Below are 228113 nucleotides of genomic sequence, written 5' to 3'. Positions count from 1 at the left end.
CCTGCAGGTTTTCTTGATCTTGCAGTTCATCAATGCGCCGGCAGATCATTCGGTTCAGCTCCAATAGCTGATCGATGCTCATGTCTTCAATGCGCATGGAGGGTGCCCTTTGGCTGTGCGGTCTGTCGATCAGAATGGCGCGGATCGATCAGCGAGCGTAACGGATTATCGGCGAACCGGGTCTTCCAGAGCCGAGGCGTCAGGTCAGCGACCTTGCTGGCCGGGTGCTGACTGATGCGCTGCAGCACGTCCACCAGATAGGTGTACGGGTTGATGTCGTGCAGTTTGCACGTAGTGATCAGGCTCTGGATGATGCCCACGTGTTCCGCGCCGAGTTCAGTCCAGCAGAACAGCCAGTTCTTGCGTCCCATGGGAATGGGGCGCAGGGCCCGTTCCAGGTGGTTGGTGTCTGGCTGGACGTCTGGGTCTTCCAGGAAGACGGTCAGGCTGGCTTCACGGCTGAGCACGTAGTTCAGTGCTTTGGTCAATAAATCACTGGGCAGCAGACCGCCCTGTGCCAGTTGATCCCGGCACCATTGGAAGAAGTCGCTGACCACCGGCTTTGAGTGGAGCAGCCGGTACTGGCGTTTCTTTTCGCCGGTCAGTTGCTGGACGCGGATCTCTTCTTCGTTGGTGTATAGCTTGGCAATCTGCTGAAGGGCTTCGGTGGCAGTTATCGGGTGGTCCTTCTGCGCCTCAATGAAGTAACGACGACTGTGCACCCAGCACTGCGCGTGGATGATGTTCTGCTGTGCGGCGGCATAGCGGGCATAAGCAGCATAGCCGTCACTGATCAGAGTTCCGCTGAACTGTTCGTTCAGTACCTGCTCGATATGGGCTCGGCCTCGACTGTTCGAGTAAGTGAACACCACTTCATCGGCATCGCCGTATAACGGCCAGAACCAGCCGGATTTCATCTTGCCTTTTTGTGGGCCTGCCCGACCCTGGTGGCCAGCTTTAATCGGCGTCTCATCCATCGCCAACACCCGGCTGCGCAGAACATTGTCGGTCTGGGCATCCACGATCGGCCGCAGCAGATCAATAGATCGCTTGATCAGATTGGTGAGGGTGCTGCGGCTGAGGGTAATACCCGCTTGCTGGATGCGTTGGTGTTGGCGATACAGCGGTAGGTGAAACTGGAACTTGTCGACCATCAGACCCGCCAACAAGCTGACGTCGGCCAGGCTGTTGTCCAGTACGTTGGACGGGGCCGGCGTGGTCACGGGGGCTTGTCGCTGCCCTTGCGCCGAAATACGGGGCGTTCCACTTGCAACACCACGTAACTGGACGTCCGCTGGGCCAGCCGATAGGTCGTTTTGGTGCCAAGGATGTCGTACTGGTCGGCGTCGGGGCCGCTTAGCTCCGGCGGCAGGTGTTCAACAACTTCCACTGGCACGTCCGCTGTAAAACGCAGACCCGTATCGTTCAGGCAGTCGTCGTCCCGCTGTTTCTTTCCGGTGCCTCGCTGATAAGCCCGAACCGGGCGTTTCTCCGCATCGAGAGGCTTCTCCGGGCTAGCCGCATCATTCGATTGGAACAGGCCGCCCTGCTCCGGGAGGTCATACACCTGCTTCTCGGACTTGGGGCCGAACAGCTGCTTCTTGAACCAGTCCAACTGCCGCTGCATGACCTGTAGCTGCTCACGCAACAGGGCATTCTCCTCGGCCAGTACCGAGTAGGAAGGGGCGTTGGAATAGGACGCGGAAGCCATTGAATTCATGGCCGATATTATACCGGAACACAACCCGCTACGTGCCCCGAAAACGCTTGAACTGACGGTACTTTTGCACCTCGATACCGTCAATCAGCAACTGGAGATCAGTCAGGTTTAAGGGGCGCTGTCCCGAAGAAGACGGCCGTACCCGGAACTGCCCCTGCTCCAGTCGCTTGGCCCACAGGCAGTAGCCCGTGGGCGTGAAATACAACATCTTCATTTGGGTCTTGCGACGGTTAACGAAGACAAAATACTGCCCGCTGAGCGGATCTTGCTTGAGTTGATTGCGGACCAGAGCGCTCAGCCCCGGAAGGATTTACGCATATCCGTGGGCTCGGTGCACAGCCAGATCCGGGCCTGGCTATCCAGACCGATCATCTGATCTGGCTCAGCCTTAGCTCAACACCATTACCCAGGCTCAGCACGATATTCCAGCCGCTTCCGGGAGAGGCCGAGTCATCCATCAGCGATGACAGATCCAGGAAGCTGGCATAACCAGAATCCGCAGCCTCACCGACCGGCTGACTCAACAGGCGCTTGCGCCAACTACAGAAGCTGGCATAACCGAGTTTGTGCTCCTTGCAGAACTGCGTGGCCGACAGGCCGCTGTCACGCTGCTGACCGATTAGGACTTGCCACTGTTCTGCGGTGCGGTGTTTTCTCATGGAAATAACCTCGCGTTGTTGAATGCGAGGTCACTCTAGGGCGGAAGTCAGCGGGATGGCAGGATGTCTTGGAATGAACGCTTACCATCGAGTGGGTCGCCGAACTGATCGCGCGGCATGCGCCGCCGTTGCATCCGCCGCTCTGAAACAAGGGCGGCGGCGTATCCTGGAAAACCCTGGAGTAATGGTAAGCGGCCAGGGCTCTATATATGCCCCGCGATTATAGAGATGACTTATACGACCATAAGCCGGATATCCTGGAATTCAACCAAGCCAACATCGGAACGGTTTCCGAGCGGTGAATGGAAGATTCACCCAGCCTTATATTCGGCAGTGGTCAAACCGGATAACTTGAAAATCAGGATTTCGTTAACCCGATCACATCGACAGCTGCACCAGTAAAGCACTCATGCACTACATCCTGCACCTCTCTGAAGCAAACCGAAGGCTCTGCAGAGCCACTCCAGACCAAACTTTAGTTGGTAGAGAGAGCAATCCAACATCAATGGCAAGTGAAGGAAATAGCTATCTATTCTGCTATCCACAAACGCTTCTTCATATTTAATAGCTAGCAGAAACGAATATAAAAAATATTTGAACGACTCCGTCACACCTGCATATCTTTCGCCACGCGAACGATTGAGGAAGTTGCCCTCCCAAAAAACTGAAGGAGTCGATTCATGCATAAGAGAACGTACCTGAATGCATGCCTGGTTCTGGCGTTGGCTGCCGGCGCGAGCCAGGCCTTGGCGGCGCCCGGTGCGAGCGAGATGGCTGGCGACGTCGCCGTGCTCCAGGCCTCCCCGGCGAGCACCGGTCACGCCCGCTTCGCCAACCCCAACGCGGCGATCTCGGCGGCCGGCATCCACTTCGCCGCGCCCCCCGCCCGCCGCGTGGCCCGCGCCGCGCCGCTGGCGCCGAAACCGGGTACGCCGCTGCAAGTGGGCGTGGGCCTGAAAACGGCGACTCCGGAAATCGACCTGACAACCCTCGAATGGATCGACACTCCGGACGGGCGCCACACCGCGCGCTTCCCGATCAGCGCTGCGGGGGCCGCCAGCCTGCGCGCCGCGATTCGCCTGGAAACCCGCAGCGGCTCGCTGCCCGACGACGTGCTGCTGCACTTCGCCGGCGCCGGCAAGGAAATATTCGAGGCCAGCGGCAAGGACCTCTCGCTCAACCGTCCCTACTGGAGCCCGGTCATCGAGGGCGATACCCTGACCGTCGAACTGGTGCTGCCGGCCAACCTGCAACCGGGCGACCTGCGCCTGTCGGTACCCCAGGTATCGTATTTCGCCGACTCCCTGTACAAGGCCGGCTACCGCGACGGCTTCGGCGCCAGCGGCAGCTGCGAGGTGGATGCGGTCTGCGCGACCCAGAGCGGCACGCGGGCCTACGACAACGCCACCGCAGCGGTGGCGAAGATGGTCTTCACCAGCTCGGCGGACGGCGGCAGCTACATCTGCACCGGCACCCTGCTGAACAACGGCAACTCGCCCAAGCGCCAGTTGTTCTGGTCGGCCGCGCACTGCATCGAGGACCAGGCCACCGCCGCGACGCTGCAGACCATCTGGTTCTACAACACCACCCAGTGCTACGGCGACGCCTCGACCATCAACCAGAGCGTCACCGTGCTGACCGGCGGGGCGAATATCCTGCACCGCGACGCGAAGCGCGACACCCTGCTGCTGGAACTCAAGCGCACTCCGCCGGCCGGCGTGTTCTACCAGGGCTGGAGCGCCACGCCGATCGCCAACGGCTCGCTCGGCCATGACATCCACCATCCGCGCGGCGACGCCAAGAAGTACTCGCAGGGCAACGTCTCGGCAGTGGGCGTCACCTACGACGGGCATACCGCCCTGACCCGCGTCGACTGGCCGTCGGCGGTGGTCGAAGGCGGCTCGTCCGGCTCGGGCCTGCTGACCGTCGCCGGCGACGGCTCCTACCAGCTGCGCGGTGGCCTGTACGGCGGCCCCTCGTACTGCGGCGCGCCCACCTCACAGCGCAATGACTACTTCTCCGATTTCAGCGGCGTCTATTCGCAGATCTCCCGCTACTTCGCGCCCTGAGGCCAGCCAGGCTATCGATCGCGCACCGGCGGATAACCGCGCAGCGGTTATTCGCCCTACGCCCGGATTGGCGCCTGGAAGTGCGGCTTCTTTCGTCGTCCGGGACAGGTAGGGCGCATAACGCCAACGGCGTTATCCGCCGTTTATCCCGCGCAATGGTTATTCGCCCCACGCCTGGATCGGCGCGTGGAAGAGGGGCGTTATGCGCCGCCGTACGTTCAGTCCTGGCGGCTGGTGACTTCCAGCAGGTGGTAGCCGAACTGGGTCTTCACCGGCCCCTGGACCACGTTCAGCGGCGCGCTGAAGACCACCTGGTCGAACTCGCGGACCATCTGGCCGGGGCCGAACGAGCCCAGGTTGCCGCCGTCGCGGCCGGAGGGGCAGGAGGAATGCTCGCGGGCGACTTCGGCGAAGTCGGCACCGCCTTCGATGGCGGTCTTCAGTTCGTTGCACTTGGCTTCGCTGGAAACCAGGATGTGGCGGGCAGTGGCTCGGGCCATGGGGAAATACTCCTAGGGTGAAACGGCAGAGCCTAGCAGACATCGACGCCCGCACCGACAGCCCGCGACCGGAGGAGGCGCTCGACAAGCGTGGCGAGGGCTGCTTGACTCGCCGCCTTTGCGAATCCGGGAACGCCCTCCGATGAGCCAGACCTTCCACGGCAGTTGCCTGTGCGGCGCGCTGCACTACCGACTGTCCTCGCCCCCGCGCGCACTCTCTCACTGCCACTGCGGCCAGTGTCGCAAGGCCCATGGCGCGGCATTCGCCAGCTATGGCAGCGTCCCCGTCGCGGACCTGCACATCGACCGCGGCGCCGACCTGCTCGCCGCGTTCCGCTCCTCACCCGCCGTGCTCCGGCGCTTCTGCTCGCGCTGCGGCTCGCCGCTGTTCTGGTCGAGGAGCGAAGGCGAGTTCGCCGACTGGGTATCGGTCGCCCTCGGCAGCCTGGACACGCCCTTCCCGGCGGCGAAACAGAAGCATGTCCAGGTCGCATCGATGGCCTGCTGGTGCAGGATCGCCGACGACTGGCCGCGTTTCGACTGAAGTCCGCCCGCGATCCGCCGGCCGGTGCCTGTTTTTTCGCCGGCAAGGCCCGGGCCTGGGGTACCATGCCGCGCCCTTCGCCGCCGGTCCTTGCCGCCCATGTCCGCCACCGCGCTGTACACCGACCTGTCCCACTATTACGACCTGATGTGCGCCGACATCGACTACCAGGCGCAGAGCCACTGCGTGCGTCGCCTGCACCAGTTGTTCGGCAACCAGGGCCGGCGGCACCTGGACCTGGCCTGCGGTACCGGCCCTCACGTGCGGCACTTCCTCGATTTCGGCTATCGCAGCGCCGGCCTGGACATCAACCAGCCGATGCTCGACCTCGCCCGACAGCGCTGCCCCGAAGCGCACTTCAGCCGGCAGGACATGGCCGGCTTCCAGGTGGACGAGCCGCTGGACCTGATCACCTGTTTCCTCTATTCGATCCACTACAACGCAGGGCTGGAGCGCTTGCGCGCATGCCTGGCCAGCGTGCATGGCGCACTGGCGGATGGCGGCGTGTTCTGTTTCAACACGGTGGACAAGGGGCAGATCGACAATCGCGCGTTCGTCCGCCATTCCGTGGAGCATCGAGGCAGCCGCTTCACCTTCGGTTCCGGCTGGTACTACAGCGGCGAGGGCGAGCGCCAGGCGCTGCGCCTCGGTATCGAGAAAACCACGGACGGAACGACCCAGACCTGGGAGGACGAACACCCCATGGTCGCCCTCGGCTTCGCCGAGCTGCAGCACCTGTTGCAGACGCATTTCGAGGTGCAGGTCTTCGAACACGACTACGAACGGATCACGCCCTGGGCCGGCAGCTCCGGGAATGCCCTGTTCGTCTGCGTGAAGCGCTAGCCTCCGGATATCCTGGCGCAAACGTGACGATCAGGCTGGCACGGGCGGGGCAGCGTTTCACAGGGGGCTGCGGAGGATTCTTCGTCGCTTTCGGCACGCTGCGTCCGACCCGCTAGAGGCCTGCCTGGCCGACGATCCGTGCGCGCCTTCTCGGCTAGACCAAGGTCGCAAAGACCCCGCCGGCCATCTGTGACACCTTCGCGCGCTTTTTTACCCCCGCTGTCGAGAGTCACCGCATGTCCTCCCCGTTTTCCCCCCGTTCGCCCCGCACCCTTCGCGGCCTGGGCGCCCTCGCCCTGTGCGGCGGATTCGTCGCCCCGGCCCCTGCCGCCTTCCTCGAGGACGGCAGCGCGCGCCTGGAAGCGCGCACCGTCTACTTCAACCGCGACTTCCGCGACGGCAGCTCGGCCAACCCGCAGGGCGCCTCCAAGCGCGAGGAAGCCGCGCAGGGCTTCATCCTCGACCTGCGCTCGGGCTATACCGAGGGCGCGCTGGGCTTCGGCGTGGATACCCTGGCGATGCTCGGGATCAAGCTCGACTCCAGCCCCGCGGACAGCAACAGCGGCCTGCTGCCTTCCAGCGGCCACGATCCGCGTCGCTCGGTCGACGAGTACGCCAAGGCCGGCGTTGCCGGCAAGATGCGCTTCTCGCAGACACAGTTCAGGTACGGGGCGATGCTGCCGGACATGCCGTTGCTGAAATACAACGACGGACGCCTGCTGCCGACCCTGTTCCACGGCGCCCAGCTGACCAGCGAGGAGATCGCCGGGCTCAGGTTCTCCGCCACCCGCCTGGAGCGCTACACCGCGCGGGACTCCAGCGACGCCCAGGACATCCGCCTGCACTGCAAGAACAAACGCTACGCCTGCGACACCACCGGCAACCGCTTCGACGCCTACCAACTCGACTACCAGGTCAACGACGGCCTGCTGCTGCAATACGCCCAGGGCGGCCTGCGCAACGTCTATCGCCAGCGCTACCTCGGTGCCATGGGCAAGCGGCAGGTCGGCGCCGGCAAGCTGAGCGCCGACCTGCGCTGGTTCGACAGCGAGGACGCCGGCGCGGCCCGCGCCGGCAAGATCGACAACCGCGCCCTCAGCCTGCTGCTCGCCTACGCCCAGGGCGGCCACACGCTCAGCGCCGGCTGGCAGCGGATGAACGGCGCCAGCTCGATGCCCTACCTCGACGGCAGCAATCCGTACCTGGCCAACTACCTGCAGGTGAACGACTTCGCCAACCCCGAGGAACGCTCCTGGCAACTGCGCTACGACTTCGACCTGCGCAGCGTCGGCGTGCCCGGCCTGAGCTTCATGACCCGCTACGTCAACGGCGACCATATCCGCCTGGCCAACGGCGACGAGGGCAAGGAATGGGAGCGCGACATCGAGCTGAAGTACATCGTGCAGAGCGGCCGCTTCAAGGACCTCAGCCTGCGCCTGCGCAACGCCACCTACCGCACCGACTTCGAGCGCTCGGCGCGCGACGTGGACGAGGTGCGCCTGATCGCCAGCTACAACCTGTCGCTGTTCTGAGCCGTCGCGCCGGAACGCACGCCGGCGCGACGCTCCGGCGGTTCAGACCGCCAGGGCGCGTTCGCGCAGCTCGACGTTGAGGATGCGGTCGTTCTCCGAGTAATCCACCGGGCAATCAATCACATGCACCCCGGGCGTGCCCAGGCAGCGCTCCAGCAGCGGCAGGAAGCCCTCGGCACTGTCGACCCGGTGGCCGTGGGCGCCGTAGGCCTCGGCGTAGTGCACGAAGTCCGGGTTGCCGTAGTCCAGCCCGAAGTCGGCGAAGCCCATGTTCGATTGCTTCCAGCGGATCATCCCGTAGCCGTTGTCGCGCAGGATGATCACCGTCAGGTTCATCTTCAGCCGCACCGCGGTTTCCAGTTCCTGGCTGTTCATCATGAAGCCGCCATCGCCGCACACCGCGACGATCGGCCGGTCCGGGTAGACCAGGTGCGCGGCCATCGCCGAGGGCAGGCCGGCGCCCATGGTGGCGAGGGCGTTGTCCAGCAGCACGGTGTTGGGCATGTGTGCCTTGTAGTTGCGGGCGAACCAGATCTTGTACATGCCGTTGTCCAGGGCGACGATGCCCTGCGACGGCAACGCCCGGCGCACGTCGGCCACCAGGCGCTGCGGATAGAGCGGGAAGCGCGGGTCGTCGGCGCCTTCGGCGACCTGCGCCTCGTTGGCCTCGCGAATCGCCAGCAGGCGGGTGAAGTCCCAGTGCGCGGTATCGTCCAGCGCCTCGCCGATCTGCCAGATGGCGTTGGCGATGTCGCCCACCACTTCGATCTGCGGGAAATACACCGGGTCCACCTCGGCGGAACGGAAGTTCACGTGGATCACCTCGGTACCGCCGCGAACCATGAAGAACGGCGGCTTCTCGATCACGTCGTGGCCGACGTTGACGATCAGGTCGGCCGCCTCCACCGCGCGATGCACGAAGTCGCCGGCGGACAGCGCGGCGTTGCCGAGGAAGCGCGGGTGACGCTCGTCGACCACGCCCTTGCCCATCTGGGTGGTGACGAAGGGAATGCCGGTCTTGTCGATCAGTTGCTTGAGGACCTTGGCGGTCATCTTGCGGTTGGCCCCGGCGCCGATCACCAGGATCGGGCTGCGCGCGGCGCGCAGCTTCTCCACCGCGGCGCAGATCGCCTTGTATTCCGCCAGCGGCCGGCGGCTCAGGCTCGGCGGGATGGGCAGGCTGTCGGTCTGCTCGGCGGCGATGTCCTCCGGCAGCTCCAGGTGCACCGCGCCGGGCTTCTCTTCCTCGGCCAGGCGGAACGCCTCGCGGACCCGCGAGGGAATGTTGTCGGCGGAGGCCAGTTGGTGGGTGTACTTGGTCAGCGGCTGCATCATGCCGACCACGTCGAGGATCTGGAAGCGGCCCTGCTTGGACTTCTTGATCGGCTTCTGCCCGGTGATCATCAGCATCGGCATGCCGCCCAGGTAGGCGTAGGCGCCGGCGGTGACCAGGTTGGTGGCGCCCGGGCCGAGGGTCGACAGGCTGACCCCGGTCTTGCCGGTGAGGCGCCCGTAGGTGGCGGCCATGAAGCCGGCCGATTGTTCGTGGCGGGTGAGCACCAGCCGGATCTGCGACTTGCGCAGGGACTCCAGCAGGTCGAGATTCTCCTCGCCGGGAATTCCGAAGACGTACTGCACGCCCTCGTTTTCCAGGCATTGCACAACCACATCGGCTGCCTTGGCCATCTGCGTTCTACCTCGGGTGGTGGCGGTTCTGACCGCTCGAACACTGCGCCCCTCGCGTCTCGCTGTCCAGCCCCTCCCGGCCGGCGGAAGGCTCTGGCGCCGGCTTCGCCGGCAAGCGAACGCCGCTCCCGCCATTAGCGCAGCTGAACCCGACCACCCGATCATCAGCACAGCTAATAATTCATTCGCTGATTTCATGGTGAGGGCGGAGCCCGGATGGTAAAAATCCACCTACCGCTTTACGCGCCGGCCAAGCCGAATGCCCCGCCCCCTCCATCTCACCGAACCCTGAAGACGACCATGCCCGAGCACGCCCCGATCCTCCCCGTCATCGCCGCCGAGGTGGCCGCCCTCGCCCCCGGTTTCCGCGCCCTGAGCCTCACCGTCGAGGCGGCGCCGATCGTTCGTCCGGAAATCGCCGACCGCGCCGTAGAGCGCGCCTGCCAGGCGCTGGCGCGTGGCGAACCGGACTGGGCCGAGGCGCACCTGGCAGCCTGGGCCGAGGCGTTCCGCCGCTTCGGCGCCAAGCCGCAGCGCACCCCCTGCTCCGCCGAAGCCCTGCGCAAGCGTGCGCTGCGCGACGGTGGGCTGCCGAGCATCGACCCGGTGGTGGACCTGTACAACGCCATCAGCGTGCAATTCGCCATTCCGGTAGGCGGCGAGAACCTCGCCGCCTATGCCGGCACGCCGCGCCTGGTGGTCGCCGACGGCAGCGAGACCTTCGACACCCTGAAGAACGGCGAGGCGGTCGACGAATCCCCCGACCCCGGCGAGGTGGTCTGGCGCGACGACCTCGGCGTCACCTGCCGCCGCTGGAACTGGCGCCAGGGCGTGCGCACCCGCCTGGACGCCAGCGCCCAGCGCATGTGGTTCATCCTCGAGAGCCTGCCGGAAATGCCGCTGGCGGCCCTGCACGAAGCGGGCGGCCTGCTGCTCGACGAATTGCGCCTGATGATGCCCGGCATGCGCGCCGACTCGCACCTGCTGTGCGTGGCGACGGAACCCACCGACAGCGTATAAGGGCCGAGTCCCCGAGGAGAACAGAACATGTACCTGCCTTCGCATTTCGAAGAGTCCGACCCGCAGGCGCTGCACGCGCTGATCCGGGACTATCCGCTGGGCCTGCTGGTCAGCCACGGCGAAGCGGGCCTGGACGCCAACCACCTGCCGTTCGAGCTGAGCCCGGAGAAGGGCGCGCAAGGCACCCTGGAAGCCCATGTCGCGCGCAACAACCCGGTTTGGAGCGAGCTGCGCGACGGCGACGAGGTGCTGGTGGTGTTCCGCGCCGGCGATGCCTACATCTCGCCGCAGTGGTACCCGAGCAAGCAGGAGCACCACCGCCAGGTGCCGACCTGGAACTACCGGGTGGTCCACGCCCACGGCCGGGTGCGGATCCGCGACGACGAACGCTATGTGCGCGGACTGGTGGCGCGCCTGACCCGCACCCACGAGGCGACCCAGGAAACGCCCTGGAAAATGACCGACGGCCCCGCCGACTACATCGACGAGATGCTCCGGCTGATCGTCGGCATCGAAATCGAGATCACCCGCCTGGTCGGCAAGTTCAAGCTCAGCCAGAACAAGGAAGCCCGCGATATCCGCGGCGCCAGCGCAGCGCTGCTGGCGCGCGGCGAACAGGCGATCGGCGCGGCCATGGACGATTGCGCCGCCCGGCGCGACGGCTGAGGTTCAGGCCTCGCCCGGCTGCGGCCGGTGGTGGACGAACTCGACCACCGTGCCGTCCGGCAGCAGCGCATTGAAGCAGGCGCCGGTGGGCGCGCGCGCCGGCCCGAAGATGATCTGCGCGCCGGCAGCCAGCAACCGCCGGTGATAGGGCTCGATGTCGTCCACCAGCAGGGTGCCAGTGGTGCTGCGGAACGGCGCCAGCGCCTCGTCGCTGCCCTCCAGCAGGAGGAAGGCGCCGACCGCGGCGAGTGTCAGGCGTTTCTCGGGAAAGTCGAAGCGCATGTCGTGGGCGACGCCCTGCAGGTCTTCGTAGAAAGCGATGGCCGCATCGATGCTGCCCGGTTCCAGGTAGACACGGATGAACACCCGCGGCTCGGCGAAACCGGACGAGTCGTTGACGCGACGCCAGAGAAAAGGCTGGGACATGGCGCAGGACCTCCGCAGGCCAGGGCGAAAGGTCCGTTCTAGCATGCCGGCCGCGTCCGGCGAAACGCCCTCATTTCGTCGAGCGGACGTTGCCGTAGCGCACTTCTTTCGACGGTGGGTAGCCGTAGAAGGCGGTGTAGCACTTGCTGAAGTGGCTGGGCGAGACGAAGCCGCAGGCGACCAGGACCTCCAGCATGGTCAGGTCGGAATGTTGCAGCAGGCGCCGGCACTCGGTGATCCGCAACTCCAGGTAGTAGCGCACCGGCGTGGTTCCGAGCTGCTGCTGGAACAATCGCTCGATCTGCCGCCGCGAGCGCCCCACGTAGTGGGCGAGCTGCTCCTGGCTGAGCGGTTCCTCGATATTCGCCGCCATCAGGTTGATCACTTCGCGCAGCGGCTCGCTCATCTTCTCGTGCAGGGCGGGGCGCACCCGCCGGTAGCGCGACTCCTCGAAGGCGAGGATATCCACCACCGCCTCCACCAGGTCGCGCCCGTGGCGCCGGGCGATCCACTCCAGCGCCAGGTTGAAGGCGCCGGTGGGGCTGGCCGCGGTCAGGCGGTCGCGGTCGACCATATAGCTGTCGCTGGTCACCTGGCTGTTGCGGGCGATCTCGGCGAGGGCGGCGCGGTGCTCGGGATGGATGCAGCAGCGGTAGCCATCCAGCAGGCCGGCGTCGCCGAGGAACCAGGCACCGTTCCACAGCCCGGCCAGGGCGACGCCGCGCGACGCCACGTCCTGCAACGCTTCCCGCAGCGCGGCGGACGAGCGCAGGGGCGTGCGCAAACCGCCGCAGACCACCAGCAGGTCGAGTCCTTGCAACGCCGCCGAGGCGAGCGCCAGGTCCGGGCAGATCAGCAACCCGAGGTCGCTGGTCACCGGCTCGCCGCTCAGGCTGAAGTTGCTCACCGCGAAGGACTCGCTGCGGATCAGGTTGGCGGTCACCAGGGTGTCCAGCGCCTGGGTGAAGGCCGGCAGGGAAAAGTGTTCGAGCAGCAGGAAGCCCACCCGCGCCCGTGCCGAGCCCCCCTCCCCGGCCCCGGTGAACCTGAGGTTCTGCCCTTGCAGGGCGGCGCTGAAACGCCTTCTTTCCATCGATTCGTGCCTCTTGTTCTTCTTGTTCCCGGCCAGCGGGCCGCGACGCCTGCCGTCACGGCGAAAACCCCGGGCGCTCCATCATATGCGCAAGCCATGTGACTTGGCGCCTCCCTGGCGCGCCGGGGGAATGTGCTCAAATACGCCCTCGGGGGGCTGCCCCTTTCACACGCCACGGCGTCAGCGGAAACAGCGCGGACGAACGGTGCGGAGACGCCCCGAAAACCTGTAGACATATTGTCTAACAGAACCCTATAGTCATTATACAAACTGTAGACAAAGCCCATGACAAGTAGAAAGGCCTCCATGAAAGCCCAACCCGACGTCGACTCGAACAGCGCCGATGCCCCCTTCGACCGCAAGGCGGTGCTGGGCGATGCGCTGCGCCGGCGGATCCTGAGCATGGAACTGGCGCCCGGCGCGGTCGTCGACGAACTCGCCCTGTGCGACGAGTTCGGCCTCTCGCGCCCGCCGGTGCGCGAACTGCTGCGGCAGATCGCCGCCGAGGGCTACATCGAACTGGAAGCCAACCGTGCGCCGCGCGTCGCGGCCATGAGCCACGACTCGCTGCACGCCTTCTTTCTCGCCGCGCCGCTGATCTACATCGCCACCACGCAACTGGCGGCCACCCATGCCAGCGAAGCGGAGATCGAGACGCTCAAGGCGATCCAGGAAGATTTCCGCAAGGCCATCGAAGAGAAGCATGTGGAAAACCGCGTCATCCACAACGACGCCTTCCACCTGGAGATCGGCAGGATGGCCCACAACGACTACCTCATGCCGAGCCTGCGCCGCTTGCTGATCGACCATGCGCGGCTGGGCAAGATCTTCTACCGCCATCCGACCACCGACGACATGCAACGCGACCTGGAACTCGCCTGCGACCAGCACGACCAGATCGTCGATGCCATCCAGCGGCGCGATCCGGATGCGGCGGCGGACATCGTCCGTGCGCATTTCGAGCTGTCGCGCCGGCGCATGGCCGAGTACGCGGCACCGGCCGGAGTGGAGGTGGCGCTGGTCTACGAGGGTTAGCGAGCCCCCGCGCCACGGCCCCGCCCGAGAAGCGGAGGCGGTCACGCAGGGGATGGTTACCGGGTTCCAATAACAAGAGTCAGGTCCCTGCGATGACGAAAGTAACCCACCTTCCGGCCGACGACCGTTCCTGCGGCTGGTATCACCTCAGCCCGCCGCGGCGGCCGAAGCCGGCCCACTACGGCAGGAGCGCCGCCCGTTGGGTGGTGGTCGGCGCCGGCTTCACCGGCCTCGCCGCCGCGCGCCAGCTGGCGCTGCATTTTCCCGACGAGGAGATCGTCCTGGTCGAGGCCCAGGAAGTCGGCTTCGGTACCGCCGGGCGCAACGCCGGCTTCGCCATCGACCTGCCCCACGACATCGGCGCCGACGACTACATCGGCGACATAGCGACCGCCCGGATCGGCCTGAAGCTCAATCTCGCCGGCCAGTCGCTGCTCCGCGAACAGGTGCAGCGCCATGCCATCGACTGCCAGATGAAGGCCTGCGGCAAGTACCAGGCGGCCGTCGAGGCGCGCGGCGTGGCTGTGCTCGACGCCTACCGGCGCGGCCTCGATCGGCTCGGCCAGGCCTACGAGGTGATCGAGGCGGACGACCTCCCGGGACACATCGGCACCGCTTTCTATCGCAAGGCCCTGTTCACCCCCGGTACCCTGCTGGTGCAGCCCTCGGCCCTGGTCAAGGGCCTGGCCGACAGCCTGCCGGGCAACGTCAGCCTCTACGAACACACACCGATCACCGCCGTGGAATATGGCGACAGGACCCTGCTGAGCCATCCCCACGGCAGCATCCTGGCCGACCGCCTGGTCCTCGCCAACAACGCCTTCGGCATGAGCTTCGGCTTCCTCCAGGGGCGGATGCTGCCGATCTTCACCTACGCCAGCCTGACCCGGCCGCTCGATGCCGAGGAGCAGGCCCGCCTCGGCGGGTGCCCCTACTGGGGCCTGATCCCGGCCGACCCTTACGGCACCACGGTGAGGCGTACCCCGGACAACCGCCTGCTGATCCGCAACAGCTTCAGCTTCAACCCTGACGGACGCAGCGCCGGGAAGTACCTTGAGCGCTTCGCCGTACGCCATCGCGCCTCGTTCCGCCAGCGCTTCCCGATGCTCCCGGAAGTCGGCTTCGACTACACCTGGGGCGGCTCGCTGGCGCTGTCGAGGAACCACATGGGGCACTTCGGCGAGCTGGCGCCCAACGTCTATGGCGCCCTGTGCTGCAACGGCCTGGGGGTAACCCGCGGGACCGTCACCGGGAAGCTGCTGGCCGACTGGCTGGCGGGCGAACGCAACGAGCTGATCGACTTCCTGCTGCGCGCGCCCGGTCCCAGCGGCAATCCACCCGAACCACTCCTTTCCCTTGGCGTGAACCTCAACCTGAGGTGGGGGCAGTATCGAGCAGGTAGAGAAAGCTAGGCATCCCTAGGAACGCGCCCGCGGGCGCCGACTTCGATTCAGACGGCCATTGAAGACCGGAGCTGGAGAGCGTTCCAGCCTCGCGGATTCGCTCGGCCCGAATTCACCGGCAGCGGTTAGAACCAGGAGACAATAATGACAAATCCTACGACCTCGATCGAAGACGTACCCCTCAACGCCTTCCACCGGCTGTTGACCCTGCGCTCCGGCGGCGGCTCCTTCGTCGACGGCTACGTGCTGAGCATCATCGGCGTGGCGATGCTGCAGATGACCGCGGCATTGCAACTGAGCAGTTTCTGGCAGGGCATGATCGCCGCCTCGGCGCTGGTCGGCATCTTCTTCGGCGGTTTCCTCGGCGGCTGGCTGACCGACCGCCTGGGCCGCCGCAGGCTGTTCTTCGTCGGCCCCAGCCTGTTCGTCCTCGCTTCCCTGGCGCAGTACGGGGTCGACTCGGCGGCGGCGCTGTTCGTCCTGCGCTTCCTGATCGGCGTGGCGGTGGGCATCGAGTACCCGGTCGCCACCGCCTTGCTGGTGGAGTTCCTGCCGAAGAAGTATCGCGGACCGCGCCTGGCCACCCTGACCATCCTCTGGTTCGCCGGCGCCGCCTTCGCCTACCTGGTCGGCGACCTGATCCTGCGCAGCGGCGGCGAGGACGCCTGGCGCCTGGTACTGGCCAGCACCGCGGCGATCGGTGCCGTGCTGTTCCTGCTACGCATCGGCACCCCCGAGTCGCCGCGCTGGCTGCTGAGCAAGGGCCGCGACGCGGACGCAGAGCGGGTCATCCGCCAGGTCTACGGAGAAGCCTTCTCGCTGGAGAACCTGCCCGAACAGGCGCTGGAACGGAAGGTCACCATCTGGCACCTGCTCTACGCCGGCTACGGCAAGCGCATGCTCTTCGTCACCCTGTTCTGGACCTGCTCGGTGATCCCCGTGTTCGCCGTCTACGCCTTCGCGCCCAAGGTGCTGCTGGCGCTGAACCTGAAGGGCGACTGGGCCTCCTACGGTTCGGTGGCGATCACCCTGCTGTTCGTCATCGGCTGCATCATCGCCACCCGCCTGATCAACCGCATCGGCCGGCGCTGCATGCTGCTGCACAGCTTCCTCTGGTCCGGCCTGGCGCTGCTCGGGCTGGGCGTCTTCCACGCCGGCTCGGAGGCGACCATCCTCGGCCTGTTCGGTGCCTACGCGCTGTTCATCGGCGGCGCCCAGGTGCTGCAACTGGTCTACCCGAACGAACTGTTCCCCACCGAGATCCGCGCCTTCGCGGTCGGCGTCGGCACCTCGTTATCGCGCGTCGGCGCCGCGGTGGGCACCTACCTGGTGCCGCTTTCCCTGGAAACCCTGGGTACCGCCCAGACCATGTACGCCGCCGCGCTGGTGACCCTGCTCGGGCTGCTCGTGACCTGGGCCCTGGCGCCGGAAACCCGTTCGCTGAACCTGCAGCAGGCGGCTTCGCTCACCTGAACCACCCGCCGCGGCAGCGTCCGCCGGGTGCGCCGCGGCCCAGCATCCCACAGGAGGAAACCCCGTGAAATTCGAAGGTATCTATACCCCCGCCATCACCCCGCTGAGCGCCGACGGCAGCATCGACACCCAGGCCTTCGCCGAGGTCCTGGAGTTTCTCGTCGAGTCGAAGGTGCACGGCATCGTGATCGGCGGCTCCACCGGCGAGTACTACGCGCACACCGCCGAGGAACGCCTGGCCCTCGCCGCCCACGCCAGCAAAGTCATCGCCGGGCGCCTGCCGCTGGTGGTGGGAACCGGCGCGATCCGCACCGAGGACTCGCTGGCCTACGCCGAAGCCGCCCGCGCCATCGGCGCCGACGCCATCCTGGTCGGCTCGCCGCCCTACGCGCTGCCGACCTCGCGGGAGATCGCCGAGCACGTGCTGGCGGTGGATCGCGCCGCCGGCCTGCCGATCATGCTCTACAACTATCCGGCGCGGATGGGCGTGGAGATGGACGAGGCGTTCTTCGCCGCCGTCGCCGGCTGCCGCAACATCGTCGCGATCAAGGAAAGCTCCGGCTCCACCGCGCAATTGCACCGCCTGGCCTGCCGCCACCCGCGGATCGCCTTGTCCTGCGGCTGGGACGACCAGGCCCTGGAGTTCTTCGCCTGGGGCGCGCGCAGTTGGGTCTGCGCCGGCTCCAACTTCATCCCTGGCGAACACCTCGCCCTGTACCAGGCCTGCGTGGTCGAGAACGACTTCGCCAAGGGCCGGCGCATCATGGCGGCGATGATGCCGCTGATGGACTTTCTCGAAAGCGGTCACTTCGTCCAGTCGATCAAGCACGGCTGCGAGCTGGCCGGCCTGCGCACCGGCGGCGTACGTGCGCCGCTGAAGGCGCTGGACGAGGCCGGCAAGGCGGCACTGGCGGAGATCGTCGCCAGGCTCAAGGGCGAGGTCGCGCGGATCGTCGAGGGTGGCCGCCATGACTGAGCTGCTGAGCCGGGAGGAATACGCGGCCATCGCCGCGACGCTGGACCTTCCCCAGCGCGCCTTCATCGACGGAGGGTTCCGCGATGCCTGCGGCGGCCGCACCTTCGCCTCGACCAACCCGGCCACCGGCGAGCTGCTGGCGCAGGTCGCCGCCTGCGACGCGGAGGACGTCGGGCACGCCGTGGCCAGCGCGCGGCGGGCGTTCGAGGACGGCCGCTGGCGCTCGCGCACGCCCGCCGAGCGCAAGGCGGCGCTGCTGCGCCTGGCCGAGCTGCTGGAAGAGCACCTGCTGGAACTGGCGGTGATGGAGAGCCTCGACAGCGGCAAGCCGATCCGCGAATGCCAGCACACCGACCTGCCGGAAACCATCAATACCCTGCGCTGGCATGCCGAACTGATCGACAAGATCTACGACAGCACCGCCCCGGTCGGTTCGGCGGCGCTGGCCATGGTGGTGCGCGAGCCGATCGGCGTGGTCGGCCTGGTGCTGCCGTGGAACTTCCCGCTGCTGATGCTCGCCTGGAAGATCGGCCCGGCGCTGGCGGCAGGCTGCTCCGTAGTGGTCAAGCCGGCCCCCGAGACCAGCCTGACCGCCCTGCGCGTCGCCGAACTGGCCAGCCAGGCGGGGATCCCCGCCGGGGTGTTCAACGTGGTCCCCGGCGGCGGCCGCGAGGCCGGCGAACCGCTGGGCCGCCACCCGGACGTGGCGATGGTCAGCTTCACCGGCTCCACCGCGACCGGCCGCCTGTTCCTCAAGTACGCCGCCGAGTCCAACCTCAAGCGGGTGGTACTGGAGTGCGGCGGCAAGAACCCGGCGGTGGTGATGAACGATGTCGAGGACCTCGACCTGGTGGCGCAACACGTGGTCAACGGCGCGTTCTGGAACATGGGCGAGAACTGCTCGGCGTCCTCGCGGCTGATCGTCCACGCCGAGGTCCGCGAGGCGCTGCTCGAACGCATCGGCGCGCAGCTCCGCGAGTGGCGCATGGGCGACCCGCTGGATCCGCGTAATCGCCTCGGCGCGCTGGTCAGCCCGGCGCACTTCGAGAAGGTCCGCGCGTACCTCGACCAGGCCAGGACGGAGCGGTTGGCGGTGCGCTTCGGCGGCGCCACCGAGGCTGGCATCTTCGTCGAGCCGACCGTGGTCGATGGCGTCTCGCCGCACAGCCGGCTGTTCCGCGAGGAAATCTTCGGCCCGCTGCTCTCGGTCACCTCTTTCGACGACATCGACGAAGCCATCGCCCTGGCCAACGACACCGTCTACGGCCTCGCCGCCTCGGCCTACACCGGCAGCCTGCGCCACGCACTGCGCCTGTCGCGGGAGATCCGCGCGGGGATCGTCACCGTCAACTGCTTCGGCGAGGGCGACGCCTCGACGCCCTTCGGCGGCTACAAGGAGTCAGGCTTCGGCGGTCGCGACAAGTCGGTCTGGGCACACGACCAGTACACAGAGTTGAAGACCATCTGGATCGACGCTTCCTGAAGCTGTCCGGCCCGCAAGGGCCGGCACTCCCGCCTGGCGGCGAGACCGGACAACCGGGCCGGACAGGCGACCAAGTGCAGACAACACCCATTCTGCATAACGTTCCGTCGCTATGCTGCTGCCTCCACCCTTCCCTTTTCCGCCAGGAACGACACGGAGACTCATCCATGACGGACAACCATATCGATGTACTGATCAACGGCTGCGGCATCGGCGGGGCGATGCTCGCCTACCTGCTCGGCCGCCAGGGCCACCGCGTAGTGGTAGTGGAGCAGGCACGGCGCGAACGCGCGATCAACGGCGCCGACCTGCTCAAGCCGGCCGGCATCCGGGTGGTCGAGGCGGCCGGGTTGTTGGCCGAGGTGACCCGTCGCGGTGGGCGGGTCCGCCATGAGCTGGAGGTCTATCACGACGGCGAGCTGCTTCGCTATTTCAACTATTCCAGCGTCGACGCGCGCGGCTATTTCATCCTCATGCCCTGCGAGTCGCTGCGCCGCCTGGTACTGGAAAAAATCGACGGCGAAGCGACCGTCGAGATGCTGTTCGAGACCCGCATCGAAGCGGTGCAGCGCGACGAGCGCCACGCGATCGACCAGGTGCGCCTGAACGACGGCCGCGTGCTGCGTCCGCGGGTGGTGGTGGGAGCCGACGGTATCGCCTCCTACGTGCGCCGCCGGCTGCTCGATATCGATGTGGAACGCCGCCCCTACCCGTCGCCGATGCTGGTCAGCACCTTCGCCCTGGCGCCCTGCGTGGCCGAGCGCAACCGCCTGTACGTGGACTCGCAGGGCGGGCTGGCCTACTTCTATCCGATCGGTTTCGACCGCGCGCGACTGGTGGTGAGCTTCCCCAGGGAGGAGGCGCGCGAGCTGATGGCCGACACCCGCGGCGAGTCGCTGCGCCGGCGCTTGCAACGCTTCGTCGGCGACGAGAGCGCCGAGGCGATCGCCGCCGTCACCGGCACTTCGCGCTTCAAGGGCATCCCCATCGGCTACCTGAACCTGGACCGCTACTGGGCGGACAACGTGGCGATGCTCGGCGACGCCATCCACAACGTGCATCCGATCACCGGCCAGGGCATGAACCTGGCCATCGAGGACGCCAGCGCCCTGGCCGACGCCCTCGACCTGGCCTTGCGCGACGCCTGCGCGCTGGAGGATGCCCTGGCCGGCTACCAGGCCGAGCGCTTCCCGGTGAACCAGGCGATCGTCTCCTATGGCCATGCGCTGGCCACCAGCCTGGAGGATCGCCAGCGCTTCGCCGGGGTCTTCGGCACCGCCCTGCAGGGCAGCAGCCGTGCGCCGGAAGCCCTGGGCGGCGAGCGCTCCTACCAGCCGGTGCGGTCGCCGGCGCCGCTCGGCTGAACCCGCCAGCGCGGCCGGAGCGTAGCGTCCGGCCGCGCGCCTAGAGCAGGTCGCGGCGCAACTGCGGGAATACCTTGGCCACCTTGTTCAGCAGGTAGTCGCCGTACTCGCCGTGGAAAGCGTGGACGTTGGCCTGGTCCCAGCGACGGGCGCTGTCATCCTGTTCCGGCACCTCGGGCAGCCCTTCGATGGGCTGCACGCGGGCATGGAAGTTCGGATCGAAGAACAGCGGGAACGACAGGCGGTCGCGCCCCGAAGTGTTGCGTGCCACCCGGTGCGGCGTGCTGCGGTAGAGGCCGCCGGTCATGCGTTCGAGCATGTCTCCGAGGTTGCAGACGAACGAGCCCGGTATCGGCGGAGCCTCCAGCCAACCCTGTGGGGTGCGCACCTGCAGGCCGCCGATGGCGTCCTGGTGGAGCAGCGTGAGCAGGCCGTAGTCGGTGTGTTCGCCGACGCCCCACTGCACGTCGAGGCCCTCCGGCACTGGCTGGCTCGGGTAATTGAACAGGCGGAAGAGGATCAGCGGATCGCCGGTATAGCGCGCGGCGAAGTAGTCGGCTTCCAGTCCCAGACCGAGGGCGATGCCCTCCATCAGCCGGTGGCCGACGCGGGTGGTTGCGTCCAGGTACTCCAGCAGCGTCTCGCGCAGGCCGGGCACCTCGGGGAACAGGTTGGCGCCATGCAGCGGCGTCCCGGCGCGCACTTCGGGATGCTCAGCGTCCAGTTCGCTGCCCAGGTACAAGCCTTCCTTCCAGTCCGGGCGGTTGGAGGTCAGTTCGCCGCCAAGAGGGAAATAGCCGCGCCAGGCGCGCCCGCCAAGCTCCATGCGCCAGCGCAGCTTGCTCGTCTCGTCGAGGGCGAAGAACTGCCGCGCCAGGCGCTCCAGGCGCTCGACCAGTTGCGCCTCGACGCCGTGCCCGACCACGTAGAAGAAGCCCTGCTCGCGGCAGGCGCGGTCGATTCGCACGGCGACCGACCGTCGCGCCGCCGGGTCGCTGCCGGCAAGGGCGGCGATATCGATGATCGGCAGACTCGGAGTGCTCATGGCGTTCCTCACAGGGGTTGGGCGAAGGGGGTGCGGATGTCGGCGAGGAACTTCCGCGCACGCGGGTGCTGCGGGCGGTTGAAGAAATCGTCGGGGCTGGCGCGCTCCAGCACCCGGCCGGCGTCCATGAACAGCACGCGGTCGGCGACGTCGTGGGCGAAGCCCATCTCATGCGTTACCACCACCATGGTCATGCCGTCGCGGGCCAGGTCGCGCATCACCAGCAGCACCTCGCCGACCATCTCCGGGTCGAGGGCGCTGGTCGGTTCGTCGAACAGCATCAGCGGCGGCTCCATCGCCAGCGCGCGGGCGATCGCCACGCGCTGCTGCTGGCCGCCGGAAAGCCGCGCGGGGAACGCCGCCGCTTTGTCCGCCAGGCCGACCCGCTCCAGCAGCGCCATGGCCTGGCGGCGTGCCTCCGCGGGTTTCAGGCCGCGCAAACGGAGCGGCGCCAGGGTGCAGTTGTCCAGCACGTTCAGGTGCGGGAACAGATTGAACTGCTGGAACACGAAGCCGATGTGCGAGCGGAAGCGATTGAGGTCCAGGCCGGGAGCGTGGATGTCCTGGCCATCGATCAGGATGCGCCCGCCCTGGATCGGTTCCAGGCGGTTCAGGGTACGGATCAGGGTGGATTTTCCGGAGCCCGAGGGTCCGCAGACCACCACCACCTCACCGCGGCCGACCTGTTCGTCGACATCCGCCAGGGCGTGGTAGGCGCCGTACCATTTGTTGACCTTTTCCAGCCGGATCATCGGGCCTCCTTGGGATTGCCACGCTGCGCCTGGCGGCGTTCGAGCCAGAAGGCGAAACGCGACAGTCCGAAGCACAGGATGAAATAGGTGAGGCCGAGGATCAGGTAGACCTGGGTCGGCAGGGTGAATACCTGGGTATTGATCTGCGAGGCGATGAAGCTGACTTCGGCCAGGCCGATGATGTAGCCCAGGGAGGTCTCCTTGATCGTCGAGACGAATTGGTTGACCAACGACGGCAGCATGTTGCGCAGCGCCTGCGGGAGGATCACCAGGCGCATGCTCGCCAGGTAGCCCAGGCCGAGCGAACGCGCCGCCTCGAACTGGCCACGGTCGAGGCCCTGGATGCCGGCGCGGACGATCTCGGCCAGGTACACCGCGTCGAACAGCACAAGCGCCAGCAGCATGGTGGTGAACTGGTCGGTGCGCTGGCCGGTGAGGGTCGGCAGGAAGAAATAGGCCCAGAAGATCACCATCAGCAACGGCACCCCGCGCACCACGAAGACCAGCGCGGTGATCGGCCAGCGCAGCCAGCGCCAGGGGCTGACCCGCGCCAGGCCGAGCAGGATGCCCAGTGGCAGCGCCAGCAGCAGCGCCAGCGAGGCCAGGACCAGGGTCAGGGCCAGCCCGCCCAGCGGCCCGTTGGGGTACTGGCCGACGAGGAAGTACAGCCAGTAGCTATCGATCAGTTCCAGGGTGGTCATCGCCGTTCGACTCCCGGATAGCGCTGCTGGTACCAGGCGGCAGCGCCGGTGATCAGCAGCGATACGCTGAGATAGGCCGCGGTGGCGAAGGCAAAGGACTCGAAGCTGCGGAAGGTCGAACTCTCCACCTGGCCGGCCTGGTACATCAGCTCGGCGACGCCGATCACCGTGGCGATGCTGGTGTTCTTCCACAGGTTGAGGGTTTGCGAGATCAGCGGCGGTACGGTGATCCGCAAGGCCTGCGGGAGGATCACCAGGCGCATGCTCGCCAGGTAGCCGAAGCCCAGCGCGCGGGCGGCCTCCAGTTGCACCGTGGGCACCGCGCGGATGCCGCTGCGCATGTCCTCGCTCATGAACGCGGCGGTGTACAGGGTCAGCGCGACGATAGCGCTGGCGGCCTCGATGTTGCCGGCGTAGAGCCAGGCCTTGAGGTCCTCGGGTAGCCATTCCGGCGCGGCGAAGTACCAGAACAGCATGTGCGCCAGCAGCGGTACGTTGCGGATGCTCTCGACATAGGCGAAACCGAGCCATTGCAGGGCGCGGAACGGCGCCAGGCGCAGCAGCGCCACCAGCATCGCCAGCGGCACGGCGAAGACCAGGGTGACGGCGGCCAGCTTCAGCGACAGCAGCAGGCCGGCGACCAGCATCTCATGGTACTGGCCGCGCAGCAGCAGGGAGAAATCGAACTCGAACATGGGAAAGGCGCACGCTGTCCGCGAGGACTCACAGGGGACGGGCGGCGACGCGCATGGTCGCCGTCACGCAGAGACGTCAGGCGCTCACTCGGGGATCCGGTCGGAATCGATCTTGAAGTGGCGCTCGCTGAGGTTGGACTTGGTGCCCGGCCCGTACCACTTGAGGTACAGCTGCTCCGCCGCGCCGCTGCGCTCCAGACCGGCGAGGGTCGAGTCGACCAGTTGCTTGAGTTGCGGATTGCCCTTGCGGAAGGCGATGGCCAGGGCCTCGGTACTCAGGTTCTCCGGCAGGATGGCGTAGCCGCCGGCCGCCGCGCCGAGCTTGCCGAAATCGTTGACCAGTGCCGACTCGTCGTCGACGAAGGCCTGACCCTTGCCCTGCTGCAACGCCAGCAGCGCCTGCTGGCTGGTCTCGAAGGTGACCACCTGGGCGTTGGGCAGCGCCTTGCGGATGTTCGGCTCCTGGGTGCCGCCCTTGACCGTCAGCACCTTCTTGCCGTCGAGGTCATGCAGCGAGGCGAAGCCGGCGTTCTTCTTCACCAGGGCCTTCTGCCCGGTGACGATGATCGAATAGGAGAAATCCACCAGCGCCTCGCGCTCCTTGTTGTGGGTCAGCGAGGCGGCGAGCAGGTCCACGTGGCCCTGCTGCAACTCCGGGATACGCGCCGCCACGGAAATCTGCTTGAACACCGGCTTGACCCCGATGGCCTTGGCGATCTCGGTACCAAGATCGACCTCGTAGCCGATGATCTGACGGGTCTTCGGGTCGATGAAGCTGTTCGGCTCGTCGGTGCCAAGGGTGCCTATGACGATCTCGCCCTTTTTGCGGATGTCGGCCAGGTCGTCGGCATGGGCAGCGCTGCCGATCAGGGTGAACACAGCCGCCACGGCTGCGCCAAGCAGGCGAATCTTCATGATGGGTATCTCGCGGAGGAATGGGGTTCGACGTCGGGCGCCGGGTGGGCCGCAGTCTATTAATAACCAAACATCCGGTGAAATATGGTTTTCATATAACCATATGAGATATAAAACTATGCCACTTCCCGCCCCGCGCCAGGGCCCGCGCGCGCTCAGGTGCCCTCGCGCAAGCGCAGCGGGTCCACCAGCCCGGCGGCGATGGCCATGCCCACCAGCTCCGGCAGGGTCTGGGCCTGCATGCGCTTCATCACCCGCGCGCGGTAGAGGTCGACGGTCTTCACGCTGACTTCCAGTTGCTCGGCCACCTCGCGGCTGGTATAGCCGCGCACCAGCGGCAAGAGCACGTCGCGCTCGCGCGGGGTGAGGCTGTCCAGGCGTTCGCGCAACCCGGCGTCGAGATCGTGGTGCCGGCGCCGACGGGCGTGGCGATCGAGGGCCTGCTGCACGCTGTCGAGCAGCAATTGTTCGTTGTAGGGTTTCTCGATGAAATCCACCGCACCGGCCTTGAAGGCGCGCACCACGATGGGCACGTCGGCATGGCCGCTGACGAAGATCACCGGCAGGTCGATGCCGCGCGCCAGCAGTTCGTCCTGCACGTTCAGCCCGCCCATGCCGGGCATCCGCACGTCGAGCAGGACGCAGGCATGGCGGCCGCCCTCGCAGGCATCGAGGAAGTCCAGGCCCTGGGTGAAGGGCCGTGCCTTGAGGCCGACCGATTCCAGCAGCCAGACCGTCGATTCGAGCATGCCCTGGTCGTCGTCGACCACGTAGACCAGCGCTTCGTCAGGCATAGCCATCGTTAACCTCCCGTGGCGCCGGCGGCGAGCGGCAGCCGGCAGTTCATGAGCAACCCGCCATCCGCCGGCAGCTCGGCTTCGAGGGTGCCGCCGAAGCCCTCGACGATGCTGCGGCTCATCGACAGGCCCAGGCCCAGCCCTTCCGGCTTGCTGGTGTGGAACGGCGTGAAAATGTGTTCCAGCTGATCCGCCGGCACTCCCGGTCCCTGGTCGCGAACCCACAGGCAGAGCAGCCCGCCGGGCTCGACGCGGCTACCGATGACGACCCGCGACGGCGAGCCGGGATGCGCCTCGCGGTTGGCTTCGATGGCGTTGCGCAGCAGATTGAGGAACACCTGTTCGAGCAGCACGCGGTCGGCATACAGCGGCGGCGGATTGTCGGTCATCGCCTCTTCCACCGCCACTTGCCAGTGCCCGGCTTCCCACGCGCAGAGGCCGATGGCCTCGCGTGCCACCTGGTTGAGGTCGAGCGCCTGCAGGCGCCGCTGGCCCTTGCGCAGGAAGGCGCGCAGGCGCTTGATCACCTCCGCCGCGTGGCCGGCGTGCTCGCCGATCCGCGCCAGCCCCTCGGCCACCCGCCCGGCGGCCTCGGGCTGGCTGCCGAGGACGGCCAGGTAACGCTGGCTGGCGCTGGCGTAGTTCATCACCGCCGCCAGCGGCTGGTTGATCTCGTGGGCGATGCCCGAGGCCAGTTCGCCGAGAGTGACCAGCCGCGCAGTGTGCGCCAGTTCGTCCTGGTGACGGCGCTGCTGGGCCTCGCGCAGTTCGCGTTCGGTCATGTCGCGGGCCACCAGCGAGTAATAGCGCTCCTCGCCGCGGCCGCGATGGGCCAGCAACACCAGCGAGACTGGCAGCGACGGACGCCCGTCCTGCGGTTGCAGGCGCCCCTCGCGGCTCCAAACGCCGCCATCGCGCGCCTGTCGCCAACCCTCTTCGGCCAGCCGCGCCGGAGTGTCGCCGGCCAGCAGGCGTTCCAGCGCCGGCGCCTCCTGCCCGTCGGCGATGCCGAGGGCGGCACGTGCCGAAGGATTGAGGTAGGTGACGCGGCCGCCATGCTCGACGAACAGCACCAGGTCGGTGTTCGCCTCGACCACTTCGGCCAGGCGCCGGCGGTTCTCCTCCGCCTCGACCCGCCGGGTGACATCGCGGGACACGCTGACCACCTCCACCACCGCCCCGGTGTAGGTCTCGCGGATCGCCCGGCTGGCGGTCTCGAACCAGCGGTAGCGGCCGTCGCGGTGGCGGATACGGTAGGTGATGGTCAGGTAGCCGTCCTGCTCCAGCGCTTCGCGCGCGCGCAGCGCCACCTGGCCGCGGTCCTGGGGGTGGAACAACGCCTGCGCCGGACGCCCGCGCAGTTCCTCCGGCCAGTAGCCGAGCAGGGTCCAGGAAGCCGGCGAGGCGTCGAGGAAAATGCCGTCGAGGGTATGCCGGGAAATCAGGTCGGTGGTGTTCTCGGTGATCAGCCGGTACAGCCGGCTGGCCCGCGCCGCCTCGCGCTCGCCGCGCAGGCTGGCGGTTGCGTCGCGGCAGCGCGCCAGCACCCGGGCCTCGGCGCTGTCGGGAATGAACTGCCAGAGCAGGATGCGTCCGTCGCACTCCGCCTCCACCTCGCCGAGGGCCCGCGCCTGCCCCAGGCTGGCGCGCACCAGTTGCCCATGGTTGGCCGGGAGGTAAGCGCGCCAGGCCTCGCGCGGCCGCTCGCCAAGCAAGGCAAGGAAGGCCTGGTTGAATTCCACCGCCTGCGCCTCGCCGTCGAGCAGCAGCGCCGGCTGCGGGTCGGCCGCGAGGAACGGCGCAGCGCGGGTGACGCCACGGGCGGCGGCGAGCAACGGTGCGAGGAGCAGGCCGAGCCAGTCCAGCGCAGCGCTCTGCGGCGTATCGCTGGCCACCAGCAGCAGGCCTTCGTCGCCGGCCTGCAGGTCGAGGGCGAAGGCCATGCCATGCTCCACGCCGGCACGCCGCAAGCGCGCGCCGAGCCAGGAGGCGGAACGCCGCAATTCGTCCAGAGCCAGCCGGCCGTCGCGCACCAGCCGCTCGCGCAACGCCAGGTCGCTGGCCCGGTTCGGCTCGCCGGCGCCCGGCGGCAGCGCCGGCGACGGCGGCACCGGGGTATAGGTCTGCGCCTGCGGCTGCCAGGCCAGGTACCAGGCCTGGCGCGTGCCCGGATGTTCGAGCAGCAAGCGGCGCAGCGCACCGACCCGCTCGACCAGCGGCGCGCCCTCGCGCAGCAGGCGCAGGAGGCTGTTGAGGGCAGGCGAAGCGGGAAGCGGACTCATGGGCGGAAGATGATCCTGGGAACTTATATAGTATTTATACTATAAGCTTATGGTTTAACTTCCATATATTTTTCATCGTTGCTATAAATCGCCCCAACCCAAGGAGCGCTTCGCCTGGTCCTTGGAAGCTGTTCACGATCTGCCGAGCCAGAGAAACCAGCCGTTTTCGACGCAGTCTCTCCGCGCGCGGCAGATCGTGACCCTTACCCAGAACAGAGCTAACAATCAGCCACGGGGTACTCTTCATGTCGATCTTCGAACAGGGTCTCGCGCCCGCCGCCGTCAACCACATCGCCCTGACGCCGCTGAGCTTCATCGAGCGCACCGCCAGCGTCTATCCGCACTACCCCGCGGTGATCCACGGCAACATCCGCCGCGACTGGGCGCAGACCTACCAACGCTGCCGACGCCTGGCCTCGGCCCTGGCCGGGCGCGGCATCGGCCAGGGCGACACGGTGGCGGTGATGCTGCCGAACATCCCCGAGATGCTCGAGGCGCACTATGGCGTGCCGATGATCGGCGCGGTGCTGAACACCCTCAACGTACGCCTCGACGCCGAAGCCATCGCCTTCATGCTGCAACACGGCGAAGCCAAGGTGCTGATCACCGACTACGAATTCCACGAGGTGATCCATGCCGCCATCGGTATGCTCGACCACCCGCCGCTGGTGGTCGACGTCAACGACCCCGAGTATGGCGAAGGCCGCCCGGTTGGCGAACTGGACTACGAGGCGCTGCTCGCCGAGGGCGACCCGCAGTTCGCCTGGGAATGGCCCCGGGACGAGTGGCAGGCGATCTCGCTGAACTACACCTCGGGCACCACCGGCAACCCCAAGGGCGTGGTCTACCATCACCGCGGCGCCTACCTGAACGCGCTGGGCAACCAGATGACCTGGTCCATGGGCCAGCACCCGGTGTACCTCTGGACCCTGCCGATGTTCCACTGCAACGGCTGGTGCTATCCGTGGACGGTGACCGCGCTGGCCGGCGTCCACGTCTGCCTGCGGCGGGTCGATCCGCAAAAGGTCCTCACCCTGATCCGCGAGCACCAGGTCAGCCACCTGTGCGGCGCGCCCATCGTGCTCAACGCCCTGATCAACATGCCCGACTCGGCCAAGGCCGCCATCGACCACCCGGTGCATGCCATGGTCGCCGGCGCCGCGCCACCGGCCAAGGTGATCGGCGCGGTGGAAGAGATGGGCATCCGCGTCACCCATGTCTACGGCCTCACCGAGGTCTACGGCCCGGTCACGGTCTGCGCCTGGCACGGCGAGTGGGACGACCTGCCGCTGGAGCGACGCGCCGCGATCAAGTCGCGCCAGGGCGTGCGCTACCCGACCCTCGAAGGGGTGATGGTGGCCGACCCGAAGACCCTCGAGCCGGTGCCGCGCGACGGCCAGTCCATCGGCGAGATCTTCATGCGCGGCAATACCGTGATGAAGGGCTACCTGAAGAATCCCAGCGCCACCGAGGAAGCCTTCGCCGGCGGCTGGTTCCATACCGGCGACCTGGCGGTCTGCCATCCGGACGGCTACATCGAGATCCGCGACCGGCTCAAGGACATCATCATCTCCGGCGGCGAAAACATCTCCACCATCGAACTGGAGGGCGTGCTCTACCGCCACCCGGCGGTGCTGGAGGCGGCGGTGGTGGCGCGGCCCGACGAAAAGTGGGGGGAAACGCCCTGTGCGTTCATTACCCTGAAGAGCGATCATCAGGGGCTCGCCGAGAGCGAGATCGTCGCGTTCTGTCGCGAACACCTGGCCGCGTTCAAGATTCCGCGTACCGTGGTGTTCTCGGAACTGCCGAAGACCTCCACCGGCAAGATCCAGAAATACGTGCTGCGCGAGTGGGCCGCCGCCCTCTGAGCGCCGCCAGCCGAATTGCCCGTGCAGCGGCCGTGCCACGGCGGCCGTAGGCAGGATGCGCACGGGCAACCCTGTACCTGCGGCCGTCCCGCCGGCCGTTCACCGACGAGGTGTGCAATGCCTGAATACAACGCCCCGCTGCGCGACATGCGCTTCCTGCTCAACGACGTGTTCGACGCCCCCGCCCTGTGGCAGCGCCTGCCGCGACTGGCCGAGCGGATCGACGCCGACACCGCCGACGCCATCCTCGAGGAAGCGGCCAAGGTCACCGGCGGCCTGCTCGCGCCGCTCAACCGCAGTGGCGACGAAGAAGGCGCGCAGTGGCAGGACGGCGCCGTGCGCACCCCGGCCGGCTTCCGCGAGGCCTACGCGACCTACGCCGAGGGCGGCTGGGTCGGCCTCACCGGCAATCCGGCCCATGGCGGCATGGGCATGCCGAAGATGCTGGCAGTGCAGTTCGAGGAGATGATGTACGCGGCCAACGCCAGCTTCAGCCTCTACTCGACCCTTTCCGCCGGCGCCTGCCTGGCCCTCGATGCGCACGGCAGCGAGGAGCTGAAGAACAGGTACCTGCCGAACATGTACGCCGGCACCTGGGCCGGCTCCATGTGCCTGACCGAACCGCACGCCGGCACCGACCTGGGCATCATCCGCACCAAGGCCGAGCCGCAGGCCGACGGTTCATACAGGATCAGCGGGACGAAGATCTTCATCACCGGCGGCGAGCAGGACCTCACCGAGAACATCATCCACCTGGTGCTGGCCAAGCTGCCCGACGCGCCGGCCGGTTCGCGCGGCATCTCGCTGTTCCTGGTGCCGAAGTTCCTGGTCGGCGACGACGGCGCGCTCGGCGCACGCAACGCGGTGCACTGCGGCTCCATCGAGCACAAGATGGGGATCAAGGCCTCGGCCACCTGCGTGATGAACTTCGACGGCGCCAGTGGCTGGCTGGTCGGCGAAGTCAACAAGGGCCTGGCGGCGATGTTCACCATGATGAACTACGAGCGCCTGTCCATCGGCATCCAGGGCATCGGCTGCGCCGAGATGTCCTACCAGAGCGCCGTCGCCTACGCCCGCGAGCGCCTGCAAAGCCGCGCGCCGACCGGCCCGGTGGCCAGGGACAAGGCCGCCGACCCGATCATCGTGCACCCCGACGTGCGCCGCATGCTGCTCACCATGAAGGCGCTGACCGAGGGCGGCCGCGCCTTTTCCACCTATGTCGGGCAGCAGCTCGACCTGGCCAAGTACGCCGAGGACCAGGAAGAACGCAGCCAGGCCGAAGCCCTGGTGGCCCTGTTGACCCCGGTGGCCAAGGCCTTCTTCACCGATACCGGCCTGGAGAGCTGCGTGCTCGGCCAGCAGGTGTTCGGCGGCCACGGCTACATCCGCGAATGGGGCCAGGAGCAACTGGTGCGCGACGTACGCATCGCGCAGATCTACGAAGGCACCAATGGCATCCAGGCGCTCGACCTGATGGGCCGCAAGGTGGTCGCCAACGGCGGGCTGTTCCTCTCCATCTTCAGCCGCGAGGTGCGAGCCTTCGCCGCCGGCGCCAACGCCGAACTGGCGGAGTTCGTCACCCCGCTGCTGACCGCCCTGGACCTGCTGGACAACCTCACCCAGGGCATCGTCGCCCGCGCCGGCAACGACCCGCGCGAGATCGGCGCAGCCTCGGTGGAATACCTGCATCTGTTCGGCTATACCGCCTACGCCTACCTCTGGGCGCGCATGGCCGCCGCCGCGCTGCGCCAGCGCGAGGTCGACCCGTCGTTCCACGACGGCAAGCTGGCCACCGCGCGCTTCTACTTCGCCCGCATCCTGCCCCGCGTGCACTCCCTCGCCGCCGCCGTCGAAGCCGGCAGCGAAAGCCTGTACGGCCTGGAGGCGGAACAGTTCTGAAGCTTCCGTCGAGCGTTGTCCCGCGGCCCGTGGGCCGCGTGTTTTTTCCGGGACAGCATGCAACGCGCTGTCCGCCGACAGCCCGCGATAACGGCGGATAACCGCGAAGCGGTTATTCGCCCTACGACGCCCGGGAAGCCGGCCAGGCATTCTTGAAAAACGACGCAACCGCCGGTTATTCGCTAGACCAGGAACAAGGACATATCCATGCGAACCCTCACCACCCTCCTCGGCAACAGCCAGAAACTCGACGGCGGCGCCATGTTCGGCAATGCCCCGCGCGCGCTCTGGTCACGCTGGATGCAGCCCGATGCGGAGAACCGCATCGACCTCGGCTGCCGTGCCCTGCTGGTGCGCGACGGCGAGCGCAACGTACTGGTGGAGGCCGGCATCGGCGCGTTCTTCCCGCCCGCCCTGCGCCAGCGCTACGGCGTCCAGGAAGAGCGCCACGTACTGCTCGACAGCCTCGCCGCGGTCGGCCTGGACGACGCCGACATCGACGTGGTGCTGCTCACCCACCTGCACTTCGACCACGCCGGCGGCCTGCTCGCCGCCTGGGAAGAAGGCCAGCCGGCGCGCCTGCTGTTCCCCAACGCGCATTTCGTCAGCGGCCGCCGCCACTGGCAGCGCGCGCGCCAGCCGCACCCGCGCGACCGAGCCTCGTTCGTGCCGGAACTGCTCGACCTGCTGCAGGCCAGCGGACGCCTGGAGCTGCTCGATGACGGCGAGCGCTCGGCGCATCTGGGCGAGGGCTGGCGTTTCCATTTCAGCGAAGGCCATACCCCGGGCCAGATGCTCCCGGAGATCGCCATGCCCGACGGCCCGGTGGTATTCAGCGGCGACCTGATCCCCGGCGCACCCTGGGTACACCTACCGCTGACCATGGGCTACGACCGCTTCCCGGAAGGCCTGATCGAGGAAAAGGAACGCCTGCTGGACAGCCTCATCGCCCGCAACGGCCGACTGGTCTTCACCCATGATCCGTGCGTCGCCATGGGCCGGGTGCGACGCGACGAACAGGAGCGCTACAGCCTCTACGACACCCTCGAGCGGGTCGAGAACCTCGAGGCCTGAGCGAAAGGCGCGGCCCGCCCCGGCGGCGGGCCGCGGGAATCAGGAACGCGCCTTGCGCGCGCCCTTGCAGCGCTCGATGCCGAGCCGGCAGATCCGCTCGCAGAGTTCGGCGAAACCGATCCCGGCCGCCGCCGCGGCCTGCGGCAGCAGGCTGGTGGCGGTCATGCCCGGCAGGGTATTGACCTCCAGGCACCAGAGCCGGCCCTGTTCGTCGAGGCGGAAGTCGGTGCGGCTGTAGCCGCTCAGCTTCAGCGCCCGGTGTACCTTCAGCGCCAGACGCTGGGCCTCGGCGGCGATCGCCGGCGGCAGGTCGGCGGGAAACACCTCGCGCACCGCGCCGGCCTGGTACTTGTGCTCGTAGTCGAAGACCTCCTGGCCGCCGAGGAGAATCTCGCCCACCGGCAGCGCCTGGTCGTCGAGCACCCCGACGGTGACCTCGCGGCCGGCGACGAAGCGCTCCAGCATCACCTCGTCGCCATAGCGCCCGGCCAGCTCGATGGCCGGCTGCAATTCGGCCTGGGAATGCACGATGGACAGCCCCACGGTGGAGCCCTGGCTGTTCGGCTTGACCACCAGGGGGAAGCCCAGTTGCTCGCGCACCGCCTCTTCCGAGGCCGGCGCCATCAGCCAACTGGCGGTCTCCACCCCGGCGGCGAGGAACAGGCGCTTGGCCACGTCCTTGTCCATCGCCATGGCGCTGGCCAGGTGGCCGCTGCCGGTATAGGCGAAACCACCGGCATCCAGCAGCGCCTGCAGGGTGCCGTCCTCGCCGGTGCCGCCGTGCAGGGCGAGGAAGAACACGTCGACCCCAGCCAGTTCGCCGGCGCTCAGCAGGCTCTGCTTGCCGCTGCGGATGATCGCCAGCGAGTCGGAGTCCGGCGGGACCTCCTTGACCTTGCTCGCCAGCAGGCGGCGCTCTTCCTCCGCGCCGAGCAGGCCGCTGGCGGTATCCACCGCCAGCACCTGGTGGCCGGCGCTGCGCAACGCCTGGATCACCTGCGCGCCGCTGGCGATGGAGACGTCCCGTTCCTCACTGCTGCCGCCGAAGAGAACGGCGACCTTCAACTTGTCCTGTCCCATGTTCCACCTGTCGTTCCAGTGCTGGAGGCAGAAAAGCACAACACAGGGGTAACTGAACAGAGACAGTCATCGTCGCGCGCAGCGAACGGCCTCCCTCAGCCGCGCAGTTCCTCGACCAGCGTGCGCAGCAGTTCGGCGGCCGGCAGCTCCCGCGCCAGCGCCGCGCCCTGGCCGGCCCACTGGGCGGCGAAATCATGGTTGCCGCGAGCCAGAGCGGCGGTCTGCAACGCTTTGGTCGCGTCGTAGACGAACGGATAGTCCGGCAAGGGCGGCACTCCAGGCGCGGCGGCATCGAAGAACATCCGGTTGGGCAGGCCGCGGGCGCTGCGCCCGGACATGGTCACGGTCAGCGCGGTGCGCGCCGCGCGCGGCCCCTTCAGCGCCTCGCGGTAGGCGGCGTTGGCCGAGGACTCCGGACAGAGGACGAAGGCGGTGCCCATCTGCACGGCGCTCGCGCCCAGCTCCAGGGCGGCGCGGATGCCCCGTCCGTCCATGATCCCGCCGGCAGCCACCACCGGTAGCGAACCGCGCGCCGCCAGCAGGCGGACCAGCGCCAGGGTGCCGATGGCGGCGTCGCCGCGCTCCGGCTCGAACACCCCGCGATGGCCACCGGCCTCGATGCCCTGGGCGACCACCGCATCGGCGCCGGCGGCCTCCACCAGAGCCGCTTCCTCCGGCGTGGTGGCACTGACCAGTACGCGGATGCCCGCCGCCTGCAACGCGCGAACCTGGTCGCGGGGCGGCGCGCCGAAATGGAAGCTGACCGCCGCCGGCCGCTCTTCCAGCAGCATCGGCAGCAGGGTCGGGTCTTCGAGGAAGCTCAGGTAGATGTTGTTCAGGCGCGCCGGCGGCTCGGCGCCGAACTCGGCGAACAGCGGCTTCAGGTAGTCCAGCCAGGCGCGCTCGCGGGCCGGGTCGGCCTGCCCCGGGCGGTGGCAGAACAGATTGACGTTGAACGGCTTGTCGGTCAGCCCGCGCACCTCGCGGATCAGCGCCCGGCCCTTCTCGGCGGCGCTACCGGTGATGGCGATCGAACCGAGCCCGCCGGCGTTGGATACGGCGGCGGCCAGCGCCGGCGTGGAGACGCCGAGCATGGGTGCCTGGATGATCGGCTGCTGGATGCCGAGCAGGCGCGTGAAGCGGTCAGTCATGGCGATTCCCTCTCCCGGTCGGACGACACCGCGTCGGCCGACGCTTGACCAATATATCTTCATAAAAGAATATTTTTAACAATTCATTCTCATAAAGAGATAGATCGATGGACCTTTCCTCCCTCGAAATCTTCCGCGCGGTCGCCCACGAGGCCAGCGTCACCCGCGCCGCTCAGCAGTTGCAGCGAGCGCAGTCGAACGTCACCACGCGGATCCGCCAGCTCGAGGAGGACCTGGGCGTCGAACTGTTCCTGCGCGACGGCAAGCGCATGAGCCTGACCGAACGCGGCAGCGAATTCCTCGCCTACGCCGAGCAGTTGCTGGCTCTCGCCGACGAGGCGCGTCAGTCGATGCATCCCGCCGAGCCCGGCGGGCGCCTGCGCCTGGGCAGCATGGAAAGCACCGCGGCCAGCCGCCTGCCGGCGCTGCTGGCGAGCTATCACAAGGCCTGTCCGCGGGTCGCCCTGGAAGTCTCCACCGGCACCAGTCGCGCGTTGTTCGATGGGGTGCGGGCGCGGCGCCTGGACTGCGCGCTGGTGGCCGCCGGCCCGGGCTGGGCCGGCGAACTCGATGGCAGCGGCCTGCGCGGCGAGCCGCTGTTCCGCGAGGAACTGCTGATGATCCTGCCGGCCGAACACCCGCCGGTCCACGACGTCGCCGAGGTGCGCCTGCGCACCCTGGCCGGCTTCGCCCGTGGCTGCACCTACCGGCAACTGGCCGAGGACAGCCTGGGCACGCCGCTGACGGTGCAGGAAGTCGGCTCCTACCATGCGATCCTCGCCTGCGTCGCCGCCGGCGCCTGTGTCGGCGTGCTGCCGCGCTCGGTGCTGCAACTGCTCGGCACGCCGCCGCTGCGCAGCCTGCCCCTTGCCGAAGTAGACACCTGGCTGGTCTGGCGCGAAGGCTACGCGACCGCCGCCTTCGAACGCTGGCGCGGCGTGCTGGGCCAGGCCGGCGACTGAGCGGCCAGGGGCGAACCCAACGGCCTGGCTCCGGTCCAACCCCGAGCCATCAGAACAATAGCGAGCCAAGGAGTTGCCCATGAGAAGACTGCCCACCCTCTGCCTGCTGGCCCTCGCGCCGCTCACCGGCGTGGCGCCCCAGGCCCAGGCCGCCAGCCTCTACAACCTGCTGGTGGGGACCTATACCGAAGGCTCCAGCGAAGGCATCCAGGTATACCGCTTCGACGGCGCCGACGGCTCGGTGAAAGGCCCGCTGCGCGTGGCCCATACCAGCAACCCCTCGTACCTGACCTTCGCCCCGGACCAACGCACTCTGTTCGTGGTCAACGAGAACGGACGGGGCGGCAAGGGCGATACCGTCGGTCGCGCCACGTCCTACCGTTTCGATCCGATCAGCGGCCGCCTGCAACAGATCAGCCAGGTCCAGACCCTCGCCGATCATCCGACCTACAGCAGCCTCAGCCACGACGGCCGCTACCTGTTCGTCGCCAACTACTCGGTACAGCCGGAAGGCTCGGTGGCGGTACTGCCGGTGCGCGCGGACGGCTCGCTGGCGCCGGTGGTGCAGGTGGAGTCGCACCAGGCCAGCAAGGTGCATCCGCGCCAGGTTTCCGGTCATGTGCACTCGGTGGTGTCCTCGCCCGACGGCCAGTACCTGTTCGCCCCCGACCTCGGCGCCGACAAGGTATTCGTCTACCGCTACGCCCCGGAACAGGCCGAACGTCCGCTGCAGGCGGCCGATCCGGCATTCGTCCCGACCCCGCCCGGCAGCGGCCCGCGCCATCTGATCTTCAGCGCCGACGGGCGTTTCGCCTACCTGACCCTGGAACTGAGCGGCCAGGTGATGGTGTTCGCCCATGAGGGCAATGGCCGCCTGCGCCAGTTGCAGACCCACGACCTGGCGCCTGCCGGCTTCCAGGGCAAAGTCGGCGCCGGCGCCCTGCACCTGTCCGCCGACGGCCGCTTCCTCGGCGTGCTCAATCGCGGCGACGACAACCAACTGGTGACCTTCGCCGTCGACCCGGCCAGCGGCCAGTTGCGTTTCGTCGAACGGCGCTCGGTGGAAGGCACCGAGCCGCGCGAATTCGCCTTCTCGCCCGGCGGGCGCTTCGTCCTCGTGGCCAACCAGAACAGCGACCAGTTGCGGGTGTTCGCCCGCGATCCGCAGAGCGGCCAGGTGGGCAAGACGCTGCAAAGCGTCGAGGTGGGGTCGCCGAGCGATCTGCGCTTCGTGGCGGTGCCGTGACCTTGCGCTCGGCCATCCGCCGATATGCCGCTGGGCCGGCGGATCGGCGCTAAGCGGTCATCCGCACCACGGAGCCAGACCCGAAGCCCGCCCTGGCTCCAAGGCCCACAGGCATGGAGCTTCCGCCCACATACGGCAAGTCCTGTAGGGCGAATAACGCCAGGGGCGTTATCCGCCGCTGTCCCGGAGAACCGGCGGATAACCGCAAGCGGTTATTCGCCCTACGGAACCAGGATCCGCCACGTAGAGGTTTGTCATGCTTGCCCTCCAGACGATGGGGGAGCTAACTCGCCCCGGCAGGAGGTCGAATCGTCGCGCAGCGGGTCGAGCGACAGTGATGCCGCGAAGGCGTCTCGCTCCAGGGGGAACCGTCGCGACGGGTTGCCCGCAAGCTACACCCAGCCCCTCCCCCAATAGTCCCCGCGACCAATCGTCAGCCCCTCATCCCACCGTCCCGCGACACCAACGAATCCACCTTAAACCCACGCCCAGCAAGGCCTATAGCGCTAATCACAGACGCCCTTGACCTCAACTTAACTTGAGGTTTTATAGTCCCCGCTGCGGTCATACCGCCCCGTTTCCCCAGGACCACGAACCGCCCCCACGGCCGCTTCGCGGCGCCGGATGGCGACCAGCACAAGGAACGACCCATGCAGCGCTTCATCGATAACTCGCTCGAAAGCAACTGGCTCTGGCTGACCGCCCGGATCTGCCTGGCCCTGATGTTCGTCGCCTCGGGACTGGCGAAGCTGTTCGACTATCAGGCCAGCCTGGAGGAAATGCGCGCCGCCGGCCTGGAGCCGGCCTGGCTGTTCAACATCGCCACCGCCGTGACCCTGCTGGCCGGCTCCGCGCTGGTCCTGCTGGACCGCAAGCTATGGCTCGGCGCCGGGGCGCTGGCGGTGTTCCTGCTGCTGACCATCCTCATCGTCCACACCTTCTGGAGCAAGACCGGCGTCGAAGCCAAGCTGGCGATGTTCTTCGCCCTCGAACACATCGCGGTGATCGGCGGCCTGATCGCCACGGCCATCGCCAGCGCGCAACGCCAGCGGCTGCGCCAGGACGTCTCCGTGGCCGCCACCTACCAGAAGGCCTGAGGCGATCATGCAGAAACCCGTCCTGATCGCCAGTGCCGCGCTCATCTGCGCGGCGGTTATCGGCATCGCCGTCTACGCCACCGGCTCGGCGAAGAAAGACGCCGGCGGTTTCGCCGGCTACCCGCCGGTGAAGGTCGCCCTCGCCTCGGTGGAGCGGCGGGTGGTGCCGCGCGTCTTCGATGGCGTCGGCGAGCTGGAGGCCGGTCGCCAGGTCCAGGTGGCCGCCGAAGCGGCAGGACGGATCACCCGCATCGCCTTCGAATCGGGCCAGCAGGTGCAGCAAGGGCAGTTGCTGGTGCAACTCAACGACGCGGTGGAACAGGCCGAGCTGATCCGTCTCAAGGCGCAGTTGCGCAATGCCGAGATCCTCCATGCCCGTGCGCGCAAGCTGGTAGAGCGCAACGTCGCCTCGCAGGAACAGCTGGACAACGCCGTCGCCGCCCGCGACATGGCGCTCGGCGCGGTGCGCCAGACCCAGGCGCTGATCGACCAGAAGGCGATCCGCGCGCCCTTCTCCGGCCAGCTCGGCATCCGCCGCGTGCACCTCGGCCAGTACCTCGGCGTCGCCGAGCCGGTGGCCAGCCTGGTGGATGCGCGGACCCTGAAAAGCAATTTCTCCCTGGACGAAAGCACCAGCCCCGAGCTGAAGCTCGGCCAGCCCCTCGAGGTCCTGGTCGACGCCTATCCGGGGCGCAGCTTCCCGGCGCGCATCAGCGCCATCGACCCGCTGATCGGCAAGTCGCGCACGGTGCAGGTCCAGGCCTTGCTGGACAACCCCGAAGGCCTGCTCGCCGCCGGCATGTTCGCCAGCATCCGGGTCTCGCGCAAAGCCGACGCGCCGTCGCTGAGCGTGCCGGAAACCGCGGTCACCTACACCGCCTACGGCGACACCGTGTTCGTCGCCCACCAGGACGGCGACCGGCCGCTCAGCGCCAAGCGCGTCTCGGTGCGGATCGGCGAGCGCTGGGACGGTCGCGTGGAAATCCTCCAGGGCCTCGCCGAGGGCGACCGGGTAGTGACTTCCGGACAGATCAACCTGAGCGACGGGATGGCCGTGGAACCGGTCAAGGAAGACACCCTGAGCAGTGCCGCGCCCCCCGTGCCGGTCGCCGGCCGCTGAAGGAACCCCGCGATGACCTTTACCGACCTGTTCGTCCGCCGGCCGGTGCTGGCGCTGGTGGTCAGCACGCTGATCCTGCTGCTCGGCCTGTTCTCCCTGGGCAAGCTGCCGATCCGCCAGTACCCGCTGCTGGAAAGCTCGACCATCACCGTCACCACCGAGTACCCCGGCGCCTCCGCCGATCTCATGCAAGGCTTCGTCACCCAGCCGATCGCCCAGGCGGTGTCGTCGGTGGAGGGCATCGACTACCTTTCCTCGACCTCGGTGCAGGGGCGTAGCGTGGTGACCATCCGCATGCTGCTCAACCGCGATTCGACCCAGGCGATGACCGAGACCATGGCCAAGGTCAACTCGGTGCGCTACAAGCTGCCCGAGCGTGCCTACGACTCGGTGATCGAACGCTCTTCCGGCGAGACCACCGCGGTAGCCTACGTCGGCTTTTCCAGCAAGACCCTGCCGATCCCGGCGTTGACCGACTACCTGTCGCGGGTGGTCGAGCCGATGTTCTCTTCCATCGACGGCGTGGCCAAGGTCCAGACCTTTGGCGGCCAGCGCCTGGCCATGCGCCTCTGGCTCGACGCCGACCGCCTCGCCGGGCGCGGCCTGACCGCCTCCGACGTGGCCGAGGCGATCCGCCGCAACAACTACCAGGCGGCGCCGGGGATGGTGAAGGGGCAGTACGTGCTGTCCAACGTGCGGGTCAACACCGACCTGACCAACGTCGACGACTTCCGCGAGATGGTCATCCGCAACGATGGCAACGGCCTGGTGCGCCTGCGCGACGTCGGTACCGTCGAACTGGGCGCCGCGGCCACCGAGACCAGCGCACTGATGGACGGCGATCCGGCGGTGCACCTGGGGTTGTTCCCGACGCCCACCGGCAACCCGCTGGTGATCGTCGACGGCATCCGCAAGCTGCTGCCGGAGATCCAGAAGACCCTGCCGCCGGATGTCCGCGTCGACCTCGCCTACGAGACTTCGCGCTTCATCCAGGCCTCCATCGACGAGGTGGTGCGGACCCTGGTGGAAGCGCTGCTGATCGTGGTGCTGGTGATCTACCTCTGCCTCGGCTCGCTGCGCAGCGTGCTGATCCCGGTGGCGACCATTCCCCTGTCGATGCTCGGCGCCGCCGCGCTGATGCTGGCCTTCGGCTTCAGCGTCAACCTGCTGACCCTGCTGGCGATGGTGCTGGCCATCGGGCTGGTGGTGGACGACGCCATCGTGGTGGTGGAGAACGTCCACCGCCACATCGAGGAAGGCAAGTCGCCGGTGGCGGCGGCGCTGATCGGCGCCCGCGAAGTGGCCGGCCCGGTGATCGCCATGACCATCACCCTGGCCGCCGTGTACACCCCCATCGGCCTGATGGGCGGCCTCACCGGCGCGCTGTTCCGCGAGTTCGCCCTGACCCTGGCGGGCGCGGTGATCGTGTCCGGGGTGGTGGCGCTGACCCTGTCGCCGGTGATGAGTTCGCTGCTGCTCCAGGCACACCAGAACGAGGGGCGCATGGGCCGCGCCGCCGAGTGGTTCTTCGGCGGCCTGACGCGGCGCTACGGGCAGGTCCTGGAGTTCTCCCTGGGCCACCGCTGGCTGACCGGCGGCCTGGCATTGCTGGTGTGCATCAGCCTGCCGCTGCTGTATTCAATGCCCAAGCGCGAACTGGCGCCGACCGAGGACCAGGCCGCGGTGCTCACCGCGATCAAGGCGCCGCAGCACGCCAACCTCGACTACGTCGAACTGTTCGCGCGCAAGCTCGACCAGGTCTACACCAGCATCCCGGAAACCGTGAGCACCTGGATCATCAACGGCACCGACGGACCGGCGGCGAGCTTCGGCGGGATCAACCTGGCGGCCTGGGAAAAACGCGAGCGCGACGCCTCGGCGATCCAGTCCGAGCTGCAAGGCAAGGTCGGCGACGTCGAGGGCAGCAGCATCTTCGCCTTCCAGTTGGCCGCCCTGCCCGGCTCCACCGGCGGCCTGCCGGTGCAGATGGTGCTGCGCAGCCCGCAGGACTATCCGGTGCTCTACCGGACCATGGAAGAGATCAAGCAGAAGGCCCGGCAGAGCGGGCTGTTCGTGGTGGTCGACAGCGACCTCGACTACAACAACCCGGTGGTCCAGGTCCGCATCGACCGCGCCAAGGCCAACAGCCTGGGCATCCGCATGCAGGACATCGGCGAGTCGCTGGCGGTGCTGGTGGGCGAGAACTACGTCAACCGCTTCGGCATGGAGGGCCGCTCCTACGACGTGATCCCACAGAGCCTGCGCGACCAGCGTTTCACTCCGCAAGCGCTGGCACGACAGTTCGTGCGCACCCAGGACGGCAACCTGGTGCCGCTGTCGACGGTGGTCCGGGTGGCGCTTCAGGTCGAACCGAACAAGCTGATCCAGTTCGACCAGCAGAACGCCGCGACCCTCCAGGCGATCCCCGCGCCCGGCGTCTCCATGGGCCAGGCGGTGGCCTTCCTCGACGACGTGGCGCGCGGCCTGCCGGCCGGCTTCAGCCACGACTGGCAATCCGACTCGCGGCAATACACCCAGGAAGGCAACACCCTGGTGTTCGCCTTCCTCGCCGCCCTGGTGGTGATCTACCTGGTGCTCGCCGCGCAGTACGAGAGCCTGGCCGACCCGCTGATCATCCTGATCACCGTGCCGCTGTCGATCTGCGGCGCGCTGCTGCCGCTGGCGCTGGGCTACGCGACGATGAACATCTATACGCAGATCGGCCTGGTCACCCTGATCGGCCTGATCAGCAAGCACGGCATCCTCATGGTCGAGTTCGCCAACGAACTGCAACTCCACGAGCGCCTCGACCGCCGCGCGGCGATCCTGCGCGCCGCGCAGATCCGCCTGCGGCCGGTGCTGATGACCACCGCGGCAATGGTCTTCGGCCTGGTGCCGCTGCTCTTCGCCAGCGGCGCCGGCGCCGCCAGCCGCTTCGGCCTGGGCGTGGTGATCGTCTCCGGGATGCTGGTCGGCACCCTCTTCACCCTGTTCGTGCTGCCCACCGTCTATACCCTGCTGGCGCGCAACCACGCGGAAGTCGACAAGAGCCCGCGCAGCCGGCAACTGGCCGAGGCCGATCTGCTGGTGAACAAGGCATGAAGCGCTCCTACCCGAACCTTTCGCGCCTGGCGCTGGCCCTGGCGGTCGGCACCGGCCTGGCCGCCTGCAGCGTCGGCCCCGACTACCAGCGTCCGCAGTCGCCGCCGCCACGCGTCGCCAGCGAGCACCTCGGCGAGTTCTCCGGCGAGCGGCGGGAAGCGCCCTGGTGGAGTTTCTTCGACGATCCGCAACTGGTGCGCCTGGTCGACCAGGCGCTGGCGCGCAACCACGACATCCGCGAGGCCCGCGCCAACCTGCGCAGCGCCCGCGCGCTGTTCGACGACCGCTGGCTCGACCAGTTGCCGCAGGTCACCAGCCAGGCCGGCTACAGCCGCAGCATCGAACAACAGCTGGACTACGACGGCGAGCCGCGCCGGCGCCTGGCGGAGAGCTACCGCGCCGGCTTCGACGCGCAGTGGGAAATCGACCTGTTCGGCCGCCTCGGCCGACTTTCCGACGCCGCCCTGGCCCGCGCCGAAGCGGCCGACGCCGACCTCCGGCTGGTACGCCTGAGCATCGCCGCCGACACCGCCCGCGCCTACTTCGAGATCCAGGGCTACCAGCGCCGGCTGGACGTGGCGCGCGCCCAGGTGCGCAGTTGGCGCGACACCCTGGAGCTGACCCGCAGCAGCCTGCAACTGGGCAGCGGCCTGCCGGAGGACGTGGAGAACGCCCAGGCCAACCTGCTGCGCAGCGAAGCGGCGATTCCGCCACTGACGACCGCGCTGGAGAGCGCCCGCTATCGCCTCGACGTGCTGCGCGGCGAGGCACCCGGCAGCGGCGCGCCGATCCTCGACGGCGGCGCCGCCGCGCCATTGGCGAAGAACCTGCCGCTGGGCGACGTCGACCGCCTGATCCTCCAGCGCCCCGACGTAGTCAGCGCCGAGCGGCAACTGGCAGCGAGCACCGAAGACGTCGGCGCGGCCACCGCCGAACTCTATCCGCGCCTCGACCTGGGCGGCTTCATCGGTTTCTTCGCCCTGCGCAGCGGCGACCTCGGCAGCGCCTCGCGCGCCTTCGAACTGGCGCCCAGCGTCAGTTGGCCGGCGTTCCGCCTGGGCAACGTGCGGGCCCGCCTGCGCGCCGTCGAGGCGCAGTCCGACGCCGCGCTGGCGCGCTACCAGCGCTCCCTGCTGCTGGCCCAGGAGGACGTCGGCAACGCGCTCAACCAACTGGCCGAACACCAGCGTCGGCTGGTCGCCCTGTTCCAGTCCGCGACCCATGGCGCGAACGCCCTGGAGATCGCCAACGAACGCTACCGCGCCGGCGCCGGCAGCTACCTGGCGGTGCTGGAGAACCAGCGCGCGCTGTACCAGATCCGCGAGGAACTGGCGCAGGCGGAGACCGCCTCGTTCGTCAACGTCATCGCGCTCTACAAGGCGCTCGGCTGGGGCAGCGGCGACCTGGCGCCGGGCGCCGGCCAACTGGCCGCCGGCGAAACCGCCGGGGCCAACCGTTGAAAGTTCCGATTCAGGCCCTGGCAGCGACGATCATGCGGGTTTCCATCGGCAGGTCGACGATCCGCTCCACCGCGAAGCCGCCGCGCCCGAGCAGGTCGACCACCTCCTCGGTGGTGCGGTGACGGCCAGCGCAGGCCATGAACAGGTGCACGTCCCAGAGCACCGACATCGGCGACGGCTCGCTGGCCGAGATGGTCCGCTCGATCACCACCACCCGGCCGTCGCCGGCCATCGCCTCGCGGCAATTGCCGAGCAACCTCAGGCTGGCGGCTTCGTCCAGATCGCCGATGATCCGCGACAGCAGGTAGATATCGCCGTTGGACGGCACCTCTTGCAGCATGTCGCCGCCCACCAGGCTGACGCGCTCCCCTGCCAACAGGCTGGAGAGGTTGTCGCGGGCCACGCCGAGGGAACCCTCGCGGTCGAGCATCACGCCCCGGGCGCTGGGCTCGGCCTGCAGGATGGCCTTGGTCAATTCGCCGGAACCGCCACCGACGTCGACGAAGTTACGCCCGCGGAAATCCAGGAGCCTGGGGATCTCGTGGAAGGCCAGGTTGCTCGCCTTCATCGCCAGCAGGAAGCGCCGGCCGGCATCCGGGCAGCGCTTCAGGTAGCTGTAGAAGTCTTCGCCGAACGCCAGCTCGAAGCCTGGGGTACCGCTGAGCAGCGCCTCGCAGGCGGGCGTCCAGGCGGCGTGGAACTCCTCGCCGTAGAACAGCACCATGTCGCGGAAGGAGCCCTCGACATCCCTCAGCAGGTGGCTGGTGGGGGTATTGGCGTAGCCGTCGCGGGTATCGCCCTGGAAGATCTCGAAGGCCACCAGCAGGCGCATCAGTCGATGGATGCGCTCGGCATCGGAACCGACCGCGGCGGCCAGCGTCTCGTCGCTGTCGATCCCGCTCTCGATCAGATCGGCCAGCCCGAGGCGCGTAGCGACGTAGACGCAACGGGACTTCCATTCCCCGGTAACAACTTGTATCAAATTACGCGCAGCAGCAAGATTCGAATTATTCATCTTTTATTCTCTCTCGTTACACATTTCCGTAACCCGAGAAGTACCCAAGCGCTCTATTTCGCACTTCTTGCCCGCTCGGCGAGAAATACCGCAGAACACCCCGGTTCATTCGGAACTTTGAGAAAAAATGCGCTCATCCCCCGGATCAGCGCTCCCTGGATCTCGTTGCGGAAACAACCCTGGAACTTTCCAACTGCCTGTTCCAGAGCCTTTTCCTGCGTACCGAAAGAATAAAATTACAACTTGGCTACAACCTCCGGCATTGCAGGAAGCATCAGCTTAGCAATCCCGCATACCCTGTCTGGCACCTACCAGATCTTGTAGTTGAGCCGGTACGAGCGTTCTGTGTTTTATGCAATCCACATCAGCGACCAGGGATGCTGGCTATTTGAAACACTTCACGGAATGACGCTGAAAGTCTTCGCGACCTCGTCTGTCGCACCTTAACGAAAGCATTGCGAATCCATTACCGACAGGTTTCCAAAAGAAACCCGGGATGAAACTCCTATTGCCTTTCGAAAATTGGAAACGACAGGCGAACATATGTAACGCGAAATTTCACCCTACGTATAAACAATGCGCCCAGCGAATATCGCTCCCTTACCGAGCGACGAACTCCTGCGCGCCAGCGAATAACCGATGCCGCGAGGGAAAAGTTTCTCCGGCATACCTGGAGAGCCCTCTCGGAGGCGGCGCATGAACGGTCAGCGGTACAGGGAAACACCCCTCGACATCGAGCGTCTGCGGCGCCTGAATCGCGCCACGGTGGAGCGCTACATGGCAATGAAGGGGGCCGAACGGTTACAGCGGCACAGCCTGTTCGTCGAGGACGGCTGCGCCGGCAACTGGACCACGGAAAGCGGCGAACCCCTGGTTTTCCGGGGCCATGAGAGCCTCAGGCGGCTCGCCGAGTGGCTCGAGCGCTGCTTCCCCGACTGGGAGTGGCACAACGTGCGGATCTTCGAGACCGAGGATCCGAACCACTTCTGGGTCGAGTGCGACGGGCGCGGCAAGGCGCTGGTCCCGGGGTATCCGCAGGGCTATTGCGAGAACCACTACATCCATTCCTTCGAACTCGAGAACGGCCGGATAAAACGTAATCGCGAGTTCATGAACCCGATACAGAAACTGCGTGCATTGGGAATAGCCGTTCCGCAAATAAAACGTGACGGTATTCCCACTTGAATGACATCTACCGCCAAGGAGCATTGACGATGCCTGATACGACAAATCCAATCGGTTTCACCGATGCCAACGAACTTCGCGAAAAGAATCGCGCCACCGTCGAGAAGTACATGAATACCAAAGGCCAGGATCGCCTGCGCCGCCATGAACTTTTCGTCGAGGACGGCTGTGGCGGTTTATGGACCACCGATACCGGCTCGCCCATCGTCATTCGTGGCAAAGACAAACTTGCGGAACATGCCGTCTGGTCATTGAAGTGCTTTCCCGATTGGGAGTGGTACAACATAAATATATTCGGAACCGACGACCCCAATCATTTCTGGGTCGAATGCGACGGTCACGGCAAGATTCTTTTCCCCGGATATCCCGAAGGATATTACGAAAACCACTTCCTGCATTCCTTCGAACTTGAAGACGGCAAGATCAAGCGCAACCGCGAATTCATGAACGTCTTCCAGCAATTGCGCGCCCTGAGCATTCCGGTCCCGCAGATCAAACGCGAAGGCATTCCCACTTGATCGAAACGATATCTCCTGCCGAAGGGGGACCCACCATGGACGATCTATTGCAACGCGTACGGCGCTGCGAAGCGCTGCAGCAACCCGAATGGGGCGATCCGTCGCGCCTGCGCGACGTGCAGGCGTACCTGCGCGGCAGTCCGGCGCTGATCCGCGCCGGCGACATCCTGGCCCTGCGCGCGACCCTGGCGCGGGTCGCCCGCGGCGAGGCGCTGGTGGTGCAGTGCGGCGACTGCGCCGAGGACATGGACGACCACCATGCCGAGAACGTGGCGCGCAAGGCCGCCGTGCTGGAACTGCTGGCCGGCGCCCTGCGCCTGGCCGGCCGGCGGCCGGTGATCCGCGTCGGGCGCATCGCCGGGCAGTACGCCAAGCCGCGTTCCAAGCCGCACGAGCAGGTCGGCGAGCAGACCCTGCCGGTCTATCGCGGCGACATGGTCAACGGCCGCGAGGCCCATGCCGAGCAGCGCCGGGCCGATCCGCAGCGGATCCTCAAGGGCTATGCGGCGGCGCGCAACATCATGCGCCACCTGGGCTGGGACGCCGCGTCCGGGCAGGAGGCGAATGCCTCGCCGGTCTGGACCAGCCACGAGATGCTGCTGCTCGACTACGAGCTGTCGATGCTGCGCGAGGACGAGCAGCGCCGGGTCTACCTCGGTTCGACCCACTGGCCGTGGATCGGCGAGCGCACCCGCCAGGTCGACGGTGCCCATGTGGCGCTGCTGGCCGAGGTGCTCAACCCGGTGGCCTGCAAGGTCGGCCCGGAGATCGGCCGCGACCAGTTGCTGGCGCTCTGCGAGCGCCTCGATCCGCGCCGCGAGCCGGGGCGCCTGACGCTGATCGCGCGGATGGGCGCGCAGAAGGTCGGCGAGCGCCTGCCGCCGCTGGTGGAGGCGGTGCGCGCGGCCGGGCACCCGGTGATCTGGCTGAGCGACCCGATGCACGGCAACACCATCGTCGCGCCCTGCGGCAACAAGACCCGCCTGGTGCGCAGCATCGCCGAGGAGGTGGCGGCGTTCCGCCTGGCGGTGTCCGGCTCCGGCGGCGTGGCCGCCGGGCTGCACCTGGAGACCACCCCGGACGACGTCACCGAGTGCGTCGCCGATTCCAGCGGCCTGCACCAGGTCAGCCGGCACTACACCAGCCTCTGCGATCCGCGGCTGAACCCCTGGCAGGCGCTCAGCGCGGTGATGGCCTGGTCCGGCGCAGAAGCGATCCCGAGCGCAACCTTCCCCTGGAGACCGTGGCATGAGCGGCATTCCCGAAATCACCGCCTATCCCTTGCCGACTGCCCAGCAGTTGCCGGCCAACCTGGCGCGCTGGAGCCTGGAGCCGCGGCGCGCGGTGCTGCTGGTGCACGACATGCAGCGCTACTTCCTGCGCCCGCTGCCCGAGAGCCTGCGCGCCGGGCTGGTGGCCAACGCCGCGCGGCTGCGCCGCTGGTGCGTCGAGCAGGGCGTGCAGATCGCCTACACCGCCCAGCCGGGCAGCATGACCGAGGAGCAGCGCGGCCTGCTCAAGGACTTCTGGGGGCCGGGCATGCGCGCCAGTCCGGCCGACCGCGAGGTGGTCGAGGAGCTGGCGCCGGGGCCGGACGACTGGCTGCTGACCAAGTGGCGCTACAGCGCCTTCTTCCACTCCGACCTGCTCCAGCGGATGCGCGCCGCCGGCCGCGACCAGTTGGTGCTGTGCGGCGTATACGCCCACGTCGGGGTGCTGATCTCCACGGTCGACGCCTACTCCAACGACATCCAGCCGTTCCTGGTGGCCGACGCCATCGCCGACTTCAGCGAGGCGCACCACCGCATGGCCCTGGAATACGCCGCCAGCCGCTGCGCGATGGTGGTCACCACCGACGAGGTGCTGGAATGAACGCCCTGCCCACATCGCTGTTGCAGCGCCTGCTCGAACGGCCGGCGCCGTTCGCCTTGCTCTACCGCCCGGAAAGCAATGGCCCGGGCCTGCTCGACGTGATCCGCGGCGAGGCGCTCGAACTTCACGGCCTGGCCGACCTGCCGCTGGACGAGCCCGGCCCGGGCCTGCCGCGCCATGACCTGCTGGCGCTGATTCCCTACCGGCAGATCGCCGAGCGCGGCTTCGAGGCGCTCGACGACGGCACGCCGCTGCTGGCGCTGAAGGTCCTGGAGCAGGAACTGCTGCCGCTGGAGCAGGCCCTGGCGCTGCTGCCGAACCAGGCGCTGGAACTGAGCGAGGAAGCTTTCGACCTCGACGACGAGGCCTACGCCGAAGTGGTCGGGCGGGTCATCGCCGACGAGATCGGTCGCGGCGAAGGCGCCAACTTCGTGATCAAGCGGCGCTTCCAGGCGCGCATCGACGGCTACGCCACGGCCAGCGCGCTGAGTTTCTTCCGCCAGTTGCTGCTGCGCGAGAAGGGCACCTACTGGACCTTCATCGTCCACACCGGCGAACGCACCCTGGTCGGCGCCTCGCCCGAGCGACACATCAGCGTGCGCGACGGCCTGGCGGTGATGAACCCGATCAGCGGCACCTACCGCTACCCGCCGGCCGGGCCGAACCTGGCCGAGGTCATGGAATTCCTCGACAACCGCAAGGAAGCCGACGAGCTGTACATGGTGGTGGACGAGGAGCTGAAGATGATGGCGCGGATCTGCGAGGACGGCGGCCGGGTGCTCGGACCCTACCTCAAGGAGATGGCGCACCTGGCGCACACCGAGTACTTCATCGAGGGCCAGACCAGCCGCGACGTGCGCGAGGTGCTGCGCGAGACGCTGTTCGCCCCGACCGTCACCGGCAGCCCGCTGGAAAGCGCCTGCCGGGTGATCCGCCGCTACGAGCCGCAGGGTCGCGGCTACTACAGCGGGGTGGCGGCGCTGATCGGCGGTGACGGCCAGGGCGGGCGCACGCTGGACTCGGCGATCCTGATCCGCACCGCCGAGATCGAGGGCGACGGCCACCTGCGCATCGGCGTCGGCTCGACCATCGTGCGTCACTCCGATCCCCTGGGCGAGGCGGCGGAAAGCCGGGCCAAGGCTTCCGGGCTGATCGCCGCGCTGAAGAGCCAGGCGCCGCAGCGCCTGGGCTCGCACCCGCACGTGGTGGCGGCGCTGGCCAGCCGCAACGCGCCGATCGCCGACTTCTGGCTGCGCGGCGCCAGCGAGCGCCAGCAGTTGCAGGCCGACCTGTCCGGACGCGAGGTGCTGATCGTCGATGCCGAGGACACCTTCACCTCGATGATCGCCAAGCAGCTCAAGTCGCTGGGCCTGACGGTGACCGTGCGCGGCTTCCAGGAGCCGTACTCGTTCGACGGCTACGACCTGGTGATCATGGGCCCCGGCCCGGGCAACCCCACCGAGATCGGCCAGCCGAAGATCGGCCACCTGCACCTGGCCATCCGTTCGCTGCTCAGCGAGCGCCGGCCGTTCCTCGCCGTGTGCCTGAGCCACCAGGTGCTGAGCCTGTGCCTGGGCCTGGACCTGCAACGCCGGCAGGAGCCCAACCAGGGCGTGCAGAAACAGATCGACCTGTTCGGCGCCGCCGAGCGCGTCGGCTTCTACAACACCTTCGCCGCGCGCGCCCTGCAGGACCGCATCGAGATTCCCGAGGTCGGCCCGATCGAGATCAGCCGCGACCGCGAGACCGGCGAGGTCCATGCCCTGCGCGGGCCGCGCTTCGCCTCCATGCAATTCCACCCCGAATCGGTGCTGACCCGCGAGGGTCCGCGCATCATCGCCGACCTGCTGCGTCACGCGCTGGTCGAGCGGCGGCCCTGAGCCAGGAGAGCCCATGCACAGATATGTCGTGATAGACGCCTTCGCCAGCGAACCGCTGCAAGGCAACCCGGTGGCGGTGTTCTTCGACTGCGACGACCTCAGCGGCGAGCGCATGCAGCGCATGGCGCGGGAGATGAACCTGTCGGAGAGCACCTTCGTGCTCCGCCCGCAACAGGACGGCGACGCGCGCATCCGCATCTTCACCCCGGTCAACGAACTGCCGTTCGCCGGCCACCCGCTGCTGGGCACCGCCATCGCCCTGGGCGCCGAGACCGACAAGGACAGGCTGTTCCTGGAGACCAGGATGGGCACCGTGCCCTTCGCCCTGGAGCGCCAGGACGGCAAGGTGGTGGCCTGCAGCATGCAGCAGCCGATCCCCACCTGGGAGCACTTCAGCCGCCCGGCCGAGCTGCTCGCCGCCCTCGGCCTGAAGGGCTCGACCTTTCCCATCGAGGTCTACCGCAACGGCCCGCGCCACGTGTTCGTCGGCCTGGAGAGCGTCGCCGCGCTGTCCGCGCTGCACCCCGACCACCGCGCGCTGTGCGACTTCCCGGACCTGGCGGTGAACTGCTTCGCCGGCGCCGGGCGGCACTGGCGCAGCCGCATGTTCTCGCCGGCCTACGGCGTGGTCGAGGACGCCGCCACCGGCTCCGCCGCCGGGCCGCTGGCGATCCACCTGGCGCGCCACCGGCAGATTCCCTACGGGCAGCAGATCGAGATCCTCCAGGGCGTCGAGATCGGCCGGCCGTCGCGCATGTACGCCCGCGCCGAGGGCGCCGGCGAGCGGGTCTCGGCGGTGGAAGTGTCGGGCAACGGCGCGGCCTTCGCCGAAGGCCGGGCCTACCTGTGAACGGGCAGAACGGAGGAACGCCATGATGGGCGTCAACGCGAACATTTCCGAGTCCCTCACCGGGACCATCGAAGCCCCTTTCCCGGAGTTCGAGGCGCCGCCGGCGAACCCCATGGAGGTGCTGCGCAACTGGCTGGAACGCGCCCGCCGCTATGGCGTGCGCGAGCCGCGGGCACTGGCCCTGGCCACGGTCGACGGGCAGGGCCGGCCGTCGACGCGGATCGTGGTGATCGCCGAGCTGGGCGAGCGCGGGGTGGTGTTCGCCACCCACGCCGATAGCCAGAAGGGCCGCGAACTGGCGCAGAACCCCTGGGCCTCGGGGGTGCTGTACTGGCGCGAGAGCAGCCAGCAGATCATCCTCAACGGCCGCGCCGAACGCCTGCCCGACGAGCGCGCCGACGCCCAGTGGCTGAGCCGCCCGTACCAGACCCACCCGATGTCGATCGCCTCGCGGCAGAGCGAAACCCTCGCCGACATCCACGCCCTGCGCGCCGAAGCCCGGCGCCTGGCGGAAACCGACGGCCCGCTGCCGCGCCCGCCGGGCTACTGCCTGTTCGAACTGTGCCTGGAGTCGGTGGAGTTCTGGGGCAACGGCACCGAGCGGCTGCACGAGCGCCTGCGCTACGACCGCGACGAAGGAGGCTGGAAGCACCGCTACCTGCAACCGTGACGACACCGCTGCGCCGACGTTTCATGGCGGATATGCCTCCCGCGGCCCCGGAGTCGGGCCGTAGGGCGAATAACGCCACCGGCGTTATCCGCCGCTGCGCCGACGTTTCATCGCGGTAAACGGTCATCCATCCCAGCCGAACCCCCATCGATTCGAACACTCGAGAAAAGGAAGCACCCATGAGCGAACCCATCGATATCCTCATCGCCGGCGCCGGCATCGGCGGCCTCAGTTGCGCCCTGGCCCTGCACCAGGCCGGCATCGGCAAGGTCACGCTGCTGGAAAGCAGCAGCGAGATACGCCCCCTTGGCGTCGGCATCAATATCCAGCCGGCGGCGGTCGAGGCCCTTGCCGAACTGGGCCTCGGCCCGGCGCTGGCGGCCACCGCCATCCCCACCCACGAGCTGCGCTACATCGACCAGAGCGGCGCCACGGTATGGTCCGAGCCGCGCGGGGTGGAAGCCGGCAACGCCTATCCGCAGTACTCGATCCATCGCGGCGAACTGCAGATGATCCTGCTCGCCGCGGTGCGCGAGCGCCTCGGCCAACAGGCGGTACGCACCGGTCTCGGCGTGGAGCGTATCGAGGAGCGCGACGGCCGCGTGCTGATCGGCGCCCGCGACGGACACGGCAAGCCCCAGGCGCTCGGTGCCGATGTGCTGGTCGGCGCCGACGGTATCCATTCGGCGGTCCGCGCGCACCTGCATCCCGACCAGGGGCCGCTGTCCCACGGTGGGATCACCATGTGGCGCGGCGTCACCGAGTTCGACCGCTTCCTCGACGGCAAGACCATGATCGTCGCCAACGACGAGCACTGGTCGCGCCTGGTCGCCTATCCGATCTCGGCGCGTCACGCGGCCGAAGGCAAGTCGCTGGTGAACTGGGTGTGCATGGTGCCGAGCGCCGCCGTCGGCCAGCTCGACAACGAGGCCGACTGGAACCGCGACGGGCGCCTGGAGGACGTGCTGCCGTTCTTCGCCGACTGGGACCTGGGCTGGTTCGACATCCGCGACCTGCTGACCCGCAACCAGTTGATCCTGCAGTACCCGATGGTAGACCGCGATCCGCTGCCGCACTGGGGCCGGGGACGCATCACCCTGCTCGGCGACGCCGCCCACCTGATGTATCCGATGGGCGCCAACGGCGCTTCGCAAGCAATCCTCGACGGCATCGAGCTGGCCGCCGCGCTGGCGCGCAACGCCGACGTGGCCGCAGCCCTGCGCGAATACGAAGAAGCGCGGCGGCCGACCGCCAACAAGATCATCCTGGCCAACCGAGAACGGGAAAAAGAGGAGTGGGCCGCGGCTTCGCGACCGAAGACCGAGAAGAGCGCGGCGCTGGAAGCGATCACCGGCAGCTACCGCAACCAGGTGGAACGGCCACGCTAGCAACACCGGGCAGGCCACCGCGCCTGCCCTCTCCCGCCTCTCCCGTCCGCGGGAGAGGCGGCATCCGTGCGGGTGCCGGGCGCTGCGCGCCTATCGGCAGCGCCTCAGGCCTCTTCCGCCCGCCCCTTCCACTCCCCGCGCCCCTCGCCGGCCTGCAGGCGCAGGGCGAGCAACAGGGCCAGCACCGCCAGGGCGCTGCCGGTGAGGAAGCCGCCGGCATAGCCGATCTGCGCGGTGAGGCTGACCAGGAACGAAGACGCCAGCATCTCACCGAGGTCTCGGGTGCTCTGCACCGCGGTGACATCGGTGCCGGCCTGGCCGCCCTGGCCGGCGAAGCGCATCGCCGCGGTGAGGATCGCCACCGAGGTGATGCCGGTAGCCAGCGAGCCGATCAGCACGCAGGTCCACGCCAATCCTTCGCTCAGTGCCAACCAGCGACCGGCCTGCAGATACCAGAGCAGCGCCGAACAACCGGCGAGCACCACGCCAAGGGCGAAACCGCGCCACAGGCCGATCCGCCTGACCAGCCAGGCGCCGCCGCCGCAGCCGAGGAATACCGTGACCAGGCCACCGCTCATGCCCAGCCGGCCGATGTCCTGCAAGGCCCAGCCGGCATCGCTGAGGTACAGCTTGGACAGGCCGAAGCCGGATACCGCGGTCATCGCCGACAGCAGTGCCAGCGCCAGCAGCGAAGGCGCCAGCGGCCGACGCAGGAAGCGCAGCAGGCTGGCCTTGGCGGCCGGTGCCGGGGGGAGTTCGTGGGGGTCGCCACGCCCCAGGGCGAGCACGCAGCACAGGCTTGCCAGCGGCACGCAGGCCATGACCAGAAACGCCGCGCGCTGGCCGAAATGCCCGGCGAGGATCAGGCTGCCGGCACCGCCGCCGAAGAAGCCGATCATCACCCCGGCGATCTGTACCGCGTTGACCTTGGCCAGCAGCTCGCCGCTGAAGTGCTCCGCCGCCATGCCGTCGGTGGCGATGTCCTGGGTCGCGCTGGCCAGCGAAGCCAGCGCCAGCAGGCCAACCGCCCAACCGGCACTGGCCACGCCGAGGCCGAGCGTCGCCAGGCCGAGCAGGCAGGCGAGGACGATGCATTGCATCGGCAGGATCCAGCTACGCCGCCGGCCGAGACGGCGCGACCAATGGTTGTCGACCCAGGGCGCCCAGAGGAACTTGACCACCCAGGGCAGCCCCACCAGGGGCAGGAAGGCCAGCGCCTGCAATGGCGCGCCATCCTGGCGCAGGAGGGTGGGCAGGGCGTCCATGGCCAGGCCGATGGGAATGCCCTGGGACAGGTAGAGCAACGCCAGGGTGATGACCAGGCGGCGGTGGCGATACAGCTCAAGCATGGTGGTCTCCGGTGACACGGGGGTGGGCGGGTGGCGCGGCGGCGCGCGCCTGCATCCAGGCGTGCCGGATGAGCAGCGCGCCGCAGAGGATCAGGGTGAGGTCGGGGCCCAGGGCCGGCAGCCGGCCGCGCATGAGCCAGGGCGCCAGGTGCGCGACGGCGGCCGCCAGGCAGGCCAGCCCGGCGACGCCGAGCAACCCGCGCGCCAGCGGCCAGTCGCCCGGCAGCAGCAACGCCGCCAGGCCAGCGGCGGCCCACAGGACAAGGAACAGCCGCCCCGGCCAGGGTCCGGCGAGTAGCTCCGAGGGCGCGAGTTGCAGCCCCAGCAGGAGCAACGCGGCCGCCGCCACCAGGCCGGCACAGAAACCCTGGCTCAGGCGCTGCAAGAGCCGTACGCGGGCGTCCGGCGCCGAGGCGCGTCGTTGCAGCCACAGGTACAGGCCGCTGGCGCAGAGCAGGCAGGCGCCGAGGCCCATCGCCAGGTGCAGGCCGCGCAACGCGGCGGACCAGCCCGGCCCGAGCCACTGGTACTGGGCGAAATGCAACGGCTGCACGGCGATGAAGGCGCGCAGCCAGAACCCGCGCTGCGCCGAGCTGCGCTCGCCGAGCAGGGTGCCGTCGGCCAGCCGATAGCGGTGCCGCTCGAAGTTCGCGGTGCTCGGCAGGCCACGCCGGATACCGGCGATCTCCACGCTGCCGGCGACATCCCCGGCATGACTGAGGCTCAAACGCTGGGCGACGAAGCCGGGCGCCCGCACGGCATCGCCGGCAAGCAGGCGGTCGAGATCGATGCGGGACGCCAATGGCCGCCCCTCGGCGGCGGGCGGCGGCGGTCCCATCAACTCGACGAACACCCGGTTCGGTTCCTGCGGGTAGGCCACCGGCGCCAGCAGCAGGGTCCCGAGAGCGCCCAGCCCGCTGAGCGCGCCGGTGAAACCGAACAACAGCAGCCAGGGCAGTCCCCAGATGCCGATCAGGCCATGCAGGTCGAACAGCGCCAGGCGCAGCTCGCGATCCCGCCGCCAACGCCGCAGGTCGCGCCAGCGGCGGCTGTGCAGCAGCACGCCGGCCAGGCACAGCAGCAACAGCGATACGCCGAACAGGCTGACCAGCACCCGCCCGGGGAAGCCGACGAACAGGCTCTTGTGCAGGTTCAGCAGGAGGTCCAGCGCCGGCATCGGTGGCAGCACCCGGCCGCTGGCCGGGTCGAGGTCCAGCCGGCAGTCCAGGCGCGCATCGCAGACGCTGAAGGCGGCATGGCCGGGAGCGGGCAGCAGCAGGGTCGCATCGCGGATGTCGACGCCTTCCTCGCCCGCCCGTTCGAGCAGGCGCTCCAGCGCAAGGGCTTCTCCTCCCGCCTGCGCCGGGGCCCGCAGCCACTCGCGCAGGTCGTCGTGGCCAAGACTCCAGGCGCCACTGAACAGCACCACGAACAGCAGCACGCCGAACAGCGCGCCGGCGCCACCGTGCAGCGAGAGCAGGAGAGGACGCGCCGCCACTTCAACCGCGCCCCGCCAGCAGCCACAACGCCAGGCCCAGTGCCAGCAGGCTACCGCCCAGGCGCCAGGCGAAGTTGCCCGGATCACGCGCCAGCAACCCGCCGACAAGCAGCAACAAGCCCACCCCGAGCGCGCCGAAGAGCCCGGCGTAGAGACGCTCGAGCGGGTCGTCCAGGGGCAGCCCGCGAGTCAACAGATAGCCGCTGGCGGTCGCCGCCGCCAGGCTGCCGGCGAGCGCCAGCGGAACCCGCCAGGCCCAGCCGAAGCCCGACTGGCGCGGCATCAGAACGCGCCCCGCAGGCTGACGTTGAAGCTGCGCGGTTCGCCGTAGCGGTTGTTCCAGTTGGGGTTGGACAGGCTCTGGTAGTAGGTCCGGTCGAACAGGTTGTTGACGTTGACCGCCGCCGTCCAGTGCTCGTCGATCTTGTAGCCCAGGCGCATGTTGACCAGTGCGTAGCCGCCCTGGCGCATGCTCACGCCGCGGTAGTCGACGCTGTAGTCGCTCTGCGCCTGGAGTCCGCCGCCGACGCTCCAGCGCCGGTCCTGCCAGGGCAGGTCGTAGTTGCTCCACAGGCGCAGCAGGTGCCTCGGGGTGAAGGTGGAGTAGCGCGTCCCCGAGTCGTTCTGGCTGTCCTTGAGGTACTCGGTGCTGGTGTAGGTGTAGCCGGCCGAGAGACTCCAGTAGGGCGTCAGGTAGCCGGTGCCTTCCAGCTCGAAGCCCTGGCTGCGCACCTTGCCGCCGCTGATGTAGAACGGATTGTTGGGCGGCCCCGGATGGTCCGGGTCTTCCTGCGGATTGTTCTCCAGGTCGATGCGGAACGCCGCCAGCGACAGGTTCAGGCGGCCGTCGGCCAGTTCGCCCTTGATCCCGGTTTCGTAGGTCTTGCCTTCCACCGGGCTCAACGGCTCGCTGTTCCAGGTCTGGCGATCCGCCTGCGGCTGGTAGACCTCGGCGTAGCTGACATACCACGACCAGTCCCTGGCGAAGTCCCAGATCAGCCCGCCGTAGGGCGTGAACTGGCGACCGGGCTTGAAGCGGGTGGCCGGGGTGTCCTGGTCCCACCAGCTTTCGCGGCCGCCGACCACCAGGGTCAGCGGCTCGGCGAGCTTGATCCGACCCAGGGCATAGAGGCCTTTCTGGGTGGTGGTGGTGGTGCCCGGCGAAGTGTACTGGCCGATCTGCGGGCGCGGCACGCCGTGCGGGTCCCAGCGGTAGACATTGACCGGGGTGTTCGGCAGGTTGAGGAAGCGTGCGGTGTCCTGGCGGGTCTCGCCCTGGGCGTAGGTGACCCCACCGAGCAGTTCGTGGGTCAGGCCGAACAGTCGCACCGGCCCATTGAGGTTGGCGTCGAGGCTGCGCTGGATGCTCTTGAACTTGTAGGCGGCGCCCATCAGCTGGCCACCGTCGCCGGTCTGCGGGTCGATGGCGCCGAAGGAGCCGGCGTAACGCAGGCGCGAATCGGCTTCCTGGTATTCGGCGCTGACCTTGCCTTTCCAGCCGCCGCCCAGTTGCTGTTCGAGGGAGCCGAAGGCGCGGTAGGTGTCCCACTTGAAGCGGTCCCAGTCGACATCGAGGTAGGTGTCGCGGGACAGCCCGAGATTGGACCCATCCTTGGCCATCGGTACCCCGGCCATGTTGGTGATCGAGTCGATGTGCTGGTATTGCGCACCGACGGTGAGCAGGGTGTCGGGGCTCAGGTCGAACTCGGTCACCCCGTAGAGCAGGCGGGTGCCCTGGTCGGCCACGTCGTAGAAGTAGTCGCGGTCCTCGTAGGCGGCCACCGCTCGGCCGCGCACGTTGCCGCTGGCGCTCAGCGGGCCGCCGACGTCGACCTCGGCGCGGTAGCGGTCCCAGCGCCCGGCGCTGAGGGTGGTGCTGGCGGCGAATTCGCGCTGCGGCCGCTTGCGCACCAGGTTGACGGTGGCCGCCGGGTTGCCGGTGCCATGCAGCAGTCCGTTGGAGCCGCGAAGGATCTCGACCCGCTCGTAGATCGCCATGTCCTGCGGCGAACTGGCAGTATTGCCAAGCAGCGCCGGCACCCCGTCCAGCTCGAAGGAGTCGACCTTGAAGCCGCGCACGTAGTAGGCGGTGGTCAGCAGCTGGAACGGCTGCACGGTGACCCCGGTGGCCTGCTGCATGGCTTCGTCGAGGCTGAACAGGTTCTGCTGTTCGAGGCGCTCATGGTCGATGACACTGGCGGACTGCGGCAGCTCGCGCGGCTTGAGCGGCACCTTGCCCAGGGTAGTCACCCCCGGCGGCTGGGTGGCGGACGTGCTTTCTCCGCTGATCACCATGTCCGGCAGTTCCGTCTCGCCGTCCTTGCGCGCGTCGGCCACGGCCGCCGCCAGCGGACTCAGCGCCAGCAGCAGCCCCAGGCACAACGGGGTGTGCCGATTGCGGGCGATGCCCTGGCGTCCCTTGATCACCTTCGTCTCCGTTTTCATCGTTCGAACAGCCTCGGGGGATATACGATTTGATAATGCTTATCATTATGAAGAAATCGTCTCCGGGGCTTTTTCGATTGCCGGTCTTTCTTTATCGATCCACGGCCGTCGCGGAACTTTCCTCGCCCGCCAGCCCGACGAAGCCGGCATACCAGTCGTCCCGGACGAGCAGATCGGCGTGACGTCCGCTCAGGCGCAGCCGCCCCTTCTCCAGCAGCAGTACCTGGTCGGCCTGACGCGCCAGCGCCGGGCGGTGGGTCACTACCAGCAGGGTGCGCCGGCCGCGCAACCCGAGCAGGCTGCGCAGCACCTGCGCCTCGCTGGCTGCATCGAGGCTGGCGGTGGGCTCGTCGAGCAGCAGCAACGGCGCTGCCGAGAGCAGCCCGCGAGCCAGGCACAGGCGTTGCCGCTGGCCGCCGGACAGCAGCGCGCCGCCGGGGCCGACATCGCTGTCCCAGCCCTGCGGCCAGGCCTCGATCTCTTCCAGCAGGCCAACCGCCCGCGCCACCTCGCGCAGCGCTTCGAGATCGGCGTCCGCTCGCGCCATGCGCAGGTTCCAGGCAACGCTGCCGCGGAACAGGCCGTTGTCCTGGAACACCAGGTTGCGACTGGCGGCGAGGGTCGTTTCGCTCAACCGGCGGATATCCACGCCACCCAGCAGGACACACCCGGCGTCGGCGTCGTAGAGCCGCCCGAGCAGCGCCAGCAGGCTGCTCTTGCCGGCCCCGGAGGGTCCGACGAGGACGTTCAGCGAACCCGGCTCCAGCCTCAGGGAAATGTCCTCGAGCAAGGCGCGGCCATCTTCCAGGCGCAATTCCACGGCCTCGGCCGCCAGGCTGGCGTCGTGCGGCCGCTCGCCCGGCTCGGGGCTGTGCAGCGGAGCCAGGGCGAAAACCCGCAGCAGGGTATCCAGCGCCTGCCAGGCGCCGCGCAACGCCTGGTCGAGATGGGTGAGCTGGGCCAGCGGCTCGATGAAGCGCACCAGCAGCACCAGCACGGCCACCAGTCGCGCGCCGTCCAGCCATTGTCGCTCCACCGCCCAGGCGCCGCCGAGCAGGGCGAAGGCGAACGCCGCCTGCACCGCCAGGGCGAAGCCGAGGCCGCTGGGCAGGCTGCGCCGCAACAGTTCCAGGGTGCTGCGGTGGAGACTGCGCAAGGCCTCTTCCAGCCCCTGGCGGGCGACGCTTTCGCGCTGCGCCGCGCGCAGCAGTGGCTGGCGTTCGGCGAACGCCTGCAACTGCCGTGCGGCGTCGCGCTCGGCGGCCAGCCGGGCATCCTCCGCCGCCAGATTGCGCCGCCCGCTCCAGCGCAACAGCGCGGCGAGGACGGCACCAGCAAGGAGCAGGCAGAGGGCGATGGACGGGTCGATCAGGAACAGCCCGAGGATCACCCCGAGCGGCGTCACCAACGCGGCGATCAGCGGCCCCAGCAGGTGCGCCGGAATGCCCATCGCCTGCATCACCGGGCCGCGCAGCAGGCCTTCGGCCGGCGCGACCCGGCGCAGCGCCGGCAGCGCCAGGCGCGGCAAGCGCGCCACCAGGCTGCGCACCAGTCCAGCCGCCAGCGAGCCGCCGGCGGCGAAACCGCGACGCAGGGCCAGGTACTGCAACAGCGCCTGCGCCAGGCTCAAGCCGAGCAACGCGGCGACCCAGCGCCAGGGCAACGCGCCTTCGGCGAACCAGGCCTCGACCAGCGGCACCAGCAATACGCCGCAAGCGGCGTCCAGCAGCGCCGCCAGGACCGCCCAGGCGCTCGCCCGACGCAACGCGGCACGGCAGTCTTCGGGCAGCGCACGCATTCGTTCGAACAGGGTCATGCCGCCACCTCCGCGCCGTTCTGTTCACGCCACAAGCGCGCATAGGCGCCGTCCGCCGCCAACAGCGCCGCGTGCTCGCCGCGTTCGACCAGACGGCCAGCGACCAGCACCAGGATCAGGTCGGCATCGCTGACTTCGGCCAGACGATGGGCGACGATCACCCGGGTCCGGCCGCCGCCACGCTCGCGCAGGTCGCGCAGGACCTGCCGGGCGGTCTGCGGATCCAGCGCCGAGGTCGGCTCGTCGAGCAGCAACAGGCGCGCCGGCGATAACAGCGCACGGGCCAGGGCCAGTCGTTGCAGTTCGCCGCCGGACAGTTGCAGGTCGCGTCCCGGCACGCTGTCGTAGCCACGCGGCAGGGCCATGATGCGCTCGTCGAGGCAGGCGTCACGGGCCGCCTGGCGAATCTCCTGGAGATCGGCATCGGGGCGGAACAGGGCGATGTTGTCGGCCAGGGATATCTCCAGCGCCGCCGCCTGCTGGCCGACCAGCGCGATATGCCGGTGGCGCACGGCATCGGGCATGTCCTTCAGTGCCAGGCCGCCAACCTCCAGTTCGCCGCGCTGCGCGTCCATGTAGCGCGCCAGCAGGTGCAGCAGGGTGCTCTTGCCGGAGCCCGAGGGGCCGACCAGGGCCACCAGGCTGCCATCCTCCAGCTCCAGATCGATATCGGCCAGGACCTCCACGCCTTCATAGGCATGGCCCAGGCCGTGCAGCGCCACCGCGCCATCGACCGGCTCGCGGGTCGAGCGGCCCTCGGCCAACGGCGCCTGGTCGAATACCTGCTGCAGGCGCTCGGCGGCGGCGCGCGCGCCCAGCAGCGCGTCGCCGCCGTGGCCGAGCGCCTGCACCGGGGCGGCCAGGGCCCGCAGCAGGAGCAGGAAGGCACAGGCCTGGCCGAGCGCCAGCGGCACGCCGAGGGCATCCAGGACCAGCGCGCCGAGCAGGACCCAGGCCAGCAGCCAGGGCGTCGACAACTGCACGTAGACCAGCGCGGCGAGGTGGCCGACCCGCTTCACCCAGGCGCCGAACGCTTCGCCGAAGGCCGCCGCCGACGCCTCGGCGCCCTGTTGTATGCCGGCGCCGGGGTACTGTCGGGCCAGCAGCAGGTTGTGGGCGAATTCGCCATAGTCCGCCGAGAGCCTTTCCAGCGCGGCGTTGCGCCGCAGCACCAGGTCGCGGTAGCGCGCCGAGCGCAGCAGCAGGAAGCCGGCGGCGGCCAGCACCAGCGGCAGCAGGCAGAACAGCAGCAGCCAGGGGTGCAGCCAAGCCAGCCAGAGCAACGCGACGAGCGGCACCACCAACAGGTTGCTGAGATCGTTGGGAGCGTGCGCGATCAGTTGGTGCAGGGCCCGCACGTCCTGCTCCACGAGGCGCGCCACGCCGTCCGGGCCCTGGCGACCGAACCAGTCCAGCGGCAGCCGTTGCAGGTGCGCCAGCAGGCGCAGGCGCAGGTCGTTGCAGAGGTCCGCGTCGACCCGGTGGGCCAGGTGCGCGGCCAGCGCCTGGCAGCCCAGCCAGGCCAGCACCGCCAGCAGCACCAGGGCCAGCAGGGCCGGCTGCGCCTGGCCGCGCGCCAGCGGCTCGGCGAGCCAGGCGAGAAGCATCCAGGGCAACAGCGAGCAGAGCCCGGCCAGGGCCTGCAACCCCATGGCCGCCGCCAGCCGCCAGCGATAGGTGCGCAGCAGGCGCCACAGCACCGGGGTCACGAGGCTTGCTCCAGCACCTGTTCCAGGCTCGCCGGCGCCAGCGACGCCGGCGGCGCCTCGGGGAAGCCAAGGCGCTCGCCGATCCGCTGCCACAGGGCGGCGACCTCCAGGCTGCGCTGGTTGCGCCGGCGCACCTCGTCGCCGTCGGCGAGCAGCGCCAGCGCCTCGGCCGCCGCCGCCGGCCACAGGCGCTGGTGCACCTGGGCCCAGCTGCACGGTTCGGCATACCAGAGCTGGGCGCTGGGCAGCGGTTCGCCGGCTATCTCGTCGAACAGCGCGAACAGGCCGTCGTCATCCTCTGCCGGTACCGCCACCGCAGGCGTCCACAACAACGGGCCATGGGGGCTGAGCAGGCTCAGCGTGCCGCGATCGGTGGTCAGGCTGACGCGCTGCAACAAGGTCATGCGCCCGTCGTCGGCGGCCGCCAGTTCGTTGAGCACGTGCAGGCTCAACGGCACTTCCGCCAACACCAGGGACAGCCCGCGCATCGCCGACAGGTCATTCGAGGGCGACTCCAGCGACCAGGGGCCGACGCCCTCCAGCAACGCGGCGAGGATGTCCAGGGTGGCGAAGCCGACCTGCACCCCGCAGGCCGCGTCCAAGTGGCGGATGCCGCGCCGGTGGTGCAACTGGCGGCCCAGTTCGATGAAACGCGCCACCGCCGGCAACTGCGGATAGAAGGTGTTGAGCAGGCAGCGCCGGCCCAGGCGCTCGGCGCTGCGCAGCAGGTCCTGCCATTCGCGCGGCAGCAACGGATGCTCGATCAGCACGTCGATGCCACGCGCCATCAGCGCCTCGGCCAGCGCCGGGCCCTGCTCGCCGCGTGCCGCGCCGCCGACCGCGACGCAGGCCAGGCGGACATCGTCGGGCAACGCCTCGACCTCGCACCAGGTCTCCACCCCGAGGCGCTCGGCCAACGCCCGCGAACGCCGGCTGCCCTGGCCAAGGATCCCGCGCAGGACGAAGCGCGGATCGGCGGCGACGCCGGCGGCATAGAACTGGCCGAACCGGGAACCGGCGACCACCACGGAACGGACGTCGCTCATCGGCTCGCCTCCTCTGGCATGGGTTTCGACAGGGATTGCGCCAGGGCTTCGCCCAGGCAGTCGAAGTGCCCGCCGGGCACCTCGTGGATGCCGCACGCGCCGAGCGCGGCGGCCCGCCATTGGGTCTCCAGGGCCTCGGCGTAGCACGGCACCAATGGGTTGCCGGCGTCCGGCACGAACAGCCGCAGCGCGCCGACGTAGGGCTCCGGCGCCGCGGCCTGGCTGGCACGCACCGAGTGACAGAACAGTCGGTAGAGGGTGTCGCGTTCGACGCTGGCGGCGTCGGCGCTACCGCTGGCCGCCTGTAGCACGCGGCCGCGCAGGGCGACGAGATCGGCCAGGCCCGGTAGCTCCGCCAGCGCCTCGGCGCCCAGGCGCTCCGGTGTCTGCGCGAGCGCCGCCTGCACCGCATGGCCGAGACGTTCCGGCGCGGGGAAGCCGAGCGCCGCGGTATCCAGGCCGAGGGTCGCGGCGAAGCTGAACAACAGCAGGCGCTCGTCGTCCACCCGGTAGGGAATCCGGTAGCTGGAGACGATATCCAGTTGGCGCACGCGCACCCCGCGCTGGACCAGGGACTTGGCGGTCTCCAGGGCGACCAGCCCGCCGGAGCAGTAGCCGAGCAGGTCGACCTCACGCAGCCCGGGGCCATGGAGCGCCTCGGCGTAGCGGCGGCCGAGGCAGGCGTTGAGATGCTCGGCGGGGATCGCCAGGTAGGCGTCGCTGTCATGCACGGCCAGCCCCAGCAACGGCCGCCCCTCACCCAGGGCGCGAAGCAGCGGGCGGTACGGCAGTAGCGTGCCGAGGCCTTCGTGGACCAGCACCCGCGGCACGCCCTCGCCGGGCACCAGGCGCACCAGCGGGTCGAGCGCCACCGCGCCCTCGGCGAGCGGTGCGCGCGACATGCCGGCCGGCGCCGGGGCGACGCCGCGCGCCGCGGCCAGGGCTGGCCCACGGCCCTCTTCCGGCGCGCTGCGCAGGCGTTCGGCCAGGCCGCGCGGCGTCGGCTGGCTGAGCGCCCAGCGTAGCAGGCGATCGAACGGATGCCGACGGGCGCTTTCCAGTCGTTCGCGCAAACGGGCGATCAACTGGGCGATCAACAGCGAGTCGCCGCCAGCCCCGAAGAAGTCTTGCTCGACGCCCAGCGACGGGTTGTCCAGCACCTCCCGCCAGAGTGCCAGCAGCGCATTCTCCAGTTCGTCGGCCGGTGCCTGCGCGACGCCATGCCGAAGGTCCGCCTGGGGCTGGCGGGCAAAGCCGGTCAGGGCCTTGCGGTCGATCTTGCCGTTGCCGGTGACCGGCAGGCGTTCGAGCACGCGCAACTGCGCCGGGAGCATGTAGCGCGGCACCCGCGCTTCGACGAAGGCCAGCAGCTCGGCCGGCTCCAGGCGGGCGCGGTCGGTCTTGCAGCGAGCCAGCAGGACATCGTAGCCAAGCAGGTCGAGAGCGCTGCCCGGCGGCACCACCCCGCAAGCCAGGTCGCCACCCTGTGCCGCCAGCCACTCCAGCCATTGCCCGGTGTGGACGAACAGTTGGCGGCGCTCGTCGCGGAGGTCGCGCGGGTTTTCCATCATCAGGCTCTGGCTGACGCTGATCTCGTTGTGCTCGCGCGTCAGTTCCTGGATCACCAGCCAGGCGTCGGCGCTCAGCAACTCGCGCAGGCCGGCCAGCAGCGCCGGGGTGTCCAGCGCGTTGTTCAAGGCCCCGGAGCTGAGGAGGATATCCACCGAGTGCGGCGCCACGCCCTGGTCGAGAAGATCGCCGTTCATGTCGAAGCGGCCGAAGCGTACCCACGGCTGGTCGGCGAAGCGCTCGCGGGCGGCGGCGAGGAAGTAGCTGGAAACGTCGGTGAACAGGTAGTCCACCTCCGCCCCTCGCTGCACCAGCGGCGCCAACCGGGCGATCACCGTGCGGCTGGCGGCGGCGGTGCCGGCGCCAAGCTCCAGCAGGCGCCAGCGCCGTTGCGGCTGGCGCTCGACGATGGCGGCGATGGCCTCGGCCATGGCCTCGTGCAGCGCCTGGGCATGCAGGCCCTGGCTGTACATGGCCTCGGCGATGCGCGCCGAGCCCTGCGGGAACATCAGCGCCGCCGGGCTGATCCGCCCGGCCAGTTGCTCGCCGAGGGATTGCGCGCTGTCACGCAGGTAGGCGACCAGCTCGGCCGGCCAGAGCGCCGCCGGCGCGCAGCCGGCGAACGCCGTCCAGGCGTCCTCCGGACTCTGCGCGGGACGCTCGGCGCAGCCCAGCCAGCCCTCGCCCTCGCCCTCGGCGCGCAGGTAGCCGCCCTCCTCCAGTTGGCGCAACCAGTGGCGCAGCAGGCGCTGGCGCGCCTCGGCGATACCCAGGCGCTGGCACAGGGTGGCGAAGTCCAGCGGCGTCGCACTGGCGAACAGACCGCTGCCGGCCAGCCAGGCGGCCAACGAGGCGAGGCAGGCACGGTCGAGTGCGGCCACCGCCGCGGCGATGCCCTCCTCGCTGCCCCAGTCGCGGCGCAAGGCCTGGGCCGCCCGCTGGCGCACCGCGTCGAGCGCCGTACGCGGATCCTCGCCAGCCTCCACCGGCGCATGCAGGGTGACGAAGCTGGCCAGGCTGCGCTCGTGGGTCTCGCCGAGCACCACGGTGGCCGCCAGGTTGACCTGCGGATGGGCGCACAGCGCGGCGTCCAGTTCGGCCAGTTCGATGCGGTGGCCGCGAATCTTCACCTGGTCGTCCTCGCGGCCGAGGAACTCGATGCTGCCGTCGGCCAGGTAGCGGCCGAGGTCGCCGGTGCGATACAGGCGACGGCCATCGGGGTGACGGACGAAGCGTTCGGCGGTGCGCTGCGGATCGCCGGCGTAGCCGAGCGCCAGGCCAACCCCGCCGATATGGATCTCGCCGCGCACGCCCGGCGGGCAGCGCCGCCCGCGGGCATCCAGGACTTCCACGCTCTGCCCACGTAGGGCACGGCCATAAGGGATGCTGGCCAGCTCGGTGTGCTGCGGGCGGATCGGCTGCTCGATCGACCAGATCGCCGCCTCGGTGGCGCCGCCCAGGCTGAACAGCGCGCTGTCCGGCCAGCGCCGCCACCAGCGGGTCGGCAGGCTGACCGGAATCCAGTCACCGGACCAGAGCACGCAGCGCGGTCCCGGCAGGTGACGTTGCGGCTCGCTCTCCAGGTAATCGATGAGCATCTGGCCTTGGGCCGGCACCGAGTTCCACAGGGTGATGGCGTGGCGTTCCAGCAGTTCCGCCCAGTGCGATGGATCGCTGCCGCGCGCCGGGTCCGGCAGGACCACCTGGGCCCCCGCCGCGGTGGCGCCGAAGAAGTCGTAGACCGAGAGGTCGAAGCTCAGCTCGGCGAGGCCGAGGACGCGGTCGTTGGCGTCGACGCCGTAGCGCTGGTTGATGTCGAGCAGCGTGTTGCTCACCGCCGCATGGCTGAGCATCACGCCCTTTGGCGTGCCGGTGGAGCCGGAGGTGTAGATCACGTAGGCGAGGTCGTCCGCCGCCACCTCCGCCGCGGGCGGTGGCGGCCAGGCGCTGTCGGCGGCCAGCCGGTCGATGGCCACGCAGGCGCAGCCGACGTCCGGGACATCGCTTTCCAGGCAGACCAGCGCGACCACTTCGGCGCTGGCGAGGATCGCCTGGCGCCGCAGCGGAGGCTGGCGGATGTCCACCGGCACATAGGCGGCGCCGGCCTGGAGGATGCCGATCACCGCGACCAATTGCGCGGCGCTTTTCGGCAGCATCACCGCAACCCGCCGGCCACGGCCCGCGCCGTGCGCTTCCAGGACGCGGCGCAGGGCGCTGGCGTGCTGGGCGACCTGGCGGTAGCTGTAGCTGCCGGCGGCATCGTGGATCGCCGTGGCGTCGGGGGTCAGCAGGGCACGCTCGGCGAAACCGGCGGCGATGCTCCGGGCACTACCGGGCAACGCCTGCGGCGGCGCCTCGACGGGTTCCGTGGCATCGCCGTCGGTCCAGGCGCGCGGGCTCTGCGCCAGGCGCCGGAGCAGCCCGACGAAGTCGTCGAACATGGCTTCCGCCTGGCCCTCGGGGAACAACCCGAGGCGTACGTCCCAGCCGATCTCCAGGCCGCCGAACTGGTCGGTGACCTGGCAGTCCAGCCAGACCTGCGGGGTCTGGCTGATCATGTAGCGTGGCGCGCGCGGCGCCTCGCCATCGCCGAGCAGGCGCTGCACGCTGCCGATGCCACTGGTGAACACCACCGGCATCAGGTCGGCGCCGCGACCGCGCCGGCGCGCCAGTTCGCGCAGCAGGTCGACGCCGCTGAAGGTCGGGTGGTCGAGGTCGTCGAACATCTGCTCGCCGATGCGTCGGGCACGCTCGACGAAACTGTCGCCGTGGCGGCTGTCCACTGCCAGCAGGCTGAGCGCGGTGAAGTCACCGAGCACCTGCGCCAGCTGCGGATGCAGCGGCGGCCGGTTGAGTACCGTCAGGTTGAGACAGAACGCCGGTGCCTGGCTCCAGCGACCGATGGTCTCGGCGAAGGCCGCCAAGGCCACGCCGGCAGCGCTCAGGCCGTGTTCGCCGGCGCGCGCGCCGAGCGCCTGCCAGGCGGCCTCGTCGAGGCGCGCGTGGAAGTGCCGGAAGCGCGTGGACCGGGTGTCCGGCTGCACCCGCAGCGGCAGGTCGGGACGCCCCGGTAGCGCGTCGAGACGCGCCAGCCACCAGTCGCGGTCGCGCTGCCAGGCTGGCGACTGGCGTCGGCGCTGCTCGACGCCGACATAGTCGCGGAAGGTCGCCTCCAGCGGTTCCGCCGTCCATTGCGGATCGAGATAGCGGCGGCGCCATTCGCCAAGCAGCAATTGCAGGCTGGCGTAGTCGACCAGGGTGAAATCCACCGAGCAGTGCAGTACGCAGGCATCCCGGCCGATACTCAGCTCGGGGCGCAGGACCGGCCACTGGTCGAGCGCCGCGCAGGCGTGGTCGAGGCGTTCGCGGACCCGCTCCAGGTGCGCCTGGAAAGCGGCCTCGTCGAGCCCCGCGCAGGCATGCACGGTCAGCCGCTGCCAGGGCACCTCGGGCAGCACGCGCTGCCAGGCGTTGTCCTCGATCACCGCGCGCAGCATCGGGTGGCGCTCGACCATGGCGTTCCAGGCCGCCTCCAGGCGCGCCGGATCGGTGTCGACCGGCCAGTCGTACTCGGCGTACAGCTGGCAGGCGTTACCGCCGTAGTCGAAGGCCGCCTGGCGGCCCAGCACGTAGGCGGCCTGCACCGGGGTCAATGGGAAGCGCTGGTGGGCCAGGTCGGGTTCGGCGCGCCAGCCAGGGCCGCCTTCCAGGTGTTCCAGCAGGGCCTCGCGCTCGGCCCGCAGGCGCTCGGCGAGGCCGGCGTCGAGGGCGCCCTGTGGGGCGCGATAGCGCAGGCGGCCCGCCTCGCTCCAGAGTTCGATGCGCCGGCTGCGGCAGGTTTCCAGCAGTTCGCCGAGGCTCATAGCACGCCCTCTTCCAGTTGGGTTTCCTCGATTTCGACGGTCTGCGCCTGCAAGTGGCGGGCAAGACCGGCCAGGGTCGGCTGGCGATAGAAGTCGGCCATGCCCAGGCGTACGCCGAAACGCTCACGTATGCCGGCCAGCAGGCGGGTCGCCAGCAGGCTGTCGCCGCCGAGGCTGAAGAAGCTCGCCTCGCGACGACGCACCGGGCGTTTGAGAACCGCTTCCCAGCACTCGGCCAGCGCTTGCTCATGGGCTTCCAGCGGCTCCTCCGCCGAGGGCTCGTGACGACACTCGCCGAGTGCGCGGGTCATGCTCTCGGCCAGGCGGCGACGATCGACCTTGCCATTGCCGTTCAACGGCAGGCTTGGCAGGCACCACAGGCGTTCGGGCCGCATCGCCTGGGGCAGGCGTTGCTCCAGGCCGGCCTGGAGCGCGGCGGCGTCGAGCCCTAGTCCCGGCGCCAGCGCCTCGACCAGGGCGAGCCGTTCGCTGCGCCACAGGCAACGCGGCGCCAGTCCCGCAGCGGCGAGATCGACCAACAGGCTCGGCAACTCCGCCAGGCGCAGCGGCCGGTCGTCGAGCAAGGCCGCACCGAGCAGCGCCAGTGGCGACTCGCATAGCAGGTCCACCAGCAACAGGCGGCCCTGCGGGCGCAGCAGCGCCGCCGCCAGCGCCAGGCCTTCGCGGCTGGCCTCGTAGGCGTGCAGCGCGGCGAAGCTGATCACCCGGTCGTAGCGACCGAGGTGCTCGGCAGGTAGCAGGCCGTCGTCCAGCGCCTGCACCACGATCCGTTCCGGCAAGCGGGTGGCGGCGGCGTCGAGGAGGACGCGGCTGCGTTCGAAGAGGGTCAGTTCCAGCCCCGGGCGCAACAGCGAGGCCATGCCCTGGTCGAGCCAGAGCCCGGCGCGGGTATCCAGCACCGCCACCCGCAGGCGTTCGCCGGCAGCCGGCGTCGGCAGCGCTTCGAGCAGGCGCGCCAGGGCCTCGCGGCCGTCCGGCAGGCGCGCGGCCACCGCCTGCGGCGCCAGCCAGGGATCGAGGAGCAGCGCGGCCGGCGCCTGTTCGCCGGCGAGCAGGCCGCGCAGAGCGTTGCCCATCGCGGTCAGCCCCGCGGCCTGCCAGCCGAGCCGGCGCAACGCCTCGTCGAGCGACGGCAGCGCGCTGGCGGCGGAGTCCGCTAGCCAGTCCAGCCAGCGCCGGCGCAAACCGTCGTCTAGCTCCAGCGGCGCCTCCAGCAGCGCGCCGAGGATTTCCCGGGTGAGTACCGCCTCGGCCTCTGCCAGGCCGGCGAAGGGCTGTGCGGCCGGTAATTCCATGGAGCCTTCGGCCCGTGGCGCCAGGCGCGGTACCAGCACCGCGCCGAGGCTCGCCACGCCACCGCCGAGCACCACCGCGCAGGCGCTCTCCACGCCAGCCTGGGCGCACAGCGCGGCCTCCACCTCGCCCAACTCGATGCGCTGGCCGCGCACTTTCACCTGCTGGTCGACCCGACCGAGGAATTCCAGGGTACCGTCGCCCCAGTAGCGACCGCGATCGCCGGTGCGATACCAGCGGCCCTGGGCATCGTGGACGAAGCGCCGGGCGCTGAGTTCGGGATCGTTGCGATAGCCGCGGGCCAGGCTGGCGCCGCCGATCCACAGCTCGCCGACCACCAGGTCCGGCACGTCGCGCCCGTGGGTGTCGACCACCCGGTAGGCCTGTCCCGGCAATGGCCGGCCGTAGGGAATCGAACGCCAGTGCGGCGGCACCGTATCGACGCTCTGCAGGTTCGACCAGATGCCCGCTTCGGTAGCGCCACCCAGCACATGCAGGCGGCAGCCTTCGGCACAACGTGGGCGCAGGCGGCCGGGCAGGTCCAGGGCCACCCAGTCGCCGGACAGCAGCACCGCCCGCAGACTGCGATAGTCGGCCTGGCTCGCCGGCAGGCTGAGGGCCATCTCCAGCAAGGCCGGCGCCGAGTTCCACAGGCTCACCGCATGCCGCTGGATAGCCTCCGCCCAGGCAGCGGCATCGCGCGCCTGTTCCTGGGCCGGCAGGACCAGGCTGGCACCGGCGCCGAGGCCGCCGAACAGGTCGAAGACCGACAGATCGAAGTCCAGCGCGGAGACCGCCAGCAAGCGATCCGATGCGTTCACCCGCAGCAGGTCGAGCAGCGCGTCGATGGTATTGATCGCCGCCGCGTGGCTGACCTCGACGCCCTTGGGCACCCCGGTGGAGCCCGAGGTGTAGATCACATAGGCACTCGCCTGCGGCGCCAGCGGCACGGGGGCGGCCAGCGCCGGGCCGCGCAGCAGGCGCTGGACATCCAGGCGCGGCGGCAAGGCCTGCGGATCGTCCTCCTCGGTGATCGCCAGGCATACCCCGGCGGCCTCTTCGATCAGGCGCCGCCGTGCGGGCGGCTGGTCGATGTCCAGCGGCACGTAGCAGGCGCCTGCGGCGAGCACGCCGAATACCGCCGCGACCTGCTGCGGTCCGCGCGGCAGGCTGACCTCGACCGCGTCGCCAGGGCGCACCCCGGCTTCGCGCAGGCCGCCGGCGATGCGCAGCGCACGCTCGGCCAGTTCGCCGCGGGTGACACGTTGGTCGCGATAGAGCAGCGCGTCGGCATCCGGCGCCTCGGCGGCGCGAAGGAAGAAGTCGCGATGCAGGGTGCGCGCCGTGGCGCATGCCGGCTGGCCGTTGAGCAGGGCCCGGCGCGCCTGCTGCGCCCAGGGCAACGGCAGATCGGCGGGCTGCTCCCAGGCGCTGTCGCAGAGACGCTGGAGCAGCCCCACGTAGGCTTCGAACATGGTTTCCGGCAGACCTTCGGGGAACAGGCCGACGACGCTATCCCAGGCCAGCAGGATACCGTCGCCCACCCGGTAGAGCTGGTGGTCGAGCCAGACCTGCGGGGTCTGCGAGAGCATGTCGTGGAGATCGCCGAAAGCGTCGCGGAAGGCCGCCGGGACGAAGCCCTCCTCGCCCAGGTTGCTGGCGAACACCACCGGCGCCGAGCGTGGCTGGCCCTGCCGGCGCGCCTCGCGGAGCACCTCCAGGGCGGGGAATGCGGCGTGGTCGATGGCTCCGTGGAGGTTGCGCTGGAAGCTCTTCACCGCCTCGGCGAAGGACACCCCGGCCTGCATCCGGCACTCCAGCAGCAACAGGGTGGTGAAGTCGGCGATCACCTCGCCGATACGCGGGTCGTCGGCATGCCGATCGAACAACGGCACGTTGAGGAGAAATTCCGCGCTTTCGCTCCAGCGCGCCAGGACCAGCGCGAAGGCGCAGCCGAACACGCTGGACAAGGTCACGCCATGCTGCGCGGCAAGACGCTCCAGGCGCCGGCTCTCGCCGGCGGAAAGCTGGAATGCCAGGCGCCGGGTGCGCGGCTGGCGGATGCTTTCCGGCGCGCAGGCCAACGGCAGGGCCGGCGCGTCCGGCAAGCGCGGCAGGCGTTCCAGCCAGTAGTCGCGGGCCCGCGCCGCGGCCTCGGCGCGTTGCGCCGCACGGTGCGCCAGGTAGTCGGCGAAATGCAGCGCCGGCGGCTCCGCCAGGCGCTCCGGCGCCAGGTAGGCAACGCCCAGTTCGGCCAGCAGCAGGCGCAGGCTTTCGACATCGGCGGCAAGCAGGTCGAGACTCAGCCAGAGGCGATCCTCGCCGCCCGGCATGCGCACCAGCCCGAGCAGGAACACCTGGCCGCGCTCCACCGCCAGGCATTCATGGGCGCGCCAGTCGCGCAGCGCCTGCCAGTCGCGCTCGGCCTCGTCCACCTGTAAGGTGCGCCAGTCCTGCAGGTCGAAGCAGGACAGCGGCGGCGTCGGAAGGATCTGCTGGCGACCGTCGAGGAAGCGCGCCCGCAACATCGGGTGGCGTTGACGCACGCACTCCGCCGCCGCGGCCAGGCGCTGCGGGTCGACATCCCGCGTGCGGAATTCCAGGAAGGCATGGCAGCTGACGTTGCCCAGCACCTCGCCGGCGCCACGTCCCAGCCAGTAGGCCTGCTGCACGGAAGACAGCTCGAACGGCTGGTCGCGATCCTGCGCCGTCGGCAGCGCGACCGTTGCCGGGGCGGACAGCCGGTCCGCGCAGGCCAGCAGGTCGAGCCAGGCCCCCAGGCAGGGGCGCTGCGCCAACTGGGCGAAGTCCAGCGTCGAGCCACGCGCGCGCAGGCGTTCCTGCAGGTACATCAGGCGGATCGAGTCGAGGCCGCAGCCCAGCAGGTCGTCGTCGTCCGCCAGGGCGCGCACGTCGGCAAGCGGTTCACCGAGCAGGTCGGCGAGCTGCTCGGTCAGCCAGTCGCGCAGGGCGGTACGGGAATCGGGGGGCAGATCCATGGGGGCTCCCTAGGGCAAGCATCTGAGGTCGGTTGCCAGTTCCTGGCAACGATTATCAAATGCGACCTTATCTCACTTGCCTGGGAGGCCTGGCCGGCAATGCTTTAGACAGCCGGACTGTTTCGTTAGATGCAGCGTCATCCCGCAGCGGCGACACCCCTCCCGTGGCCGGGTCGGGGGGCGTCGCGGAGACTCAGCGGATCTCGCTGGGGGAGATGCCGTAGCGCTTGCGGAAAGCGATGGAGAAATGCGCCGGGCTGTAGCCCACCCGGTAGGCCACCGTGGAGACGTTCGCCTCTTCGTCGCAGAGCATCCGGTGCGCCTCGCGCAGGCGGTATTCCTGCAGGTAGCCGAATACGCTGGCGCCGAACACCTTGCGAAAGCCGGCAGTCAGCTTGCGCGGGTTCATGCCCACGCGGCTGGCCAGCGTGTCCAGCGACGGCGGCTCCTGCAAGGCGCCGACCAGCAGGTCGCGGGCGGCGTGGATGCGCTCGACCTCCGAGCAGGTGATGCGCGGCTCCTCGACGGGGCGCCCCTCGCCGGAAAGGAACTGTGCGCTGAGCGCGGCCAACTCCAGGGCCTTGCCGCCGAGGTAGAGATCGCGGGTCGGACCGAGCATCTGGCAGGTGGCGATCTGCGAGGCCAACGCCTGCATCGCCCGCGGCGCCGGGCAGCTCATGATCCGCGGATCGCCGCCGGGGCGGCGTATCAGTTGCTCGGGCAGCCAGCCGAGGCGGCTGTCCAGGGCTTCGACGCCGAGCTGGACGATAGTGTAGCGCAACGGCTTGTCGGTGCCGTAGATCTGCGCCGAGGTGAAGTCGCCATCGTTGGCGATGGTGCACAGGCTCGGCCCCTCGATGAGGTGCTCGGGCTGGCCGGGAATCCGGCAGCGCAACTGGCCGCTCTGCACGAGGATCAGGCGCAGGCCGCGCTCCAGCGGTTCCTCGAACCAGTCCTCGCTGGCCGAACAGAAGGTTCCGGTCACCAGCTTCATGTTCGGATCGATGTGCGCGACGCCGGGCCGGTTGCCCGGTGCCGGCGCGGCGGCATCGGCCTGTGGCGGAGCAATGATGGTGATGGTCATCAGGTTTTCCTGTAGCCCGGGCGCTGCCGACGCGGCGACGCCTTCCTGGATACGTGGGGGCAGGGGGACTTTTTAGCGGAGATGGACAAAGCGCCCTGCACTCCGCCCCTGCAGCGAATGAAAAAGCCCCGCAATCGAAAGGCGCGGGCTTGCGCGGTCCCTGCCGCCCGCCAATGATAATAAATCTCATTTCCCAGCAATGGCAATCGACCGCATCCACGGAGATCGCATGACTTCCTCGCCCGTCACCCCATCGGCCGTCGACGACGCCCCCGACTGGCCCGCCGCCTTCGTCCGCCGCTATCTCGACGCCGGCCACTGGCAGGACCAGAACTTCGCCGAAGCCCTGGCCGCCAGCGCCGCGCGCCATCCGCGGCGGATCGCGCTCTGCGACGACGACCAGCGGCTCAGCTATGCCGACCTGCTCCAGCGCTGCCGCCGCCTGGCAGCCGGACTGCGCCAGGCCGGCCTCGCACATGGCGACACGGTAGTGCTGCACCTGCCCAACGGCATCGCCTTCGTCGAGACCTGCTTCGCCCTGTTCCAGCTCGGCGTACGCCCGGTGCTCGCCCTCCCCGCCCATCGCCAGCATGAGATCAGCGGTTTCTGCCGCTTCGCCGAGGCCAAGGCCTACATCGGCGCCGAACGGATCGACGGCTTCGACCCACGGCCGATGGCCCGTGAGCTGCTCGCCAGCGGCGCCTGCCGGATGGCGCTGATCCACGGCGAGGCCGAGGCGCCGCTGCAAGCGCTGGCACCGCTGTACCAGGCCGACGCGCTGGAAGACTGCGCCGCCCGCGCCGAGGATATCGCCTGCTTTCAGTTGTCCGGCGGCACCACCGGCACGCCGAAGCTGATTCCCCGGCGTCATCGCGAGTATCTCTACAACGTCCGCGCCAGCGCCGAGGTCTGCGGCTTCGACGAGCACACGGTGTACCTCACCGGCTTGCCGATGGCGCACAACTTCACTCTCTGCTGCCCCGGAGTGATCGGCACGCTGCTGGCCGGCGGCCGCGTGGTGGTCAGCCAGCGCGCCGATCCCGAGCATTGCTTCGCCCTGATCGCCCGTGAACGGGTCACCCACACCGCCCTGGTACCGCCGCTGGCGATGCTCTGGCTGGATGCCCAGGAAAGCCGCCGCGCCGATCTATCCAGCCTGCGTCTGCTCCAGGTCGGCGGCTCCAGGCTCGGCAGCAGTGCCGCGCAACGCGTCGAACCGGTGCTCGGCTGCCAGTTGCAACAGGTGCTGGGAATGGCCGAGGGGCTGATCTGCTACACCCGCCTGGACGATCCGCCCGAACGCGTGCTGCATACCCAGGGCCGGCCGCTGTCGCCGGACGACGAAGTGCGGGTGGTCGACGCCGAGGGCCGCGAGGTCGGCCCCGGCGAGGTGGGCGAACTGACCGTGCGCGGTCCCTACACCATCCGCGGCTACTACCGCCTGCCCGAACACAACGCCAAGGCCTTCAGCGCGGACGGCTTCTACCGCACCGGCGACCGGGTCAGCCGCGACAAGGACGGCTACCTGGTGGTGGAGGGCCGCGACAAGGACCAGATCAACCGCGGCGGCGAGAAGATCGCCGCGGAAGAGGTGGAGAACCTGCTGATAGCCCATCCGCAGGTGCACGACGCCACCGTCGTGGCGATGCCCGACAGCCTGCTCGGCGAGCGCACCTGCGCCTTCGTCATCCCGCGCCAGCCGGCGCCCTCGGCGCTGAAGCTGAAGCAATACCTGCACGCCTGCGGGCTGGCCGCGTTCAAGGTGCCGGACCGCATCGAGCTGGTCCCGGCCTTCCCCCAGACCGGCATCGGCAAGATCAGCAAGAAGGACCTGCGCGAGCGCCTGCGCCGCGAGCTGGAGGCCCGCGCATGAGCGCCGCCTGGGTCCGGCCGTTCCGCCTGACGCCGATGCCGCGCCTGCGCCTGGCCTGCTTCCCACATGCAGGCGGCAGCGCCAGCTTCTTCCGTAGCTGGAGCGAACGCCTGCCGCCAGACATCGACCTGCTTGCCCTGCAGTACCCGGGTCGCGAGGACCGCTTCAACGAGGCGCCGGCCACCCGCTTGGAGGACCTCGCCGACGGCGCCGCCCTCGCCCTGCGCGATTTCGCCGACGCGCCCCTGGCGCTGTTCGGCCACAGTCTCGGCGCGGCGCTGGCCTACGAAACCGCCCTGCGCCTGGAAAGCGCCGGCGCGCCGCTGCGCCACCTGTTCGTCTCCGCCCATCCGGCACCGCACCGGCAACGCGGCGGCGCGTTGCACCGCGGCGACGAGGCGGCGCTGCTGGAGGACGTCCGCCGCCAGGGTGGCGCCAGCGAGCTACTCGAGGACGCCGACCTGCGCGCGCTGTTCCTGCCGATCCTGCGCGCCGACTACCAGGCGATCGAGACCTACCGACGGGCGCAGCCCATCGCCCTGGCCTGCGCCCTCGACGTCCTCCTCGGCGAGCACGACGAGGAAGTCAGCGCCGCCGAGGCGCAGGCCTGGAGCGACGCCAGCCGGACTCCCGCCAGGCTGCGGCACTTTCCTGGCGGCCACTTCTACCTGAGCGAGGGGCGCGACGCGGTGATCGAGCACCTGCTGCGCCGCCTCGCACATCCCGACGCCCTTTCCCGAGAGGTTGCATGATGAAAACTCCCGAAGACTGCACCGGCCTGGCGGACATCCGCGAGGCCATCGACCGGATCGACCTGGATATCGTCCAGGCCCTCGGCCGCCGCATGGACTACGTCAAGGCGGCGTCGCGCTTCAAGGCCAGCGAGGCGGCGATTCCGGCACCCGAGCGGGTCGCCGCGATGCTCCCCGAGCGCGCCCGCTGGGCCGAGGAAAACGGACTCGACGCGCCCTTCGTCGAGGGACTGTTCGCGCAGATCATCCACTGGTACATCGCCGAGCAGATCAAGTACTGGCGCCAGACACGGGGTGCCGCATGAGCCGGCTGGCGCCCCTGAGCCAGTGCCTGCACGCCTTGCGCGGCACCTTCGAGCGCGCCATCGGCCAGGCGCAGGCGCTCGATCGTCCGGTCTTGGTGGCGGCGTCGTTCGAGATCGACCCATTGGACCCGCTGCAGGTATTCGGTGCCTGGGACGACCGGCAAACGCCCTGCCTGTACTGGGAACAGCCCGAGCTGGCGTTCTTCGCCTGGGGCTGCGCCCTGGAGCTGCAAGGCCACGGCGAACAGCGCTTCGCCCGGATCGAGGAAAACTGGCAATTGCTCTGCGCCGACGCCGTGGTCGAGGGCCCGCTGGCGCCGCGCCTGTGCGGCGGATTCCGCTTCGATCCGCGCGGCCCGCGCGAGGAACACTGGCAAGCCTTCGCCGATGCCAGCCTGATGCTCGCCGGCATCATCGTGCTGCGCGAGGGCGAACGCTACCGGGTACTCTGCCAACACCTGGCCAAGCCCGGCGAAGATGCCCTGGCCCTGGCCGCCTACCACTGCTCGGCGCTACTGCGCCTGAGGCAGCCGGCCAGACGCCGGCCCACGGGGCCGACCGCTGGCGCGCAGGGCGACGCTTCGGCGCAGGAGCGCAGGCAATGGGAAGCCAAGGTGAGCGACGCGGTAAGCAGTGTCCGCCAGGGACGCTTCGGCAAGGTCGTGCTGGCCCGCACCCAGGCCCGGCCTCTCGGCGACATCGAGCCGTGGCAGGTCATCGAACACCTGCGTCTGCAACATGCCGACGCCCAGCTGTTCGCCTGTCGCCGCGGCAACGCCTGCTTCCTCGGCGCCTCCCCGGAACGCCTGGTCCGCATTCGCGCCGGCGAGGCACTCACCCATGCCCTGGCCGGGACCATCGCCCGCGGCGGCGATGCCCAGGAAGATGCGTGGCTCGGACAGGCCCTGCTGGACAGCGCCAAGGACAGGCACGAACACCAGTTGGTGGTGGAGGCGATCCGTACGGCCCTGGAACCCTTCAGCGAGGTGCTGGAAATCCCCGATGCGCCCGGTCTGAAACGACTGGCGCGAGTCCAGCACCTGAACACGCCGATCCGCGCCCGCCTCGCTGACGCAGGCGGCATCCTGCGGCTGCTGCAGGCGCTGCATCCGACCCCCGCGGTGGGCGGCTACCCACGCAGCGCGGCGCTGGACTACATCCGCCAGCACGAAGGGATGGACCGCGGCTGGTACGCCGCGCCGCTGGGCTGGCTCGACAGCGAAGGCAACGGCGATTTCCTGGTGGCGCTGCGCTCGGCCCTGCTCACGCCGGGCCGGGGCTACCTGTTCGCCGGCTGCGGTCTGGTAGGCGATTCGGAACCGGCCCACGAGTATCGCGAAACCTGCCTTAAGCTCAGTGCCATGCGGGAAGCTCTATCCGCCATAGGCGGCCTGGACGAAGTGCCCTTGCAGCGCGGCGTCGCCTGAAAACGAAGACCCCTTGCGGCCCGAGGGCGGCAGGGGGTCTTCGAAGGTCTGCCCGTGGCGCGGACGGGCCGCGCCGCAAGGGCGTCGCTTAGAACGGAATGTCGTCGTCGAAGCTGTCGTAGTCCTGGGCCGGTTGCGGCGCCGGTTGCTGCTGCGGGGCCGGACGCGACTGCTGCTGCGGGGCCTGCTGCGGGCGCTGCATGGGCTCGCGCGGGGCGCGCTGCGAATCGTCGCCGGAGGGGCGGCCGCCGAGCAACTGCATGTTGCCGTTGATGTCGACCACGATCTCGGTGGTGTAGCGATCCTGACCGTCCTGGCCCTGCCACTTGCGGGTGCGCAGGCTGCCTTCGACGTAGACCTGGGAACCCTTGCGCAGGTACTCGCCGGCGATCTCCGCCAGGCGGCCGAAGAACACCACGCGGTGCCATTCGGTGCGCTCCTGTTGCTGGCCGGTCTGCTTGTCCTTCCAGCTCTCGCTGGTGGCGAGGGTGATGTTGGTCACCGCATTGCCGTTGGGCATGTAGCGGGTTTCCGGGTCACCACCGACGTTACCAACCAGAATGACTTTGTTAACCCCACGGGCCATGACGTTCTCCTAAGGTTCAGCATCCGCCCGGCGCGGCCTGGGCCAGGCGCTCGAGGGCGGTGCGATCCACTTGTTGGGTATCCACTTTGACATAGGCGGCGGCCTCCTCGGCCACCACCACGGCGTCTGCCACACCGGGCAACGCCCTGAATCGCTGGACCAGCACCGCGTCCTGCAGCGCGGCGGGCGCGAGCGGCAGGCGAATGCTGGTCACATAAGGCGGTTCGCGCATGGTAACAGCAATCGCCAGCCAGAGGGCAGCGAGCACCGCGCATCCGATGAACACCATGCTCAGCCCGCCGTGCTGGAACATCCAGCCGCCGAGGATGCCGCCCAGCGCCGCGCCGAGGAACTGGCTGGTGGAATACACCCCCATCGCCGTGCCCTTGCCGCCGGCCGGCGAGACCTTGCTGACCAGCGACGGCAGCGAGGCTTCGAGCAGGTTGAAGGCAGTGAAGAACACCACCGTGCCGACCACCAGCATGGCCAGGCTGTGACCGAAGACCAGGAAGAACAGTTCGCAGGCCAGCAGGGTCGCCACCGCGCCGGTCAGCACGCGCTTCATGCGACGCTTCTTCTCGGCGTAGATGATGAACGGCACCATGCCGAAGAAACCGACCAGCAGCGCGGTCAGGTAGACCCACCAGTGCTGCTCCTTGGGCAGGCCCCCCTCGTGCACCAGTGCCAGCGGCAAGGCGACGAAGCTGGCCATGAGGATGGCGTGGAGGATCAGGATGCCGGCGTCCAGGCGCAGCAGGTCGCCGTGCTTCAGGGTCGGCAGCAGGGCCTGGCGCGCCACGCTGGATTCGCGGTGCTGGGTCATGTGGTCCGGCTGCGGGACGAAGAACAGGATCAGCAGCAGGCCGACCAGCGCCATCCCGGCGGTGAACCAGAACAGCCCATGCAGGCCGAACAGATGGGTCAGCACCGGGCCGAGCACCATGGCCACGGCGAAGGAGACGCCGATGCTCATGCCGATCATCGCCATCGCCTTGGTCCGGTGCTGCTCGCGGGTGAGGTCGGAGAGCAGCGCCATCACCGCCGCCGAGATCGCCCCGGCGCCCTGCAGGACGCGGCCGGCGATCACCCCCCAGATGGAGTCGGCATTGGCCGCGAGGGCCGCGCCGGCGGCGAAGATCAGCAGCCCGACGACGATCACCGGGCGCCGGCCGATGCGGTCGGAAATGGTCCCGAAGGGAATCTGCAGGATCGCCTGGGTCAGGCCATAGGCGCCGATGGCCAGGCCGATCAGCGCCGGGGTCGCGCCGGCCAGGTCCTGGCCGTAGGTGGCCAGCACCGGCAGGACCATGAACATGCCGAGCATGCGGAAGGCGAATACCAGTGACAGCCCGACGGCCGCTCGCGTTTCGGTACCGCTCATCCGCTCAGTATGTGAGTCGTGCATAACACCCTCATGGAAGAAACCGCTGCAGGGCAAGGCCTCATGCCCCTGCCAATGGCGCCGCCGCCCGCTCCTGGGCGGCCGGGGCAATGCCCGCGCCGGAAAAATGCCGCGCATTCTACCAGTCCGCCCCCTCGCGGCACAGGCGCGCCACTTTGCCGCGCGCTAGCGGCCAGCCGTATAATCAGCGGTTTTCGCCCGCCATGCGAGGCCGCTGTGGATAAGATCCTGATTCGTGGGGCGCGTACCCACAACCTGAAGAACGTCGACCTCACACTGCCACGCGACAAACTGATCGTGATCACCGGTCTTTCCGGTTCCGGCAAGTCTTCCCTGGCTTTCGACACGCTCTATGCGGAAGGCCAGCGGCGCTACGTGGAATCCCTCTCGGCCTACGCCCGGCAGTTCCTGTCGATGATGGAGAAGCCGGACGTGGACACCATCGAAGGGCTGTCGCCGGCGATTTCCATCGAACAGAAGTCCACTTCCCACAACCCACGCTCCACCGTGGGTACGATCACCGAGATCTACGACTACCTGCGCCTGCTTTATGCCCGCGTCGGTACCCCGCGCTGCCCGGACCACGACATCCCGCTGGAGGCGCAGACCGTCAGCCAGATGGTCGACCAGGTCCTGGCCCTGCCGGAAGGCAGCAAGCTGATGCTGCTGGCGCCGGTGATCCGCGAGCGCAAGGGCGAGCACCTGGCGGTGTTCGACGAGATGCGCGCGCAGGGCTTCGTCCGCGCCCGGGTCGACGGCAAGCTCTACGAACTCGACGAAGTGCCGAAGCTGGATAAGCAGAAGAAGCACAGCATCGATGTGGTGGTGGACCGCTTCAAGGTTCGCGCGGACCTCCAGCAACGCCTGGCCGAGTCGTTCGAGACCGCCCTGTCCCTGGCCGACGGTATCGCCCTGGTAGCACCGATGGACGAGGACGAGGATGTCGAGGAGATCATCTTCTCGGCGCGCTTCGCCTGCCCGGTCTGCGGCCACTCTATCAGCGAGCTGGAACCCAAGCTGTTCTCCTTCAACAACCCGGCCGGCGCCTGTCCGACCTGCGACGGCCTCGGCGTGAAGCAATTCTTCGACGCGCGCCGGGTGGTCAACGGCGAGTTGACCCTGGCCGAGGGCGCGATCCGCGGCTGGGACCGGCGCAACGTCTATTACTTCCAGATGCTCGGTTCGCTGGCCCAGCATTACGGCTTCAGCCTGGAAGAACCCTTCGACGAACTCGGTGCCGAACACCAGAAGGTGGTGCTCTACGGCTCCGGCCGGGAAAACGTCGACTTCCGCTATCTCAACGACCGCGGCGACATCGTCAAGCGCTCGCACCCCTTCGAAGGCATCCTGCCGAACCTTGAGCGGCGCTACCGCGAGACCGAGTCGGCCACGGTCCGCGAGGAGCTGGCCAAGTTCCTCAGCACCCAGCCCTGCCCGGATTGCCACGGTACCCGCCTGCGCCGCGAGGCGCGGCATGTGTGGGTCGGCGACCGGACGCTGCCGGCGATCACCGCGATGCCGGTCGGCGAAGCCTGCGAGTATGCCGCCGGACTCAGCCTGACCGGCCGCCGTGGCGAGATCGCGGCGAAGATCCTCAAGGAAATCCGCGACCGCCTGCAATTCCTGGTCAACGTCGGCCTCGACTACCTGACCCTCGACCGCAGCGCCGACACCCTGTCCGGCGGCGAAGCCCAGCGCATCCGCCTGGCCAGCCAGATCGGCGCCGGCCTGGTGGGAGTGATGTACATCCTCGATGAACCCTCGATCGGCCTGCACCAACGCGACAACGAGCGCCTGCTCGGCACCCTCACCCACCTGCGCAACCTCGGCAACACGGTGATCGTGGTCGAGCACGACGAGGACGCGATCCGACTCGCCGACTACGTCGTCGACATCGGTCCGGGCGCCGGCGTGCACGGCGGCCAGGTAGTGGCGGAAGGTACGCCCGACCAGGTGATGAACCACCCCGACTCGCTGACCGGCAAGTACCTTTCCGGGCGCAAGAAAATCGCGGTTCCGGCCAAGCGCACCCCGCGCGACAAGAAGAAGCTGCTGAAGCTGAAAGGCGCCCGCGGCAACAACCTGCAGAACGTCAACCTGGAAATCCCGGTCGGCCTGTTCACCTGCATCACCGGGGTCTCGGGCTCCGGCAAGTCGACGCTGATCAACAACACCCTGTTCCCGATCACCGCCACCGCGCTGAACGGCGCGACTACCCTGGAAGTGGCGCCGTATGACTCGTTCGACGGCCTGCAGCACCTGGACAAGGTGGTCGACATCGACCAGAGCCCGATCGGTCGTACCCCGCGCTCCAACCCGGCGACCTATACCGGCCTGTTCACGCCGATCCGCGAACTGTTCTCCGGCGTGCCGGAGGCCCGCTCGCGCGGCTACGGTCCCGGCCGCTTCTCGTTCAACGTCAAGGGCGGCCGTTGCGAGGCCTGCCAGGGCGACGGCGTGATCAAGGTGGAGATGCACTTCCTGCCGGACATCTACGTTCCCTGCGATGTCTGCAAGGGCAAGCGCTACAACCGCGAGACCCTGGAGATCCGCTACAAGGGCAAGAGCATCCACGAGGTGCTGGAGATGACCATCGAGGAAGCCCGCGAGTTCTTCGACGCCGTCCCCGCCCTGGCGCGCAAGCTGCAGACGCTGATGGACGTCGGCCTGTCCTACATCAAGCTGGGCCAGAGCGCGACCACCCTCTCGGGCGGCGAGGCGCAACGGGTCAAGCTGTCCCGCGAGCTGTCCAAGCGCGATACCGGCAAGACCCTGTACATCCTCGACGAACCGACCACCGGCCTGCATTTCGCCGACATCCAGCAACTGCTCGACGTGCTCCACCGCCTGCGCGACCACGGCAACACCGTGGTGGTGATCGAGCACAACCTGGACGTGATCAAGACCGCCGACTGGCTGGTCGACCTCGGCCCCGAGGGCGGCTCCAAGGGCGGCCAGATCATCGCCAACGGCACGCCGGAGCAGGTGGCCGAGATGCCCCAGTCGCACACCGGCCACTTCCTCAAGCCGTTGCTGGAACGCGATCGCGCCTGATTGCCGGGCGCTCATGAAAAAGCCCCTGCGACCGTGAGGCGCAGGGGCTTTTTCGTATCCGCGGGGTAGGGTCAGATCTGCGATTGCAGGTAGTTCTCCAGGCCCATCCTGGCGATCAGGCCAAGCTGTTGCTCCAACCAGTAGGCGTGGTCTTCCTCGGTGTCGGCCAACTGGGCCTTGAGGATGTCGCGGCTGACGAAGTCCTTGTGCTGCTCGCAGAGGGCGATGCCCTTGGCCAGCGCGGCGCGGACATGGCGCTCGAGCTTGAGGTCGGCCTCGAGCATCTCCGGCACCGTGGTGCCCGGGTGGATATCGTCGGGACGCATGCGCGGCGTACCTTCGAGCAGGAGGATACGGCGCAGCAGGGCGTCGGCGTGCTGGGTCTCCTCCTCCATCTCGTGGTTGAGGCGCTCGTAGAGCTTGCTGAAGCCCCAGTCCTCGTACATGCGCGAGTGGATGAAGTACTGGTCGCGCGCGGCCAGCTCGCCGGTCAGCAGCGTGTTGAGGTAATCGATGACTTCCGGATGGCCTTGCATCGGGGGGCTCTCCCTGGAGAAAACTAGGAATCTAGCCGCATATGCTCCCGGCTCCGCCTGATCCGGATCAAGCCAATGCAGATAAAAAAGCCCCCTTCCTAGGAAGGGGGCCGGGGGCCTCATCAGGCCATCAGTCCAGCTTCAGGCCGAGGGCGTCGGCGACGCCTTTGCCGTAGGCCGGATCGACCTTGAGGAACAGGCCGATCTGGCGACGCTGGATCTGTTCCGGTACATCGCGGATGTCTTCGGCGATGTTGGCGAACAGCCGCTGCTTCTGCTCGTCGGTGAACAGATGGAACAGCGCGGCGGGCTGGCTGTAGTAGTCGTCGTCCACCCGGTGGTTCCAGTGGTCCGCCGCGCCCTCCAGGCTCAGCGGCGGCTCGGAGAAGTCAGGCTGCTCCTGCCACTGGTTGAAGCTGTTCGGCTCGTAGGTGACGCGCTGATGGGCGTTGTTGCCGTCCACCCGCATGCCGCCATCGCGGTGGTAGACCTGGTGCGGGCAACGCGCGGCGTTCACCGGGATCTGGTGGTGGTTGACGCCCAGGCGATAGCGATGGGCGTCGCCGTAGGAGAACAGACGGCCCTGGAGCATCTTGTCCGGCGAGAAACCGATACCGGGCACCACGTTGGCCGGCGTGAAAGCGGCCTGCTCGACCTCGGCGAAGTAGTTGTCCGGGTTACGGTTCAGCTCGAAGAAGCCCACTTCGATCAACGGGTAGTCACCGTGGGGCCAGACCTTGGTCAGGTCGAACGGGTTGTAGCGATAGGTGGCCGCTTCCTTCTCGGGCATGATCTGCACGTACATCTTCCAGCGCGGGAAGTCGCCTTTCTCGATGCTCTCGTACAAGTCGCGCTGCGAACTCTCGCGGTCCTGGGCGATCACTTCGGCAGCCTCGGCGTTGGTCAGGTTCTCGATGCCCTGTTGGGTCTTGAAGTGGAACTTGACCCAGAAGCGCTCGTTGTTCGCATTGATGAAGCTGAAGGTATGGCTGCCGAAACCATGGATGTGCCGATAGCTCTTCGGTAGACCGCGGTCGCTGAAGTCGATGGTCAACTGATGCAGCGACTCGGGGAGGTGAGAGAAAAAGTCCCACTTGAAGGTCGCATTGCGCAGGTTGGTGCGCGGGTCACGCTTCACCACGTGGTTGAGATCGGGGAACTTGAGCGGGTCGCGCAGATAGAACACCGGGGTGTTGTTGCCGACCAGGTCCCAGTTGCCCTGCTCGGTGTAGAAACGCATGGAGAAGCCGCGGATGTCTCGCTCGGCATCCGCCGCGCCACGCTCACCGGCGACGGTGGAGAAGCGCAGGAACATATCGGTCTTCTTGCCGACCTGGGAGAAGATCTTCGCCCGGGTGTAGGGGGTGATGTCATGGGTGACGGTGAAGGTGCCGTAGGCCGCGGAGCCTTTCGCATGCATGCGTCGCTCGGGGATCACTTCGCGATCGAAGTGGGCGAGCTTCTCGAGGAACCACACGTCCTGCAGCAACATCGGGCCACGCGGACCGGCGGTCTGCACGTTCTGGTTATCGACCACCGGTGCGCCAGCGGCAGTGGTCAGGCGGGTCTTCTCTTCCATTTACTCTCTCCTCAACGGCTAACGTGCTATGAAGCGAAGCGGCTACACGGAAATCATCAGCGTGGACCAGGGATTGGCGGAGGACAACCTGTCGGCTGAACCAAGCGCCCTTTGCATTGATCTCGCTTATCCGAACGTAGCTTTTCGTAAAAGCAGGTTAAGGATGAATGACAGCCCTCCCACAATCCAATTTATTAAAGACAGCGAGCCGATAGATAAAAACTTTAAGGCAGGTAATAAAAAACCGGGCCTGGGCCCGGTTTCTTGTGCAGCAGATGCCTTATTCGGCAGCTTCTACGACTTCACCGCCGACAGGACGATCAACCAGCTCGACGTACGCCATGGGGGCGTTGTCGCCAGCGCGGAAACCGCACTTCAGGATGCGCAGGTAGCCGCCCGGACGGTTGGCGTAGCGCTTGCCCAGGTCGTTGAACAGCTTGCCAACGGCAGCTTTCGAACGGGTACGGTCGAAAGCCAGGCGACGGTTGGCGACGCTGTCTTCCTTGGCCAGGGTGATCAGCGGCTCGGCAACGCGACGCAGTTCCTTGGCCTTGGGCAGGGTGGTTTTGATCAGTTCGTGTTCGAACAGCGACACCGCCATGTTCTGGAACATAGCCTTGCGGTGCGCGCTGGTGCGGCTCAGGTGACGACCACTTTTACGATGGCGCATGGTTCAATTCCTTTCCAAACTTTACGTTCGGTAGTTACGACGATCAGGCAGTGGCCTTGTCGTCTTTCTTAAGACTTGCCGGCGGCCAGTTATCGAGGCGCATACCGAGGGACAGACCACGGGAAGCCAGAACGTCCTTGATTTCGGTCAGGGACTTCTTGCCCAGGTTCGGCGTTTTCAACAGCTCCACTTCGGTGCGCTGGATCAGGTCACCGATGTAGTAGATGTTTTCCGCCTTCAGGCAGTTGGCCGAACGTACGGTCAGTTCCAGGTCATCGACCGGGCGCAGGAGGATCGGATCGATCTCGTCTTCCTGCTCTTCAACGACGGGTTCGCTGTCGCCCTTGAGGTCCACGAACGCTGCCAGCTGCTGTTGCAGGATGGTAGCGGCGCGACGGATAGCCTCTTCGGGATCCAGAGTGCCGTTGGTTTCCAGGTCCAGGACCAGTTTGTCCAGGTTGGTGCGCTGCTCGACACGGGCGTTTTCCACCACGTAGGAGACACGACGGACCGGGCTGAACGATGCGTCGAGCTGCAGACGGCCGATGCTGCGGCTTTCGTCTTCATCGCTCTGACGTGCGTCGGCAGGCTCGTAGCCACGGCCACGAGCTACCTTCAGCTTCATGTTCAGCGCGCCGTTGTCTGCCAGGTTGGCGATAACGTGGTCACCGTTGATGATCTCAACATCGTGATCCAGCTGAATATCGGCAGCAGTCACAACACCCGAGCCCTTCTTAGCCAGGGTCAGCGTCACTTCATCACGACCGTGCAGCTTGATGGCCAGACCTTTCAGGTTCAGCAGGATCTCGATTACATCTTCCTGCACACCTTCGATCGCCGAGTACTCGTGGAGTACGCCGTCGATCTCGGCCTCGACCACTGCGCAGCCAGGCATGGAGGACAACAGGATGCGACGCAGCGCGTTGCCCAGGGTGTGACCAAAACCACGCTCGAGAGGCTCGAGCGTGATCTTGGCGCGGGTTTGACTGACCACCTGCACATCGATGTGGCGGGGGGTCAGGAACTCATTTACCGAACTCTGCATGGATGCACCTATTTTCTAGCCCTTACTTGGAGTAGAGCTCGACAATCAGGTTTTCGTTGATATCAGCGGACAGGTCGCTGCGAGCCGGAGCACTCTTGAAGGTACCAGCCTTCTTGTCGAGGTCGACTTCGACCCACTCGACGCGACCGCGCTGGCCACAGAGTTCCAGAGCCTGAGCGATACGCAGCTGGTTCTTCGATTTTTCGCGAACAGCTACGACGTCACCGGCCTTCACTTGGTAGGAAGGGATGTTGACGGTCTGACCGTTGACGGTGATGGCCTTGTGGGATACCAGCTGGCGGGATTCCGAACGAGTGGAACCGAAGCCCATGCGGTATACGACGTTGTCCAGGCGGCACTCGAGCAGTTGCAGCAGGTTCTCACCGGTAGAACCCTTGCGACGGGAAGCTTCCTGGTAGTAACCGCGGAACTGACGCTCCAGCACGCCGTAGATGCGACGTACTTTCTGCTTTTCACGCAGCTGCAGACCGTAGTCGGACAGACGGCCACGACGCTGGCCATGCTGGCCAGGAACGTTTTCAGCCTTGCACTTCGAGTCGAGGGCGCGGGCGCCGCTCTTCAGGAACAGGTCGGTGCCTTCACGGCGAGACAGTTTGCACTTGGGACCAATGTAACGAGCCATTTCTCACTGTCTCCTATTACACGCGACGCTTTTTCGGCGGACGGCAGCCGTTATGCGGGATCGGGGTTACGTCGGTGATGCTGGCGATCTTGTAGCCGCAAGCATTCAGAGCGCGAACGGCGGACTCGCGGCCCGGGCCCGGGCCCTTGACGTTGACGTCCAGGTTCTTCAGACCGTATTCCAGGGCAGCCTGGCCGGCACGCTCGGCCGCTACCTGGGCAGCGAACGGGGTGCTCTTACGCGAGCCGCGGAAACCGGAACCACCGGAGGTCGCCCAGGACAGTGCGTTGCCCTGACGGTCGGTGATGGTCACGATGGTGTTGTTGAAAGACGCGTGGATGTGGGCGATCCCATCGACCACTGTCTTTTTGACTTTCTTACGGGGACGAGCAGCAGGTTTTGCCATGACTAGATTCCTACGCGATTACTTGCGGATCGGCTTACGCGGGCCCTTGCGGGTACGCGCGTTGGTCTTGGTACGCTGACCGCGAACCGGCAGACCGCGACGATGACGCAGACCGCGGTAGCAACCGAGGTCCATCAGACGCTTGATGTTCATGTTGATTTCGCGACGCAGGTCACCTTCGGTGGTGATCTTCGCGACTTCGTTACGCAGCTGATCGATCTGCTCGTCGCTCAGGTCCTTGATCTTGGCAGCCGGGTTTACGCCGGTGGCTGCGCAGATGCTCTGAGCAGTAGTGCGACCAACACCATAGATGTAGGTCAGCGAGATAACAGTGTGCTTGTTATCCGGAATGTTGACGCCTGCAATACGGGCCATTCAGAAAAACTCCAATTGACAGCTACCCTGCGCCCAGGAAGCCAAGAAAGGGCGCGGATATTAGCGCTGTAATAGCAAATAATCAACCCGGCAGCACACTAGCTGCCGGGTTATCACGCGTGGATCACAATCAGCCTTGGCGCTGCTTGTGACGCGGTTCCGCGCTGCAGATCACCCGCACGATGCCATCGCGACGGATGATTTTGCAGTTACGGCACAGCTTCTTGACCGATGCACGAACTTTCATCACCAACTCCTCGAACCTTACGGGTCTATCAGCGCAGCATGCCGCTGCCGTAGCCCTTCAGGTTGGCTTTCTTCATCAGGGATTCATACTGGTGAGAAACGAGGTGAGATTGCACCTGGGCCATAAAGTCCATGACAACCACGACCACGATCAACAGCGAGGTCCCGCCAAGATAGAACGGCACGTGCGCCGCAACCACCAGGAACTGGGGCAGCAGGCAGACAGCCGTCATGTACAGAGCACCGAACATGGTCAAACGGGTCAGCACGCCATCGATGTAGCGAGCGGACTGTTCGCCCGGACGGATGCCCGGAATAAATGCACCGGACTTCTTGAGGTTCTCCGCCACGTCCTTCGGGTTGAACATCAGCGCTGTATAGAAGAAGCAGAAGAAAACGATCCCTGCAGTGAACAGCAAGATGTTCAGCGGCTGCCCCGGAGCGATCGCTTGCGCGACGTCCTGCAACCAACCCAAGCCTTCCGACTGACCGAACCAGGAGCCCAGGGACGCCGGGAACAGCAGGATACTGCTGGCGAAAATCGCGGGAATCACACCCGCCATGTTCACCTTCAACGGCAGATGGCTGGTCTGCGCTGCAAACACCTTGCGGCCTTGCTGGCGCTTGGCGTAATGCACCGCGATGCGACGCTGGCCACGCTCGATGAACACCACGAACGCGATGATCGCCACGGCCAGCAGGCCGACGCCGATCAGGGCGAAGATGTTGATGTCACCTTGACGGGCAGACTCGAAAGACTGACCGATGGCGCGCGGCAGGCCTGCAACGATACCAGCGAAGATCAACATCGAGATGCCGTTGCCGACACCGCGCTCGGTGATCTGCTCGCCCAGCCACATCATGAACATGGCACCAGCCACGAAGGTGGTGACAGCCACGAAGTAGAAGCCGAAGTCGTTGGAGAAGGCTACGCCCTGGCTGCCCAGGCCAACGGACATGCCGATGGCCTGGACCAGTGCCAGGACTACAGTACCGTAGCGGGTGTACTGGCTGATCTTGCGACGCCCAGACTCACCCTCTTTCTTCAACTGCTCCAGCTGCGGGCTGATAGCGGTCATGAGCTGCATGATGATCGATGCCGAGATGTACGGCATGATCCCCAGTGCAAAGATACTCATGCGCTCCAGCGCGCCGCCGGAAAACATGTTGAAGAGGCTAAGAATGGTCCCCTCGTTCTGCCGGAACAGTGCCGCCAAGCGATCGGGGTTGATGCCCGGAACTGGGATGTGCGCGCCGATCCGATAGACGATGATCGCCAGGAACAGGAAACGCAGACGTGCCCAGAGCTCGGACAGACCGCCGTTGCTTAGCGCAGAGAGAGCACCTTGCTTAGCCATTTAGTCCTCGAATTTACCGCCAGCTGCTTCGATAGCCGCACGCGCACCCTTGGTGGCGGCGATACCTTTCAGGGTGACCGCACGACCAACTTCGCCGGACAGCATGACTTTGACGCGCTGTACGTGCTGGTTGATCAGGTTGGCATCCTTCAGGGTCTGCAGGCTGACGACGTCGCCTTCGACCTTGGCCAGCTCGGAGGTGCGTACTTCAGCACGATCCATGGCCTTCAGGGAAACGAAGCCGAACTTCGGCAGGCGACGGTGCAGAGGCTGTTGACCACCCTCGAAGCCCGGAGCGACCTTGCCACCGGAGCGGGAGGTCAGACCTTTGTGACCACGGCCACCGGTCTTGCCCAGACCGCTACCGATGCCACGGCCCGGACGGTGCTTTTCGCGACGGGCACCCGGCGCGGAACGCAGATCGTTCAGTTGCATGGATTAACCCTCCACACGCAGCAGGTAGTAGGCCTTGTTGATCATGCCGCGGTTCTCAGGAGTGTCCTGAACTTCGACGGTATGATTGATGCGACGCAGGCCGAGACCCTTGACGCAAGCCTTGTGGTTGGCCAGACGGCCGTTCAGGCTCTTGACCAGAGTGACTTTGACAGTTGCCATGGTTAGAGAATCTCCTCGACGCTCTTGCCACGCTTGGCCGCTACTGCTTCCGGAGCCTGCATGTTCTTCAGGCCCTTGAAGGTGGCATAAACCACGTTCACCGGATTGGTGGAGCCATAGCACTTGGCCAGGACGTTCTGCACACCAGCCACTTCCAGAACGGCACGCATGGCGCCGCCGGCGATGATGCCGGTACCTTCCGAAGCCGGCTGCATGTACACCTTGGAGGCGCCATGGGCGGACTTGGTCGGATACTGCAGGGTGGTGCCGTTCAGATCGACTTGGATCATGTTGCGGCGAGCGGCTTCCATTGCTTTCTGGATGGCGGCCGGCACTTCACGCGCCTTGCCACGACCGAAACCAACGCGACCCTTGCCATCACCCACCACGGTCAGTGCGGTGAAAGCGAAGATACGGCCACCTTTTACGGTTTTGGCGACGCGGTTAACCTGAACCAGCTTCTCGATGTAGCCTTCGTCGCGCTTTTGCTCGTTGTTTGCCATAACTTAGAACTCCAGTCCGCCTTCACGAGCGGCATCAGCCAGCGCTTTCACACGGCCGTGGTACTTGAAGCCAGAACGATCGAACGCCACCTGGGTGACGCCGGCCGCTTTGGCGCGCTCGGCGACCAGTTGACCAACTTTCTTGGCTGCATCGATGTTGCCGGTGGCACCTTCGCGCAGGTCTTTGTCCAGGGTCGAGGCGCTGGCCAGGACCTTGCCGCCGTCGGCCGCAATGACCTGGGCGTAAATGTGCTGGGAAGAGCGGTACACGCAGAGGCGTACGGTTTCCAGCTCGCGCATCTTCAGGCGTGCCTTGCGAGCGCGACGCAGACGGGTTTCTTTCTTGACGCTCATTTGCTATGCCCTACTTCTTCTTGGCTTCTTTACGACGGACGACTTCGTCGGCGTAACGCACGCCCTTGCCTTTGTAAGGCTCCGGCGGACGGAAGTCGCGAATTTCGGCAGCAACCTGACCGACCAGCTGCTTGTCGATACCCTTGATCAGGATATCGGTCTGGCTGGGGGTCTCAGCGACGATGCCGGCCGGCAGTTCGTAATCAACCGGATGGGAGAAGCCGAGGGACAGGGACAGCACTTGGCCCTTGGCCTGCGCTTTGTAACCAACGCCGACCAGCTGGAGCTTGCGCTCGAAGCCCTGGCTGACGCCGACTACCATGTTGTTCACCAGAGCACGGGTGGTACCAGCCATGGCGCGAGTCTGCTGGTCGCCGTTACGCGCAGCAAAACGCAGCTCACCGCTGTCCTGGATCACTTCGACCGAAGGATGGACCTTGAGCTCCAGAGCACCTTTGGCGCCCTTGATGGACAGTTGCTGACCAGCCAGTTTGATTTCAACGCCGGCAGGCAGCTTGACGGGGTTCTTAGCAACGCGAGACATGCTGATTCCCCTTAGAACACAGTGCAGAGCACTTCGCCGCCAACACCAGCAGCACGGGCAGCACGATCGGTCATCACACCTTTGTTGGTGGAGACGATCGACACACCGAGGCCGCCACGAACTTTCGGCAGTTGCTCAACGGATTTGTACTGACGCAGGCCAGGACGGCTGATGCGCTTGACCTCTTCGATGACAGGCTTGCCTTCGAAGTACTTCAGTTCGATGGACAGCTGGGGTTTTACTTCCGAGCTGATCTGGAAATCCGCAATATAGCCTTCGTCCTTCAGGACTTTGGCTACCGCCGCTTTCAGTTTCGAGGACGGCATGCTTACGACGGTCTTTTCAGCCATCTGGGCATTACGGATGCGAGTTAGCATGTCTGCTAACGGGTCCTGCATACTCATGGGCTTAACGCTCCTGATACAAAAGAATAAGCCTTCAACTTCAATTCGCCCATAAACGCCAGGCGAAACAAACCCAGGCTCAGGGGAGCCGGGTATTCTAGAGATCGCGCCAAAACGAATCAAGCCCCATGAGGGGCTTGATTCGATGTCGCGATCAACGGTGCCGACTGGCGACACCGTTCGCTGCGATTACCAGCTGGCTTTCACCAGACCCGGTACGTCGCCGCGCATGGCGGCTTCGCGCAGCTTGTTACGGCTCAGGCCGAACTTGCGGTAGAAGCCGTGCGGACGACCGGTCAGGCGGCAACGGTTACGCAGGCGGCTGGCGCTGGCGTCACGCGGTTGCTTCTGCAGGGCGACCTGGGCATTCCAACGCTCTTCCGCAGAGGAGTTCGGATTAGCGATGATCGCTTTCAGCTCGGCACGCTTCTTGGCGTACTTGGCTACCGTCAGCTGACGCTTCAGCTCGCGGTTCTTCATGCTCTCTTTAGCCATGTTCCTACTCCAATCAGTTACGGAACGGGAATTTGAAAGCACGCAGCAGGGCGCGACCTTCGTCATCCGTACGAGCGGTGGTGGTCAGGGTGATGTCCAGGCCACGCAGCGCATCGATCTTGTCGTAATCGATTTCCGGGAAGATGATCTGCTCTTTCACGCCCATGCTGTAGTTGCCGCGACCATCGAAGGACTTGGCATTCAGGCCGCGGAAGTCACGCACGCGCGGCAGGGAGATGGACAGCAGACGATCCAGGAACTCGTACATCCGGTCGCTACGCAGGGTGACCTTGACGCCGATCGGCCAGCCTTCACGGATCTTGAAGCCTGCGATGGACTTACGAGCGTAAGTCACGACCGGCTTCTGACCAGTGATCTTTTCCAGATCGGCTACGGCGTTCTCGATGATCTTCTTGTCACCGACCGCCTCGCCAAGACCCATGTTCAGGGTGATTTTGGTAACGCGCGGAACTTCCATCACGTTCGCCAGCTGAAGCTCTTCTTTCAGCTTGGGCGCGATTTCCTTCCGATAAATTTCTTTCAATCGTGCCATGGTGATCTACCTAGCAGCCTCAAGCCTGAACCGGTTTCTGGGTCGACTTGAAGACACGAATTTTCTTACCGTCTTCTACCTTGAAGCCAACGCGGTCAGCCTTGCTGGTTTCAGTATTGAAGATGGCGACGTTGGAGACGTGCAGAGGCGCCTCCTTCTCGACGATACCGCCCTGTTGGCCGAGCATCGGATTGGGCTTGGTGTGGCGCTTGATCAGGTTCACCCCGCCGACGACCAGACGGTCGTCAGCGAGAACCTTCAGCACCTTGCCACGCTTGCCCTTGTCCTTGCCGGCAATGACGATTACTTCGTCGTCACGACGAATCTTTTGCATGACGGCTACTCCTTACAGCACTTCGGGGGCGAGCGAGACGATCTTCATGAACTTCTCGGTACGGAGTTCACGAGTCACTGGCCCAAAGATACGGGTGCCGATCGGCTCCTGCTTGTTGTTCAGCAGGACGGCGGCGTTGCCGTCGAAGCGGATGATGGAACCGTCGGTACGACGCACGCCGTGCTTGGTGCGAACGACCACGGCAGTCATGACCTGGCCCTTCTTCACTTTGCCGCGCGGAATCGCTTCCTTGACGGTGACCTTGATGATGTCGCCGATGCCGGCGTAACGGCGGTGGGAACCGCCGAGCACCTTGATGCACATCACACGACGCGCGCCGCTGTTGTCAGCGACATCGAGCATGGATTGAGTCTGAATCATATAATTTCTCCGACCCCTAGTCCTTAGACTTCCACCGCGCGTTCAACGATATCAACCAGGGTCCAGGCCTTGGTCTTGGCCAGCGGACGGGTTTCGCGAATGGTGACCAGGTCACCAATGCGGCACTGATTGGATTCGTCGTGTGCGTGCAGTTTGGTCGAACGCTTGACGTATTTGCCGTAGATCGGGTGCTTGACGCGACGCTCGATCAGTACGGTGACGGTCTTGTCCATTTTGTCGCTGACGACGCGGCCGGTCAGCGTACGGACGGTTTTCTGAGCTTCAGCCATGATCACTTACCTGCTTGCTGATTGAGCACAGTTTTAACGCGAGCGATGTCGCGCTTAACCTGCGAGAGCAGGTGAGACTGCCCCAACTGGCCAGTTGCTTTCTGCATGCGCAGATTGAACTGGTCGCGCAGCAGGCCGAGCAGTTGCTCGTTCAGCTGCTCAACGGATTTTTCACGAAGTTCATTCGCTTTCATCACATCACCGTCCGCTTAACAAAGGAGGTGGCGAGGGGCAGCTTTGCAGCAGCCAGGGCGAAAGCCTCACGCGCCAGCTCTTCGGAAACACCCTCGATCTCGTACAGGACCTTGCCCGGCTGGATCTGGGCTACCCAGTACTCGACCCCACCCTTACCTTTACCCATACGAACTTCGAGGGGCTTCTTGGTGACAGGCTTGTCAGGGAATACGCGGATCCAGATCTTGCCGCCACGCTTCACGTGACGGGTCAGCGCACGACGCGCGGACTCGATCTGACGAGCAGTAAGGCGGCCACGGCTAGTGGCCTTCAGTGCGTACTCACCGAAGCTGACCTTACTACCACGATGAGCCAGACCACGGTTGTGGCCGGTCATTTGTTTGCGGAACTTCGTACGCTTGGGTTGCAGCATTTGCGTACTCCTTACCTAGCAGCTTTTTTACGAGGAGCGGGTGCTACCGGCTTCAGCTCTTCCTGGCGGCCACCGATGACCTCGCCCTTGAAGATCCAAACCTTGACACCGATCACACCGTAAGTGGTGTGCGCTTCGTAGGTGGCATAGTCGATATCGGCGCGCAGGGTGTGCAGGGGCACACGACCTTCGCGATACCATTCGGTACGGGCGATTTCAGCCCCACCCAGACGACCGCTGACCTGAATTTTGATGCCCTTGGCACCAATGCGCATGGCGTTCTGTACGGCGCGCTTCATGGCGCGACGGAACATTACGCGACGCTCCAGCTGCTGGGCTACGCTCTGCGCAACCAGCATGGCATCGAGTTCCGGCTTGCGGATTTCCTCGATGTTGATGTGCACGGGCACACCCATTTGCTTGGTCAGGTCCTGGCGCAGTTTCTCAACATCTTCACCTTTCTTGCCGATCACGATGCCGGGACGAGCGGTGTGGATGGTGATGCGTGCGGTTTGAGCCGGACGATGAATATCGATACGGCTTACGGACGCGCTTTTTAGTTTGTCTTGGAGGTACTCACGCACCTTCAGGTCGGCAAACAGGTAATCCGCATAGTTCTTGCGGTCTGCGTACCAAACGGAGGTGTGCTCCTTGACGATACCCAGGCGAATGCCATTGGGATGTACTTTCTGACCCATCTGTCGACTCCGTTACTTGTCCGCAACCTTGACCGTGATATGGCAAGACCGCTTCACGATGCGATCAGCACGGCCTTTGGCACGCGGCATGATGCGCTTGAGCGAACGACCTTCGTTGACGAAGACGGTGGAGACCTTCAGGTCATCCACATCGGCGCCTTCGTTGTGCTCAGCGTTGGCAACGGCCGACTCCAGCACTTTCTTCATGATCTCGGCGGCTTTCTTACTGCTGAAAGCCAGGAGGTTGAGCGCTTCGCCCACCTTCTTCCCGCGGATCTGGTCGGCGACCAAGCGGGCTTTCTGGGCGGAGATACGAGCGCCCGACAGCTTAGCGGCTACTTCCATCTTCCTTACCCCTTAACGCTTGGCTTTCTTGTCCGCAGCATGCCCGCGGTAGGTGCGGGTAGCGGCGAACTCGCCCAGTTTGTGGCCGACCATGTCCTCGTTGACGAGAACCGGTACGTGTTGACGGCCGTTGTGCACGGCGATGGTCAGACCAACCATATGCGGCAGAATCATCGAACGACGCGACCAGGTCTTGATCGGCTTGCGGTCGTTCTTTTCCACCGCGACTTCGACCTTCTTCAACAGGTGAAGATCGATAAACGGACCTTTTTTCAGTGAACGTGGCACTGTGGTATCCCTCTATTTACTTGCGGCGGCGGACGATCATGTTATCGGTACGCTTGTTCGAGCGAGTCTTCTTACCCTTGGTCTGAAGACCCCACGGCGATACCGGATGACGACCAGCAGAGGTACGGCCTTCACCACCACCATGCGGGTGGTCGACCGGGTTCATCGCCACGCCGCGAACGGTCGGGCGAACACCACGCCAGCGCGTAGCACCGGCTTTACCCAGCGAACGCAGGCTGTGCTCGGAGTTCGAGACTTCGCCCAGGGTCGCACGGCACTCAGCCAGGACTTTACGCATTTCACCGGAGCGCAGACGCAGGGTTACGTACGCACCTTCACGCGCGACCAGCTGGGCGGAAGCGCCAGCGGAGCGAGCGATCTGAGCGCCTTTACCCGGCTTCAGCTCGATACCATGAACAGTGCTACCCACCGGGATGTTGCGCAGAGGCATGCTGTTGCCTGCCTTGATCGGCGCACCGATACCGGAGATCAGCTGGTCACCTGCAGCAACGCCCTTGGGGGCGATGATGTAGCGACGCTCGCCGTCTGCATACTTCAGCAGAGCGATGTGTGCAGTGCGGTTCGGATCGTATTCGACGCGCTCAACGATGGCAGGGATGCCATCCTTGTTGCGACGGAAGTCGACCAGACGGTAGTGCTGCTTGTGACCACCACCGATATGACGGGTGGTGATACGACCGTTGTTGTTACGGCCGCCAGACTTGGATTTCTTTTCCAGCAGCGGTGCGTAGGGAGCGCCTTTGTGCAGCTCCTGATTCACCACCTTGACGACAAAGCGACGACCAGCGGAAGTCGGTTTGCACTTAACGATTGCCATGATGCACCCCTTTACTCAGCGCTGGTGGCGAAATCGAGATCTTGGCCCGGCTGGAGAGCGATGTACGCTTTTTTCCAGTCGTTACGCTTGCCCAGACCGCGAGCGGTGCGCTTGGTCTTACCCTTGACGTTCAGGGTAGTGACGCGCTGTACCTTCACGCTGAACAGGCTTTCTACGGCCTTCTTGATTTCCAGCTTGGTTGCATCGGTGGCAACCTTGAAAACGAATTGGCTCTTGCCGTCCGCGAGACCCGTGGCTTTCTCGGAGATGTGCGGACCAAGCAGCACTTTGAATACGCGTTCCTGGTTCATCCCAGCAGCTCCTCGAACTTCTTCACGGCGGACACGGTGACCAGCACCTTGTCGTAGGCGATCAGGCTGACGGGGTCGGAACCTTGGACATCACGTACATCGACGTGCGCCAGGTTGCGCGCAGCGAGGTACAGGTTCTCGTCGACACCATCGGTCACGATCAGCACGTCTTTCAGACCCAGGGTGTCCAGCTTGGCAACCAGGCCCTTGGTTTTCGGTGCATCGACAGCGAAGTCGGCAACGACGACCAGACGGTCCAGACGAACGAGCTCGGCAAGGATGGAGCGCAGTGCTGCGCGGTACATCTTCTTGTTCAGCTTCTGTTCGTGGCTACGCGGTTTAGCGGCGAAAGTGGTGCCGCCCCCACGCCAGATGGGGCTACGGATGGTGCCAGCGCGAGCACGACCGGTGCCCTTCTGACGCCACGGCTTCTTGCCACCACCAGAGACTTCGGAGCGAGTCTTCTGCGCCTTGCTGCCCTGACGGCCGCCAGCCATGTAGGCCACGACTGCCTGGTGCACCAGGGTCTCGTTGAATTCGCCACCAAAGGTACGCTCGGAGACTTCGATAGCCTGAGCGCCGTTCACATTCAATTGCATCTCAGCTTCCCCCTTAACCGCGAGCCTTGGCTGCCGGACGCACGATCACATCACCGCCGGTAGCGCCGGGAACGGCACCCTTGACCAGCAGCAGATTGCGTTCAGCATCGACGCGCACGATCTCCAGGGATTGAACGGTTACCCGCTCCGCACCCAGATGACCGGACATTTTCTTGCCCTTGAACACTCGACCAGGAGTCTGGCACTGGCCGATGGAACCCGGGACGCGGTGGGAAACGGAGTTACCGTGGGTGTTATCCTGACCACGGAAGTTCCAGCGCTTGATGGTGCCCGCGAAGCCCTTACCCTTGGACTCGCCGGTAACGTCTACCATCTGGCCTGCCTGGAACAGATCGACAGTGATCTGGTCACCAGCGGCATACTGCTCTTCGCCCAGACGGAATTCCCACACGCCGCGACCGGCGGCGACATTCGCCTTGGCAAAGTGACCAGCTTGCGCTTTGGTAACGCGAGAAGCACGACGCTCGCCGGCGGTGACTTGCACTGCACGGTAGCCATCGGTTTCTTCAGTCTTGAACTGGGTGACGCGATTCGGCTCGACCTCGATGACCGTAACCGGAATAGAGACACCTTCCTCGGTGAAAATGCGGGTCATGCCGCATTTACGACCGACAACACCAATTGTCATGTTGTAAACCTCTTGAGTGTACGGGGCTTTCACCCGCTATGGCCGCCCATTTCAGAGCGTTACACGACCAATGCCGAAGGCATTAGCCGAGGCTGATCTGTACTTCAACGCCTGCAGCAAGATCGAGCTTCATCAGCGCATCGACGGTTTTATCCGTCGGCTGGACGATGTCCAGTACACGCTTATGTGTACGAATTTCGTACTGATCACGCGCATCTTTGTTGACGTGCGGAGAGATCAGCACGGTGAAACGTTCCTTGCGGGTCGGCAGAGGGATTGGACCACGCACCTGAGCACCAGTACGTTTCGCGGTTTCCACGATTTCCTGGGTTGATTGATCGATCAGGCGATGGTCAAAAGCCTTCAACCGAATCCGGATTTGTTGGTTTTGCATTTGACCTCAGACTCCAATTTACCATTCCCAACGGACGGACTACGCCCGTTAAAAGGAGGCGCAATTGTACGGATGCCCCCACAGGGTGTCAATATTTAACCAACGAACGAAAAAAGGGGCCCCGGAGGGCCCCTTTTCTGATGGCAGGATCAGCGATTACTCGATGATCTTGGCAACCACGCCGGCGCCAACGGTACGGCCGCCTTCGCGGATCGCGAAGCGCAGGCCATCTTCCATGGCGATCGGAGCGATCAGGGTGACAACCATCTTGATGTTGTCGCCCGGCATTACCATCTCTACGCCTTCCGGCAGTTCGCAGTTACCGGTCACGTCGGTGGTACGGAAGTAGAACTGCGGACGGTAGCCCTTGAAGAACGGGGTGTGACGACCACCTTCTTCCTTGGACAGCACGTACACTTCGCACTCGAACTTGGTGTGCGGCTTGATGGTGCCCGGCTTGGCCAGTACCTGGCCACGCTCTACGTCTTCACGCTTGGTGCCACGCAGCAGGATACCAACGTTCTCACCAGCACGACCTTCGTCGAGCAGCTTGCGGAACATTTCAACGCCGGTGCAGGTGGTCTTGGTGGTCGCCTTGATGCCGACGATTTCCACTTCTTCCTGGACCTTGATGATGCCGCGCTCTACACGACCGGTTACCACGGTACCGCGGCCGGAGATCGAGAACACGTCTTCGATCGGCATCAGGAACGGCTGGTCGATGGCACGAACCGGCTCCGGAATGTAGGAGTCCAGGGTCTCTACCAGCTTCTGCACGGCGCTTACGCCGATGCCGTTGTCATCCTTGCCTTCCAGCGCCATCAGCGCGGAACCGATGATGATCGGAGTGTCGTCGCCCGGGAAGTCGTAGGTGTTCAGCAGATCGCGAACTTCCATCTCGACCAGTTCCAGCAGCTCGGCGTCGTCGACCATGTCGGCCTTGTTCAGGAACACGACGATGTAGGGAACGCCTACCTGGCGGGACAGCAGGATGTGCTCGCGGGTCTGCGGCATGGGGCCGTCGGCAGCCGAGCAAACCAGGATCGCGCCATCCATCTGGGCAGCACCGGTGATCATGTTCTTCACGTAGTCGGCGTGACCGGGGCAGTCAACGTGGGCGTAGTGACGAACAGCGGAATCGTATTCAACGTGCGAGGTGTTGATGGTGATACCGCGGGCCTTTTCTTCCGGCGCGTTGTCGATCTGATCGAAAGCACGAGCGGAACCACCCCAGGTGTCGGAGCAGACCTTGGTCAGTGCAGCGGTCAGAGTGGTCTTGCCATGGTCAACGTGACCGATGGTGCCGACGTTGACGTGCGGTTTGTTACGTTCGAATTTTTCCTTAGCCACGACAGTAAACCTCTTACTTAAAGGGCTGAATCAACCTTGTTTTTTAACCAGCGCTTCGACGATGTTCGACGGAGCTTCGGCGTATTTGGAGAATTCCATGGAGTAGCTCGCGCGACCCTGGGACATGGAACGCACGTCGGTCGCATAACCGAACATCTCACCCAGCGGAACCTCGGCACGAATAACCTTACCGGAAACCGTGTCCTCCATCCCCTGAATCAGACCACGACGACGGTTCAGGTCGCCCATCACGTCACCCATGTAGTCCTCAGGAGTCACCACCTCTACCTTCATGATCGGCTCGAGCACCTTGCCGCCGCCCTTCTGGGCCAGCTGCTTGGTCGCCATGGAAGCAGCGATCTTGAACGCCATCTCGTTGGAGTCGACGTCATGGTAGGAACCATCGAAAACGGTAGCCTTCAGGCCGATGAGCGGATAGCCGGCAACGACGCCGTTCTTCATCTGCTCTTCGATACCCTTCTGGATCGCCGGGATGTATTCCTTCGGAACCACACCGCCCACGACTTCGTTCTCGAACACCAGGCCTTCGGTGATGTTGCCCTTCTCGTCCACGTCCGCGGCCGAGAAACGGATCCAGCAATGACCGAACTGACCGCGACCACCGGACTGGCGAACGAACTTGCCTTCGATCTCCACGTTGTCCTTGGTGATGGTCTCACGGTAGGCAACCTGCGGCTTGCCGATGTTGGCCTCAACGCCGAACTCGCGCTTCATGCGGTCGACGATGATGTCCAGGTGCAGCTCGCCCATGCCGGAGATGATGGTCTGACCGGACTCTTCGTCGGTCTTGACACGGAACGACGGGTCTTCCTGGGCCAGCTTGCCGAGGGCGATACCCATCTTCTCCTGGTCAGCCTTGGTCTTCGGCTCTACAGCGACCGAGATTACCGGCTCGGGGAAGTCCATGCGCTCGAGGATGATCGGCTTCTCGATCGAGCACAGGGTGTCACCGGTGGTGACGTCCTTCATGCCGATCAGGGCAGCGATGTCGCCTGCGCGCACTTCCTTGATCTCTTCACGCTGGTTGGCGTGCATCTGCACCATCCGACCGACGCGCTCTTTCTTGCCTTTCACCGAGTTCAGGACGGAGTCGCCGGAACTCAGGACGCCGGAGTAAACGCGGGCGAAGGTCAGGGTACCGACGAACGGGTCGGTAGCGATCTTGAACGCCAGGGACGAGAACGGTTCGTTGTCGTCGGCATGACGCTCGTCTTCGACGGTCTCGTCGTCCGGGCTGACGCCCTTGATCGCAGGGATCTCGGTCGGAGCCGGGAGGTAGTCGATGACGGCATCGAGAACCAGCGGAACGCCCTTGTTCTTGAACGAGGAACCGCAGACGGCCGGAACGATCTCGCACGCCAGGGTGCGCAGACGCAGGCCTTCCTTGATCTCGGCTTCGGAGAGCTCGCCCTCTTCGAGGTACTTGTTCATCAGCTCTTCGTTGGCTTCGGCCGCAGCCTCGACCATGCTGGAACGCCACTCTTCGGCCAGGTCCTTGAGCTCCGCAGGAATTTCTTCCTCGCGGTAGGTCATGCCCTTGTCGTCATCGTTCCAGTAGATGGCCTTCATCTTGATCAGGTCGACCTGACCAACGAAGTTCTCTTCAGCGCCGATGGCGAGCTGGACCGGAACCGGGGTATGACCCAGGCGCTTCTTGATCTGCTCGACGACGCGCAGGAAGTTCGCGCCCTGGCGGTCCATCTTGTTGACGTAGACGATGCGCGGTACGCCGTACTTGTTGGCCTGACGCCATACGGTTTCCGACTGCGGCTCTACGCCGGAGGTGCCACAGAACACCACGACAGCGCCGTCCAGTACACGCAGGGAACGCTCCACCTCGATGGTGAAGTCTACGTGGCCGGGGGTGTCGATGACGTTTACGCGATAGTTGTCGTACTGACCGCGCGAGCCCTTCCAGAAGGTGGTAACGGCAGCGGAGGTAATGGTGATACCGCGCTCCTGCTCCTGCACCATCCAGTCGGTGGTCGCAGCGCCGTCATGCACTTCGCCCAGCTTGTGGTTGACGCCGGTATAGAACAGAACCCGCTCCGTGGTGGTGGTCTTGCCCGCGTCAACGTGGGCACAGATACCGATATTACGGTAGCGGTTGATGGGTGTAGTACGGGCCACAATAAGGTCCTCGGGGGTTGGGCAGCGCGATTAGAACCGGTAGTGCGAGAAGGCCTTGTTGGCCTCTGCCATACGGTGCACGTCTTCACGCTTCTTGACTGCTGCGCCCTTGCCTTCAGCGGCATCCAGCAGCTCGCCAGCCAGGCGCAGAGCCATGGACTTCTCGCCACGCTTGCGGGCGAAGTCCACCAGCCAACGCATGGCCAGGGCATTACGACGGGACGGACGGACTTCGACCGGAACCTGGTAAGTCGCACCACCTACGCGGCGGGACTTCACTTCGACCAGCGGAGCGATGGCATCGAGAGCTTTTTCGAAGGTTTCCAGGGGATCGGCCTTGCCGCGTTCCTTCACCTTGTCCAGCGCACCGTAAACGATACGCTCGGCAACGGCTTTCTTGCCGCTTTCCATCACGTGGTTCATGAACTTGGCCAGGATCTGGCTTCCGTATTTCGGATCAGCCAGCACTTCACGCTTGGCCGCTACACGACGTCTTGGCATTGATAAGCCCTCAAACGGTCTTCAGGTTAGCCCGGGACCATAACAGTCAAGTTACGCCCGACCTTACTCTTATCGACTCAGATAAATATAAAAACGCTATTACTTCGGACGCTTGGCGCCGTACTTCGAACGACCCTGCTTACGGTCTTTGACACCCGAGGTGTCCAGCGAACCGCGCACGGTGTGGTAACGCACACCCGGAAGGTCCTTTACACGACCGCCACGGATCAGCACTACGCTGTGCTCTTGCAGGTTGTGACCTTCACCACCGATGTACGAGGAAACCTCGAAACCGTTGGTCAGACGTACACGGCATACCTTACGCAGTGCCGAGTTCGGCTTTTTCGGCGTGGTGGTGTATACGCGGGTGCATACGCCACGACGTTGCGGGCAGTTCTGCAGCGCAGGCACGTCGCTCTTGTCGACCATGCGCTTGCGCGGCTTACGCACCAGCTGGTTGATAGTTGCCATCTATAGCTCCACTGATTGTCTTACGACACACAAACGAAATGACAGAGCATGCGCCCTGCCAATTTTCGGGGTACAAAATAGTAAAGAGGTTCTTGTACACCGTCAAGACAAAGCCCCGGCTATCGGGATAGCCGGGGCTTGTCGTTGATGCTTAGTTACCGCTCGAGTTCAGCGCTTCGGTCAGTGCGGCTTCCGCCTCGCTGGCACTCACACGCTGCGGCTTGCCGAGGTCGCGCTGACGCTTGCGCTCGCTGTGGTAAGCCAGACCGGTACCGGCCGGGATCAGGCGACCCACGACCACGTTCTCTTTCAGACCACGCAGGAAGTCGCGCTTGCCGGTGACCGCCGCCTCGGTGAGGACGCGGGTGGTCTCCTGGAACGACGCCGCGGAAATGAACGACTCGGTCGACAGGGAAGCCTTGGTGATACCCAGCAGAACGCGCTCGTACTTGGCCGGGAACTTGTCCTCGGTACCGAGCTGTTCGTTCTCTTCCAGCACCTGGGTGAGTTCCACCTGGTCGCCTTTGATGAAGCTGGAGTCGCCGGACTCGCTGACTTCGACCTTGCGCAGCATCTGACGCAGGATGGTCTCGATGTGCTTGTCGTTGATCTTCACGCCCTGCAGACGGTAGACGTCCTGGATCTCGTTGACGATGTACTTCGCCAGCGAGCTCACGCCCAGCAGGCGCAGGATGTCGTGCGGGTTGCTCGGACCGTCGGAGATGACTTCGCCGCGGTTCACCTGTTCGCCTTCGAACACGTTCAGGTGACGCCACTTCGGAATCAGCTCCTCGTACGGATCGCTGCCATCGTTCGGCGTGATGACCAGGCGGCGCTTGCCCTTGGTCTCCTTGCCGAAGGAGATGGTGCCGCTGATTTCCGCCAGGATCGAAGGCTCTTTCGGACGACGAGCCTCGAACAGGTCGGCAACGCGCGGCAGACCACCGGTGATGTCACGGGTCTTCGAGGTTTCCTGCGGGATACGCGCGACAACGTCACCGATGCTCACCTTGGCGCCGTCGGTCAGGTTGACCAGGGCGTTGGCCGGCAGGAAGTACTGCGCCGGTACGTCGGTACCCGGCAGCAGCAGGTCCTTGCCCGCGGCATCGATCAGCTTCACGGCCGGACGGATGTCCTTGCCGGCAGCCGGACGGTCCTTCGGATCCATCACTTCGATGTTGGTCAGGCCGGTCAGTTCGTCGGTCTGACGCTTGACAGTGATGCCCTCTTCCATGCCCACGAAGGCCACGGTACCGTCCACCTCGGTGACGATCGGGTGGGTGTGCGGGTCCCACTTGGCGACGATAGCGCCCGGGTCGACCTTGTCACCTTCCTTGACCGAGATCACCGCACCGTACGGCAGCTTGTAGCGCTCGCGCTCGCGACCGAAGTCGTCGGCAACCGCCAGTTCGCCGGAACGGGAAACCGCGACCAGCGCGCCGTCGGCACGAACCACATGCTTCAGGTTGTGCAGGCGGATGGTGCCGCCGTTCTTCACCTGGACGTTGTCGGCCGCGGAGGTCCGGCTGGCCGCACCACCGATGTGGAAGGTACGCATGGTCAGCTGGGTGCCCGGCTCACCGATGGACTGGGCAGCGATGACACCGACCGCCTCGCCGATGTTGACGCGATGGCCACGGGCCAGGTCGCGGCCGTAGCACATGGCGCAGATGCCATGACGGGTTTCGCAGGTGATCGGGGAACGCACCACCACTTCGTCGACGCTCATCACTTCGAGGAAGTCGACCCACTTCTCGTCGATCAGGGTGCCGGCCGGCACGATGACCTCGTCGCTGCCCGGCTTGAACACGTCGCGCGCGATCACACGGCCGAGCACGCGCTCGCCGAGCGGTTCGACCACGTCGCCGCCTTCGATGTGCGGCGACATCAGCAGGCCGTGCTCGGTACCGCAATCGATCTCGATCACTACCAGATCCTGGGCCACGTCGACCAGACGACGGGTCAGGTAACCGGAGTTCGCGGTCTTCAGCGCGGTATCCGCCAGACCCTTACGAGCACCGTGGGTGGAGATGAAGTACTGGAGTACGTTCAGGCCTTCCCGGAAGTTCGCGGTGATCGGGGTCTCGATGATCGAGCCGTCCGGCTTGGCCATCAGGCCACGCATACCTGCCAGCTGACGGATCTGGGCCGCGGAGCCCCGCGCACCCGAGTCAGCCATCATGTACATGGAGTTGAAGGACTCCTGGTCGACTTCCTTGCCCTCGCGATCGACGACCTTCTCTTTCGAGAGGTTGGCCATCATCGCCTTGGACACTTCGTCGTTGGCCTTCGACCACAGGTCGATCACCTTGTTGTACTTCTCGCCCTGGGTTACCAGGCCGGAGGCGTACTGGCTCTCGATCTCCTTCACTTCGTCGGTGGCGGCGTTGATGATCCGCGCCTTCTCGTCCGGGATGACGAAGTCGTTGACGCCGATGGACACGCCGGAAATGGTCGAGTAGGCGAAACCGGTGTACATCAGCTGGTCGGCGAAGATGACGGTGTCCTTCAGACCCACCACGCGATAGCAGTGGTTGATCAGCTTGGAGATCGCCTTCTTCTTCATCGACTGGTTGACCACGTCGAACGGCAGGCCGGCCGGAACGACCTGGAACAGCAGCGCGCGACCGACGGTGGTGTCGACGATACGGGTATTGGCGGTCAGTTGGCCGTCTTCACCCTTGATCTTTTCGTTGATGCGCACTTTTACGCGAGCGTGCAGGGACGCCTGGCCGCTGCGGTAGGCGCGGTCGACTTCCTGCAGGTCGGCGAAGGCCATGCCCTCGCCCTTCGCGTTGATCGCTTCACGGGTCATGTAGTACAGACCCATTACCACGTCCTGCGACGGAACGATGATCGGCTCGCCGTTGGCGGGCGACAGGATGTTGTTGGTGGACATCATCAGCGCGCGCGCTTCCAGCTGGGCCTCGAGGGTCAGCGGAACGTGGACGGCCATCTGGTCACCGTCGAAGTCGGCGTTGTACGCGGCGCAGACCAGCGGGTGCAGCTGGATCGCCTTGCCTTCGATGAGGACCGGCTCGAACGCCTGGATGCCCAGACGGTGCAGGGTCGGCGCACGGTTCAGGAGAACCGGATGCTCGCGGATGACTTCGGCGAGAACGTCCCAGACCTCGGGCAGCTCGCGCTCGACCATTTTCTTGGCGGCCTTGATGGTGGTGGCCATACCACGACCTTCCAGCTTGCCGAAAATGAACGGCTTGAACAGCTCCAGGGCCATCTTCTTCGGCAGACCGCACTGGTGCAGGCGCAGGGTCGGGCCCACGGTGATCACGGAACGACCGGAGTAGTCCACGCGCTTGCCGAGCAGGTTCTGACGGAAGCGACCTTGCTTGCCCTTGATCATGTCGGCCAGCGACTTCAGCGGACGCTTGTTCGAGCCGGTGATGGCGCGACCGCGACGGCCGTTGTCGAGCAGGGCGTCGACGGCTTCCTGCAGCATGCGCTTTTCGTTGCGCACGATGATGTCCGGAGCAGCCAGGTCGAGCAGGCGCTTCAGACGGTTGTTACGGTTGATCACCCGACGATACAGGTCGTTCAGGTCGGAAGTCGCGAAGCGACCGCCATCCAGCGGAACCAGCGGACGCAGGTCCGGCGGCAGCACCGGCAGGACGGTCAGGACCATCCACTCAGGCTTGTTGCCGGAGCCCTGGAAGGCTTCCATCAGCTTCAGGCGCTTGGACAGCTTCTTGATCTTGGTTTCCGAGTTGGTCTGCGGAATCTCTTCGCGCAGGCGGCCGATCTCGTGCTCCAGGTCGATGGCGTTGAGCAGTTCGTGAACGGCTTCGGCGCCCATGCGAGCATCGAAATCGTCACCGAACTCTTCGAGGGCCTCGAAGTATTGCTCGTCGTTCAGCAGCTGGCCCTTTTCCAGGGTGGTCATGCCCGGATCGATCACCACGTAGCTCTCGAAATAGAGCACGCGCTCGATATCGCGCAGGGTCATGTCCAGCAGCAGGCCGATACGGGACGGCAGCGACTTCAGGAACCAGATGTGGGCAACCGGCGAAGCCAGCTCGATGTGGCCCATGCGCTCGCGGCGCACCTTGGCCAGGGCGACTTCCACGCCGCACTTCTCGCAGATCACACCGCGGTGCTTGAGGCGCTTGTACTTGCCGCACAGGCACTCGTAATCCTTCACCGGGCCGAAGATCTTGGCGCAGAACAGGCCGTCGCGCTCCGGCTTGAAGGTACGGTAGTTGATGGTTTCCGGCTTTTTAACTTCGCCGAAAGACCAGGAACGAATCATCTCGGGCGAAGCCAGGCCAATACGGATGGCATCGAACTCTTCGATTTGACCCTGGTTTTTCAACAGATTAAGCAAGTCTTTCAAGGCCTTTCCTCCTCACGGACCCGGTGCGACCGGCCTTGACCAGCCGCACCGTCTAGCGTCACGTGTTATTCGGTTTCCAGTTCGATGTCGATGCCGAGCGAACGGATCTCTTTGATCAGAACGTTGAAGGACTCGGGCATGCCCGCCTCCATGCGGTGATCGCCGTCCACGATGTTCTTGTACATCTTGGTCCGGCCGTTCACGTCGTCCGACTTGACCGTCAGCATTTCCTGCAGGGTGTACGCCGCGCCATAGGCTTCCAGCGCCCACACCTCCATCTCACCGAAGCGCTGACCACCGAACTGTGCCTTACCACCCAGCGGCTGCTGGGTAACCAGGCTGTACGAGCCGGTGGAACGGGCGTGCATCTTGTCGTCCACCAGGTGGTTCAGCTTGAGCATGTACATGTAGCCGACGGTGGTCGGACGCTCGAACTGGTTGCCGGTACGGCCGTCGAACAGACGCATCTGGCCGCTTTCCGGCAGGTCGGCCAGCTTCAGCATGGCCTTGATCTCGCGTTCCTTGGCGCCATCGAACACCGGGGTCGCCATCGGTACGCCACCGCGCAGGTTCTTGGCCAGCGCGAGGATCTCGTTGTCGCCCAGCTCGTCGAGGTTTTCCTCGCGACCGCCGATCTCGTTGTAGATCTCGTGCAGGAACTTACGCAGTTCGGCGACCTTGCGCTGCTCTTCGAGCATGCGGTTGATCTTCTCGCCCAGCCCCTTGGCCGCGAGGCCCAGGTGGGTTTCGAGGATCTGACCGACGTTCATACGCGACGGTACGCCCAGCGGGTTGAGGACGATGTCGACCGGGGTGCCGTTGGCATCGTGCGGCATGTCTTCCACCGGCATGATCACCGAGACCACACCCTTGTTACCGTGACGGCCGGCCATCTTGTCGCCCGGCTGGATGCGACGCTTGATCGCCAGGTAGACCTTGACGATCTTCAGCACGCCCGGAGCCAGGTCGTCGCCCTGCTGCAGCTTGCGCTTCTTGTCCTCGAACTTGTCGTCCAGGAGCTGGCGACGATCGCTGATGTAGGCCTGGGCCTTCTCCAGCTGTTCGTTCAGGGCGTCGTCGGCCATGCGCAGCTTGAACCACTGGCCGCGCTCGAGACCGTCGAGGTAATCGTCGGTGATCTCCGTGCCCTTCTTCAGCGCCGGGCCACCTTCAGCCTTGGCACCGACCAGGGCGGCACGCAGACGCTCGAAGGTCGCGCCTTCGACGATGCGGAACTCTTCGTTCAGGTCCTTGCGGATCTGGTCGAGTTGCATCTTCTCGATGGACAGCGCGCGGGAATCGCGCTCGACGCCGTCGCGGGTGAAGACCTGAACGTCGATGACGGTACCCTTGGTGCCGGTCGGCACACGCAGGGAGGTGTCCTTCACGTCGGACGCCTTCTCACCGAAGATCGCGCGCAGCAGCTTCTCTTCCGGAGTCAGCTGGGTCTCGCCTTTCGGAGTGACCTTGCCGACCAGGATGTCGCCGGCCTGCACTTCGGCGCCGACGTAGACGATACCGGCTTCGTCCAGCTTGTTCAGCGCGGCCTCGCCCACGTTCGGGATGTCCGCGGTGATTTCCTCTGGGCCGAGCTTGGTGTCACGAGCGACGCAGGTCAGTTCCTGGATGTGGATCGTGGTGAAACGATCTTCCTGGACCACGCGCTCGGACAGGCAGATGGAGTCTTCGAAGTTGAAGCCGTTCCAGGGCATGAACGCTACGCGCATGTTCTGGCCCAGGGCCAGTTCGCCCATGTCGGTGGACGGACCGTCGGCCAGGATGTCGCCGCGCGCGACCACGTCACCCTTGCTCACCAGCGGACGCTGGTTGATGCAGGTGTTCTGGTTGGAACGGGTGTACTTGGTCAGGTTGTAGATGTCGACACCCGCTTCGCCGGTCTCGACTTCGTCATCCGCCACGCGAACCACGACACGGCTGGCATCGACCGAGTCGATCACACCGCCACGGCGAGCCACGACGCAGACGCCGGAGTCGCGCGCCACGTTGCGCTCCATGCCGGTACCCACCAGCGGCTTGTCGGCACGCAGGGTCGGCACGGCCTGACGCTGCATGTTCGAGCCCATGAGTGCGCGGTTGGCGTCATCGTGCTCGAGGAACGGAATCAGCGAGGCAGCGACGGAAACGACCTGCTTCGGCGAAACATCCATCAGGGTCACGTCTTCCGGCGCCTTCACGGTGAATTCGTTCAGGTGACGCACGGCCACCAGCTCGTCCACCAGTTGACCCTTCTCGTTGAGGGTCGCCGAAGCCTGGGCGATGACGTGGTCGGCTTCTTCGATCGCCGACAGGAACACGATCTCGTCGGTTACCAGGCTGTCCTTGACCACGCGGTACGGGCTCTCGAGGAAGCCGTACTTGTTGGTGCGGGCGTAGGTCGCCAGGGAGTTGATCAGACCGATGTTCGGACCTTCAGGGGTTTCGATCGGGCACACGCGGCCGTAGTGGGTCGGGTGTACGTCACGAACCTCGAAGCCCGCACGCTCACGGGTCAGACCGCCCGGGCCGAGCGCGGAGACGCGGCGCTTGTGGGTGATCTCGGAAAGCGGGTTGTTCTGGTCCATGAACTGCGACAGCTGGCTCGAACCGAAGAACTCCTTGATCGCGGCAGCCACCGGCTTGGCGTTGATCAGGTCCTGCGGCATCAGGCCTTCGCTTTCGGCCATGGACAGGCGTTCCTTGACCGCGCGCTCGACACGCACCAGGCCCACGCGGAACTGGTTCTCGGCCATTTCGCCGACGCAACGGACGCGACGGTTGCCCAGGTGGTCGATGTCATCGACGATGCCCTTGCCGTTACGGATGTCGACGAGGGTCTTGAGCACATCGATGATGTCTTCCTTGCTCAGGACGCCCGGACCTTCGATCTCGGTACGACCGATACGGCGGTTGAACTTCATCCGGCCTACGGCCGACAGGTCGTAACGCTCGGCGCTGAAGAACAGATTGCCGAACAGGGTCTCGGCAGCTTCCTTGGTCGGCGGCTCGCCCGGACGCATCATCCGGTAGATCTCGACCAGGGCTTCCAGCTGGTTGCTGGTGTTGTCGATCTTCAGGGTGTCGGAGATGAACGGACCGCAGTCGATGTCGTTGGTGTACAGGGTCTCGATGCGCACGACCTGGGCCTTGGCCACCTTGGCCAGGAGGTCGAGGGTCAGCTCGGTGTTGCACTCGGCGATGATCTCGCCGGTAGCCGGATGCACGATCGCCTTGGCGATGGTACGGCCGATCAGGTAGTCGAACGGCACTTCCAGCTGGCTCACGCCAGCCTTTTCCAGCTGGTTGATGTGGCGGGCAGTGATACGACGCCCCTGCTCCACGATCACCTTGCCGCTGCCATCCTTGATGTCGATGCTCGCGACTTCACCGCGCAGGCGCTGCGGGACCAGTTCCAGGTTCAGGGTCTCGCCCTTGATGTGGAAGACGTTGGTCGCGTAGAAGGCGTTGAGGATCTCTTCCGTGCTGTAGCCGAGCGCGCGCAGCAGTACCGAGGCCGGCAGCTTGCGGCGACGGTCGATACGGACGAACACGCAGTCCTTCGGATCGAACTCGAAGTCCAGCCAGGAACCGCGGTAAGGAATGATCCGCGCGGAGTACAGCAGCTTGCCGGAGCTGTGGGTCTTGCCACGGTCGTGGTCGAAGAACACGCCCGGGGAACGGTGCAGCTGGGAGACGATGACACGCTCGGTACCGTTGATGATGAAGGTACCGTTCTCGGTCATCAGGGGGATTTCCCCCATGTAGACTTCTTGTTCCTTGATGTCCTTGATCGCCTTGTTCGACGATTCGCGGTCGAAGATGATCAGGCGAACTTTCACGCGCAGCGGTACGGCGAAGGTCACGCCGCGCAGCACGCACTCCTTGACATCGAATGCCGGCTCACCCAGACGGTAGCCGACGTATTCCAGGGCAGCATTGCCGGAATAGCTGATAATCGGGAAAACGGACTTGAAGGCCGCGTGCAGACCGATATCGCGGAACTGCTCCTTGGTTGCGCCAGCCTGCAGGAATTCGCGATAGGAATCCAGCTGGATGGCCAGCAAATACGGCACATCCATGACGTCCGGCAACTTGCTAAAGTCCTTGCGGATACGTTTTTTCTCAGTGTATGAGTAAGCCATCAGCGTTCCCCAGCTTGGTCACCTGCTTGTTTGGCGTCTCCGACGGGAGCAGCCGGAAAATCTTGCAGACCCCTTGGCCTGCATTGCCCACTCGGGGCACTTTCACGTCTTGGGTGGAACGCCCGAGGCGAGTCCACCCAGAACGGAAAAAGGCCGGTGGCAAAAGCCACCAGCCATCAGCCTTTCGCTTGACGCTCGGGCTGTAGACGCAAGGTCGTCGCTTACTTGAGCTCGACTTTGGCGCCTGCTTCTTCCAGGGCTTTCTTGGCGGCTTCGGCTTCTTCTTTCGAAGCGCCTTCCTTCACCACGCCCGGAGCGCCGTCTACGACGGCCTTGGCTTCTTTCAGACCCAGACCGGTCAGTTCGCGAACGACCTTGATCACGTTCACTTTCTTGTCGCCAGCTTCGGCCAGGACGATGGTGAACTCGGTCTGCTCTTCGGCAGCGGCAGCAGCCGGGCCAGCAGCGGCAACGGTAGCGGCAGCAGCGGTAACGCCGAACTTCTCTTCCATCGCCTTGATCAGTTCGACCACTTGCATGACGGACATTTCGGATACGGCGTTGATGATGTCTTCGTTGGTCAGAGCCATGACTCTAATTCCTGTATTGGGGGACGGCCTGCGGCCATCGTATTAAACAAATAAGATTGAAAGCGCTTGCGAGCCGACTTAGGCGGCAGCAGCTTCTTTCTGGTCGCGAATGGCCGCCAGAGTACGAGCCAGCTTGCTGGTAGCGCCCTGAATCACGCTCATCAGCTGCGATACGGCTTCGTCGTAGGTCGGCAGGCTTGCCAGTACGTCGATCTGATTGGCTGCGAGGAACTGACCCTCGAAGGCAGCCGCCTTGATCTCGAACTTGTCCTGACCCTTGGCGAACTCACGGAAGATACGAGCGGCAGCGCCCGGATGTTCGTTGGAGAAAGCGATCAGGGTCGGGCCTTTGAACACGTCGTTGAGCACGTCGAACTGGGTGCCTTCAACGGCGCGCTTGAGCAGGGTGTTACGTACGACTTTCACGTACACACCAGCTTCGCGGGCCTCTTTACGGAGTCCGGTCATGGCGCCTACGGTCACGCCACGGGCATCGGCCACGACAGCGGACAGGGCAGCTTTGGCAGCCTCGTTGACTTCAGCGACGATGGCCTTCTTGTCTTCGAGTTTAATTGCCACGGGTTTACTCCTGGATGTTACCGTTTCGTCCAGCCGGGGCCGGACGTCGTTTTGGTGTCTGATTCGGTAACCGAATCGGGAGCACCATCTGCGTAGGCTTGTGGTTTAAGGCTTGCGCCACCTACGGTCTTGGATAGCCCCCGCCAGGCAGGGACCCCAATACCTGTGCAGCGGGCAGAACCCGCTGCACGATTTCACTTAGGCTTCCAGGGAAGCCAGGTCGATCTGCAGGCCCGGACCCATGGTGGTGCTCAGGGTCACGCGCTTGACGTACACGCCTTTCGACGAGGACGGCTTCAGGCGCTTCAGGTCAGCCAGCAGCGCTTCAACGTTCTGCTGCAGCTTGGCCGGCTCGAAATCGACCTTACCGACGGAGCTGTGGATGATGCCGTTCTTGTCGGTACGGAAACGTACCTGACCAGCCTTGGCATTCTTCACGGCGGTAGCGACGTCCGGAGTCACGGTGCCGACTTTCGGGTTCGGCATCAGACCACGCGGGCCGAGGATCTGGCCCAGCTGGCCGACGACACGCATGGCATCCGGGGAAGCGATGACGACGTCGTAGTTCAGGTCGCCGCCTTTCATTTCGGCAGCCAGCTCGTCCATGCCCACCTTGTCGGCGCCGGCAGCCAGAGCGGCTTCGGCAGCCGGCCCCTGGGTGAAGACGGCAACGCGGACGCTCTTGCCGGTGCCGTTCGGCAGGACGGTGGCGCCACGAACGACCTGGTCGGATTTACGCGGATCGACGCCGAGGTTCACGGCAACGTCCACGGACTCCTTGAACTTGATGGTGGACAGCTCGGCCAGCAGCTTGGCGGCCTCTTCGAAGCTGTACTGCTTGCCGGCAACTACTTTCTCGGCAATCGCCTTCTGGCGCTTGGTCAGCTTAGCCATTACACACCCTCCACGTTCAGGCCCATGCTGCGCGCGGAGCCAGCGATGGTACGTACAGCAGCGTCCAGATCAGCAGCGGTCAGGTCAGCCTGCTTGGTCTTGGCGATCTCTTCCAGCTGGGCACGGGTAACGGTGCCGACTTTCTGGGAGTTCGGACGAGCGGAGCCGCTGGTGATGCCAGCTGCTTTTTTCAGCAGGACGGCAGCCGGGGTGCTCTTGGTTTCGAAGGTGAAGCTACGGTCGCTGTAAACGGTGATGATCACAGGAGTCGGCAGGCCCGGCTCTTGGCCTTGGGTCTTGGCGTTGAACGCCTTGCAGAATTCCATGATGTTCACGCCGTGCTGACCCAGGGCAGGGCCGACCGGCGGCGACGGGTTGGCCTGACCGGCCTTTACTTGCAGCTTGATATAAGCCTGGATTTTCTTAGCCATTTGCTACTCCAAATTCGGGTACAAGCGCCTGAAGGCTCCCCGGTTGCTTTCGCGTTTATCCCAGTGACGACAAAACCCCGCAGCCTTGGGCTGCGGGGTGAGGGATGCGTTTTCAGCTAGACCTTTTCGACCTGACTGAACTCCAGCTCCACCGGGGTAGAGCGGCCAAAGATGAGCACGGCCACTTGGATCCGGCTCTTCTCGTAGTTAACTTCTTCGACGACACCATTGAAGTCGGCGAAAGGACCATCGATGACACGAACGGTCTCGCCCGGCTCGAACAGGGTCTTCGGCTTGGGCTTGTCGCCGCTATCGGCCACGCGACGCAGGATTGCATCAGCCTCACGATCGGTGATCGGAGCCGGCTTGTCGGCAGTCCCGCCGATGAAGCCCATGACACGCGGGGTATCCTTCACCAGGTGCCAGGTACCTTCGTTCATTTCCATCTGAACCAGCACATAGCCAGGGAAGAATTTGCGCTCGCTCTTGCGCTTCTGGCCGTTCCGCATCTCCACCACTTCTTCGGTGGGAACCAGAATCTCGCCGAACTCTTCTTCCATGCCAGCAAGCTTGACACGCTCGATCAGCGAGCGCATGACATGCTTCTCGTAGCCCGAGTATGCATGCACAACGTACCAACGCTTAGCCACGGCGCACCCTTAACCTACAATCATGGAAACCAACCAACCCAGCAGGGAATCGAGCCCCCACAGCAGCAGCGCCATTACCAGCACTACCGCGACCACGATCAGCGTGGTCTGAGTTGTTTCTTGACGACTCGGCCATACGACCTTGCGAATCTCGACGCGCGCTTCCTTAGCAAGACTAAAGAAGGCCTGCCCCTTGGCCGTTTGCAGAGCCAGGAAGGCAGCGATCACCGCCAGAACGAGAATACCGAGAACGCGATACAGGATTGGTTGAGCCGAAAAGTACTGATTGCCCACAACGGCAACCACAACCAGAACGGCAACCAAGAGCCATTTCAAGAGATCAAAACGTGATTCTTTGGCTTCTGCCTTGGCATTCATCTGTTAGGAATCTCGTGAAGAAAAGCCAGATTTACTTGGGAAATCTGGCAGGCCAGGAGGGAATCGAACCCCCAACCTGCGGTTTTGGAGACCGCCGCTCTGCCAATTGAGCTACTGGCCTGAAGCAAAATCAGGCCGACCATTATGCCGGCCTGAGAGGGGAAGATCAACCGATATTATTCGATGATCTTGGCAACCACGCCGGCGCCAACGGTACGGCCGCCTTCGCGGATCGCGAAGCGCAGGCCATCTTCCATGGCGATCGGAGCGATCAGGGTGACAACCATCTTGATGTTGTCGCCCGGCATTACCATCTCTACGCCTTCCGGCAGCTCGCAGTTACCGGTCACGTCGGTGGTACGGAAGTAGAACTGCGGACGGTAGCCCTTGAAGAACGGGGTGTGACGACCACCTTCTTCCTTGACAGCACGTACACTTCGCACTCGAACTTGGTGTGCGGCTTGATGGTGCCCGGCTTGGCCAGCACCTGGCCACGCTCTACGTCTTCACGCTTGGTGCCACGCAGCAGGATACCAACGTTCTCACCAGCACGACCTTCGTCGAGCAGCTTGCGGAACATTTCAACGCCGGTGCAGGTGGTCTTGGTGGTCGCCTTGATGCCGACGATTTCCACTTCTTCCTGAACCTTGATGATGCCGCGCTCTACACGACCGGTTACCACGGTACCGCGGCCGGAGATCGAGAACACGTCTTCGATCGGCATCAGGAACGGCTGATCGATGGCACGAACCGGCTCCGGAATGTAGGAATCCAGGGTCTCTACCAGCTTCTGCACGGCGCTTACGCCGATGCCATTGTCATCCTTGCCTTCCAGCGCCATCAGCGCGGAACCGATGATGATCGGAGTGTCGTCGCCCGGGAAGTCGTAGGTGTTCAGCAGATCGCGAACTTCCATCTCGACCAGTTCCAGCAGCTCGGCGTCGTCAACCATGTCGGCCTTGTTCAGGAACACGACGATGTAGGGAACGCCTACCTGGCGGGACAGCAGGATGTGCTCGCGGGTCTGCGGCATGGGGCCGTCGGCAGCCGAGCAAACCAGGATCGCGCCGTCCATCTGGGCAGCACCGGTGATCATGTTCTTCACGTAGTCGGCGTGACCGGGGCAGTCAACGTGGGCGTAGTGACGAACAGCGGAATCGTATTCAACGTGCGAGGTGTTGATGGTGATACCGCGGGCCTTTTCTTCCGGCGCGTTGTCGATCTGATCGAAAGCACGAGCGGAACCACCCCAGGTGTCGGAGCAGACCTTGGTCAGTGCAGCGGTCAGAGTGGTCTTGCCATGGTCAACGTGACCGATGGTGCCGACGTTGACGTGCGGCTTGTTCCGTTCAAATTTTTCTTTAGCCATGGAGACCATCCCCTTCAAGGAATTGAGCGGATCACGCTACCATTAGAACAAGGGCAGATATTTTCATATCTGCCCCTGGATAAATGGAGCTCATGAGCGGATTTGAACCGCTGACCTCACCCTTACCAAGGGTGTGCTCTACCAACTGAGCTACATGAGCGAAACACAAGCAACTTGACTGGAGCGGGTAGCGGGAATCGAACCCGCATCATCAGCTTGGAAGGCTGAGGTTCTACCACTGAACTATACCCGCGGAGCCCGAAGCTCACGCTTTTAAACTGGTGGAGGGAGAAGGATTCGAACCTTCGAAGTCTATGACGTCAGATTTACAGTCTGATCCCTTTGGCCACTCGGGAATCCCTCCAAACTGGTGGGCGGCATTCTCTACGTCTGCCACCTTGCTGTCAAGAGTTTTCTCTTAAAAAACCTGAACTTAGGTTTCAACAGCAACTTCATGGTAGGAGTCTTTCAGCCTTCCCCCTGCGAAGCGGGCGCCATTCTATGCAAACCATCAGGGGGATGCAACACCTTTGCACGACATTATTTGATGCTGCAATCCCTTGAAGTCCCGAGCCAGCTCCTGGAGCAGTTGCTCATCCACCAGACGCCGGCTGCCGGGTGCCACCCTTACCCAGAACTCACGCTGCCCGCGGGGCAATTCCTTCAGCTCCGCCTCGTAACCTGCCGTCTTGAGACGGGCCTGCGCACTTTCAGCCGAATCCCGCGCGGAAAACATCCCCAAAGAAATGCCATTGGCCAGCACTCCCTCGCCAATCAGGTAGCTGTCGATATTGCGCGCCTGAAGCTCCTTCAACTGACGAAGCGCAGCCTCCCGCGAGGCTAGCGGAGGAAGATAGACCCAGTAATCGACGCTCATCTCCCCACGGGCCTCGACCTCCGCCTCGATATCCAGGCCCAGCAGGCGCTGCTGCAACCTTCGGGCATCCGCCTCCTCACCGCCTCCGCCAAGATAGAGACAGGCCGACTCGGATGCGATCGACTCTTCGGCAGCCGGAGGCACACTCGGCGCCGGCACCTGCGATCCCGAGCGCGCCCTGGAAGCAAGGTTGCTCTCGGCCAACAGCAGAATGTTCTTCTGCCCATCCTTATAGAGTTCCAGCGGTGCGATTTCCTTGGCCCGTAGCGGGGATTGCTGCTGGTGCCAGACGTAGTAGAAGACGTTCAGGGCTAGGAGAAACAGGAAGAACCAGCGCATAGATCCTCTCACTCAATCGGGCAAGCCAGTGCCAGCCCTACGAAAACCAGGTCCGGCATGATCCGGGCGCCAGCCAGTTCGTCGCGAACCAGTTCGGCATCCCCACCCGTCAGGAATATTTCACAATCCGGACCGAGCAGCTCGCACGCCATGGCGTACTGCTCACGAACGAACCCCCTGAGCATGAGCAGACAACCCCGCTCAACCGCCTCGGCCGTGGCCTGCCCTGGCTGGAGACTGGCAAGCGCCCGACGGGCCTCTGCATCGTCGTAGCGGATACGTCGGGTATGGGTGCGCAACTGGCTTCTCATCAGGGTCATGCCCGGGCATATGTAGCCCCCCAGATGCACTCCATCCGCCGCGACCAGGTCAGAGGTGACCGCGGTCCCCAGATCGATGACCAGGCAGGCCTTCTTAGCCAGATGATGAGCCGCGACGAGGGCCAGCCAGCGGTCGAGCCCCAGGCGCTGGTAATCGAGATAGCCGTTGCGCACACCCGCCAACTGCTTGCCGGATGATGCAACCAGCGCCGAAACCGGGAACAGCTGCTCCAACCGTGCGACCAGTTGCGAGGTTTCCTGCTCGCTGCGAACGCTCACCAGGCGACAGGCTCGCACTGGCAGCGCTTGCTGCGACGTTAACTGTTCGACCAGGGCATCATCGGACTCCGCAAGGCCACCGGCGATCGACCGCGCCGCCCCCTCGATGACCCGCCACTTGATCAGCGAGTTTCCACAGTCGAGCTCAAGAATCATTGACGCAACCTCAAACTAAGCTCCCCTCCACTGAACCCCTGCTCCACGCCATCCACCTCGAGACGCAGCGCTCCTCGGCTATCGACACCCAGCACACGACCCTCGATGGAACTCAGAGCAGTCGAGAGAATGACCTGGGCACCCTGCCAGAGATTGCAGGACTCCCACTCCTCGCGACTTGCAGCAAAGCCTTCGCGCGAATGCCTATCGAGATAATCGGCCAACTGCCGATTGAGAGCAGAAAGCAGCCGCGAACGATCCACCAGCTCCCCCAGCGCTTCGCGCAGGGAGGTCCAAGGCTGGCCGATATCAGTGGCGGTCTTCATGTTGACGTTGATCCCTATGCCGATAACGACATGACACAGATCCGCGGGGTCGCCACTCAGCTCCAGGAGAATTCCGGCGATCTTCTTGCCTCCCTGCAGAAGGTCGTTCGGCCACTTCAACCCGGCATCCCGGACGCCCAAAGACTCCAGGGCCCGGAGCACCGCGAGACCGACAACCAGGCTCAACCCTTCGAGCTCCCGAGCGCCCCCCCTGACAGTAATGGCCAGAGAATAATAGAGGTTCTCTCCATAGGGACTGACCCAGGCTCGGCCGCGACGTCCACGCCCGGCAGTCTGCTGCTCGGCGACGATAACGAAAGGCGTCGAGGCTCCAGCCGCGAGCCTGCGCATGGCCTCGCTATTGGTCGAATCGACGGTGGGCATGATCTCGACCGGCCAGAGGCTGTCGATCTTCCGCGGATCCAGGAGACTGAGGGGACTCGCCAGGCGGTAACCCCGGCCACGCACCTTGTGGAACTGCAGGCCATGTTCAGCCTCCAGGTGCTGCAAGCGTTTCCAGACTGCACTGCGACTGATGCCCAGTACTGCCCCCAACTCCTCACCGGAGTGGAATCGCCCGTCTTGAAGTAGTTTCAGCAAGGTCTGCATAGACGCCCCACACTAGCCAGGCACGCATCATATAGAGGCACTTGCGCTTTGCCTACGAAAAGCCCTGCCGTATAGCTGCCTTTTCCCCGGATTTTCGCAGACTTTTCCGCGCGCAAAAGCAAAACCCCCGGTCATCGCTGACCAGGGGTTTTGGGATAGGAGCTTGACGATGACCTACTCTCACATGGGGAGACCCCACACTACCATCGGCGATGCGTCGTTTCACTTCTGAGTTCGGGAAGGGATCAGGTGGTTCCAACGCTCTATGATCGTCAAGCAATTCGGTTGGATATCCGTTCGCTTGGGCTTACGTCTATCCGGATTCAGGTATGTGATTTCAAGGTGTTTGCGGTTCATGCGAACTTTCGGTTCGTCGACTTCACCTTACAACACACAATCGTCAGATTGTTTGGGTGTTATATGGTCAAGCCTCACGGGCAATTAGTACTGGTTAGCTCAACGCCTCACAACGCTTACACACCCAGCCTATCAACGTCGTAGTCTTCGACGGCCCTTCAGGGAATCAAGTTCCCAGTGAGATCTCATCTTGAGGCAAGTTTCCCGCTTAGATGCTTTCAGCGGTTATCTTTTCCGAACATAGCTACCCGGCAATGCCACTGGCGTGACAACCGGAACACCAGAGGTTCGTCCACTCCGGTCCTCTCGTACTAGGAGCAGCCCTCTCAAATCTCAAACGTCCACGGCAGATAGGGACCGAACTGTCTCACGACGTTCTAAACCCAGCTCGCGTACCACTTTAAATGGCGAACAGCCATACCCTTGGGACCGGCTTCAGCCCCAGGATGTGATGAGCCGACATCGAGGTGCCAAACACCGCCGTCGATATGAACTCTTGGGCGGTATCAGCCTGTTATCCCCGGAGTACCTTTTATCCGTTGAGCGATGGCCCTTCCATACAGAACCACCGGATCACTAAGACCTACTTTCGTACCTGCTCGACGTGTCTGTCTCGCAGTCAAGCGCGCTTTTGCCTTTATACTCTGCGACCGATTTCCGACCGGTCTGAGCGCACCTTCGTACTCCTCCGTTACTCTTTAGGAGGAGACCGCCCCAGTCAAACTGCCCACCATACACTGTCCTCGATCCGGATTACGGACCAGAGTTAGAACCTCAAGCATGCCAGGGTGGTATTTCAAGGATGGCTCCACGCGAACTGGCGTCCACGCTTCAAAGCCTCCCACCTATCCTACACAAGCAGGCTCAAAGTCCAGTGCAAAGCTACAGTAAAGGTTCACGGGGTCTTTCCGTCTAGCCGCGGATACACTGCATCTTCACAGCGATTTCAATTTCACTGAGTCTCGGGTGGAGACAGCGCCGCCATCGTTACGCCATTCGTGCAGGTCGGAACTTACCCGACAAGGAATTTCGCTACCTTAGGACCGTTATAGTTACGGCCGCCGTTTACCGGGGCTTCGATCAAGAGCTTCGCTTGCGCTAACCCCATCAATTAACCTTCCGGCACCGGGCAGGCGTCACACCCTATACGTCCACTTTCGTGTTTGCAGAGTGCTGTGTTTTTAATAAACAGTCGCAGCGGCCTGGTATCTTCGACCAGCCAGAGCTTACGGAGTAAATCCTTCACCCTAGCCGGCGCACCTTCTCCCGAAGTTACGGTGCCATTTTGCCTAGTTCCTTCACCCGAGTTCTCTCAAGCGCCTTGGTATTCTCTACCCGACCACCTGTGTCGGTTTGGGGTACGGTTCCTGGTTACCTGAAGCTTAGAAGCTTTTCTTGGAAGCATGGCATCAACCACTTCGTCATCTAAAAGACGACTCGTCATCAGCTCTCGGCCTTGAAACCCCGGATTTACCTAAGATTTCAGCCTACCACCTTAAACTTGGACAACCAACGCCAAGCTGGCCTAGCCTTCTCCGTCCCTCCATCGCAGTAACCAGAAGTACAGGAATATTAACCTGTTTCCCATCGACTACGCTTTTCAGCCTCGCCTTAGGAACCGACTAACCCTGCGTCGATTAACGTTGCGCAGGAACCCTTGGTCTTTCGGCGTGGGTGTTTTTCACACCCATTGTCGTTACTCATGTCAGCATTCGCACTTCTGATACCTCCAGCAAGCTTCTCAACTCACCTTCACAGGCTTACAGAACGCTCCTCTACCGCGTCACTTACGTGACACCCGCAGCTTCGGTGTGTGGTTTGAGCCCCGTTACATCTTCCGCGCAGGCCGACTCGACTAGTGAGCTATTACGCTTTCTTTAAAGGATGGCTGCTTCTAAGCCAACCTCCTAGCTGTCTAAGCCTTCCCACATCGTTTACCACTTAACCACAACTTTGGGACCTTAGCTGGCGGTCTGGGTTGTTTCCCTTTTCACGACGGACGTTAGCACCCGCCGTGTGTCTCCCATGCTCGGCACTTCTGGGTATTCGGAGTTTGCATCGGTTTGGTAAGTCGGGATGACCCCTAGCCGAAACAGTGCTCTACCCCCAGAGTGATACATGAGGCGCTACCTAAATAGCTTTCGAGGAGAACCAGCTATCTCCGAGCTTGATTAGCCTTTCACTCCGATCCACAAGTCATCCCCTACCTTTTCAACGGGAGTGGGTTCGGTCCTCCAGTCAGTGTTACCTAACCTTCAACCTGCTCATGGATAGATCGCCCGGTTTCGGGTCTATACCCAGCGACTAAACGCCCTATTAAGACTCGCTTTCGCTACGCCTACCCTATACGGTTAAGCTTGCCACTGAATATAAGTCGCTGACCCATTATACAAAGGTACGCAGTCACCTAACAAGTAGGCTCCCACTGCTTGTACGCATACGGTTTCAGGTTCTATTTCACTCCCTCTCCGGGGTTCTTTTCGCCTTTCCCTCACGGTACTGGTTCACTATCGGTCAGTCAGTAGTATTTAGCCTTGGAGGATGGTCCCCCATGTTCAGACAAAGTTTCTCGTGCTCCGTCCTACTCGATTTCACTTCAAAGATCCTTTCGCGTACGGGGCTATCACCCACTATGGCCGCACTTTCCAGAGCGTTCCGCTAAAATCAATGAAGCTTAAGGGCTAATCCCCGTTCGCTCGCCACTACTAAGGGAATCTCGGTTGATTTCTTTTCCTCAGGGTACTTAGATGTTTCAGTTCCCCTGTTCGCCTCTTGCACCTATGGATTCAGTACAAGATACCTAGGTTATCCTAGGTGGGTTCCCCATTCAGAGATCTCCGGATCAAAGTCTGTTTGCCGACTCCCCGAAGCTTTTCGCAGGCTACCACGTCTTTCATCGCCTCTGACTGCCAAGGCATCCACCGTATGCGCTTCTTCACTTGACCATATAACCCCAAGCAATCTGGTTATACTGTGAAGACGACATTCGCCGAAAATTCGCGCTTGAACTCGCAAATTTTACCTTGACTTGAATGATCACCAGTGAAAGAGATCATTCAGTCTTACTTCTATCACACACCCGAATTTTTAAAGAACAGTTCTGGTGCAAAGACCAGAAATCAATGTTCATCCACGAACATTCATTTCTGAGCTTTCGACGATTGTTTGGATGGTGGAGCCAAGGAGGATCGAACTCCTGACCTCCTGCGTGCAAAGCAGGCGCTCTCCCAGCTGAGCTATGGCCCCGTATCGGATCACGCAGCACACCAACAATTGGTGGGTCTGGGCAGATTCGAACTGCCGACCTCACCCTTATCAGGGGTGCGCTCTAACCAACTGAGCTACAGACCCAATCGTCTAACCAGTGAATCAAGCAATTCGTGTGGGAGCTTATGAAGAAGCTGAGATCTTCGATTAAGGAGGTGATCCAGCCGCAGGTTCCCCTACGGCTACCTTGTTACGACTTCACCCCAGTCATGAATCACTCCGTGGTAACCGTCCCCTTGCGGTTAGACTAGCTACTTCTGGAGCAACCCACTCCCATGGTGTGACGGGCGGTGTGTACAAGGCCCGGGAACGTATTCACCGTGACATTCTGATTCACGATTACTAGCGATTCCGACTTCACGCAGTCGAGTTGCAGACTGCGATCCGGACTACGATCGGTTTTATGGGATTAGCTCCACCTCGCGGCTTGGCAACCCTTTGTACCGACCATTGTAGCACGTGTGTAGCCCTGGCCGTAAGGGCCATGATGACTTGACGTCATCCCCACCTTCCTCCGGTTTGTCACCGGCAGTCTCCTTAGAGTGCCCACCCGAGGTGCTGGTAACTAAGGACAAGGGTTGCGCTCGTTACGGGACTTAACCCAACATCTCACGACACGAGCTGACGACAGCCATGCAGCACCTGTGTCTGAGTTCCCGAAGGCACCAATCCATCTCTGGAAAGTTCTCAGCATGTCAAGGCCAGGTAAGGTTCTTCGCGTTGCTTCGAATTAAACCACATGCTCCACCGCTTGTGCGGGCCCCCGTCAATTCATTTGAGTTTTAACCTTGCGGCCGTACTCCCCAGGCGGTCGACTTATCGCGTTAGCTGCGCCACTAAGATCTCAAGGATCCCAACGGCTAGTCGACATCGTTTACGGCGTGGACTACCAGGGTATCTAATCCTGTTTGCTCCCCACGCTTTCGCACCTCAGTGTCAGTATCAGTCCAGGTGGTCGCCTTCGCCACTGGTGTTCCTTCCTATATCTACGCATTTCACCGCTACACAGGAAATTCCACCACCCTCTACCGTACTCTAGCTCAGTAGTTTTGGATGCAGTTCCCAGGTTGAGCCCGGGGATTTCACATCCAACTTGCTGAACCACCTACGCGCGCTTTACGCCCAGTAATTCCGATTAACGCTTGCACCCTTCGTATTACCGCGGCTGCTGGCACGAAGTTAGCCGGTGCTTATTCTGTTGGTAACGTCAAAACAGCAAGGTATTAACTTACTGCCCTTCCTCCCAACTTAAAGTGCTTTACAATCCGAAGACCTTCTTCACACACGCGGCATGGCTGGATCAGGCTTTCGCCCATTGTCCAATATTCCCCACTGCTGCCTCCCGTAGGAGTCTGGACCGTGTCTCAGTTCCAGTGTGACTGATCATCCTCTCAGACCAGTTACGGATCGTCGCCTTGGTAGGCCTTTACCCCACCAACTAGCTAATCCGACCTAGGCTCATCTGATAGCGTGAGGTCCGAAGATCCCCACTTTCTCCCTCAGGACGTATGCGGTATTAGCGCCCGTTTCCGGACGTTATCCCCACTACCAGGCAGATTCCTAGGCATTACTCACCCGTCCGCCGCTGAATCCAGGAGCAAGCTCCCTTCATCCGCTCGACTTGCATGTGTTAGGCCTGCCGCCAGCGTTCAATCTGAGCCATGATCAAACTCTTCAGTTCAATACTGCTTGGGTTTTGAGAAAACCCTAAACTTGGCTCAGCAATCGCATTCTCTTAAAAAGAGATAAAACTCTCGAATTCACGAGTATTACTTGCGTTGCTGATAATCTTGCGATCACCAGTCTTACATCACAAGCACCCACACGAATTGCTTGATTCGACTTGTTAAAGAGCAGTTGGTCAAGGCTTTCGTCTCAACCGAGGCCGCGCATTCTACAGCAACCTCTCGTTCCGTCAAGCGTTATTTTCGAAAATTTTCTTTTCTACTCAACCGCTTGCGCCGACCTTCAAACCATCTTCCGATCAGCGGGAGGCGCATTCTACAGCGTTCAAATTCGCTGTCAAGCACCTCGGTGAAGCTTCGTTTCGAGCCCCTTTCGGGACCGAACCGCTGCGGCGAACAACCTGCCTAAGCGCTTCACCACCCCTGGGAGAGAATCCGTAAATCCTTGATTTTCAAGCATTTACTCTTCGTCGTCGCCGGGAGTGGTGCGCATTATAGGGAGATAGAAACTGGCGTCAACACTTATTTGAAAGAATTATTCAGCCTTCAGCGTGATGCGCGCGAAAGCCTTCTTCCCTGCCTGGAACACACGGGTCTCACCCAGCGCCAGCATGAAGGTGCGGTCGACGACCTGCCCATCCACCTTGACGCTGCCGGCACCCAGGAGATCGCGAGCCGCAGCCGCATTCTTCACCAACCCCGCCTTATTAAGGACAGAGGCAACGGGCATATCCTCGGGGGACGACAGCTCGATCTCCGGCAGGTCTTCCGGCAGCTCGCCATCCTTCAGGCGATTGCCGGCCGACTTGTGTGCGCTCGCCGCCGCCTCCTCGCCATGGAAGCGGGCGACGATCTCCTCGGCCAGCTTGATCTTGATGTCACGCGGGTTGGCGCCCGCCTCGACGTCCTTGCGGAAGCTATCGATCTCATCCAGGGAACGGAAGCTGAGCAGTTCGAAGTAACGCCACATCAGCGTGTCAGGAATGGAGACCAGCTTGCTGTACATGACACCCGGCGCTTCCTGGATACCAATATAGTTGCCCAGCGACTTGGACATCTTCTTCACGCCATCCAGCCCTTCCAGCAACGGCATGGTCAGGATCACCTGGGCCTCCTGGCCATAGGCACGCTGCAGCTCGCGCCCCATCAGCAGGTTGAACTTCTGGTCGGTGCCACCCAACTCGACGTCCGCCTTCAGCGCGACGGAGTCATAGCCCTGGACCAGCGGATAGAGGAACTCATGGATAGCGATGGGCTGATTGCTGGCATAGCGCTTGCTAAAGTCATCACGCTCCAGCATCCGCGCAACGGTGTACTGAGAGGCAAGACGAATGAAGTCAGCCGGGGTCAGTTGGTCCATCCAGGTGGAATTGAAGGCTACTTCGGTCTTGGCCGGGTCGAGGATCTTGAAGACCTGGGACTTGTACGTCTCCGCATTCTCCAGAACCTGCTCGCGCGTCAGGGGAGGACGGGTAACACTTTTCCCACTGGGGTCACCAATCATCCCAGTGAAGTCGCCGATGAGGAAGATCACCTGATGCCCCAGGTCCTGGAACTGGCGCAGCTTATTAATAAGCACGGTATGGCCAAGATGCAGATCGGGAGCGGTCGGGTCGAAGCCGGCCTTGATCCGCAAGGGCTGGCCACGCTTCAGCTTGGCCACCAGTTCCGCCTCTACCAGGATCTCGTCTGCACCGCGCTGGATCAGCGCCAGCTGCTCTTCAACCGACTTCATTTACAGGTTCTGCCCAATTGCCAAAATCGAAAGGGAACCAACCATACAAGATCGCAGACTAAAAACAAATTGGGTATACGGATTTAATGGTTGATGGGGCACCTTTACCCCACCAACCTGATACCATTATCAGATGGTTGATAGATCGACTCCGTAGTTGAGTTCCTCTGCGAAGTCCGGCAGTCCGTAACCGATGGTTTTCTTGTAGAAAGGAGAGACCTTCGCAGTCGGTGCCTTCTTCTTGTGCTTCGTGGTGTAGAGCATTCGTGCCCGCATCACCTCGAAGGAGTAACCGCGCCCTTCACGGTTCTTGTCCTTGGCCAGTCGGTTGATGGACTCCGTGTAAGCGTTGGTGACGGGCATGTCCGTCTCGAAGTAGGTCATGGTCTCTTCGCGCCAGTTTCCCACTGCCCTGACCAGATCGCTCCAGACTTCCTTTTGGCCCTTCGGGATGGTGGCTATCCACTCGTCCAGGGCGGCTTCTGCCTGGAGCCGTGTGGTGGCGTCCCAGATGCCGTAGAAGCGCTCCTTGTGCTCGTAGGCGGCCAGCAGTTGCGGGAACGCGCCTGTCCAGGTCTCCATGATGAGGCGCTCCCGGTCTGAGACTTCGTGAGCGCGTTTCAGCAGGATTTTCCGGTCTCCCTTGAGAGTCCGGCTCTGGGACGGTTTCAGCTCCTTTCTGAGGCCCTTGCGCACTCTCTCTAGGGCATCGTTGGCCATGCGCACCACATGGAACTTATCGACCACGATACGGGCCTGGGGCAGCACAGCCTTGACCGCTGCCCGGTAGGGGTTCCACATGTCCATGCTGACGATCTCGACCTTCTGCCGGTCTTTCAGCTTCATCAGGTAGTTGGTCACCACGTCCTGGCGGCGGGTGGCCAGCAGGTCGAGCAGGGTTCGCTCCTCAATGTTGGTCAGAATGCAGCGGTAGCGCTTGTTCAGGTATAGCTCGTCAATGCCCAGGATGCGGGGCGTCTCGAAGCGGTGCCAGCGCCCCAGGAACTCGGCGCGGGCGTTGAAGATGTCGCGCACCGTCTTCTCGTCCAGGCCGGTCTGTGCCGCCACAAAGGTGTAGGGGTGGTTGAAGGATTCCTTCTCCACGTACTCATGCAGCCGCAGTGTCATACGGAATCCGTCCACCATCTCCGGTAGCTGGGGCCTGAATGTTGTCTTGCAGGCCCGGCAGGTGTATCGGCGGCGGACCACCCAGAGAGTGACCCGCTTGCCGTGGATGGGCAGATCACGATAGGGAACGTCACGCTTGCCGAACCGCACGAACTCACCCTGCACGCCGCACCCCTCGCAGGCTACTGGTGTAGGTGCTTCAAGCCGAAAATGTATGTCTTCATTCTGCTCATCAGAATCCACCAACTGGTACCCAGGAAGGCTTAACGAATTAATCATCTCCCGCCTTGATCAGAAAAACAGGTAGGTGGCGTAACCGGCAATCATCGCCATAGCAAAAATGACTGCTAAAAACGCCGCTAAAAGCTTCAGCGTGAACAAAGAGCGCAACAGAATGAGCTCAGTCAGGCTGGCTCCGGCACTGCCGATGATCAACGCTAGCACCGTCCCGGCACCCACGCCTTTGGCCATCAGAGCCGCTGCCAGAGGTATGACGGCTTCAGCGCGAATATACAACGGCACGCCGATGACAGCGGCAACTGGAATGGCAAAGGGATTATCTGGGCCTGCATACTGCTCCAATAAGTCAGTGGGCATGAAACCATAGATCACGCTGCCAATCGCAATACCGATGAGCAGGTAAGGCAACACATCGATAAAGTCCGACCAAGCTTCCCGCCACACACCACTGTACTTCCCTTCTTTCTTAACCGTGACAGTGGGTTGACTGTCACAGCATTCGCTAGACGTAGAGACTGTTGTCTTCCTATCAGCCCCGCAAGAAGCCGTCTTCGGAGTGGTGTCGCAGCTGTTGGTGCCGCAACTCGATGCGGTCGATGTAGCACTGCACGGGCTTGCTGATGAACTACATCCACTGCTCTCTTGTGTCGCCGTCCGGCGCACATAACGCTCGAAGCCAAGCGTGTGAAGCAGCCATCCGGCACCTACCGCGACCACCAAAGCGGCGAGCACATAGATAGCAGTAAGTGTCCATCCAAACGTGGCAACCAGCAGGCCGACGACGATAGGATTCAGCAACGGAGATGAGAAAAGAAACACCATCATCGGCCCAAAACCGGCCCGTGCCCGAATCAACCCTTTCAACATGGGGATAGTCGAGCAACTACAGAAGGGCGTTATAGCTCCTAAACCAGCAGCAAGAAAATAGCCTCGCTTCCCACTGGAAGTCAGTAACGCTTCCACCTTGGATGGTGGGATGTGACGTTGAAGAACTCCGACCAGCAAGCTAATGCCAATGAATAAAACCGATAGCTCGATAGCGAGAAAGGCGAACATGCCTAGAGCGTCTTGGAGTTGAGATGACATTCAATATTACTCCTATATTTCTAGTATTGTCGAAATGATGTACGCAGCCTACTTGCGTTTATCCGACCTGTCAACTATAATTCTAGAAACATCGAATTATTGGGGCGTGCTATGGATCACGAAAAGGTTGCAGCCAGCTTAGCTGAGCTAGGGAATAGTCACCGACTGTCCGTGTTCCGCTTTCTGGTCAAAGCTGGCCATGATGGGGCTTCGGTCGGAGATATCCAGAAGGGGCTGGGTATTCCTGCTTCGACGCTATCACATCACCTTGCGCGCATGGCCAAGGTAGGGCTGATCCGGCAGGAGAAACATAGCCGCACGATTGTCTGTATATCCGAGTATGGGCACCTAGAGAATTTGATCGGTTTCTTACAAGAGGAATGTTGTGCAGGTGTCCGGATTGCGCATGAACCAGAACCGCTTTGACGCTTGCCCAGCTCTCGCTGTCCTCCCTAGTCAGCATCGCTATGAAGACTCAGGCGAAGGTGGAAACAGAAAATTGGCAGTAGAGTAGGCTGAAGAGGATCAATCAGATAATCCGCTGAGAAAGATTTTCTTCTTTACATCTTTGGCATTTTATCAACCAGAAATTCCGGATACCCAACAAATTTTGCCGACCGTCAGGGGGACGGAGCCAGGCCAGACGCGACTTTTGGCTTGATTCAAGGAGATTTTGGTTATATTTTAGGCAGTTATTTATTCACAATCCAAAAACACCAATCACGCCATGACGCAATCCGATCAGAAAGCGCCGCCGTATTACCCGAAAAGCCACTTGTTGGCCGCCAGCGGTGTTGCAGCGCTCCTCAGTTTGGCACTACTGGTGTTCCCCTCGAGCGAAGTCGAGGCCAAGAGGACCACGCTCAATCTGGAGCTTGAAAGCAACACCGATCGCCTCCTTCAGGAGAAAGACGACCTCCTGCCGCAATCGGTCACCAATTCCAGCGACGAAGGCACGCCTTTCGCTCAGGTAGAAGGCGCCTCCGACGACAACACCGCCGAGCAAGACTCGGACAAGCCGGGCGCATCTGTAGCCGATGCCGATACCAAGCCCGTCGATCCCGAGTGGAAGACCATCACCGTCGCCAGTGGCGATACGCTGTCGACCGTATTCACCAAGGCAGGCCTTTCCACCTCGGCCATGCACGACATGCTGACCAGCAGCAAGGATGCCAAGCGCTTCACTCATCTGAAGGTCGGCCAGGAGGTCAAGCTCAAGCTCGACCCCAAAGGAGAGCTGCAGGCGCTGCGAGTCAAGCAGAGCGAACTCGAGACCATCGGCCTGGACAAGACCGACAAGGGCTACTCCTTCAAACGCGAGAAAGCCCAGATCGACCTGCATACCGCCTATGCCCATGGCCGCATCACCAGCTCGCTGTTCGTTGCCGGTCGTAACGCCGGCCTGCCCTATAACCTGGTCACGTCGCTGTCGAACATCTTCGGCTACGACATCGACTTCGCCCTCGATCTGCGAGAAGGCGACGAGTTCGACGTGATCTACGAACAACACAAGGTCAACGGCAAGCAAGTGGCGACCGGCAATATCCTCGCCGCCCGCTTCGTCAACCGCGGCAAGACCTACACCGCCGTGCGCTATACCAACAAGCAGGGCAATACCAGCTACTACCGCGCCGACGGCTCCAGCATGCGCAAGGCATTCATCCGTACGCCGGTGGATTTCGCCCGCATCAGCTCGCGCTTCTCCCTGGGCCGCCGCCACCCGATCCTGAACAAGATCCGCGCGCACAAGGGCGTCGACTACGCTGCCCCCATCGGCACACCGATCAAGGCCACCGGAGACGGCAAGATCCTCGAAGCCGGACGCAAGGGGGGCTACGGCAACGCCGTGGTGATCCAGCACGGCCAGCGCTATCGGACCATCTACGGACACATGAGCCGCTTCGCCAAGGGTATCCGCGCCGGTACCAGCGTGAAGCAGGGCCAGATCATCGGTTACGTGGGCATGACGGGCCTGGCCACCGGCCCACACCTGCACTACGAATTCCAGATCAATGGCCGTCACGTCGATCCGCTGAGTGCCAAGCTGCCCATGGCGGACCCGCTCGGTGGCGCAGATCGCAAGCGCTTCATGGCGCAGACCCAGCCGATGATCGCGCGCATGGATCAGGAGAAGAAAACCCTCCTGGCCCTGAACAAGCAGCGCTGATCGTGCCGCGCTACCTGGGGTTGATGTCCGGAACCAGCCTGGACGGCATGGACATCGTCCTGATCGAGCAAGGTGATCGCACCACCTTGCTCGCTTCCCATTACCTACCCATGCCGGCCGGGCTGCGCGAAGACATCCTCGCCCTGTGCGTCCCCGGTCCCGATGAAATCGCCCGCGCCGCCGAAGTCGAGCAACGCTGGGTCGCCCTTGCAGCACAGGGCGTGCGCGAACTGCTGCTCCAGCAGCAGATGAGCCCCGACGAAGTCCGTGCCATCGGCAGTCACGGTCAAACCATCCGGCATGAACCCGCTCGCCACTTCACGGTGCAGATCGGCAACCCCGCCCTGCTGGCGGAGCTGACCGGCATCGATGTCGTCGCCGACTTCCGCCGCCGCGACGTCGCAGCCGGCGGCCAGGGCGCCCCGCTGGTACCGGCCTTCCATCAGGCGCTGTTTGGCGATGATGACGCCTCCAGGGCGGTCCTGAACATCGGTGGCTTCAGCAACGTTTCGCTGCTCAGCCCCGGAAAGCCGGTACGCGGCTTCGACTGCGGCCCGGGCAACGTGCTGATGGACGCCTGGATTCATCACCAACGCGGCGAACATTTCGACCGGGACGGTGCGTGGGCCGCCAGCGGCCAGATGAACCACGCACTGCTGGCAAGCCTGCTGGCGGATGAGTTCTTCGCCGCGCGTGGCCCCAAGAGCACCGGGCGCGAGCGCTTCAACCTGTCCTGGCTGCAGGAGCACCTGGCTCGTCACCCTGCCTTGCCGGCAGCGGATATCCAGGCAACCCTGCTGGAACTGAGCGCGCGCAGCATCAGCGAATCGCTGCTGGACGCCCAGCCGGACTGCAAAGAGGTGCTGGTATGCGGCGGCGGCGCCTTCAATACGGCGCTGATGAAGCGCCTGGCCCTGCTGATGCCCGAAGCTCGGGTCGCCAGTACCGACGAATACGGCATTCCCCCTGCCTGGATGGAGGGCATGGCATTCGCCTGGCTAGCCCATCGGTTTCTCGAGCGCCTGCCCGGCAACTGCCCTGATGTGACCGGTGCGCTCGGTCCCAGGACTCTGGGCGCGCTGTATCCCGCCTGAAACGAAAACGCCGCGCATATAAGCGCGGCGTTTTCGTAGCGGCCCCATCGACGTCAGATCGAGAACGACTGTCCGCAACCGCAAGTCGTGGCGGCGTTCGGGTTCTTGATGACGAACCTCGAACCTTCCAGGCCTTCCTGGTAGTCGACTTCCGAGCCCGCCAGGTACTGGAAGCTCATCGGGTCCACCACCAGGCCCACGCCATCGCGCTCGATCACGGTATCGTCATCGGCGATATCTTCGTCGAAGGTGAAGCCATACTGGAAGCCCGAGCAACCGCCGCCGGTGACGAATACACGCAGTTTCAGGCGAGGATTGCCCTCTTCGTCAATCAACGTCTTCACCTTGTTGGCTGCGCCTGGGGTAAAGAGCAGGGGCGTAGGGGTGAAGGTCTCGATGCTCATGTTTCCGAATCTCCCGGCTTGAGGCCGTGCGTTACAACATTACGCCCATTATCCTCTTGTCCCAGAAAAATGGTCAACTAATCCACAGTTTCCACGCTGGCAGGCAGTTCCAGCGGGCGCGGACTGGCCTCGGTCATCGGGCACAGGCGGCCCTCGATCTGGGCCCCCATGGCGGTTTCGATCAGCCCATAGTGAAGATTGCCCTTCACCCGGGCCTGGGCCCCCAGCTCCAGGCGTTCGATGGCATGGATGTCGCCATCCACCTGACCGTCGATGATCACATGGGGGGCCCGGATTTCGCCGTCGACACGACCGCCGGCGCTGACCCGCACCAGCCCTTCGTGCGCCTGCAACGCTCCGCGGACGGTGCCGTCGATCTGCACCGCGCCCTTGAGGTTCATGTCACCGACCAGTTCGGCGCCGCTGGCGATCAGGCTGGTCTGCCCGGTGAAACGCTGGACGTCGGCCCGGCCTTTGTTCTTGCTCCACATAATGCTCACTCACTGCTTCGGCCAATCGAAACGGCGCTGTAGCGGTTTGGACTGGCCATTCAGCTCCGCACGTACGTCGATCAGCTTCGGGATGAAGTTCTTCGGCAGCTCCAGCTCGGCGAAACGCCCCCCTTCTGGAATCGACTGGAAATGCCGGAGGGAAATCGACAGCCCTGTCTTGCCCAGTTCCGGCGAGAGCTGTTCGAGGTCGTAGGTAGCGTCCTTGCGCGCCAGCTTGCCGCTGATGCGGACTTTCAGCCGCCCATCCAGCTTGCGGTCGTCCCTGCCCAGGCGGCTGAGCATCACCTTATAGCGGAAGCGCTGCGGGTCGTCCGTGCCCTGCACCTCAAAGGCACGGATTTCCAGCGCATCCGCCTTGCTGGCCGGCGCGACGACCCCCTTGTAGAACGCGATGTCCTGTTGCTGCTTGAACACCTGGTCCTCAAGCAGCTTGATGGTCTGCCGGCTCTGTTCGGTGGCCTGCTGGCTGAGACGTTCTCCGCTGCGCAACACCTCGATTTCGGTACGCAGGCGCTCCAGCTCGGCCTTCTGCTCGCCGATCAGGGTTTCCTGGCGTTGCGCATCGGCCTCGCTGCGAGCGGCGTCCGCCCCGGTCGACCAGCGACCGCCGAGAAACGCCAGCGGAACCGCCAGCAGCAGCGCACCCACCCCGAGGCGGACCAGCCAGGCCCGCCGTGGATCACGGAACTGGAGTTCCCAGCCGGACATCAGGGGAGCAGGGCCGCATGCGAGAGGCCCAGGCGCTCGTCCAGCCCGAACAGGATGTTCATGTTCTGGAGCGCCTGGCCCGAGGCGCCCTTGACCAGGTTGTCGATCACCGACAGCACCACCACCAGGTCGCCGCCCTGGGGGCGATGCACGGCGATTCGGCAGACATTGGCGCCACGCACGCTACGGGTCTCCGGATGGCTGCCGGCCGGCATCACGTCGACGAAGGGTTCGTCGGCGTAGCGCTTCTCGAACAGCGCCTGGAGGTCGACCGAGCGATCCGCGACATGGGCATAGAGGGTTGCATGGATACCGCGGATCATTGGCGTCAGGTGCGGTACGAACGTCAGCCCGACGTCGCCGCCGGAGGCCCGACGCAGGCCCTGGCTGATTTCCGGAAGATGCCGATGCCCCTTGACCGCGTAGGCCATCATGCTTTCGCCCGCCTCGCAGAACAGCGAGCCAACCTTGGCACCCCGACCGGCGCCGCTGACCCCGGACTTGCAATCGGCGATCAGCCGCGAGGCGTCGGCCAGGCCGGCCTCCAGCAGCGGGATCAGGCCCAGCTGGGTCGCGGTCGGGTAGCAACCCGGCACGGCGATCAGGCGGGCCTGGCGGATCTTCTCGCGGTTCACTTCCGGCAGGCCGTAGACAGCCTCGTCGAGCAGCGCCGGAGCGCCATGCGGCTGGCCGTACCAGCGCGCCCACTCCTCGGCGTCCGCCAGGCGGAAGTCAGCGGACAGATCGATGACCCGGGTCCCCGCGTCCAGCAGTTCGCCAGCCAGCGCGTGCGCCACGCCGTGCGGCGTGGCGAAGAACACCACGTCGCAGGCGCCGAGGCGCTGCGCGTCCGGCACGCTGAACTGCAGGTCGTCATAATGACCTCGCAGGTTCGGGTACATGTCGGCGACCTTTACCCCCGCCTCGGAACGCGAAGTGATCACTTCCACCCGGGCCTGCGGATGCTGCGCCAGCAGGCGCAGCAGTTCCACGCCCGTATAACCCGTACCGCCAACGATGCCGACCTTGATCATCTGTCCATCACTCCGCGCGCTGAGGCAAGCTAGCCAAAAGAGGCCAATGATAAGAGCCGAGCGCCGGCATGAACAGCGCTGGGCGTCCGGCTTTGCGACCGGTTCGGCCCTTCGGTCGGCAGTCTAGCCCCCGGGGTCGTCGGGCAGAAATTGCTGCGAGGCCCTATCCGAATGTTCCTACCTGTTATGCGGCCATATCTGCCGGCAAATCAGACAGCGGCAAGCCGCCAGGGTGACGCGTTCCAGCCATCCCTCTACTATCGGGGCACCGTGATCAAGAGGATGTCCTGATGTACCTGTGGCTCAAAGCCTTCCATATCATCGCCGTGGTCTGCTGGTTCGCCGGCCTGTTCTACCTGCCGCGCCTGTTCGTCTACCACGCCATGAGCGAGGACCAGACCAGCCGGGAACGCTTCTGCGTCATGGAGCGCAAGCTCTACCGAGGGATCATGATGCCCTCGATGCTCGCCACCCTGGTCCTTGGCCTCTGGATGCTCTATCTCACCCCCGGCTGGCTGAGCCAAGGCTGGCTGCACGCCAAGCTGACCCTGGTGGTCCTGCTGATCGGCTACCACCACGCCTGCGGCGCCATGCTCAAGCGCTTCGCCCGCGGCGAGCCGGGGCGCAGCCATGTGTTCTACCGCTGGTTCAACGAAGTGCCTGTACTGTTCCTGCTGCTGATCGTCCTACTGGTGGTGCTCAAACCTTTCTGACCCAGGAGTCCTGTCCATGTCCTTGCCCGCCCTGCTCGACCAACGCCTGCGACTGCCGATGGTGGCCGCGCCGATGTTCCTGGTATCCAACCCGCAGTTGGTGCTGGCCTGCTGCCGCAGCGGCATCGTCGGCAGCTTCCCGGCGCTCAACCAGCGCGAGAGCAGCGGCTTCGAGGGATGGCTGGAGGAAATCGGGGCCGGCCTGCAGGCGCTGGACAATCCCGCGCCCTATGCGGTGAACCTGATCGTCCACAACACCAATCCGCGGTTGCAGGCCGACCTGCGGATCTGCGTCGAGCACCGCGTACCGATCGTCATCACCAGCCTCGGCGCAGTGCGCGAAGTGGTAGACGCTGTGCATAGCTACGGCGGCCTGGTGTTCCACGACGTCACCACCCGCCGCCACGCCGAAAAAGCCGCCGAGGCCGGGGTCGACGGCCTGATCGCGGTGGCGGCCGGCGCGGGCGGGCACGCCGGGACCTGGAGCCCTTTCGCGCTGGTCGCGGAAATCCGCCAGTTCTTCGACAAGACCCTGCTGTTGGCCGGCTGCATCAACCACGGCCACGAGATTCTCGCCGCACAGATGCTCGGCGCCGACCTGGCCTATCTCGGCACTCGCTTCATCGCCACCCGCGAGAGCAATGCCTCCGACGCCTACAAGCAGATGATCCTGGAGGCACGCGCCGCCGACATCGTGCACACCCCGGCGGTGTCCGGCGTACCGGCCAGCTTCATGCGGCAAAGCCTGGAGGCCGCCGGCTACGATCTGAAGCGCCTGACCGACAAGGCAGACATGAACTACGGCGAGAAACTCAAGCCGGTGAACGACGAGGCCAAGGCCTGGAAGACCGTGTGGTCCGCCGGCCAGGGCGCGGGCAACATAGACGACTTGCCCGGCGTCGACGAGTTGGTCGCCCGCCTCGACCGGGAATATCGCGCCGCCCTGCGGAACATGGATCGCCTGGCCAACCGCTGGCCGCGCTGAAACCGCCGGGTCACGGCGCCCCGGCTTGTGCGGGAGTTCTCATCTCGCGCTTGTGGGCGCCAAGGCCGCCGATTAGGCTGTCGGCTGCATTTCTCTCACCCCAGCTGACAAGGATGCCTGCATGACCGACCAACGCTTCAAGATCGTCTTCTCCGGCGAGCTGATGCCCGACGCATCGCTCGAAACCGTGAAGGACAATCTCGCCCGCCTGTTCAAGAGCGAACCGGGCAAGATCGACGCCCTCTTCGGCGGTCGCCCGGTGGTGCTGAAACGCGAACTTCCAGAGGCCGAGGCGGAGCGTTACCTGACCGCCTTGCGCCAGGCCGGCGCCAATGCCTACAAGGAAGTCGACCTGGCGGCCAGCCTGAGCCTGGTGGAAACGCCCGATCACAACCCCCAGGTCGCGGAGGAAACCCCGGCGCAAGACCTGCCTCCCATGACCTGCCCGAAATGCGGCCATGAACAGCCCAGCGGAGCGGAATGTTCGGCCTGCGGCGTCATCATCGAGAAGTACCTGGCACGCCAGGCGCAGCTCGGCGAAAACGCCGCGCCTGCGGCCACCGCGGCTGCGGGCGCGTCTCCCTACACACCACCCAGCGCCCAGGTCGGCGACGCCCTCCCCGAGTTCGGCGAGCTGAACGTGTTCACCACCAACGGCCGGATCGGACGCCTGCGCTATCTCGGCTGGTCGATGGCGATGACGCTGTGCTTCCTGGTCATCATGGGCCTGGGCTTCCTGCTCGGCGAAACCGTCGGCGTGGCCGTCACCGCCCTGGCCTCGATCGCCTTCATCGTCATCGCCGTGATGATCGGCGTGCAGCGCCTGCATGACCTCGGCTGGTCGGGCTGGCTCTGGCTGCTCAACTTCGTCCCCTTCGTCGGCAGCGTGTTCGGCATCCTGATGCTGGTCCTGCCCGGCAGCACCGGCGCCAACCGCTACGGTCCGCCGCCGCCGGCGAACAGCACCGGGGTGAAAGTCCTGGCCAGTCTGATCATCCTGCTGCCGATAGTCGGTATCATCGCCGCCATCGCCCTGCCGTCCTACCAGGGTTACCTGGAGCGAGCGAACTATGACGGCGGCGCCAGCGCTCCAGCCGACCCGTACACCACCGACGAGCAGGCCGCCGCAGCGGCGGCCGAAGCCGATGAAGCCGCCACGACGGCGGCAGAGGCCATGGAAGACGACGACCAACAGTAGCCACGCAACCCCTCGCGACGGGCGGGGTCCAATTCCCCGTCCGTTTCGGAGAAGTCTCGAATGCCCCGTTATGCCCTGATCACCGGCGCTTCCAGCGGTATCGGCCTGGCCCTAGCCGAAGCCCTGGCCCGGCGCGGTCGCGCCCTGATCCTGGTGGCGCGCCAGCGCGACGCGCTGGAGAGCATCGCCTATGAGCTGGCGCAGCGTTTCGGCGTGGAAGTGCTGTTCCGCACCTGCGATCTTTCCGAGCCGCTGCAACTGTCAGGGTTGTTGCACGAACTGGAACAGGGCGAACGACAGATCGACCTGCTGGTTAACAATGCCGGGATCGGTACCTCCGGCCCCTTCATCGACCAGGAATGGGCGCGGGAACAGGAACTGATCGAACTCAACATCCTGGCCCTGGCCCGCCTTTGCCACTCCCTCGGCGCCCGCATGGTGGCACAGGGCGGTGGCCAGATACTCAATATCGCCTCGGTGGCCGCCTTCCAGCCCGGCGCCTGGATGAGCAACTACTACGCCAGCAAGGCCTACGTCCTGCACTTCTCGGAAGGCTTGCGGGAAGAACTGAAAGAGCGCGGCGTCAAGGTCTCGGTGCTGTGCCCTGGGCCAACCCGCACGGCATTCTTCCGGGAAGCCGGGATGCGGCTCGGCAGGCTCGACCGGAGCAAGCTGATGATGACCCCGGAGGAAGTCGCGCTGCTGGCCCTGCGCGGGCTGGACAAGAACCGCGCCCTGATCGTCCCCGGTTGGCGCAATCGCCTGCTGGCGCTGAGCCCACGCCTGGCGCCACGCTGGCTGGTGCGCCGACTCGCCGCGCGGATCAACGCCTCGGCGGTACCCTCCGCCCCACGGGGTTGACCGGCCTCTCCTCGCAGGGCAACGAGGTTAGCCGTCGGCTCAATCTGCCGGCACCGCCCGCCCCTTGGCCCAGGTCCGCAGCGCGGCGAGCTTTTCCGCCATCAGCACCGACAGCGGCGAGGTTCGCGCCAGTTCCCTGAGCAACAGATCCTGATCCACCGCCTGCTGTCGCGCCTGCCCGGCGTACAGTGCCGCCACCACCGCCTGCTCGATCTCCGCCCCGCTGAAACCCTCGCTGGCAGCCGCCAGCAGATGGAGGTCGAACTGTGCCGGCTCCAGCTCGCGGCGTTGCAGGTGGATGCGGAAGATCTCGGCGCGAACCTCCGGCGTCGGCAGGTCGACGAAGAACAATTCGTCGAAGCGTCCCTTGCGGATCAGTTCGGGCGGCAGGCGGTCGATAGCGTTCGCGGTGGCGACCATGAAGACCGGCGCCTCGCGCTCGGCCATCCAGGTCAGCAGGGTACCCAGCACGCGCTGACTGACGCCGTTGTCCTGGTCGCCACCAGAAATGCCCTTCTCCACTTCATCCATCCACAGCACGCAGGGCGCCATCTGTTCGGCCAGGCGCAGCGCCTCGCGCAGGTTGCGCTCGGTTTCGCCGAAGTACTTGTTGTAGAGACAGGCGAAATCCAGACGCAGCAACGGCAAGCCCCAGAGGCCGGCCACCGCCTTGGCCGCCAGGCTCTTGCCGGCGCCCTGTACGCCGACCAGCATCATGCCCTTCGGCTGGTCGCCAGGCGTGCCGGCGAGGAACGCCGACTGACGCTCGCCGAGCCAGCGCTTGAGCGCGGCAAGCCCGCCGACCTCGGCGAAGCGCGCGGTGTCGTACTCGAAGCTCAGCACGCCCTCCAGGTCGAGTAGCTGGAACTTGGTGCGGTTCAGCTCGGGCAGGTCCTCCTGGGTGATCGCCCCATCGTTGCAGATCACGTTGCGCGCCAGCAGTCGCGCCTCGGCATGGCTGAGCCCGCGCAGGTTCTTCACCACCTGCTGCAGGGTCCGGTTGTCGGTGCGCACGCGGGCACCACGGTTGCGCTCGCTCCAGCGCGTCGCTTCCTCGCGGACGATGCCGAGCAGTTCGTCCTCGCTGGGCAGGGACAGCGAGAACCGCGCGGCGAAGCGCTGCACCTCGGCCGGCAGCTTCAGCGCATGGGACACCAGCACCACGGTCGGTCGATGATTGCCTTCGGCCATGGCGATTTCCTTGAGCAGGCGCACCAGGGTCGGGCTGTCGCCAAGGAAAGGATGCAGGTCGCAGAGCACGTAGAGATTCGCCTGCTGATCGTGCTTGATCAAACGCAACGCCGCGACCGGGTCGCGGCTCTCCTCCCTGCCCAGCGGCTCGCCGCCGAAGCCCAGGCGCTGCACGCCCTCGGTCACCGACCAGGCATACAGGCCAAAGCCGCGCCTGACCGCCAGGCCGGTGAGGGTTTCCATCACCTTCGGCTCGTCCCAGGACTCGATCAGGATCAGCTTGACCCGGGAATCCAGGACCAGGCCGAGGTCGTGTATGTCGTTCTTCACTGCGGCTCCTTCACGCTTGGGCGGTCGCGACGGGCACCGCTACACTCGGGAAAGCACCCGAGGCCGGAGGAATCGCCCATGGACTGTCTGTTCTGCAAGATCGTGGCGGGGGAAGTTCCCGCGCGCAAGTTCTACGAAGACGAGGAAGTTGTCGCGTTTCACGATATCGGCCCGCAGGCGCCGGTGCACTTCCTGGTCATCCCGAAAAGGCACATTCCCACCCTCGAGCACCTGACCGAGGCCGACCGGCCGCTGGCAGGCCATATCCTCTTCACCGCCCAGCGCCTGGCCCGGGAGCAGGGCTGCGAGGAAGGCTTCCGTGTGGTGATGAACTGCAACGACCTTGGCGGGCAGACCGTGCACCACATCCACATGCACGTGCTGGGTCAACGCCAGATGCACTGGCCGCCGGGTTGAATCCCTGCTGGCGCTGCGACATCGCAGCCCGTCCGCAACATCCTGCTATCAGCGCACTTCCGGTAAACTGGTGCGATCTTTCGTTTCCGGAGGTGCGCCATGTCCGCCGACCGCCACTATTCGCCCATCGACCGTTTCCTGCTGCAGGCCGACTCCGCCCTGCGCACCCTGCTGCCGTTCAGCGGCCAGCCGGCGCGACCGTCGCCGGCCATCGTGGAACCCGATGGCGAACTGAGCGAGGAAGACACCCGCCATATCGCCGGCCTGATGCGCATCAACCACACCGGCGAGGTCTGCGCCCAGGCGCTGTACCAGGGCCAGTCGCTGACCGCCAAGCTGCCCGAGGTCCGCGAGGCGATGGAGGAAGCCGCCGAGGAGGAGATCGACCACCTGGCCTGGTGCGAGCAACGCATCCGCCAGTTGGGCAGCCGTCCCAGCGTCCTCAATCCGATCTTCTACGGCCTGTCCTTCGGCGTCGGTGCCGCCGCCGGGCTGGTCAGCGACCGGGTCAGCCTGGGCTTCGTCGCCGCCACCGAAGACCAGGTGTGCAAGCATCTGGACGAACACCTGGCGCAGATTCCCCAGGAGGATCGGAAATCCCGTGCCATCCTCGAGCAGATGCGTATCGACGAGGAACAGCATTCGAGCAACGCCCTGGCCGCCGGCGGCCTGCGCTTCCCGGCACCGGTGAAGCTGGGCATGAGCCTGCTGGCGAAGGTGATGACCAAGAGCACCTACCGCATCTGAATCGCACGCATGAAAAAGCCCGCTCGAAGCGGGCTTTTTCTTTCTCGTGTGCGATCAGCGCGGCATGTTGCGCGCGTAGAAGATCTCCAGCATTTCGTGCTTGAGCCGTTCCGTGACCTGCTCGCGCTGCTCCGTCGAGAGCGTCCGGGTAGCGTCGCCGAACAGGTAGTTCTCCAGTTCGAAGTCCTTGAGCAGCATCTTGGTGTGGAACAGGTTCTCCTGGTACACGTTCACGTCGGTCATCTGGTAGGCCTCGCGCGTGTCGTCGGAGAGATAGTTCTGGATCGAGTTGATCTCGTGGTCGATGAAATGCTTGCGCCCCTCGATGTCGCGGGTGAAGCCGCGGACCCGATAGTCGACCGTGACGATGTCCGAGTCGAACTGGTGGATCAGGTAGTTCAGGGCCTTCAGCGGGGAGATCACTCCGCAGGTGGACACATCGATGTCCACGCGGAAGGTCGCGATGCCGTCCACCGGATGGATTTCCGGGTAGGTATGCACGGTGATGTGGCTCTTGTCCAGGTGCGCCAGGATGGTGTCCGGCAGCGGGCCCGGGGACTCTTCGATCTGGCTGTCGGTCGGAGTGACCGGCTGCTCGGAGATCAGGATGGTCACGCTGGCGCCCTGGGGGTCGTAGTCCTGACGCGCGATGTTCAGGATATTGGCGCCGATGATGTCGACAACATCGGTAAGAATCTGCGTCAGACGCTCCGCGTCATACTCTTCGTCGATGTACTGCACGTAGGCCTGGAGGTCTTCGGGCGTCTCGGCGTAGCAGATGTCGTAGATGTTGAAGCTCAAGGTCTTCGTCAGGTTGTTGAACCCGTGGAGCTTGAGTTTGCTTTTCACCGTGGGGAACTCTCTCGGTTGCTTGCGGCTCTGCCGCAGGGTTGGGGCATGCCCGTCAGATGCGAACGACGCACCTGCGTAGGACGGTTAACACCTCTTCGCGATGGCGATTGTGGTTTGTTGAGTTGCACGGGCGCCGGCTGGCGCCATTGGTCACCCGACCGGGATGGCTCGGGAAACGTCTATCAGAGCGGAAGAATCTTCCGAACTGAACGGCCGCCCGACGGAATCGCGCGGCACGAAAAAAGGGGCGCATTATGCAGAGCCAATCAAGCCTCCGCCAGAGTTTGCGCCCCTTTTATGATGACCGGATGTCGTCTCAGCCGAGTTCGACGATCTCGTAGTCGTGGGTGATCTCCACCCCGCCGCGACCGAGCATGATCGACGCCGAGCAGTATTTCTCCGCCGACAGCTCCACCGCGCGCTTGACCTGGGCCTCCTTGAGACCGCGGCCCTTGACCACGAAGTGCACGTGGATCTTCGTGAACACCTTGGGCTCCTCGTCGGCCCTTTCGGCCTCGAGGAAGGCTTCGCAGCTCTCCACCGGCTGGCGCGCCTTCTTCAGGATGCTGACCACATCGAAGTTGGTGCAGCCGCCGAGGCCGATCAGGACCATCTCCATAGGGCGCACCCCGAGGTTGCGTCCGCCATGGTCCGGCGGACCGTCCATGACCACCACGTGGCCGCTACCGGACTCGCCGAGGAACATCGCCTCGCCCGCCCACTGGATACGCGCTTTCATCGTTCAGACTCCCGCCGGCAAAGGGCGCCAGCTTAGCACAGGGCCCAAGGACAGTACGGGATCACAGTCCTGATAGCTGCGTCGCAAAATCACATCGACCTTCATGGCCCGTCTGTTAAGCTGGACGCGGTTTACTGGCACACTTCCTGATCTGCCCGGTTGGGGGGAGCTCTCCGCTGAGCTCCCGGGCCCTGGCAGGTCTCTCCATAAGAACTCAAAAAAACATCGCCTTGTACGTCAGGCATATTCTTTATTCTTTCGGGACTCGGGCATGGTAGCTATTACCCACACACCCAAACTCAAACACCTAGACAAGCTGCTCGCACACTGTCACCGCCGCCGCTACACCGCAAAGAGCACCATCATCTATGCCGGCGATCGCTGCGAAACGCTGTTCTTCATCATCAAGGGTTCGGTCACCATCCTCATCGAGGACGACGACGGCCGCGAAATGATCATCGGCTACCTCAACAGCGGTGATTTCTTCGGCGAGCTGGGATTGTTCGAAAAGGAAGGCAGCGAACAGGAACGCAGCGCCTGGGTTCGCGCCAAGGTGGAATGCGAAGTCGCCGAGATCAGCTATGCGAAGTTCCGCGAACTGTCGCAGCAGGACTCGGAGATCCTCTACACCCTCGGCAGCCAGATGGCCGACCGCCTGCGCAAGACCACCCGCAAGGTGGGCGACCTGGCCTTCCTCGACGTCACCGGACGCGTCGCCCGCACCTTGCTGGACCTGTGCCAGCAACCGGACGCCATGACCCACCCGGACGGCATGCAGATCAAGATCACCCGCCAGGAGATCGGCCGGATCGTCGGCTGCTCGCGGGAAATGGTCGGACGCGTGCTGAAGAGCCTGGAGGAGCAGGGCCTGGTGCATGTGAAAGGAAAGACCATGGTGGTCTTCGGCACCCGCTGAACAGCACCCATGAAAAAGGCCGGTCGCAACCGGCCTTTTTCATGGGATTCGACAGCGCGGATCAGTCAGGATCGGCGCCCAGCACCACGCCGCCACGCTCCTGGAAGAACAGGCGCTTCAACTCCAGGCCAGGATCGTCGGCCCGCATGAACGCCTCGCCAACCAGGAAGGCGTAGACCTCGCTGACTTCCATCAGCTCCACGTCGGCCCGGTTGAGAATACCGCTCTCGGTGACCACCAGGCGGTCGCGGGGAATTTCCGGCAACAGGTCGAGGGTGGTTTCCAGGCTCACCTCGAAGGTGTGCAGGTTGCGGTTGTTGATGCCCACCAACGGCGTGTCCAGGGTCTTCAGCGCACGTTCCAGCTCGGTGCCGTCATGCACTTCGACCAGTACGTCGAGACCGACCGACTTGGCAGTCGCCGCCAGTTCGGCCATCAGCACGTCGTCCAGCGCCGAGACGATCAGCAGGATGCAGTCGGCACCGATCGCCCGCGCCTCGACGATCTGGTACGGATCGATCATGAAGTCCTTGCGGATCACCGGCAGCGCACAGGCGGCCCGCGCTTCCTTCAGATAGGCATCGGCGCCCTGGAAGAAGTCCACGTCGGTGAGCACCGACAGGCACGCCGCGCCACCCGCCTCGTAGCTGCGGGCGATCTCCGCCGGGACGAAGTGTTCGCGCAGCACGCCCTTGCTCGGCGATGCCTTCTTGATCTCGGCGATCACTGCCGGCTCCTTGCGCTTGGCCCGCTCCAGCAGGGCATTGGCGAAGCCGCGCGGCGCATCGGCGCTACGCGCCAGCCGCTCGACCTCGGTCAGGTTGACGCGCGCACGGCGCTCGGCGACCTCCTCGGCCTTGCGGGCGAGGATCTTCTGCAGAACCGTCGGCACACTCACTGTGCGTTCTCCTCTCTGTAAACGGCGGTGAAGGCCACCAGTTCGTCCATCTTCTCCCGTGCCAGCCCGGTGTGCAGGGCATCGTGGGCCAGTTGAATGCCCTCGTGCAGGCTGGTCGCCAGATCGGCAGCGTACAGTGCCGGGCCGGCATTCATCACTATCAGCTCGGCGGCCTTCTGCCCAGCCTCGGTCTTGCGCCGCCCCAAAGCGTCGCGGATCAGTTCCAGCGAGGCCTGCGGACTGTCGACCTCCAGCCCCATCAGGGTCTGGCTCTTGATCCCGAAGTCCTCGGGACGCACTTCGTACTCGCGTACCTCGCCGTCCTTCAACTCGGCAATGTGGGTCGCCGCGGCCAGACTGAACTCGTCCAGCCCGTCGCGCGAATGCACCACCAGCACATGCTCGCTGCCGAGACGCTTGAGCACTTCAGCCAGCGGCTTGCACAGTTCCTGAGTGAACACCCCGACCACCTGGTGCCTGACTCCCGCCGGGTTGGTCAGTGGGCCAAGCATGTTGAACAGAGTCCGCAAGCCCAGCTCGCGGCGCGGACCGGCGGCGTACTTCATCGCCTTGTGGTGGACCTGGGCGAACATGAACCCGACGCCGACGGTGTCGATGCAACGCGCCACCTGTTCGGAGGTCAGCTCCAGGTAGATGCCGGCGGCTTCCAGCAAGTCGGCGCTGCCGCTCTTGCCGGAGACCGCGCGGTTACCGTGTTTGGCGACCTTGCCGCCAGCGGCGGCGACCACGAAGGACGCCGCCGAGGACACGTTGAAGATGTTCGCGCCATCGCCGCCGGTGCCGACCACGTCGACCACATGCTTCAGCGTAGGCAACTGCACGCCGTCGGCCAGTTCGCGCATCACCGCCACCGCGCCGACGATCTCGTCGATGGTTTCGCTCTTCATCCGCATGCCCATCAGGAAGGCGCCGATCTGCGCATCGGTGCACTGCCCGGTCATGATCTGGCGCATGACCGCCTGCATTTCCTCGGTGGTCAGGTCGAGCTGGTTGACGATGCGATTGAGGGCTCCCTTGATATCCATCTCAGTTGCCCTCCCCACGCACGCCGCCCTGCTGGCGGAGGAAGTTGGCCAACAGCTCGTGGCCCTGCTCGGTGAGGATGGACTCGGGATGGAACTGCACGCCCTCGACATTCAGGGTCTTGTGGCGTACGCCCATGATCTCGTCGAGCGATCCGTCGGCATGTTGGGTCCAGGCGGTGATCTCCAGGCACTCCGGCAGGCTCTCTCGCTGCACCACCAGCGAGTGGTAGCGCGTCACCGTCAGGGGATTGGCCAGGCCGGCGAACACGCCGAGGTCCTTGTGGTGGATCGGGCTGGTCTTGCCGTGCATCACCTGCCGCGCCCGCACTACTTCGCCGCCGAAGGCCTGGCCGATGCTCTGGTGGCCAAGGCAGACACCGAGCAATGGCAGCTTGCCGGCGAAGCGCTCGATCACGGCCAGCGAGACGCCGGCCTCGTTGGGGGTGCAGGGACCGGGGGAAAGGACGATGCGCTCGGGCGCCAGGGCCTCGATCTGTTCCACGCTCAGTTCGTCGTTGCGCACCACCTTGACCTCGGCCTTGAGTTCGCCGAAGTACTGCACCAGGTTGTAGGTGAAGGAGTCGTAGTTATCGATCATCAGCAGCATGCTGGCTGTAACCTCTTGATTTCATTCTTATGCGAATCGCATCACCCGGCTTTCGCCACACCCGTTTCCCGGCGCGCTCGCGGAGGAAGGGAGAGTGGAACGTCGGCATTATGCCTGTGGAAAACGGGGGACGCAGGGAGACGTGACCGGCCAGGCCGGCGAAAAAGAAGTCAGGCGCGCCAGCGCCAACGGGCGAATGCCTTGATGAGGGAGGTGATGATGCTGCTGAGGTGGATCACGATAGCGGTCTCACGGAGCCATGTTGGGGAACATAGCCCAGTGGGGAGGATGGGTGCAACAGCGGGATGTCGGAAGGAAGGCCGATCCGAGAGGATCGGCCGAAAGGTTTAGCGGCAGGCACGCAATGCCGCCTGCAATTCGAGTTCGTAGCCCTGCCGCTGGCGGCGCTCGGCGAGCAATGCGCGAACCTTGGCCTGCAGCGAATCGCCGGCCTTCAGCGTGGCGCCGGCCCAGCTCGGCGGGCGCACGTCAGGTACACGGCAGGGCACTGCGAGGGGAACCTCGACGCGCACGGGGCGAGGTGTCGTCGGCGAGGCTGCGCAGCCCGCGAAAAGCAGACAAAGCCCCAGCAGGAGACGAGTCATAGTCCCAGCTCCCGGTCGATCGCCGCACCTGCCGCCTGGCAGTCCACGCCAATGTCGGGTTCCTGGAGCAGACGCACGGCCGCGGCGTACTGCTCCGCGGCCTGCGCCCTGGCCTCGCCGAGTGCCTGCTCGGCGTCCTTCGCGCGCCTCTCGGCGCTCGCCCGCACCGCCGCCAGCGCTCGCTGCTGCTCATCGAGCAAAGCCTCGAGCTGGCCGCTGGCGACGCGGCTGGCAGTGAGTTGGCCCAGGGCCTCCTCCAGTTGCGGACGATAGTGGCGGGCAACCAGGCCGCCGCCGAGCAAGGCGCCGGCCAGCAGGACCAGCAACACGGCCGGCAGAAGCAGAGCAAGCCGGCTCATGACAGCACCGCCCTGGCCCGCTGCCACAACGCCAGGCGCTCCGCCTGGCCATTCAGGCCGCCGTTGATGCGGCGGGTGATGGCAGCGAACTCGCCGCGGTCGGCCAGCTCGTTGAGCCCGTGACCGGCCCACCACCAGGCGGCGCTGCGAGCCGCCGGCACGGGCTGCTCCAGGCGCCAGGGCTCGGCTTCCAGCGGCTCGCCGAGGGCCTCGCCGACCAACCGGTAGTTGGCACGCCCGGTGATTTGTAGCAAGCCACGCCCGCGGAAGCGCCAGCCATCGCCGGACGCTTCGTCGCCATTGCCGTTGCGCGTGGCGTAGGTGTTGTCGGCAATCGCCTGCGGATTGCGCGCCAGCCGCAAGGCCAACGCGTTGGGCTGCCCGTCGGGGCCGAGATAGCGACCCGGCCAGGTCGCCGCCAAGCCTTGGGCGCTGTAATTGAGGTTCTCCACCAGGCGGGTCAACTGGCTGCTTTCGTGGCCGACCTGGGCGAGAAACGCGGCACGCCGCGCCGGTGTGTCGATCTCCCTCTCGTCCATGGCCCGTTGCAACGCCACAACGAAAACGCCCGCGACGAGGCGGGCGTTGGGAAAAATGCGCAGCAATTGCTGCTCGGTCAGTTTCATCGATCCTCCTGCACTCCGATGGGTTTCAGGCGTCACCCCTTGCCGCCTCGGCCGCCGTTGCATTGCACGACAGTGGTCCATCCGCTGGAGCTGTAGGTGTGCTCCACCGAGTCGATCAGGAACTCGCCGTCGATTCCCGCCTTGAAGCCTTGGAGCAGCAGGCTGCGCTCGGCGAACAGGTCGCCACGCCCTGGCAGTTCCAGGCGCACACTGGCGCTGGAGCGGCTGAAGCTCGCCAGGCGAGCCTTCGCCGCCTGCTCGGCCTCTCCACGGCTGGTATAGAGGTGCCGGTCGACATGCTCGCCCATAGCCGTAGCCGGTGCCTTCGGGTTCTTCAACTCGACGCTCTTGACCTCGCCGCTGCCGGGCAATTGGTAGCGGGTCTTCACCGTTCTCATCAGGCTGCGGTCGTCGAAGGTAACGTCGAAGCTACCGACGTCAGCACGTCCCAACACCAAAGGTTCGATCCGACGCCCCGTGGCGCTCTGCCCGCTCTGTCGCGGCAGCACCATGAGCATGCCCTCGGCCAGCTTGGCGGTGCAGTCGTACTGGCGCGCCAGACGGGTGACGAAGTGGTAGTCGGACTCATTGACCTGGTCGACCCGGGCGATCGCCACCTGCAACGGACACTCCACGCGCCAGCCGTTGCGTGCGCCAACATCGCGGCAGACCTGAGCCAGGGTAGTGCCCTCCCAACCGCCGCTGCGTATCGTCTTGCCACTGCCGCGCATGTCGCCGGCCTTGGCAGTGACGGTCAGGCAGTCCGGCGGACCAGCCCACTGCAAGGTGTCCACGGTAAAGCGTCCCATGCGCATCAGTGGCTCGCCGGCATAGCCGAGATGAACCTCCAGCACCGCACCGCGCCTGGGTAAGGCCACCTGTCCATCGCGATCGTCGAGCCTCAAGGTCAGGCTGTCGGACTCCATGCCCGGCTTGTCCAGCAAGGTCAGCTTGAGCAGGCGGTCATTCAGCCGCTGGGTGACGTCGGTGCCGTCGGCAACGATACGGAAACTCGGTTGCACCTGATCTCTCCAGAAAAGAAAAACCCCGCCAAGGCGGGGTTGCGGGTGAGCGGTCGATCAATCCCACAGGCGCACCTGTTCGACATTGACCACCGGCATGTCAGGGAAACTGATCAGCAAGCCGGCACGGAATGGCTGCTGCTCATCGGCCAGCCCGGGATTGGCGTCGAGGGTCGCCTCGACGCAGCCCAACAGATGGCCATAGACGTGGTAGCAGAGGCTGTCCAGCATGTCGCCGTCAGCGGTTCGGCAGGTCGTCGCCATAGCGCTTGAACTCCAGGTCGAAGGTTTGTTTGCGGGGAGCGCCGTTGCCCAGCAGGGCGCTCTGGTTCTCGCTGATCCGCACCAGACACCAGAGGCCCATCTGCACCTCGCCGTAGCCGCTGCTCAGGATCAGCGGCTCACGCCGCTCCGCCAACCGGCGCAGCGCTTCGAGCTGCTCCAGACCGACGACCTTTTCTTGGTTGCCTACCTGTCGACGCAGCGGGAATACCGCACCCTTGAGCAGGATGCTCTCCTCGCCCATGCCGACGCTCTGCAGCGCCGGCCGCCGGCCCAGGCGCATCTGCCCGCTCCAGTTGTAGGCACTGTTGCGCTGCAGGGCGTCGAAGGCGGCAGTATTCAGGTTGAAGTAGAACGGTTGGGCATTGGCGGTCAGCGGCTGCAGTACCAGCAGGTGCGGCAAGGGCGCTACGGCCTCGCTCGAGGGCGTCGCCGAGGGTGCCAGCAGCCACGACGGCAGCACCCCCGCCAGCGTCGGACTGATGTCGCCAGCGACCTTGCCGACCGCCTGCGCGGCACTGTTTACCTGCACCTTCAGCGCATCCACGCGTTCGTCGATACCAAGCAACGCCCGGCTCGCCCGGTCATAGGTGGAGACCACGCGGTTCACCTTGCCCTGCGCCTGGCCGATGCCGCGCATGGCACGCTGCAGCCGGGCAGCCATTTCCGGCGATACGCCGGGCAGGTTCTCCAGCTCCGCGGCTGCGCCGCGGATCTCGCTGATCGCACCGTTCACCGGAGCGACCACCTTGTCCAGACTCTTGCGTCCGGACTCGCCGGCGCGACCCAGGTACCTCAGGCCGGCCTGCAATTGTTCCAGATATGCCATGGGGACTCCTTAGACCATCGCCGGGTCGTAGAGGCTGCGCCGCTGCCGCTCGTCGGCGAAGTCGACAAGCATGCGTTGCAGGTAGGGCAGCAACTCGTCGGCCAGGCGCTGCGGCTCGTGTACGTTGCCTTGCACCGTCAGGTTGATCTGCGGCGCGAAGGTCCAGTTGGGCACAGCCGCGACGGGTTCGGCCTGTGGTACGGGCACCGCCGGCTTGTTGTCCGAGGCCGCCGGCGGATCGCCAGCCAGACTGCGTCCCAGACGCCCCCCCAGTTCGCTACCGCCCCAGGCGCCGATAGCGCCGCCAACCAATCCACCGATCAGCGTACCGACCACCGGCACCACCGAGCCGATGCTCGCTCCCAGAGCGGCGCCAGCCAGGGAACCAGCCAGGGAGCCACCGGCCTCGCCATAGGCGATGGTCTTTTCGCTCTCCGACAGGTCGCTGGAGTAGACCTCAGCAACATCGATCAACGACGAGGCCACTTGCAGCGGCGCGTTGCGTATGGGCAAACGCGACAGGCGCGGCAGCTTTCCTGCCATCGCCCCCAAGCCTCCTCCAGCCGAGAAGCCAAGGGATGGAAGGGAGCGGGCCTTCAGCCCACCGCCCTTGCCTCTCTTCCTGCGTGGTGTTTGACCGCGCTTTCGTTGTGCCGGCCTCCTCGCGGACTCCAGCGTAGAGTCGCCTCCCGGCACCGGCCAGTTGGTAACGAACACGCGCTGTATTTCGCTACCACCCGATACCCGGCCTGCACCCCGTTCGATCAGGTCGCCGACGGCAGCGCTCCCTCGCCGACCGAGCCGACCGCCACGCAGCACGTCGATAGCGCCGCGCCCTCCCTTGTAGGCGAGATACCCGGATAACACCGCACCTGCGGCGGCGGTAAGACCGGCCGTCGTCCGCGGATAGGCTTCGAGCAGCTCCGCAGTCGACTCGCCGAGTACCGCGCTCCCCTTGGCCAGGTTGTCCAGATATGGATTCAGGGCGCTGCCCAAAGCGGTCTGCGCCCTCTCCCAACTGTCGCTGGAAGCCTTCCACAGCTCCTGGGACATCCCCTTGCGACGCTGCGCATCGCGCTCCGAAGAGCCTACGGAAGACTGCTGGGATTCGAGCAAGCCCTGGAACTCGCCGCGCGACGCTCGATAGGCTTCAAGCGCCGGCGACGCCACGCCGGCGCTGAGCTTGCCGCCCTTATCCCGATAGCGCGCAGCCAGCTCCAGGTTGGCCTCCAGCAGACTCGCTCCGTCCTTGCGCAGCGCTTCCAGGTCCCGGTCGTAGTCCTGGCCATAAGCGCGTTTCAAGCTGCCGCTGCCGACGAACTCCAGCCAGGCCTTCATCCGCACGTCCGCTTTGTCTGGCGTGGTGTTCTTTGCCTGAATCTCCAGCAAGGCACCCAGTGCACCGACATCGCCGGCCGTGGCCTCTCCCGCATTGCCCAGCGCTGACAACAAGGCAGGCAGGCGACGCGCCAGGGCCTCACTGCCGACTCTGCCTTTACCCAGGACGACCAGACGGTCGAGGGAGGCGGACAATTGCTCTGGCGAGTCCGAACCCTGGGCCAGTTGCAACGCTCGAACCAGCCCCGCAACCTCGGCTGAAGCAATCCCTTGGCCAAAGCCGAAGCGGCCCGCCAGTCCCATATTCATTTGCGCGGCGGCGAACCCCATGCCGGTGGCGTTCAAGTGCTCCAGCATGTCCAGCGTCGCCGTGCGTCCCAGGCCGCTCTGGTTGGCGCTGTCCTGGATCAGGGATGCCAAGGCTGGCTCCCGGCCGACGTCCAGGCCGTTGCGGATCGCCAGGTCGCGCAACCGCGCTTGATAACCGGCAGCCGTCTTGCTGGCTTCCACGACCAGTCCGGAAAATGCGCTAGCCAATGGCATTGCCTGGCTGGCCTGCTCCAGCCGTTGCAGGCCGCGGACCTGCATATCCAGGCCACGCTGCATCTCGCCCAGTCGAGCGTAGGCATCGCCCGCGGCCCTGGCCTCGATGCCGAGTCGCTTCAGTTGCTCCTGGCGTTCGCCAAGCTGCCGGGCATGCTCAGCAACGCCGCGGTCCCCGACCTTGCGCATATCGGCGAGCTCTCGCTCCAGGCGTATGGCGTCTCCCAGCACATCCCTCAGGCTGGAAGCCTGGCGGGAACGTTCCTGGAGACTGTCGAGCCGTGCCTTGACGGTCTCGAATGCCTTGCCCAAGGAGGGGTCGGCGATGCCGCCGATGGAGACCACCAGGTCCATGTCTTTACTCATGACGGTTCGTCTCGTCTGTTATCGATGTCCGCCTCCGCGGACCTACTGAAGTAGCGCGGGCGCCGCTCGCCTGGCGGACGGCGCCGTCGCTCACTCCTCGCCCTCGGCGAGCCACCAGAGCAGGTCGCCCAGGGTCATGCGCTCCAGTTCGCTGGCCTGGAAGCCCAGCTCAATGGCCAGGCGCCTCGCCAGTTGACGCATACGCGAAGGTGTCGTCCGTGTCGTCTTGCACCAGGCGAAAGTAGGCGCCTTGCAGCCGCTGGTAGTCGCTCAGCTTCAGCCCCTCCAGGTCCTGGCGGCTGACCTGCGCCAGCGAGGCGAACAGTTGCAGTTCGCGCTCCTCGGCATCGTCGCCGGCCACCTTGCCGGCCAGGCGGATATCACGCACGGTGGGTGCACGCAGGGTCAGCGTGTCGACGCTGACCCCGTTGCACTGTGCCGGACGCGAGAGACGAACGAGGGCGGCGTCGGCATCCAGCGTCAGCCAGCCCGGCAGTCGATTCTCTTGGGTCATGTCCGGAGCTCCTCTTACAGGCCGAGGTCGTTGCGCATGCCGGCCAACTGGTCGACACCGTTGATCGCGCGGACACCGTTGACCGGATCGATCTCGTAGACCTCGCGGCCATCGACTTCCAGCTTGTAGTAGCTGACCGCAACGGCGTACTTGAACTCGGCTTTCTCGCCGGCTTTCCAGTCGCCCGGGTCGACCTCCTTGAGCAGGCCGCGCAGGGTAGCCACCACTGGCACGCTGGCGCCCTTCTGGCCCTTGAAGGAGCCACGGAACACGCCATTGAAAGCGCTCTGGTCGGCCAGGCCGAAGAAATTCAGCGCTTCTCGGCGGGCACCGTTGGTGGAGAACTTGGCTTCCATCGCCTCCAGGCCCATGTCGATGGATACCGGCGCATCCATGCCGCCGGCACGGTATTGCTCGGTCTTCACAGCCAGCTTGGGCAGGGTCAGGGATGGCACGTCACCGGCGAAGCTCACGCCGTCGATGAACAGATTGGTATTGGTCAGGGTTTGCGGAATCATCACGGGCGCTCCTTAGGCGACATCCAGAACTTCGGTGAGCCACTGATCGGTCACCTCGACACGGAAATTGGGGTTCTCGGCAGGCGGCACATCGGTGAAGCGGATGTTCCAGTACACCTTGCCCTGGGCCAGCTGGCTGGCGCTGTTCAGGTCCGGGTCGGCATAGACCTCGAAGTTGATCACCGCTCCCTGGTTCTTCAGATCGCGCATGAAGGCGCGCAGGCCCTCGGTGACATCCTTCACGTAGGTCTTGGTGATACCGCGGTCCACCGCCCACTTGTGCCCGGCGAGGATCGCATCCATTACCAGGTCCATGGTCCGAACACGGGTGACGAAAGCCCACTTGCTGTCGCTGGACAAGGTGCGGTTGCCCCACAGGCGATAGCCATCGTCGCGAATGATCGTCGCGATATTGGCGTTGTTGAGCAGGTTGGCGCGACAGGTCTCATCGCCGTCGAGGAACTCCACCGGACGGCTGGTGCCGGTGACGCCCTTGATCTCCTTGTTCGACGGCGAGGACCAGAAGCCGTACTCGGCGTCGGTCCAGGCGAACAGGCCGGCGGCGTAGGCCGAAGCCGGGGCGTTGCGTGCGGCATTGGTGGCGCTGTCCCAAACCTGCACGCCCGGGTCGACCATGAACAGGCGCTTGCTGCCGAAGTTCTTGGCGTAGGCGACGGCCGCCTCGTCGGTGCTATTGGGACCATCGAGAATGGCGATGGCCCGCAGTTTCTCGGCCAGCCCGTCCATGGCGGTGGCCACCGCTTGCTGGGCCGAATGACCCGGCGCAACTAGTAGACGCGGCTGAGCATTGAAGCGGCTCTTGCCGTCTAGCAGAGCCTGAAGTCCGGTGCGCTCGCCGGCGGCGCTGACACCACCTATGACGGCGCTGGCCTGGGCCTCGGGAGTCTCCGCGGCTTCCACGCCCACCGCCACGATCACGGCCTGGGCACGGTTATAGATGGCCTCGCAGGCCAGGTAGATCGACGAGCCGATGCCGAACGCCGCGGCGGCGTCCTTCTTGCTGGTGAGCAGCACCGGAACGTTGGGCTTGGCGCTTGCCTGCGCCCCCGGCGTGAACACATCGCAGAGGCCGATGACGGAACTGGCCGGCAGCGCGATGGTGCGCGCACCGATATCGACGTTGGTTACCGTAACGCCGTGGAAGAAACTCATAGGTAGATCTCCATTAATGAAAAACCCCGCACAAGGCGGGGTTCAGGGGGTGATGAGCGATTGGAGCCAGGCAGGCGGCTCGGGCCTTGCGTTCAGGTCGGGAAACTCCGCGGCAATAGGCCAGTCGCGAAGAACGGCGCGATAGAGAGTTAGCTCACGAAGCTGCTCTTGGCTCAGAGTCGTAGTTTTTCCCAGGTCCTGCTCGTCACGATGCCGAGCGAGAGGCCCGTCGGTGAGCTGTAACTGCCGGTCGCGCCAGATGCGTTCCCGTTGGACCAGAATGTCCTTGGCCGGAGCCGGTGGATCGACGCAGATAGGGCGACCGGTGTGGTCCGTGACAATTCGTTTCCCTTCGCTCTGCGCACGAAGAAGAGCCTGGTACTCGGCGTCTTCGAGAGGATGCATTTCATCCTCCAGAGGCATGCGGGACCCATGAATTTCCTTCGAATAAAAGCCGCCCGTGGCGGCATGGAAAAAAATCATTTTCACCTCAATAGCCGATGGCCATCACTCTGATGCCATAGTTTTGAGCCAGTCCGTAGTACTCGGAGGAAACGATCACACATCCCGTGTTGCTGACGCTGACATCGGCGACCGTAACGGTCGACGCGGACGTCGCTGGTCGCCCCACCTCCTTGACAGTCGGTACGACATGCAGACAGGCGCTAGGGAACGCGATCGGGAACGTCAAGGTACGATCGATTATTCCACCGGGATGATCTCCTACGTTCACCTGCATCCACTGGACGATCAGACCGGTATCGTTGTCCTTCCACCAACCATTGAGCGCCCGGCTCGCCGTGGCCGGCACTCCGGCACCAATGTTGTTGCGTGCTCCGGCCGCTGTATTGGCGCCAAGGCCACCACGAGCGAGAGGCAAGATGCCGGAGGTGATCTGGCTGGTATCGTGGTTATGCCCTGAGGGCGGGAAAGTTGCCGGCTTACCCGGCAAAGCCGCCCAGGTAAATCCCGCCTTTGGCAGGTAGCTGGCCGGATCGAAGTTTCCATCGTCCCAGTTCTGCCGCCACGGACGCCAAGAGCCCGCATAGCAGCAGCGCGAATATGTGCTTCCGTTGAGTGTTACGTAGGTCTGATAGATATGGTCTGCATGTGCGCGGTAGACAATCAGCAAACCGGCCAGCCCCACGGGATAGTTAGCTCCACCCGCCGCCCATTCCGATGTCGATTGCAACCACCATCCGGAATTGACGAAGCTGTTTATATTGACGCCATTTCCAATGGATCCGTCAGTCGTCTTCGTGAAGGAACCTCCAATGTCGCAACGCTGCCAGGGCAACCACTCCCGGATGCTAGGGTTGGCCGCGTAGGACACCCGTACATACATCTCGGATGTAGCGTTGTAGCTCGTTGCAATCTGCGAAGCATTGCCGTTCTGATCCGGATAGAACATCGACTGGATGTAGAAGTATCGTCCGGCAACAGGTCCGTTCGCATGATTGGTCAGCATCAACGGCACGGTCGCGGTGTTCGGATCGCTACTGTTCGAGACAGCAGTAGCCAACCCGCGCGCGAATACCGGCAAACGCTGCTCGGCCAGCACCCCGCTGACCAACTTCGAAGCATCCAGCCCGGGAATGTCCGTCGCCGCCAGCGCCATTCCAGCAGTCACCCTTCCCTTCGTATCCACGGTCACCTTCGGATAGCTGCCCGCCGCCACACCGGTAGCGGAAAGACTCAGCGGCGCAGAAACATTGGCACTGCCGTCGAAGGTCACCGACCAGGAGGCATCGCCACTGGCTGCCAGGCTACGCGGTGCGGCCAGCCTGCTGGATGACACGGCGTTGCCATCGACTCGCAGCGCATCGGTAATGCCATAGCCGGCCAGGGTGGTGGCCTTGTTCGCTTTCTGCGCCAGTTTTCCATCGGTATCGGCCTTGGTATAGGCATCTCCGATCGCATAGCCAGCCAGGGTGGTCGGATTGCTGCCCTGGGTGACCACCCCGTTGGCGTTCACCGTGACCGAACGATAGCTGCCCGCCGTCACGCCGGAAGGCGCCAGACCAATGCTGCGGTCGGCAGAAAGATCGCCCCCACCGACCAAGCCATTGCCAGCCAGAATCTTGCGGCCCTTGAAATCGGCAGCGACCTTTTCCTTCACCCAGTCCTGAGTGGCGTAGATGATGCCGTTGTCGATCAGCAGCTGGACATTCTCCAGGCCGGAGAGCGCGATGTTCACCCGAATGGTCTGGGTCCGCGCACTGCCACTTTCCATTGCAGCCTTGTAGCTGGGCGGGCAGTTGGATACCGCGACGAACTTGCCGTCGGCATCCTGCAGGCCGATCTCGCGGATCCAGAAGCCACCTACCTCAACTGGCAGCACCACCTCGGCAACCAAGGTATTGGCGTTCTTGTCGGAAACGAACAGCCGATTCAGCTGAGCCCGATGGCGTTGGTTGATCAGGCTCTTCTGCGCCGCAGAAGGCAATGGATCCGGCGTGTCGCCCGGCGCACCGCCGGCATCGCCGATCAGCATATGAGTCGGCTGCCATTTCTTGCCTGCTGCACTGGCCGCAGCCAGCGCAGCGGCACCTATGTCGGTGAGCAGGCCACCGTATTTCGGAGTATTGGTCGTCATGTCACTGTTTCCAGGGGAAGATTTCCAGGGTGTCGCCGTCGGTCACGGCCAGTCCGTGACGGGACCGGATTACCGGGGTAATGCGCAGGTCCAGCCGGGTCAGGTGTCTGCTCACCGGGCGGACGTCATCGAGCAAGCGCTCCAGCTCCAGTACGGTGCCTTCGTCGATGCCACGGTCGCTGACGTCCACGGTGATCTCGAAGGTCCCCGGCACGCCAAGCGGGCTTCGCTGCCACCATTCGGTGACCTCGCTCAGCGCACCGATCGGCTCGACCACTTGGCGCAACGCGGTCAGCGTGCCTTTGCGCTGGTGCAGGACGAAGGACGTCGCTACCGCATTGCGCTTGGCCTCGTCGCTCCAGTCCGGGTCCCAGCGGTCCACCGAGCGCGTCCAGGCCAGGTAGGGCAGCAAGGCCGCCTCACAGCGTGCCGGATCGTTAAGCTCACGAAGCGGCACCGGCAGCTCGGCAGGCAATACATCACCCAGAGAGCGTTCCAGAGAACTCCTGTTTGGCGGCAGCAGGCGGCTACTCATCGACGCCTCCCAAGGTGATCGCGTACCCCGTGCAATAGGCCGCCTGGGTTTCATCCAGGACCACGTCGGCCGCAGGCTCCTGCAGTTCGACGCGCTGCACGCCTTCGACATGCAGGGTGGCGAACAGGGCCGAACGCCGGATGTCGCGGCCCAGGCGGCGCTGGGCGGAAATGTAGTCGCGCAGCGAAGCCTCGGCGGCGGCACGGATCAGCTCGGCCTCGGGGCCGGGAAACAGGTAGAGCTGCGCCTTGACGTGATAGGGAACGATTCCTGCCGAGCGCACCGTTACCCGATCCGCGACAGGACGCACGTCCTCCGCGTTCAGCGCCAGGCGCACTGCCTGCAACACCGTTTCCGGTGCCTGCCCGTTGCCTTCCACCCCGAGCACACTGATCAGCACTTCGCAGGGCGCCGGACTGGTCGCAGAGGCATCCGCCACCCTTCCATCCGCGCCCAGCGCATGGGCTATATAGGCGTTCCGCGGTCCTGCGACGGATAGCTGCTCGAACGCGAGCTGGATGCGATTGCGCAGCGACTTGTCGCTCTCGTACTGCGCCTCCACCGGCGGTACCGCCTCGGGCTGAGCGGGCCTGATCAGCAAACGCTGCACATTGAAGCCGGCACCGATCTGGTCGAGATCGGCACCGCTGGCGTATGCCAGCATCACCGCCCGCGCCGCATCGTTGATCCGCGCCCGCAGCAGCAGTTCTCGATAGGCCGCCAGTTGCAGAAGTTTGAGAACCGGATCGGACTCCACCTCCGCTGTCCATTCGCCAGCCATGGCTTCGCGGAAGTCGCCCAACAGCTCTTGGTAAATCGTCTCGAAATCGAGGTTTTCGATAACCTCTGGCTCCGGCAACTGGGAAAGATCGATGATCACGCCGAGACCTCCATATTGATGTTCTCGCCCTCGAACACGCCGCTCAGGAGCAGATCCACGCGGCCATCGACGACCGCGACGACTCGCACGGCAGACAATGCGATGCGCGGTTCCCAGCGCCCCAGGGAACGGGCTACCTCGGCCTGCACGGCGCTTTTCCAGCCTTCGCTCACCGGCATGTCGACCATCCGCCGCAGCTTGCTGCCGTACTCGGGGCGCATGCGCCTGCTGCCCAACGGGGTGGTCAGGATGTCCTCGACGGACTGTTTAAGATGAGCCAGGCCGGACAGGGGTAGCCCGCTACGGCGATCCATCCCGATCATCGCCCTGCCCTCCCGCTCCGGCAGAGACAGGCCGCGCCTGGCTCCGAATGGCTGTGAGTGTTGCCCATGGCGAACTCCGCAAACGAAAAGGCCCGCTCGCGCGGGCCGGTTGAATGTTCGACGGACCGCCCTTCGGCAGCCCCGTCGTATGTTCAATGGGTGTGGTGGTTGCTGTTGCCGGCGGTGTCGATGATCGAGCCGCCGCCGAGGATGTCTCCGCTGACCGTCAGTGTCCCGGCGATCTCCACCGGTCCTTCCAGGCTGATCTTCGGCGCCTTGAGACTGACCGCCCCGTCGCTGACCCGCACCTCGCTGGCGCCGACCCTCACTTCCACGGTGCCGCTGGGCAGCTCGACGCGGTAGCGATGCGCAGCCCAGTCGTAACTCAACGAGGCGCCGTCGTCGAAACGCCAGGTCTCACTGCTGGCGCTGTTGTCCGGCGCCGTGCCCGCATCGCCGTACAGACCGGGAATAAAGGTGCCCATTGACACTCCGCCCGACGGGCTGAGCAGTATCCCCTGTTCGCCTATGCTCGGCGCACGCCAGTGGCGAACCTTGCCGGCTGCCAGGGAGTGCCAGCGCAGCCAGCCGCTGGTCCAGTCGCCGGAGCGCACCCGTACCCGCGCCGCTGCCAGGTCCACGGCGACCACCACGCAGGGCAGGATCATCGCGGCGAGCATGCGGTCATGCTCCGCACTGACATAGCTCATGCCAACGCCTCCGGAGCGAAGTAGTCCGGCTCATGGCCGGGGCCGGTCTGCGGGTCGAAGCCCAGCATCAGGCTGCCCGGCGGCTGGTCCTCCCAGGCCCACTCCGGGTCTCCGAGACGCAGCGACTGCGTCCACTCGACCAGCCAGACACGCAGGCTCTTCAGCTCCTCGCGACTGCCGTCGACGGCCGAGCGTACGAAGCGCGCCGGCTGCAGAGACAGGTTCCAGGTCTGCTCGCGCAATGTCCGAACGATTCCGCAAGCAATGGATACCGCCTGGCGATCGGCACCAGGCGGCACCATTATCCGCGCCTGCAGGCGGCACAGCAGGGCGCTCTCGCCGGTACCGGGATCGCGCTCGGGCAGCAGCTCGGCTATTTCCAGGGAAACCGCCGGGGTATTTTCCGGCACGCCTGGCCAGAAGCCGATCAACTGCGCCTCCGGCAGACGCTCACGCAGTACCTGCTCGATGGCCGCGTACAGAGCCTCGAGCGTAACAGCCTGTTCAGGCATGGTTGACTCCTTCGATCAGTTTCAATGCGGGCCACGGTCGTCCGACTGTTCCTCGGGCAGCTCGCAAACCCCCAGGCGCCGGGCGGCCCAGCGTTCGTAGAGACCGACGGCGATCTCCGCGCCGGCCGCGGCGGTCAGGCTGCCCAGCGCCGCGGCGAACAGCAGCGCGGCGCCGCAAGCCAACGCCAGCAGCATCACCGCCACGCCGCAGACGATCGACGCGCCGGAGCGCAGCGCCAGGCGCCGCAACAAGGCCCAGCCGCCGAGACCGGCCTTGTCGGCACGCCACATCTCGCCGCTGACGCCGCCCAGCGCGGCGAGCAGGATCAGTACCCAGAGCGGCATTTCCGTCAGTGTCTGCGGTTCGTTGCCCATGGGTCCCTCCTTGGCAGGCAGCGCCGGGCACGTCCGCACGAACGTTTTCCCGGGCAATAAAAAACCCGGCGCCAGGGCCGGGTTCCGGTGCTTCACGAGTGCCTCCCTGGGGACGCACCTTTACAAGAATGACTACTTTTTACCGCCCGATTCCCAGCCCGGCAATGCCTTCTCGACAATCCACTGCAATAGGAGGGAGACGCACCACGATATGAGGGTGATATACCGCCCTGGGAACCTTCGCCAGGCATCCGGGCAAGCGCGTACCCACTTCCGATATGGAAAAGCCCGGCATCGACTGACGAAAAGGATGGCTCCGCCAGCCCGACCCCGCCTCTACCGTGCAGGGTCCGCTGCTGTGCATGGGACTCGCCGCCTCCATGGGCGACAGGCATAAAAAAACCGGCCCGAAGGCCGGTTGGAAAATTCCAGAGGGGACACGGTATCCGGTCCAGGAACTCAGGCCACCCGCCGCAGCAGGCCGTCCTGGATACCCTGGTGCGCCACATGCAGGCGCAGATAGAAGGTGTTGCGGCTGCAACCGCAGTGGCGGTACTTCTGCTCGGGGAAGCTGTCGCGATTGAGATAGTGCTCCACCACCACGTTCTTCAGTTCCTCGGGTAGGCGATTTACCAGGCGATCGACCTCCGCCACACGGTCGAGGATCACCCGGCTGCCACGGTGGCCGCGGACCACCTCGCCCTTGCTGGCGATCAGCATGGCGATCAGGTTGCCGCCGGCGTAGCCGCCTCCGTTGCTGCCTGGCGCGTGCATTTCCTCGGCCCAGAGCTTGAGCATTTCATCGATGGCTTTGATCACGGTCGTGTCTCCTTTCACTGCCCGCGAGGGCTCGGCATGAGGTCGGTTCAACGGCGCTCGTGGCGGTCCTGGCAGTCGATGCAGCGACTGCAGCCCGGTGCCGCCCGGCGGCGCGCCTGGGGAATGGGCTCGCCGCAGTCCTCGCAGTCTTCCGCGGACTCGCGGATGGCCAGCGCCGGGCGCGCCGCCAGGAGGCCGTCGAGGCGAGCCAGGACCAGTTCGTTGGCGTGATCGGCAAGGTCAGCCATGGAAAGCCTCCCTGGCGTGCCCGACGCCCGACGGCCGAATGGATGGAACATGACAGATGCGCGGCGCCGGTTCGGCGACCTGCGTTCCTCTGCGCGGAAATGGCGAGTGCGTATCTCGCGACATGGCAATGACTCCCTGTACGACGCCGCCGTACCTGAAGCAGGTCGGCGACAGAATGAATGAGCGGGACGGAGCGTCTGCATGGACGGCGCTCCGGCCCTCCAGGTGCCGGAGCGCTTTCCCATGGCCCCGGCACCCAAGCAGTCGGCACTTGCATCGTCGGTCGCCGACAACCGGGTGCGTCCCTGCACCCATGTGAAATCTCTGAAAGGCGGGTAGGAAGTTGTGGAACTCACCCCTTCCGCTTTCTGACGGAAGAGAAATTACAACCAAAGCTATTTATCGTCAACACCTAGGCTCTTTACAGAAAATCCATCGGTCTGTAGATTGCCGAGCATGGACAAGAGCACCCAGATCCCGCCCGACAGCTTCGCCGCTCGCCTCAAGCAGGCCATGGCGATGCGCAACCTGAAGCAGGAAACCCTCGCCGAAGCGGCAGGGGTTTCGCAGAACACCATTCACAAGCTGACCTCGGGCAAGGCCCAGAGCACCCGCAAGCTGATCGAGATCGCGGCGGCCCTGGGCGTCTCGCCGGTCTGGCTGCAGACCGGCGAAGGCGCTCCAGCCGCGCGCAGTGCCGTGTCCGTGGCCGATGGCAGCCCATTGGTGCTGGAACCGCTGCATCCGTGGGACAGCGACACACCGCTGGACGAAGACGAAGTGGAACTGCCGCTGTACAAGGAAGTGGAGATGTCCGCCGGCGCCGGACGCACTGCGGTACGCGAGATAGAGGGGCGCAAGCTGCGTTTTTCCTATGCCACGCTGCGTGCCTCGGGCGTCGATCCGTCGGCGGCGATCTGCGCCCAACTCACCGGCAACAGCATGGAACCGCTGATCATGGATGGCTCCACCATCGGCGTGGACACCGCCACCACCCATATCACCGATGGCGAGATCTACGCCCTCGAACATGACGGCATGCTGCGGGTGAAGTTCGTCTATCGCCTGCCCGGCGGCGGCATTCGCCTGCGCAGCTTCAACCGCGAGGAATATCCGGACGAGGAGTACTCGCCGGAGGACATGCGCAGCCGCCAGATCAGCATGATCGGTTGGGTCTTCTGGTGGTCCACCGTACGCCACCGGCGCGGCCCGTCCCTGGTGCGGTGAGCGCCTGGCGCTCGCCCGCTCTACAACTTCAGCTATTGAACAAAAAAACAACCTGAGCTATATTCCCCTCAACGACGTGTAGCCGCAGGAGGGAATACCATGCAGCCATCCATCGCCCCTAGCACTCCGATTCCACGCCAGGAAACCGTGGAATTGGTCTACCGCATCTTCGGCGACGTCCTGGTGCCGCTGGAGCAGGTTCGCGAACGCTGGTTTCGCAACCTGAACAAGGAAAACTTCAGCAAGGCCCTGGCATGCGGGCGGATCGCCCTGCCGGTGACGACCCTCGACGATAGCCACAAGGCCATGCAGTTCGTGGCCCTCGATCACCTCGCCGCCTACGTCGACCAGCGCGCGAACCAAGCCGGAGGCGCCCGTCGAGCACAGCCGGGCGCTGACAGCATCGCATCCTGAGCGGCCCGCCGTTGCCAGCATCGTAGGGAGCGACACCATGCTCCGCCTGGCGGATATCGCGTGGTGATGTCCCCTAACGAAAGCGCCTTCTGCGTGGGCAAGTAATGCCGAAGGCGTCATCCGCCAACCGGACATATCGATCACTTCACCTTGAGGCGGGTTCGGCGTCCTGCCCCTGGCGGATATCGCGCCGCGATATTCGCCCTACGAAAGCGGTGCCGCGTAGGGCGAAGCCAATGCGTGGGTCCAGCCGGGCATAAAGAAGGCGGATGACGCAAACGCCATCCGCCTTCTTTTCTTCCGCCTCGCGCCGTCTTATTCGACGCTCTGCTCGGCCAGCGCCACGGCGCGGAACATCGCCCGGCGCTTGTTGATGGTTTCTTCCCACTCCAGCGCGGGCACCGAGTCGGCAACGATACCGCCGCCGGCCTGCACGTGGAGTTCACCGTTCTTGATCACCGCGGTGCGGATGGCAATGGCGGTGTCCATGTTGCCGTTCCATGCCAGGTAGCCGACCGCGCCGCCGTAGACTCCACGCTTGACCGGCTCCAGCTCGTCGATGATCTCCATGGCGCGGATCTTCGGCGCGCCGGATAGAGTGCCCGCCGGCAGGATCGCCCGCAGCGCGTCCATCGCGCTGAGCCCCTCGCGCAATTGCCCGGTGACGTTGGACACGATGTGCATGACGTTGGAGTAACGTTCGATCACCATTTTTTCGGTGACCTTCACCGCGCCGATATCGGACACCCCCCCCACGTCGTTGCGCCCCAGGTCGATCAGCATCAGGTGCTCGGCGATCTCCTTGGCGTCCGACAGCAGATCCTGCTCCAGCGCCAGGTCGGCCTCTTCGTTGATCCCGCGCGGACGGGTACCGGCGATCGGGCGCACCGTCACCAGGCCATCCTCGACCCGTACCAGCACCTCCGGCGAGCTGCCCACGACATGGAAGTCGCCGAAGTTGAAGAAGTACATGTAGGGCGTCGGATTGAAACAACGCAGCGCGCGGTACAGGTCGATGGGCGCCGCCTTGAATTCGATGGACATGCGCTGCGACGGCACCACCTGCATGCAGTCGCCGGCCAGGATGTAGTCCTTGATCCTTCCTACCGCGTTTTCATAGTCCTCGCGGGTGAAGCTGGCACGAAACGCCGGCTCACGACCCTGGGCCGCCTCGAGGTCGAGGCCGCGACGCGGGGTGATCGGCTGGCGTAGACGCTCCAGCAGCTCCTCCAGACGTGCCTGGCCGCGCTCGTAGGCATTTTCCTCGGAGGGATCGGCGAGGACGATGGCGTGGATCTTCCCGGCCAGGTTGTCGAATACCACTACGGCATCGGACACCATCAACAGGATATCCGGGTTGCCCAGCGGGTCCGGGTTCGGACAGGTGGCCAGGCGTTTTTCCACGTAGCGCACGCAGTCGTAACCGAAGTAGCCGACCAGGCCGCCATCGAAACGTGGCAAGCCGGGCACGGTGGGCACCTGGTAGCGCGCCTTGAACTCCTCGACGAAAGCCAGCGGGTCGGCGCAATCGAAGCGCTCGGTTTCCATGCCATCGATGCTGATCCGCACTTGATGGTCGTAGACCCGCAGCACCGTGCGGCACGGCAGGCCGATGATCGAATAGCGCCCCCATTTCTCGCCGCCCTGCACCGACTCCAGCAGGTAGGAGTTCGGCGCGTCGGCCAGCTTCAGGTAGATCGACAGCGGCGTGTCGAAGTCGGCAAGGGTCTCGAAGGACAGCGGGATGCGGTTGTAGCCATCGGCGGCCAGCCGCAGGAATTCTTCGCGATTCATGATCAGCCTCATCGGAGGAGAGAACGGTCAACAGAGTGCAAACGCGCGCCGGCTATCCGGCGGAGGATGATGTCAGGCGCGCCAGCGCCAACGCGCCAGGGCCTTGATGACCTTCATCCAGAGTTTGCTGACCGCCACGGCTTGATCTCGCTGGTCGGAGGGGGAAAGGGAGTCGTCCGGCAACACTATCTCAGCGGCCTGGTCGGCGCAAGGCAGCAGGTCGCGCAGGTTGTCGATGACCAGGGTGGGCGCTTCCTCGGCGATCGGCCGGCCGTGGTTGTAGCCATAGGTCAGCGCCGCGCAGCGCACGCCGGCAGCTTTGGCGGCGAGCACGTCGTTGCGCGAGTCACCGACGAACAACGCATCTTCGGGCTCGATGCCGGCCATCTTCATCACGAACAGCAGCGCCGCCGGGTCGGGCTTCTGCTGCGGCAGGGTGTCACCGCCGATGATCCAGCGAAAATAGCGACCCAGCTTCATCTCATCCAGCAGCGGAGCGACGAAGCGCTCCGGCTTGTTGGTGATCAGCGCCATTTCCACGCCGTTGCGCTTGAGCCACTTGAGGGTGTCGACGACGCCGGGGTAGACCTCGGTGAGCGCATGACTGTCGGCATAGGCCTCCATGAACAACGCCAGCGCGGCTTCGGTTTCCTCCTCACCGATGTCGTCGTGCTCGATGCTTCCGGCCAGGGCGCGACGCACCAGGACGCGTGCGCCGTTACCGATCCACTGGCGGACCTTCTCGATGCCCGCCGGCGGCCGCCCGAGGCTGGCGAGCATGCTGTCGACCGCGGCGGTGAGGTCGGGAACGGAATCGACCAGCGTGCCATCCAGGTCGAACATCACCAGACGCGGCAGGCGCGTGGCGAAGAACGGCTCCGCAGCGCTCATTACTGGTGCGCCTGGGCCAGTTCGGCATGCATGGCGCGGATGACCTCGGCGTAGTCCGGGGCGTTGAAGATGGCCGAGCCGGCGACGAAGGTATCGGCGCCCGCCGCGGCGATCTCACGGATGTTCTTGACGTTGACGCCGCCATCGATCTCCAGGCGGATCTCGCGACCGGAGGCATCGATCAGGGCGCGTGCCTCGCGCAACTTGTCGAGGGTACCGGGGATGAATTTCTGCCCGCCGAAGCCGGGGTTGACGCTCATCAGCAGGACCATGTCGACCTTGTCCATCACGTACTTCAGCACCTCCAGCGGAGTGGCCGGGTTGAACACCAGGCCCGCCTTGCAACCGCCGTCGCGGATCAGTTGCAGGGAACGGTCGATGTGCTGGGAAGCTTCCGGATGGAAGGTGATGTAGGTGGCGCCAGCTTCGATGAAGTCGCCGATGATGCGATCCACCGGGGATACCATCAGGTGCACGTCGATCGGCGCGCTCACGCCGTACTTGCGCAGCGCCGAGCAGACCATCGGGCCGATGGTCAGGTTCGGCACGTAGTGGTTGTCCATCACGTCGAAGTGAACGATGTCGGCACCGGCGGCGAGCACCTTGTCCACGTCCTCGCCCAGGCGGGCGAAATCGGCGGAAAGGATCGACGGAGCGATGGCGAAGGGTTGCATGGCGCACCTCAAAGGGGATCACGGAAGGCGCGCATTGTAGCCGTTATCGGTTTTTGGCGGTGAAAATGACGACTTTTCGCCGCAGCAGCCGACGCCCGGACCAAGCCGGGCGCGCCCTGCGCCTCAGCCGCCGGGTTGTGCGGTACGCATCTTCTCGCTGCGCCCGCGCAGCCATTCCAGGGTCAGCAACAGCAGTACGGAGAAACCGATCAGCAAGGTCGCCGCGGCGGCAATGGTGGGGCTCAGGTTCTCGCGAATGCCGCTGAACATCTGCCGCGGCAGGGTGGCCTGCTCGGGACCGGCGAGGAAGAGGGTCACTACCACTTCGTCGAACGAGGTGGCGAAGGCGAACAGCGCGCCGGAAATCACTCCCGGAGCGATCAGCGGCAGGGTCACCCGGAAGAAGGTGGTCAGCGGTGGCGCGCCGAGGCTGGCGGCGGCGCGCACCAGATTGTAGTTGAACCCCTGCAGGGTCGCGGAGACGGTGATGATCACGAACGGCACGCCGAGCACCGCATGCACCACGATCAGCGACAGGTAGCTGTTGCCGAGCCCCAGCGGAGCAAAGAACAGGTAGCTGGCCACTCCGATGATCACCACCGGCACCACCATCGGCGAAATCATCAGGCTCATCACCAGTGCCTTGCCGCGGAACTCGCCGCGGGTCAGGCCGATCGCTGCCAGAGTGCCGAAGACCATTGCCAGCAGGGTCGCCGCCGGAGCGACGATCATGCTGTTGGTCAACGAGCGCATCCACTCGGCGGACTGGAAGAAGTCGGCGTACCAGCGCAGGGAGAACCCTTGCAGCGGGTAGACCAGGAAGGTGCCGGAGTTGAACGACAGCGGCACGATGACCAGCACCGGCAGTACCAGGAACAGCAGTACCAGGCCGCAGAGGATGCGCAGGGAGTAGAACCACAGGCGCTCGACCGGGGACATGTAGGGACTCAGCATGACTCGCTCTCCAATGTGTTTCGTGCGGATCCCCCTCTCCCCGCCCTCCGGGCAACCTTTTTTCCGAAGGCAGAGGGGAATCGGTTGGCCTTCTCGGAAGGCCCTCTATCCCAGGCGCAGGCGGCTGGCGCCCACCAGCCAGCTGTAGACGACGTAGAGCACCAGGGTGGCGAGCAGGAGCAGGCCGCCGAGGGCGGTGGCCATGCCCCAGTTGATGGTGCTGTTGGTATAGAAGGCGACGAAGTAGCTGACCATCTGGTCGTTCGGGCTGCCCAGCAGCGCCGGGGTGATGTAGTAGCCGATGGACAGGATGAACACCAGCAGGCAACCGGCGCCGACGCCCGCGACGGTCTGTGGGAAATACACCCGCCAGAAGCTGGCGAACGGGTGGCAGCCGAGGGAAATCGCGGCGCGCATGTAGCTCGGCGAAATGCCTTTCATCACGCTGTAGATCGGCAGGATCATGAACGGCAGCATGATGTGCACCATCGCGATGTATACGCCGGTGCGGTTGAACACCAGTTGCAGCGGCTGGTCGATCAGGCCGAGCTTGAGCAGCGCGCCGTTGATCAGGCCACCCGATTGCAGCAGGACGATCCAGGCAGCGACACGTACCAGGATCGAGGTCCAGAATGGCAGCAGGACCAGGATCATCAGCAGGTTGCTCTTGCGCGTCGGCAGGTTGGCCAGCAGGTAGGCCAGCGGGTAGGCCAGCAGCAGGCAGATGACGGTGATCACCGCACCCATCCAGAAGGTGCGGGCGAAGATGTCCAGGTAGATGGCCTGGTCCGGGGTGGCGCGCGCCACTTCGCCGAGATCGTCGATCCGGTGGTCGAGGGCTGCGAGCAGGTAATAGGGCGTATAGCTGCTGGCGTTGCGGCGGATCACCTGCCAGTAGGCGGGGTCGCCCCAGCGCTCGTCGAGCTGCTCCATGGCGTCCTTGTAGGAAGCGGGCTCCTCCTTGAACGGCAGCTTGCGCGCGGTCTTCGCCATCAGGCTGCGATAACCGGCCAGTTCCATGTTCAGGCGCTTGGAGAGATCGCCGATGGTCTGGTTGCGACGAGCCTCGGCGAGATCCTGGCTGAGCGCCTTGTAGACGGCGTCGGCCGGCAGCGACTTGCCGTCCCAGGCGGAGATGGCTTCTACCGTCAGCGGCAACGAGCGAACCACTTCCGGGTTGGACACGCTCTTGTAGAGCAGGGCGGCGATCGGCACCAGGAAGGTCAGGACCAGGAAGGCCAGCAGGGGCAGGATCAGCGCCTGGGACTTCAGGCGGTTCATCCGCTCGGCGCGCGCCAGGCGTTGCTTGAGGGTGCTGCCGGCGGCCTGGGACATGGGCACAGCTGTGGCCATAGCGAACTCCGGAAAAAAAGCGGGCCGTCGGGGGCGACCCTGGAAAGTGTGGAACGGTAGGAGGTGCCGCCGCGCGGCGGCCCCTCCGGCCCTCTCTGGAGGGTCAGGCGAGGATTACCTGGCCGCCCAGGCGTTGAAGCGCTGTTCCAGTTGTTCGCCGTAGTCGGCCCAGAAGGTCACGTCCATTGCCACCTGGTTCTGGATGTTTTCCGGAGTGGTCGGCATGTCCTTCAGCAGGACCTTGTCCAGCAGCGGCACCGCCTGCTTGTTGGCCGGACCGTAGGCGATGTTTTCCGAGTAAGTCTTCTGCTGCTGGGGCTGCACCGAGAAGGCGATGAACTTCAGGGTCTCTTCCCGTTTCTTCGCCCCCTTCGGGATGGCCCAGGCGTCGAAATCGTAGATGCCGCCGTTCCATACCACCTTCAGGTTGCTTTCCTTCTGCACCGCGGCGATCCGACCGTTGTAGGCAGAACTCATCACCACATCGCCGGAAGCCAGGTACTGCGGCGGCTGGGCGCCCGCCTCCCACCACTGGATGCTCGACTTGATCTCGTCGAGCTTCTTGAAGGCACGATCCTGGCCTTCCTTGGTGGCGAGCACGCCGTAGACGTCCTTCGGCGCCACGCCATCGGCCATCAGGGCGAATTCGAGGGTGTACTTGGCGCCCTTGCGCAGGCCGCGCTTGCCGGGGAATTTCTTGATGTCCCAGAAGTCCGCCCAACTGGTCGGCGCGCTTTTCAGCTTGTCGGCGTTGTAGGCGAGCACCGTGGACCAGACGAAGAAACCCACGCCGCACGGTTGGATGGCGCCGGGCACGAAGTCCTCGGTCTTACCGAACTGCGCCGGGTCGAGTTCCTCGAACAGGCCTTCGTCGCAGCCGCGCGACAGCTCCGGCGACTCCACTTCCACCAGGTCCCAGGACACGCTGTTGGTATCGACCATGGCCTTGACCTTGGCCATCTCGCCGTTGTATTCGCCGGCGACGATCCTGTTGCCGGTGGCTTTCTGGTAGGGCTCGTAGAACGCCTTGATCTGGGCGCTCTTGTTGGCCCCGCCGAAGGACACCACGGTCAGGTCCACCGCCATGGCCTGGGCCGCGCAGGCCAGGCCGGCCGCCAGGGTGGCGAACTTCAGGCTGGCCGCTTTCAGGGATTTCGACATTATTGTTCTCTCCACAGTGCAGGGTTGCTTCGGTACGGTTCGGGACTGCCGGCGCTCACGCCGCCGGCAGAGGGTCGAGCGCCCTCACATGCTCGACCTGCCAGCCCAGCGGAACCACATCACCGACGCTCAGCGTCGGGTCCAGCTCGGCGATCGGCTGCTTGACGAAGAAGTCGTCGCGGCCGCAGACCTCCAGGCGCACACGCACGTGGTCGCCCAGGTAGACGAATTCGGCCACGCGGCCGGAGAAACGGTTGACGCAAGACTCGCTGGCACCGTTCAGGCGCACCCGCTCGGGGCGGATCGACAAGGTCACCGGCTCGCCCGGCTGGCCGACGTTGACCGCCAGCGCCTCGACCTTCTCGCCGCGCGGCAGCCCGACCACGCAGCGCTCGCCGTCGCAACTGAGAAGCTGCCCGGATAGACGGTTGTTCTCGCCGATGAAGTTGGCCACGAAGGTGTTGCGCGGCTGCTCGTAGAGATTGCGCGGCGGCTCGATCTGCTGGATTTCGCCCTGGTGGAACACCGCCACCCGGTCGGACATGGTCAGCGCCTCGCCCTGGTCGTGGGTGACGTAGACCACGGTGACGCCGAGGCGCTGGTGCAGATGCTTGATTTCCATCTGCATGTGCTCGCGAAGTTGCTTGTCCAGCGCTCCCAGGGGCTCGTCCATCAGCACCAGTTGCGGCTCGAAGACCAGCGCGCGGGCCAGCGCCACGCGCTGCTGCTGGCCACCGGAAAGCTGCGCCGGATAACGCCCGGCGAAGGCGTCGAGCTGGACCATCGACAACGCGCGCTTGACCCTTTCCTTCACGTCGGTCTTGCTCATGCCACGGACGCTGAGGGGAAAGGCCAGGTTCTCGGCCACGGTCATGTGCGGGAACAGCGCATAGTTCTGGAACACCATGCCGATGTCGCGCTTGTGCGGAGGGACATTGTTGATCGAGCGTCCGGCCAGGAGGATTTCGCCGGCGGTGGGGGTTTCGAAACCGGCCAGCATCATCAGGCTGGTGGTCTTGCCGGACCCGGAGGGGCCGAGCAGGGTGAGGAATTCGCCCTTGCGAATGTCCAGGTTGAGATCCTTCACGATGAGGGTCTCGCCGTCGTAGCTTTTCTGCACGCCACGGAAGCTGACCAGCACATCGCCGCCTTGAGTCTCGGCCATAACCGCACCTTTGTTCGTTTTATGGATGCTGTGCGAACAGCCTAGAGAACCCGGCGCAGGACGCAAATCGGCCGGCAAGAGAGTTTTCTATCAGGGGAAAGGAAAGCTCTTTGTAGGAATCGCCCTACAAAAAAGATGCCCCCCGGAATGGGCCAGACCGCTCTGGGAAGGGGCTTTCGAGAAGGGCAAAGGTTTGCGCGCCAGCGCTCTCCGGCTGGCGCGCAACGGCCTCCTCAGCGCTTGGCCCAGTTCTGGAAACGCTGCTCCAGGGCCTCGCCGTGCTCCGCCCAGAAGGCCACGTTCATACCCACCGCGTTCTGCATGTTCTGCGGTGCGGTCGGCAGGTTGGCAGCCACTTGCGGATCGAGCAGGCCTACCGCCTTGCGGTTGGCCGGGCCGTAGGCGATGTTCTCGGCGAAAGCCTTCTGCTGCTCCGGCTGGCTGGCGAAACGGATGAACTCCTCGGCCAACTGCTTCTTCCAAACCCCGACCGGCAGCGCCCAGAAGTCGAAATCGTAGACGCCGCCGCTCCAGACCATTGCCAGGCGCTGCTTCTCGGCCTGCGCCGCGGCGATCCGCCCGTTGTAGGCCGAACTCATCACCACCGTGCCATCAGCCAGGTCGCGCACAGGGTCCTGCCCGGACTTCCACCAATGGATATAGGGCTTCAGCTCGTCGAGCTTGCGGAACGCCCGCTCGACACCGGCGGGCGTCGCCAGCGTCTGGTAGACGTCCTTCGGCGCCACGCCATCGGCCATCAGGGCGAACTCCAGGCTGTACTTGGCGCCCCAGCGCAGGCCGCGCTTGCCGGGAAACTTCTTCACGTCCCAGAAATCCGCCCAGCCCTGCGGGCTGCCCGCAACCTTGCCGGGGTTGTAGGCAAGCAGCGTGGTCCAGACGAAGATGCCGACTCCGCAGGGCTGCACCGCGCCGGGAACGAAATCCGCGGGATCGCCGACCTTCGCCATGTCCAGCTTCTCGAACAGACCTTCCTCGCAACCGCGCGCCAGCTCCGGCGCCTCGACTTCCACCACGTCCCAGGAGACGTGGCTGATCTCCACCATGCGCTTGAGCTTGGCCAGGTCGCCATTGTAGGAGCCATGCACCACGCGATTGCCGGTGGCGCTCTTGAAGGGTTTGTAGAACGCGGTTTCCTGGGCTTCCTTGTTGGCGCCGCCGAAGGAAATCACGGTCACGTATTCCGCCCACGCGGGCGCGGTAACTCCGAGAAGGGCGCACAACAGGCCCGTCCTCATGGCTGGCAACATCGTTTCTTCTCCTTATCGTGTTGGCCGGCAAGCATCATTCCCTGCCGCGCGGAAGCCAGGTAGACAGCAGATCGCGAAAACCGGACCTGGCGCACAAGCCGCGAGCAAAACCTGGGCGAACGCCCCTGTCAGAGCAGGCGGTGCTCCATCGCGTAGCGCACCAGGTCGGCTACCGAATGCGCGTTGAGCTTCTGCATCAGGCGTGCCTTGTGGGTACTGATGGTCTTGTTGCTGACCGCCAGTTGCTGGGCGATCTCGTTGACGTTGGCGCCCTGCACCAGCCGCTCGAACACCGAGAACTCGCGCTCGGAAAGCAGCGCATGGGGCGGACGCGAATCGGTCAGGCCGACCTCGAAGACCATCCGATCGGCAAGGTCCGGGTCGATGTAGCGTCCGCCGCCGGCGACCCTGCGGATCGCGGTGAGCAGCAATGCCGGATCGCTGTCCTTGGTGGCATAGCCGGCAGCACCTATCTTCAGGGCGCGGGCGGCCATCTGCGCCTCGTCGTGCATCGACAACACCAGGATCGCCGGCGGCTCGTTCAGCGCGCGAATCCGCGGAATCGCCTCGAGGCCATTGACGCCGGGCATGGAGATATCCAGCAGGACCACCTCGCAAGGCGTTCCGCGCAGGGTTTCCAGCAACTGCTCGCCATTGGTGGCCTCGCCGACCACCTGCAGGTCCTTGGCCATGCCAATCAGTTGCTTGATGCCTTCCCTGACGATCGTGTGGTCTTCAGCGACCAGGACTCGGATCACCACTCTTTGCTGCCTCACGCTGTTCCGCCTTGCCGGCGGTTGTTCTTGTCACGGGCCCGCGACGCCCAGCGGAATCCTCACGCTGAGCGTGGTGCCCTCGCCGGGGGCACTGTCGATGTCCAGCGTACCGCCCATCATCAGCACCCGCTCGCGCATGCCGACCAGGCCGAAGGAACTGCCACGCCCCACCGTGGCAACATCGAACCCGCGACCGTCGTCGCTGACGCTCAGGCACAGCTCGTCGCCCTCGCGCAGCAGACGCAGTTGCACAGTATGCGCCTCGGCATGCCGCATGACATTGGTCAACGCCTCCTGGAGGATGCGGAACAGGCCGATAGCCTTGGCGTCGACCAACTGCGGCGAGTTCTCCGGCACCTCCACCAGGCAGGGAATTTGCGTGCGCGCCTCGAAGCGCCGCGCCTGCCACTCCACCGCCGAGCCGATTCCGGCGTCGAGGATCGGCGGGCGCAGTGCGGTAGCCACGTCGCGCACCAGCTGGAACAACTGGGCGATCAGCTTTTTCATGTTGCCCAGGCGTTCGCGCAGGCCCTCCTGGGCATCGGCATAGGCCAGCTCGCACATCGAGGTTTCCAGCTTCAGCACCGTCAGCACCTGGCCCAGCTCATCATGGACCTCGCGGGCGATACGCGCCTTCTCCTCCTCCCGCACCGACTCCAGGTGCGCCGACAGCTCGCGGAGCTGGGCGCGCGACTCGCCGAGTTCGAGTTCGATCTGCTTGTTCGCGGTGATGTCCCAGACCACCCCGTCCCAGACCGCGCGACCATCCTCGAAACAGCGCGCCGAAGCCTTGATGTCGGCCCAGCGCAATTCGCCCTGGCGGGTGAGGATGCGGCCCTGCCAATGCCAGTCGCGATTCTCGTCGAGGGCAGCCATCTGGCTCGACCAGTAGCGCTCGCGGTCGTCGGGATGGACCAGGCCACGAATGCCGCGGCCGCTCTCGATCAGTTCGCGAGCGCTGTAGCCGACCAGCGCCTCGCTGCCCTCGCTGATATAGGCGAAGTCGGAAAACGCGCCGGCCCGCGGGCGCTCCAGGCGGAAGACCATGCCCGGCACGTTGGAGGCGATGCCCTTCATCCGCGCCTCGCTTTCCTGCAATGCCTCGCGGGCACGGCGGCGCTCGGTGACGTCGCTGAGGAACACCACCAGATACTCGGACGTGCCGAAGCGCAGGAAGCTAAGCGAGACGTCGGCCGGCAGCCAACTGCCGTCGGCGCGCAGGCAGCGGGTCTCGAAGCTGAGCGGGCCCTCCTCGCTATTGCGCGCACGACGCCATAGATTCAACCAGCGGTCCATGTCCAGGCCGGGCTCGAAGTCGGCCAGCGGACGGTCCACGAGTTGGCCGTCGGCATGGCCGAGCATCTGTTCGGCGGCGCGGTTGGCGTAGCGTACGCGGCTGTCCCAGTTGACCCAGAGGATGCCCAGGGTGCTGTTGTCGATGGAGAACTGGGTCAGGCGCAGCGCCTCCTCGGCCGCCTGGCGCAGCTCCAGGTCGCGGCGGGCGCCGTACAGCCGGGCTTCCAGCGCATGCTGCTGGCGCCGCTGGAGGAACACCGCCGCCAGCGCGCCGGCCAGCAGCAGGCCGAGGAGGATCGACAGGTTCTGCCAGAACCCCGGCGACTCGCCGAGGCGCGGATACTTGGGTTGCAACCAGCGCTCGTGCAACTGGTCCAGGGACTTGCGCGGCAGCGAGCGCAACGCCTGGTCGACCACCATCGCCAGTTCCGGCCAGTCGCGACGGGTCGCCACCCGTAGCAGTTGCGGGTAGCCGATGTCGCCAACCACCGCTAGCTCGGCGAACTCCGGCTCGCGAGTCAGGCGGCTGAGTTGCGCTTCGTCGATCACCGCGTAGCGTGCCTGTCCGGCGAGCACGGCGCGCAGCACCTCGCGTTCGGAATCGGCCGCCCCCCATTGCAGGCCGCTATAGGTGCTGCTGAGGTAGTCGGCTACCGAACTGCCGGCCCGCACGGCAACCCGGGTATCGCGCTCCAGTTGCTCCAATTCGACGCTGCCGCTGCCATCGCGCTTCCCCACCACCAGCCGGGAAACCCGCAGGTAGGGATCGGAGAACAGCCACAAGCGCAGCCCGGCTGGGGTCTGGCTGAGGCCGGGAGCGATATCCACGCGCCCAGCGCGCAGGGCATCGTCGAGCGCCGCCTGGTCGGGATAGCCCTGCCACCGCAAGGTCACCTGCATTGCCGTGGCCAGCCAGCCCATCAGCTCCACGTTGGCCCCGGAATACTGTTGCAGGCGGCGGTCGTACTGGGCATAGGGCGCTTCGGTGACCACCCCGACGCGCAATTCCCGATGCTCCGCCAGCCAGGTCCGTAGCTCCGCCGTCAGCGGCAAGGCGACCGACTCCTCCGCTCGCACGGGCAGGCTCAACAGCAGACAGAAGAAGAGCAGACAGCAACGACGCAACATGCCGGCGACACTCCACGGAATACACCGCAACGGAAGGAAAAGCGGGCATACCTTACCGCGAGCGCGACCGGCGAACCATGCGAAGGCTCGGCCTGACAAAGAAGTGCTCTGGGTTTAGGCTGCCTTCTGGATTGTCTATCGGGAATTTCCAATGCCGGCCTTCTCTCTACTGCCGAAGCCCTCCGCCCTGCTGCCGCTGCTATTGGCCGCCGCTTTCCTGCCGCCGGCTTTCGTTCATGCCGAAGAGGAGGCCGCCAAGGACCAGCCGCCGGCCCCCGTGGAACGCCCGGCGGTCAGCGAGCGCAGCCAGGACGAGGCCAAGGGGCTGGAGCGCCAGTTGCCGGAGGACGGCCAGCAGATCCTCAAGGCCGGCGACGAAAGCTTCCTCACCCTCTGGTTGCCAGCCAACACCGCCGAGGCCGAAGGTGTAGTGATCCTGGTTCCCGGTGATGGCGAAAGTCCGGACTGGCCGCAAGCCATCGGCCCGCTAAGGCGCAAACTGCCGGATGCCGGCTGGCAGACCCTGAGCCTGGCCCTGCCCGACCCGCAGAGCACCGCGCCGGTTACCCGCCCCGCGGAATCCGCTGCCAGCGCCAGCGCCGACAAGGACGCCAGCGCCGCGGACAGCGCAAGCAAGCCTGACGTGAAAGGAGAAAGCGGCAACGCGCCGGCGCCGGAAAGCACCGCCCAAGCCGGCAGCGGCGAACCGGCGCAGAGCGAGGACCAGGCCCCTCCCCCAGCCATCGATCCGGTCGAGCAGCGCAAGGCGCACGCCGAACGGGTCATGGCGCGCCTGCAGGCGAGCATCGACCTGGCCCTGCAGCACGAACCGAAAAGCGTCGTCCTGCTCGGTCATGGCACGGGCGCCTATTGGGCGGCACGCTACCTGGCGGAGAAGGAGCCTGCGGAAATCCACAACCTGCTGCTGGTTGCCGCGGAGGTACCGCGCGATTTTCGCCCGGCGCTGGAAGATATGGTGCCGAAGCTGAAACTGGCGACCGGCGACTTCTATTACCGCGACGCCCGCGCCGACCGCGAGGCGGCCAGGCTGCGCATGCAGGCCGGCAAGCGGCAGAAACACCCGGCCTACGTACAAATCGCGATGCAGGCGCTACCGGCCGACCCCAAGGCGGAGCAGGAGCAACTGTACCGACGAATCCGCGGCTGGCTCAGCCTTCACCTGCAGGCCGATGCGCAGAAACCTGCGGAGTGATCAGCGGAACCCCTCACGCTCTCGGACCAGGGCGTAGGCCGCCTGCAATTCACGGGTTTTCTCGGTAGCCGCACGCACGCGCTCGACGCTGGCGCCGGCTCCCGCCAGTTTGTCCGGATGGTGCTGGCTGATCAGCTTGCGATAGGCGCGTTTGATCAGCGCCGGCTCGCTTCCGGCCTCCACGCCGAGCAGCAGCAGGGCCTCACGGTAGCTATCCCGGGCGACAGCGCGCGTCCGCTTCGGCATGACCCGCGCCGACAAGCGTTCCGTTCGCTCCGCCGACCAACCCAGCCAGCGCCCCCATTGCAACACCAGTTGTCGCGCCGACTGGCTGAGCACGCCGCCAGCCCAGGCCATCCGCCAGCAGGCGAGCAATACTGCCTCCGCACGTTCGCCCTTCAGACGCGCGACCTCCGCCTGCAGATGGGCGATGCCGGCCTTGCCCTTGCCGAAGGACGCGATGGCACGCCGCTGGGCTCGCCTATCGAGCTTGCGCAACGCCATCTCCTCGCGCGCCTGGCGGATATGCATCTCCTCCACCCGCCCGCCGCTCTTGGCCAGATAGCCGAGCAACTGGAACAGCAGGTCGTCCTCATCGTTCACCGCCCGCCCGCGCAAGCGCGCCAGCAGGCCGCGCCAGGACTCCAGGCGCAACCTGCGGTCCAGCAGTTGCCCCAGCAAGCCGCCGAGCAGGGCGCCGGGGATGCTGGCCAGGGCCCAGCCGGCTCCGGCTCCGATCAGCGTAGCGGGCCAGAGCATCTCAGGCGTGCTCCGCCAGCAATCGCTCGACTTCCGCCAGGCGCTCGTGGGTACCGACGTCGACCCACTGCCCACGATGGTGTTCGCCGCTGACCCGCCCCGCGGCGATGGCCTTGCGCAATAGCGGCGCCAGCTTGAAGGCGCCCGGCTGGCAGCCCTCGAACAGCGCGGGATGCAGTACGGCGATCCCGCTGTAGGTCAGGTTGCCGCCCGCTTCGCGGGTCTCGCCCACCCGTCCGCCGGCATCCAGGTGGAAATCGCCGGCGGGATGGTGCGCCGGGTTGTCGACCAGCACCAGATGCGCCAGGTCGCCGTCGGCAAGATGCAGCCGAGAGTAGTCGAAGTCGCTCCAGACATCGCCGTTGAGCAACAGGAACGGCTGCTCGCCGAGCAACGGCAGGGCGCGGAAGATTCCGCCACCGGTTTCCAGCGGTTCACCCTCCGGGGAATAGGCGATCCGCCCGCCCAGGCGCGAACCGTCGCCGAGATAGGCCTCGATCTGCTCGCCAAGCCAGGCATGGTTGATCACCCAGTCGTCGACTCCGGCCTGGCGCAGCGCCAGCAACTGACGCTCGATCAATGGCACGCCGGCGGCCTCGATCAGCGGCTTGGGCGTGTGCAGGGTGGTCGGCCGCATGCGCTCGCCACGCCCGGCGGCGAGGATCATCGCCTTCATGCCTCGGCTCCCTGCGGCAGCGAGGCCAGCAGCTCGCCCAGTTCGGCCAGCTCGGGACGGCGCGCCACGGCGGTTTCCAGATAACGGAAGAAGCGCGGCACGTCACCCAGGTAGCGCGGCTTGCCGTCGCGGTGACAGATACGGGCGAAGATGCCAATCACCTTCAGGTGGCGCTGCACGCCCATCAGGTCGCTGGCACGGAGGAAGTCTTCGAAGCTTGGCGGCAGCGGGATGCCGGCCCAGGTCGCCTTCTTCCAGTAACGGTTCAGCGCGGCATGCACGCGCGGCTCCGGCCAACTGACGAAGGCGTCCTTGTACAGGCAGGTGACATCGTAGGTGACCGGGCCGTGCAGGGCGTCCTGGAAGTCGAGGACGCCCGGGTTGGGCTCGCTGAGCATCAGATTGCGCGGCATATAGTCGCGATGGACGAACACCCGCGGTTGCTCCAGCGCGCTGCGTACCAGCAGGTCGCAGATCCGTTTCCAGCGGGCCAGCGTCTCGCCCTCCAGCTCCACGCCGAGGTGGCGGGCCAGGTACCAGTCGGGGAACAGCTGCAGCTCGCGGCGCAGCACCGCTTCGTCGTAGGCAGGCAGGACACCGGCGACATCGACCTTCTGGAAGGCGATCAGCGCATCCAGGGCCGGTTCGAACAGCTCGTCGGCATTCCCGGGATGAAGCACGTCGAGGTAGGTCTGCCGGCCCAGGTCACTGAGCAGCAGGAAACCGTTCTCCAGATCCTGGGCGAGAATCCTCGGCACATGCACGCCGGCTCCGGCGAGCAGTCCGGCGACCTTGACGAACGGTCGGCAGTCTTCCTGGGGCGGCGGCGCGTCCATCACCACCAGGCTGCGGTCCCCTCCCTGCCAGCGGAAATAACGACGGAAGCTGGCGTCGCTACTGGCCGGGATCAGTTCGGCGGGGGGCACTTCCCCCCAACCTTCGGCAACGAACAACTCGGGCAAACAAGAGTCCAACCAGCGATTCAGCTGCTGGAAACGGGCATCATCAGACATTTACGGGGTTCTCCACGGCCCTAGCCGTTGCGCAGGTCATGCTTTATTATCCAGCATCTTGTGCGACACGCGTAGCGTGTCTCCGACTCCAAGCTGTAGGGCCAGCTTGGAGGATTTCCGAGAGGAAATCGCACGCTTGGGTATCCATCCCCAGGAACCAAAACCCACCCAGAAGTCCATTGCCTTCAAGGACTTGCCGCAGCGGCGGTGGCAACCCCAAGGTCGCCTAGCACTCGGAAGCGCGACTGCGAACCGGCTCTTTTCGGTTCTGGAGTGCATGCCCAATGGAGGGTGTTATGAATGAGATGAGCCAAGATACCTTCGGCATAATCATGCTCACCGGTTTGCTTCTCGTCTGTTTAGGGATGGCAGCCTGGGCGGATTGGCCGAGGATCAAAAGCTACCTCAAACGACCGCCCTCCAAGCACTAACCCCGGCCCTTGTGGCCTAACCCTTGCGGGAGAGAATCCCCGCTGGGGTTCCTCCTGCCTCAAAACAGGAGGAAACCTTCCCCGAGAGCACGCTGCGCCCGCAGTACCTGCTCACATCAAACTGGAGACATGGGCGGAAGCTCTGTCTGTCATTGTCCAACCACGCCCATCAGGGTGCGGTAGCGGACTCGTTGTGCGACCAACGGTAGCCTACGACGACGTGCATCGCTGGTAACGGCGTTGTGCGAAGCTCGTCCGACAACGTAGCCCCCTATCCAGGGTGCAGTCCTTCCGCGAGGCAGACTGCAGATGCTCGGAGCAGTACCGGGTTGAGGCACCAGGCTGGCTGGTATGGGCAACACATGTGAATCGCTGATAAACACCGTAAGGATAGCCATGCCAAAACTGCTGTCAGGCATGAACCAAAAGGTATGTGGTCGGTTATCTCCGTGGGATGTGGGGATACGTCGCCTTCAAGACCACCGGTGAAAAGGCGAGTCCTAACCCAGTCGTGTGACAGATAGGGAACGTGGTAAGCCCGTATCGCCGCCCTCTGGGCAGGGGAGCCGCAAGGCGAACTGTTGGTGGTGCGGGTATGGGATCGCAGAGAAAGCGAATGCCGGGCTGTAATGGTCTGGATAGGGGTTGAGACATCACCCCACGGGAAACCGGGCAGACTTCTGCGTGGTCTTCCGTCGCAACAGCTCTGACAGAGACCGTCTCAATCAACCCAGGGCCTGCTTCCATCGGCCCTTAACAAACCTACCCTGGCGGGTGCCCCCACCCCGTCAGGGGCGGCGTGCACCTTCCGCTCGGGTAGTTCACTTGAGAGGAAAGCAGCATGAAAGAGCTCAGCCAACAGGCCGGGCCTGCGCTTTCCGGCGCTCCACAGCAATGGCACGACGTCGATTGGAGTCGTGTCCAGCGGAACGTCCGGGGAATGCAGGTGCGGATTGCGAAGGCTTGTCGGGAAGGCAAATGGCGCAGGGTGAAAGCCTTGCAACGGATGCTGACCCGCTCGAAGTCGGCCAGATACTTGGCCGTACGGAGAGTCACGGAAAATCAGGGGAGCCGCACGACGGGAGTCGACAAGCAACTCTGGGATACACCCAACGCGAAATGGGAAGCGGTTGGTCAGTTGAAGACGCGGGGATACAAGGCGCGGCCCCTACGGCGCGTCTTTATTCCGAAGTCGGATGGCCGGGAACGCCCTCTGGGTATCCCGACCATGACGGATAGAGCCATGCAGGCGCTATATCTGCTGGCGCTGTCTCCTGTCGCAGAAACTCGGGGCGATCCGAATAGCTACGGCTTCAGGATCGAACGCTCCACGGCGGACGCGATGGCGCAGTTGTTCGTATGCCTATCCAAACGAGCTTCCGCTCAATGGGTGCTGGACGCGGACATCGAAGGGTTCTTCGACAACATCAACCATGACTGGCTGATAAGGAATGTCCCCACGGATACACGAGTACTCCGGCAATGGTTAAAGGCCGGTGTTGTACACCGAGGGCAGTTGCACGCAACGGATGCAGGTACGCCACAAGGGGGGATCATCTCCCCAACCTTGGCAAATCTGGCGCTGGATGGGCTGGAATCACTCCTCAAGCAACATTTGGGGGTGACGAGGGCGAAGAAGCTGAAGATCAACGTGGTGCGTTACGCGGATGATTTCGTGATCACTGGCTCCTCCCCGGAGGTACTGGAGAACGAGGTCAAACCCTGGGTAGAGCAGTTCCTGGCGGTACGCGGGCTGCGGCTTTCTCCCAAGAAAACCCGCATCGTCCACATCGACGAAGGCTTCGACTTCCTTGGATGGAACTTCCGAAAGTACGACGGAACGTTGTTGATCAAGCCGAGCAAGAAGAACGTCAAGGCGTTCTACGGCAAGGTCAGAGAGGTGATCGACACCCACAAGACGAGTAAGCAAGAGGATTTGATCCGACTGCTAAATCCGATCCTGCGGGGGTGGGCGCTTTACCATCAGCCAGTAGTGGCCAAACAGGCGTATAGCCGGATGGATAACAGGGCGTTTGTTAAGCTCTGGCGCTGGGCCAAAAGGCGGCATCCAAACAAGTCCCTGGACTGGATACGGAAGAAGTATTTCCGTCCACAAGGGGAACGCGGATGGGTGTTCGCCACCACGGTTCTGGAAGCGAACGGAACAAAACGGGAAGTCGAGTTGTACCAGCTTGCTGGGACACCGATCGAGCGGCACAAAAAGATAAGTGGGGAATACAACCCCTACGACCCGACCATGGAGGCGGCAGGCGAAAAACTGCGCATGGAACGGATGCTGAACAAGCTGAAGTACCGGAAGCAAATCGCCAGTCTATTCACCAGCCAAAGTGGGTTATGCGCGCTATGCAAACAGCCGATATCCAGGGAAACCGGGTGGCACGATCACCACATTATCTACCGCTCACAAGGCGGTGGAGACTCCCTGGAGAACCGGGTACTATTGCACCCCATTTGTCACCAACAGCTCCACGCACGTGGTCTGCATGTGAGCAAACCGGCCCCCTTGGGGGTTTTGGATAGGCCTGAGCCGTAAGCGCTGAAAGGTGCACGTACGGTTCTTAGGGGGGGATCAGCCAGTAATGGCTGGTTCCCACCCGACTTTCAGCCCATCGAGAGGCGTGCGGCCCACCGGGCCGATGGCGCGCAGGAAGCCCGGATTAACAAGATGGCAGTGAAATCCCTCGTGTTTCGAAGAAAGTTTCCCCTGCTGGTCACCGGCAGCCTGCTGGCTCTGCAGCCGGTCGCAGCATTGACTGTACAGGCCGCCGATCAGTTCGACTGCAAGGTATCGGCCACCGGCGGCTGGGATTGCTCCCCGCTGCAGAACGCCAATGCCAACCTGCCACCGCGCCCGGCGCATACCGCGACCTCGGTCAGCACCGCCGCGGCGGGCACCAGTGTATCCGGCAGCGGAGGCGAAGCCGTCGAGGCAGAGCCGACCCAGCGCCTGGTCACCGAGTCCGGCGGTCGCGCGCTGAAGTCCCGCAGTGCGGACTACTCGCACCTCGACTGGATTCCTCGGGAAAAACTGACCGCCGCCCAGTTGGCGGAAATCGGCCCCTATTGCGGCGGCTCCTACATCGAGCCGGTGCGTCCGGGCATGGATGACGGCGCGCCCAGCGACGAGAGCCCGACCTACGTATCCGCCAAGGCTTCGCGCTACGAGCAGGAAAAACAGATCGCCACCCTCGCCGGTGACGTGGTCCTGCGCCAGGGCAGCATGCAGGTGGAAGGCGACGAGGCCAACCTGCATCAGCTGGAAAACCGCGGCGAACTGGTCGGCAACGTCAAGCTGCGCGACAAGGGCATGCTGGTGGTCGGTGACCACGCCCAGGTCCAGCTGGACAACGGCGAGGCCCAGGTCGACAACGCCGAGTACGTGATCCACAAGGCCCATGCCCGCGGCAGCGCGCTCTACGCCAAGCGCAGCGAGAACGCCATCATCATGCTCAAGGATGGCACCTACACCCGCTGCGAACCGAGCAGCAACGCCTGGACTCTGAAGGGCAACAACGTCAAGCTGAACCCGGCCACCGGCTTCGGCACCGCGACCAACGCGACCCTCCGGGTCAAAGATTTCCCGGTGTTCTACACCCCGTACATCTATTTCCCGATCGACGACCGCCGCCAGTCCGGCTTCCTGCCGCCGAGCTTCAGCAGCACCAGCGACACCGGCTTCACCCTGGTCACCCCGTACTACTTCAACCTGGCGCCGAACTACGACGCCACGTTGTACCCGCGCTACATGGCCAAGCGCGGCATGATGCTGGAAGGCGAGTTCCGCTACCTGACCCACAGCAGCGAAGGCACCGTCAACGCCGCCTACCTGAACGACAAGGACGATCACCGCGAGAACTTCCCGGACTACAGCAAGGACCGCTGGCTGTACGGCCTCAAGAACACCACCGGCCTCGATTCGCGCTGGCTGGCCGAGGTCGACTACACGCGGATCAGCGATCCCTATTACTTCCAGGACCTGGATACTGACCTGGGTGTAGGCAGTACCACCTATGTCAATCAGCGCGGCAGCGTGACCTACCGGGGCGATACCTTTACCGGTCGCCTGAACCTGCAAGGTTATCAACTGGCGACCACCACCGACGTGACGCCTTACAACCGTCTGCCGCAGGTCACCTTCGACGGTTTCTTGCCATACAATCCGGGCGGCCTGAAATTCGACTACAAAACCGAATTCGTCCGCTTCGACAGAGACCTCGATGACGGATACTACATCGCGGACGAGAACGACCCTATCGGTTCCCGAGTACCCCGTGTCGACAACAACCTGAAGGGTCTGGCCCGGGCCAATGGCGACCGGGCACACCTGGAACCCGGCATGAGTCTGCCGATGACCCGGAGTTGGGGTTATCTGACCCCGACCCTGAAGTTCCTCTATACGAAGTACGATCTGGATCTGGACAGCCAGGGCAAGCAAACCCTTACTGCATATGACGAAACATTCGATAGCAGTCAGGATCGCTCGCTTCCGTTGGCCAAGGTTGACAGTGGCCTGTATTTTGACCGTGATATGACCTTTGCCGGCACGCAGTTTCGGCAAACCCTGGAACCAAGAGCGATGTATCTGTACGTTCCGTACAAGGACCAGGACAATATTCCAGTATTCGACACCAGCGAACCGTCGTTCAGCTATGACTCCCTCTGGCGAGAGAATCGGTTCTCCGGCCGTGACCGTATCGGAGACGCCAACCAATTGTCGCTCGGCGTGACTACCCGCTTCATCGAACCCAATGGATTCGAGCGCGCCAGCTTGAGTGCTGGACAGATTTACTACTTCCGTGATCGTCGTGTACAACTGCCCGGCCTGACCGAAAAAGATTTGGATCGTCTGCGTGCGACCAATCCTGATCTGAAAGATCCGGATACCGATAGCTGGCGTTCTCCATATGCACTGATGGGGCAATACCGCTTCAACCGCGACTGGAGGGTCAGCTCCGACTTCAACTGGAATCCCAACACCAGTCGTACAGAATCTGGCAGCGCCATGTTCCACTATCAGCCAGAAGACAATCCAAACAAGGTGGTCAATGCTGGCTATCGCTACCGCGAAGATGCTCGCCGCTTCAACAGCTCCACGGGACGGTTCATGTACGGCCGCGAGGACGACATCATCAAACAGCACGACTTCTCGGTCATCTGGCCGATGGTGCCGCAGTGGTCCGTGCTCGCCCGCTGGCAGTACGACTACAACAAGAACCGCACCCTCGAAGCCTTCGGTGGCTTCGAATACGACAGCTGCTGCTGGAAGCTGCGTCTGATCAACCGTTATTGGCTGGATGTGGACGACGATGCCTTCCTTACGCAGAACGCAAAGGCCGACCGCGGCGTCTTCCTGCAGATCGTCCTGAAGGGCCTCGGCGGCATCGTAGGCAACAAGACGGAAACGTTCCTCGACAAAGGCATCCAAGGTTATCGTCAACGTGAAGATCAAGCTATGTAATCGGCTGCGCCCCCTTGCATTGGGCGCAGCACTCCTTTGCTCCTTCGCGCATGCCGAAGTGGTACCACTGGACCGGGTCGTCGCCATCGTCGACAACGATGTGATCATGCAGAGCCAGCTCGACCAGCGCCTGCGTGAAGTGCACCAGACGCTGCTCAAGCGCGGCGCGCCGCTGCCGCCCGAGCACGTGCTGACCCAGCAGGTGCTGGAACGCCTGATCATCGAGAACATCCAGCAGCAGATCGGCGACCGCTCCGGCATCCGTATCTCCGACGAGGAGCTGAACCAGGCGATGGGCACCATCGCCCAGCGCAACGGCATGAGCCTGGAGCAGTTCCAGGCCGCCCTCACCCGCGACGGCCTGTCCTACGCCGACGCCCGCGAGCAAGTCCGTCGCGAGATGGTGATCAGCCGTGTGCGTCAGCGCCGGGTCGCCGAGCGCATCCAGGTCAGCGAGCAGGAGGTGAAGAACTTCCTTGCCTCGGACATGGGCAAGATCCAGCTTTCCGAAGAGTACCGCCTGGCCAATATCCTGATCCCGGTGCCGGAAGCCGCGTCCTCGGACGTGATCCAGGCCGCCGCAAGGCAGGCCCAGGAGCTCTACCAGCAGCTCAAGCAGGGCGCCGACTTCGGCCAACTGGCGATTTCCCGCTCGGCCGGCGACAACGCCCTGGAAGGCGGCGAGATCGGCTGGCGCAAGGCTGCCCAGTTGCCGCAGCCGTTCGACAGCATGATCGGCTCCCTGGCCGTCGGCGACGTCACCGAGCCTGTCCGCACCCCCGGCGGCTTCATCATCCTCAAGCTGGAAGAGAAGCGCGGCGGCAGCAAGATGGTCCGTGACGAGGTGCATGTCCGCCATATCCTGCTCAAGCCCAGCGAGATCCGCAGCGAAGCGGAGACCGAGAAGCTGGCGCAGAAGCTGTACGAGCGCATCCAGTCCGGGGAAGACTTCGGCGAACTGGCGAAGAGCTTCTCCGAAGATCCGGGTTCCGCCCTCAACGGCGGCGACCTGAACTGGATCGATCCGGAAGCCCTGGTGCCCGAGTTCCGTCAGGTGATGAACGATACCCCGCAGGGCGAGCTGTCCAAGCCGTTCCGCTCGCAGTTCGGCTGGCACATCCTGCAGGTCCTCGGCCGTCGCGCCACCGACAGCAGCGAGAAGTTCCGCGAGCAGCAGGCGGTAAGCGTACTGCGCAACCGCAAGTACGACGAGGAACTGCAAGCCTGGCTGCGGCAGATCCGCGACGAGGCCTACGTGGAAATCAAGCAGTGAGCCTGCGCTTCGCGCTCACTCCAGGCGAGCCGGCAGGTATCGGACCCGATCTGTGCCTGCTGCTCGCCCGCTCCGCCCAGCCCCACCCCCTGATCGCCATCGCCAGCCGCACGCTCCTGCAAGAGCGCGCCGGCCAACTGGGCCTGGCGATCGACCTCAAGGACGTTTCCCCGGCCGCCTGGCCAGAGCGACCGGCCAAGGCCGGCCAACTGTACATATGGGATACGCCCCTGGCCGCCCCGGTCCGGCCCGGGCAATTGGACCGAGCCAACGCCGCCTACGTCCTGGAAACCCTGACCCGCTCCGGCCAGGGCTGCCTCGACGGGCACTTCGCCGGGATGATCACCGCACCGGTGCACAAGGGCGTGATCAACGAAGCCGGCATCCCCTTTTCCGGCCATACCGAATTCCTCGCCGACCTCACCCACACCGCCCAGGTGGTGATGATGCTGGCCACTCGCGGCCTGCGCGTGGCCCTGGCGACCACCCACCTGCCGCTGCGCGAGGTCGCCGACGCCATTAGCGACGAGCGCCTGTCCCGGGTCGCGCGCATCCTCCACGCCGACCTGCGCGACAAGTTCGGCATCGCCCATCCGCGCATCCTGGTCTGCGGACTCAACCCGCACGCCGGCGAAGGCGGTCACCTGGGCCGGGAAGAGATCGAGGTGATCGAACCCTGCCTCGAGCGCCTGCGTGGCGAAGGCCTCGACCTGGTCGGCCCGCTGCCGGCCGACACCCTGTTCACTCCCAAGCACCTGGAGCATTGCGACGCGGTGCTGGCGATGTACCACGACCAGGGTCTCCCCGTGCTCAAGTACAAGGGCTTCGGTGCCGCCGTGAACGTGACCCTCGGCCTGCCGATCATCCGCACCTCTGTCGACCACGGTACCGCGCTCGACCTGGCCGGAAGCGGCCGCATCGATAGCGGCAGCCTGCAGGTCGCCCTGGAAACCGCCTACCAGATGGCGGCCAGCCGCTGCTGACGGCGGTCGGCCATCGTTTAGCCCTGCCGGCCCGACGCTTCGCTGTTAAAATGGCGCCCTTTCGCATCCGCGCCTCCCGCCTTGGCCTGGGGCCCGCAGCCTGGAACCGTTTCCAATGTCCGAGCTTTACCAACACCGCGCGCGCAAGCGCTTCGGCCAGAACTTCCTGCACGATGCCGGGGTGATTCACCGCATCCTCCGTGCCATCCATGCCCGCGAGGGTCAGCGCCTGCTGGAGATCGGCCCGGGCCAGGGCGCCCTGACCGAGGGACTGCTGGGCAGCGGCGCACGCCTGGACGTGATCGAGCTCGACCAGGACCTGATCCCCCTGTTGAAGCTGAAATTCGGCCTCGAGTCGCGCTTCAGCCTGCACCAGGGCGACGCCCTCAAGTTCGATTTCGCCTCGCTGGTGGAGAGCGGCGAGAAGCTGCGAGTGGTCGGCAACCTGCCCTACAACATCTCCACGCCACTGATCTTCCATCTGCTGGAGTACGCGCCGGTGATCGAGGACATGCACTTCATGCTGCAGAAGGAAGTGGTCGAGCGCCTGGCGGCCACGCCGGGCGGCGGGGACTGGGGCCGGCTTTCGATCATGGTCCAGTATCACTGTCGGGTGGAGCACCTGTTCAACGTCGGCCCCGGCGCGTTCAACCCGCCGCCCAAGGTCGACTCGGCCATCGTCCGTCTCACCCCCTTCGCCGAGCCGCCCCATCCGGCACGCGATCCGAAACTGCTCGAGCGGGTGGTCCGCGAGGCCTTCAACCAGCGCCGCAAGACCCTGCGCAATACCCTCAAGCCTCTCCTGAGCGTCGAGGACATCGAGGCCGCAGAGGTCGATCCGACCCTCCGTCCCGAACAACTCGACCTGGCCGCATTCGTCCGCCTGGCCAACCGGCTGGCCGAGCTGCCAGGCAATCGTTAGTCTGGTGAGACACTCGTCAGGAATCAGGCAAGCCGTATGAGCGATACCCAGCACCAGGTCAACGTCAGGGTCGACACCCGCTACCTTCCGGAACAGTCCGCCCCGGAGCAGAACCGTTTCGCCTTCGCCTACACGGTGACCATCGAGAACCAGGGCGAGGTTCCGGCCCAACTGCTGTCGCGCCACTGGATCATCACCGACGGCGACGGCCGTACCCAGGAAGTTCGCGGCGCCGGCGTGGTCGGCGAGCAACCGCTGATCGCTCCCGGCGCGCAACACACCTACACCAGCGGCACGGTGCTGGCGACCCGGGTCGGCAGCATGCGCGGCAGCTACCAGATGCTCGGCAGCGACGGAATCGCCTTCGACGCCACGATCCCGGTGTTTCGCCTGGCCGTACCGGGAGCGCTGCACTGATGGCGGTCTACGCGGTAGGCGACCTGCAGGGTTGCCTGGATCCCCTGAAATGCCTGCTGGAGCGCGTCGCCTTCGACCCGGCCAAGGACCGCCTGTGGCTGGTCGGCGACCTGGTCAACCGCGGCCCGCAGTCCCTGGAGACGCTGCGCTTCCTCTATGCCATGCGCGAGTCGGTGGTCAGCGTCCTGGGCAACCACGACCTGCACCTGCTGGCGGTGGCGCACAAGTCCGAGCGCCTGAAGAAGTCCGACACGCTGCGGGAAATCCTCGAGGCGCCGGACCGCGAGCCACTGCTCGACTGGCTGCGTCGCCTGCCGCTGCTGCACTACGACGAACAACGCAAGGTCGCCCTGGTGCATGCCGGCATCCCCCCGCAGTGGAGCCTGGAAAAAGCCCGCCTGCGCGCAGCCGAGGTGGAGCAAGCATTGCGCGACGACCAGCGCCTGCCGCTGTTCCTCGACGGCATGTACGGCAACGAGCCGGCCAAGTGGGACAAGAAGCTGCATGGCATCGACCGCCTGAGGGTGATCACCAACTACTTCACCCGCATGCGTTTCTGCACCGAAGATGGCAAGCTCGACCTGAAGAGCAAGGAAGGCCTCGACACCGCGCCGCCCGGCTACGCCCCCTGGTTCAGCTTCCCTTCGCGCAAGACCCGCGGTGAGAAGATCATCTTCGGCCACTGGGCGGCCCTCGAAGGCCACTGCGACGAGCCCGGCCTGTTCGCCCTGGACACCGGCTGCGTCTGGGGCGCGCGGATGACCCTGCTGAACGTCGACAGCGGCGAACGCCTGAGCTGCGATTGCGCCGAACAGCGCGCGTCGGCCAGACCCGCCGCCACGCCCGCATGAATCCCCGGCGTCCGGTGGACGCCCTGTACACAGGTACCCCGACATGAGCGACACCTTCCAGCGCATCGCCCCCGAACAGGCCCGCCAGCTCCGCGAAAACGGCGCCCAGGTGGTCGACATCCGCGACCCGCAGAGCTTCGCTGTCGGCCACATCAGCGGCTCGCGGCACATCGACAACCACTCGGTGGCGGACTTCATCGCCGCCGCCGACCTCGACGCTCCGCTGGTGGTGGTCTGCTACCACGGTAACTCCAGCCAGAGCGCCGCCGCCTATTTCATCCAGCAGGGCTTCAGCGACGTCTACAGCCTCGACGGCGGCTTCGAGCTATGGCGCAGCGTCTATCCCGCGGATACCAGCAGCGGCGAAGCGGAGTAGGCCGCGCCGCTACCCCGCCAAAAAAACTGTAACTTCTCTCGCCTTTCTTCCTTTACTCCGTCCAGAACGAACTATTCTTTTCCTCAGGCCATCCAAAACAGGGGAGAGCCGGCACACCGGCTTCCGGGCCATCGGCTGTGACCGTTAGGAGCGCTGGCGGAAAGGGAAGCACCGTGCAGCGACGGAGTCTGGGGGATTCTCGCCGGCCTGGCTGGCGGCCCCCCCGCACCCGCACGACCGATCCCGCGCCGGCTCACTGCATCGAGCGAGGAGACGTCATGAGCATTTTCAGTCACTTCCAGGAACGCTTCGAAGCGACCCGTCAAGAGGAATATTCCCTCCAGGAATATCTCGACCTCTGCAAGCAAGACAAGACAGCCTATGCCTCCGCCGCCGAGCGCCTGCTGATGGCGATCGGCGAGCCGGAGTTGCTGGACACCTCGGTGGACTCCAGGCTGTCGCGGATCTTCTCCAACAAGGTGATTCGCCGCTACCCGGCGTTCGCCGACTTCCACGGCATGGAGGAATGCATCGACCAGATCGTCGCGTTCTTCCGCCACGCGGCCCAGGGCCTGGAGGAGAAGAAGCAGATCCTTTACCTGCTCGGCCCGGTCGGCGGCGGTAAATCCTCCCTGGCGGAAAAACTCAAGCAACTGATGGAGAAGGTGCCCTTCTACGCGATCAAGGGCTCACCGGTCTTCGAGTCGCCGCTGGGCTTGTTCAACCCCGACGAAGACGGCGCCATCCTCGAGGAGGACTACGGCATCCCGAGGCGCTACCTGCGCTCGATCATGTCGCCCTGGGCAACCAAGCGCCTCAACGAGTTCGGCGGCGACATCAGCCAGTTCCGCGTGGTCAAGCTGTACCCCTCGATCCTCAACCAGATCGCCATCGCCAAGACCGAGCCCGGCGACGAGAACAACCAGGACATATCCGCGCTGGTCGGCAAGGTCGACATCCGCAAGCTGGAGGAATACCCGCAGAACGACGCGGACGCCTACAGCTATTCGGGCGCCCTCTGCCGGGCCAACCAGGGCCTGATGGAATTCGTCGAGATGTTCAAGGCCCCGATCAAGGTCCTGCACCCGCTGCTGACCGCGACCCAGGAAGGCAACTACAACAGCACCGAAGGTCTCGGCGCCCTGCCCTACAGCGGCATCATCCTGGCTCACTCCAACGAATCGGAATGGCACAGTTTCCGCAACAACAAGAACAACGAGGCCTTCATCGACCGCATCTACATCGTCAAGGTGCCGTACTGCCTGCGCGTGGCGGACGAGATCAAGATCTACGACAAGTTGCTGGTCAACAGCTCGCTGGCGCATGCCCACTGCGCGCCGGACACCCTGAAGATGCTCTCGCAGTTCTCCGTGCTGTCGAGGCTGAAAGAGCCGGAAAACTCGAATATCTACTCGAAGATGCGGGTATATGACGGCGAAAACCTGAAAGATACCGATCCCAAGGCCAAGTCGATCCAGGAATACCGCGACTCGGCCGGGGTCGACGAAGGCATGGCCGGGCTTTCCACCCGCTTCGCCTTCAAGATCCTCTCCAAGGTATTCAACTTCGACCCGCACGAGGTAGCGGCCAACCCGGTGCACCTGCTCTACGTCCTCGAACAGCAGATCGAGCAGGAACAGTTCCAGCCGGAAACCCGCGAGCGCTACCTGCGCTTCATCAAGGAATACCTGGCGCCGCGCTACGTCGAGTTCATCGGCAAGGAAATCCAGACCGCCTACCTGGAGTCCTACAGCGAATACGGTCAGAACATCTTCGACCGCTATGTGCTGTACGCCGACTTCTGGATCCAGGACCAGGAATACCGCGACCCGGAAACCGGCGAGATCCTCAACCGCGCCGCCCTCAACGAGGAACTGGAGAAGATCGAGAAACCCGCCGGCATCAGCAACCCGAAGGACTTCCGCAACGAGATCGTCAACTTCGTGCTGCGCGCCCGCGCCGGCAACAACGGCAAGAATCCGAGCTGGCTGTCCTACGAGAAGCTGCGCGTAGTGATCGAGAAGAAGATGTTCTCCAACACCGAGGACCTGCTTCCGGTCATCAGCTTCAACGCCAAGGCCAGCAAGGAGGACCAGCAGAAGCACAACGACTTCGTCAAACGCATGGTCGAGCGCGGCTACACCGAGAAGCAGGTCCGCCTGCTGTCGGAATGGTACCTGCGGGTTCGCAAGTCGCAGTAGTCTGCCATCGGTACGGTCGCTGCGACCGTACCGGTCGCCGTCGCATTCGGACCTCGGCGCCTCCGCTCCGGCGGGGCGCCACAGGCCCTGAGGAGCATTCATGAGCTACGTCATCGACCGGCGTCTGAACGGCAAGAACAAGAGCACGGTGAACCGCCAGCGCTTCCTGAGGCGCTACCGTGAACACATCAAGAAGGCCGTCGAGGAGGCCGTCAGCCGGCGCTCCATTACCGACATGGAGCACGGCGAGCAGATCAGCATTCCCGGGCGCGATATCGACGAACCGGTGCTGCACCATGGCCGCGGCGGGCGGCAGACCGTCGTCCACCCCGGCAACAAGGAATTCACCGCCGGCGAGCACATCGCCCGCCCATCCGGCGGCGGGGGCGGCCGCGGCGGCGGCAAGGCCAGCAACAGCGGCGAAGGCATGGACGACTTCGTCTTCCAGATCACCCAGGAGGAATTCCTCGACTTCATGTTCGAGGACCTGGAGCTGCCCAACCTGGTCAAGCGCCACATCACCGGCACCGACACCTTCAAGACCGTCCGCGCCGGCATCAGCAACGACGGCAACCCGTCGCGCATCAACATCGTCCGCACCCTGCGCTCGGCCCATGCGCGGCGCATCGCGCTGTCCGGCGGCAGCCGGGCCAAGCTGCGCGCGGCGCTGAAGGAACTGGAGCGGATCAAGCGCGAAGAGCCGGACAACCTCGGCGATATCCAGGAACTCGAGCTGGAAATCGCCAAGCTCCGCGCGCGCATCGACCGGGTGCCGTTCCTCGATACCTTCGATCTCAAGTACAACCTGCTGGTCAAGCAGCCCAACCCCACCTCCAAGGCGGTGATGTTCTGCCTGATGGACGTCTCCGGCTCGATGACCCAGGCGACCAAGGACATCGCCAAGCGCTTCTTCATCCTGCTCTACCTGTTCCTCAAGCGGAACTACGAGAAGATCGAAGTGGTGTTCATCCGCCACCACACCAGCGCCCGCGAGGTCGACGAGGAGGAGTTCTTCTACTCCCGCGAGACCGGCGGCACCATCGTCTCCAGCGCGCTGAAGATGATGCAGGAGATCATGGCCGAGCGCTATCCGACCCATGAGTGGAACATCTACGCCGCCCAGGCCTCGGACGGCGACAACTGGAACGACGACTCGCCGGTGTGCCGGGACATCCTCCTCAAGCAGATCATGCCGTTCGTCCAGTACTACACCTACGTCGAGATCACCCCGCGCGAACACCAGGCCCTGTGGTTCGAGTACGAGCGCGTGCGCGAAGCCTTCGAAGACAGCTTCGCCCAGCAGCAGATCGTCTCGGCATCGGACATCTACCCGGTGTTCCGCGAGCTGTTCCAGAGGAGGCTCGTCGCATGAGCAAGCGCCAGCCCATCGCCACCGGCTCGGAATGGACCTTCGAGCTGATCCAGCAGTACGACCGGGAAATCAGCAGGATCGCCGAGCGCTATGCCCTGGATACCTATCCGAACCAGATCGAGGTGATCACCGCCGAGCAGATGATGGACGCCTACGCCTCGGTGGGCATGCCGATCGGCTATAACCACTGGTCCTACGGCAAGCACTTCCTCAGCACGGAAAAGAACTACAAGCGTGGCCAGATGGGCCTGGCCTACGAGATCGTGATCAACTCCGACCCCTGCATCGCCTACCTGATGGAGGAAAACACCCAGTGCATGCAGGCGCTGGTGATCGCCCACGCCTGCTACGGGCACAACAGTTTCTTCAAGGGCAACTACCTGTTCCGCACCTGGACCGATGCCAGTTCGATCATCGATTACCTGGTGTTCGCCAAGCAGTACATCATGCAGTGCGAGGAGCGCTACGGGATCGACGCGGTGGAAGACCTGCTCGACTCCTGCCACGCCCTGATGAACTACGGTGTCGACCGCTACAAGCGTCCCTACCCGATTTCCGCGGAAGAGGAGCGGCAGCGGCAGAAGGAGCGCGAGGAACTGATCCAGCGCCAGGTCAACGACCTCTGGCGGACCATCCCGCGCGTCGGCGGCAAGGACAAGGAACAATCCATGGCGCGCTATCCGAGCGAGCCGCAGGAGAACATCCTCTACTTCATCGAGAAGAACGCGCCGCTTCTGGAGCCCTGGCAGCGCGAGGTGATCCGCATCGTGCGCAAGATCGCCCAGTATTTCTACCCGCAACGCCAGACCCAGGTGATGAACGAAGGCTGGGCGACCTTCTGGCACTACACGCTGCTCAACGACCTCTACGACGAAGGCCTGGTCAACGACGGCTTCATGATGGAGTTCCTGCAATACCACACCAGCGTGGTCTACCAGCCGTCCTTCGACAGCCCCTACTACAGCGGCATCAACCCCTACGCCCTGGGCTTCGCCATGTACCGCGACATCCGCCGCATCTGCGAGGAACCTACCGACGAGGACCGCCGCTGGTTCCCGGATATCGCCGGCAGCGACTGGCTGGCCACGCTGAAGTTCGCCATGAAGAGCTTCAAGGACGAAAGCTTCATCCTGCAGTTCCTCTCGCCCAAGGTGATTCGCGACCTGAAGCTGTTCAGCATTCTCGACGACGACCAGAAGGACGACCTGCTGGTCGCGGCGATCCACGACGAAGCCGGCTACCGCACCATCCGCGAGACCCTGGCGGCGCAGTACAACCTCGGCAACCGCGAGCCGAACATCCAGATCTGGAACGTCGACCGTCGCGGCGACCGCTCGCTGACCCTGCGCCACCAGCAGTTCGACCGCCAGCCGCTGAGCGATTCCACCGCCGACGTGCTCAAGCACCTGCATCGCTTGTGGGGCTTCGATATCCACCTGGAGACCCTACAGGGCGACCAGCTCGTGCAGACCCACCACATGCCGCCCAAGGGCGCCAGCGAGGGCGAGGAAGGCTACCCGCGTTTGGACCTGATCATCCCGCCCATTTGATCGGTTGACGTCCGCCCCGACCGCCGGCCAGCATGCCGGCACGGTCGGGCCGCCCACAGCAGAACAAGAAGCCGGCCGTCCACGGGAGCCGCCATGCGCCTGTTCGCCATCGTCCTGCTCTGCCTCGTCCTGGCCACCTGCGCCAGCCACATCCCCAGCGCCCGGGTGACCCATCCGGCCAGCGCCGGACTGCCCGGCCTGCAAGGTTTCCAGTTGATGCCGCCGGAACAGGCGGTCGACGCCCTGCCCTACCGCAACCGCTATCCGCTGATAAACGCAGAGCTGCGCCAGGGACTGGCGACCCACGGCTACCACGAGAGCGCTACCCCGCAATTCCGCGTCTACTACTGGCTGGCGCTACGCGACGCACCGCTGGAATTCCGCCCCGACCTTCCGCCCACCTCCGGCATGGGGCCTTATCTGGCGATCCACAGCCTGCGCGACGAAACCGGGACATTGCGCGTGCGCCTGGTCGACCTGGAGGAGCGCGTTCTCTGGGAAGGTATGGTAAGCACCGGCCTCAGCCCCGCCAGGGCCAATCCGGAACAGCTCGAACTGGCGGTCGGCGCCCTGCTCCGGCTGCTTCCACGCGCCCGCTAGGACACCCTGGGGTAGACTTCCGCCTATCACGCGGAGGATTCCCATGCAGATTTACAAGGTCGGCGGCGCCGTGCGCGATCGCCTTCTCGGCCGTCCGGTCACCGATATCGACTGGGTGGTGGTCGGTGCCAGCAGCGACGAGATGCTCGCCCGCGGCTACCGCCCGGTGGGCGCCGACTTCCCGGTCTTCCTTCATCCGCAGAGCGGCGAGGAATACGCCCTGGCGCGCACCGAGCGAAAGAGCGGGCGCGGCTACGGCGGCTTCACCTTCCATGCCAGCCCCGAGGTGACCCTGGAGGAAGACCTGACTCGCCGTGACCTGACCATCAACGCCATGGCCGAGGACGAACAGGGCCGGGTAATAGACCCCTACGGCGGCCAGGCCGACCTCGAGGCGCGCCTGCTGCGTCACGTTTCCCCGGCGTTCGCCGAGGATCCCCTGCGGGTCCTGCGCGTAGCGCGCTTCGCCGCCCGCTACGCCGGCCTGGGCTTCCGGGTCGCCGCCGAAACCCTCGCCCTGATGCGCCAACTGGCGGAATCCGGCGAGTTGCAGGCGCTGACCCCGGAGCGCAGTTGGAAGGAAATTTCCCGAGCCCTGATGGAACCCAACCCCGAGGTCTTCATCCAGGTCCTGCACGACTGCGGCGCCCTGGCCGAACTGATCCCGGAAGTCGAGGCGCTATTCGGCGTACCGCAGCCGGCGGCCCACCATCCGGAAATCGATACCGGCGTCCATGTCCTGTCGGTATTGCAGCAATGCGCCCGCCACCGGCAGCCGCTCAGCGTACGCTGGGCCTGCCTGCTGCACGACCTGGGCAAGGGACTCACCAGCGAAGCGGACTGGCCCCGCCATATCGCCCACGAGGCCCGCGGCGTGCCGTTGATCGATGCGGTGAACCAGCGCTTCAGGGTGCCGCGCGACTGCCAGGAACTGGCGCGCCTGGTGGGCGAGTACCACACCCACGCCCATCGGGCGCTGGAGCTGCGCCCGAATACACTGCTGGAGCTGTTGCAGAGCTTCGACGTGTATCGCCGCCCGCAGCGTTTCGAGGAGTTCGTCGCCGCCAGCGAGATGGACGCGCGCGGCCGCCTCGGCCTGGAACAGCGGGACTATCCGCAGGCCGCCTACCTGCTCGGCGCGGCGCAGGCAGCGCGGGCAGTCAGCGTGAAGCCGCTGGTGGAAAAGGGCTTGAAGGGCGCGGAACTGGGCGAGGCGCTGAAGCGTGCGCGCCTCGCCGCACTCAAGGCCTACAAGGAAGAACGCGGAAAGGCCTGAAGCAGCGCTTCGGGAGTCAACGCCTGGCCACGCCATTCGAATGGCGCCGGCCAGAGCTTCTGCTGGATCCTCGTCTCGCGCCAGAGATCGCCCAGCGGCTGGCGGGCGACCGGATGCTCCAGGTTCGGCGCCAGCTCGGACAAGGGCCAGAGCACGAAAGCGTTCTTCAGCACTTCGGCGCGCGGCAGCACCAGGCCATCGAAATCGCCCACCAGGTCGCCGTAGAACAGCACGTCGATATCCAGCGGCAGCCCCTTGCGCTCTGGCGCATAGCGGCCATTGTCGGCCTCGATGTGCTTGAGTCGCAGGCTCAGTTCGGCCAGCGGCAGATCGGTGCGGGCAGACACCACCAGGTTGAAGAACGGCCCGCTCTTGATACCCACCGGCTCGCTCTCGAATACCGGCGAACAACGCAGGTCATGAAGGAAAGCGGCCAGCGCATCGAGGCCGGCATGCAGATGGCGCTCACGCTCGACATTGCTGCCGAGGCCGAGGTAGACCGGGATCAGCGACATCCGCGTTCGATCTCCACGCCAACGCCACGGGCCGCCGGCACCGCGCCGGGCTTGGTCACGCGGATGCGCAGCCAGGGAATGCCGCGCTCGCCCATCAGTACCTCGGCGAGGCGCTCGGCGAAGGTTTCCACCAACTGGAAATGCGATTCCCGGGCGAACTCCTGCACCCGCTCGGACAACGCGGCATAGTCCAGCGCCAGGGCGAGATCGTCGCCCGCGGCGGCCGGACGGTTGTCCCAGCCCAGGGTCAGGTCCAGGCGCAGGCACTGACGGATGCCGCGCTCCCAGTCGTACACGCCGATGACGGTATCGACCTCCAAGCCTTCGATAAAAACTCTGTCCACTTCGCTACCCGCTCCAAGGGATGCCACGACAAGCGTGCGCCGCCCCGTTAGAATCGAGGACATCCTCGTCCTCGGTGGAATCCATGGTCTGGCTACTGGCGATCCTCGCCTACCTGCTCGGTTCCCTCTCCTTCGCCGTCCTGCTCAGCCGCTGGTTCGGCACCCAGGACCCGCGCGCCAGCGGTTCCGGCAACCCCGGCGCGACCAACATGCTGCGCGTCGCCGGGAAGAAACTCGCCATCCTGACCCTGCTCGGCGACGTCGGCAAAGGCCTGCTGCCGGTGCTGGTCGCCCGCTGGCTGGGGCTCGGCGTGATGGAGGAGGCCTGGGTCGGCATCGCCGCCGTGATCGGCCACCTGTACCCGCTGTACTTCAACTTCCGCGGCGGCAAGGGTGTCGCCACCGCCGCGGGCATGCTCCTCGGCCTCTATCCGCCGGCCGTACTGCTGGCCGCGGCGGCCTGGCTGCTGACCTTCAAGCTGTCGCGCACCAGCTCGCTCGCCTCGCTGGTGGCCACCCCGCTGACCCTGCCGTTGCTGGCCTGGCAGCAGCCCGGAGCGCTGCTGCCGATGACCGTGCTGACCGGCCTGATCGTCTGGCGGCACCGCGCCAACTTACGCGATCTGTTCGCCGGCCGCGAACGGCATTTCTAATCCATAAAAGGAAAAAACTTCATGCAGTCTGGCCCAGCTGCGTCATCGACACCTGCCTGACTGCGACCTGGCGGCCACTCAGACCGCCGGCAGCGACTCCATCGGCCAGCGCGGCTGGACGCTGATCGCCGGGCCGTCATGCTGGCCGGCGAGCAGGCGCTGGCAGCCGGCGTAGGCGATCATCGCGCCATTGTCGGTGCAGAAGCGCGGGCGGGCGTAGAACACCTGCCCCTTCATTTCGCCGAGCATCTTTTCCAGGCCGCTGCGCAGCGCCTGGTTGGCGCTGACGCCGCCGGCGATCACCAGGTTCTTCAGGCCGGTCTGCTTCAAGGCGCGACGGCACTTGATCAGCAGGGTCTCGACCACCGCGATCTGGAACGCCAGGGCGATGTCGCAGCGGGTCTGCTCGCTGTCGTCGCCGGCCTCGACGCAACGCTGCCAGGTGTTCAGGGTAAAGGTCTTGAGCCCGCTGAAGCTGAAGTCCAGGCCGGGGCGATCGGTCATCGGCCGCGGGAACACGAAGCGGCCAGGAGTGCCGAGCTCCGCCAGGCGGGCGATTTCCGGACCGCCGGGATAGCCCAGGCCGATCAGCTTGGCGGTCTTGTCGAAGGCTTCGCCGGCGGCGTCGTCCATCGATTCGCCAAGCAACTGGTAGCGACCGATGCCGTCCACCCGCACCAACTGGGTGTGACCGCCGGAAACCAGCAAGGCGACGAACGGGAACCGCGGCGGCTGCTCTTCCAGCATCGGCGCCAGCAGGTGCCCTTCCATGTGGTGCACGCCGACCGCCGGCACGCCCCAGGCGAAGGCCATCGCCTGGGCACAGGAAGCCCCCACCAACAGGGCGCCGACCAGGCCGGGACCGGCGGTATAGGCGATCGCGTCGATATCCGCCGGCGTGCAGCCGGACTCGTCGAGCACCTGGCGGATCAGCGGCAGCATGCGCTTGACGTGGTCGCGCGAGGCCAGCTCGGGCACGACGCCGCCGTAGACGCGATGGAGGTCGATCTGACTGAACAGCGCGTCGGCCAGCAGGCCGCGTTCGCTGTCGTAAAGGGCGACGCCGGTTTCGTCGCAGGACGTTTCCAGTCCCAGCACGCGCATGGGCTTGAGCCTTAGAGCTTGGCAAATACGAAGCCGCGCATGATAATCGGCGGCTTTGCGCCAGACCAGTGTTTTTCGATCGGAGGCTTTGCATTCCTCCGGCCGAACCGTTAATATCCGCAACCCTTGAAAACCGACGTATCCGCGCCACCTTGCCGGAGTACGTTCAACCCCCGGTAATCAGTGAAGGTACGACCTGGATGCCAGCCGTCAAAGTAAAAGAGAACGAACCCTTCGACGTAGCCCTGCGTCGTTTCAAGCGCTCCTGCGAAAAAGCAGGTGTACTGGCTGAAGTTCGCAGCCGCGAGTTCTACGAGAAGCCCACTGCCGAGCGCAAGCGCAAGGCCGCTGCCGCAGTGAAGCGCCACGCGAAGAAAGTACAGCGCGAACAGCGCCGTCGCGAGCGCCTGTACTGATCCACTCGACGCCCACGCGTCAGTGATCGTGCCTCAGCCCGGCCCCGGCCGGGCTTTCGGCTTTCCGCCATGAGCGAAATCAAATCCCGCCTCCTCGACGCCGTCAAGGTCGCCATGCGCGCCCAGGACAAGCCGCGGCTGACCACGTTGCGCCTGGCCCTCGCGGACATCAAGCGCGTCGAAGTCGACGAACGCATCGAGGTGGATGACGCCCGAGCCCTGCTGATCCTCGACCGGATGATCAAGCAGCGCCGCGACGCCCAGCGCCAGTTCAGCGACGCCGGCCGCCAGGACCTCGCCGAGGTCGAGGCTGCCGAGATCCTCGTGCTCCAGGACTTCATGCCCAAGCCCCTGGACGACCATGAGATCGACGCCCTGATCGAGCGCAGCATCGTCGACAGCGGCGCCCAGGGTCCGCAGGACATGGGCAAGGCGATGAACCTGCTGCGACCGCAGGTCCAGGGTCGCGTCGACATGGCACAGGTCAGCCAGCGCCTGAAGGCGCGTCTCTCCTCCTGAAACACCGCGCCGGCCTGATCGGCCCGGCGATAATTGCTATGCTGCCGCTCTGCGCCCACGCGCCGTCGTTTTCGAGAACACCATGGCCGGCCTGATACCGCAAAGCTTCATCGATGACCTGCTGAACCGCACCGACATCGTCGAGGTGGTGAGTTCACGCATCCAACTGAAGAAAACCGGCAAGAACTACAGCGCCTGCTGCCCGTTCCACAAGGAAAAGACTCCCTCGTTCACCGTCAGCCCGGACAAGCAGTTCTACTACTGCTTCGGCTGCGGCGCCGGCGGCAACGCGCTCGGCTTCGTCATGGACCACGACCAGCTGGAGTTCCCCCAGGCGGTCGAGGAACTGGCCAAGCGCGCCGGCATGGACGTGCCGCGCGAGGAACGCGGCGGACGCGGGCACACGCCGCGCCAGCCGACCGACTCGCCGCTCTACCCGCTGCTCAGCGCCGCCGCCGAGTTCTACAAGCAGGCGCTGAAAAGCCACCCGGCGCGCAAGGCCGCGGTGAACTACCTGAAGGGCCGCGGCCTGACCGGCGAGATCGCCCGCGACTTCGGCCTCGGTTTCGCCCCGCCCGGCTGGGACAACCTGCTCAAGCACCTGGGTGGCGACAACCTGCAACTCAAGGCCATGCTCGACGCCGGCCTGCTGGTGGAGAACAGCGACACCGGCAAGCGCTACGACCGCTTCCGCGATCGCGTGATGTTCCCGATCCGCGACAGCCGCGGGCGGATCATCGCCTTCGGCGGCCGGGTGCTCGGCGACGACAAGCCGAAGTACCTGAACTCCCCGGAGACTCCGGTCTTCCACAAGGGCCAGGAACTCTACGGACTCTACGAGGCCCGGCAGAAGAATCGCGACCTCGACGAGATCATGGTGGTCGAGGGCTACATGGATGTCATCGCCCTGGCCCAGCAAGGCATCCGCAACGCGGTGGCGACCCTCGGCACGGCGACCAGCGAGGAACACATCAAGCGCCTGTTCCGCCTGGTACCGAGCATCCTGTTCTGTTTCGACGGCGACCAGGCCGGGCGCAAGGCGGCCTGGCGCGCCCTGGAGTCGGTGCTGCCGAACCTGCAGGACGGCAAGCGCGTGCGCTTCCTGTTCCTCCCCGAGGGCGAGGACCCGGACAGCCTGGTACGCGCCGAGGGCGAGGATGCCTTCCGCGCACGCATCACCCAGCAGGCCCAGCCGCTGGCGGAGTACTTCTTCCAACAACTGATGCTGGAGGCCGACCCCGCCACCCTGGAAGGCAAGGCCCACCTGGCGACCCTCGCCGCGCCGCTGCTGGAGAAGATTCCCGGGAACAACCTGCGCCTGCTGATGCGGCAACGTCTGTCGGAAATCACCGGCCTGTCCGGCGAAAACATCGGACAACTGGCGCACCACAGCCCGCCGCCGTCGTCCATGGACCACGGAGCGAGCGGCGTCTTGGACGGCGACGACTATTTCGCCGCCAGCGCCTACTACGAGAACGAGCCCTCCCATGCGCCGTTCGACGCTGCGCCAGGCTATGTCGAGGCGCAACCGCGCAAGAGCTGGAACAAGGACAAGAAGCCCTGGGACGGCAAGAAGTGGGATGGCAAGAAGAAGTGGGACAAAGGCGGCCGCGGCGACTTCAAGGCTCCGCAACGAACGCCGGTCAGCGTGGAGTCCACCACCCTCAACGCCCTGCGCACCTTGCTGCATCATCCGCAGTTGGCCTTGAAGGTCGACGATGCGGGCACCCTCGCCAGGGAGCAGGATACCTACGCCCAGTTGCTGGTGTCCCTGCTGGAAGCCCTGCAGAAGAACCCGCGGCAGAGCTCGATGCAACTCATCGCGCGCTGGCACGGCACGCCCCAGGGCCGCCTGCTGCAGGCCCTGGGCGAGAAGGAGTGGCTGATCGTCCAGGAGAACCTTGAAAAGCAGTTCTTCGACACCATTACTAAACTCTCCGAGAGCCAGCGTTTCGGCGAGCGGGAGGAGCGTTTACGCAGCGTCATGCAGAAGAGCTACAGTGAACTGACCGATGAAGAGAAAGCCTTGCTCAGAGAGCACTACAGTGTTGCCGCTTCATCGCCTTCCCAGAGCTGAACTGGCGCCTCAGCCCAGGCATCAGGTATAATCCTCTGCTTATTTTTTGCCCGCCAAGACCTTCAGTGGATAGGGTGTTATGTCCGGAAAAGCGCAACAGCAATCTCGTCTGAAAGAGTTGATCGCCCGAGGCCGTGAGCAGGGATACCTGACTTACGCGGAGGTCAACGACCACCTGCCGGAGGATATTTCCGATCCGGAACAGGTGGAAGACATCATCCGCATGATCAACGACATGGGGATCAACGTATTCGAGACAGCCCCGGATGCGGATGCCCTGTTGCTGGCCGAGGCGGATACCGACGAAGCCGCAGCGGAAGAAGCCGCAGCGGCCCTGGCCGCGGTGGAAAGCGACATCGGTCGCACCACCGACCCGGTGCGCATGTACATGCGTGAAATGGGTACCGTGGAACTGCTGACCCGCGAAGGCGAGATCGAAATCGCCAAGCGCATCGAGGAAGGCATCCGCGAAGTGATGAGCGCCATCGCCCAGTTCCCGGGCACGGTGGACAGCATCCTGGCCGACTACAATCGCATCGTCGCCGAAGGCGGTCGCCTCTCCGACGTCCTCAGCGGCTATATCGATCCCGATGACGGCAGCCTGCCCGCCGAAGAGGTGGAGCCGGTCAACCTGAAGGACGATTCCGCCGACTCGAAAGAGAAGGACGACGAGGAAGAAGAAAGCGACGACAGCAGCGACAGCGACGACGAAGGCGACGGCGGTCCGGATCCGGAAGAAGCCCGCCTGCGTTTCACCGCGGTCTCCGAGCAGCTCGACAAGGCCAAGAAGGCCCTGAAGAAGCACGGTCGCGGCAGCAAGCAGGCCACCGCCGAACTCACCGGCCTGGCCGAGCTGTTCATGCCGATCAAGCTGGTGCCCAAGCAGTTCGACGCCCTGGTCGCCCGCGTGCGCTCCGCCCTGGAAGGCGTGCGCGCCCAGGAACGCGCCATCATGCAGCTCTGCGTGCGTGACGCGCGCATGCCGCGTGCCGACTTCCTGCGCCTGTTCCCGAACCACGAGACCGACGAGAAGTGGGTCGACAGCGTCCTGAAGAGCAAGCCGAAGTACGCCGAGGCCATCGAGCGCCTGCGCGACGACATCCTGCGCAACCAGCAGAAGCTGGCGGCCCTGGAAAGCGAGGTCGAGCTGACCGTCGCCGAGATCAAGGAAATCAACCGCGCGATGTCGATCGGCGAAGCCAAGGCTCGCCGGGCGAAGAAGGAAATGGTCGAGGCCAACCTGCGCCTGGTGATTTCCATCGCCAAGAAGTACACCAACCGCGGCCTGCAATTCCTCGACCTGATCCAGGAAGGCAACATCGGCCTGATGAAGGCGGTGGACAAGTTCGAATACCGTCGCGGCTACAAGTTCTCCACCTACGCCACCTGGTGGATTCGCCAGGCGATCACCCGTTCGATCGCCGACCAGGCACGCACCATCCGCATCCCGGTGCACATGATCGAGACGATCAACAAGCTCAACCGCATCTCCCGCCAGATGCTCCAGGAAATGGGTCGCGAGCCCACCCCGGAAGAGCTTGGCGAGCGCATGGACATGCCTGAGGACAAGATCCGCAAGGTACTGAAGATCGCCAAAGAGCCGATCTCCATGGAAACCCCGATCGGTGACGACGAAGATTCGCACCTGGGCGATTTCATCGAGGACTCCACCATGCAGTCGCCGATCGAGATGGCGACCAGCGAGAGCCTCAAGGAATCCACCCGCGAAGTCCTCGCCGGCCTCACTGCCCGGGAAGCCAAGGTGCTGCGCATGCGCTTCGGCATCGACATGAACACCGACCACACCCTCGAGGAAGTCGGCAAGCAGTTCGATGTGACCCGCGAGCGGATCCGCCAGATCGAAGCCAAGGCGCTGCGCAAGCTGCGCCATCCGTCGCGAAGCGAGCACCTTCGCTCCTTCCTCGACGAGTGACGAACGAACCCCCGGCCTGAAAAACCGGGGGTTTTTCTTTGCCGCTTGCCCCGCCGCCCGGCGTCTACACTTCCGCATATATTCCCGTCCACCGCGAGACCGCCTCATGCAGCGTCTGCAGGCCGTGCTTCTCCTGTGTCTGGCCTGCTGCTGGCCGGGGCTGGCCGGCGCCCTCACGCTCACGCCCGAGGAACGGGCCTGGCTGGCCGAGCACCCGAGCATCCGCCTGGGCGTGGACACCTCCTGGCCGCCATTCGAGTTCCGCGACGAACAGGGCCGCTACCAGGGACTCGCCGCCGGCTACATCGGCCTGCTGCAGGAACGCCTGGGCGTCAGCCTGACGCCTGTCGAACCGAAGACCTGGACGCAGGTCCTGGAGCAGGCCAAGGACGGTCGGCTGGACCTGCTGCCCGGCATCATGGCTACCCCGGAGCGCCAGGAGTACCTGAGCTTCACCCGGCCCTACCTGGATTTCCCGATCATCATCCTGGCACGCAAGAACGGCCCGATGCCGAAGCGCATCGACGAGCTCTACGGGCTCAAGGTCGCGGTGGTCGACCACTATGCTCCTCACGAACTGCTGATCGCCCAGCATCCCGACCTCACCCTGCTGCCGCTGCCTTCGGTAGCGGCAGCCCTGCAGGCGCTGGCCACCGGCCAGGCCGACGCCTTCGTCGGCGACTTCGCCTCCAGCGTATGGAACCTCCGCCAGCTCAAGCTCAACGGCCTGGAGATCAGCGGCGAGACGCCATACCGCTACCAACTGGCGATGGCCGTGCCGCGCGGACAACCGATCCTCGCCGGGATCGTCGACAAGGTCCTCGCCGACCTCAGCGCCGAGGAGATCGAGCGACTCCAGGCCCCCTGGGTCGGCGGCCTGCTCGACCGACGTCCGGCCTGGCGCGAGATGGCGACCTACGGTCTTCCCATCGTCCTGCTGATCCTGGTCTCGGTCGCCATACTGCTGGCCATGAACCGCCGCCTGCGCCGCGAGGTGAATCGCCGGCGGCAATTGGAGCGCGAACTGCGCGACAGCGAACAGCACTACCGGGGACTGGTGGAAAGCCTGAATGCCATCGCCTGGGAAATGCGCCTCGAGGAGAACCGCTTCACCTACGTCTCGCCCCACGCCGAACGCCTGCTCGGCTATCCCCTTGGCGAATGGCTGCAGCCGGGCTTCTGGCAGCGGACCCTGCACCCCATGGACGCCGAGTACGCCATCCACTACTGCATGAGCGAAAGCCAGGCCGGACGCGACCACAGCTTCGACTACCGGATGCTCGCCGCCGACGGCCGGGTGGTCTGGATTCGCGATCTGGTCACCCCGATCACGCAAGGCCGGGACCTGCTCCTGCGCGGTCTGATGATCGACATCACCGAGGCCAAGCTCACCGAGCAGGCCATGCGCCTGTCCGAACAGAAGTTCGCTTCGGTGTTCCACCACTGCCCGGACATGGTGGTACTGGCCAACGGCGCCGACGGCCGCTTCCTCGCGGTGAACAGCACCTTCGAGCAGCAGATCGGCATCGCCGCCGACGACGCCATCGGCAAGACCGCCACCGAGCTGGGCATCTGGGCACTCCCCGGCCTGGGCCCGCAGGTCCTGGAAAAGCTCGGCCACGGCAACCTGACCAACCTCGAGGTGCCCCTGCGGCGCCGCAATGGCAGTACCTTCAGCGCGCTGCTCAGCGCCCAGCACGTGGCCCTCGACCAGACCCCGGCGCTGGTGGTAGTGATCCGCGACATCACCCACCTGGTGGAGACCCAGGAACTGCTGCGGATCTCCGAGGAGAAGTTCGCCAACGCCTTCCATGCCTACCCCGACGGTCTGCTGATCAGCCGCCTCGAAGACGGCACGCTGATCGACGTGAACGATGGCTTCACCCGTCTCACCGGCTACCGCCGCGACGAGGTCATCTCCCGCTCCACGCTCGAACTCGGCCTGTGGGTCGACACCGAGGACCGCAAGCGCCTGATCTCGCTGGTACGCCACCACACCCTGACCCAGGGCTTCACCGCCCCTGTACGGGACCGCAACGGTGGCATCCGCCAGTGCGAGATGTCCGCCCACCGGATCAGCATCGATGGCGAGGACTGCGTGCTGACCATCGCCCGCGATATCACCGAGCGCCAGCTCATGCAGGAGAAGCTGCAGCAGGCCGCCACCGTCTTCGAAAGCACCGCCGAAGGCGTGATGATCACCGATACCCGCCAACGCATCACCGCGGTCAACCGCGCCTTCAGCGAGATCACCGGCTACAGCGAGCAGGAGGCGCTGGGACGCTCGCCCAGCCTGCTCTCCTCCGGACAACACGACTCCAGCTTCTACCTCGCCATGTGGAACCAGTTGGAACGCGACGGGCACTGGCAGGGCGAGATCTGGAACCGACGCAAGACCGGCGAGCTGTACCCCGAATGGCTGACCATCAGCGCGGTACACAATCCGCAGGGCGAGATCACTCACTTCGTCGGCGTCTTTGCCGATATCTCCACCCTCAAGTACGCCCAGGCCCGGCTCGACTACCAGGCCCACCACGATCCGCTCACCGGTCTGCCCAATCGCCTGCTGTTCGAGAGCCGGCTCAATCACGCCCTCGACGAGGCCCGCGAAGAGAGCCGTCCCGGCGCCGTGCTGTTCATCGACCTGGACCGCTTCAAGCACATCAACGACAGCCTCGGCCATCCCATCGGCGACCTGCTGCTCAAGGCCATCGCCGAACGCCTGCGCGACCAGTTGCGCGACGTCGATACCGTGGCCCGCCTGGGGGGCGACGAATTCATCATCCTGCTCCCAGGCCTGCACCAGGAAAGCGACGCCGAGCACGTCGCGCGCAAGCTGCTGAATGCCTTCACCGCGCCGTTCCAGGCCGACGGTCATGAATTCTTCGTCAGCGCCAGCGTCGGCATCGCCCTGTTCCCCAAGGACGGCGACGACGCCCCGACCCTGGTGAAGAACGCCGACGCCGCCATGTACCGCGCCAAGTCGCGGGGCCGCAGCCGCATCGAGTACTACACCCGCGAACTGACCTACCTGGCCACCGAGCGCATGGCGCTGGAAACCGAACTGCGCCGCGCCCTCGAGCGCGACGAGTTGCAGCTGTACTACCAACCCAAGCTGAGCCTGGAGAGCGGCTTGCTGGTCGGCGCCGAGGCACTGGTGCGCTGGTACCATCCGCTGTTCGGGGAAATTTCCCCGGAGCGCTTCATCCCCCTCGCCGAGGATTGCGGCCTGATCCTGCCCCTCGGCGACTGGGTGCTGGAACACGCCTGCCAGCAGATGGGCGAATGGCAAAAGCTGCACGCGCCGTTCGGCCCGCTGTCGGTCAACCTCGCCGGCGCCCAGCTCGGCCAGCCGCAACTGATCGAACGCCTCGAGCAACTGCTGGAGCAGTCCGGCCTGGAACCGTCGCGGCTGCAACTGGAAATCACCGAGAGCTTCATCATGAACCAGACCGAGGAGGCCCTCGCCGTCCTCCACGGCCTCAAGCGCCTCGGCGTACAGCTGGCGATCGACGACTTCGGCACCGGCTACTCCTCGCTCAGCTACCTCAAGCGCCTGCCGCTGGACATCCTGAAGATCGACAAGTCGTTCATCCGCGGCCTTCCCGACGATCCCCACGATGCCGCCATCACCCGCGCCATCATCGCCCTCGGCCGCAGCATGCAGCTCACGGTGATCGCCGAAGGCGTGGAAACCGAAGGTCAGCAGAGCTTCCTCACCCACGAAGGCTGCGAGCAGATCCAGGGCTTCGTCCTCAGTCCGCCGCTGCCCGCCGAGCTGTTCGCCAGCAAATTCCTCAAACCGCGCCAGCCGATTGGCGCTCCCCGAGAAGCGCCGGTATAATCCGCCGACCTGTGCGACACGCGTGGCGTGTCTCCGTCTCCAAGCTGTAGGGTCAGCTTGGGGGATTTCCGCAAGGAAATCGAACGCTTGGGTATCCATCCCCGGGAACCAAAACTCGCCCAGAAGTCTTTTGCCTTCAAGGACTTGCCGCAGCGGCGGTGGCAATAAAAACCCAAGGTCGTTGAGCTCTCGGCAGCACGACCGCAGGACCAGAACACCGGTCTTGGAGCGCATCCTAAAACCAACCCCTGCGGGAGAGTCGATCCCCGCTGGGGTCACCTCCTGCGTAATTTGAAACAGGAGGTAATAAATCAGGAACTGGCGGCCAGCAGGTCGTCCCTGTTCTCCCTTCCCCAAAGGAGACATGAGCGAAAGCTCTGTCTGTCATTGTCCAACCACTGCTTGTATGGAGTGGCAGCGGACTCGTTGTGCGACCAACGGTAGCCTAGGGAAACGTGCGTTGCTGGTAACGGCAGGGTGCGAAGCTTTCCCGACAACGTAGCCCCCGCGAGGGTGCGAATTCACCGTGAGGTGAACCGCAGAGGGTCGGAGTAGCACCGACCCAAGGCGCTAGGCTGACTGGTACGGGCAACCTAGGTGAACTGCTGATAAACACCGTAAGGATTGACGAGCCAAAGCTGCTGACAGGCTCGAACCAAAAGGTACGTGGTCGGTTATCTCCGTAGGTCGTGGAGATACGTCGCCTTCAGACCACCGGTGAAAAGGCAGGTCCTAACCCAGTCGTGTGACAGTCAGGGAACGTGGTAAGCCCGTATCGCCGCCCTCGGGGCAGGGGAGCCGTAAGGCGAACTGTTGGCGGTGCGGGTATGGGATCGCAGAGAAAGCGAACGCCAGGCTGTAATCGTCTGGATAGGGGTTGGAACATCACCCCACGGGAAACCGGGCAGACTTCTGCGTGGTCTTTCGTCGCAAGAACTCTGATTGAACCTGTCTCAATGAACCCAGGGCTCAGCAACATCGAGCCCACACAAACCAACCTTGGCGGGGTGCGCGCATCCCGTCAGGGACCGGCGTGCGCCTTCCGCTCGGGTGGACTAACCATCATGAGAGGAAAGCAGCATGAAAGAACTCAGCCCATCGGCCGGGTCTGCGCTTTCCGGCGCTCCGCAGCAGTGGCACGACATCGACTGGTGTCGGGTCCAGCGGAATGTCCGGGGAATGCAGGTACGGATTGCGAAGGCTTGTCGGGAAGGCAAATGGCGCAGGGTGAAGGCCCTACAACGGATGCTGACCCGCTCGACGTCGGCCAGGTACCTGGCTGTACGGAGAGTCACTGAAAACCAGGGCAAGCGCACGGCGGGAGTCGACCGCGTGCTCTGGGATACGCCTGACACCAAGTGGAAAGCGGCACAAGGGTTGAAAAGGCGCGGGTACCAACCTCGGCCTCTACGGCGAGTGTTCATCCCGAAGTCGAACGGAAAGGAGCGCCCCCTGGGTATCCCGACCATGACTGACAGGGCAATGCAGGCACTCTACCTGCTCGCTCTGTCGCCCATTGCAGAAACCACCGGCGATCCGAACAGCTATGGCTTCAGGATCGAGCGATCCACGGCGGATGCAATGTCCCAGTTGTTCGTTTGCCTATCCGGAAAGGCTTCGGCCCAATGGATACTGGAGGCGGACATACAAGGGTGTTTTGACCACATCAATCATGACTGGCTACTGAACCATGTCCCCACGGACAAGGTGATCCTCCGGAAATGGTTGAAGGCCGGCGTGATCCACAAAGGCCAGCTCCAGGCAACGGATGCTGGAACACCTCAAGGCGGAATCATCTCGCCTACTTTGGCAAACATGGTGCTCGATGGCCTGGAATCACAGCTCAAGCGACACCTGGGCGTGACAAGGGCGAAGAAGCTGAAACTCAATGTGGTGCGCTATGCGGACGACTTCGTCATCACCGGTGTCTCTCCCGAGGTACTGGAGAAAGAAGTCAAACCCTGGGTAGAGCAGTTCCTGGCGGTACGCGGGCTGCAGCTCTCTCTGGAGAAAACGCGGATCGCCCACATAGATCAGGGCTTCGACTTCCTCGGTTGGAACTTCCGCAAGTACAACGGGAAGCTTCTGATCAAACCCAGCCAGAAGAACGCGAAAGCGTTCTACGGCAAGGTGAAGGAGGTCATCGAAACCAGCAGGACGGCAAGGCAAGAGGACTTGATCCGAACGCTGAATCCGATTCTGCGCGGCTGGGCGCTGTATCACCAGCCAGTGGTTGCCAAGCAAACGTTCAGCCGCATGGACAACAGAGTGTTTCTCAAGCTCTGGCGTTGGGCGAAACGGCGGCACCCGAACAAGTCACTGGATTGGATCAGGAGGCGATATTTCCGGATTCACGGGGACAAGACTTGGGTGTTCGCTACCACGGTGCTGGAAAGCAACGGTAAGAAACGGGAGGTCGCGCTGTACTCGCTGGCGAGCACGCCGATTGAGCGACATAGGAAGGTGAGTGGGGAATACAACCCCTACGATCCAGCCATGGAAGCAATAGGTGAAAAACTGCGAACGGAACGGATGTTGAAAAAGCTGAAGTACCGAACTCAGATCAGAAACCTATACCTCTCCCAGAAGGGGCTCTGCTCGCTCTGCAACCAACCGATAACCAGGGAAACCGGGTGGCACGACCACCACATCCTCTATCGCTCACAAGGCGGTGGAGACTCCCTGGAGAACCGGGTACTATTGCACCCCGCTTGCCACCAGCAACTCCATGCTCGTGGTCTGACAGTAAGCAAGCCGGCCCGTTAGGGGGCTTTGAAAGGCTTGAGCCGTATGCGTTGAAAGGCGCACGTACGGTTCTTAGGGGGGGATGGGCCAGCAATGGCCCATCCCCACCCGACTCTGGGGGCCTATAGCTCAGTCGGTTAGAGCAGAGGACTCATAATCCTTTGGTCCACGGTTCGAGTCCGTGTGGGCCCACCACTTTCAAAGCCGCGCACTGCGCGGCTTTGCGCTTTCTAGGGTAGTGGCCTCATAAACGACTCCATGGCCAAAAGGTACAAAATCGGTACAGTACTGGTTCGCCAGTCTGCCTTTGGAGTCCTTATCTTATGGCAACAGTCGCCCCCCTCCCGTGGTCCGCAAAACGGACTGGCCGACCAACGAAAAACCTTCCGCACCAAGCGCGACGCCGAAGACTGGGTACGCCGCACCGAAGACGAGATGGTACGCGGCGTGTACATCCAGCACTGCGGCTCCGAGCACATGTGACCTGCCCCCATTTTGTAGCCCGAGAGCTACATGTCCCTGCATCAAATTTTATCGATGCCCAAGGGGTACGGCCGACCTCTGTCCACAAGGTTTCTGAAGTGCTGAAACAGGCGCTTTAGCTGACTCAGTCACCCTGAACAGGCATGCTCATCAAGCTATCAACCCAGCTTGAGAATTAGACAGTGAGCCGAATAGCTGGCATTATCGGCTCACAAAATGAGCCGAATAGGCTCTCTAATCGGCTCAAGATGAACATCCCTTATGAACGACCCACTCTGGATCTGGCAGCAGCCCGACTGGCCGCAGTTCAACTGGCAAGCCGAAGCGCTTGCACCACTGCTGCGCTCCTGTAGCCAGGCTCAGGGTCGTTTGTTAGGAATGCTCGGTGCCGTGGGGAGTGACACCGAAGTGCAGAGCAGCCTGGATGCCATGCTGCAGAACATCGTCACCTCTTCAGCCATTGAGGGAGAGCAACTGAATGTCGGTTCGGTGCGCTCATCACTGGCACGGCGACTGGGATTGCAAGAAGAAGGTCGAACCACCTCTCGCTCCGAAGGCCTGGCGGAACTGCTGCTCGATGCCACCCACGCACATCAAGAGCCGCTAGACGAACAGCGACTGTTCACCTGGCACAGTTGGTTATTCCCCACCGATGACCAACTGCTGGCTCGACCACTACACATCGGCGCACTGCGCGGCGAAGAGCCCATGCAGGTAGTTTCGGGTCGGATAGACCGCCCTACCGTACATTTCGAAGCCCCTCCCTGCGCAGGGTTGGAAGCGCAACTGGCGGACTTTCTCGCCTGGTTCGAAAGCAGCCGCAGCGATGCCAGCCTCGACCCGTTTCTGCGCGCCGGTATCGCACATTTCTGGTTCGTGACCCTGCACCCCTTCGACGACGGCAACGGTCGCCTCACCCGCGCTATCACCGATCTAGCATTGGCTCAGGGCGAGCAGCAAGCCATTCGCTTCTACGCCATGTCTGCGAGCATCCTCGACGACCGCGCCGGCTATTACCGCATCCTAGAAGCCAGCCAGAAGGGCACGCTGGATATCACCGCCTGGCTGCAGTGGTTCCTCGAAACCTTGCTCAAGAGCCTGGAGCAAGCCCTTGCCCGTATAGACCGCGTGCTGGTCAAGGCGCGCTTCTGGCAGGCACATCGCAGCCAAACGCTATCGGCGGAGCAGATCAAAGTGCTTAACCGCCTGCTCGATGGCGGCGAAAGGGGGTTCGAGGACGGCATCAGTGCGGCGCAATACCAAGCTGTGGCCATGGTTTCCAAAGCCACCGCGACCCGCCACCTGAGCGACCTGCTGGAAAAGGGCTGCATCGAGCGACTGCCCGGCGGAGGGCGTAGCACCCGTTACCAGATAGCACGCTGAGCGCCTGCACCGGGCTCATCAGCCCTTGATGCGTCATCGCGCCATAGGACAATGGTCGCCTCTCCATTAAGCAGCTCGGCTCAAGGAAGAAAGTGGATTACAGCCCGATAGTCGCCCAGGTCTGGGGCATGCTGACCTGGTTTATCCCGGCAGCCCTGCTGATCGGCCTGCTCAAATCGCCTTAGGCCAAGGGGCAGATCGGTGAACTGCTGGTGCGCCTGTTCGCCCATTGGCAACTGGACAGGCACACCTACCGCCGCCTGCACAACGTCACCCTGAACACGCCGGACGGCACGACACAGATCGACCACGTATTTCTCTCACCCTACGGCATCTTCGTGCTGGAAACGGCAGGTTTCCAGCACCTGCCGATAGGTCGCTACCGTTGCATCGGCGAGCCGTGCTGCAGGTCACAGGCTTTGGTATGAAACGCCCCCCCACTGCGCGATCAATCGCAGGGTGTCGGCGGCAGCAGCGCAAGTTTCGGCGAAGGCGAACTGGCGCTGGCGGAGCGGAATCCGATGGACGTGGCGGCTCTGTTCGCCGCCTGAGCGTGGGAAGGCACTTATCAGGCACTTCCGAAGGCACTACCGGACGATATCGATTCCATCGCCAACGCGGTAACTTCGAAGTACCTAAACCTTCATGAAACTGCAACTTCCAACTCGATCGACAGCTCTGGAAATACATCCTCGGTATTTTCCAAGACCCTAACCAAAGTCTGGATCGTTTCGTCACAGGAAACGCTGGAGCGCCTATTCCAGAGCGCTTCGAACAATCGGTAAAAATAAAAACAAAATAATCAGACGCAGTTCAAAAACAACCAGAACAGATAGTTTTTCCGCCTTTCCCAACATGCTCCTCTCGCCTTGACTCGTTCGATGCAGCGGATCGCCCATGCGTATTTCCGGCATTGTCCGAGGCCCATTCCCTGTTCGACGCGATACCCGGCGCACCCATAACAATATGCCGCCCTCCACGGGCCGATAGCGCCAGTTGTGAGCCTATCCACCACTGCATTTCCCTCACTGCAAGGAGAGAACATGAGTCGCTCACCCATCCCTCGCCACCGAGCGTTGCTGGCCGGTTTCTGCCTGGCTGGCGCGCTGTCCGCCCAGGCGGCCACCCAGGAAGAAATCCTCGATGCGGCACTGGTCAGCGGGGATTCTTCGCAACTGACCGACAGCCACCTGGTCGCCCTGCGCCTGCAGCAGCAGGTCGAGCGCATCCGCCAGACCCGCACCCAGTTGCTCGACGGTCTCTACCAGAACCTCAGCCAAGCCTATGATCCTGGCGCCGCCAGCATGTGGGTCCTGCCGGCAAACCCGGACAATACCCTGCCCTTCCTCATTGGCGACAAGGGGCGCGTGCTCGCCAGCCTGAGCCTGGAGGCCGGCGGCCGCGGGCTGGCCTATGGCACCAACGTGCTCACCCAACTGAGCGGGGCCAATGCCGCCCACGCGCCGCTGCTGAAGCGGGCGGTGCAGTGGCTGGTGAACGGCGACCCGGGCGCGGCCACTGCGAAGGACTTCAAGGTCAGCGTGGTCGGGGTGGACAAGACCGCCACCCTCAACGGCCTGAAGAGCGCCGGCCTGCAACCGGCGGACGCCGCCTGCAACGCGCTGACCGACGCCAGTTGCGCCAGCGCCAGCAAATTGCTGGTACTGGGCAACGGCGCCAGCGCCGCTAGCCTGAGCGCCACGGTGCGCGCACGGCTACAGGCCGGGCTGCCGATCCTCTTCGTGCACACCAATGGCTGGAACCAGAGCAGCACCGGCCAGCAGATCCTCTCCGGCCTGGGCCTGCAGGAAGGCCCCTACGGCGGCAACTACTGGGACAAGGACGCGGTGCCATCCAGCCGCACCCGGGCGCGTTCGGTCGAGCTGGGCGGTGCCTACGGCCAGGATCCGGCGCTGGTGCAGCAGATCGTCGACGGTAGCTGGCGCACGGACTACGACTGGTCGAAATGCACCTCCTACGTCGGTCGCACCACCTGCGACGACGTGCCGGGACTGAGCGACTTCAGCAAGCGCGTCGATGTACTGAAAGGCGCCCTCGACGCCTACAACCAGAAGGCGCAGAACCTCTTCGCCCTGCCCGGCACCACCTCGCTGCGGCTCTGGCTGCTGTGGGCCGACGCGGTGCGGCAGAACATCCGCTACCCGATGGACAAGGCCGCCGACACGGCGCGCTTCCAGGAAACCTTCGTCGCCGACGCCATCGTCGGCTACGTGCGCGAGGCCGGCGCGGCGCAGAAGGAACTGGGCAGCTACGCCGGCCAGCGCCAACAGTCGATGCCGGTATCGGGCTCGGAGGAAACCCTGACCCTCACCTTGCCGTCGGCCCAGGGCTTCACCGCCATCGGCCGCATGGCGGCGCCGGGCAAGCGCCTGAGCATTCGCATCGAAGACGCTGGCCAGGCCAGCCTGGCGGTCGGCCTGAACACCCAGCGCATCGGCTCGACGCGGCTGTGGAATACCCGCCAGTATGACCGCCCGCGCTTCCTCAAGAGCCCGGACATCAAGCTCCAGGCAAACCAGTCGGTGGCGCTGGTATCGCCCTACGGCGGCCTGTTGCAACTGGTCTACAGCGGCGCCACGCCGGGACAGACGGTAACCGTCAAGGTAACCGGCGCGGCCAGCCAGCCGTTCCTCGACATCCAGCCGGGCGAGGACAGCAGCCAGGCGATTGCCGACTTCATCCAGGCGCTGGACGCCGACAAGGCCGACTGGCTGGAGATGCGCAGCGGCTCGGTAGAGGTCCACGCCAAGGTGGAGAAGGTCCGTGGCTCGATCGACAAGGACTATGGCGGCGACGTCCAGCGCTTCATCCGTGAGTTGAACGAGGTGTTCATCGACGACGCCTACACCCTGGCCGGCTTCGCCATTCCCAACCAGGCGAAGACTCCGGCAATCCAGCAGGAATGCGCGGTGCGCGGCTGGGACTGCGACAGCGAGACCCTGCACAAGCTGCCCGGCACCCAGCACATCAACGTCGACCAGTACGCCCAGTGCGGCGGCGGTTGCAGCGGCAACCCCTACGACCAGACCTGGGGCCTGAACCCGCGTGGCTGGGGCGAAAGCCATGAGCTGGGCCACAACCTGCAAGTGAATCGACTGAAGGTCTACGGCGGGCGCTCGGGCGAAATCTCCAACCAGATATTCCCGTTGCACAAGGACTGGCGCGTGCTCCGCGAGTTCGGGCAGAACCTCGACGATACGCGGGTCAACTACCGCAACGCCTACAACCTGATCGTCGCCGGACGCGCCGAGGCCGATCCGCTGGCAGGCGTATACAAGCGCCTGTGGGAAGACCCGGGCACCTACGCGCTGAACGGCGAGCGAATGGCCTTCTATACCCAGTGGGTGCACTACTGGGCCGACCTGAAGAACGATCCGCTGCAGGGTTGGGATATCTGGACCCTGCTCTACCTGCACCAGCGCCAGGTGGACAAGTCCGACTGGGACGCCAACAAGGCCGCTCTCGGCTACGGCACCTACGCCCAGCGCCCGGGAAACAGCGGCGATGCCAGCAGCACGGACGGCAACGACAACCTGTTGCTCGGCCTGTCCTGGCTGACCCAGCGCGACCAGCGGCCAACCTTCGCGCTATGGGGCATCCGTACCTCGGCAGCGGCCCAGGCGCAGGTAGCGGCCTACGGTTTCGCCGAGCAGCCGGCGTTCTTCTATGCCAACAACCGGACCAACGAATACAGCACGGTGAAGCTTCTGGACATGAGCCAGGGGTCGCCGGCGTGGCCGTTTCCGTGAGTCGTAGCTGAGGGGGCTGGCGCGGGGTGATGCTTCTCGCTCCGCGCCGGTCCTCATGCCCCTCTCCCCGAAGGGAGAGAGGGTCGGCCATGCCAGCGGGCAATGCCGTGCCAGGCTGGCAAGCCAAACTGTCGTTCAAGCTGAACGATCCTGCGCAATAATGAGCCCCTTCCACCAGCAAGGACCGCTCATGACCGACCGCCTTCCCTGCCGCGCCTGCGGCCATCTCATCCTCCCGACCACGGCGGCGAGGAACGACGGACTGTGCATGCCCTGCAAGGGCGGCTACCGGCAGAACATCGAGGATGGCAAGCACTTCCACGCGGAGCGACGGCGCTACCTGGCGAGTCCGCAGGCGCTGTACTGGAGCGCGCTGGTGAATCGCGTCTACGATGGCCGCGAGGGATTCGCCGGGCTGTCGCCGGCCGAACGGAGCTACTACGCAGTGAGCGTGCTCAGCGGCGAAGTGCACAACGGCGGCTTCGACCAGTACTTCGGCAACTCCTCCGGCGACCAGTACCAGGCGGCGCGCGCGGGTCTTCGCGAATTGGAGGCGGAGGACGCCCTGGCCCTGCTGGAGCGAGCCGCCGCCCTGCTGTTCGGCGACGGTCCGGTGCCAGTCTCCCAGGCCGAACGCCAATTGCGCATGCCGACCTGGGCCGATGAACCCGACCGCGACTGCGAAGCGGCCCTGGATGCGCTGGACACGCGCTTCTACGCCCTGGCCGACGCGCTGGGCGAACGCCTGCTGGCCCATGCCCGCCACCATGCATTGTTCGCCCTGGACGAGCCCGATGAAGCCTGAATTGGATGCCCTAGAGGCCTGGCTCGGACGACCGCTGCCGGCTGCCTTCGTCGCCGCTCTGGAGCAGCACGGCGGCCGCCTCGTCGAGCCGGGCCTGCTGCTCTACGCCGCCGACGAGTTGCTGGAACGCAACCGGGCCTTCGAAACCTCTCTCTACTGCCCCGGCTACCTGGCCATAGGCGACGACAGCGGCGGCCGCGCCGTGGTGATGGCCCTGGACGATCACCGGCAGGCGCTGTTCCTGGTCGACCATGGCGCGATGACGCCGGACTGCTTCGAACCCCTGGCACCCAGCCTGGAGGCCTGGCTGGAAGCCGGGCCCTGCCTGCCCGAATGACGGAGAAACGCCCATGATTCCTTTCGGCCTCAGCCCCGAACAATTCCGCGAGCGCTACCGCCGCGACCTGCAACGCGCCGCGCCGGGCGTGATCCAGCGCCTGCGCGAGCTGCTCCGGCAACCCCTGGAGGAAGGACTGCGCGACGGCGAGATCCAACTGTTCCTCGGCGAGGACGGACGCGACGCAGCGGAAGCGTGGTTGTACCTGAATGGCGCCAGCAACCGGGTGGACGCCAGCGACCCGCGCCTGTTTCCCGGCAAGGCGCTGGACCTGGCGCTCGGCCTGGGACATGCCCCGGATTTCGACGAAGCCTATTTCGCCGACGGCTTCGGCGGCGTCGACCTGCTCGCCGATACGCTGCAAGCCTGGTTCGCCGAGTGCTGGTGGAAGGCCGGCGGCTGGGCCTGGCCGATCCCGCTATGGCTGCACGTACACGATGGCTTCGGCGACGGCCGTGGCATCGCCCTCACCGAACGCTGCTGAACAGGGAGACCACGCATGGAACTGATCCGCAACCTGGACGATGCGAACATGGGCGAAGTGTATTGGCGCCTGTACCGGCGCTACATCAGCCTGTTCATCGAGAACGAGGCCGACGACGCCTACGCCTGGCGCTGCGCCCGAGCCCTCGACGAACTGGATGACGCCGTGGTCGAGCGGCTTTGTGCCGCCAGCCTGCGCTACCGCGCCGCGCGCCTGGAGCGGCTGGGCGAGTCTGCGGAGGAAGTCGCGCCGGCGCGCGGGGTGCTGGAACGGATCGAACCGGGCGAGCTGATCGTGCCCGACCCGGAACAGGGCGACGAAGCGGTGATCCACCTGTCGCTGAACTGCGAATGGGACCGCGAACACGGTATGGAATGGATCGTCCGGGGCGGCGAGGTGCTCTATGTCGGCCCCTTCCACGGCGAAGACCCGTGGCGGGACTTCACCGTGAAGGAACCATGGAACTACGCCTGAGCAGGGGCCTCAACGCTTGGCGATGATGTACACCGCGTGGACGATGCCCGGGATGTAGCCGAGCAGGGTGAGCAGGATGTTCAGCCAGAAGGCGCCGCCGAAGCCGACTTGCAGGAACACGCCCAGCGGCGGCAGGAGGATGGCGATGAGGATGCGGATCAGGTCCATGAACGGAACTCCTTGGTCCAGGGTCGATACGGTGTCCGGCGCGTGAGCCGGCGTTTTTTCGCGTCACCCTATGACTGACTCCCGCCATTCGCGGAGGGTTCAACCGCAACGGTACTCGCCGCCTGTCACGCGCAGCGGTACGCTTGAGCCTACGCTCATGCGAGCGGACAACCCGCAAGGAACATCCATGTCCGACCTGCCCCCGCGTCCCGCCTTCTGGCCGTACCTGCCGGGCTACGCCCTGTTGCTGCTTTCGGTGCTGCTCTGCGCCAGCGGCAGCTACCGTTTCGTCACCCCGATGGCGCTCGCCGACGGCGTCGACCTGGTCTACCTCAGCCAGGGCCTGGCGCTGCTACCGCTGGGTACCGGGCTGGTCGGCCTGCTCGCGGGCTTCCTCCTGCATGTCCGCGGGCGCTGGCTCGGCGCGCTGCTGGCGCTGCTGCCGGCGACGCTGATCTGCGCCTGGAACCTGTACAACTATGCCGCCCACGGCGACGAGGCGTTGTCGCCGAGTTTCGCCCAGTACACCCAGGCGCTGCTCGGCCTGCTGCTGCTCGGCGGCGTGCTGAGCCTGGTCGACCTGCTCCACGGCAGGCCCTCGACGCTGCTGCGCAAGGGCCTGCTGGGGCTGGGCTGGCTGGCCCTGGTGGCCTGGCTGGGGTTGCTGTTCTACCTGCAGCGCCTGTACGGCCTCACTTTTTGAACTGGTCGTAGGCTTCCAGCGCGCGCAGCGAATAGACATAGGCGGCGCCGGCATTCAGGGAGATGGCGGTAGCCAGGGTCTGGGCGATTTCCGCCTCGCTGGCGCCGGCCTTCAGCGCGGCCTCGGTGTGCACGCCGATGCAACCGTCGCAACGGGTGGTAATGGCCACGGCGATGGAGATCAGTTCGCGGGTCTTGGCATCCAGGGCGCCCTCGGCGCTGGCTTCCTCCAGCGCGCCATAGGCGGCGAGCATCTTCGGGTGTTGCTTGCCCAGGGCACCGAAGGCTTTTTTCACGGCGGGGACGAACTCGGTCCAGTTGTTCAGCATGGTGATATTCTCCGTTGCTTTCGCGCCGGGAGTGGCGCGTCGGGTTACCAGTCTCGACCAGTCTGGACCGCGCCGCCTGCCCATGCGTCTCTACTTTCGACCTGATCGGCTCATCCCATGGACCCACTCGACCGGCTCATCCAGCTCGCCAACCTGCAGGGCCGCCTCGACCAGCGCTGCCAGCTACAGGGCAGCTGGGCGCTGGAGCACCCGCAAGCGGTGCCCGGCGAGGCGACCTTCCATATCGTCATGGCCGGCACCTGCTATTGCGAATTCCTCGATGGCGGTCGCCTCGACCTGCATCCCGGCGACCTGATCCTGTTGCCACGCGGCACCCCGCACCTCCTGCGCAGCGACAGCCCGGCGCAACCCTGCGAACCCACCGTAGAGCACCGCGGCAGCATCCCGCTGTACCAGTTGAACGGCCCCGGCGAGGCCCTCGACATGCTTTGCGGCAGCTACCGCTATCACGCCGGCGCCAGCCTGTTCGGCGCGCTCCCCGAGCGCCTGCTGGTGCATATGGACGAGTCGACCCAGCAGCCCCTGCGCGCGCTGATCGGGTTGATGCGCGAGGAAGCCGAGAGCACCCGCAGCGGCGCCCGCTCGATCATCGACGCGCTGGCCACCGCGCTGTTCGCCCTGGCCCTGCGCGCCTACCTGGACCGCCAACCGCTGGGCGACGGCCTGTTCGGCCTGCTGGGCGACGCCCGCCTGGGACGAGCCCTGCGGGCCATGCTGGAACGCCCGGAGCATGCCTGGACCCTGGAACAGCTTGCCCAGCAGGCGGCGATGTCGCGGGCCAGTTTCGTCCGCGCCTTCTCCGCCCTCGGCGGAACCTCGCCGTGGAACCTGCTGACCCGCATCCGCATGGAGAAGGCTCGCGGCCTGCTGCGACAAACGCAGAAGAGCCTGCTGGATATCGCCGCCGAGACCGGCTACCAGTCGGAGGCGGCGTTTTCCCGCAATTTCCGCCAGGCCTTCGGCGAATCGCCCGGCCGTTTCCGCCGCCAGGCCGACCCCGCTCGCTGAAAGCGCTACCGGCGCACATTTCGGCGATCCGCTGCTATGCAATGTGAATGATTTTCGCAACATCCTGTACGAATTCACTGACAGTACGGCTACACTGTGCTTTCCCGGCAAGGAGGCGCGGGGGTACTTGTCGCGGCACCCACTCTCCCGCTTTACCAGTACGCCCAGGAGGCAAACATGGAATGGTTTCTGAAATGCGTGAAGGAACACTACTTCGACTTCAACGGGCGTGCCCGTCGCAAGGAATACTGGATGTTCACCCTGGTGAACATCATCATCTCCGTCGCGCTGAGCGTCGTGCTCGGCCTGATCAGTGAAAAGCTCCTGCCGATCGCCAATCTCTACTCGCTCGCCGTGCTGCTGCCGGCCCTGGGCGTCACCGCCCGGCGTCTGCACGACATCAACAAGAGCGGCTGGTGGATGCTGATCGCGCTGATCCCGATCGTCGGCCTGTACCTGATCTACCTGCTGGCCAAGGACAGCGACGCCGGCCAGAACCAGTACGGCCAGAACCCGAAAGGCATCGCCTGATTCCTTCCCGCCGGGCCGCACGGCCCGGCGTTCTCCCGCTCCCTGTTTCCCTTCCCGCCCCTGACCGGGGTTAGAATGCCTCGCTCCCACTCCGGCGCCCTGCGCCAACGCCCGCAGCGAGGTAGCCCATGCCCCATCCCATCGACGCACTGATTTCCGACTGCGACGGCGTCCTGGTCGACAGCGAGGTCATCGCCGAGCGCGTGATGTACGAGGCGCTCAGCGCCTACGCGCCGCTGGAGGAGCTGCAGCGCCTGCTGGAAGGCACCTTCGGCCTGACCAGCCGCGACATCCTCGATCGCGTCGAGAAGCACTTCGGCCTGCGCATCCCCGACAGCTTCAACCGCGAGGTGCGCCAGCGCAGCGAGGAGATGGTCGCCCAGGTCCAACCCATTCCCGGCGCACGCGAGGCGCTGCTGGCCCTGGACCTGCCCGTCGCGGTGGCCTCCAACAGCCGCCGCCACAGCCTGGAGCGCTCGCTGGCGCGCGCCGGGCTCAGCGAACTGATCGGCGAACGCCTGGCCAGCGCCGATATGGTCGCCCTGCCCAAGCCCGCACCCGACGTCTACCTGCACGCCGCCAGCCTGCTCGGCGTCGCCCCCGAGCGTTGCCTGGTGGTGGAAGACAGCAGCACCGGCACCCGCGCCGCCCTCGCCGCGGGGATGCGGGTGATCGGCTTCGTCGGCGCCGGGCACATTCCCGCCGGGCACGCCCAGGTACTGCGCGAGCTGGGCGCCATCGCCATCGTCGAGCACATGCGCGAACTGCCGGAGACCGTGGCGCGCCTGCGCCGCGAGAGCCGAGTGACGCTGGGAACGCCGTAACCGGGCGTCAGAGACTCTTCCAGGTCAGGTACACCCGCAGGTCGAACTCCAGTTGGTGATAGTCCGGCAGCATGTACTGGCAGAGCTGGTAGAACGCCTTGTTGTGCTCGCTTTCCTTCAGGTGGGCGAGTTCGTGGACGACGATCATCCGCAGGAACTCCGGGGCGGCGTCCTTGAACAGGGAAGCCACGCGGATTTCCTTCTTCGCCTTGAGCTTGCCGCCCTGCACCCGCGAGATCGCGGTGTGCAGGCCGAGGGCGCGCTGGACCACGTCGAGCTTGTTGTCGTAGAGCACCTTGTCCAGGCCCGGCGCGTTGCGCAGGTGTTCCTGCTTGAGGTTCATGGTGTAGGCGTACAGCGCCTTGTCGCTCTGCACATCGTGACGCCCCGGGTAGCGGCGCTCGAGGTACTCGCCCAGGCGGTTCTCGGCGATCAACTGGCGGACCTGGTCCTGCAGCGATGCGGGATAGGCCTGGAGGTACTTGAGGGGGATCATGCACGGGTCCGGCGGTTCGCGGAAAACGCCCAGTGTACCGCGTCGGGAGCTCCGGCGGCCGACCGCCGCTTCGGGTAAGATGCGCGCCGTTTCCGATGAGCGGAGTGGGACAGTGGCAAGTACAGATGTGCTGATCGTTGGCGCCGGGGCGGCCGGGCTGATGTGTGCGATGACGGCGGCCGGACGCGGGCGCCGCGTGCGGGTACTCGACCACGCCAACAAGGCCGGCAAGAAGATCCTCATGTCCGGCGGCGGGCGCTGCAATTTCACCAACCTGTACACCGAGCCGGCCAACTTCCTTTCGCGCAACCCGCACTTCTGCAAGTCGGCGCTGGCCCGCTACACCCAGTGGGACTTCATCGGCCTGGTGGCCAAGCACCAGGTGCCGTACCACGAGAAGAAACTCGGCCAGCTGTTCTGCGACAACAAGTCCAGCGACATCCTCGAGATGCTGCTGCGCGAATGCGCCGAGGCCGGAGCGGAAATCCTGCTGGACACCTCGATCGAAGAGATCGCCCGCGACGACGCCGGCTACCACCTGCGTACCAGCGCCGGCGAGATGCGCTGCGAGTCGCTGGTGATCGCCAGCGGCGGCCTGTCGATCCCGACCCTCGGCGCCAGCGGTTTCGGCTACCAGGTGGCGCGCCAGTTCGGCCACGAGGTGCTGCCGACCCGCGCCGGGCTGGTGCCGTTCACCATCACCGACCAGTTGAAGGAGCTGTGCGCCGAGCTTTCCGGCACCTCCGTGGATTGCCGGGTGAGCTGCAACGGCCAAGTGTTCCGCGAGAACCTGCTGTTCACCCATCGCGGCCTCAGCGGCCCGGCGATGTTGCAGATTTCCTCCTACTGGCAACCGGGCGATACCCTGGAAATCGACCTGCTGCCGGACCACGACGCCAGCGAATGGCTGGCGCAGCAACAGCGCGAGCGTCCCAACAGCGAGCTGAAGACCCTGCTCGCCGAGCTGTTCACCAAGAAGCTCGCCGGACTGCTGGCCGACCGCTGGTTCGTCTCCAAGCCGATGAAACAGTACACCCCGACCGAACTGGCGGGTATCGCCGGGCAGCTTTCGGCCTGGCGGGTCACGCCCTCGGGCACCGAGGGCTACCGCACCGCGGAAGTGACCCTGGGCGGGGTGAGCACCGACGAAGTGTCGTCGAAGACCATGGAGTCGCAGCGCTCGCCGGGGCTGTATTTCGTCGGCGAAGTACTGGACGTCAGCGGCCACCTCGGCGGCTTCAACTTCCAGTGGGCCTGGGCCTCGGGTTATGCGGCGGGGCAGTACGCCTAGCGCGCCTCGGCCAGATAGGCCTCGGTGCGATAGGGCAGCGCTACCTGCTCCCTCCCCTTGAGCGCCGGATGGCTGGCGACCAGCTCGCGCAATTGCGCCGCCACGGCGTTCTTTTCCGTCTCCGGCAAGGCGGCGATGAAGCTCACCGAAAGGAAGCGCGAGACGATCACCTGCTCCGGCGGGCCGACATGCTCGTAGGCGAAGGTGGAAAGTCGCAGCGGTCCGAAGGGCGCGCGCTCGAACGGCCGACGCCAGTCGCCCTTGTAGAAACGCGGCGCATCGCCTTCGTAGGGGGTGATGATGCGGGTGATCTCGGCGACCCAATCCAGCGACTCGTCACGCACGTTCCACACCAGCCCCAGCCTGCCTCCTTCCGCCGTCAGCACGCGGCGCATTTCCTCCAGCGCCTCCACGGTGGCGAACCAATGGAAGGCCTGTGCGCACACCAGGGCGTCGGCGAAGCCGTTGGCCAGCGGAATCGACTGGGCGCTACCGGCCAGCGCCTGGACCTGCGGCAAGGCTTCGGCGAGCTGGGCGCGCATCGCATCCACCGGTTCCACCGCGACCACTCGCGCGCCGGTACGGGCCAGCAGGCGGGTGAACTTGCCGGTACCGGCGCCGAGATCCACCGCGACGGTCTGCGGACGCAGGCCAAGGGCATCGCGCAACCAGTCGGAGAGCGCTTCCGGATACTCGGGCCGGCCCTGGGCGTAACGCTGGGCCTCGGCGCTGAAACCTTGCTGGGCGGCGCTGTGTACGGACGACATGAGGGACCTCCTGGGCGGCAGGGAAAGCCCGAGGTATAGCACAGCGGTTTTCCCACGAATTCCAGACGAACGGTTCAAAGCCTTGCGCGGCGTGGCTCGCAGCCATTGGTCAGGGGCTTCGTGGACCTCTCGGGGAAGAGGCTATTGTCGATCCGAAGGCCCACCCGACGACCAGGGTAAAAGCATCCCGGCACACGCCGGCGTCCCCCGCCACAACCAGGAGTCAGCCATGAGCAGCGAAGTCAGCGCCATCCGCCAATTGATCGAAGACTGGCGAGCCGCCGTCCGCGCCAGCGACGTTCCGCGCATCGTCTCGTACTACGCGGAGGACATCGTCGCCTTCGACGCCATCCTGCAATTGCAATTCAAGGGGCGCGACGCCTACCAGAAGCACTGGCAGGCCTGCACCGAGATGTGCAAAGGACCGATGACCTTCGATATCGCCGAACTGCAGATCCATGCCGACCCGCAGGTCGCCTTCGCCCACTACCTCTGCCACTGCGGCGGCACCGGCCCGGACGGCCAGCCGCACTCCTCGTGGATGCGGGTCAGCGCCGGCTACCGCAAGCACGGCGACGGCTGGAAGGTGATCCACGAGCATTTCTCGGCGCCGTTCGACATGGACGGCAAGGCGCTGTTCGACCTGCAGCCCTGACTCAGCGCCGCGCGGCGGTCGCCGCCGGGTCGACGCAGCGTTTCACTGCGCGAGGACTGAGCAGCGAGCAAGGCTTGCCGACCAGGTAGCTGCGGTAGACCTTCAGCAGCATAGCCTGGCTGTAGCGGCAACCCTTGCCGCTCTTGCGCAGGCAGGGGCTCTCGAACTCGAAGCGACCGTTGACCGGCTCGGCCAGCTGGATGCGCAACGCCGGCCAGGTGGAGCGTTGCGGCGCCGGCGGGGTTTCCAGTTGGCGGCCGTCGCGCACCACCAGTTCGCCGCCGGCCTCTGCATAGTCGAAGACGAACAGCAGGGTGCGCGAAGTCTTGGTCGTGCAGTCGCTGCGCGCCAGGCAATCCTGCGGGTCGGCGGGATCGCGCGCTACGCTCGGCGACGCGGCCTCCTCGACGTCGCGGGACGGCGCGTGCAGGCCAGCGCAACCGGCCAGCAGCAGGAACGGCAGGGTAAGGAGCCAGCGGCGCATCGGATTTCCCCGGGGCGGATGTGCAAGAGCCCCGACCAGCGGGGCTCCCGTTCGAACGAAGGCGCTTAGTTGACCTTCGGATCCAGCTCGCCGCGAGCGTAGCGCTGGAACATGCCTTCCAGGGAGATCGGCTTGATCTTGGAAGCGTTGCCGGCGGTGCCGAAGGCTTCGTAGCGAGCGATGCAGATGTCGCGCATGGCCTCGACGGTCTTGGAGAAGTACTTGCGCGGGTCGAACTCGCTCGGGTTCTGCGCCAGGAAGCGGCGGATGGCACCGGTGGAGGCCAGGCGCAGGTCGGTGTCGATGTTCACCTTGCGCACGCCGTACTTGATGCCCTCGACGATTTCCTCGACCGGCACGCCGTAGGTCTCTTTGATCTCGCCGCCGTACTCGTTGATGATTGCCAGCCAGTCCTGCGGTACCGAGGAAGAGCCGTGCATCACCAGGTGGGTGTCCGGGATGCGCGCGTGGATTTCCTTGATGCGCTGGATCGACAGGGTGTCCCCGGTCGGCGGCTTGGTGAACTTGTAGGCGCCGTGGCTGGTGCCGATGGCGATGGCCAGGGCGTCGACCTTGGTCTTCTTCACGAAGTCGGCGGCTTCTTCCGGATCGGTCAGCAACTGGCTGTGGTCCAGCACGCCTTCCGCGCCGACGCCGTCTTCCTCGCCGGCCATGCCGGTTTCCAGGGAACCCAGGCAGCCCAGCTCGCCTTCCACGGACACGCCGCAGGCATGGGCGAACGCCACGGTCTGCTGGGTCACACGGACGTTGTAGTCGTAGTCGGCAGGGGTCTTGCCGTCTTCACGCAGGGAGCCGTCCATCATCACCGAGCTGAAGCCCAGCTGGATGGAACGCTGGCAGACGTCGGGACTGGTGCCGTGATCCTGGTGCATGACCACCGGGATGTGCGGGAATTCTTCGATCGCGGCGAGGATCAGGTGGCGCAGGAAGGGCGCGCCGGCGTATTTGCGAGCACCGGCGGAAGCCTGGACGATCACGGGCGAATCGGTCTTGTCCGCCGCTTCCATGATGGCGCGCATCTGCTCGAGGTTGTTGACGTTGAAGGCCGGCACGCCGTAGCCGAATTCGGCGGCGTGATCCAGCATCTGGCGCATGCTGATGAGTGCCATGGTTCTCGTATCTCCCAATCGCGGGGTCGTTCAGTGATTCAGAAGCCTGCCGCAGGGGCAGGCCCGGTTCAAGTTCCTTGCGAGGAGCGGTCGCGGCGCCGCGCCCCTGCCGGCGCGACTCAGCGCGCCTTGCAACCGCGACCGATGAGGTCGTCGGTTTCGACCCAGTACACCAGGCCTTCGTCGTTCTCCAGGTGGAAGCCCAGGCGT

General features: G+C 65.0%; 209 protein-coding genes, 7 tRNA genes, 3 rRNA genes and 4 pseudogenes (2 of these 223 running past the window's edge). 81 read left to right on the top strand and 142 right to left on the bottom strand.

Annotated elements, in window-relative coordinates:
- The 4 genes and pseudogenes from LE197_RS32995 to tnpA all read right to left on the bottom strand — a co-directional run.
- Positions 1-97, bottom strand: the start of a protein-coding gene (locus LE197_RS32995) for a hypothetical protein (RefSeq protein ID WP_003458515.1). 173 nt of this gene lie to the left of the window's left edge; only the first 97 of its 270 coding nucleotides appear in the window; the start codon lies at positions 95-97; the stop codon falls past the left edge of the window.
- A pseudogene (gene tnpC, locus LE197_RS32990) lies at positions 87-1720 on the bottom strand (IS66 family transposase). Before tnpC ends, LE197_RS32995 begins: the two are co-directional and overlap by 11 nt.
- 28 nt (positions 1721-1748) lie before the next feature.
- Positions 1749-2009, bottom strand: a complete 261-nt coding sequence (gene tnpB, locus LE197_RS37395) for an IS66 family insertion sequence element accessory protein TnpB (RefSeq protein WP_226034097.1) — start codon at positions 2007-2009, stop codon at positions 1749-1751.
- A gap of 79 nt (positions 2010-2088) precedes the next feature.
- Positions 2089-2379: an IS66 family insertion sequence element accessory protein TnpA gene (tnpA, locus tag LE197_RS32980; RefSeq protein ID WP_004423344.1), complete on the bottom strand. Its 291-nt coding sequence runs from the start codon at positions 2377-2379 to the stop codon at positions 2089-2091.
- Between the two features lie 680 nt (positions 2380-3059).
- Between tnpA and piv the strand changes: the two genes are divergently transcribed.
- Positions 3060-4448, top strand: coding sequence for a protease IV (gene piv / locus LE197_RS32975; RefSeq protein WP_003454359.1), 1389 nt, complete (start codon positions 3060-3062; stop codon positions 4446-4448).
- Positions 4449-4666: 218 nt separating this feature from the next.
- Here the strand turns inward: piv and LE197_RS32970 are convergent, their stop codons facing one another.
- Positions 4667-4948, bottom strand: coding sequence for a peptidylprolyl isomerase (locus tag LE197_RS32970; protein ID WP_003101349.1), 282 nt, complete (start codon positions 4946-4948; stop codon positions 4667-4669).
- Between the two features lie 142 nt (positions 4949-5090).
- On the opposite strand from LE197_RS32970, the gene LE197_RS32965 reads away from it, so the two are divergent.
- The 3 genes from LE197_RS32965 to LE197_RS32955 all read left to right on the top strand — a co-directional run bounded on the left by LE197_RS32965 (position 5091) and on the right by LE197_RS32955 (position 7867).
- Positions 5091-5492 (top strand): GFA family protein, encoded by a 402-nt coding sequence (locus LE197_RS32965; protein ID WP_003101352.1) that lies wholly within the window; start codon positions 5091-5093, stop codon positions 5490-5492.
- Between the two features lie 99 nt (positions 5493-5591).
- Positions 5592-6335, top strand: coding sequence for a class I SAM-dependent methyltransferase EftM (gene eftM / locus LE197_RS32960; protein ID WP_003101353.1), 744 nt, complete (start codon positions 5592-5594; stop codon positions 6333-6335).
- 236 nt (positions 6336-6571) lie between these two features.
- Complete coding sequence (locus LE197_RS32955; RefSeq protein ID WP_019371435.1) at positions 6572-7867, top strand: OprD family porin; 1296 nt, start codon at positions 6572-6574, stop codon at positions 7865-7867.
- 42 nt (positions 7868-7909) lie between these two features.
- On the opposite strand, the gene LE197_RS32950 is transcribed toward LE197_RS32955, so the two are convergent.
- On the bottom strand, positions 7910-9553 hold the full coding sequence (locus tag LE197_RS32950; protein ID WP_003101357.1) for an acetolactate synthase large subunit: 1644 nt from the start codon (positions 9551-9553) through the stop codon (positions 7910-7912).
- 300 nt (positions 9554-9853) lie between these two features.
- Between LE197_RS32950 and LE197_RS32945 the strand changes: the two genes are divergently transcribed.
- Both LE197_RS32945 and LE197_RS32940 read left to right on the top strand, forming a co-directional pair.
- Complete coding sequence (locus LE197_RS32945) at positions 9854-10573, top strand: B3/4 domain-containing protein (RefSeq protein WP_016562283.1); 720 nt, start codon at positions 9854-9856, stop codon at positions 10571-10573.
- 27 nt (positions 10574-10600) lie between these two features.
- Positions 10601-11239, top strand: a complete 639-nt coding sequence (locus LE197_RS32940; protein ID WP_003101360.1) for an FMN-binding negative transcriptional regulator — start codon at positions 10601-10603, stop codon at positions 11237-11239.
- 3 nt (positions 11240-11242) lie between these two features.
- Here LE197_RS32940 and LE197_RS32935 read toward each other — a convergent pair whose 3' ends face one another.
- Positions 11243-11710 (bottom strand): VOC family protein, encoded by a 468-nt coding sequence (locus LE197_RS32935; RefSeq protein WP_003118992.1) that lies wholly within the window; start codon positions 11708-11710, stop codon positions 11243-11245.
- 25 nt (positions 11711-11735) lie between these two features.
- Positions 11736-12758: a GlxA family transcriptional regulator gene (locus tag LE197_RS32930; RefSeq protein WP_003118991.1), complete on the bottom strand. Its 1023-nt coding sequence runs from the start codon at positions 12756-12758 to the stop codon at positions 11736-11738.
- Positions 12759-13064: 306 nt separating this feature from the next.
- On the opposite strand from LE197_RS32930, the gene LE197_RS32925 reads away from it, so the two are divergent.
- From LE197_RS32925 to pqsL, 6 genes are all read left to right on the top strand, one after another.
- Positions 13065-13793, top strand: coding sequence for a GntR family transcriptional regulator (locus tag LE197_RS32925; protein ID WP_003101372.1), 729 nt, complete (start codon positions 13065-13067; stop codon positions 13791-13793).
- Positions 13794-13885: 92 nt separating this feature from the next.
- On the top strand, positions 13886-15205 hold the full coding sequence (locus LE197_RS32920) for an NAD(P)/FAD-dependent oxidoreductase (protein ID WP_003454371.1): 1320 nt from the start codon (positions 13886-13888) through the stop codon (positions 15203-15205).
- A 135-nt stretch (positions 15206-15340) separates the two neighbouring features.
- Positions 15341-16669, top strand: a complete 1329-nt coding sequence (locus LE197_RS32915) for an MFS transporter (RefSeq protein ID WP_003101374.1) — start codon at positions 15341-15343, stop codon at positions 16667-16669.
- Positions 16670-16733: 64 nt separating this feature from the next.
- The gene (locus LE197_RS32910) at positions 16734-17645 is read left to right on the top strand and encodes a dihydrodipicolinate synthase family protein (RefSeq protein ID WP_003144543.1); all 912 of its coding nucleotides are present in this window, start codon (positions 16734-16736) and stop codon (positions 17643-17645) included.
- On the top strand, positions 17638-19128 hold the full coding sequence (locus LE197_RS32905; protein ID WP_003101377.1) for an aldehyde dehydrogenase: 1491 nt from the start codon (positions 17638-17640) through the stop codon (positions 19126-19128). The genes LE197_RS32910 and LE197_RS32905 overlap by 8 nt, the downstream gene beginning before the upstream one ends.
- Before the next feature lie 167 nt (positions 19129-19295).
- The gene (pqsL, locus tag LE197_RS32900) at positions 19296-20492 is read left to right on the top strand and encodes an FAD-dependent monooxygenase PqsL (RefSeq protein WP_226033797.1); all 1197 of its coding nucleotides are present in this window, start codon (positions 19296-19298) and stop codon (positions 20490-20492) included.
- Positions 20493-20532: 40 nt separating this feature from the next.
- Here the strand turns inward: pqsL and LE197_RS32895 are convergent, their stop codons facing one another.
- The 7 genes from LE197_RS32895 to bfiS form a co-directional block, all read right to left on the bottom strand.
- Positions 20533-21537, bottom strand: coding sequence for an isopenicillin N synthase family dioxygenase (locus tag LE197_RS32895; protein ID WP_003101381.1), 1005 nt, complete (start codon positions 21535-21537; stop codon positions 20533-20535).
- Positions 21538-21545: 8 nt separating this feature from the next.
- A complete protein-coding gene (locus LE197_RS32890) occupies positions 21546-22289 on the bottom strand; it encodes an amino acid ABC transporter ATP-binding protein (protein WP_003144541.1) in 744 nt (247 codons plus the stop codon).
- Positions 22286-22990, bottom strand: a complete 705-nt coding sequence (locus tag LE197_RS32885) for an amino acid ABC transporter permease (protein ID WP_003101386.1) — start codon at positions 22988-22990, stop codon at positions 22286-22288. The genes LE197_RS32890 and LE197_RS32885 overlap by 4 nt, the downstream gene beginning before the upstream one ends.
- Entirely contained in the window at positions 22987-23685 is a 699-nt protein-coding gene (locus LE197_RS32880; RefSeq protein WP_003101388.1) for an amino acid ABC transporter permease, read from the bottom strand. The genes LE197_RS32885 and LE197_RS32880 overlap by 4 nt, the downstream gene beginning before the upstream one ends.
- A gap of 84 nt (positions 23686-23769) precedes the next feature.
- Positions 23770-24600: an ABC transporter substrate-binding protein gene (locus LE197_RS32875; protein ID WP_003118170.1), complete on the bottom strand. Its 831-nt coding sequence runs from the start codon at positions 24598-24600 to the stop codon at positions 23770-23772.
- A 155-nt stretch (positions 24601-24755) separates the two neighbouring features.
- Positions 24756-25400, bottom strand: a complete 645-nt coding sequence (bfiR, locus tag LE197_RS32870; protein WP_003144536.1) for a two-component system response regulator BfiR — start codon at positions 25398-25400, stop codon at positions 24756-24758.
- 2 nt (positions 25401-25402) lie between these two features.
- Positions 25403-27679: a two-component system sensor histidine kinase BfiS gene (bfiS, locus tag LE197_RS32865; RefSeq protein ID WP_003123960.1), complete on the bottom strand. Its 2277-nt coding sequence runs from the start codon at positions 27677-27679 to the stop codon at positions 25403-25405.
- 245 nt (positions 27680-27924) lie between these two features.
- Between bfiS and LE197_RS32860 the strand changes: the two genes are divergently transcribed.
- The 3 genes from LE197_RS32860 to LE197_RS32850 all read left to right on the top strand — a co-directional run bounded on the left by LE197_RS32860 (position 27925) and on the right by LE197_RS32850 (position 32520).
- Complete coding sequence (locus LE197_RS32860) at positions 27925-29547, top strand: acyl-CoA synthetase (protein ID WP_003093598.1); 1623 nt, start codon at positions 27925-27927, stop codon at positions 29545-29547.
- Between the two features lie 117 nt (positions 29548-29664).
- Positions 29665-31446: an acyl-CoA dehydrogenase C-terminal domain-containing protein gene (locus LE197_RS32855; RefSeq protein WP_003454382.1), complete on the top strand. Its 1782-nt coding sequence runs from the start codon at positions 29665-29667 to the stop codon at positions 31444-31446.
- Positions 31447-31653: 207 nt separating this feature from the next.
- Positions 31654-32520 carry an MBL fold metallo-hydrolase gene (locus LE197_RS32850; RefSeq protein ID WP_003114721.1) on the top strand — a complete coding sequence of 289 codons (867 nt, stop codon included), beginning with the start codon at positions 31654-31656 and terminating at the stop codon, positions 32518-32520.
- Between the two features lie 39 nt (positions 32521-32559).
- Here the strand turns inward: LE197_RS32850 and LE197_RS32845 are convergent, their stop codons facing one another.
- The gene (locus LE197_RS32845; protein ID WP_003093601.1) at positions 32560-33600 is read right to left on the bottom strand and encodes a D-alanine--D-alanine ligase; all 1041 of its coding nucleotides are present in this window, start codon (positions 33598-33600) and stop codon (positions 32560-32562) included.
- Between the two features lie 95 nt (positions 33601-33695).
- Entirely contained in the window at positions 33696-34751 is a 1056-nt protein-coding gene (gene nmoA, locus LE197_RS32840) for a nitronate monooxygenase (protein WP_003111998.1), read from the bottom strand.
- A 107-nt stretch (positions 34752-34858) separates the two neighbouring features.
- On the opposite strand from nmoA, the gene nmoR reads away from it, so the two are divergent.
- The 6 genes from nmoR to opmD all read left to right on the top strand — a co-directional run bounded on the left by nmoR (position 34859) and on the right by opmD (position 43738).
- Entirely contained in the window at positions 34859-35713 is an 855-nt protein-coding gene (gene nmoR, locus LE197_RS32835; protein ID WP_003104733.1) for a LysR family transcriptional regulator NmoR, read from the top strand.
- Between the two features lie 79 nt (positions 35714-35792).
- Positions 35793-36959, top strand: coding sequence for a gluconolactonase PpgL (gene ppgL, locus LE197_RS32830; protein ID WP_003114725.1), 1167 nt, complete (start codon positions 35793-35795; stop codon positions 36957-36959).
- A gap of 650 nt (positions 36960-37609) precedes the next feature.
- Positions 37610-38056: a multidrug efflux RND transporter inhibitory subunit MexG gene (gene mexG / locus LE197_RS32825; protein ID WP_003093607.1), complete on the top strand. Its 447-nt coding sequence runs from the start codon at positions 37610-37612 to the stop codon at positions 38054-38056.
- A 7-nt stretch (positions 38057-38063) separates the two neighbouring features.
- Positions 38064-39176: a multidrug efflux RND transporter periplasmic adaptor MexH gene (gene mexH, locus LE197_RS32820; RefSeq protein WP_003104731.1), complete on the top strand. Its 1113-nt coding sequence runs from the start codon at positions 38064-38066 to the stop codon at positions 39174-39176.
- A gap of 12 nt (positions 39177-39188) precedes the next feature.
- Entirely contained in the window at positions 39189-42278 is a 3090-nt protein-coding gene (gene mexI, locus LE197_RS32815; RefSeq protein ID WP_003114727.1) for a multidrug efflux RND transporter permease MexI, read from the top strand.
- Complete coding sequence (gene opmD, locus LE197_RS32810) at positions 42275-43738, top strand: multidrug efflux transporter outer membrane subunit OpmD (protein WP_003104727.1); 1464 nt, start codon at positions 42275-42277, stop codon at positions 43736-43738. Before mexI ends, opmD begins: the two co-directional genes overlap by 4 nt.
- Positions 43739-43748: 10 nt before the next feature.
- On the opposite strand, the gene phzM (LE197_RS32805) is transcribed toward opmD, so the two are convergent.
- Positions 43749-44753 carry a phenazine-1-carboxylate N-methyltransferase PhzM gene (gene phzM / locus LE197_RS32805; RefSeq protein WP_016852432.1) on the bottom strand — a complete coding sequence of 335 codons (1005 nt, stop codon included), beginning with the start codon at positions 44751-44753 and terminating at the stop codon, positions 43749-43751.
- Between the two features lie 696 nt (positions 44754-45449).
- Here phzM (LE197_RS32805) and phzA point away from each other — a divergent pair.
- From phzA to phzM (LE197_RS32765), 8 genes and pseudogenes are all read left to right on the top strand, one after another.
- On the top strand, positions 45450-45938 hold the full coding sequence (gene phzA, locus LE197_RS32800; protein WP_003114729.1) for a phenazine biosynthesis protein PhzA: 489 nt from the start codon (positions 45450-45452) through the stop codon (positions 45936-45938).
- A 29-nt stretch (positions 45939-45967) separates the two neighbouring features.
- The gene (phzB, locus tag LE197_RS32795) at positions 45968-46456 is read left to right on the top strand and encodes a phenazine biosynthesis protein PhzB (protein ID WP_003114730.1); all 489 of its coding nucleotides are present in this window, start codon (positions 45968-45970) and stop codon (positions 46454-46456) included.
- A 35-nt stretch (positions 46457-46491) separates the two neighbouring features.
- Positions 46492-47691: pseudogene (gene phzC / locus LE197_RS32790) on the top strand (phenazine biosynthesis protein PhzC); the annotation flags it as partial.
- A 13-nt stretch (positions 47692-47704) separates the two neighbouring features.
- Complete coding sequence (phzD, locus tag LE197_RS32785; protein ID WP_003093625.1) at positions 47705-48328, top strand: phenazine biosynthesis protein PhzD; 624 nt, start codon at positions 47705-47707, stop codon at positions 48326-48328.
- Entirely contained in the window at positions 48325-50208 is a 1884-nt protein-coding gene (gene phzE, locus LE197_RS32780; RefSeq protein WP_059309796.1) for a phenazine biosynthesis protein PhzE, read from the top strand. The genes phzD and phzE overlap by 4 nt, the downstream gene beginning before the upstream one ends.
- A gap of 13 nt (positions 50209-50221) precedes the next feature.
- On the top strand, positions 50222-51058 hold the full coding sequence (gene phzF / locus LE197_RS32775; RefSeq protein ID WP_003093628.1) for a phenazine biosynthesis protein PhzF: 837 nt from the start codon (positions 50222-50224) through the stop codon (positions 51056-51058).
- 25 nt (positions 51059-51083) lie between these two features.
- Complete coding sequence (gene phzG / locus LE197_RS32770) at positions 51084-51728, top strand: phenazine biosynthesis FMN-dependent oxidase PhzG (RefSeq protein WP_003112073.1); 645 nt, start codon at positions 51084-51086, stop codon at positions 51726-51728.
- Between the two features lie 179 nt (positions 51729-51907).
- Positions 51908-53116: a pyocyanin biosynthetic protein PhzM gene (gene phzM, locus LE197_RS32765; RefSeq protein WP_003142876.1), complete on the top strand. Its 1209-nt coding sequence runs from the start codon at positions 51908-51910 to the stop codon at positions 53114-53116.
- Between the two features lie 104 nt (positions 53117-53220).
- Here phzM (LE197_RS32765) and LE197_RS32760 read toward each other — a convergent pair whose 3' ends face one another.
- The 10 genes from LE197_RS32760 to pchR all read right to left on the bottom strand — a co-directional run bounded on the left by LE197_RS32760 (position 53221) and on the right by pchR (position 73808).
- Positions 53221-54465 carry a RhtX/FptX family siderophore transporter gene (locus tag LE197_RS32760; RefSeq protein ID WP_003121872.1) on the bottom strand — a complete coding sequence of 415 codons (1245 nt, stop codon included), beginning with the start codon at positions 54463-54465 and terminating at the stop codon, positions 53221-53223.
- Positions 54458-55963 carry a PepSY-associated TM helix domain-containing protein gene (locus tag LE197_RS32755; protein ID WP_017148490.1) on the bottom strand — a complete coding sequence of 502 codons (1506 nt, stop codon included), beginning with the start codon at positions 55961-55963 and terminating at the stop codon, positions 54458-54460. The genes LE197_RS32760 and LE197_RS32755 overlap by 8 nt, the downstream gene beginning before the upstream one ends.
- Position 55964: 1 nt before the next feature.
- Complete coding sequence (locus tag LE197_RS32750; RefSeq protein WP_003121870.1) at positions 55965-56246, bottom strand: hypothetical protein; 282 nt, start codon at positions 56244-56246, stop codon at positions 55965-55967.
- Positions 56246-58408, bottom strand: a complete 2163-nt coding sequence (fptA, locus tag LE197_RS32745) for a Fe(3+)-pyochelin receptor FptA (RefSeq protein WP_003111969.1) — start codon at positions 58406-58408, stop codon at positions 56246-56248. The genes LE197_RS32750 and fptA overlap by 1 nt, the downstream gene beginning before the upstream one ends.
- Positions 58409-58499: 91 nt before the next feature.
- Positions 58500-60224 (bottom strand): ABC transporter ATP-binding protein PchI, encoded by a 1725-nt coding sequence (gene pchI / locus LE197_RS32740; RefSeq protein WP_016263063.1) that lies wholly within the window; start codon positions 60222-60224, stop codon positions 58500-58502.
- Positions 60221-61933, bottom strand: a complete 1713-nt coding sequence (pchH, locus tag LE197_RS32735) for an ABC transporter ATP-binding protein PchH (protein ID WP_023091012.1) — start codon at positions 61931-61933, stop codon at positions 60221-60223. The genes pchI and pchH overlap by 4 nt, the downstream gene beginning before the upstream one ends.
- Positions 61930-62979 carry a pyochelin biosynthesis thiazoline reductase PchG gene (gene pchG, locus LE197_RS32730; protein WP_003129320.1) on the bottom strand — a complete coding sequence of 350 codons (1050 nt, stop codon included), beginning with the start codon at positions 62977-62979 and terminating at the stop codon, positions 61930-61932. Before pchG ends, pchH begins: the two co-directional genes overlap by 4 nt.
- Positions 62976-68411 carry a pyochelin non-ribosomal peptide synthetase PchF gene (gene pchF, locus LE197_RS32725; RefSeq protein WP_226033796.1) on the bottom strand — a complete coding sequence of 1812 codons (5436 nt, stop codon included), beginning with the start codon at positions 68409-68411 and terminating at the stop codon, positions 62976-62978. Before pchF ends, pchG begins: the two co-directional genes overlap by 4 nt.
- Positions 68408-72724 (bottom strand): pyochelin non-ribosomal peptide synthetase PchE, encoded by a 4317-nt coding sequence (pchE, locus tag LE197_RS32720; RefSeq protein ID WP_023115745.1) that lies wholly within the window; start codon positions 72722-72724, stop codon positions 68408-68410. Before pchE ends, pchF begins: the two co-directional genes overlap by 4 nt.
- 193 nt (positions 72725-72917) lie before the next feature.
- On the bottom strand, positions 72918-73808 hold the full coding sequence (pchR, locus tag LE197_RS32715) for a pyochelin biosynthesis transcriptional regulator PchR (protein WP_003106955.1): 891 nt from the start codon (positions 73806-73808) through the stop codon (positions 72918-72920).
- Positions 73809-74037: 229 nt separating this feature from the next.
- On the opposite strand from pchR, the gene pchD reads away from it, so the two are divergent.
- Genes pchD through pchA form a run of 4 tightly spaced genes read left to right on the top strand, consistent with a single transcriptional unit; the run spans position 74038 to position 78165 of the window.
- Complete coding sequence (pchD, locus tag LE197_RS32710) at positions 74038-75681, top strand: pyochelin biosynthesis salicyl-AMP ligase PchD (protein WP_003118945.1); 1644 nt, start codon at positions 74038-74040, stop codon at positions 75679-75681.
- Positions 75678-76433, top strand: a complete 756-nt coding sequence (gene pchC / locus LE197_RS32705; protein ID WP_003118944.1) for a pyochelin biosynthesis editing thioesterase PchC — start codon at positions 75678-75680, stop codon at positions 76431-76433. The genes pchD and pchC overlap by 4 nt, the downstream gene beginning before the upstream one ends.
- Positions 76433-76738 (top strand): isochorismate lyase PchB, encoded by a 306-nt coding sequence (gene pchB / locus LE197_RS32700; RefSeq protein ID WP_003106950.1) that lies wholly within the window; start codon positions 76433-76435, stop codon positions 76736-76738. The genes pchC and pchB overlap by 1 nt, the downstream gene beginning before the upstream one ends.
- Complete coding sequence (gene pchA / locus LE197_RS32695; protein ID WP_073666377.1) at positions 76735-78165, top strand: isochorismate synthase PchA; 1431 nt, start codon at positions 76735-76737, stop codon at positions 78163-78165. The genes pchB and pchA overlap by 4 nt, the downstream gene beginning before the upstream one ends.
- Before the next feature lie 88 nt (positions 78166-78253).
- On the opposite strand, the gene ssb is transcribed toward pchA, so the two are convergent.
- Both ssb and LE197_RS32685 read right to left on the bottom strand, forming a co-directional pair.
- On the bottom strand, positions 78254-78751 hold the full coding sequence (ssb, locus tag LE197_RS32690; protein ID WP_003114685.1) for a single-stranded DNA-binding protein: 498 nt from the start codon (positions 78749-78751) through the stop codon (positions 78254-78256).
- A 16-nt stretch (positions 78752-78767) separates the two neighbouring features.
- Positions 78768-80156 carry an MFS transporter gene (locus LE197_RS32685; protein ID WP_003103910.1) on the bottom strand — a complete coding sequence of 463 codons (1389 nt, stop codon included), beginning with the start codon at positions 80154-80156 and terminating at the stop codon, positions 78768-78770.
- A gap of 213 nt (positions 80157-80369) precedes the next feature.
- Between LE197_RS32685 and uvrA the strand changes: the two genes are divergently transcribed.
- Positions 80370-83207, top strand: a complete 2838-nt coding sequence (gene uvrA / locus LE197_RS32680) for an excinuclease ABC subunit UvrA (protein WP_003093663.1) — start codon at positions 80370-80372, stop codon at positions 83205-83207.
- A gap of 71 nt (positions 83208-83278) precedes the next feature.
- On the opposite strand, the gene bfr is transcribed toward uvrA, so the two are convergent.
- The 58 genes and pseudogenes from bfr to LE197_RS32390 form a co-directional block, all read right to left on the bottom strand.
- On the bottom strand, positions 83279-83743 hold the full coding sequence (bfr, locus tag LE197_RS32675; RefSeq protein WP_003093668.1) for a bacterioferritin: 465 nt from the start codon (positions 83741-83743) through the stop codon (positions 83279-83281).
- A gap of 130 nt (positions 83744-83873) precedes the next feature.
- Positions 83874-85322 carry a catalase KatA gene (gene katA, locus LE197_RS32670; RefSeq protein ID WP_003103909.1) on the bottom strand — a complete coding sequence of 483 codons (1449 nt, stop codon included), beginning with the start codon at positions 85320-85322 and terminating at the stop codon, positions 83874-83876.
- Between the two features lie 280 nt (positions 85323-85602).
- Positions 85603-85992, bottom strand: a complete 390-nt coding sequence (gene rplQ, locus LE197_RS32665) for a 50S ribosomal protein L17 (RefSeq protein ID WP_003093672.1) — start codon at positions 85990-85992, stop codon at positions 85603-85605.
- Between the two features lie 43 nt (positions 85993-86035).
- A complete protein-coding gene (locus tag LE197_RS32660) occupies positions 86036-87037 on the bottom strand; it encodes a DNA-directed RNA polymerase subunit alpha (protein WP_003093675.1) in 1002 nt (333 codons plus the stop codon).
- A gap of 22 nt (positions 87038-87059) precedes the next feature.
- Complete coding sequence (rpsD, locus tag LE197_RS32655; protein ID WP_003093678.1) at positions 87060-87680, bottom strand: 30S ribosomal protein S4; 621 nt, start codon at positions 87678-87680, stop codon at positions 87060-87062.
- A 16-nt stretch (positions 87681-87696) separates the two neighbouring features.
- On the bottom strand, positions 87697-88086 hold the full coding sequence (gene rpsK / locus LE197_RS32650) for a 30S ribosomal protein S11 (RefSeq protein WP_003093689.1): 390 nt from the start codon (positions 88084-88086) through the stop codon (positions 87697-87699).
- Between the two features lie 18 nt (positions 88087-88104).
- Complete coding sequence (rpsM, locus tag LE197_RS32645; protein WP_003093692.1) at positions 88105-88461, bottom strand: 30S ribosomal protein S13; 357 nt, start codon at positions 88459-88461, stop codon at positions 88105-88107.
- Positions 88462-88591: 130 nt separating this feature from the next.
- Entirely contained in the window at positions 88592-88708 is a 117-nt protein-coding gene (rpmJ, locus tag LE197_RS32640; RefSeq protein ID WP_003093693.1) for a 50S ribosomal protein L36, read from the bottom strand.
- Between the two features lie 28 nt (positions 88709-88736).
- The gene (secY, locus tag LE197_RS32635) at positions 88737-90065 is read right to left on the bottom strand and encodes a preprotein translocase subunit SecY (RefSeq protein ID WP_003093694.1); all 1329 of its coding nucleotides are present in this window, start codon (positions 90063-90065) and stop codon (positions 88737-88739) included.
- Positions 90066-90500, bottom strand: a complete 435-nt coding sequence (gene rplO / locus LE197_RS32630) for a 50S ribosomal protein L15 (RefSeq protein ID WP_003093695.1) — start codon at positions 90498-90500, stop codon at positions 90066-90068.
- Positions 90501-90503: 3 nt separating this feature from the next.
- On the bottom strand, positions 90504-90680 hold the full coding sequence (gene rpmD, locus LE197_RS32625) for a 50S ribosomal protein L30 (protein ID WP_003093696.1): 177 nt from the start codon (positions 90678-90680) through the stop codon (positions 90504-90506).
- A 2-nt stretch (positions 90681-90682) separates the two neighbouring features.
- Complete coding sequence (gene rpsE / locus LE197_RS32620) at positions 90683-91183, bottom strand: 30S ribosomal protein S5 (RefSeq protein ID WP_003093697.1); 501 nt, start codon at positions 91181-91183, stop codon at positions 90683-90685.
- Between the two features lie 3 nt (positions 91184-91186).
- On the bottom strand, positions 91187-91537 hold the full coding sequence (gene rplR, locus LE197_RS32615; protein ID WP_003093698.1) for a 50S ribosomal protein L18: 351 nt from the start codon (positions 91535-91537) through the stop codon (positions 91187-91189).
- A 10-nt stretch (positions 91538-91547) separates the two neighbouring features.
- Positions 91548-92081, bottom strand: coding sequence for a 50S ribosomal protein L6 (gene rplF / locus LE197_RS32610; protein ID WP_003093699.1), 534 nt, complete (start codon positions 92079-92081; stop codon positions 91548-91550).
- An 11-nt stretch (positions 92082-92092) separates the two neighbouring features.
- Entirely contained in the window at positions 92093-92485 is a 393-nt protein-coding gene (gene rpsH, locus LE197_RS32605) for a 30S ribosomal protein S8 (protein ID WP_003093700.1), read from the bottom strand.
- Positions 92486-92674: 189 nt separating this feature from the next.
- The gene (rpsN, locus tag LE197_RS32600; protein ID WP_003093701.1) at positions 92675-92980 is read right to left on the bottom strand and encodes a 30S ribosomal protein S14; all 306 of its coding nucleotides are present in this window, start codon (positions 92978-92980) and stop codon (positions 92675-92677) included.
- 13 nt (positions 92981-92993) lie between these two features.
- Positions 92994-93533 (bottom strand): 50S ribosomal protein L5, encoded by a 540-nt coding sequence (gene rplE / locus LE197_RS32595; RefSeq protein WP_003093703.1) that lies wholly within the window; start codon positions 93531-93533, stop codon positions 92994-92996.
- 19 nt (positions 93534-93552) lie between these two features.
- Positions 93553-93867 (bottom strand): 50S ribosomal protein L24, encoded by a 315-nt coding sequence (gene rplX, locus LE197_RS32590; RefSeq protein ID WP_003093711.1) that lies wholly within the window; start codon positions 93865-93867, stop codon positions 93553-93555.
- A 12-nt stretch (positions 93868-93879) separates the two neighbouring features.
- Positions 93880-94248 (bottom strand): 50S ribosomal protein L14, encoded by a 369-nt coding sequence (rplN, locus tag LE197_RS32585; protein WP_003093714.1) that lies wholly within the window; start codon positions 94246-94248, stop codon positions 93880-93882.
- Between the two features lie 23 nt (positions 94249-94271).
- The gene (rpsQ, locus tag LE197_RS32580; protein ID WP_003093717.1) at positions 94272-94538 is read right to left on the bottom strand and encodes a 30S ribosomal protein S17; all 267 of its coding nucleotides are present in this window, start codon (positions 94536-94538) and stop codon (positions 94272-94274) included.
- A gap of 2 nt (positions 94539-94540) precedes the next feature.
- Positions 94541-94732 carry a 50S ribosomal protein L29 gene (rpmC, locus tag LE197_RS32575; RefSeq protein WP_003093720.1) on the bottom strand — a complete coding sequence of 64 codons (192 nt, stop codon included), beginning with the start codon at positions 94730-94732 and terminating at the stop codon, positions 94541-94543.
- Positions 94732-95145, bottom strand: coding sequence for a 50S ribosomal protein L16 (gene rplP / locus LE197_RS32570; protein WP_003093723.1), 414 nt, complete (start codon positions 95143-95145; stop codon positions 94732-94734). The genes rpmC and rplP overlap by 1 nt, the downstream gene beginning before the upstream one ends.
- 11 nt (positions 95146-95156) lie before the next feature.
- Positions 95157-95843 carry a 30S ribosomal protein S3 gene (gene rpsC, locus LE197_RS32565; protein ID WP_003093727.1) on the bottom strand — a complete coding sequence of 229 codons (687 nt, stop codon included), beginning with the start codon at positions 95841-95843 and terminating at the stop codon, positions 95157-95159.
- A gap of 12 nt (positions 95844-95855) precedes the next feature.
- The gene (gene rplV, locus LE197_RS32560) at positions 95856-96188 is read right to left on the bottom strand and encodes a 50S ribosomal protein L22 (RefSeq protein WP_003103908.1); all 333 of its coding nucleotides are present in this window, start codon (positions 96186-96188) and stop codon (positions 95856-95858) included.
- Between the two features lie 12 nt (positions 96189-96200).
- On the bottom strand, positions 96201-96476 hold the full coding sequence (rpsS, locus tag LE197_RS32555; protein WP_003093734.1) for a 30S ribosomal protein S19: 276 nt from the start codon (positions 96474-96476) through the stop codon (positions 96201-96203).
- Positions 96477-96492: 16 nt separating this feature from the next.
- Positions 96493-97314, bottom strand: coding sequence for a 50S ribosomal protein L2 (gene rplB, locus LE197_RS32550; RefSeq protein ID WP_003103878.1), 822 nt, complete (start codon positions 97312-97314; stop codon positions 96493-96495).
- A gap of 11 nt (positions 97315-97325) precedes the next feature.
- Positions 97326-97625 carry a 50S ribosomal protein L23 gene (gene rplW / locus LE197_RS32545; RefSeq protein WP_003093736.1) on the bottom strand — a complete coding sequence of 100 codons (300 nt, stop codon included), beginning with the start codon at positions 97623-97625 and terminating at the stop codon, positions 97326-97328.
- Positions 97622-98224, bottom strand: coding sequence for a 50S ribosomal protein L4 (gene rplD, locus LE197_RS32540; protein WP_003093737.1), 603 nt, complete (start codon positions 98222-98224; stop codon positions 97622-97624). Before rplD ends, rplW begins: the two co-directional genes overlap by 4 nt.
- Before the next feature lie 13 nt (positions 98225-98237).
- On the bottom strand, positions 98238-98873 hold the full coding sequence (rplC, locus tag LE197_RS32535; protein WP_003103877.1) for a 50S ribosomal protein L3: 636 nt from the start codon (positions 98871-98873) through the stop codon (positions 98238-98240).
- Positions 98874-98955: 82 nt separating this feature from the next.
- Positions 98956-99267 (bottom strand): 30S ribosomal protein S10, encoded by a 312-nt coding sequence (gene rpsJ, locus LE197_RS32530; protein WP_003103876.1) that lies wholly within the window; start codon positions 99265-99267, stop codon positions 98956-98958.
- Positions 99268-99423: 156 nt separating this feature from the next.
- The gene (tuf, locus tag LE197_RS32525) at positions 99424-100617 is read right to left on the bottom strand and encodes an elongation factor Tu (RefSeq protein WP_003115146.1); all 1194 of its coding nucleotides are present in this window, start codon (positions 100615-100617) and stop codon (positions 99424-99426) included.
- Between the two features lie 30 nt (positions 100618-100647).
- Positions 100648-102768: an elongation factor G gene (gene fusA, locus LE197_RS32520; protein ID WP_003093741.1), complete on the bottom strand. Its 2121-nt coding sequence runs from the start codon at positions 102766-102768 to the stop codon at positions 100648-100650.
- Positions 102769-102798: 30 nt separating this feature from the next.
- On the bottom strand, positions 102799-103269 hold the full coding sequence (gene rpsG, locus LE197_RS32515) for a 30S ribosomal protein S7 (protein ID WP_003093742.1): 471 nt from the start codon (positions 103267-103269) through the stop codon (positions 102799-102801).
- 99 nt (positions 103270-103368) lie between these two features.
- Positions 103369-103740: a 30S ribosomal protein S12 gene (rpsL, locus tag LE197_RS32510; RefSeq protein WP_003093744.1), complete on the bottom strand. Its 372-nt coding sequence runs from the start codon at positions 103738-103740 to the stop codon at positions 103369-103371.
- A gap of 151 nt (positions 103741-103891) precedes the next feature.
- The gene (gene rpoC / locus LE197_RS32505) at positions 103892-108091 is read right to left on the bottom strand and encodes a DNA-directed RNA polymerase subunit beta' (protein ID WP_226033795.1); all 4200 of its coding nucleotides are present in this window, start codon (positions 108089-108091) and stop codon (positions 103892-103894) included.
- Between the two features lie 65 nt (positions 108092-108156).
- Complete coding sequence (gene rpoB / locus LE197_RS32500) at positions 108157-112230, bottom strand: DNA-directed RNA polymerase subunit beta (protein WP_003093746.1); 4074 nt, start codon at positions 112228-112230, stop codon at positions 108157-108159.
- A 221-nt stretch (positions 112231-112451) separates the two neighbouring features.
- Complete coding sequence (rplL, locus tag LE197_RS32495; protein WP_003093747.1) at positions 112452-112820, bottom strand: 50S ribosomal protein L7/L12; 369 nt, start codon at positions 112818-112820, stop codon at positions 112452-112454.
- Between the two features lie 78 nt (positions 112821-112898).
- Entirely contained in the window at positions 112899-113399 is a 501-nt protein-coding gene (gene rplJ, locus LE197_RS32490) for a 50S ribosomal protein L10 (RefSeq protein ID WP_003093748.1), read from the bottom strand.
- A 198-nt stretch (positions 113400-113597) separates the two neighbouring features.
- On the bottom strand, positions 113598-114293 hold the full coding sequence (rplA, locus tag LE197_RS32485) for a 50S ribosomal protein L1 (RefSeq protein ID WP_003093749.1): 696 nt from the start codon (positions 114291-114293) through the stop codon (positions 113598-113600).
- Complete coding sequence (gene rplK / locus LE197_RS32480) at positions 114293-114724, bottom strand: 50S ribosomal protein L11 (RefSeq protein WP_003093751.1); 432 nt, start codon at positions 114722-114724, stop codon at positions 114293-114295. Before rplK ends, rplA begins: the two co-directional genes overlap by 1 nt.
- 116 nt (positions 114725-114840) lie before the next feature.
- A complete protein-coding gene (gene nusG, locus LE197_RS32475) occupies positions 114841-115374 on the bottom strand; it encodes a transcription termination/antitermination protein NusG (RefSeq protein WP_003108028.1) in 534 nt (177 codons plus the stop codon).
- Between the two features lie 9 nt (positions 115375-115383).
- The gene (gene secE, locus LE197_RS32470; RefSeq protein ID WP_003108030.1) at positions 115384-115752 is read right to left on the bottom strand and encodes a preprotein translocase subunit SecE; all 369 of its coding nucleotides are present in this window, start codon (positions 115750-115752) and stop codon (positions 115384-115386) included.
- Between the two features lie 45 nt (positions 115753-115797).
- Positions 115798-115873: transfer RNA gene (locus LE197_RS32465), tRNA-Trp, on the bottom strand.
- Positions 115874-115928: 55 nt separating this feature from the next.
- Positions 115929-117121 (bottom strand): annotated as a pseudogene (gene tuf / locus LE197_RS32460) (elongation factor Tu).
- 84 nt (positions 117122-117205) lie between these two features.
- Positions 117206-117281: transfer RNA gene (locus LE197_RS32455), tRNA-Thr, on the bottom strand.
- Positions 117282-117300: 19 nt separating this feature from the next.
- Positions 117301-117374, bottom strand: a tRNA-Gly gene (locus tag LE197_RS32450).
- Between the two features lie 26 nt (positions 117375-117400).
- Positions 117401-117485, bottom strand: a tRNA-Tyr gene (locus LE197_RS32445).
- A gap of 147 nt (positions 117486-117632) precedes the next feature.
- Positions 117633-118337: an SPOR domain-containing protein gene (locus LE197_RS32440; protein ID WP_042929836.1), complete on the bottom strand. Its 705-nt coding sequence runs from the start codon at positions 118335-118337 to the stop codon at positions 117633-117635.
- 8 nt (positions 118338-118345) lie between these two features.
- The gene (locus LE197_RS32435; RefSeq protein ID WP_010793479.1) at positions 118346-119092 is read right to left on the bottom strand and encodes a pantothenate kinase; all 747 of its coding nucleotides are present in this window, start codon (positions 119090-119092) and stop codon (positions 118346-118348) included.
- Complete coding sequence (birA, locus tag LE197_RS32430) at positions 119089-120027, bottom strand: bifunctional biotin--[acetyl-CoA-carboxylase] ligase/biotin operon repressor BirA (protein ID WP_003117986.1); 939 nt, start codon at positions 120025-120027, stop codon at positions 119089-119091. The genes LE197_RS32435 and birA overlap by 4 nt, the downstream gene beginning before the upstream one ends.
- 161 nt (positions 120028-120188) lie before the next feature.
- A 5S ribosomal RNA gene (gene rrf, locus LE197_RS32425) occupies positions 120189-120304 on the bottom strand.
- A gap of 143 nt (positions 120305-120447) precedes the next feature.
- Positions 120448-123329, bottom strand: a 23S ribosomal RNA gene (locus tag LE197_RS32420).
- Between the two features lie 225 nt (positions 123330-123554).
- Positions 123555-123630: transfer RNA gene (locus LE197_RS32415), tRNA-Ala, on the bottom strand.
- Positions 123631-123658: 28 nt separating this feature from the next.
- Positions 123659-123735, bottom strand: a tRNA-Ile gene (locus LE197_RS32410).
- Positions 123736-123799: 64 nt separating this feature from the next.
- Positions 123800-125332: ribosomal RNA gene (locus LE197_RS32405) — 16S ribosomal RNA — on the bottom strand.
- Together the 16S, 23S and 5S rRNA genes with 2 tRNA genes alongside form the textbook arrangement of a ribosomal RNA operon.
- A 539-nt stretch (positions 125333-125871) precedes the next feature.
- On the bottom strand, positions 125872-127071 hold the full coding sequence (tyrS, locus tag LE197_RS32400; RefSeq protein WP_003101660.1) for a tyrosine--tRNA ligase: 1200 nt from the start codon (positions 127069-127071) through the stop codon (positions 125872-125874).
- Positions 127072-127200: 129 nt separating this feature from the next.
- The gene (locus LE197_RS32395; RefSeq protein ID WP_000610830.1) at positions 127201-128478 is read right to left on the bottom strand and encodes an ISL3 family transposase; all 1278 of its coding nucleotides are present in this window, start codon (positions 128476-128478) and stop codon (positions 127201-127203) included.
- 12 nt (positions 128479-128490) lie between these two features.
- Positions 128491-129525, bottom strand: coding sequence for a permease (locus tag LE197_RS32390; protein WP_000098298.1), 1035 nt, complete (start codon positions 129523-129525; stop codon positions 128491-128493).
- A gap of 111 nt (positions 129526-129636) precedes the next feature.
- Between LE197_RS32390 and LE197_RS32385 the strand changes: the two genes are divergently transcribed.
- The 3 genes from LE197_RS32385 (at position 129637) to LE197_RS32375 (ending at position 132786) form a co-directional block, all read left to right on the top strand.
- Entirely contained in the window at positions 129637-129951 is a 315-nt protein-coding gene (locus tag LE197_RS32385) for an ArsR/SmtB family transcription factor (RefSeq protein ID WP_008294929.1), read from the top strand.
- A gap of 301 nt (positions 129952-130252) precedes the next feature.
- Positions 130253-131692, top strand: coding sequence for a peptidoglycan DD-metalloendopeptidase family protein (locus tag LE197_RS32380; protein WP_003085274.1), 1440 nt, complete (start codon positions 130253-130255; stop codon positions 131690-131692).
- 2 nt (positions 131693-131694) lie between these two features.
- Positions 131695-132786: an anhydro-N-acetylmuramic acid kinase gene (locus tag LE197_RS32375; RefSeq protein ID WP_004352281.1), complete on the top strand. Its 1092-nt coding sequence runs from the start codon at positions 131695-131697 to the stop codon at positions 132784-132786.
- Positions 132787-132839: 53 nt separating this feature from the next.
- On the opposite strand, the gene erpA is transcribed toward LE197_RS32375, so the two are convergent.
- The 4 genes from erpA to argC all read right to left on the bottom strand — a co-directional run bounded on the left by erpA (position 132840) and on the right by argC (position 135444).
- Positions 132840-133190, bottom strand: a complete 351-nt coding sequence (erpA, locus tag LE197_RS32370; RefSeq protein ID WP_003085254.1) for an iron-sulfur cluster insertion protein ErpA — start codon at positions 133188-133190, stop codon at positions 132840-132842.
- A 77-nt stretch (positions 133191-133267) separates the two neighbouring features.
- Positions 133268-133690, bottom strand: coding sequence for a bactofilin family protein (locus LE197_RS32365; protein WP_003120826.1), 423 nt, complete (start codon positions 133688-133690; stop codon positions 133268-133270).
- Entirely contained in the window at positions 133691-134410 is a 720-nt protein-coding gene (locus tag LE197_RS32360) for a DUF6776 family protein (RefSeq protein WP_003085249.1), read from the bottom strand.
- The gene (argC, locus tag LE197_RS32355) at positions 134410-135444 is read right to left on the bottom strand and encodes an N-acetyl-gamma-glutamyl-phosphate reductase (RefSeq protein WP_003113169.1); all 1035 of its coding nucleotides are present in this window, start codon (positions 135442-135444) and stop codon (positions 134410-134412) included. The genes LE197_RS32360 and argC overlap by 1 nt, the downstream gene beginning before the upstream one ends.
- 290 nt (positions 135445-135734) lie before the next feature.
- On the opposite strand from argC, the gene hemJ reads away from it, so the two are divergent.
- The 4 genes from hemJ to LE197_RS32335 all read left to right on the top strand — a co-directional run bounded on the left by hemJ (position 135735) and on the right by LE197_RS32335 (position 139201).
- The gene (gene hemJ / locus LE197_RS32350; protein ID WP_003085245.1) at positions 135735-136157 is read left to right on the top strand and encodes a protoporphyrinogen oxidase HemJ; all 423 of its coding nucleotides are present in this window, start codon (positions 135735-135737) and stop codon (positions 136155-136157) included.
- Between the two features lie 16 nt (positions 136158-136173).
- Positions 136174-137142, top strand: coding sequence for an NAD(P)H-dependent flavin oxidoreductase (locus LE197_RS32345; protein ID WP_003117983.1), 969 nt, complete (start codon positions 136174-136176; stop codon positions 137140-137142).
- A gap of 121 nt (positions 137143-137263) precedes the next feature.
- Positions 137264-138340 carry a DUF805 domain-containing protein gene (locus tag LE197_RS32340; protein WP_059317189.1) on the top strand — a complete coding sequence of 359 codons (1077 nt, stop codon included), beginning with the start codon at positions 137264-137266 and terminating at the stop codon, positions 138338-138340.
- Positions 138341-138400: 60 nt separating this feature from the next.
- Positions 138401-139201 carry an SDR family NAD(P)-dependent oxidoreductase gene (locus tag LE197_RS32335; RefSeq protein ID WP_003142814.1) on the top strand — a complete coding sequence of 267 codons (801 nt, stop codon included), beginning with the start codon at positions 138401-138403 and terminating at the stop codon, positions 139199-139201.
- A gap of 39 nt (positions 139202-139240) precedes the next feature.
- On the opposite strand, the gene LE197_RS32330 is transcribed toward LE197_RS32335, so the two are convergent.
- Positions 139241-140722, bottom strand: a complete 1482-nt coding sequence (locus LE197_RS32330) for an AAA family ATPase (RefSeq protein ID WP_023089496.1) — start codon at positions 140720-140722, stop codon at positions 139241-139243.
- A gap of 78 nt (positions 140723-140800) precedes the next feature.
- Between LE197_RS32330 and LE197_RS32325 the strand changes: the two genes are divergently transcribed.
- Positions 140801-141139: a histidine triad nucleotide-binding protein gene (locus LE197_RS32325; RefSeq protein WP_003085225.1), complete on the top strand. Its 339-nt coding sequence runs from the start codon at positions 140801-140803 to the stop codon at positions 141137-141139.
- A 99-nt stretch (positions 141140-141238) separates the two neighbouring features.
- Positions 141239-141886, top strand: a complete 648-nt coding sequence (coq7, locus tag LE197_RS32320) for a 2-polyprenyl-3-methyl-6-methoxy-1,4-benzoquinone monooxygenase (protein ID WP_003085224.1) — start codon at positions 141239-141241, stop codon at positions 141884-141886.
- 54 nt (positions 141887-141940) lie between these two features.
- Here the strand turns inward: coq7 and speD are convergent, their stop codons facing one another.
- A complete protein-coding gene (speD, locus tag LE197_RS32315) occupies positions 141941-142735 on the bottom strand; it encodes an adenosylmethionine decarboxylase (RefSeq protein ID WP_003085223.1) in 795 nt (264 codons plus the stop codon).
- 319 nt (positions 142736-143054) lie between these two features.
- A complete protein-coding gene (locus LE197_RS32310) occupies positions 143055-143477 on the bottom strand; it encodes an OsmC family protein (RefSeq protein WP_003085219.1) in 423 nt (140 codons plus the stop codon).
- Positions 143478-143748: 271 nt separating this feature from the next.
- Between LE197_RS32310 and crp the strand changes: the two genes are divergently transcribed.
- Entirely contained in the window at positions 143749-144393 is a 645-nt protein-coding gene (crp, locus tag LE197_RS32305; RefSeq protein WP_003085214.1) for a cAMP-activated global transcriptional regulator CRP, read from the top strand.
- Between the two features lie 61 nt (positions 144394-144454).
- Here the strand turns inward: crp and trpC are convergent, their stop codons facing one another.
- The 23 genes from trpC to LE197_RS32190 form a co-directional block, all read right to left on the bottom strand.
- Positions 144455-145291, bottom strand: coding sequence for an indole-3-glycerol phosphate synthase TrpC (gene trpC / locus LE197_RS32300; protein WP_003142812.1), 837 nt, complete (start codon positions 145289-145291; stop codon positions 144455-144457).
- The gene (gene trpD, locus LE197_RS32295; protein WP_003085203.1) at positions 145288-146337 is read right to left on the bottom strand and encodes an anthranilate phosphoribosyltransferase; all 1050 of its coding nucleotides are present in this window, start codon (positions 146335-146337) and stop codon (positions 145288-145290) included. Before trpD ends, trpC begins: the two co-directional genes overlap by 4 nt.
- A 1-nt stretch (position 146338) precedes the next feature.
- Positions 146339-146944, bottom strand: a complete 606-nt coding sequence (locus LE197_RS32290; RefSeq protein WP_023092374.1) for an aminodeoxychorismate/anthranilate synthase component II — start codon at positions 146942-146944, stop codon at positions 146339-146341.
- A 347-nt stretch (positions 146945-147291) separates the two neighbouring features.
- The gene (locus LE197_RS32285) at positions 147292-147549 is read right to left on the bottom strand and encodes a hypothetical protein (RefSeq protein ID WP_003118919.1); all 258 of its coding nucleotides are present in this window, start codon (positions 147547-147549) and stop codon (positions 147292-147294) included.
- Positions 147546-147908 carry a hypothetical protein gene (locus LE197_RS32280; RefSeq protein WP_003142810.1) on the bottom strand — a complete coding sequence of 121 codons (363 nt, stop codon included), beginning with the start codon at positions 147906-147908 and terminating at the stop codon, positions 147546-147548. Before LE197_RS32280 ends, LE197_RS32285 begins: the two co-directional genes overlap by 4 nt.
- A complete protein-coding gene (locus tag LE197_RS32275) occupies positions 147905-148534 on the bottom strand; it encodes a glycoside hydrolase family 19 protein (protein ID WP_003113192.1) in 630 nt (209 codons plus the stop codon). Before LE197_RS32275 ends, LE197_RS32280 begins: the two co-directional genes overlap by 4 nt.
- 32 nt (positions 148535-148566) lie before the next feature.
- Positions 148567-149556, bottom strand: a complete 990-nt coding sequence (locus tag LE197_RS32270; RefSeq protein WP_003121851.1) for a phage late control D family protein — start codon at positions 149554-149556, stop codon at positions 148567-148569.
- A gap of 57 nt (positions 149557-149613) precedes the next feature.
- Positions 149614-149820 (bottom strand): tail protein X, encoded by a 207-nt coding sequence (locus LE197_RS32265; RefSeq protein WP_003101635.1) that lies wholly within the window; start codon positions 149818-149820, stop codon positions 149614-149616.
- Entirely contained in the window at positions 149795-150667 is an 873-nt protein-coding gene (locus tag LE197_RS32260) for a phage tail protein (protein ID WP_003142807.1), read from the bottom strand. Before LE197_RS32260 ends, LE197_RS32265 begins: the two co-directional genes overlap by 26 nt.
- A gap of 9 nt (positions 150668-150676) precedes the next feature.
- A complete protein-coding gene (locus LE197_RS32255) occupies positions 150677-152914 on the bottom strand; it encodes a hypothetical protein (RefSeq protein ID WP_003142806.1) in 2238 nt (745 codons plus the stop codon).
- Between the two features lie 169 nt (positions 152915-153083).
- Positions 153084-153428 (bottom strand): phage tail assembly protein, encoded by a 345-nt coding sequence (locus LE197_RS32250; RefSeq protein WP_003085178.1) that lies wholly within the window; start codon positions 153426-153428, stop codon positions 153084-153086.
- 14 nt (positions 153429-153442) lie between these two features.
- Positions 153443-153946: a phage major tail tube protein gene (locus tag LE197_RS32245; RefSeq protein WP_003085175.1), complete on the bottom strand. Its 504-nt coding sequence runs from the start codon at positions 153944-153946 to the stop codon at positions 153443-153445.
- A 12-nt stretch (positions 153947-153958) separates the two neighbouring features.
- Positions 153959-155119: a phage tail sheath family protein gene (locus LE197_RS32240; RefSeq protein ID WP_019681189.1), complete on the bottom strand. Its 1161-nt coding sequence runs from the start codon at positions 155117-155119 to the stop codon at positions 153959-153961.
- 42 nt (positions 155120-155161) lie between these two features.
- A complete protein-coding gene (locus LE197_RS32235; protein ID WP_016852415.1) occupies positions 155162-155602 on the bottom strand; it encodes a hypothetical protein in 441 nt (146 codons plus the stop codon).
- A 7-nt stretch (positions 155603-155609) separates the two neighbouring features.
- Positions 155610-157715, bottom strand: a complete 2106-nt coding sequence (locus LE197_RS32230; RefSeq protein WP_003161927.1) for a phage tail protein — start codon at positions 157713-157715, stop codon at positions 155610-155612.
- Position 157716: 1 nt separating this feature from the next.
- A complete protein-coding gene (locus LE197_RS32225) occupies positions 157717-158250 on the bottom strand; it encodes a phage tail protein I (RefSeq protein ID WP_003118911.1) in 534 nt (177 codons plus the stop codon).
- On the bottom strand, positions 158243-159130 hold the full coding sequence (locus LE197_RS32220) for a baseplate J/gp47 family protein (protein ID WP_042929839.1): 888 nt from the start codon (positions 159128-159130) through the stop codon (positions 158243-158245). The genes LE197_RS32225 and LE197_RS32220 overlap by 8 nt, the downstream gene beginning before the upstream one ends.
- A complete protein-coding gene (locus LE197_RS32215) occupies positions 159127-159453 on the bottom strand; it encodes a GPW/gp25 family protein (protein ID WP_003085143.1) in 327 nt (108 codons plus the stop codon). Before LE197_RS32215 ends, LE197_RS32220 begins: the two co-directional genes overlap by 4 nt.
- 152 nt (positions 159454-159605) lie before the next feature.
- Complete coding sequence (locus tag LE197_RS32210) at positions 159606-160163, bottom strand: phage baseplate assembly protein V (protein WP_003121844.1); 558 nt, start codon at positions 160161-160163, stop codon at positions 159606-159608.
- The gene (locus LE197_RS32205; protein WP_003113200.1) at positions 160160-160675 is read right to left on the bottom strand and encodes a hypothetical protein; all 516 of its coding nucleotides are present in this window, start codon (positions 160673-160675) and stop codon (positions 160160-160162) included. The genes LE197_RS32210 and LE197_RS32205 overlap by 4 nt, the downstream gene beginning before the upstream one ends.
- Positions 160676-160696: 21 nt before the next feature.
- Positions 160697-161050: a phage holin family protein gene (locus LE197_RS32200; protein WP_003101619.1), complete on the bottom strand. Its 354-nt coding sequence runs from the start codon at positions 161048-161050 to the stop codon at positions 160697-160699.
- Positions 161051-161509: 459 nt separating this feature from the next.
- On the bottom strand, positions 161510-161869 hold the full coding sequence (locus tag LE197_RS32195) for a hypothetical protein (RefSeq protein ID WP_003118907.1): 360 nt from the start codon (positions 161867-161869) through the stop codon (positions 161510-161512).
- 47 nt (positions 161870-161916) lie between these two features.
- Positions 161917-162117 (bottom strand): TraR/DksA C4-type zinc finger protein, encoded by a 201-nt coding sequence (locus tag LE197_RS32190; protein ID WP_003085132.1) that lies wholly within the window; start codon positions 162115-162117, stop codon positions 161917-161919.
- 457 nt (positions 162118-162574) lie between these two features.
- On the opposite strand from LE197_RS32190, the gene prtR reads away from it, so the two are divergent.
- Complete coding sequence (gene prtR, locus LE197_RS32185) at positions 162575-163345, top strand: transcriptional regulator PrtR (protein ID WP_003113202.1); 771 nt, start codon at positions 162575-162577, stop codon at positions 163343-163345.
- A gap of 99 nt (positions 163346-163444) precedes the next feature.
- Positions 163445-163759: a pyocin genes transcriptional regulator PrtN gene (gene prtN, locus LE197_RS32180; protein ID WP_003121843.1), complete on the top strand. Its 315-nt coding sequence runs from the start codon at positions 163445-163447 to the stop codon at positions 163757-163759.
- A 315-nt stretch (positions 163760-164074) separates the two neighbouring features.
- Here the strand turns inward: prtN and trpE are convergent, their stop codons facing one another.
- The 10 genes from trpE to LE197_RS32130 form a co-directional block, all read right to left on the bottom strand.
- Positions 164075-165553, bottom strand: coding sequence for an anthranilate synthase component I (trpE, locus tag LE197_RS32175; protein WP_226033794.1), 1479 nt, complete (start codon positions 165551-165553; stop codon positions 164075-164077).
- 72 nt (positions 165554-165625) lie between these two features.
- Complete coding sequence (locus LE197_RS32170) at positions 165626-166444, bottom strand: phosphoglycolate phosphatase (protein ID WP_042929841.1); 819 nt, start codon at positions 166442-166444, stop codon at positions 165626-165628.
- Positions 166444-167118: a ribulose-phosphate 3-epimerase gene (gene rpe / locus LE197_RS32165; protein ID WP_003085122.1), complete on the bottom strand. Its 675-nt coding sequence runs from the start codon at positions 167116-167118 to the stop codon at positions 166444-166446. Before rpe ends, LE197_RS32170 begins: the two co-directional genes overlap by 1 nt.
- 123 nt (positions 167119-167241) lie before the next feature.
- On the bottom strand, positions 167242-168072 hold the full coding sequence (locus tag LE197_RS32160; protein ID WP_003099535.1) for an ABC transporter permease: 831 nt from the start codon (positions 168070-168072) through the stop codon (positions 167242-167244).
- Between the two features lie 105 nt (positions 168073-168177).
- Positions 168178-169425 (bottom strand): ABC transporter permease, encoded by a 1248-nt coding sequence (locus tag LE197_RS32155; RefSeq protein WP_003109044.1) that lies wholly within the window; start codon positions 169423-169425, stop codon positions 168178-168180.
- Between the two features lie 114 nt (positions 169426-169539).
- Complete coding sequence (locus LE197_RS32150; RefSeq protein ID WP_019682040.1) at positions 169540-170586, bottom strand: ABC transporter substrate-binding protein; 1047 nt, start codon at positions 170584-170586, stop codon at positions 169540-169542.
- Between the two features lie 55 nt (positions 170587-170641).
- Positions 170642-171751 carry an ABC transporter ATP-binding protein gene (locus LE197_RS32145; RefSeq protein ID WP_003085109.1) on the bottom strand — a complete coding sequence of 370 codons (1110 nt, stop codon included), beginning with the start codon at positions 171749-171751 and terminating at the stop codon, positions 170642-170644.
- A 233-nt stretch (positions 171752-171984) separates the two neighbouring features.
- A complete protein-coding gene (locus tag LE197_RS32140; protein WP_003085106.1) occupies positions 171985-173019 on the bottom strand; it encodes a polyamine ABC transporter substrate-binding protein in 1035 nt (344 codons plus the stop codon).
- Positions 173020-173147: 128 nt separating this feature from the next.
- Positions 173148-173780, bottom strand: coding sequence for a response regulator transcription factor (locus LE197_RS32135; protein ID WP_003085103.1), 633 nt, complete (start codon positions 173778-173780; stop codon positions 173148-173150).
- 45 nt (positions 173781-173825) lie between these two features.
- Complete coding sequence (locus tag LE197_RS32130) at positions 173826-176219, bottom strand: PAS domain S-box protein (RefSeq protein ID WP_009875783.1); 2394 nt, start codon at positions 176217-176219, stop codon at positions 173826-173828.
- 151 nt (positions 176220-176370) lie between these two features.
- Between LE197_RS32130 and LE197_RS32125 the strand changes: the two genes are divergently transcribed.
- The gene (locus LE197_RS32125) at positions 176371-177432 is read left to right on the top strand and encodes an alpha/beta hydrolase family protein (RefSeq protein ID WP_012613533.1); all 1062 of its coding nucleotides are present in this window, start codon (positions 176371-176373) and stop codon (positions 177430-177432) included.
- On the opposite strand, the gene LE197_RS32120 is transcribed toward LE197_RS32125, so the two are convergent.
- Genes LE197_RS32120 through LE197_RS32110 form a run of 3 tightly spaced genes read right to left on the bottom strand, consistent with a single transcriptional unit; the run spans position 177433 to position 179880 of the window.
- Positions 177433-178191, bottom strand: coding sequence for a DnaJ domain-containing protein (locus LE197_RS32120; protein WP_003099547.1), 759 nt, complete (start codon positions 178189-178191; stop codon positions 177433-177435). It abuts the gene before it with no gap.
- A gap of 1 nt (position 178192) precedes the next feature.
- On the bottom strand, positions 178193-178867 hold the full coding sequence (gene murU / locus LE197_RS32115; protein ID WP_003099549.1) for an N-acetylmuramate alpha-1-phosphate uridylyltransferase MurU: 675 nt from the start codon (positions 178865-178867) through the stop codon (positions 178193-178195).
- Positions 178864-179880: an aminoglycoside phosphotransferase family protein gene (locus tag LE197_RS32110; protein WP_003099554.1), complete on the bottom strand. Its 1017-nt coding sequence runs from the start codon at positions 179878-179880 to the stop codon at positions 178864-178866. The genes murU and LE197_RS32110 overlap by 4 nt, the downstream gene beginning before the upstream one ends.
- A gap of 1272 nt (positions 179881-181152) precedes the next feature.
- On the opposite strand from LE197_RS32110, the gene ltrA (LE197_RS32105) reads away from it, so the two are divergent.
- The 13 genes from ltrA (LE197_RS32105) to LE197_RS32045 all read left to right on the top strand — a co-directional run bounded on the left by ltrA (LE197_RS32105) (position 181153) and on the right by LE197_RS32045 (position 197611).
- On the top strand, positions 181153-182865 hold the full coding sequence (gene ltrA / locus LE197_RS32105; protein ID WP_031687873.1) for a group II intron reverse transcriptase/maturase: 1713 nt from the start codon (positions 181153-181155) through the stop codon (positions 182863-182865).
- A 132-nt stretch (positions 182866-182997) separates the two neighbouring features.
- Positions 182998-185790, top strand: coding sequence for an LPS-assembly protein LptD (gene lptD, locus LE197_RS32100; protein ID WP_042929843.1), 2793 nt, complete (start codon positions 182998-183000; stop codon positions 185788-185790).
- Positions 185771-187063, top strand: coding sequence for a peptidylprolyl isomerase (locus LE197_RS32095; RefSeq protein ID WP_003109024.1), 1293 nt, complete (start codon positions 185771-185773; stop codon positions 187061-187063). Before lptD ends, LE197_RS32095 begins: the two co-directional genes overlap by 20 nt.
- Positions 187060-188046 carry a 4-hydroxythreonine-4-phosphate dehydrogenase PdxA gene (gene pdxA / locus LE197_RS32090; RefSeq protein ID WP_042929844.1) on the top strand — a complete coding sequence of 329 codons (987 nt, stop codon included), beginning with the start codon at positions 187060-187062 and terminating at the stop codon, positions 188044-188046. The genes LE197_RS32095 and pdxA overlap by 4 nt, the downstream gene beginning before the upstream one ends.
- Before the next feature lie 115 nt (positions 188047-188161).
- On the top strand, positions 188162-188968 hold the full coding sequence (gene rsmA / locus LE197_RS32085; protein ID WP_003161932.1) for a 16S rRNA (adenine(1518)-N(6)/adenine(1519)-N(6))-dimethyltransferase RsmA: 807 nt from the start codon (positions 188162-188164) through the stop codon (positions 188966-188968).
- Between the two features lie 36 nt (positions 188969-189004).
- Positions 189005-189385: a Co2+/Mg2+ efflux protein ApaG gene (gene apaG / locus LE197_RS32080; RefSeq protein WP_003121838.1), complete on the top strand. Its 381-nt coding sequence runs from the start codon at positions 189005-189007 to the stop codon at positions 189383-189385.
- Positions 189385-190236, top strand: coding sequence for a symmetrical bis(5'-nucleosyl)-tetraphosphatase (locus LE197_RS32075; protein ID WP_003121837.1), 852 nt, complete (start codon positions 189385-189387; stop codon positions 190234-190236). Before apaG ends, LE197_RS32075 begins: the two co-directional genes overlap by 1 nt.
- A gap of 43 nt (positions 190237-190279) precedes the next feature.
- A complete protein-coding gene (glpE, locus tag LE197_RS32070) occupies positions 190280-190612 on the top strand; it encodes a thiosulfate sulfurtransferase GlpE (RefSeq protein ID WP_003099577.1) in 333 nt (110 codons plus the stop codon).
- A 278-nt stretch (positions 190613-190890) separates the two neighbouring features.
- On the top strand, positions 190891-192813 hold the full coding sequence (locus tag LE197_RS32065) for a PrkA family serine protein kinase (RefSeq protein ID WP_003085078.1): 1923 nt from the start codon (positions 190891-190893) through the stop codon (positions 192811-192813).
- 100 nt (positions 192814-192913) lie between these two features.
- Complete coding sequence (locus tag LE197_RS32060; RefSeq protein ID WP_003099579.1) at positions 192914-194185, top strand: YeaH/YhbH family protein; 1272 nt, start codon at positions 192914-192916, stop codon at positions 194183-194185.
- Positions 194182-195735, top strand: a complete 1554-nt coding sequence (locus LE197_RS32055; RefSeq protein WP_003099581.1) for a SpoVR family protein — start codon at positions 194182-194184, stop codon at positions 195733-195735. Before LE197_RS32060 ends, LE197_RS32055 begins: the two co-directional genes overlap by 4 nt.
- A gap of 93 nt (positions 195736-195828) precedes the next feature.
- Positions 195829-196335: a DUF4136 domain-containing protein gene (locus tag LE197_RS32050; protein ID WP_016252919.1), complete on the top strand. Its 507-nt coding sequence runs from the start codon at positions 195829-195831 to the stop codon at positions 196333-196335.
- Between the two features lie 43 nt (positions 196336-196378).
- Positions 196379-197611 (top strand): multifunctional CCA addition/repair protein, encoded by a 1233-nt coding sequence (locus LE197_RS32045; protein ID WP_003099584.1) that lies wholly within the window; start codon positions 196379-196381, stop codon positions 197609-197611.
- Here LE197_RS32045 and folK read toward each other — a convergent pair.
- Both folK and folB read right to left on the bottom strand, forming a co-directional pair.
- The gene (gene folK / locus LE197_RS32040; RefSeq protein WP_003099585.1) at positions 197584-198126 is read right to left on the bottom strand and encodes a 2-amino-4-hydroxy-6-hydroxymethyldihydropteridine diphosphokinase; all 543 of its coding nucleotides are present in this window, start codon (positions 198124-198126) and stop codon (positions 197584-197586) included. The genes LE197_RS32045 and folK overlap by 28 nt on opposite strands.
- On the bottom strand, positions 198117-198470 hold the full coding sequence (folB, locus tag LE197_RS32035) for a dihydroneopterin aldolase (protein ID WP_003099587.1): 354 nt from the start codon (positions 198468-198470) through the stop codon (positions 198117-198119). The genes folK and folB overlap by 10 nt, the downstream gene beginning before the upstream one ends.
- A gap of 83 nt (positions 198471-198553) precedes the next feature.
- Here folB and plsY point away from each other — a divergent pair, with 83 nt between their 5' ends.
- Entirely contained in the window at positions 198554-199123 is a 570-nt protein-coding gene (gene plsY, locus LE197_RS32030; RefSeq protein WP_003085061.1) for a glycerol-3-phosphate 1-O-acyltransferase PlsY, read from the top strand.
- Between the two features lie 78 nt (positions 199124-199201).
- Here plsY and tsaD read toward each other — a convergent pair whose 3' ends face one another.
- A complete protein-coding gene (tsaD, locus tag LE197_RS32025) occupies positions 199202-200227 on the bottom strand; it encodes a tRNA (adenosine(37)-N6)-threonylcarbamoyltransferase complex transferase subunit TsaD (protein ID WP_033936325.1) in 1026 nt (341 codons plus the stop codon).
- Positions 200228-200427: 200 nt separating this feature from the next.
- On the opposite strand from tsaD, the gene rpsU reads away from it, so the two are divergent.
- The 9 genes and pseudogenes from rpsU to LE197_RS31980 form a co-directional block, all read left to right on the top strand.
- On the top strand, positions 200428-200643 hold the full coding sequence (gene rpsU, locus LE197_RS32020; RefSeq protein ID WP_003085057.1) for a 30S ribosomal protein S21: 216 nt from the start codon (positions 200428-200430) through the stop codon (positions 200641-200643).
- A gap of 69 nt (positions 200644-200712) precedes the next feature.
- Complete coding sequence (locus LE197_RS32015) at positions 200713-201162, top strand: GatB/YqeY domain-containing protein (RefSeq protein WP_003085042.1); 450 nt, start codon at positions 200713-200715, stop codon at positions 201160-201162.
- An 82-nt stretch (positions 201163-201244) separates the two neighbouring features.
- Positions 201245-203239, top strand: a complete 1995-nt coding sequence (gene dnaG / locus LE197_RS32010; protein WP_003099594.1) for a DNA primase — start codon at positions 201245-201247, stop codon at positions 203237-203239.
- 79 nt (positions 203240-203318) lie between these two features.
- The gene (rpoD, locus tag LE197_RS32005; RefSeq protein WP_003085035.1) at positions 203319-205172 is read left to right on the top strand and encodes an RNA polymerase sigma factor RpoD; all 1854 of its coding nucleotides are present in this window, start codon (positions 203319-203321) and stop codon (positions 205170-205172) included.
- A gap of 106 nt (positions 205173-205278) precedes the next feature.
- Positions 205279-209016, top strand: coding sequence for an EAL domain-containing protein (locus tag LE197_RS32000; RefSeq protein ID WP_042929845.1), 3738 nt, complete (start codon positions 205279-205281; stop codon positions 209014-209016).
- A 1080-nt stretch (positions 209017-210096) separates the two neighbouring features.
- Positions 210097-211782: a group II intron reverse transcriptase/maturase gene (ltrA, locus tag LE197_RS31995; RefSeq protein WP_003099598.1), complete on the top strand. Its 1686-nt coding sequence runs from the start codon at positions 210097-210099 to the stop codon at positions 211780-211782.
- Between the two features lie 97 nt (positions 211783-211879).
- Positions 211880-211956, top strand: a tRNA-Ile gene (locus LE197_RS31990).
- 549 nt (positions 211957-212505) lie between these two features.
- Complete coding sequence (locus tag LE197_RS31985; protein ID WP_042929847.1) at positions 212506-213627, top strand: Fic family protein; 1122 nt, start codon at positions 212506-212508, stop codon at positions 213625-213627.
- Between the two features lie 92 nt (positions 213628-213719).
- Positions 213720-213977: pseudogene (locus tag LE197_RS31980) on the top strand (nuclease-related domain-containing protein); the annotation flags it as partial.
- A 405-nt stretch (positions 213978-214382) separates the two neighbouring features.
- On the opposite strand, the gene LE197_RS31975 reads toward LE197_RS31980, so the two are convergent.
- Complete coding sequence (locus LE197_RS31975) at positions 214383-214526, bottom strand: hypothetical protein (RefSeq protein WP_153274318.1); 144 nt, start codon at positions 214524-214526, stop codon at positions 214383-214385.
- 99 nt (positions 214527-214625) lie between these two features.
- Here LE197_RS31975 and impA point away from each other — a divergent pair, with 99 nt between their 5' ends.
- The 5 genes from impA to LE197_RS31950 all read left to right on the top strand — a co-directional run bounded on the left by impA (position 214626) and on the right by LE197_RS31950 (position 219497).
- The gene (gene impA, locus LE197_RS31970; RefSeq protein ID WP_025270845.1) at positions 214626-217397 is read left to right on the top strand and encodes an ImpA family metalloprotease; all 2772 of its coding nucleotides are present in this window, start codon (positions 214626-214628) and stop codon (positions 217395-217397) included.
- A 190-nt stretch (positions 217398-217587) separates the two neighbouring features.
- Positions 217588-218202 (top strand): DMP19 family protein, encoded by a 615-nt coding sequence (locus LE197_RS31965; RefSeq protein ID WP_014602422.1) that lies wholly within the window; start codon positions 217588-217590, stop codon positions 218200-218202.
- The gene (locus LE197_RS31960) at positions 218192-218539 is read left to right on the top strand and encodes an SMI1/KNR4 family protein (protein ID WP_003113222.1); all 348 of its coding nucleotides are present in this window, start codon (positions 218192-218194) and stop codon (positions 218537-218539) included. Before LE197_RS31965 ends, LE197_RS31960 begins: the two co-directional genes overlap by 11 nt.
- Before the next feature lie 13 nt (positions 218540-218552).
- Complete coding sequence (locus tag LE197_RS31955; protein ID WP_003099612.1) at positions 218553-219023, top strand: hypothetical protein; 471 nt, start codon at positions 218553-218555, stop codon at positions 219021-219023.
- A 15-nt stretch (positions 219024-219038) separates the two neighbouring features.
- On the top strand, positions 219039-219497 hold the full coding sequence (locus LE197_RS31950; protein WP_003084991.1) for a DUF6985 domain-containing protein: 459 nt from the start codon (positions 219039-219041) through the stop codon (positions 219495-219497).
- Positions 219498-219506: 9 nt separating this feature from the next.
- Here the strand turns inward: LE197_RS31950 and LE197_RS31945 are convergent, their stop codons facing one another.
- Positions 219507-219665, bottom strand: a complete 159-nt coding sequence (locus tag LE197_RS31945) for a YqaE/Pmp3 family membrane protein (protein WP_003084988.1) — start codon at positions 219663-219665, stop codon at positions 219507-219509.
- Between the two features lie 187 nt (positions 219666-219852).
- On the opposite strand from LE197_RS31945, the gene LE197_RS31940 reads away from it, so the two are divergent.
- Positions 219853-220368: a hypothetical protein gene (locus LE197_RS31940; protein ID WP_003117947.1), complete on the top strand. Its 516-nt coding sequence runs from the start codon at positions 219853-219855 to the stop codon at positions 220366-220368.
- Here LE197_RS31940 and LE197_RS31935 read toward each other — a convergent pair.
- A complete protein-coding gene (locus LE197_RS31935) occupies positions 220358-220696 on the bottom strand; it encodes a carboxymuconolactone decarboxylase family protein (RefSeq protein ID WP_003084980.1) in 339 nt (112 codons plus the stop codon). The two genes, LE197_RS31940 and LE197_RS31935, sit on opposite strands and share 11 nt — an antisense overlap.
- A gap of 117 nt (positions 220697-220813) precedes the next feature.
- Between LE197_RS31935 and LE197_RS31930 the strand changes: the two genes are divergently transcribed.
- The 3 genes from LE197_RS31930 (at position 220814) to LE197_RS31920 (ending at position 223080) form a co-directional block, all read left to right on the top strand.
- Entirely contained in the window at positions 220814-221725 is a 912-nt protein-coding gene (locus tag LE197_RS31930; RefSeq protein WP_003117946.1) for an AraC family transcriptional regulator, read from the top strand.
- Between the two features lie 177 nt (positions 221726-221902).
- Positions 221903-222256, top strand: coding sequence for a DUF805 domain-containing protein (locus tag LE197_RS31925; protein WP_003084974.1), 354 nt, complete (start codon positions 221903-221905; stop codon positions 222254-222256).
- Between the two features lie 128 nt (positions 222257-222384).
- Complete coding sequence (locus LE197_RS31920) at positions 222385-223080, top strand: HAD family hydrolase (protein WP_016852401.1); 696 nt, start codon at positions 222385-222387, stop codon at positions 223078-223080.
- Between the two features lie 7 nt (positions 223081-223087).
- On the opposite strand, the gene LE197_RS31915 is transcribed toward LE197_RS31920, so the two are convergent.
- On the bottom strand, positions 223088-223576 hold the full coding sequence (locus LE197_RS31915; RefSeq protein ID WP_003084971.1) for a M48 family metallopeptidase: 489 nt from the start codon (positions 223574-223576) through the stop codon (positions 223088-223090).
- Positions 223577-223688: 112 nt separating this feature from the next.
- On the opposite strand from LE197_RS31915, the gene LE197_RS31910 reads away from it, so the two are divergent.
- The gene (locus LE197_RS31910; RefSeq protein ID WP_003101608.1) at positions 223689-224867 is read left to right on the top strand and encodes an NAD(P)/FAD-dependent oxidoreductase; all 1179 of its coding nucleotides are present in this window, start codon (positions 223689-223691) and stop codon (positions 224865-224867) included.
- Here the strand turns inward: LE197_RS31910 and LE197_RS31905 are convergent.
- The gene (locus tag LE197_RS31905) at positions 224864-225634 is read right to left on the bottom strand and encodes a class I SAM-dependent methyltransferase (protein WP_004352211.1); all 771 of its coding nucleotides are present in this window, start codon (positions 225632-225634) and stop codon (positions 224864-224866) included. The two genes, LE197_RS31910 and LE197_RS31905, sit on opposite strands and share 4 nt — an antisense overlap.
- A gap of 229 nt (positions 225635-225863) precedes the next feature.
- On the opposite strand from LE197_RS31905, the gene LE197_RS31900 reads away from it, so the two are divergent.
- Positions 225864-226289 carry a YybH family protein gene (locus LE197_RS31900; protein WP_003101606.1) on the top strand — a complete coding sequence of 142 codons (426 nt, stop codon included), beginning with the start codon at positions 225864-225866 and terminating at the stop codon, positions 226287-226289.
- Position 226290: 1 nt separating this feature from the next.
- Here the strand turns inward: LE197_RS31900 and LE197_RS31895 are convergent, their stop codons facing one another.
- The 3 genes from LE197_RS31895 to LE197_RS31885 all read right to left on the bottom strand — a co-directional run.
- Complete coding sequence (locus LE197_RS31895) at positions 226291-226773, bottom strand: hypothetical protein (protein WP_003113228.1); 483 nt, start codon at positions 226771-226773, stop codon at positions 226291-226293.
- Between the two features lie 65 nt (positions 226774-226838).
- A complete protein-coding gene (gene fba, locus LE197_RS31890) occupies positions 226839-227903 on the bottom strand; it encodes a class II fructose-bisphosphate aldolase (protein WP_003084964.1) in 1065 nt (354 codons plus the stop codon).
- Positions 227904-228022: 119 nt separating this feature from the next.
- A protein-coding gene (locus LE197_RS31885; RefSeq protein ID WP_003113229.1) for an MliC family protein crosses the window boundary here: on the bottom strand, positions 228023-228113 show its 3' portion. 251 nt of this gene lie beyond the right edge of the window; only the last 91 of its 342 coding nucleotides appear in the window; its start codon lies off the right edge, out of view; the stop codon is at positions 228023-228025.

It is taken from the genome of Pseudomonas sp. PS1(2021) (genome assembly GCF_020405165.1).
Lineage (GTDB): Bacteria > Pseudomonadota > Gammaproteobacteria > Pseudomonadales > Pseudomonadaceae > Pseudomonas > Pseudomonas aeruginosa.
This window is presented reverse-complemented; position numbering and strand designations above follow the sequence as displayed.

Coding starts and splice junctions, on each gene's coding strand:
- tnpA (WP_004423344.1), bottom strand. CDS start 2,379: ATGAGAAAACACCGCACCGCAGAACAGTGGCAAGTCCTAATCGGTCAG.
- piv (WP_003454359.1), top strand. CDS start 3,060: ATGCATAAGAGAACGTACCTGAATGCATGCCTGGTTCTGGCGTTGGCT.
- LE197_RS32970 (WP_003101349.1), bottom strand. CDS start 4,948: ATGGCCCGAGCCACTGCCCGCCACATCCTGGTTTCCAGCGAAGCCAAG.
- LE197_RS32965 (WP_003101352.1), top strand. CDS start 5,091: ATGAGCCAGACCTTCCACGGCAGTTGCCTGTGCGGCGCGCTGCACTAC.
- eftM (WP_003101353.1), top strand. CDS start 5,592: ATGTCCGCCACCGCGCTGTACACCGACCTGTCCCACTATTACGACCTG.
- LE197_RS32955 (WP_019371435.1), top strand. CDS start 6,572: ATGTCCTCCCCGTTTTCCCCCCGTTCGCCCCGCACCCTTCGCGGCCTG.
- LE197_RS32950 (WP_003101357.1), bottom strand. CDS start 9,553: ATGGCCAAGGCAGCCGATGTGGTTGTGCAATGCCTGGAAAACGAGGGC.
- LE197_RS32945 (WP_016562283.1), top strand. CDS start 9,854: ATGCCCGAGCACGCCCCGATCCTCCCCGTCATCGCCGCCGAGGTGGCC.
- LE197_RS32940 (WP_003101360.1), top strand. CDS start 10,601: ATGTACCTGCCTTCGCATTTCGAAGAGTCCGACCCGCAGGCGCTGCAC.
- LE197_RS32935 (WP_003118992.1), bottom strand. CDS start 11,710: ATGCTAGAACGGACCTTTCGCCCTGGCCTGCGGAGGTCCTGCGCCATG.
- LE197_RS32930 (WP_003118991.1), bottom strand. CDS start 12,758: ATGGAAAGAAGGCGTTTCAGCGCCGCCCTGCAAGGGCAGAACCTCAGG.
- LE197_RS32925 (WP_003101372.1), top strand. CDS start 13,065: ATGAAAGCCCAACCCGACGTCGACTCGAACAGCGCCGATGCCCCCTTC.
- LE197_RS32920 (WP_003454371.1), top strand. CDS start 13,886: ATGACGAAAGTAACCCACCTTCCGGCCGACGACCGTTCCTGCGGCTGG.
- LE197_RS32915 (WP_003101374.1), top strand. CDS start 15,341: ATGACAAATCCTACGACCTCGATCGAAGACGTACCCCTCAACGCCTTC.
- LE197_RS32905 (WP_003101377.1), top strand. CDS start 17,638: ATGACTGAGCTGCTGAGCCGGGAGGAATACGCGGCCATCGCCGCGACG.
- pqsL (WP_226033797.1), top strand. CDS start 19,296: ATGACGGACAACCATATCGATGTACTGATCAACGGCTGCGGCATCGGC.
- LE197_RS32895 (WP_003101381.1), bottom strand. CDS start 21,537: ATGAGCACTCCGAGTCTGCCGATCATCGATATCGCCGCCCTTGCCGGC.
- LE197_RS32890 (WP_003144541.1), bottom strand. CDS start 22,289: ATGATCCGGCTGGAAAAGGTCAACAAATGGTACGGCGCCTACCACGCC.
- LE197_RS32885 (WP_003101386.1), bottom strand. CDS start 22,990: ATGACCACCCTGGAACTGATCGATAGCTACTGGCTGTACTTCCTCGTC.
- LE197_RS32880 (WP_003101388.1), bottom strand. CDS start 23,685: ATGTTCGAGTTCGATTTCTCCCTGCTGCTGCGCGGCCAGTACCATGAG.
- LE197_RS32875 (WP_003118170.1), bottom strand. CDS start 24,600: ATGAAGATTCGCCTGCTTGGCGCAGCCGTGGCGGCTGTGTTCACCCTG.
- bfiR (WP_003144536.1), bottom strand. CDS start 25,400: ATGGCTATGCCTGACGAAGCGCTGGTCTACGTGGTCGACGACGACCAG.
- bfiS (WP_003123960.1), bottom strand. CDS start 27,679: ATGAGTCCGCTTCCCGCTTCGCCTGCCCTCAACAGCCTCCTGCGCCTG.
- LE197_RS32860 (WP_003093598.1), top strand. CDS start 27,925: ATGTCGATCTTCGAACAGGGTCTCGCGCCCGCCGCCGTCAACCACATC.
- LE197_RS32855 (WP_003454382.1), top strand. CDS start 29,665: ATGCCTGAATACAACGCCCCGCTGCGCGACATGCGCTTCCTGCTCAAC.
- LE197_RS32850 (WP_003114721.1), top strand. CDS start 31,654: ATGCGAACCCTCACCACCCTCCTCGGCAACAGCCAGAAACTCGACGGC.
- LE197_RS32845 (WP_003093601.1), bottom strand. CDS start 33,600: ATGGGACAGGACAAGTTGAAGGTCGCCGTTCTCTTCGGCGGCAGCAGT.
- nmoA (WP_003111998.1), bottom strand. CDS start 34,751: ATGACTGACCGCTTCACGCGCCTGCTCGGCATCCAGCAGCCGATCATC.
- nmoR (WP_003104733.1), top strand. CDS start 34,859: ATGGACCTTTCCTCCCTCGAAATCTTCCGCGCGGTCGCCCACGAGGCC.
- ppgL (WP_003114725.1), top strand. CDS start 35,793: ATGAGAAGACTGCCCACCCTCTGCCTGCTGGCCCTCGCGCCGCTCACC.
- mexG (WP_003093607.1), top strand. CDS start 37,610: ATGCAGCGCTTCATCGATAACTCGCTCGAAAGCAACTGGCTCTGGCTG.
- mexH (WP_003104731.1), top strand. CDS start 38,064: ATGCAGAAACCCGTCCTGATCGCCAGTGCCGCGCTCATCTGCGCGGCG.
- mexI (WP_003114727.1), top strand. CDS start 39,189: ATGACCTTTACCGACCTGTTCGTCCGCCGGCCGGTGCTGGCGCTGGTG.
- opmD (WP_003104727.1), top strand. CDS start 42,275: ATGAAGCGCTCCTACCCGAACCTTTCGCGCCTGGCGCTGGCCCTGGCG.
- phzM (WP_016852432.1), bottom strand. CDS start 44,753: ATGAATAATTCGAATCTTGCTGCTGCGCGTAATTTGATACAAGTTGTT.
- phzA (WP_003114729.1), top strand. CDS start 45,450: ATGAACGGTCAGCGGTACAGGGAAACACCCCTCGACATCGAGCGTCTG.
- phzB (WP_003114730.1), top strand. CDS start 45,968: ATGCCTGATACGACAAATCCAATCGGTTTCACCGATGCCAACGAACTT.
- phzD (WP_003093625.1), top strand. CDS start 47,705: ATGAGCGGCATTCCCGAAATCACCGCCTATCCCTTGCCGACTGCCCAG.
- phzE (WP_059309796.1), top strand. CDS start 48,325: ATGAACGCCCTGCCCACATCGCTGTTGCAGCGCCTGCTCGAACGGCCG.
- phzF (WP_003093628.1), top strand. CDS start 50,222: ATGCACAGATATGTCGTGATAGACGCCTTCGCCAGCGAACCGCTGCAA.
- phzG (WP_003112073.1), top strand. CDS start 51,084: ATGGGCGTCAACGCGAACATTTCCGAGTCCCTCACCGGGACCATCGAA.
- phzM (WP_003142876.1), top strand. CDS start 51,908: ATGAGCGAACCCATCGATATCCTCATCGCCGGCGCCGGCATCGGCGGC.
- LE197_RS32760 (WP_003121872.1), bottom strand. CDS start 54,465: ATGCTTGAGCTGTATCGCCACCGCCGCCTGGTCATCACCCTGGCGTTG.
- LE197_RS32750 (WP_003121870.1), bottom strand. CDS start 56,246: ATGCCGCGCCAGTCGGGCTTCGGCTGGGCCTGGCGGGTTCCGCTGGCG.
- fptA (WP_003111969.1), bottom strand. CDS start 58,408: ATGAAAACGGAGACGAAGGTGATCAAGGGACGCCAGGGCATCGCCCGC.
- pchI (WP_016263063.1), bottom strand. CDS start 60,224: ATGACCCTGTTCGAACGAATGCGTGCGCTGCCCGAAGACTGCCGTGCC.
- pchG (WP_003129320.1), bottom strand. CDS start 62,979: ATGAGCGACGTCCGTTCCGTGGTGGTCGCCGGTTCCCGGTTCGGCCAG.
- pchF (WP_226033796.1), bottom strand. CDS start 68,411: ATGAGCCTCGGCGAACTGCTGGAAACCTGCCGCAGCCGGCGCATCGAA.
- pchE (WP_023115745.1), bottom strand. CDS start 72,724: ATGGATCTGCCCCCCGATTCCCGTACCGCCCTGCGCGACTGGCTGACC.
- pchR (WP_003106955.1), bottom strand. CDS start 73,808: ATGACCATCACCATCATTGCTCCGCCACAGGCCGATGCCGCCGCGCCG.
- pchD (WP_003118945.1), top strand. CDS start 74,038: ATGACTTCCTCGCCCGTCACCCCATCGGCCGTCGACGACGCCCCCGAC.
- pchC (WP_003118944.1), top strand. CDS start 75,678: ATGAGCGCCGCCTGGGTCCGGCCGTTCCGCCTGACGCCGATGCCGCGC.
- pchB (WP_003106950.1), top strand. CDS start 76,433: ATGAAAACTCCCGAAGACTGCACCGGCCTGGCGGACATCCGCGAGGCC.
- pchA (WP_073666377.1), top strand. CDS start 76,735: ATGAGCCGGCTGGCGCCCCTGAGCCAGTGCCTGCACGCCTTGCGCGGC.
- ssb (WP_003114685.1), bottom strand. CDS start 78,751: ATGGCCCGTGGGGTTAACAAAGTCATTCTGGTTGGTAACGTCGGTGGT.
- LE197_RS32685 (WP_003103910.1), bottom strand. CDS start 80,156: ATGCACGACTCACATACTGAGCGGATGAGCGGTACCGAAACGCGAGCG.
- bfr (WP_003093668.1), bottom strand. CDS start 83,743: ATGCAAGGCCATCCGGAAGTCATCGATTACCTCAACACGCTGCTGACC.
- katA (WP_003103909.1), bottom strand. CDS start 85,322: ATGGAAGAGAAGACCCGCCTGACCACTGCCGCTGGCGCACCGGTGGTC.
- rplQ (WP_003093672.1), bottom strand. CDS start 85,992: ATGCGCCATCGTAAAAGTGGTCGTCACCTGAGCCGCACCAGCGCGCAC.
- LE197_RS32660 (WP_003093675.1), bottom strand. CDS start 87,037: ATGCAGAGTTCGGTAAATGAGTTCCTGACCCCCCGCCACATCGATGTG.
- rpsD (WP_003093678.1), bottom strand. CDS start 87,680: ATGGCTCGTTACATTGGTCCCAAGTGCAAACTGTCTCGCCGTGAAGGC.
- rpsK (WP_003093689.1), bottom strand. CDS start 88,086: ATGGCAAAACCTGCTGCTCGTCCCCGTAAGAAAGTCAAAAAGACAGTG.
- rpsM (WP_003093692.1), bottom strand. CDS start 88,461: ATGGCCCGTATTGCAGGCGTCAACATTCCGGATAACAAGCACACTGTT.
- rpmJ (WP_003093693.1), bottom strand. CDS start 88,708: ATGAAAGTTCGTGCATCGGTCAAGAAGCTGTGCCGTAACTGCAAAATC.
- secY (WP_003093694.1), bottom strand. CDS start 90,065: ATGGCTAAGCAAGGTGCTCTCTCTGCGCTAAGCAACGGCGGTCTGTCC.
- rplO (WP_003093695.1), bottom strand. CDS start 90,500: ATGCAACTGAACGATCTGCGTTCCGCGCCGGGTGCCCGTCGCGAAAAG.
- rpmD (WP_003093696.1), bottom strand. CDS start 90,680: ATGGCAACTGTCAAAGTCACTCTGGTCAAGAGCCTGAACGGCCGTCTG.
- rpsE (WP_003093697.1), bottom strand. CDS start 91,183: ATGGCAAACAACGAGCAAAAGCGCGACGAAGGCTACATCGAGAAGCTG.
- rplR (WP_003093698.1), bottom strand. CDS start 91,537: ATGAGCGTCAAGAAAGAAACCCGTCTGCGTCGCGCTCGCAAGGCACGC.
- rplF (WP_003093699.1), bottom strand. CDS start 92,081: ATGTCTCGCGTTGCTAAGAACCCCGTCAAGCTGCCTGCCGGCGTTGAA.
- rpsH (WP_003093700.1), bottom strand. CDS start 92,485: ATGAGTATGCAGGACCCGTTAGCAGACATGCTAACTCGCATCCGTAAT.
- rpsN (WP_003093701.1), bottom strand. CDS start 92,980: ATGGCTAAAGAGAGCATGAAGAACCGCGAGCTGAAGCGTCAGCTGACG.
- rplE (WP_003093703.1), bottom strand. CDS start 93,533: ATGGCACGATTGAAAGAAATTTATCGGAAGGAAATCGCGCCCAAGCTG.
- rplX (WP_003093711.1), bottom strand. CDS start 93,867: ATGCAAAAGATTCGTCGTGACGACGAAGTAATCGTCATTGCCGGCAAG.
- rplN (WP_003093714.1), bottom strand. CDS start 94,248: ATGATTCAGACTCAATCCATGCTCGATGTCGCTGACAACAGCGGCGCG.
- rpsQ (WP_003093717.1), bottom strand. CDS start 94,538: ATGGCTGAAGCTCAGAAAACCGTCCGTACGCTGACCGGCCGCGTCGTC.
- rpmC (WP_003093720.1), bottom strand. CDS start 94,732: ATGAAAGCGAATGAACTTCGTGAAAAATCCGTTGAGCAGCTGAACGAG.
- rplP (WP_003093723.1), bottom strand. CDS start 95,145: ATGCTGCAACCCAAGCGTACGAAGTTCCGCAAACAAATGACCGGCCAC.
- rpsC (WP_003093727.1), bottom strand. CDS start 95,843: ATGGGTCAGAAAGTACATCCCAATGGCATTCGCCTGGGTATCGTCAAG.
- rplV (WP_003103908.1), bottom strand. CDS start 96,188: ATGGAAGTAGCCGCTAAGCTGTCGGGCGCTCGTATCTCCGCCCAGAAA.
- rplB (WP_003103878.1), bottom strand. CDS start 97,314: ATGGCAATCGTTAAGTGCAAACCGACTTCCGCTGGTCGTCGCTTTGTC.
- rplW (WP_003093736.1), bottom strand. CDS start 97,625: ATGAACCAGGAACGCGTATTCAAAGTGCTGCTTGGTCCGCACATCTCC.
- rplD (WP_003093737.1), bottom strand. CDS start 98,224: ATGCAATTGAATGTGAACGGCGCTCAGGCTATCGAAGTCTCCGAGCGT.
- rplC (WP_003103877.1), bottom strand. CDS start 98,873: ATGACAATTGGTGTTGTCGGTCGTAAATGCGGCATGACCCGCATTTTC.
- rpsJ (WP_003103876.1), bottom strand. CDS start 99,267: ATGCAAAACCAACAAATCCGGATTCGGTTGAAGGCTTTTGACCATCGC.
- rpsG (WP_003093742.1), bottom strand. CDS start 103,269: ATGCCAAGACGTCGTGTAGCGGCCAAGCGTGAAGTGCTGGCTGATCCG.
- rpsL (WP_003093744.1), bottom strand. CDS start 103,740: ATGGCAACTATCAACCAGCTGGTGCGTAAGCCGCGCAAGCGCATGGTC.
- rpoB (WP_003093746.1), bottom strand. CDS start 112,230: ATGGCTTACTCATACACTGAGAAAAAACGTATCCGCAAGGACTTTAGC.
- rplL (WP_003093747.1), bottom strand. CDS start 112,820: ATGGCTCTGACCAACGAAGACATCATCAACGCCGTATCCGAAATGTCC.
- rplA (WP_003093749.1), bottom strand. CDS start 114,293: ATGGCTAAGCTGACCAAGCGCCAGAAGGCGATTGCCGAGAAAGTAGTT.
- rplK (WP_003093751.1), bottom strand. CDS start 114,724: ATGGCTAAGAAAATCCAGGCTTATATCAAGCTGCAAGTAAAGGCCGGT.
- secE (WP_003108030.1), bottom strand. CDS start 115,752: ATGAATGCCAAGGCAGAAGCCAAAGAATCACGTTTTGATCTCTTGAAA.
- LE197_RS32440 (WP_042929836.1), bottom strand. CDS start 118,337: ATGCGCTGGTTCTTCCTGTTTCTCCTAGCCCTGAACGTCTTCTACTAC.
- LE197_RS32435 (WP_010793479.1), bottom strand. CDS start 119,092: ATGATTCTTGAGCTCGACTGTGGAAACTCGCTGATCAAGTGGCGGGTC.
- birA (WP_003117986.1), bottom strand. CDS start 120,027: ATGCAGACCTTGCTGAAACTACTTCAAGACGGGCGATTCCACTCCGGT.
- tyrS (WP_003101660.1), bottom strand. CDS start 127,071: ATGAAGTCGGTTGAAGAGCAGCTGGCGCTGATCCAGCGCGGTGCAGAC.
- LE197_RS32395 (WP_000610830.1), bottom strand. CDS start 128,478: ATGATTAATTCGTTAAGCCTTCCTGGGTACCAGTTGGTGGATTCTGAT.
- LE197_RS32390 (WP_000098298.1), bottom strand. CDS start 129,525: ATGTCATCTCAACTCCAAGACGCTCTAGGCATGTTCGCCTTTCTCGCT.
- LE197_RS32385 (WP_008294929.1), top strand. CDS start 129,637: ATGGATCACGAAAAGGTTGCAGCCAGCTTAGCTGAGCTAGGGAATAGT.
- LE197_RS32380 (WP_003085274.1), top strand. CDS start 130,253: ATGACGCAATCCGATCAGAAAGCGCCGCCGTATTACCCGAAAAGCCAC.
- erpA (WP_003085254.1), bottom strand. CDS start 133,190: ATGAGCATCGAGACCTTCACCCCTACGCCCCTGCTCTTTACCCCAGGC.
- LE197_RS32360 (WP_003085249.1), bottom strand. CDS start 134,410: ATGTCCGGCTGGGAACTCCAGTTCCGTGATCCACGGCGGGCCTGGCTG.
- argC (WP_003113169.1), bottom strand. CDS start 135,444: ATGATCAAGGTCGGCATCGTTGGCGGTACGGGTTATACGGGCGTGGAA.
- hemJ (WP_003085245.1), top strand. CDS start 135,735: ATGTACCTGTGGCTCAAAGCCTTCCATATCATCGCCGTGGTCTGCTGG.
- LE197_RS32345 (WP_003117983.1), top strand. CDS start 136,174: ATGTCCTTGCCCGCCCTGCTCGACCAACGCCTGCGACTGCCGATGGTG.
- LE197_RS32340 (WP_059317189.1), top strand. CDS start 137,264: ATGACCGACCAACGCTTCAAGATCGTCTTCTCCGGCGAGCTGATGCCC.
- LE197_RS32335 (WP_003142814.1), top strand. CDS start 138,401: ATGCCCCGTTATGCCCTGATCACCGGCGCTTCCAGCGGTATCGGCCTG.
- LE197_RS32325 (WP_003085225.1), top strand. CDS start 140,801: ATGGACTGTCTGTTCTGCAAGATCGTGGCGGGGGAAGTTCCCGCGCGC.
- coq7 (WP_003085224.1), top strand. CDS start 141,239: ATGTCCGCCGACCGCCACTATTCGCCCATCGACCGTTTCCTGCTGCAG.
- LE197_RS32310 (WP_003085219.1), bottom strand. CDS start 143,477: ATGAAAGCGCGTATCCAGTGGGCGGGCGAGGCGATGTTCCTCGGCGAG.
- crp (WP_003085214.1), top strand. CDS start 143,749: ATGGTAGCTATTACCCACACACCCAAACTCAAACACCTAGACAAGCTG.
- trpD (WP_003085203.1), bottom strand. CDS start 146,337: ATGGATATCAAGGGAGCCCTCAATCGCATCGTCAACCAGCTCGACCTG.
- LE197_RS32290 (WP_023092374.1), bottom strand. CDS start 146,944: ATGCTGCTGATGATCGATAACTACGACTCCTTCACCTACAACCTGGTG.
- LE197_RS32285 (WP_003118919.1), bottom strand. CDS start 147,549: ATGACTCGTCTCCTGCTGGGGCTTTGTCTGCTTTTCGCGGGCTGCGCA.
- LE197_RS32280 (WP_003142810.1), bottom strand. CDS start 147,908: ATGAGCCGGCTTGCTCTGCTTCTGCCGGCCGTGTTGCTGGTCCTGCTG.
- LE197_RS32275 (WP_003113192.1), bottom strand. CDS start 148,534: ATGAAACTGACCGAGCAGCAATTGCTGCGCATTTTTCCCAACGCCCGC.
- LE197_RS32265 (WP_003101635.1), bottom strand. CDS start 149,820: ATGGCGACGACCTGCCGAACCGCTGACGGCGACATGCTGGACAGCCTC.
- LE197_RS32260 (WP_003142807.1), bottom strand. CDS start 150,667: ATGGCATATCTGGAACAATTGCAGGCCGGCCTGAGGTACCTGGGTCGC.
- LE197_RS32255 (WP_003142806.1), bottom strand. CDS start 152,914: ATGAGTAAAGACATGGACCTGGTGGTCTCCATCGGCGGCATCGCCGAC.
- LE197_RS32250 (WP_003085178.1), bottom strand. CDS start 153,428: ATGACCCAAGAGAATCGACTGCCGGGCTGGCTGACGCTGGATGCCGAC.
- LE197_RS32245 (WP_003085175.1), bottom strand. CDS start 153,946: ATGATTCCGCAAACCCTGACCAATACCAATCTGTTCATCGACGGCGTG.
- LE197_RS32240 (WP_019681189.1), bottom strand. CDS start 155,119: ATGAGTTTCTTCCACGGCGTTACGGTAACCAACGTCGATATCGGTGCG.
- LE197_RS32235 (WP_016852415.1), bottom strand. CDS start 155,602: ATGATTTTTTTCCATGCCGCCACGGGCGGCTTTTATTCGAAGGAAATT.
- LE197_RS32230 (WP_003161927.1), bottom strand. CDS start 157,715: ATGACGACCAATACTCCGAAATACGGTGGCCTGCTCACCGACATAGGT.
- LE197_RS32225 (WP_003118911.1), bottom strand. CDS start 158,250: ATGAGTAGCCGCCTGCTGCCGCCAAACAGGAGTTCTCTGGAACGCTCT.
- LE197_RS32215 (WP_003085143.1), bottom strand. CDS start 159,453: ATGATCGGGATGGATCGCCGTAGCGGGCTACCCCTGTCCGGCCTGGCT.
- LE197_RS32210 (WP_003121844.1), bottom strand. CDS start 160,163: ATGAGCTATGTCAGTGCGGAGCATGACCGCATGCTCGCCGCGATGATC.
- LE197_RS32205 (WP_003113200.1), bottom strand. CDS start 160,675: ATGCCTGAACAGGCTGTTACGCTCGAGGCTCTGTACGCGGCCATCGAG.
- LE197_RS32200 (WP_003101619.1), bottom strand. CDS start 161,050: ATGGGCAACGAACCGCAGACACTGACGGAAATGCCGCTCTGGGTACTG.
- LE197_RS32190 (WP_003085132.1), bottom strand. CDS start 162,117: ATGGCTGACCTTGCCGATCACGCCAACGAACTGGTCCTGGCTCGCCTC.
- prtR (WP_003113202.1), top strand. CDS start 162,575: ATGGACAAGAGCACCCAGATCCCGCCCGACAGCTTCGCCGCTCGCCTC.
- prtN (WP_003121843.1), top strand. CDS start 163,445: ATGCAGCCATCCATCGCCCCTAGCACTCCGATTCCACGCCAGGAAACC.
- trpE (WP_226033794.1), bottom strand. CDS start 165,553: ATGAATCGCGAAGAATTCCTGCGGCTGGCCGCCGATGGCTACAACCGC.
- LE197_RS32170 (WP_042929841.1), bottom strand. CDS start 166,444: ATGAGCGCTGCGGAGCCGTTCTTCGCCACGCGCCTGCCGCGTCTGGTG.
- rpe (WP_003085122.1), bottom strand. CDS start 167,118: ATGCAACCCTTCGCCATCGCTCCGTCGATCCTTTCCGCCGATTTCGCC.
- LE197_RS32160 (WP_003099535.1), bottom strand. CDS start 168,072: ATGCTGAGTCCCTACATGTCCCCGGTCGAGCGCCTGTGGTTCTACTCC.
- LE197_RS32155 (WP_003109044.1), bottom strand. CDS start 169,425: ATGGCCACAGCTGTGCCCATGTCCCAGGCCGCCGGCAGCACCCTCAAG.
- LE197_RS32150 (WP_019682040.1), bottom strand. CDS start 170,586: ATGTCGAAATCCCTGAAAGCGGCCAGCCTGAAGTTCGCCACCCTGGCG.
- LE197_RS32145 (WP_003085109.1), bottom strand. CDS start 171,751: ATGGCCGAGACTCAAGGCGGCGATGTGCTGGTCAGCTTCCGTGGCGTG.
- LE197_RS32140 (WP_003085106.1), bottom strand. CDS start 173,019: ATGTTGCCAGCCATGAGGACGGGCCTGTTGTGCGCCCTTCTCGGAGTT.
- LE197_RS32130 (WP_009875783.1), bottom strand. CDS start 176,219: ATGTTGCGTCGTTGCTGTCTGCTCTTCTTCTGTCTGCTGTTGAGCCTG.
- LE197_RS32125 (WP_012613533.1), top strand. CDS start 176,371: ATGCCGGCCTTCTCTCTACTGCCGAAGCCCTCCGCCCTGCTGCCGCTG.
- LE197_RS32120 (WP_003099547.1), bottom strand. CDS start 178,191: ATGCTCTGGCCCGCTACGCTGATCGGAGCCGGAGCCGGCTGGGCCCTG.
- murU (WP_003099549.1), bottom strand. CDS start 178,867: ATGAAGGCGATGATCCTCGCCGCCGGGCGTGGCGAGCGCATGCGGCCG.
- LE197_RS32110 (WP_003099554.1), bottom strand. CDS start 179,880: ATGTCTGATGATGCCCGTTTCCAGCAGCTGAATCGCTGGTTGGACTCT.
- ltrA (WP_031687873.1), top strand. CDS start 181,153: ATGAAAGAGCTCAGCCAACAGGCCGGGCCTGCGCTTTCCGGCGCTCCA.
- lptD (WP_042929843.1), top strand. CDS start 182,998: ATGGCAGTGAAATCCCTCGTGTTTCGAAGAAAGTTTCCCCTGCTGGTC.
- rsmA (WP_003161932.1), top strand. CDS start 188,162: ATGTCCGAGCTTTACCAACACCGCGCGCGCAAGCGCTTCGGCCAGAAC.
- apaG (WP_003121838.1), top strand. CDS start 189,005: ATGAGCGATACCCAGCACCAGGTCAACGTCAGGGTCGACACCCGCTAC.
- LE197_RS32075 (WP_003121837.1), top strand. CDS start 189,385: ATGGCGGTCTACGCGGTAGGCGACCTGCAGGGTTGCCTGGATCCCCTG.
- glpE (WP_003099577.1), top strand. CDS start 190,280: ATGAGCGACACCTTCCAGCGCATCGCCCCCGAACAGGCCCGCCAGCTC.
- LE197_RS32065 (WP_003085078.1), top strand. CDS start 190,891: ATGAGCATTTTCAGTCACTTCCAGGAACGCTTCGAAGCGACCCGTCAA.
- LE197_RS32060 (WP_003099579.1), top strand. CDS start 192,914: ATGAGCTACGTCATCGACCGGCGTCTGAACGGCAAGAACAAGAGCACG.
- LE197_RS32055 (WP_003099581.1), top strand. CDS start 194,182: ATGAGCAAGCGCCAGCCCATCGCCACCGGCTCGGAATGGACCTTCGAG.
- LE197_RS32050 (WP_016252919.1), top strand. CDS start 195,829: ATGCGCCTGTTCGCCATCGTCCTGCTCTGCCTCGTCCTGGCCACCTGC.
- LE197_RS32045 (WP_003099584.1), top strand. CDS start 196,379: ATGCAGATTTACAAGGTCGGCGGCGCCGTGCGCGATCGCCTTCTCGGC.
- folK (WP_003099585.1), bottom strand. CDS start 198,126: ATGTCGCTGATCCCGGTCTACCTCGGCCTCGGCAGCAATGTCGAGCGT.
- plsY (WP_003085061.1), top strand. CDS start 198,554: ATGGTCTGGCTACTGGCGATCCTCGCCTACCTGCTCGGTTCCCTCTCC.
- tsaD (WP_033936325.1), bottom strand. CDS start 200,227: ATGCGCGTGCTGGGACTGGAAACGTCCTGCGACGAAACCGGCGTCGCC.
- rpsU (WP_003085057.1), top strand. CDS start 200,428: ATGCCAGCCGTCAAAGTAAAAGAGAACGAACCCTTCGACGTAGCCCTG.
- LE197_RS32015 (WP_003085042.1), top strand. CDS start 200,713: ATGAGCGAAATCAAATCCCGCCTCCTCGACGCCGTCAAGGTCGCCATG.
- dnaG (WP_003099594.1), top strand. CDS start 201,245: ATGGCCGGCCTGATACCGCAAAGCTTCATCGATGACCTGCTGAACCGC.
- rpoD (WP_003085035.1), top strand. CDS start 203,319: ATGTCCGGAAAAGCGCAACAGCAATCTCGTCTGAAAGAGTTGATCGCC.
- LE197_RS32000 (WP_042929845.1), top strand. CDS start 205,279: ATGCAGCGTCTGCAGGCCGTGCTTCTCCTGTGTCTGGCCTGCTGCTGG.
- ltrA (WP_003099598.1), top strand. CDS start 210,097: ATGAAAGAACTCAGCCCATCGGCCGGGTCTGCGCTTTCCGGCGCTCCG.
- LE197_RS31985 (WP_042929847.1), top strand. CDS start 212,506: ATGAACGACCCACTCTGGATCTGGCAGCAGCCCGACTGGCCGCAGTTC.
- LE197_RS31975 (WP_153274318.1), bottom strand. CDS start 214,526: ATGGGCGATCCGCTGCATCGAACGAGTCAAGGCGAGAGGAGCATGTTG.
- LE197_RS31965 (WP_014602422.1), top strand. CDS start 217,588: ATGACCGACCGCCTTCCCTGCCGCGCCTGCGGCCATCTCATCCTCCCG.
- LE197_RS31960 (WP_003113222.1), top strand. CDS start 218,192: ATGAAGCCTGAATTGGATGCCCTAGAGGCCTGGCTCGGACGACCGCTG.
- LE197_RS31955 (WP_003099612.1), top strand. CDS start 218,553: ATGATTCCTTTCGGCCTCAGCCCCGAACAATTCCGCGAGCGCTACCGC.
- LE197_RS31950 (WP_003084991.1), top strand. CDS start 219,039: ATGGAACTGATCCGCAACCTGGACGATGCGAACATGGGCGAAGTGTAT.
- LE197_RS31945 (WP_003084988.1), bottom strand. CDS start 219,665: ATGGACCTGATCCGCATCCTCATCGCCATCCTCCTGCCGCCGCTGGGC.
- LE197_RS31940 (WP_003117947.1), top strand. CDS start 219,853: ATGTCCGACCTGCCCCCGCGTCCCGCCTTCTGGCCGTACCTGCCGGGC.
- LE197_RS31935 (WP_003084980.1), bottom strand. CDS start 220,696: ATGCTGAACAACTGGACCGAGTTCGTCCCCGCCGTGAAAAAAGCCTTC.
- LE197_RS31930 (WP_003117946.1), top strand. CDS start 220,814: ATGGACCCACTCGACCGGCTCATCCAGCTCGCCAACCTGCAGGGCCGC.
- LE197_RS31925 (WP_003084974.1), top strand. CDS start 221,903: ATGGAATGGTTTCTGAAATGCGTGAAGGAACACTACTTCGACTTCAAC.
- LE197_RS31920 (WP_016852401.1), top strand. CDS start 222,385: ATGCCCCATCCCATCGACGCACTGATTTCCGACTGCGACGGCGTCCTG.
- LE197_RS31915 (WP_003084971.1), bottom strand. CDS start 223,576: ATGATCCCCCTCAAGTACCTCCAGGCCTATCCCGCATCGCTGCAGGAC.
- LE197_RS31905 (WP_004352211.1), bottom strand. CDS start 225,634: ATGTCGTCCGTACACAGCGCCGCCCAGCAAGGTTTCAGCGCCGAGGCC.
- LE197_RS31900 (WP_003101606.1), top strand. CDS start 225,864: ATGAGCAGCGAAGTCAGCGCCATCCGCCAATTGATCGAAGACTGGCGA.
- LE197_RS31895 (WP_003113228.1), bottom strand. CDS start 226,773: ATGCGCCGCTGGCTCCTTACCCTGCCGTTCCTGCTGCTGGCCGGTTGC.
- fba (WP_003084964.1), bottom strand. CDS start 227,903: ATGGCACTCATCAGCATGCGCCAGATGCTGGATCACGCCGCCGAATTC.